Below are 230686 nucleotides of genomic sequence, written 5' to 3' on the forward strand. Positions count from 1 at the left end.
TGAGGCCGTCGCCGTCGGTGTCGGCCTTGTTCGGGTTCGTCCCGTACGTCCGAATCTCGGCCGCGTCCGAGAGGCCGTCGTCGTCGGTGTCGGCCTTCACCGGCGAGGTGGAGTGCTGGTTCACCTCCGCGCCGTCGCTGAGACCGTCACCGTCCGTGTCCGCCTCCGTCGGGTTCGTGTTGTAGGTCGACACCTCCAGCGAGTCGCCGAGTCCGTCGGCGTCGGAGTCGGACTCCGTCGGGTCGGTCCCGTGCGTGTTGACCTCTTCGCCGTCGTTGAGGCCGTCACCGTCGGTGTCGGCGGTCCGGAACCCCGTCTCGCCGTTCACCTCCGCCTCGTTCGTGAGGCCGTCGCCGTCCACGTCACCGCCCTTCGTCATCACGAACACCGCGCCCTTCGAGACGACCGTCTCTCCGTCGGACCCGTTCACGTAGACGGTCTGGGGTCCCGTGGCGTCGGCCGGCCAGTTCGACACCGAGAGCGTCGTCGTGGTCGTCCCGTTCCCGGGCGTGCACGCGGTAGACGTGTTCCCGCCCTCGGCACCGATGCAGACCGACGCGGTGGCCGAGACCGGCTGCGACGTCTGGACGCGCATCTCGGTGGGTGACGACTGCCAGACGTACGCGGTGCCGTCGATGGTCGCGACGGTCTCCGTGGTGACCGTCACGCCGGAGGCGGCCGCGACCGGCGCACCGACTGCGCCCACGAGGACGAGGGCGGCCACGACGAACGAGAGAGCGGAACGGAGTGCGGTTGCGGACATGTCGATTCCTGTCGTACGTATAGTCTACACGTTTCACTCAAAAACTTACTGGCTCGTGTCGGTATATCGGGATAATATGACGCTAAAACGGTGAAATTCTGAAGAAATTCAAGACAAACGACTGGTAGGTGTGTGGACTGTTGACGGCTGTTCTGACGCTGGAGGCCCGCTCGCGAAGCGTCTCGTTCGAACGAAGTCGCCGCGCTGAAACAGTTCTCTTTTCTAATCCGTTAACGGCGGTCTCGCGGACGGAACAGTCGTGAAACGGTGGAAGTAATCGGAACGAGCACTACCGTCTTTACCCGTCCCGCCAGTTTGAGTAGTCGATGGCATCCCACGGACGCTCGACCGACGGCGGACGGCACCCTCCCCGCCGTGCCGTCTCCGTCTGAGGGTCCAGGCCATCGTCAGGTGACAGACACGCGGTTCCGGACGACTCGCCGGTACGGAGGACCCCACTCCGGGCACCGGCGACGACCCCCGCTCCCCCGCCGTACTCCCCACGACGGCGCTCCCATCCCGCATCCGCGGGGGTCGAACCCGTCGCATCCCCAGCGACTCATCGCGTTCGTCCGACCGCGCATCGGCGCACCACGGTACGTCGCATCCCCAAGGCGTCTCCGTGGTCGTGCCCCGGTGCCCGGACGTCGCGTCCGGGCCGCGTTTCTCTCGTACTCACGCGCCGAGCCGCTCGGCACTCTCATTCCAAAACGAAAGCCTTAGTGGGAGCCATGTGGTTTGGAACCGCCTAAGATAGCTTGTTTCTGCTTATTTTGGCTGGAACGATGAAACCGGACGCAACGGGTACTGGTGCCTTTATCCCTCACGGCTGTCTGCCGAATCGATGGTAGATCGAAAGATCCTGGCTGCTGGACTCGTCGCAGCGCTCCTGCTCTTCGCAGGGTGCTCGGGTTCCAGCGGTGCGAGCACGGAGAACGGTACAGCCGCGGGCGAAAGTACGGTCGACGAAGACACGGTGACCGAGATGGAAGAGACGAGCGAGATGGCCACCGAGGAGTCCTCGATGGAGACGACTGAAGAGTCCTCGATGGAGACGACCGAGGAAGAGATGACCGAAGAGGGGATGACCGAAGAAGAGACGACGGAGAGTTCCCTCGAAGAGACGTCCGAGAACTCGACGCTCGGTAACGAGACGACCGAGAACGAGACGATGACGAACGAGACGTCCGAGACCGAGACGGAAGCGTAACGGACGACACTCGACTCGGTCATCGAACGCACGCGTGTGACTCCCCGCGTTCGGTGATTCGGCCCTCACGACGGTTACTTTTCTTCGAACCGCCGACGACATCCAGCGTCGGCTATCGCCCCGACGCCGCGCGCCGTCGACCGCTCACTCGTCGAGTCGCGCCATCTCGTCGTCCGTGAGTTCGAGGTGCGACGCGGCGACGTTCTGCTTCAGGTGTTCGACGCTCGACGTGCCCGGAATCGGCAGCGTCACCGGCGAGCGCTGCAGCAACCACGCGAGCATCACCTGGTACTCGGTCGCGTCGTGGTTCGCGGCGACGGAGTCGAGGACGTCCGCCTTCGCCCCGAGGTCACCGGCCGCGAGGGGGTACCACGGGATGAACCCGATGTCGTAGTCCTCGCAGGCCGCCAGCACGTCGTCGTCCTCGCGGTCTGTGAGGTTGAACTGGTTCTGAACCGTCGCCACGTCCACGATGTCGCGGGCCGTCTCCAACTGCTCGACGCTCACGTTGCTGAGTCCGACGTGTCCTATCACGCCCTCGTCCTTCAGTTCGGCCAGCGCCGTCACCGACTCCTCGAAGTCCACGTCCGGGTCGGGCCGGTGGAACTGGTAGAGGTCGATGCTGTCCACACCGAGTCGGTCCAGACTGCAGAGGTGGGCGTTGCGGAGGTAGTCGGGGTCGCCGTGCGGAAGCCAGTCGCCGTCGCGGTTGCGCAGGAGTCCGCCCTTCGTGGCGACGACCAGGTCGTCAGGATACGGCGCGAGGGCGTCCCGGATGAGACGTTCGCTCACGCCCGGTCCGTAGGAGTCCGCGGTGTCGATGAAGTCCACGCCGAGGCCCACCGCCGTCTGGAGGACCCGTTCCGCGTTCTCCACGTCGTCGGGTTCGCCGATGATGTCCTCGCCCGTGACGCGCATCGCCCCGAAGCCGAGGCGGTGGACCGTCAGTTCGCCGCCGATGTCGAACGTATCGCTCTCGTTCTGAAGCATCGTTCCGGTCGACGGCCGGCAGATGCCTAAACGGACCGGCACCGGAACCTTGAGACCGATTCACACGAATTCGCCCGCGAGACGCCTCCTGTCCGTCAGACAAACGGCAGACACGACACAAGACTTTTACCCAATCTCGCGTACTTTCGGGTACGGTAACAGGGCGACGGTCCGCGGGCGCGCCGGGTAGGGGTACTTGACGCGAACGCCGACTGTCGTCCCTTCCTCAATTTCATCGGAGAACGCGCCGAGCGACGGCCACGTCGAACCGGGTGTTTCGGGGCGAATACCCTCGTCGTTCGTTCGAATCGCCGAGAGACGCCGCTCCCGGCGTTCGAGTACGTAGAAGTGCGGCGGTGACCGCGTGTCGCGCGACTCCGCTCAGACCTCGGGCGTCTCCATCACCTGCGGGACGCCCTGCGCCACTATCGTCTCGCCGACGACGTACGACGAGGCGGGCGAGGCGAGGAACTGCGCGAGGTCGGCTATCTCCTCGGTCGTCCCGATGCGACGCTGGACCTCCTCGCGGTCGATGTTGTCGGCGGAGACGCCCATCTGCGACTCCACGCCCGGCGTGGCGACGAATCCGGGAGCGATGCAGTTCACGCGCACGTCGTCGCCGGCCCACTCGTAGGACAGACTGGTGGTGAGGTTGACGACGCCGGCCTTCGCCGCGCCGTAGTGACTCATCATCGGCGACCCCTGCGTCCCGGCGACGCTGGCGAAGTTGATGACCGTCCCGCCGCCCTCCTTCAGATACTCGCCGGCGACCTGCGTGCAGTGGTACGTCCCCGTGAGGTTGATTCCGACGATGGTCTCCCACCCGTTCTCGGAGATGTCGTCGAACGACGCCATGAACGACGCGCCCGCGTTGTTCACGAGACAGTCGAGTCCGCCGAACTCCTCGACGGTGGCCTCGACGAGTGCCTCCACGGCGTCCCGGTCGGTCACGTCGCACTCGACGGCCAACGCGCGGCCGCCGTCGCCCTCGTTTATCTCCTCGGCGACGGGGTCCACGTTCTCCTGTTCGCGCGAGCAGACCACCACGTCCGCGCCCTCGGCGGCGAAGCGTTCGGCGATGGTCTTGCCGATGCCGCTGGACGCCCCCGTCACGATGGCCGTCTGGCCGGCGACGCCGAATCGGTCCGTCATCGCGCCGCCTCCGTCTCCGCTGTCTCTGTCGTCATGCTGTCTCTCTACTCTCGTGCATCGTTAATCAAACCTCTGCTGGAGTTAGCAACGTAAAAAACGCGACCGACCATCCCCCCGGAAATCTTTATCCGACCTTGCGCACAACTGTGTGCATGGGCGAGACAGAGTATCGAAACGTCCGGCTCACCGAAGACGCGTACCAGCGACTCAAGATGCGCAAGCGGGAGGGGGAGTCGTTTTCGGACACCGTCGCTCGAATCGCCGGAGAACGGTCGCTCCTCGATCTAGTGGGTGTCCTCTCCGACGAGGAGGCAGACGCGATGCGCGATGCGATTCGGGAACGAGAGGAGGACTCGCGTGCCCGCCTCGATAGACTCGTAGACGAGATGGACCCGTGATAGTCGACACGAACGTCCTGATTCGGTTGATGCAGGGCGGCGACCGCACGATCGAGAAAGTCAGGGAGTTAGAGAACCAACACGTTCCGCTCGCACTCTCGGCGATGACGTTGTTCGAACTGTACCATAGCGTCGAACGAGTGAACGCCCCGGAGGAACGGCGGCGGCGTATCGAGACGGTACTCGACTCGAAGCCGATCTACCCCGCAGACGGCACCGTGATGAAGAAAGCAGGCCGTCTCGACGGACGACTGACCGGCGAGGGCCGCGAAATCGGAATCGGCGACACCGTCATCGCAGCGACGGCACTCGTTCACGAGGAACCCGTTCTCACCGAGAACGTCACGCACTTCCGGCGAATCGACGAACTCGACGTCGAGTCCTGCTGAGTTACTCCCCGTACCGCGTGATGCCTTCGATGGCGGACGGGTCCACGTCGCGGAAGGAGTCGCGCGCGACGACGCGCTTGTGCACCTCGTCGGCGCCGTCGATGAGACGGAACGCGCGCACGTCCTCGTAGAAGTCCGCCAGCGGAAGGTCCTTGCCGATGCCGTTGCCGCCGCACAGTTGCAGGCAGTCGTCTATCACCTCTTGGACGACGTTCGCCGCGAACACCTTCGACATCGAGACGGGGACGCGCGCCTCCTCGCCCGCGGCGATGCGCGCGGCGGCGTCCCGAACCATCGTCCGGACGGCGTGCAGGCGCGTCTCCGCCTCGGCGACGGTGAACCGCACGGACTGCTTCTCCGACAGCGTCGAGTCGAACGCCTCTCGCTCCGCGGTGTAGGCTTTCGCCACCTCCAGCGAACGCGCCGCCATCCCGGTGTAGCGCATGCAGTGGGTCAGGCGCGCCGGGCCGAGGCGTTGCTGGGCGTGCGCGAACCCCCGGTTCTCCTCGCCCAGCAGGTTCTCCGCGGGGACGCGCACGTCCTCGTAGCGAATCTCGGCGTGGCTGGACCCCAGCAGTTCGCCGCCGACGTGCGGGACGTCGCGGACGATTTCGACGCCCGCCGTGTCCGCGGGGACCAGAAACAGCGACGTCCCCTCGTACGGGTGCGCGTCGGGGTCCGTGCGGGCCATCACGATGAGCACGTCCGCCTCGCTCCCCTGCGTCGTCCACCACTTGTGGCCGTCGATGACCCACTCGTCGCCCTCCTTTCGCGCCTCGGTCCGGAGCATCTTCGGGTCCGACCCGCCGCCCTGCACGGGTTCGGTCATCGAGAACCCCGACCGAATCTCGCCCGCCGCGAGTGGCCGGAGGTACTCCTCTTTCTGCGCCTCGGTGCCGACGAGTTCGAGCGTGTGCATGTTCCCCTCGTCCGGCGCGGCGATGCGCATCGCCGACGGGCCGAGGAGGCTCCGTCCCGCCTCCTCGAACGCCGGGAGCACGTCGCGGAAGTTCAACCCCTGCCCGCCGTACTCCTCGGGTATCTGCGGCGCGTACAGGTCTCGCTCGCGCGCCTCCTCGCGGAGGGCCGCTATCTCCTCGTCGGGCACCGGGCCGTCGCCGAGGTAGTCGCGTTCGACCGGGATGACACAGTCGTCCACGAACTCCCGGACCCGCCCCGCGAGTTCCCGCGCCGCCTCGGTGTCGTCGTACTCCATACGCGACTCTCACAATCGAACGGTGTAAATCTATTTCCGGACTGGGCTTATCTTTGGTAGCGGAGCTGAAACACCGTGACCGACGACGCGTACTTCCGGCGACTCGTGGACGAAGACGCCCTCCGCGCCTACCTCGAAGCCGAACTCGGCCCGGCATCGCGGTTCGACGTGGAGCGACACCCGGCGGGCCACTCGAACGAGACGCTGTTCCTCACGTGGGGGTCTCGCGAGTTGGTCCTCCGCCGTCCGCCGCCGGGCGAGACGGCCGAGACGGCCCACGACGTCCTCCGCGAGTACCGCGTGATGGACGCCCTGCAGGAGACGCCGGTACCCGTCCCCGAGACGGTACTCGGGTGCGAGGACCACGACGTCGTCGGAAGCGACTTCTACGTCATGGCGCGCGTCGAGGGCGACGTCCTCCGCGACGCGGAACCGGAGCGGTTCGCCGAGACGGCGGCGCGCGAACGCGTCGGGTACGAACTCGTGGACACGCTGGCGGAGATACACGAAGTCGACCCCGGCGCGGTCGGACTGGGCGAGTTCGGCCACGCGCCGGGCTACACCCGCAGACAGGTCGACCGCTGGGGCAAGCAACTCGCGTGGGCGTTCGAACGGACGGCCGACGAGCGGTCGGTCCCCGTCCTGCGGGAGGTGGGCGACTGGCTGGACGAGAACGCCCCCGAACGCCATCCCGAGACGCTGGTCCACGGCGACTACAAACTCGACAACGTGATGTACGCGCCGGGGACGCCGCCGGACCTCGTCGCCGTCTTCGACTGGGAGATGAGCACGCTCGGCGACCCGCGCGCGGACCTCGGTTGGATGCTGTCGTACTGGCGTGACCCGAAGGACCCCGACCCGGCGATTCCGGAACTGGAGACGACGTTCATGGAGCGTCCGGGCTACCCGACGCGGCGGGAACTCGTCGCGCGCTACGAGGAGCGGACGGGAATCGACTTCGAACACCAGCGGTTCTACCGCGCGCTGGCCGTCTACAAACTGGCCGCCCTCGGCGAGATGTTCTTCCGGCGGTATCTGGAGGGCAACAGCGACGACCCGATGTACCCGAAGATGCGGGACCGCGTCCCGGCGCTGGCGGACCGCGCCAAGCGCATCGTCGACGGCGACGAACCGCTGTAGGCCGCCGCCGACGAGGCGTCGCCGCCGCGGACCGGTCACGTCTCCGAAACCGTGTCCCTGTCGACGCTCGCGTGTCTCAGAGCAGGAGCAACGCGAGTCCGAGCGTGACGCTGAACGCGCCGATGGCGCCGCCGACGACCGACTGCCGGCCCAGTCGGGTCGCCGTCCGAAGCGGCGACGCGTCCGAGACGACGGTCGGTTCGATTCGCCCCGGGTCGCTCGTCAACCGCCCGACGACGGTCACCTCGTCGCCGACGTCGAGGCGGCGTTCGAGATAGCGCCGGTCCCCCAGTCCGAACTGCCGGGCGAGGGCGGGGACGTCGGACCGGTACGCCGCCGCGGTCCCCTCGCGCCCCCGCCGGTAGTCAGCGATGGGGTCCGGCGGCGTCTCGTCCGCGCCGACCCGCCGCGACGACGACGCGTCGAGGCTGACGACTGCGTCGCCGTCCACCGCCACCTCGTCGCCCGCGTCGGTCACGAGGGTGAACGAGGTCAGGCGGCGGCCGCCGTCGACGCGAATCCACTCGGGGAGGTAGGCGGTGCCGAGGCGGCGTTCCTCCTCGTCGAACTCGACGGCGACGCAGTCGCGGCCGGTGAACGGGGCGACGACGGTGTCCCCGTCCGCGGCGACCGTTCCCTCGATTCGGACCGTGTCGCCCGGCGCGCCCGTCGTCTCGTCGGCGAACAGGACGCTGGCGCTCCGACGCGCGTGCAGGGCGCTGACGCCGGCGACGACGGACCCGACGAGGAGCATGAACCAGCCGAACACCATCGTCGCGTCGAGCATCACGCCCGACCACCTCCGCGCCGCGTCCGCGCGACGGCCGAACGGCGGTCGTGCGGGCGATTGGCCGGCGTTCCGCGCGTCGGCGTTCCGAGTGCCGGCGTTCCGAACGTCGGCGCGTCGGCCGTCCGCGTCCCCGGCGTCGTCGCCTGTCTCTGGGAGGGCATCGTCCGCCCCTTCTGCCTCCTCCGACGTGAAACGTGCGGCGACGACGCAACGCATTTGTGACGCGTCTATCAAGTTCCGGGTACCCACGCCCTCCATCATGTCCGCAATCGACGCCACCGACCTCTCGAAGCGCTTCGGAGACACGCTCGCCGTCGACGACCTCTCGCTCTCCATCCCGGAGGGAGCGGTCTACGGCTTCCTCGGGCCGAACGGCGCGGGGAAGACGACGACGATGCGGATGCTCACGGGCCTGTCGCGTCCGACCGACGGCGTCGCCACCGTCGGCGGCGCGTCCGTCACGGACCGGGACGCCCTCCGCCCGCGAATCGGCTACCTGCCCGAGGAGCCCCCACTGTACGAACAGGCGACGGCGTTCGAGCAACTGGAGTACGTCGGCGGACTCCGCGGCATCGACGCCGACGCGGTCCGCGCCCGCGGCGAGGAGTTGTTCGACGCCCTCGGACTCGACGTGGGCCCGTCGGACCGCATCGCCGACTTCTCGAAGGGCATGCGACAGAAGGTGGCGTACGTCCAGACGGTGCTGCACGACCCGCCCGTCGTCTTCCTCGACGAACCGACGTCCGGGCTCGACCCGCGGGCGGCCCGGACGCTCCGCGACCGCATCCAGCGACTCGCGGACGGCGGGACGACGGTGTTCCTCTCGACGCACATCCTCCCCGTCGTCGAGGAGGTGGCCGACACCGTCGGCATCCTCTACGAGGGGTCGCTCGTCGCCGAGGGCTCGCCCGCCGAACTCGTCTCGCGGGCCGAGAGCGGCGGCGGGACGCTCGAAGACGCCTTCCTCGACGTGACGAGCGCCGACCCGACGGCGTCGGCCGAGTCGGCCGCGACGGCGTCCGACCCGGACGGGACGACCGGGCTAGCGGAGGAGGAGACGACGCCCGATGTCTGAGTCGGGTGGACGCGCGCCCGACTCCGGTGCGGTGGCGTCCGAACCGGGGTGGGCGTCGAACGCCGTCCGCGTCGGCCGCTTCGAGTTCTGGCGGTCGGTCCGCGGCCTCCGCGAGAGCACGGGTCGGTTCGTCCTCACCGTCCTCGGAACGCTGTTCCCGACGGCGATGTTCCTCCTCCTCGGCGCTCTGCTGGTGGGGTCGGTCTCCGTCGACTCGGTCCCCGTCTCCGACGCGGCGCGGGGCGGCGTCGCCATGTTCTGGTCGTTCGTCGTCTTCCTCGTCGCTCAGCGCGTCGTCTCCACCCGCCCGCGGCCCGAGGCGGAGTCGCTCCTCCTGACGGCCGCCTCCACGCGGAGCGTCGTCCTGGGTCTGGCGCTGGCCGAGACGCTCCGCGTCCTCTCGTACGCGACGCCGCCCGTGCTGGTCGTGACGGCGCTGTCGGCGTACGCGCTCGGTTCGTTCGCGCTCCTCGTCGTCGTCCCTCTCGTCGTCCTCCTCGCCGTCCTCTCGGCCGTCGTCGCCGGGTCGCTCGTCGGCTACGGCGTCGCCCTCCTCCTCGCCACCTCGCCGTTCGTCGCCCGGCACAAGACGGCGCTCGGCGTCCCCGTCGTCATCGTCGCCATGGGCGCGTTCTTCGCCTTCCAGGCGCCCGAACTCGTCGGCCTCGACCGGGCGGCGTTCGCGTGGCTCCCGATGGGCTGGTTCGCCGACCTGACGGGCGTGGCGACGCCGGTGACCGGGTCGCCGCCGCGCGCGGCGGGCGCGTTCGTCGGCGCCGTCGGCGTCCTCGTCGTCGGCGGTGCCCTCCTCGAACGCGAGGCGTCGGCGCTGTGGTTCGAAGCGGCCGTCGACCCGTCGGCGACGGGCGACGACGCGGCGTCGGCATCCGCCCCCTCGCCCGGCGCCGTGACGGGCGGTTCGGACGGCGGGTCGTCCGCGTGGTCCGGCCTGAGCGCCGCCGTCTCGCCGTTCGCGTTTCCGGCGCGCGTCGACCTGCCGACGCGTCGCGTCGCGGAGATGACGCTCCTGCGCGCCCGCCGGGACCCGCGGCGACTCACGTTCCTCCTGACGCCGCTGTTCGTCTTCGCGGGCACGCTGGCCGGAACCGGGTCGCTGTCGAACGTCCTCTCGACCCTCCCGCTTCTCTGCGCGGCGTTCCTCCCATGGGGACTCGGCGCGGCGACGACGCTCAACCCCCTCGGCGACGAGGGGAACGTGCTCCCGATAACGCTCGTCGCCGCGACGCCGCGGCAGTTCGTCCGCGGCGTCCTCCTGCCGGGCGTCGTCTACGGCGCGCCGATAGCCGTCGTCCTCACCGGCGTCGCCGCCGTCGCCGGCGGCCGAGCGCTCCCCGTCGCCGCCGGACTGGCGGTGAGCGCGGGGTTCGTCACGCTGGTCGCCGCGCCCGCCGGCGCGGCCGTCGGCGTCTACCTCCCCCGGTTCAGCGCCGTCAGCGTCGGCCGGAGCGGCGACGTGCTCCCGCCCCGGACGCTCGCCGTCCTCGCTCACGGCGTCGCCGTCGTCGTCCCGTCCGGCCTCCTCGCCCTCCTCGTCGCCGCGCCGGCACCGGCGTCGGGCGTCGTCGCCGCCGTCTCCGGCGTGGCGGGCGTGCCGCCGGCGACGCTCAGAGCGAGCGTCGTCTCGCTCCTCGTCCTCGCGGGCGTCCTCGTCGCACTCACGGGCTACCGAACCGCGATTCACCGCGTCCGGAGCTACGAGCCGACCTGAACGCGCGCTCCTGCGGCCGCGGTCACTCCTCGCGGCCGAGGCGCGAGAGCAGTTCCGGGTCGGTGTGGAACTTCAAGACGTTGTGTACCACGGAGTTCCGGAGGTTCGAGACCACCTTGCCGTGGCGCTTGTAGAACTCGTGAATCCACTGCGACTGCGCCTGCGCCGACTCGAACATCATCACGGACTTCCACTGGTACTCGCCGTCCGAGAGGAAGTAAAACAGCGTGTGCGGGTCGTCGCGGATGTGGACCATCGCGTCGTGCCACTCGTCGGCGAAGTGTTCGGGGTTGAACTTGAACTCGAACAGCGCGAACGTGAAGTACTCCTCGTTCGGCACGATAGCCTCCCGAAAGACCCCCTCCTCGCGCATCCGGCGTATCGTCTCCGAGATGGTGACGTGGGACACGTCGATGTCGTGCTTCTCCGCGAGAATCCGGGTCAACTCCCGCGAGGAACGCTGCGGGTCCGCCGCCAACTCGCGGAGGATGACCGTGTCGCGTTCCTTGAACGTCCAGTCGGGGGCGTCGTCGTCCATCTGTGTCTCCGTGATTTCGGTCGTGTGTGGTGTCGCTTTCGGTCCGCCGTCCGATCCGATTCGAGTGGCGGCGCGGCGCGCACCGGCGCCGCTCAGAGTATCTGGTCCGCGACGATGTTCTTCTGAATCTCGCTGGTCCCCTCGTATATCTTGGTGATGCGGGCGTCGCGGTAGAACCGCTCTGCGGGGTGGTCCGTGACGAATCCCGCGCCGCCGTGGACCTGGATGCCCTCGTCGGCCACGTCGACGGCGCGTTCGCTGGCGAACAGTTTCGCCATGCTGGCGAACTTGGCGGCGGTCTGATCGTCGCCACTCTCGACGTGCGTGGCCGCGCGGTACGTCAGCGACCGGGCCGCCTCCACGTCAGTCGCCATCTCGGCTAGCTTGTGGCTGATGGCCTGGTACTCGGCTATCTTCTGTCCGCCCTGCTCGCGTTCGTTGGCGTACTCGACCGCCGCGTCCACCGCCGCCTGCGCGACGCCGACGGCCTGCGCGGCGACGCTGACCCGGCCGTCGGCGAAGAACGCCATCAGTTGGTAGAACCCCTGGTCCACCGCGCCGATGACGTTCTCCTCCGGCACGTACACGTCGTCGAGGACGACTTCGGCGAGGTCGGAGGCGCGGATGCCGAGTTTGTTCTTGATGGGCGTCGTCTCGAACCCCTCGAGGTCCGTGGGGACGAGGAACGCCGTGATGCCGCGGTGGCGTTCGCCCGGCGTCGTCTTCGCCATCACGACGGCCACGTCGGCGACGGTGCCGTTCGTTATCCACATCTTCGTCCCGTCGAGGACGTACCCGCCGTCCGCTTCCTCCGCGCGCGTCTCGATACCGGCCACGTCGGACCCGTGAGCCGGTTCGGAGATGCACGAACAGGTCGCGGCGTCGCCCGAGGCGACCTTCGGTAACCACTCCTCTTTCATCCAGTCGTCGCCGAACTGCTGTATCATCGTCGTGCCGAACCCGCGGGACCCGATTGCGCTCCCGATGCCGGGGTCGGCGCGCCACAGTTCCTCGGTGACGACGACGGACGACAGCGTGTCCATCCCGGGCCCGCCGTACTCCTCGGGGATGTTGGGCGCGACGAGGTCGTACTTCGCCGCCTCCTCGATCAGGTCGTGGGGGTACTTCCGTTCCTCGTCGTGTTCGCGGGCGACGGGCCGTATCTCGTTCTCGCCGAACTCCCGTACCATCTCGCGAATCGCCCGTTGCTCGTCGTTCAGTTGGAAACTCATTCGCTGTCACCTCCGGCGTCCGCCTCGCGTTCGCGCAGTTCGAACTTCTGGACCTTGCCCGTCGTCGTCCGCGGCAGTTCGTCGATGAACGCCACCTCGCGGGGGTGTTTGTACTCCGCGAGGTTCTCGAGGCAGTATTCCCGCACGTCGTCGGGCGTCAGGTCGGCGTCCGGAACGGGGACGACGAACGCCTTCACGGTCTCGCCGCGGCGTTCGTCCGGGATGCCGACCACCGCCGCGTCCGCGATGGCGGGGTGTTCGAAGAGGAGTTCCTCCACCTCCCGCGGGTAGACGTTGTAGCCGCCGGTGACGATCATGTGCTTCTCGCGGTCCACGACGTAGTAGAAGTCGTCCTCGTCGCGGTAGCCCACGTCGCCGGTGTGGAACCACCGCTTGCCGTCCGCTTCGGTGAACGCCTCCTCGTTCGCCTCCGGCAGGCCGTAGTACCCCTGCATCACGTTCGGCCCGTGGATGACCAGTTCGCCCGTAATCTCGTCTAAGTCGACCGTCTCCTCGTCCACCGGCCCCTCCGCGACGGGCGGCACGTCCTCGAAGTCGTCGTCGACGATGCGAGCCTCCAGTCCGTCGAGGGGCTTGCCGATGCTGCCGGGACGGCGCGCACCGGGGTAGTTCGCGTGCGTCACCGGACTGGTCTCCGTCAGGCCGTACCCCTCGTACAGTTCCACGTCGAACGTCTCCTCGAACTGTCGCATCACCTCGATGGGGAGACTGCTCCCGCCGGAGTTCGCGAAGCGAATCGACGAGATGTCGTAGTCGTCCGCGCCGTCGAAGTTTATCAGGTCGTTGAACATCGCGGGGACGCCGTGCATCACGGTCAACTGCTCGGCTTCGATGGCCGACAGGGTGTCCTCGGCGTCCCACGCGGGGAGGGGGTAGTAGCCGCCGCCCTCGAACAGGGTGGCTATCATCGTCACCGTCATCCCGTAGATGTGGAAGAGTGGGAGGACGCCGAGGAACTTGTCGTCGGGGTCGACGCCGCCGGGCAGCAGTTTCGCCGTCGCCCGCGCGTCCCACGCGAGGTTGTGATGCGTGAGGAGGACGCCCTTCGGCTTTCCCGTCGTGCCCGACGTGTACGGCTGGACCGCCACGTCGTCGTCGTCGCGTTCGACCACTGCGGCGGGTTCGTCGGCGAGGAACTCCTCGAACGGAATCGCCCCCTCCGCCTCGCCGCCGACGCTCACCACGTGTTCGACGTCGGTGTCGTCGCGGACGGCGTCCACGAACGGCACGAGGTCCGCGAGGGCGACGACGACGGTGGCACCGCTGTCGGCGAGCAGGTGCGATATCTCCCGCGTCTTGTACTGGGGGTTCATCGGGACGACGATGCCCCCCGCGTGTAGCGTCCCGTGGAAGGCGGTGACGAACTGCGGGAGGTTCGGGAGGTAGACGGCGACTCTGTCGCCCGGGCCGATACCGTGGTCCGCCAACCCGGCCGCGAACTGCCCGGTCATCCCCCACAACTGTTCGTAACTCCACTCCTGCCCGCGGAACCCGACGGCCGTCTCCTCCGGATACGACTCCACGGCCGCCGCGATGTCCTGAACCATGTTTGTCATTGTCGAACGTTCGAAATTCCGAAAGCGGAGGCCAAAAGTGTTCGCCATAGATTTACCAACGGTCAGCGATTCTCCCGCAGAAGTTTACTCCGTTAGAACGAACGCGGCCGGCGGGGTCGGGGCCCGCCGCCGGACTCGCCGCTTCGGAGTTCCCGGCCGCTTCAGAGTTTCTCCGCCGCCAGCGCCTGTTCGCCGCGACGGCTCGCCTGGTCGAGGCGGGCGCGCGCGGCGTTCGCCGCCGGACCGGGGAGTTCGTCGCTCGCGTCTTCGAGACGCTCCTTCGCGCGTCCGAGGGCGTCGGTGATCGCTTCGAGTGCGCGGTCCGCGCCCGGCGCGTCGCCCGACTCGGCGCGTTCCGCCGCCCGGTCGGCAGACGCGGCGACGGCTTCGAGCGACCGCGTGAGTCCGCCGACGGCGTTCGCGGCGGGGCCCGTGCCGCCCCCGGTGCCGCCGTCGGTGCTACCACCGTCGCCCTCACCTTCCGTCGCCTCCCGCACCGTCGCGGCCGTCTCCCGGGAGACGTCGGCGAGGAACGACGCGAGGGATGCCTTCCCCGTCCGCGGCCGGTCGATGGTGACGGCCGACTCCGCGGCGGGGTTGACGCGGAACGCCCCGACCGCACCGTCGTCGTCGCGGACTTCGGTCGTGTACGCGCCGCCGCGGTGGACGTAGACGGCGTCCGACCCCCGCACGGGCGCGTCGTACAGTCGCCCGGCGAAGTCGTCCTCGACGGCCACGTCGGTCAGCGTCGCGTCGGTGCCCTCGGCGTCGACGCGCAGTTTCACGGCGTCGCCCTCGGCGACCAGCGGAATCTCTCCGTCCGCGCCCGCGACGGTGACGCCCGGCGGCGACTCGGCCGTCCCGTCCGCCGTCGTGTTCTCGGTCTGCGCGTCCGTCGGCGTCGTCGTGCCCGCGGTCTGCTTGTCCTCCGGCTTCGCGTCCTCCGTCGCCGTCTCCCCGGAGTCGGACCCGGCGTCCTCGACGCGAACCCGCTGGCTGAACGGCGCGGTACCGGCCCGGTTGACGGTCAGTCGATGCTCGCCCGGCGGCACGTCTCTGAGGACGAGTGCGCCGCCGAACGTCGGCACCGCCGTCGGGTCGCTCTCCAGGAGGGCGACGGCCTCGACGCTCGACTCGCGGGTGGTGAGCCCCTCGCCCGCCGGCGCGTCGTCCGTCGTCACCGCCTCCGTCACCGACGCGACGAGGCTCCCGACAGACCCCGGCGCGCCGACGGCGTCGTACCGTTCGGCGAGGGCCGCGCGGTGCGTGGGGTCCGTGATGTCGGCGGCGGGGTCCTCGTACCGCGCCTGCGTCCACGGCGGGTCCGTCGTCGTCAGGTGCCCGGCGATGGCGTCCTCCGCGAACCCCGGAACGGCGAACTCGAAGCTCAACTGCGGCCCGGTGAACGCGTCGACGTGTTCGACTTCCTCGGCCGGCACCAGCGCGTACGCCTCCTCGCCTTCGGGGTCCTCGCGGCCCTCGAAGTCGAGGACGACGCCCGTCTCGCGGGCCGGGAGGTCCGTCGGCGGCGACGAGAGGTCGTCGAACGAGCGAATCGTGAGACGCTCGGGAACGAGGTCCTCGCGCGTGACGGCGGGCAGTCGGTCGTGTTCGTACACCGGCGCGCCGTCCAGTTCCGGGACGACGAACGGTAGTCGGAACCCCTCGTCGCGCGGTAGGCCGTAGGCGGCGGGCACGTCCGCCAGTGACGCCAGTCCGCCGATGGCGCGGTTCGTGATGTCCGCCGGGACGCCGTCGATGGAGACGCGCTGGAAGCTCTCTCGCTCCTCGTTCAGCGAGAGCGCACTGGAGTGCGACCCCAACTCCGAGAGCACCCGCGGCACCGTCTCCTCGGGGTCCAGATGTTCGTTGTTCGGCACGCGCCGGGAGTGCGAACTCGCGACGTGGAGGCGCGCCTCCTCGCGTTCGGTGTCGACGAAGACGTGGACCACCTCCCAGTCGTGCCAATGGAAGTTCGTCGTGAACTGGTCGAACGCCGAGTAGAGCCAGTACTGGACGACGGTCAGCGGCGACCCCGCGTACGAGCGGACGTTGTAGAACACCGTCGGGTCCGGTACCCGCGTCTCGGCGCGCCGTTCGCTGTAGCCGTCGAGGGCGTCGAACCCCGAGACGACCGGGTCGCCGTCGCGTTCGGACTCGTAGGGTCGCGGGTCCGTCGGGAACCAGCGCTCGTTCGCGTCGAAGTACAGGACAGGCGCGTAACGTTCAGCGAGCGTCCGCGCCTCGTCCGTCTCGACGGCGGTGGTCGTACCGTTCGGTTCGCTCTCGGACGCCGAACACCCCGCGAGGCCCGCGGCACTCGCGCCGGCGACGGCCGCGAGGAGTCGTCGCCGCGAGAGGCGGTTCCCGCCGCCCGTCACGGCGGACCGCCTCCCGCCGCGCCCGGCGGACTGCGTCCGGCGGCGCGGGCGAACCTGTCGTGATTCATACCTGTCGGTACGGCAACGGCCGGATAGGTCTTCTGGTCCGGACCGATTCGACGCGCTCCCCACCGGGGGACGTGACCGTCGCTCTCGCACGCGTCGCTCTCGCCGCCCTCGACTTCGCACTTTTTGTCGTTCGCCCGCCAATAGCGCCCCATGCACGTCGTCGAACTCACCGAACCCGGCGTCTTCGAGCACCGAGAACGGGACCGCCCGGACCCTGCGGCCGACGAGGTTCTCGTCGAAGTCCGGCACGTCGGCATCTGCGGGTCGGACGTCCACTACTACGAACACGGCCGCATCGGCGACTACGTGGTCGAAGACCCGCTGATTCTCGGCCACGAGAGCGCGGGCGAAGTCGTCGCCGTCGGCGACGAGGTGACTGGTCTCGACGCCGGCGACGAGGTGGCCCTCGAACCGGGCATCCCGTGCGGCGAGTGCGCGCGGTGTCGGTCGGGCGAGTACAACCTCTGTCCCGACGTGGAGTTCATGGCGACGCCGCCGGACGACGGCGCGTTCGCCGAGTACGTCGCGTGGGACGCCGACTTCGCCCACCGCCTCCCCGAGAGCGTCTCGACGCGCGCGGGTGCGCTCTGCGAACCGCTGAGCGTCGCCCTCCACGCGACGCGGCGGGCCGAAATCGGCCTCGGCGACGCCGTCCTCGTCACCGGCGCGGGCCCCATCGGGATGCTGGTCAGCGAGGCGGTCCGGGCCGCGGGCGCGGGGTCGGTCCTCGTCTCCGACGTGGTCCCGGAGAAACTCGAACGCGCCGAGGCGTACGGCGCGACGGCGACGGTGAACCCCGCGGAGGAGTCGCTCTCGGCGGCCGTCGCAGACTTCACCGACGGCGAGGGGGTGGACGCGGTGATAGAGGCGTCCGGCGCGCCGCCCGCCGTCGCGTCGACGGTGGACGTCGTCCGACGCGGCGGCACCGTCCTCTGCATCGGCCTCTCGGCCGAGGACGAGATACCCATCGAGACGAACGAAATCGTCGACAAGGAACTCGACTTCCGCGGGTCGTTCCGCTTCCGCAACACGTACGCGGACGCCGTCTCCCTCCTCGAACGCGGCGCCGTCGACGTCGAGAAGATAATCGACTTCGAGATGCCGATGGCGGACCTCACCGCGGCGTTCGAACGCGCCCGCGAACCCGACGTCGTGAAGGGGATGGTGACAGTCCGCGAGTAACCTAACGAATTTTTATCACAATCGGGCGCGAGTCGTCGGTATGCGCGCCGCAGTGTTGGAGGAGTACGGCGAACCGCTGAGCATCGAAGACGTAGACGCACCCGACGCCGCCGCCGACGGGGCGGTCGTCGAACTGGAGGCCTGCGGCATCTGCCGGAGCGACTGGCACGGGTGGCAGGGCGACTGGGACTGGTTGGGACTCAAACCGCCGACGGGGCAGATTCTCGGCCACGAACCCGCCGGCCGCGTCGTCGAGGTGGGCGACGACGTGGAGACGGTCCGCGAGGGCGACCACGTCGCCGTCCCGTTCAACCTCGGCGACGGCACCTGTCCGCAGTGCGCCAACGGCCACGGCAACACCTGCGAGAACGTCGTTCCGCTCGGGTTCACCGAAGTGGCACAGGGCGCGTTCGCCGAACAGGTCCACGTTCCGGCGGCCGACTACAACGTCGTCGGCCTGCCGGACGGCGTCTCCTCCACCGATATGGCCGGCCTCGGCTGTCGGTTCATGACCTCCTTCCACGCCCTCGCGCACCGCGCGGACGTCGAGGCGGGCGACTGGGTGGCCGTCCACGGGTGCGGCGGCGTCGGTCTCTCGGCCATCCACATCGCCGACGCCCTCGGCGGCAACGTCGTCGCCGTGGACTTGGACGACGAGAAACTCGAACTCGCCGAGGACCTCGGCGCGGCGGCGACGGTGAACGCCGGCGACGTGGGAGACGTGCCCGGCGAAGTGCGCGACATCGCCGACGACCACGTCGGCGTCTCCGTGGACGCTCTCGGCATCGCCGAGACGTGCCAGAACTCGGTGGGAAGCCTCGGGACGCGCGGACAGCACGTCCAAATCGGCCTGACGACGGAGGAGGAGGGCGGCACCGTCGAACTCCCGACGGACGCGATGGTGATGAACGAGATAGAGTTCCTCGGTTCGCTGGGGATGCCGCCGACGAAGTACGACGAGATATTCCGGATGGTCGCCAGCGGCAAACTCGACCCCAGCGCCGTCGTCACCGACCGCGTGGGCCTCGACGGCGTCTCCGACCAACTCGCCGCGATGACCGACTTCGGGACGGTCGGTATCCCCGTCGTCGACGAGTTCTGAGCGACGCCGCCGGTCGCTTCCGTCGCCGCGCCGCTATCGAACGCGATACTCCTCCGTGAGATTCAATACTGATAAGGAGAAATCACCTCTCACGCCCACCAGGTGATATCGTGCCGACACAGACCCATCCCGTCGCGTTCATCCTCGCGCTGTTCATGGACGTGACGCTATCGGTCGCGATGCCGGTTTCAGTTCTGATATTCTGGCGCGTCGCACTCGGCCCAATCGGAATCGTCGAGTCCGCCATCTGCGTCGTCGTCGGACTCGTCGGGTACGTCTTCGCGCGCGGTATCGTCCTCCCGCGGCGCCTGTTCGTCTCGAAGGGCGAGGACGCCGGCGAACCGGAACGGCCGCCACCGCCGGACTGATATCCCGCGTCCGCAATCGTCCCGCATGGACCCGACCGATCTCAGGGAGGCAGTCCCGGCGTTCGAGGACGTGCGCTACATGAACACGGGCGCGAGTGGGCCGAGTCCCCGCCCCGTCGTGGAGGCCGCACAGGCGTTTCTGGCGCGTCACGAGTACGACGCCGCGAGCGAGGAGGGACCGTATCCGCTCGCGTTCGACACGTACGAGGAGGTCCGAGCGACCGTCGCCGACTTCCTCGGCGCGGCGGAGACGGAGATAGCGCTGACCCAGAGCACGTCCGACGGTATCAACCGCGTCGCGACGGCGTTGGAGTGGGAACCGGGCGACGCAATCGTCCGGACGGACCTCGAACACCCCGCGGGCGTCCTCCCGTGGTCGCGCCTCGAACGCCGGGGCTGTGAGGTCCGCGTCGTCCCGACGGAGGACGGCCGAATCGACCGCGAGGCGTACCGCGAGGCGGTGCAGGACGCGAAACTCGTCTGCTTCAGCGCCATCACGTGGAACTACGGCACGTTCCTCCCCGTCGAGGAACTGGTCGAGGAGGCCCACGACGCGGGCGCGTTCGTCCTCGTGGACGCCGTGCAGGTGCCCGGCCACTCCCCGTTGGACGTGACCGAGTGGGGCGCGGACGCCGTCGCCGCCGCCGGGCACAAGTGGCTCCTCGGCACGTGGGGCGGCGGGTTCCTCTACGTCGAGGAGTCGGTCGCCGACGACCTCGAACCCGCGGCCATCGGCTACCGGAGCGTCGAGGACCCCGGCGCGGCCGACTACGCACTCAAGCGGGGTGCGCCGCGGTTCGAAATCGGGACGACGAACCTCGCGCCGTACGTCGCCCTCCAGACGGCCATCGAGACCATCGAGTCGGTCGGGATGGACGTCGTGGAGTCGCACGTCCTCCGTCTGGCGGCGCGACTCGCGGACCGCGTCCCGGACGAGAGGCTACTCAGCCCCGCGGACCCGGAGACGGGCCTCGTGACGATTCGCGTCGACGACCCCGAGGAGACGGTCGAGACGCTGAAGGAGGAGTACGGCGTCGTCGTCCGCCCGATACCGTCGCTCGACGGGTCGATTCGCGCGTCGCTCCACGTCGTCAACACCGCCGCGGACGTGGACCGTCTGGTCGAGGGGTTGGAGGAGACGGGCTGGTAACGTAGCGTCGGCGGGGACGCCTCGGACGCCGGGCGCGCCGGTCTCAGACGCCTCGCGCCCGACTTCGCATCACTTCCGCGATACCCGCGTTGGCCGAGCAGTTCGGGCAGGCGCGCACCGTCCCCGAGTCGTCGGCGAAGACGCGCACGAACCGGTCGGAGACGTGCGTATCGCAGTGTTCACACGTCGGCATCTCGTCGCTCCTGTGCTGCAGTCATCTGTGTGTTCCTCGTTCACAGGGATGGAGAGACTAATAAAGAAAATTTCCCGAGTTCTCACCCAAATTCGTCCCGACATCGCCCGGAGAACGACGACACTACGGGCCGAACGGCCGATTTCCTCGCCGGGACTACGACGTTCCGCCTCCGAGCGACTTTTGCGGGTGCCGACCGAACGGACGGTATGACCGACACGGAACTGGCGACGCTCGGCGGTGGCTGTTTCTGGTGCATCGAGGCCCCGATGAAGGAACTCGTCGGCGTCGAGTCCGTCACTTCGGGCTACGCGGGCGGACACGTCGAGAACCCGACGTACGAACAGGTCTGCGAGGGGACGACCGGTCACGCCGAAGTCGTCCAGGTGGCGTTCGACCCCGACCGCATCACCTTCGAGGAACTGCTGGAGGTGTTCTTCGCCATCCACGACCCGACGACCGAGGACCGACAGGGGCCGGACGTTGGGTCGCAGTACCGCTCTGCGGTGTTCTACCACTCCGAGGAGCAACGCGAGACGGTGGAACGACTCGTCGCGGAGATGAACGAGTCCGGCGTCTACGACGACGACATCGTCACGGAAGTCGCCCCCCTCGACACGTTCTACGAGGCGGAGGAGTACCACCAGGACTACTACGAGAAGAACCCCGACAAGCCCTACTGCGCGGTGCAGATTCCGCCGAAGCTGGAGAAGGTCCGCGAGAAGTTCGCGGGGAAGGTCCGCGGCGTCAACTAGTCGTCCACTTCGACGACGCGCCGCAGTCCCGTCTCTAGCGTCACCGTCGGTTCGTAGCCGAGGGCCTCGCGCGCCCGACGCAGGTCCGCGAGACTCGCGGGCACGTCGCCGGAGCGAGCGTCCTCGTGGACGATGTCGCTGTCGCTCCCGGTGACGCTCCGAACCGTCTCGGCCAACTCGCGGATGGTCGTCTCCGACCCGGTGCCGACGTTGAACGCCTCGCCGACGGCGTCCGTGGTGGCCGCCGCGAGGTTCGCGCGGACCACGTCGTCGACGTAGACGAAGTCCCGCGTCTGCGTCCCGTCGCCCTCGACGGTGAGGGGGTCGCCGCGACGCGCCTGGTCCACGAAGATGCTGATGACGCCGCTGTACTGGCCCGCGGTCTGCCCGGGCCCGTAGACGTTGAAGTACCGGAGGGCGACCGTCTCCAGTCCGTAGAGGTCGTGGTACGCCCGGACGTACGACTCGGCGGCGTACTTGTCGATGGCGTACGGCGACCGGGGACGGGCCGGTGCGTCCTCGCTTATCGGCACCCCGTCGGGGACGCCGTAGACCGCGCAACTGGAGGCGAACACGACGCGGGCGTCGGCGTCGCGGGCCGCTTCGAGGACGTTCAGCGTCCCGCCGAGGTTCACGTCGTTGCTCCGTTGCGGTTGTTCGATGCTCCGCGTGACGCTCACCTCCGCCGCCTCGTGGAACACCAGGTCGGCCCCTTCGACCGCCTCCCGGACGACGGCCTCGTCTCGGACGTCGCCCTCGACCAGTTCGACGCCGTCGGGGAGGTTGTCCGCCGCGCCCGTCGAGAGGTCGTCGAGGACGCGTACCTCGTTGTCGTCGACGAGTGCGTCGGCGATGCGACTCCCGATGAACCCCGCGCCGCCGGTGACGACGACCGTCTTCTCCTCGATGTCTTGTTCGTTCATTGTGACGAGATGGTCGGTCTCAGTTCCGGGGTCCCGCCGCCCGTGCGAACGCGCGGCACCCCGACGACCGTCGTCCGGTCGAACACGGCTCTCGGACAAAAGTATGCGGCCCCGTCGCCGCGCGGACACGGCGTTATGTCGTCCTTACTGATACGTCGTGGCCGCCACCTCCCGACGATGACGTACGACGTCGCCGTCGTCGGGACCGGTCCCGACCCGGAGGAACCGGACACCGACGGCTACGCGATGGGGTATCGACACGCTTCGGCGTACGACCGACTCGACGACTGCCGACTCGCCGCCTGCGTCGACATCGTCCGACCGAACGCGGAGGCGTTCGCCGAGGCGTGGGGTCTCGGGGAGGACGCCGTCTACGAGGACGTGGGGCAGATGCTCGCGGAGGTGCGGCCTGACGTGGTGAGCGTCACGGTGCCGCCGTCGGTACACGCCGACGTGGTCGTGCAGTGCGCCGAGAGCGACTCCGTGCAGGCGATTCACTGCGAGAAGCCGATGGCGAAGACGTGGGGCGACGCCAAGCGGATGGCGAAGGCCTGCGAGGAGGCCGGCGTCCGACTCACGTTCAACCACCAGCGACGGTTCGGCAAGCCGTTCCGCGAGGCGAAGCGACTGCTCGACGACGGCGCTATCGGGTCGCTGGAACGCGTCGAACTCGGCGGCCCGAACCTCTTCGACTTCGGGACGCACCTGTTCGACCTCTGCGGCCACTACGTCGACCAGTCGCCGCCGGAGTGGATGCTCTGCGGCATCGACTACAGCGAGGAGAACGTCCAGTTCGGCGCGCACAACGAGAACAACGCCGTCGCGCAGTGGGGCTACGAGAACGGCGTCGTCGGCGTCGCCTCCACCGGCGACTACAGCGTCCTCCCCGCGCAGATTCGCCTCGTCGGCGACGACGGGATGATAGACGTCTGCGTCGACGACGGCCCACCGCTCCGGTACCGGAACGGGTCGACGAACGGGTGGACCGAGGGCGACACCGGCGGCGACGGCGCGCACGGCCCGAACACGTCGCGCCCGCAGGCCGCGGCGCAGAAGGTCGCTTCGCGCCTCCCGTTCGTCTCCGCCGACCGCTTCCGTTCGACGACGTACGTCGAACGCGCCATCGAGGACGTGGTCTCGGCGCTCAGAGAGGACCGCACCTCCGAGTTGGCCGCCGAGAACGCCCTCCAGTCGACGGAACTCATCTTCGCCGCGTGGGAGTCCGCGCGGCGGCGGGAACGCGTCGTCCTCCCCCTCGACGCCGACGGGAACGCCCTCGAGGAGATGGTCGAGTCGGACGAACTGCTCGCGTCGCCCGACGCCTGACGCGGACTCGGCCTCGACCCCCCGCGAACTCGCCGAATCGACATTATTGCGATCGGGTTGGTAAGTAAAAGATACGATGTGGGGAGGAGTTCGCTACCGATTACCTGTAAGTGTGGAAAACAGATACTTACGCCATTCCTGTACGTCGGCTCAGAATGAGTGCGAACACCCCCGACGACGACCGGACCGACGACGGCGGTCTCGGTGAGACTATCAAGAACCTGTTCTCCGGCGACTCAGCGGAGTCGACGCCGCGACCCGCGTCCGACGCCGAGACAGAGACCGATGCCGACGTGCCGTCCGACCGCGTCGAAATCGGCCGGCGGTCGTATCTGAAGATGGTCGGCGTCGCCGCGACGACGGCGTCGGCGTCGGTCGCCGGGTGTACCGGGTCGGCGAACGACGTCGCCCGCGTCCAGCCGATGTCGGCGTTCGGGTACGGCGGCGCGGCCGTCCTCCAGCAGAGTTCGTCGCTCGACCTCTCGGTCAGCGAGTCCGAACCGAACGACACGCAGGCGACCGCGATGGCCCTCGACCTCGGGGCCACCGTCTCCGGGACGCTCACGGAGTCCGAAGTCGACTGGTACGCCGTCGACGCGACCAGCGGACGTGAACTCGTCGTCGACTTCGACCGAGCGGTGAAGACGGGCGTGACGGCGGTCATCGTCTACGACACGGAGGGCGACTGGAGCAACCTCCGGTATCTCGGTGCCTCGGGCGCGGTGACGGTCCGAAGCCCCGTCGAGGAGTCGGGGACGCACTACGTGCAGGTCGTCAACGTGCAGGACGGCAGCGGCGACTACACGCTGGCCGTCTCGCAGAGCGACGACGGCGTGACGACGGAGACGGCGACGCCGACGGAGACGGCGACGCCGACGGAGACGGCGACGCCGACGCCGACGGCCACGGAGACGCCGACGCCGACGGCCACGGAGACGGCAACGCCGACGGCCACGGAGACGGAGACGGCGACGCCAACGCCGACGGAGACGGCGACGCCGACGCCCACGCCCACGGACGGACAGTCGCCGTTCGGCGGGCAGGCGCGGACGATTCCCGGGCAGATTCAGGCCCAACACTACGACGACGGCGGCGACGGCGTCGCCTACTTCGACACGACCAGCGACGCGAAGGGCGGCGACTTCCGGACCGACGAGGCCGTGGACATCGAGAGCACGGGCGACTCCTCGGGCACCTACAACGTCGGCTGGATGCAGCAAGACGAGTGGCTGGAGTACACCGTGGACGTGACGGCCGGGTCGTACGACATCGACCTCCGCGTCGCCTCGCCCGAGGGCGGCAACCGGTTCCGCGTGCTGCTGGGGTGGGACGAACTCGGCGTCGTCGAAGTGCCGAACACGGGCGGATGGCAGTCGTGGACGACGGTGACGCTGGAGGACGTGACCCTGTCCGGCGGCGCGGGACAGGTCCTGCGCGTCGAAGTCCTCGACGGCGACGTCAACCTCAACTGGCTGGAGTTCACGAGCAACCAGCCGACCGTCACGGAGACGGCGACGCCGACGCCCACGGAGACGACGACGGAGACGCCCACCGCGACGCCGACGCCGACTCCCACGCCCACGTCCGACGACGACAACTACGGCGTTCAGGGCTACGGCGAACTGGGGTACGGCGGCGTCGAGAACTAGCGCGCCGACGTTCGGTATCGTCGAGGACCGGAGCGGCGACTACTCGATGACGGGCGTTCGAGCGACGAGTCGGTTCGCGGCCTGTGCGAGGCGGTGCGTCGCCCGCCCGCCCAGCGTCACCGCGGCGTACAGGTGGAACTTCGGCTCCAGCGGGTAGTGCTGCACCGCCTTGAGGAAGAACCGGCGCGCGACGTCGTAGCTTCCGCCGCTGAGCGACGCGGACCCGACCCGGTACGCCGCCCACCCCAGCATCTTGCGCTCGAACAACGGTCCGTACTCGGCGGCCAGCCCGCGGTACTTCTCGACGAACAGACTGTAACTCTGGAGGAGGTTGTCGTAGTCGTCGGAGATGCGGTTGTGCGCGTCGTGTTCGTAGATGACGAGGGGTTCGCCGACGGCCGCGAAGTCGCACTTCGTCGAGAGGGCGACGTACCACTCCAGGTCGGCCCACCGCTTGAACCGTTCGTCGAAGGGCGTCTCCTTGGCGAGGTCCGTGCGGACCATCACCGCCGACTGCGTCCCGACGACGTTCTGACAGAGCACCTCCTTCGTGACGTCGCCGCTGCTGTCGTCGGGAACGACGACGTCGTGGACGCTGCCGTTCAGTATCCCTTTCCGGCCGACGTAGACGAGTCCGACGTCGTCGTCGGCGTCGCGGAACCGCGCGACCTGTTTCGCGAGTTTCTCCGGCGCCCACCGGTCGTCGTCGTCGAGGAAGGCGATGTACGTGCCCGTCGCCGCCTCGACGCCCGTGTTCCGCGCGGCGTTCGCGCCGCGGTTCTCGTCGTGACGGACTATCTCGAAGTCGCGCACGTCGGGCGCGGCGTCGGCGAGGACGTCGCTCGCGGGCACCTCCGAGCAGTCGTCGACGACGACGAGTTCGATGGGCGCGTACCGCTGCTCGGACACGGTCTGTACCGCCGACCGCAGGTACTCCGGGCGGTTGTACGTCGTGATGATCACCGTGACCAGCGGGTCGTCCGTCGAGGAGGTTCGAGTCATGGAGTCAACTGCACCGGGGGCGTCGCGAGCGTCGTTTCGTGGCGTTCGACCGAGACATCTTACTCGTACTCTCCTCTGCGCGGGCGTATACTGTTATGTGCCTCGTTACGCTGGTAAGACAAGAACTACGTCGGCGAGGTTCGAGGGTACGCCTGACGTGACAACCACGACGTACGTGAATAAAACAATTAGTTATATACCTACTAATCGCTGCTATACGATTGATACGCTACGACAGACGTTCGCACGAGCCGACGCCGTGGTCTTTCTACCGAGCTTATATTTTTAAACGGTGGAGGCGTTCGAGCAACAAACGAACTTCGCCGTGGACGCAGCCAACACACCGACGTTCCAATCAATGGAGTTAGATACGAATTTCCCCCGACGGCGGACGGATCGGCAGACCCGTCGCCCAGCCCCTCTCAGCACCGCTGACGAACCGAACGGACGGACCGATACATGACCGACCGGGAGATATCTCGTCGCGAAGCCCTCGCAGCCATCGTCGCGGCTGTCGTCGGTGCTATCGCTCTCGCCATCTCTTTGCTCGCCCCGCCCGACCGGAAGCCCCCCGGTCCCCAGACGCCGACGGAGACGCCGGCGGCGCCGGAGACCGGACAGCCGACGACGACCGAGGTTCCGCCGGGTGAGGATATCCGCGACTACGGAGCCACGGTCGACGGCACGACCGACGACACCGCGGCGATACTGCGGGCAGTCGAGGCGGCCTCTCCCGGCGGCACGGTGTATCTCCCGGCGGGCGATATCCTCGTTAGCGGGTTCGAGAGCGACGGGAAAGCCATCCAACTCGACGCGAGCAACGCGGACCTGACTATCACCGGTGCCGGCGCGGGCGACGGTGGAACGACGCTCAACTTCGCCGGCGGTCACGAGGGCGTTCACGGGGCGATCGACATTCGGACCGACCGCGGCGAGAGCATCGGCACTGTTCGACTCGAGAAGTTCGCCGTCGTCGGGAACAAGTCCGAGCAGGGACAGAACCCCGGCATCGGCATCCACACCGAGGCCAACGGGGAGTTCGTCATGCGCGACTGCCGCGTCTCTTCGTGGCGGAACGCCGGGCTGAAACTGTCCGGGGCGATGAAGGCGGACGTTCAGTACTGCTCCTTCGACAACAACGGCCTCCGATCGAACGGCGGCCACGACATCTCGCCGAATCAGGCGTGGGAGCCGACGGAGACGCTCGTCAAACACGTGCTCTGCACTAACTCCGGCGGCGTCTCCATCGACGTCGGACAGGACAACGACGCCCAACTGCAGACCGTCCTCATCGACAGATGTGTGCTGAAGGACAGTCGCGGGTCGCTCAAACTCTCCACCGAGAACAAGTCCACGACGGTGAGAAACACGCAGATGCTCGGGAACGAGAACACGACGATTCCGGTCAAAGTGAACCCGACGGACGTGAGTATCGACGACCTCGCTCTCGACAACGTCCTCATCGACGGCGGCGGGTGGCCGGGGATCGACCTCCCGTGTCCCGGTCGTCTCCGCCTCGACGACGTCGCCATCAAGAACATCGATCAGGACAACGTCGAACGCGGGCGAGACAGGGGAGGAATATACACCCGGGGCATCGGATTCGGGTCCTCGGGGCGCGTTTCGCTCCACAACATCGGCCGGAACAACGACAGTATCGTTCTCAACATCGAGGGAGGGGCGGGCGTCATCGGCGAGGTTGTCTACGGCAACGCGGAGGAGCTCGGGACCACCCAGGGCGTCGAGATAGCGCAGAGCCGACAGGGCGAACCGCTCGACCCCGACGTCGTCCACGAGAGCGAAGTCGGCCCGCAGACCGACGCGAACTGACTCACACTCCCTCGCGCCGTGCTCCCGTTCGGACCGACGGCTGGCGAGCCGTGCCCGCGACGACGGTATAAATCTGGTAACTAACTGGTCGGTAGTCGGTGAGAACGCGACGGCAACGCGCCAGTTACAGTGGATACCTGTAAAAAACGCTTATTTAAACACGGTAGGATGCCGAGTCATGGATCCCACACAGAGAGACGAACGACGGTCTCTGCGCCGTTCGTACAGCATCGATGAATACCGACGGACCGGCGTCGAGCAAATTTAAGACGAACGACAATGCCACAGGACGTTACAGACTTTGGTGCGGTGGGGGACGGTTCGCGAGACGACACGGCGGCGATACGGGCGGCGGCCGATGCCGCCGGTCCCGGGGGGACAGTCTACTTTCCGAACGGAACGTACCTCGTCGGGTCGAACGACCCGAACCCGTTTCGCTACCCGAACGACGGAAGCTGGAATCGACTGACGTGGGAGGGAGAGAGCGCCGGTTCCGTCACGATTCGGATGGACGGGGGATGGGACCGCGCGCACATGGTGTTCCGCCTCGAGAGTTCGAACCAGACGGTCACCGACGCGACGTTCAAGAAACTCGCCATCGACGGCAACAAACAGGAACAGGGCAGCAACGCCATCGGTCTCTGTGTTCTCACCGACGGCGACGGCCTGTTCAAGATGCGCGACTGCGTCGTCAAGAACGCGTACAACGCCGGCCTGAAACTCACCGGCTCGATGGACGCGGACATTCAGTACTGCGAGTTCGACAACAACGGTTACCCGTCGAACGGCGGTCACGCTATCTCGCCGAACCAGACGGCGTCGACGAACACGCAGATAAAGTGGACCCTGTGTAAGAACCAGGGCGGTGTCGATATCGACGTCGGGCAAGACACTCAGGGCGTCGACTGGCAGACGGTCCTCGTCGAACGATGCGTGCTTCGGGACAGCTATCGCGGGTCGCTGAAACTCTCGCCGGAGAACGACACGACGACGGTCAGAAACACGCAGATGCTCGGGAACGCGAACACGCAGATGCCCATCAAAGAGAACCCTTCGAACGTTCCCGTAGGCACCGTCGTTCTCGACGATGTCCTCATCGACGGGTCCACGTGGGCCGGCATCGACATGCCGGTTCCCGGCCTAATGAAACTGCGCGACGTCGCCATCAAGAACGTCAACGCCGACGACCACCGCGGTGGTGGCATGCACCTCGAAGGAATGGACGTGTCCGGCGGGACGATATCCGTTCACAACGTCGGCTCCGACAACCGAGGTGATGCGGTCAGCTTCTCGGACAGTTCGGGTTCGATCGAGAAGGTCATCTACGACGGTACCAGTTCTCCGTCGAGTTGGTCGGACGGCGGAATCGTGAAGTCGGCCGTCGCCGGGTCGCCGCTCCAACCCGACGTAGCGACGGAGGACGCCGTCGGCCCCCGGACGGGCACGACGGACTCGAGTCAGTCGGGCAGTACGGTCGACCCCGCCCAGTACGGCGGATATCAAACGCCCAGCGCCGGTACCGTCGACTGGCACGTTCCGCTGAACGAGAACTTCGAGAAGATAGAGGCCGATATCCTAGACCTCGTCCAGCGAATTCAGCAACTGGAACAGTAGCATCGATACACCCGCCGCCGGGGGCGTCTCGCCGCCGGTCGAACGGTCGCCGGATTAGACCTTGTAACCGAGGTCTTTCAGGTTCTGCTCGACTTCGGCCATGTCTACCTCGTCCGCGTTCTCGACGGGGGGCTCCGCCGTTATCTTTCGCCGCGGCCCGTTCGAGACGACGTGCCACGGTACCGTGGTCAGTTTGTCGGTGAAGATGCCCGGCGGGTGGCCGACCCACCGGACCGGAAACGGCGTGAGACGGTCGCCGAGCATCTCGCCGTGGTCGGAGCTGATGACCGTCTTGCCGTCTAACTCCTCGACGAGCGTCTGGACGTGTTCGAGCACGTAGCGGAGGTTCTCGCGGTAGGCTTCCCGCACGTCCGCGTAGTCGACGTCGCTCGCTCGCACCGTCTCACGTAACCCCGTCTTGTCGAGTTCGAACGCGCCGTTCGTCGCGTTGAGGTAGGGGTAGTGCGGCTGCATGTAGTGGACGAGCAACCGCTTGTTCGGATACTCGTCCTTGAGCTCGAGGACCGCTCGCGTGACGGCCTCCGGGCTCGGAACGAACCCGTCCGCGACGTCGCGTTCGACGTCGTGGTACGCGTGGAGTTCGCAGTTCAACTCGTCCTGAAGCTGGAGGTACCAACGGTTCCCCGAGATGTAGACGACGTCGTGGAGCGTCTTGTCCTGAAAGTTCCCGCGCACGAACTGTTTGCTCGCGCTCCCGCGGGACTCTCGAACCTCGGGCGTTCCCCCGAACGGCGTCATCTCGGCGTAGATGTCCGCCCGGCAGGCGTCGAGGAGGATGAGGTTGTCCCAGTCCTCGTCCTCGAAGACGTCCGTTCCCTGCGCGTTGTACTGGTGGTTTCGGGTGTACTCGTAGTACATCCTGTTACACCCGAGGCCGATCAGTGCGGGGTCGCCGAGGGTGCGGAGGAGCAGTTTCGGGTTCTCCCGGATGCGGTCCCAGAGTATCATCGCTGGTGCCGTTCGGCCGCTGTCCGGTCCGTGTTCGGTTCCGTCTGTTTCCCGACTGCTCGCACGGCTCGCTCGGCGCGACAACGCCCGTGACTCGTCCAGGGCGACCGACCGCGAAGACGCGAACCGCCGCCGATATCGTGGGGTGTCATAGTCTACTACACCGACTCGGCGGATAAAAGTATAGAGCGTCTATCGTCTCCGTGCGACTCGTACGGCCGCCACGCTCGGGCCTGCGCCGTCGCTCTGGCGCGGAGAACGCCGGTGAGAAACGCGTTCACTTCGAACCTCCGACGACGGCGTCGCCGACCGATGGCGAACGCCCGACTCGACGCTCTCACCCTCCCCGTAATGACTGCCTTCTTCTTCCGGTCTCCGGACGCGGACGTATTGTCCGCTCTATAACTATATGCCGTATTCGCCGTAATCTGTAGTATATGCATACCGACGTTCGTGCGTGGCTCGAAGAGAGTTCTTCGGAGATACGGAACGGGAGCTCCTCGAAGCAGGCACTGCTGAAGTCCCTTCGCGGTGCGTTCAACGGGCCGTACCTCTCCCTGACGACCCGCTACCCGCTCGGAACGAACATCTACGAACGGGACTGGGACCTCCTCATCGTCCTCGACGCCTGCCGGCTCGACGCGCTTCGAGCGGTCGCACCCGAGTACGACTACATCGAGTCCGTCGATTCCATCTGGTCCGTCGGGAGCGCGTCGCACGAGTGGATCTGCAAGACGTTCACCAACAGGTATCGCTCGGAGATCGAGGCGACGTCGCTCATCACGACGAACCCGTTCGTCCCGCAGACGTTCGACGACCGGGTGTTCCCGCCCAAGGCGTATTCCATACCCGTGATGTGGGCCAACTGGGACGTCGTCGAGAAATCCACGTTCAAGAACCTCCTCCAGATTCACCGGCACGACTACGAGGAGTACTTCACCGCACCGCCGCCGGAGATCGTCACCGACCACGCTATCGAGATGGCGCGCGAGGACCCCTCCGAGCGGATGGTTCTCCACTACTTCCAGCCCCACACGCCGTACATCTCCCACGCACACCGCGAGAAACGCCCGCTCACCGACGTCGAATCTGACCCGTGGAAAGCGATGCAGAACGGCACGGCGACCAAATCGGAGGTGTGGGAACTCTACATGGACAACCTGCGGTTCGTGCTCGACAACATCGAGACGCTCCTCCGCAACGTCGACGCCGAGAAAGTCGTCATCACGGCCGACCACGGCGACCTGTTCGGTGAAATGGGTGCGTACGGTCACCCCGAGGGGTTCGTCCACCCCGACCTGAAGCGAGTCCCGTGGGCCATCGCGTCCGGAACCGACACCGGCGAACGAACGCCCGACGTCGACGTCTCTCGACAGACGGACTCCGACCACGACGTCGAGGACCGCTTGGAGAAACTGGGATACCTCTGACCGTCCGAGACGGCTTCGACCGAGTACGACCGCTGAGAACTGTTTCTCTCGGAGCGTCTGTGAGTCGGAGCGAACCGGAACACGAAGCCGAATCGTCGGGCGCCCCGGCGCGGCGACCCGGTCAGTCCATCACGTAGCCGAGGTCCGAGAGCTGCTTTTTCATCGCGCTCGACATCTCGCGCTTCTCGGTGTTCCGCCGGCCCCTCCCGAGACGCTCGGAGAACGCCTCGAAGAACGCGCGGTGTTCCTCGGCGACGGACGGATGCGCTGCCGACACGTCGGTGTCCTCGTCGTCGAGTCGGTAGAGTTCGTCGCCGCGGTCACCGCGGAGCCACTTGTACTCGTCGCTCCGGACGGCGTGCAGCAGTCCCGACTGGAACCGGCCGAGGTCCGCGTCGGGGTTGTGCGTTCGCACCTGCTCGACCGCCGTCTCGTACGTCTCGTTGCCGCGTTGGCTGAGCGCGTACGTCCGCTCCTCCTCTCGCGGGTCGATGCCCTGCAGTTCGTCCAACGCAGAGTCGGACGCACCCGCCTCCGCGAGGAGCATCTGCATCACGTCGATGTGCTGGACCAGCGAGTCGCTCGGGAGGTCGGTCGCCGACGGGAGTCCGTGCACGACGGTGGGGACGTTGACGAGGCCGTCGTGCAGCGAGAACTGGTGGCCGATGACGCCGTGTTCGCCCAGCAGGTCCCCGTGGTCGCCGGTGACGACGAAGATGGTCGGACCCGCGTCGAGCGACTGGACGTGGTCGAACAGGTCGCCCACCTGCTGGTCGGCGTAGGCGAGGACGCCGTCGTACATCGCGTCTATCGCCTCCTTCTCCGCGGCGGAGAACTCGCAGCCGTTCGCTATCTCGCGGTAGTAGTTCATGCTCCGGTCGAACGCAACCTCGACGGCCTCCTCGGTGGACAGTTCGATGTCGTCGGTGAAGGCGTCCCGGTACGGCAACGGTGGGATGTACGGTAGGTGCGCACCCTGCGTGTGCACGAACATGAAGAAGGGGTCGTCGCCGCCGGCGTAGGAGCTGAGCTGCCGCTTGGCCACCTCCGTCGCGATGAACTCGGGACGGTGGCGGGAGGGCGTCGTGGTGTATCCCGCGGAGTGCTTTCGCAGACCGAGCAGATATCTCAACAGTATCCGTGGCCCGGCAGTCTGCAGGAGGTTCGATTTGTGCATCCACGTGAACTCGTCGAATCCACGGGAGAGTCCCGTAGAGTCGCTACAGTAGGCGTTCTGCGAGATTCCCACCGTACGGTATCCCAGTTCCGAGAACCGCTCTGGAACCGTCGTGATGTCTGGCGGGAGGACGTCGTTCCAGAGGCCGGTCCCGTGGTGAGCGGGGTAGGTCCCGGTCAGTATCGACGAGTCGGAGGGGAGTGACCACATCGCGTGCGACACGCAGTCGGTGAACGCCTGCCCGTCGGCGTCGTCCGCGATACGCTGCATCTGGGGCGTCGTATCGCGGTGGTATCCCGCTAGCGAGGTTCGGTCGGTCCGAACACTGTCTAACGTCAACCAGACGATGTTCGGCCGTCTATTCGTAGTCATCGCTCTGCCGCAGAGGACGTCCCCGACGAGTTTAATTTTACAGCCCATAATCCGCCGCTTCGGGAGCCGACATCGACTAAACGACTCCCGAATCGGGGAGCCCGCCCGAGAGGTCGGCCGTCGCAACTCAGTCGGTCGAGAACGTATTCGCTCGGCTCCCCCTCTCGAGGTGCGCCGGAAGTCAGAGTCGGATATCGGAACGAGCTGGACTGTACGGACCGCGAGAGCGGACTCTCGGTCCGTCGGGGGCGCTCCCGAAGAAACGTCGGACGGCGGCGAGACGGAGCAGAGCAGGCGTAACCGGTCCGCTCGAATTCGATAGGTGTGATATAACTTAGGGCCATTTCCGCCGACAGTAGTACGATGACTCACAGCGTTCTGGCGAGCGCAGTCAACCATCCAGACGCGGTCAACCCGTACATCGGGCTGTTCAATCAGCGAATCGTTCAGTCGCTCATGCGCCGCGGGATGGAGGTGGACGTCGTCTCGCCGCGTCCGTTCGCGCCGCCGGTCGGCCCCCACTCGGAGTTCTCCATGCTGCCGACCGTCGAGGGGTGGAACGGCTACGACGTCCACCACCCGCGCTTCTTCTACCTGCTACCGAAGCGGTTCTTCTACGGGGCCGCCGGCGACTCGTTCGCCAAGCGCGTGCCACGGTACGTCGAGCGGACGTTCGACGTGCCGGACGTCGTCCACGCCTGCCACATCTACCTCGACGGCTACGGGATGGTGGACTACTGCGAGCGACACGACGTGCCCCTGTTCGTCGTCTCGCACGGTCACTTCATGAACGAGTACGACGAGTTGGCCGACGACGTCCGCGAGAAGGTGGACGAGACGCTCGACGCCGCGACGAAGGTGCTGTGCGTCAGCGACGCCCTCGCGGAGAAGGCCGGAGAGCGCGTCTCCCGGTCGAAAGTCGAGGTGGTCCCCATCGGCGCGACGCCATCGCGCTACCCGGTCGAACGGCGCGACGAACTCCGCGAGGAACTCGGCATCGACCCCGACGCGACGGTGGCGCTGTTCGTCGGCGAGTTCTGCGAGCGGAAGGGTATCCCCGAGTTGGCCGAGATTCTCCCGACGCTCGACCTCCCGAACACGGAGTTCGTCTTCGTCGGTCACGGCGGCGACGAGGAGTGGACGCTCCGGCGCGCCCTCTCGTCGAGTCCGTTCTCCGCGCGCCACGTCTACACCGGAATCACGTCGCTGGCGCTTCGCCGGTGGCTGGCCGTCGCCGACGTGCTCGTCCTCCCGAGTCACGCCGAGGGGCGTCCGACGGTCATCTACGAGGCGATGGCCGCCGAGACGGCGGTCCTCTCGACCACCGTCGGCGGCGTCCCCGAACAGGTCGCGGACGGCGAGACGGGCGTCCTCATCCCGCCGGGCGACACCGACAGACTCCGCGACGAACTCACGTCGCTGTCGGCCGACCGGGAGCGTCTGCGGGAGATGGGCAGGCGGGGACGCGAACGACTCGTCGAGCAGGGGTGGACGTGGGACGACCACGCCGAACGCGTCCACGCTCTCCACCGCGAGGCGCTGGAATGACGGACGACCTCCACGTCGCGGCGGTCACCGCCCATCGGCCGCACGAGATAGTCGAACCCCTGACGCTCGCGACGGAGTCGGTGACGGTGGTCGATATCGACCCAACTGGCTTCCTCGCCCGGAACCTGAAGGCGGTTCGACAGACGCTCCGAGCGACCGACGACCCGGGTCCGGACGTCGTCCTCTCGGACTGTCGGGGGTTCCTCGGCTTCCTCGTCGCGGCCGTCTGCGTGCTTCGCGGCGTCCCGTTCGTCTTCCGGTTCAAGGGGAACCACTGGCGGGGACTGGCCAACATGTACCAGCCGGAACGGGGTGACGGCGTCGCCACGATGGTGCGATACTACCTCACGTACGCCCTCGACGAGGCCATCTACGCGGCGGCGTGCGGCTACGTCGTCGTCTCCGAGGAACTGAAGGAAGTGGTCGTCGAGCGAACCGGTTGTCGGCCCGAACAGGTCCGCGTCGTCCACGTCCCCCTCGTCCCGGACAGGGACGACGGGTCCGCGGCGGCGGCCAGAGAGCGCTTCGGCATCGACGAGGAGACGGTGCTGCTGACGGTGACGAACCTCAAGTACCGCGGCAAGTACGAGGGCGTCCGCACCGTCGTCCGCGGGATGGAGTCGGTCCTCGCGGCGCACGAGGACGCCGCGTACGTCGTCGCCGGCGGCGGGTCGTACCTCGACGACGTGCGGCGAGCGGTCGACGCCGTCGCCGACCCGGCGGTTCGCGACCGAATCTACGTCGTCGGCTTCGTGGACGACGTGGCCGACCTGTACGCACTCGCCGACGCGTTCGTCTACGTCTCGCACATCGACGGCTACCCCCGCGCGGTGCTGGAGGCGCAGCAGTCGGCGCTCCCCGCGGTGGTCAACGCGGCGCACGGCATGGTCGAACAGGTCGAGGACGGCGAGAACGGACTGGTGCTGGAGGAGGCGACGCCGGACGCCGTGGCGCGCCGCGTGACCGAACTGCTGGCGCGCGACGACCGGGTCCGGATGGGCGAGAACGCGCGCGAACGGGTTCGGACCGAGAACGACCCCGCGGCCATCGGCGACCAACTCGTCGCGGCGATGACCGGGATTATGAAGCACAAATAAAGCGGCACCGCCGCGAGACGGCACCTCTCTTCTCTCGTCGGCTAGTCTCCCTCTCGTCGGTCAGTCTTTCCTTCGTCGGTCAGTCTTCCTCTCGTCAGTTACCCGCCGCGCGTCGCGTTGACGAGGTAGGTGTCGTAGCCGCCGTTGGCGTAGACGTGCGAGACGGTGCCGTCGCGTTCGAGACGCGCGTAGTCCTCGGCCTCGAACCGCCAGAACTCGCGGTAGTCCGGATACATCTCCTCGTAGAATATCCGCCCGCCGCGAGTGATCAGCATGTACCTGTCGGTGTCGTAACTGGCTCCCAGCGTGTCGTGTTCGGTGTAGTTGAAGTGCGCCGGCGGCCCCTCGGTGGTGCTGGCCGGGATGACCTCGTCCTTCGAGTAGCCCGCCGTCCCGTAGATGGCGTCTCGGAACCGGCGGAGGTTGATGCCGTACTGCGTGGTCGGGTTACTCGAGTCGCGGTACGCCAGCGTCCACTCCGCGCCGTCGAGTTCGGCGTTCGTCACCTGGTGGTTGCTCTGGATGGCGTACGGCGAGTAATAGAGGCCGAACGTGCTGACGACGACGAGGGCGATGAGGACGAGGTAGGCACCGACGCGGACGGCGCGCTTCCACCCCGTCGCGCGGTAGACGGCGTAGAACAGCGACCCGGCGAGCAGCGCGGCGAATATCCGCGCGAGCATGAGCGGTCGACCGAACCCGACGACGAGGTCCATCACGAGGAACGGCACCGTGACCCCGGCGAACAGGCCGAACCCGCCGATGAACGTCGTCCGGTAGGCGTCCAGGTCGGGCCGGCGACGGAGTACCGACACGACGACCCACAGCGTGTAGAGGCCCGCGAGCGTGAGCAGGATGCCCGACACCCCGTACTTGACGAGGCCGATGCGTATCACGTCCAGCAGCGCCGGACTGGTCTCCGACACCGTCGAACTGTAGGAGTCGAGCGTCGACGTCCCGCTCTCGGAGCCGACGAACGTCTGCACGACGGCCTGAATCTTCTTCGTCACCTGCGAGAAGTCCAGATACCACGCCGCAAACATTCCCACGGCGAGGTGTGCGACCGGTGCCGCGCCGACGGCGCTCCGCCAGTCGTCGGACTCGCCAACCAGTAGCTCCCGGTCGTGGAGCGCCCTCGCGATGCCGTAGACGACGAGGACGAACAGGAGGAACAGCGTCGTCAGCGGGTGGTAGATGACCATCGCGGCGACGACGACGACGAGGGCGACGCGGACCGCCGTCGAGCGCGTCTGCTGCTCCATGAAGAACAGGTAGAGGACGAACGGGACCAGAAGGACGCTCTGCGGGTACGGCGAGGGGTTCACGTGCGCCGTGCCGCCGATGAGCAGCGTCACGAACGGCAGCGTCAACAGCGCGCGCGTCCGGTCGTACACCGACGCGACGAGGGCGAACGACGCCACCACCGAGAACAGCGAGATAACGACGGAGATGGCGTTGATGAGGTGCATCGCCTCGACGTCGCTCGCGTAGGAGAAACTCACCACGAGGAAGTGGAGGTTCGGGTAGATGTCCTCCTGTCCGGCGACGCCCGTCGCCATGATGGTCTGTATCTGTCCGACGTGGGTCAGCACGTCGCCCCGGCCGAACACCGGGTAGCCCCTGAAGTACGGGAGCAACAGCAGGAGCGCCTCGACGACGAGTATCAGGAGGACGCCGAGTCGCCACGTGCCGTCCGTCCGCTCGCGGAAGACGTGTTCGAGGACGGCGTAGTGGCCGATGAGTAGCGCGAGAACCGCCAGCGCCCAGAAGTACCACGGGTACGCGTCGTAGATGGACATCTCGAAGGCGGGTGCCGGCGGCGTCGAGAACAGAATGTACGCGAGGACGACGACGAGGCCGAACCCGGCGGTCACGGCCCACCGCGTGTCCGCGCCGGCGAGTTTCGACAGCGCACCGGCGGCGCTGCGTCTCGACAGCGCGCCGGAGTCGCCGGTTCCGCTCATGTCTCCGCCCCTCCGCAGGTCGGTTCGGTGCCCGTGGGCGACGTGCGGCGTCCGCGCGGCGAATCTGACCGCCGTCCCCGTGGGTGGTCGGTGCGCGGGCGGTGTCGTCGGTCGGTGTCGGTGTGGTCGGTCATGGGTCGAGAGTCTACGGTGCCGTCGCGTTCACCCAGATGTGGGTCGAACGGTACGCGTTCGCCTCCGTCGTCGTCTCCGGCGGCGTTCCCCTGTACAGCAGGAAGATGAGGCGGAGTTGCTCGCCGGTCACGGCGGAGTCGGTCGTGAGTTCGCGCTGTTGTCGGGTCGCTTCGCCCGCCGCCAGCGTCGCGGTGAAGCGGTCGAGTTCGCTCTCGGCGGCGACGGTCCGCTCGCCGTCCCGCGTCTCTATCCGCTGCAGTTCGGTGACGACGGTGTACTCGACGGTTCGCTCCTCGTGGTTCGCGATGCCCACGTACAGCGACCGCGGTTCGACCGGGTCGAGTCGCGCGGGGTACTCGTCCGCGACGAGCGTCCCGTTCTCCCCGTTGTCGGTCAGCAGGTAGAACTCGGTGTAGCGCTCGCCGTTCTGCGGTTCCGCCAACGTCGCGCCGACGAGGCCGGCCGACGCCAGAAGGAACACGGCAATCAGGACGTTCGTCGCCGGAATCGCGCGAAGCCCGCCGGCGGACCCGTTCGGAAGCCACGAGAGCGAGAGCCGGAACCGCTGGTGCGGCGGGAGCGTCGCCCGGCGGACCGTGGCGGCGACGAGGGCGACGGCGGCGACGACGACCAGTCCGTTCAGCACGGACGCCCGGCCGATGCCGAACTCGGTGAAGTTCAGCGCCAGGACGGTCAGCGGCGTGGCGGCCAGACTCAGTCCGACGCTGAGGACAACCCGCTCCGTCGAGGAGACGGAGGGGTGGTCCGGCGGCGCGTCGGCCGGCGACCGCGGCGCGGACCGGGCCGGAAAGAGCGCGGCGGTGAGCGCGTACCCGGGGAGCACGAAGACGAGCAGTCCCCCGAGGACGACGTGTAGCGGGTCCAGAACCGACGAGGACGCCCCCGTGACTGCGATACCGAAGACGGCGGCGGTGAGTGCGGCCGCGAGGACGAGGTCGACGAACGTCGCCACTAGCCCGGCGTCCGTCGTCTTCGCGCGGTCGGGACGACTTACCATGAGCGGTGATACCCCGTCATCGGTCTAAAAACGTCGCCCGGCAGGAGGCGTTTAACCACCGATTGCGACGCGTTCAGGAATTCGCTACCCTGCCCGTCGGTCCGTCGCGAGACGGCGGCGGGCGACAGCCGTTCGAGACGAGTGGATGGCGACACGGTCACTCGTCGAGCGGGTTCCGGCGGCCGGTGTACGCCGACGACCGACCGCCCCGCACGTACTTTCTGTAGCCCTGCAGGAGTCCGACCGTCCGCACGACCTGACTCGTCGCCGCGAACAGCGTTCCGCGGAGGGAGTCCCCGAGGTAGTTCGTCGGGACGAGCGCCTGCGTGAGTATGCGCGAGTGGACGTTCTCGCCGCGGATCAGGTAGTACGGAACCGCCTCGCGGCCGTGTCGGTAGGCCTTGCCGTAGTAGTCCAACAGCGAGTCGGCGAACGGGTGCGCGACGACGAGGTCCGGGTCGTACCAGAAGTCGTACCGCTCGGAGATGCGGTCGGCGAGTTCGGTCTCCTCGTGTCCGTACGGCAGTCGCTCGTCGAACCCGCCCACGTCCTCCAGCACCGACCGGCGAATCGCCATGTTGCAGCCGACCACCGTCTCCGTGACGTGCGCCTCGTCGCCCTGGTCGTACTGGTTGGAGAGGTCGCGCGTGATACGCGCGCCGGTGTCGACGATGCGGCCGGTCACCGCCGGGTGGTCGTCCAACAGCGCCGACACGCGTTCGAAGTAGCCCTCCTGCGGGTCGGAGTCGTCGTCGAGGAAGACCAGTTTGTCGGCGCTGGCCTCGCGGATGCCGGCGTTTCTGGCCGCCGAGGCGGTCGGGTCGTCCCGCAGGACGACCTCTCCCTCGACGGCCGCGGCTTCCAGTTGCTGTTCCCACCCGAACGTCGGGTCCGTTTCGAGCGTCGGAATGATGATGGAGATGTCTACCATGTCTTCTCTCTGGTTCGTGTCGAACTGCCGGGTCGGGCCGCGACGGGGGGTCGCGACCGCTCTCGGTCGAATGGTAGGGAAGACGAAGCATTGTTATGAGCGGCATATGCTCTCGCCTCCCCTCGGAGACGCCGCCGCCCGCCCCACGGTGCCGATAGCGGCGTCACGGCGGCGTCTCCGGGAGCCCGCGCTCCGTCCCGTCCAGCGTCAGCGTCGCCGGACCGTCGTCGTCGCACTCGACGGCCACGGCGTCGTACGGTCGCGTCGAGAGCAGGAAGCCGAACGAGACGTCCGCCCCCGACGCGCCGAGCGTGAGCGACTCCCGTTCGACCTCGGTCAGGAACGCCGGATAGTACGGGCTGGTGCCGACCGTCGCCTCGTCCGCGTCGAGGGGGGACAGATACGCCAGCGGCTCGTTCCGGCCGTCCTCGCCGTCGCCGTGGCCGTCGGTCCCGTCGTCGTCGGCGCGCAGGGCGAACGCGGACGGAACGGCGGACGCGGTGGTGTCGGCGGACGCGGTCGTGTCCACCGCGACCGACGGGTCGACGTGGAGTCGGCTGTGGACGGGTCGGGGTTCGCTCGCGGTGACGCGGTCCCAGACCAGCCACCAGCCGTCGTCCGCGTAGATGCGGCGTCGGTGGCCGTAGGCGTCGGGTCCGCCGCCCGCACGGCGGTAGGCGCCGTCGAACACGGTCACGCCGTCCGCGACGCCGTACTCGACCGTCGGCTCGAACCGCCGGCCCATCAGGTAGCTCCCGGCGATGGGAATCGGCTCCACGTCGCCGTACTGAACCGTGTTGTGCGCGGCGACGCTCCGCGTGTGCTGTCGCTTCTCGGTCGGCGCGTACTCGTACGTCCCGGTGTCCGTGAGGACGGGCCGGCCGTCCGCCCACAGCAGAATCGAGAGGTGGTCGTTGTGCGAGTGCGCCGGCAGGTGCCGCGGGCCGATTCCCCCGGCGTCGACGAGGAGGGCGTCCTCGCCCCGCCCGAGCCAGTAGTACCCCGAGTCGGGGAGCGCCGTCGTCGTCGACGGCCCGGGGTCCACGCCGACCGCACTCGCGTACCGGAGGCAGGCCCGGAGCGACAGCGACTCGCCGTGGACGGCGTCGTTGAGAAGCGGCAGTTCCCCGTCCGGCGGTTCGATAGCCCGGAGGAACCGGGTCCCGCGCTCGGCGGCGTCGCGAATCGCCGCCGGCGGGGTGCGCCCGTACCGTCGGAGCAGGTCCAGCGCGGTCAGATACCGGGTCAGCGTCTGGACGTGGTACATCGGACTCAGCTCGAAGTGGCCGCCGTCGGGCAGGAACTGGTCGGCGGCGTCGCACAGGACGTTCACGCCCGTCTCGACCCACGGGTCGCCGGCGTCGTCCACCAGCAGTCCCGCGATGACGAGGGCGACGCCGTTCTCGATGAGGTGGTTGCCGCCGACGTCGTGTTCGACGTGGTTCGCGAGGAAACTCGCGTTCCGGTGGAGGAGGCGATGCAACCGCGCGGCGAGGGCGGGGTGTCCCTCGTCGGCGCTGAGCCACGCGTAGTACCGAGCGACGTTCATGAGCCTGAACGACACCGAGTGCGGCGTCCACGCGCGCCGCAGGTACGCCTCGGTTCCGATGTCGGTGCCGTCGTCCGCTTGCCAGTCGGCGAGCCACCACGGGAACGTCTCGGTGGCGGCCGGGCAGTCTGTCGGGTCGTCGTGTCCGAGGTACGCGCCCTTGAGGAACTCGAAGCCGTGGAACTTCAGCGCCCACAGCGCCGGCGGTTCGTACACGGCTTCGCCGTGCCACCCGACGCCGTCGCCGTCCTCGACGCGGACGGTGCGGTCGAGGAAGGTGACGTCGCCGTCGGTGGCCTCGGCGGCGCGCGCCCGGAACGTCGCACGCTCGTCCGCCGAGAGGCTCCGACGGAGTATCGCCGTGTTCGCGCGGAGCGGTCCCGGCGAGCAGGTGAGTCGCTCGGGAACGCGGCTGTCGTACCGGGCGTCGAAGTCGACGGGGAGCGGGGGGACGACGGCGTGACGGACCTTCCGCTCGGCGACGCCGACGAGCTGTCTCGGTTCCATGTTCGCCGCCGTGTGAAACAGCAACGGCAGCGTCTGACCGTCGACGAGACGGGCCAGTCGCGACTGCAGGTCACTCACGGTCCACCACGGCTGGCTGCTGGCCTCGCATCGCCGTCAGTCGCCTCCCACGAGTTCTCTGACGTGCCCGTCGAGGCGCTCGGCGATTCGTCGCCGGTCGTACCGGGTCCGGACGTACTCGTGTCCGTTCGCGCCCATGTCGGTCCGCATCGCCTCGTCGGCGAGCAGTCTGTCGAACGCGGCGGCGATTTCGCGGGGGTCGTTGTCCACGTGGATTCCGCCGCCGGACTCCCGGACGAACCGTTCGAGTTCGCCGCAACCGGTGACGACGATCGGCAGTCCGCAGCCGAAGTACTCGTACACCTTCGTCGGCATGGCGTACGCCAGTTCCTCGTCGCGGACGAGCGGTGCGATGCCGATGTCCGACTCCGACAGCAGGTCCGGAATCTCCTCGCGCGGAATCGGTTCGACGAACTCCACGCGGTCCTCCAGTCCCTCCTCGGCGGCGATTCGCTTGAGTCGCGGCACGGTGTCGCCGCCGCCGACGAGGCGGAGCACCGCGTCGTGCGAGACGAGCTTCATCGCGCGGATGCACGATTCGAGGTCCTGCGCGTGCCCGATGTTGCCGACGTAGACGATAGACGGCCGGCCCGTCGACTCCGACCCCGTCGCCGGTTCGGACTCGGAACCGCCCGCGGGGACGGAGATGGCCTCCGACTCGGCCGTCGGTTCGGATTCGACGCCGAACCGCGACATGTCGACGCCGTTCGGGACGACGACGACCTTCTCGCGCAACTCCTCGCCGTACTGTTCGCACAGCGCCTCTCCGAGCATCTCCGTCGTCACGGCGACGGTGTCGCCCGTCCGGAGCACCCGTCGCTGGAACGCCCGACTCGACCGTTCCAGTATCCCGCCCTCGCCGATGAAGCCGAGCGAGACGGAGGCGTCTATCCACAGGTCCCGCACGTCGACGACCCACCGGGTGCCGGTGAGCGACGGCACGAACCCGGCCATGCCGGTGAAGATGGGCGGCGTCGTCGTGAGCACCACGTCGTACTTGCGGCTGTTGAACAGCAGCCACAGCGTCGCGTGGAGGGCGAACGTGATGTAGTAGGCGAGGCGGGAGAGGACGCTCGGGTCGGACGTGGTCGGCTGCCAACTCCAGATTCGATTGACGTTCACCCCGTCGATGGTGTTCGACTCCGACCGGTACCACTGCTGGTCGAACTCGCCGTGCGGGAAGCTCGGCGGGGGCGCGAGTACGTCCACCTCCCACCCGATGGCGTCGAGGTTCTTCGTCATGTCAGTCATCCGAGAGGCGTGGCCGCTCGTGTCCGGGGGAAAGTGCTGGGAGACGACGACGATTCGTCTGTCCGACTCGCTCATCGTCGGCACTCCTCGTTGCCCGTCCGTTCCCGCGACGCGTTTCGACCCTGCCGCGCGCGCAGCGCCGAAGGCGGCATCCCCAGTTGCCTGCCGTGATTGTGACTCATCTACGGGGATATGCGATATGATTCCTGTTTGTTAATTCGCACCTACTTTGTTTTCCAGCTGACCAAGTGCGGGGTAGGGCCCTCGTTCCGGGGAAAACCCGGCGCGCCCCGGATTCTGGGTTTCGCGGTCGAACGCGGGCGGACTCGGGAGTTGTTATCAGCTTTGGCCGCCGTTCAGTCCGGGTTTAGACTGATTAACTAACTGGCTAAAATTACAACTGACCGGAAACATGAGCGATACAGTTCCGTTCGGTAGGTTTCCGGAGGCTCCAGTCGAGCGACTGCTCGGGGGTGCCGACGAGTCGCGCGGACGACGCGGGAGGGTGAGTCGGTAGATGTCGGGGATAACGGACCGTCTCCGCAAGGCGTTCGCCAGGGTCAAGCAGACGCTGACGCCGGAAGGGACGCTCATGGAACGAGCGGTCACCGGCGGCATCTGGGCGACGGCGCTCAACGTCTCGGGCCGCATCTTTCAGCTCCTGACGGCGATTCTCCTCGCGCGACTCCTCACGCCGCGCGCGTTCGGTATCGTCGCCATCGGGATGCTCGTCATCATCGGGCTCGAACGGTTCTCGAAGCTCGGACTCGACGACGCTCTCATCTACAACCGCGACTCGAACGTGGACAGATACCTCGACACCGCGTGGGTGATGAACGCCACTCGTGGTGTTCTCCTCTCGGCCATCCTGTTCTTCAGCGCGCCCTACGTGGGGTCCTTCTACAACGAACCCATCGTGACGGAGATTCTCCCGGTGATGGCCATCGGACCGCTCGTCCTCGGCCTGCGGAACCCGGGCATCCTCTACTTCAGAAAGGACCTGGTCTTCCACAAGGAGTTCGTCTACGACGTGAGCGGCGAGGCGGCGTACTTCCTCGCCGCACTCGCGTACGCGCTCTGGAGTCCGACGGCGTGGGCGCTCGTCGTCGGCTACCTCTCGCGGAACGTGGTCCGGACGTTCCTGTCGTACGTCCTCCACGGCTACCGGCCGTGGCCGCGGTTCGACCTCGAGTTGGCGCGCGAGATGTTCGACTACGGCAAGTGGATAACCGGCGGCAGCATCGCGAACTACATCCGCAACGAGGGCGACGACCACTTCGTCGGCTGGCTGCTGGCGTCGAGTTCGCTCGGCTTCTACCAGATGGCCTACCGCCTGTCGAACGCGCCCGCGACGGAGGTCACGCACGTCATCTCCTCGGTGTCGTTCCCGGCGTACTCGGAGGTGCAGGACGACCTGCAGAAGCTCAGAACCGCGTTCTACAAGACCGTCCGCATCTCCGCGTTCCTCGCCGCGCCGATGGCCGTCGGCATCGCCATGGTCGCGCCGACGTTCGTGAAGGCCGTCCTCGGCGAGCAGTGGATGCCGATGGTCGTCCCGATGCAGGTGCTCGCCGGCTACGGGATGATACGTGGCTTCGTCTCCTCGTACGGATCCGTCTGGCGCGCCACCGGCCACCCCGACTACCTCGTCAAACTCCAACTCGTCAGCATCGTCCTCATGGCGATTCCGCTGTACCCCGCGACGGTGGAGTACGGCCTCACCGGCACAGCGCTGGTCATCACGCTCGTGTACGCGTTCATCATGTTCCCGATAGACACGTACCTCGCGGCGAGCGCCGCGGACGCGGACTTCAAGCGGTTGCTGCTGGAGTTCGCCTACCCGCTCCCGGCGGCGGCGCTCATGGGCGTCACCGTCTTCTGGACGCGGAACGCCGTCTCTGACCTCCCGGCGTACCTGTCGCTCCTCGTCCTCGTCGTCGTCGGCGTCGCGACGTACGCGACGGCCGTCGTGGCCCTCGACTCCCGCATCAACTGGAACATCCTGCACGACATCAAAGACATCCGCGACATGCTCTGACCACCGCTCTCACGAATCCATGACAGTAGCAATATTCAAACCGACCGAGCCGAATTCCCACGCGAGACAAACGTGAGCACAGCACAGATACTCGATGCATCCCGAAACCATGTCTGACGGCGACGACGAGGCGAAGCGTGCGGTGGCCGCCTGCGACGGGTCCGGCGGGTACCACGCCGGGACGCGCCAGCGACAGCAGTGGTCGGACGGGGCGGACAGACTCAGAATCTTCGCCGTCGCGCAGACGGCGGCGATGGTCCTGATAGCCGCCGTCCTCTTCGTCCTCGAGATGTGGACCCCGGAGCTCTACTTCGTCATCTCGTTCCTGGGACTGCTCGTCCTCCGCATCGTCTTGGCCCCGACCGACCGCATCCCGACGTGGTGGTCCCGACTCAACTGGGTCGTGCGCGCCGGCTTCGTCGTCTTCGCCTACCTCGTCCTCCAGCAGTTGCCGGAACTGCTGCCCTGACTCGGTCGAGACGAGCGGTCACCGACGTCGATGCCGTCGCTCGCCGCCGAAACTGAGGCGACTGCGCCGGACGAACCGAAAAAGGAAGCGGGGCGGCGACGACTCAGGATTCGTTGTACCAGACGTCGACGTGCGCGTCCGGTTCGTAGGACTTCCCGACGATGTCGAGTCGCCCGTCGCCGGTCATGTCCACGAGTTTAGCCTCGTGCGTCTCGACGCCCCTGGCGACGACGTGTTCTTCGAACTCCCCGCCGCCGAGGTTCTCGAAGACGTAGTGCGTGGGGTCGTCGTTCTCGCCGGCGCCCATCTCGGCGACGTAGATGTCCGGCCGGCCGTTGCCGTCGAGGTCAGCCACCTGCAGCGAGTGCGGACAGTAGAGGTCGTCTCGCAGCGTGTGCTGCTCCCAGTTCGGCGGGTCGAACCACGCGACGCGTCCCGGGTGGTCGCCGAGGAGGGGGGAGTCGCCCTCGGCGAATATCACCTCGAGTTCGCCGTCGTCGTCGAGGTCCGCGACGGCCACGCGCGTCCAGTCCCACCCGGAGACGATGGTCTCGCGTTCCCACCCGTCGTCGCCCTGTCGGTAGACGTGCGTGCCCGCGATGAGTTCGTTCTCGCCGTCACCGTCGACGTCGACTATCTCCAGTCCTTCGAGGTTGACGCCGGAGTCGACGACGTGCTTCGTCTCGTCGGGCCACGGCGTCCGCCGCGGGTCGTCGGGGACGTCGTAGTAGAAGACCGTCTCGCTCTCCTGTGAGACGCCCACCAGTTCGGGGTCGCCGTCGTTGTCCACGTCGCCGAACGCCAGGTCGTGGTACTTCTCGAAGTCGTCACGGAGGAGGCGCTTGGTCCACTGCGCTCTGGGGTCGTCCGGTCGCTCGAACCAGAAGATGCCGCCGAAACCGATGCCCTGTCCGACGACGACGTCCTCGGACCCGTCGCCGTCGAAGTCCGCGAGCGTACTGCCGAGGAGGCGGAGTTCGGTCTCGTCGGTCATCACGTGCCGGTCCCAGGTGCCGTTCTCGTACCAGAACAGGTCGCGTTCGAACCGCTTGAACAGATTCCCCGGGATGGAGGAGCGCTCGACCGTCAGTCCCGGTATCGGCGTCGAGACGTTCGTCGACCCCATCCCCCCGACGACGAGGTCCGGAAGCCCGTTCCCCGTCAGGTCCGTCGGGTGGCAGATGAACAGTCGACCGCTCGGCGGGTCCGGGTCGATGACCTCGTGTCGGAACCGGTACTTGTCGTCGGTCGCGTCGACGTCTCCGAGAGTCGTCGCGCCCCCGGGGCCGTCGGACGCCGTCCGCGACTCGTCGCTACTCATCGCCGCCCCCCGCCCGAGTCGGTGCCCGCGCGGCCGCGGCGTCTCCTCGGTTCGCCCCGTCGGCGGACGCTGGCACTCTCGATGCGATGGATTGGTCTGGTCGCATTGGTCGATACTCGTCGAACCGAGCCTTTGTTATGCAGAAGGTGACGCTCGCCGCGATGGTTCTGGCGGCGGCGACCACCTCTGTGGTGCCCCCGTCTGTCGTCGCCGACGCACCGGCCATTCACGTCGGCTCTCCTGACTATTCGGGTGAGGGTGAACGTCAGGACGAACGCTATCTCTCTCAGTTAACGTCATCTTAACGTCGTTTTGCACCTTCTCTCGGCTGGCCCCCGTGGGGGACCGATTCACGAGCGTTCCGAGTCGCGTCGAAAACAGATTCGGCCGACCGCCGCGCACCCACCGACCACCGACGGCCCGGGCGTCGGTGGTGCCGTGTCGCTCCGCGCGTCGGGTCAGACCATGTTCTTCGTGTTGACCGTCTCCCACACCGACCGTCCTTCGTCCGTGATGCCGTAGACGCGGCCCTTCTTCCGGTCTTCGGAGACGAGGAGTTCGACGTGCGACCGCTCCCGGAGTTGCTGTAAGGCGCGCGAGACGTGCGTTATCGAACTGTTCGAGTCCGACGCGATGCGAGACGGCGTCGCCGGACTCTCGATGAGACGTTCGAGGACGAGCACGCGGTACCGCGAACTGATGATGTACCCCACCTCGTCCCACCGACTCTTTCCGACGCTCATCGGTGCCCCCCCTCGACCCGAACGAGTGACCGAATACGACGACCGTCGATACACGCGTCCGTACGACGCCGTCCCGAACGGCGTCGGCGTGGCGGACGAGTCGCCCCCACGCGACTCTTGCCGACTTGCCCGGTCCGATGCTCTGCCATTTTTGCCATCATAACCGAATTAGGGCTTCGTTAAATAAGATTTTCGCATAAATTTTGGTTATTCTGAGACAATCATAAAAACCTGAACGAACGAGGTTGGGATTACGACTTCAGATTCAAAACAAATGCTCTCCCACCGCTAGATTGTTTCAAACGGCCTCATAACTCCTCGATTCACCCTCCTGAACCTGACCATCCCGACGGAGACGAACCACCGCGCGTCGCCGCCGGGGGAAGCAGTCTCTGTTCGCCACTCGCGCGGAGTCGTCGCCGCGTCCGCCGGGTCGGCGCGGCGTCATCCCCTCAGCAACAGTGCGGCCGCGACGAGGAGACAGACGACGAAGCCCCCGAACGCGTGCGCGTAGGTGCCGTAGGTGACGACGACGCCGACGTACGCCGGGCCGAGCGCGTTCGCGGCGAGAAAGAGGGCGCGCGCCGCCCCGAGGTCCGCGCCCATCCCGTCCGTTGGGGCGTCGTCCATGATGATGGCGTCCGCGAGGGGAAAGCCCGTCTTGTACCCGGCCGCCATCGCGACGGTGGCGGCGAGGAGCGCGATTCTGGACGTGGCGAGGACGAGTCCCGTCAGGGCGGCGGCCCCGAGGAGGAGGCCGGCGACGGCGATACCGCGACGAGAGTACCGGTCGCCGAGGCCGCCCGCGAGGGGCTTGATGCCGAGGCCGACGGCGAAGACGACGGCGAACGTCGCACTCGCCAACCCGTCCGAGAACCCCCGCGCCTGCGCGAGGTAGGTCGGAAAGAAGTTGATGAAGCCGCCGACCATGAAGTAGAACAGCGAGAACGCGACGAGCGTCTCCCGTTGCTCGGAACTGGCGACGAGGCGGCGGACCGTCCCGACGGCGTCGAGGGAGGGCGACCCCACGCGGAACCCCTCGCGCGTCCAGACGGCGTAGAGGACGGTCACGACGGCGAGTGCGACTGCCACGGGGAGGAACGGCGTCCGCCACGTCGCGTAGGTGAGTGCGAGGACTGCGATGCCCGACGAGACCAGACCGCCCACGTCCGTGCCGGCGGCGTAGATGCCGAGTGCGCGGCCGCGCCGCGCGGTGAACAGGTCCGAGAGGAGGGCGCGCGACGGGATGGCGAACAGGCCCTTCCCGAGTCCGACGACGACGGCGGCGACGAGGAACGTGGCGAGACTGGTGGCGACGCCGAACAGGAGGAAGCCGACGACGAGTACCGCCAGTCCGGGGACGACGAGCGTCGTCCGGTTCCAGTTGTCGGAGTACTCGCCGCCGGGATACTGCGTCACCGCGTAGACGCCCTGAAACGCCGCGAGCGCCAGTCCCGCCGTCGCCTCGGTGATGCCGAGGTCCTCGATGATGGTCGGGAGCAACGGCGAGAGCAGAAAGCGCCCCGTCTGGAGGACGGCCCACCCGAGCGAGACGGCCAGCAGCATCCGCGTCGCGTACGTTCCCGCCTCGCCCGTCGTCGCCGTCGTCTCTGTCACGCCCGGGACTCCGAGGCGAGGCACCACGTCGCTTCTGATTCCGGAAACCGCTCGCGGGCGGCGGCCACGGGCCCGTCGTCACTCGCCGAGCGCAGTCCCGCGCTACAGGTTCGACGCGCCGGCCCCGCCGTCGATGGGGAGGGCGGCACCGTTGATGTACTCCGACTGTGGCGAGGAGAGGAAGGCGACGGTCCGGCCGAGGTCCATCGGGTCGCCGACGTGACCGGCGGGGATGCCCTGCGCCCAGTCGTCGAGTCCGGCCTGATAGTCGTCGTACTCGCCGCGTTCGACCCCCTGTTCGACGAGTTCCTCGATGCGCGGCGTCTCGTGCGACCCGGGGAGGACGGTGTTCGCCCGCACCTCGGGTGCGAGTTCCTTCGACAGCGTCTTCTCCAGGCCGACGACGCTCATCCGCACGGCGTTCGAGAGGACGAGGCCGTCGATGGCCTCCTTGACGCTCCGGGAGGTGATGTTGACGATGGTGCCGCCGTCGCCCGCCCGCAGGTGGTCCGCCGCCTCGCGGACGGCCCGGACGACGCTCATCACGAGGAGGTCGTACGCCTCGTACCAGTCCTCGTCGGTCGTCTCCATGAACGGGGCCGACGGCGGCCCGCCCGCGGAGGTGACGAGGTGGTCGAGGCCGCCGAACTCCTCGACGGGTCGTTCGACCATCGCCGCGACGTCGTCCGCGTCGGTCAGGTCGCCCGCGTGTCCGACCACCGTCGCGCCGTCCGCCGCGTCGGCCTGTACCTCCGCGACGGCCGATTCGAGTCGCTCCTCGTCCCGCCCGTTCATCACCACGTTCGCGCCCTCCGCCGCGAGGGCGCGCGCCGATGCCTTTCCGAGACCGCTACTCGACGCCGTCACGAGTGCCGCGTTACCTGCGATTCCGAGGTCCATGTGACACGATGCGGGCGTCTGCCTCAAAATGCTACTCGTGGCGGTCGATTTCGGTGCCGTCTTGCCGAACGCCCTCCGCCCGTTCGGTCCGAACTTCACTCGGGATATGGTAAATATCGGACCGAGACGGCCAGAGACGCCCGTACCGGGACGTTAATACGCTGTTAACGAGTGGTACGGTGTGAAAACCAATGTCGTCCGGCGACGATGGCGAGACGATGGCGGACGAACTGACCGACGACCTGAAGGCGGAGGTGTGGAGTCTGTTCGAGTCGGGCGTCCTGTCCGAAGAGGTGGTGCGGGACCTCCTCGGCGACCGGTCGTTCGAACGGCGGGCGGCCGACATGCGCGCGCCGCAGGACCTGTTCTGGGGCGACGCCAACCAGTTCTTCGCCTGGTGAACCGCGCCGGCGGACTCGACGGCCTCCCACCTGCGCGTGTCTTTACGCACGCTCTGGTCCAAGTACCCGATATAGCGCTATCGTTCCCGGCACGGCACTCGCCAGCTACAAGGCTTTTGACTGACTAGCCAGTCAGTACGAACAGTGACCGATTTCTCGGAGGGAGCCCATGAGCTCTGACGCCGCCGCCGACATCATGGACGGGACGCACAGCGCCCTTCGTACGCACGGCTACGCGGGGCTGACCATGCAGGACATCGCCGACGAAGCGGGCCTGAGCACGGCGGCGCTTCACTACCACTTCGACTGTAAACACGACCTGCTGGTGGCGTTTCTCGACCGCCTGTTCGAACAGTTCGAGGCGCGCATCGCCGAACTGGACGGCGACGACGCCGCGGAGCGACTGCTGTCGCTGGTCGAGACGGTGCTGCTCCCGCCGACGGACGACGACCCCCACGAGTTCCGGACGGCGCTCCTCGAAATCGAGGCGCAGGCCCCCTACGACGACGCGTTCCGCGCGCGCCTCGAACGGTTCGACGAGACGTTCACCGCTCGCGTTCGCTCGATACTCGAAACGGGCGTCGAGGAGGGGACGTTCGCCGCGGACGTCGACCCCGACGAGGTGGCGTCGTTCGTCGTCACTTACGTTCGGGGCGCCCGGACGCAGAACGTCGCCGTCGGAACGCCCCTCGACGACTCGCTGGCCGCGTTCCGCGACTACGTCGAGGGGACCCTGCTGGCCGACGACGGAGGGGCGGGCGAGTGAGCCTCCGCGACCGGTTGGACGGCGTCTTCAAGAGTCGCGACGAGTTCGACCTCACGTCGGGCGACATCGCGAAACCGCTGTTCTATCTGTCTCTCCCCATCGTCGTCACGAACCTCCTGCAGACGGCGTACAACCTCGCGGACACGTTCTGGCTCGGCCAGTTCAGCACGAACGCGCTGGCGGCCATCAGTTTCGCGTTCCCGATGGTGTTCCTCCTCATCGCCCTCGGCATGGGACTGTCCGTCGCGGGCAGCGTCCTCGTCGCCCAGCACACGGGTGCGGGCGAGGAGAAGAAGGCCGAGTACGCCGCGTCGCAGACGGTGACGTTCTCGCTCGTCGGGTCGGTGTTCCTCGGCCTGTTCGGCTACGTCATCGTCGGCCCACTCCTGCAGGTGTTCGGCGCGTCCGCCGACGTGCTCCCCCTCGCGCGCGGGTACATGCAGATTATCTCGCTCGGCCTGCCGTTCATGTTCGGCTTCCTCGTCTTCATCGCCCTCATGCGAGGGTACGGCGACACCATCACGCCGATGCTCGTCATGTTCGGGTCGGTCGTCCTCAACATCGCCTTAGACCCCATCCTCATCTTCGGATTCGAGGGCAACCCCCTGTTCGGGATGCTCGGTCTCGGGGGACTCCAGTCCCAACTGCTCGCCGCCACGGGCTACGCCGGGTCCGGTATCGCCGGTGCGGCCGTCGCCACCGTCTTCTCCCGGTCGCTCGCACTCGTCGTCGGCCTGGCAATCATGTTCCGGGGGACCCGCGGCGTCGAGATACACCTCTCGCAGATGCGCCCGGACTTCGGCTACCTCCGCCGACTGCTCAACATCGGCGTCCCCGCCTCCGTCGAGGTGACGGGCCGCGCCCTCTCGGTGAACCTGCTGCTCATCGTCGTCGGGATGTTCCCGACCACCGTCGTCGCCGCCTACGGCATCGGCGTGCGCGTGTTCTCCGTCATCTTCCTCCCCGCCATCGCCGTCGCGCGCGGCGTCGAGACGATGACGGGGCAGAACATCGGCGCGGGGAAGGAGGGGCGCGCCGCGAAGGCCGCCAACATCGCGGCGATAGCGATGTTCGCCATCCTCTCGCTCGCGGGCGTCGTCGCGTTCGTCGCCGCCGAGCCGATAATCGCGATATTCACCGACGACGCCGAGGTGATTCGCGTCGGCGCGGACTTCCTCTACTGGGTCGCGCCGTCGTTCGGCTTCATCGGCATCATGCGCTCGTACACCGGGAGTTTCCGCGGCGCGGGCGAGACGCTGACGGCGGCGGCCATCGCGGTGACGATGCTCGGACTCATTCGCCTCCCGTTCGCGTACTTCGCCTCGCAGTCGTTCGGCTACGGGTCGACCGGCATCTGGATGGCGTTCACCGTCTCGAACGTCGCCGGCGCGGCCATCGCCTACGCGTGGTACCGACGCGGGACGTGGCGCGAGGGGTCCCTCGCGCGGACGGCGCCCGCGGACGACTGACGGCCCCAATCCGCTGTGTTTGACGAGGGCGGGCGCTCAGTAGGTCTCGACTTCGACACCGAGCGTTCGGAAGTCCCGAACGTTGCTCGTGAGAACCGGTTCGTCGAGAACGTCAGCGACGGCTGCTACCATTGGGTCGATAGTGTCGATGCCGCTGTCACCCCCCGCCTCTCGGTCCGCGTCGGCCAGTAGGTTTCCTGCTCGTCGGGCGAGTTCGCGGTCGAGGTCCACGACAGGGTACATCCGCATCGCATTCTCGAACTGTCGTCTCTCGTCGTCGTCGCCGTACATCCGAACGCCGTACGAGAGCTCGGTTACGACGGGTGACGGAACACGTTGGACGATGTTCGCGTCCGCGAGTGCCGTTCCTTTCCGATGCGCGTCGTCCCGGCCACGAAACAGGTGGACGAGATACGACGTGTCGAGAATCACTCGAATCGCTCCGCGAGGTCGTTCTTCTCTTCGACCGCACGCTCGCGTTTCTTCTCTAGCTGGGCTTCGATGGAATCCGCTGTTTCGTCGGACAGGATACCCGACACTTCGTCAGGGTCGGGACCGCCGATGAGTCGTCGGAGCGTCTCCTCCATCGTTTCGTCGTCCCGTTTGTGTGACTTGACGTACTCGTGGAACTCCGGGGACACCCGGAACGATTTACTCATGCCGTATATTCAGATATACGCGTCCAAGAAGGTTACGCGCGGTTACGCGGTCTCGTCGCGCGCCTCGAACGCCGCCGTCCCGTCCTCGAACGTCAGTTCCCACCGCTCGCCCACGCGCACGTCCTCGCCCTCGCCGCGCTCTATCTCCCGCGCCAGCGCCTCCGAGACGCGGAGTTTCCCGAGGTGTGAGGTGTCGCGAACCCACGCGACTCGGACCGTCTCGGGGTCGTACGGCCCGGCCGTCGTGCAGGCGGCGGCCAGCGCCAGTTCCTCGGAGGGGAGCGCCACCGGAATCGCGTCGCGCGACAGCGACCCGCTGGTGAGGGCGTTCGCGTACATCTGGTCGAGGTCCAGCGACTCGGCGACGCCGACGGTGGTGAGGTCCGCCAGTCCGATGCCGTGGCCGTTGCCGTGCGTCTCCTCGGTGAGTCCGAGCGCGACGATGCGGTCGATTCGAGGGGTCTCGGGGTCGTCGCTCCCGAGGACGCCGTACCTCCCGACGACGTTCGTGTCCATCCCCGTCCCCGAGACGTCCTTGCCGAGTCGCTCGACGACCAGCACGTCGAGGTCCGAGACGGGGAGCGTCGCCATCGCCGCCCTGGCGTCGTCGAGCAGTTCCGCCTCCGCGCCCGGCAGGTCGGCGGCCGGCACGCCCGCGACGCGCGCCGTCTCCTCCGCGAAGTTCTCGACGACGGCGACTCCGCCGAGGAACGCGGCCGGCGACGCCGCGCGAATCGTCTCCATCGTCTCGACGATGGCCGGGACGTATCCCTCCTCGGCCGCCCGCGCGTGGACGGCGGCGGCCCCGGGTCGCTTCCCGAGGCCGATGGCGGTCATCTTGCAGAGGCCGCTCTCGACGTCCCCGGTGAAGTTCGTGTGCGGTTTCACGCGATTGACGACGAGGAAGGCGTCCGCCTCCGCGACGGCCGTCGCGAGGTGGGCGTCCGGGCCGCCGTCGGCGTCGCATTCGAGCACGACCGTCTCCATCCGCGCGTCTATCGGGCAGTCCAGACTCGCCTCGTTCAGACCGAGTGCGTCCAGCGTCCGTCGCTGTCCCACGGCCGACGCGCCGCCGTGACTCCCCATCGCGGGGACGACGAACGGGTCGAACCCGCGTTCGCGGAGGACGGCGACGACGGCGGACGCGACGGGGACGACGTCCGTGATTCCCCGACTGCCGAGGCCCACCGCGACGGACGCGCCGGCGTCCAGTTCGGTGGGGCGGTCGGAGAGGAGGCGTTCGGCGGCGTCGCGGGCCGCGGCGGGCACGTCCGCGACGCGTTCGGTGTCGGGCGTCTGCCGGACCGTGGCGAACGTCGGGAACGACACGTCGTCGACTAGCTCGTCGACCGTGTCGATGTCCGGAAACTCCATGCGAGGCGTCTCGGCGCGCCCGGACGTAAATCGGGGGGACCGTCCCGCCGGCGGGTCACTCCTCGGCGGACGGTTCGGTGAGGACGACGGCGTCGCCCGGCGAGAGTCTGGTCGTCCGGTCGGCGCCGGCGCCGTTCACGCGACAGACGAGGTCGTCAGACACCGACTCGGGGTCGAACGCGTCGAACTCGGCCGCCAGCCCCCGAATCACGTCGTCGACGGTCGAACGACGTTCGACGACGCGCGTGAGCGACTGCTCGCCCACCGCGTCGGCGATATCGCCGTAACACCGGATGGTGACCTCCACGGACGCGGAATCGACTGGCGGACGCAATGAACGTTACGGAGCCACGGACGTCGGGCGACCCGTGTCTCGGTCCCGAAGGGTTCGGCGAGTAAAACGCCCGCGTTCGAGGGCATTCGCTCCGGGATTCTGTGGGCCTTTGTACGTCGAGTCCCTAGCCGACGCGATGAGCGAGACGCCCCCCGACGGCGCTCCCCACCCGGGCCGAGTGGCGGACGTGTTCGAGGTGTACGAGGTCGAGACGACGGCCGAGGCGGTGCGCTACTACGGTCGCCCGCGTTCGGACCGCGAGTCGGTCGTCCGCGCCCTCGCACCCGCGTTCCGCGACCGGGGGTACACCGTCTCGCTGGAACGCGAACTGGGGGAGGACGTCCTCGTCGCGCGCGAACGGTCGGTCGGCGTCGACGGCTTCCCGACGACGAACGTCGTCCTCTTCCTCGCCACCGTCGCGACGACGCTGTTCGCGGGGTCGCAGTGGTACGGCATCGACGCCCTGTCGAACCCCACGCGCGTCCTCGAGGCGTGGCCGTTCACCGTCGCCGTTCTCGGCGTCCTCGGCGTCCACGAACTCGGCCACTACGTCGCCAGTCGCCACCACGACGTGCAGGCGTCGCTGCCGTACTTCGTCCCCATCCCGACGCTCCTCGGGACGATGGGCGCGGTCATCCGCATGAACGACACGCTCCCCGACCGGAAGTCGCTGTTCGACATCGGCGTCGCCGGTCCGCTGGCGGGCCTCGCCGCCACGGTAGTCGTGACGGCTGTCGGCGTCTCACTCCCGCCCGTCGAAGTCGGCGCGTTTCCCGTCCGGTTGGGCTACCCGCCGCTCATCCAACTGGTCGCGGCCGCACTCGGCGAACCGCTCACCTACGCCGACGCGTCGCTGATGGCGAACCCCGTCGTCGTCGGCGGGTGGGTGGGCGCGTTCGTCACGTTCCTCAACCTCCTCCCGGTCGGTCAACTCGACGGCGGCCACATCGTCCGCGCCATGTTCGGCCGCGCGCACGCGACGATTCAACGTCTCGTCCCCGTCGTCCTGTTCGGCCTCGCCGCGTCCCTGTACGCCTTCGGCGACGGCGAGTCGGTGAGCCTCTGGGTCGTCTGGGGCTTCTTGACGCTCCTGTTCGCGCGCATGGGGAGCGCGGAACCGCTGGACGACTCCGCGCTCGGCGTCTCGCGTCTCCTCGTCGGCGGGGTGACGCTCCTCCTCGGCGCCCTCTCGTTCACCCCCGTTCCGCTGGTGCTGGCGTGATATCGTCTCGGGAAGGTACATCCGCTGAATCTCCCGGAGGTGTGCGTCCGATCGAGCGCATAGGCGTTCCAGCCGACCTGCGTACGAGGACGGACAGGTTTGCTGAACGTACGTCCGAGTGACTGAGCGACCTCGAACGGCGAGGTTCTGCTCTTTCCCGAGACACAGGGCGTGGCATCGATCTTCGGCCAAACCCGGTACACCCGATCGTTGAGGGGGTGTATCCCGAGAATCGTCTTCTCCGAAATCGGTAACGACCGCCATCAGGCTGGACCGTTCGAGAGGAGACGATCAGGTGAGGTTCCGATATCGCTCGTTTCAGCGTCGAATCCCCGATTTGGTTCTCACGCGTCGACGGCGTCTTCAATCCATCGGGGAAAGACGGTTCGCGTCTTCGCTACACCCCCCATAGAGAGCCACGTTCCGGAGAAATCGCGGCTGTAGGTGTGACGGGTACGCTACTCGGACGGGTTCTCGATTCTCGACGAAGGTCAGAGTCGGGCTGCAGGAGGGACGAAGCGACGCCGGGTCCACCGGTTCCGATACGACTGGTCGCTTCTGGTCGGCTACTCGCTCTCGTCGGGTTCCAGCGGCACCCGGTCGAGTCCGACGACGTCGTAATCCTGCTCGCTGGACAGCACTCGCTCCCCGCCCGTCGCGACGAGGCCGGCGTGGAGCGCGTCGAACGGCGTCAGGTGGTACTCCTCGATGAAGGCGGCTGCGGCGAGCACCGCGTTCTCGTGTTTGCTCGGTCTAATCGGGACGAGTTCCAGGAGGTTGGCGACGGCCCGCGGGGCGTCGATGTCGTACTCCGAGGCGTCGCGGTCGTAGAAGAGGACCAGGACCTCGGCGTACGACAGAATCGACGTGTGGATGTCGTCTCGCTCTTCGAGCGCGTCGAGAGCGGAGTCGCGCAACCAATCGTCGTTCTTCACGAGCGCTGCGAGGAAGTCCGTCTCGACGTACACGGCTCAGTCCCCGCGGTTCGAGGCGTCACCTTTGGCCTCGTCTTCGACCTCTCGGGCGATAGACTCCCGTGCCTCCGCTTTGAGGTCTTCCGAATCGGTTCCCTCGAACGCGTCGCCCACCGCTTCCCGCAGTCCTTCGAGCGGGTCGTCGTCCACGGGAAAGAGTGCGACGTGACTCGGGAGTTCCACGATACGGTACCGCTCTCCGAAACGGGACCGGACGTCCTTCGGGAGGTAGATACGCCCCCGTTCGTCCGTCGACTTCGACATACTCGTTCTCGTACGGGAAGTGTGAAGAATCTTCCCGTAGATTCTCGCTCGCTCCCACGAGAGACGCGGCGGTCGCGGCCGGCAGACGACTCGAATCGAACACCCGTCGCTCGCGGCGCGGCGGGAGTCGAAAAGAGAACGCGGTTCAGAGGCGGTCGTCGTCGAGGCCGCCGGGGTCGTCCGCGGTGTCGAACAGGTTGTTCTCTGCGCCGTCCATGAAGTCGTCGCCGGGGGTGGACTCGTCGACGACGTTGACGTTGTAGGCGTCGATACCCATGCTCAGCAGTTCTTCGACCGCCTGTTCCTCGCTCACGAACTCCTCGTCGACGAGGTTCTCGAAGTCGGTCAACAACTCGTCGGGGAGCGTCACTTCCACGATTGGCATTGTCCGTGCTTCGAACTCCTCCTACTTGAGTGGCCGGTTGGCGAGCGAACGTTCGGCTACTCGGGCGCGTCGTCGCCGGGGCGCGTCGGCGTCTCGGCGTGACAGGTCACGCGGACCGGTTCGCCGTCCCGTTCCGTCTCGACGGCCCACATCTGGCCGCACCCGAGGAGCGTCACCCAGTCGTCGTCGCGTCGTTGGTCCACGGTCACGAGGACGTCGCCCGTCTCGCTGTCCCGCCCGGCGTACTCGATGCGAATCGCCTCGCCGTACACCTTCAGCCCCGCGGGTTCGCGGAGTTCGACCAGCGTCGAGTCGCTTCGCCCGTCGGGGTGTTCGACGACGACTTCGATCATCGGCGCGTCGCCGGCGGGCAGGGAGTACGACACCTCTAACGCGTTCTCGTCGACCTCCACCCCTTCGATTTCGACGAGTGACGCGGAGACGCCCGCGGCCTCTGCCACCTGTCGTCGGAGCGCGTTGAGGGGGACTCGGGCGGTGTCACGTTGTCTGTCCATACGGTCTCTACGGGTGATAGAGGGTGGGGAGGTATGATTGCACCGACGTCGATAGAGCGTCGACTGCACATTTCGGGGCGGTACTTTCCGACGGCAATTCCTCCAAGACATATGTTTGCTCCGATCTTCCTCTATAATATTCAGACAAGAAATAACGGAAATAGAGATAAAACAAAAAGTAGGGTAGTAATAGAACGATATAGAAAAATATTCGCCACTAACTGCACTATCGAACGGAAAATGAACGAAAACGAATATAATACTTTGTATTATAGGCGTTTCAGACGTGGTCACTGGACACCGAAGTGCCCGGGCAACCGACTGGGACCGAAGATACGCGTCTCCTCGTTCTCGACCGATTCGACTGTATGCGCGCCTCTCTCCGGTCGGAATCCAGAACAGTGCGGTTAGAATTACTATAACACTCGGTAGAAGATTTCTAATCCTCACAAATCTAGTGCTGTAATCTTCTCGTTAGGATATTAATAATCGTACGAACAGGTCGGTTCTGGAACCGGCTGGGGTTCTTTGGCAGTCTCTCGTGCCGACTCTAGGAACCGCGTCCCGCGACAGACGGTACCTTCTAATGATGTCAGTCCGTGGGACGACCTATGGGCGCGGAGTTCCGGTGTCCACAGGACGCACGCGTCAGGTACCGGCCAGCGGTGGTTCCCACCGGCATACGTCGTGTCGGACACCCGCCGGCTAGCGAGCGATTTCTGAGAGCGCGTACGGACGATGCAGGAGCATCCGGAGACGGCGTCCGGAGACTATCAGCGGTCCGAAAACCCGCAACTGATTCGTCTGCACGCGATGGAGAGACAGTTCCGACGACACACTCTCGGAGAGATGTCTGAATGGACCGATTCGAGAACCTGGACGTCCCGCGCCTGCTTCTCGTCGGGTTGACGCTGTCGACGCTGATCGCGGTCGGCGTACTCCTGAGTACGTCGTCGACTGCGTTCGGCGTCTCGAACCCGTCGTGGGAGGGGACTTCCTCGCTTCGAGAGCAGGCGGAAGCCGTCGATTCCGACTCGATAGTCGTCACGAACACGAGCGAGTACGCACGGGTGGACCCGTCTTCGAGCGTCGCGGTCGTACTCTCGCCCGAACGGCCGTACACGACGCCCGAGACCGCAGACGTGCGCACGTTCGTCCGTTCTGGCGGCACGCTGGTCGTCGCCGAGGACTTCGGTTCGCACACGAATCCACTCCTCGCGTCGTTGGGTGTCCGGACGCGAGTCGACGGTCGCCCCCTCCGCGACGAACGCCGGTACTACCGCTCACCCGATATCGTGGTCGCCCCGGACGTCTCGGAACACGCGTTGACGAGCGAGGTATCGCAGGTCACGCTGAACCACGGCACTGCGCTTCGACCGAACGGCTCACGCGTTCTGGTGAACAGTTCCTCGTTCGCCTACCTCGACACGAATCGGAACGGCTCTGTGGACGGAACGGAGTCGATACGAACCTATCCCGTCGTGACGGTCGAAACGGTCGGGTCGGGTCGGGTCGTCGTCGTGTCGGACCCGAGTGTCTTCATCAACGCGATGCTCGACCGACCCGGGAACGAACGGTTCGTCCGGTCGGTGTTCTCGGGACACGAGACGGTCGTCCTCGACCACTCTCATCGGGGCGACCTGCCGCCACTCACCGCCGCGGTCGTCGCTGTCCAGCGGTCCGACCTGCTCCGCGGTATCGTCGGGTTTGTGGGAATCGGTGTCGTTGCACTCGTCCACCGTCGCAGCCGAGGTAACTAACGTGACGCGACGCATAGCGGACCCGTCCACCGAGCAGGCATCGCACCCGTCGAGAGTTTCAACCACCCCATAATTATAAATATACAAAATGGTTACTCGAACTAACCGAACCCCGCTCCACAATGGTTGACCCAGAGTCTCTGTACACGACGATTCGCGACGAAGCCGGAACCGTCTTGATCGGCAACGAGCAGGTACTCGAAGAACTCACGGTTTCGCTTCTCACCGGCGGTCACGTCCTCCTCGAAGGCGTGCCCGGCGTCGCGAAGACGACTATCGCGGAAGTGTTCGCGCGAACGCTCGGGTTAGATTTCCAGCGCATCCAGATGACGCCCGACCTCATGCCCGCCGACATCACCGGGACGACGATATACCGGGAGGCGACCGGCGAGTTCGAGGCAAAGCGCGGCCCGATCTTCTCGAACGTCGTCGTCGTCGACGAGATAAACCGGGCCACGCCGAAGACACAGAGTGCACTCCTCGAAGCGATGCAGGAGGAACAGGTGACCATCGAAGGGAGCACGCACCCGTTACCGGAGCCGTTCATGGTCGTCGCCACGATGAATCCCATCGACATGGAGGGAACGTTCGCCCTGCCGGAGGCACAGCGCGACCGATTCCAACTCAAACTCGACGTGGACATCCCCGAACGTGAGTTGGAAGACGCGCTGTTGGAACGGTTCGACGAGAATCCCGACCTGCGGGCCGACTGGGTCCGACAGGTCGTCACCGCCAGCGACATCGCTGCGGCCAGGGAGGTCGCCGACGACGCCTACGTCGACCCGTCGATCCGGAGCTACATCCTCGACATCGTACAGGCGACTCGGGACAGTTCCGACACCGCACACGGCGCCTCGCCGCGTGCGTCGATTCACCTCCTCGCAGCTTCGAAGGCGCGGGCGGCCATCTACGGCAGAGAGTACGTCATCCCCGACGACCCGAAGGCACTCGCAGGCTCGGTGCTCGCTCACCGACTCGTTCTCAGTACGGACGCCGAACTCGGCGACCTGAAACCCCGAACGGTCGTCGAGGACGCCGTGCGGACGGTGACGCCGCCGACGCACGACGAGATACGGTCGGCTGCGGCGGCGGTCAGCGACGGTGGCTGTCCGACGGATGGTGACGACGCGGTCGAACGGTCCGACGAGTAGACGGCCGAGTGATACGGTCGGCCTGCGGTGCCCCGCTTCACCACCGACAGCTGACGACGAACTCCGCTTCTCCGTCTTCGACGCGCTCTCGTTCGACCGTGACTGCCTCGTCCAGTCCGTGCGCCAGGCCGCCGCCGAGGAAGGACGTCACCGGGTGGTCGAATCCGGTCGCGTCCCCGTAGGCGACACCGGTGACGCCCACGGAGAGTCGCCGACGCTCCTCGTCGAACTCGGCTTCGGCCGCGCGGGCCAACTCGAACTGTTCGACGAGTGCGTCACAGAGCTGGTTCCCCAGCGACTCGGGGTCTGCGCTCACGCCACCCGAGGCTGCGCGCTCGAACTCGGCGAGCATCCGTCCGGCGGTCGGTGTGAACGCGACACCACGCCGTCGGCCGTCATCCGGGACGACGAACGTCGAACGAAGCTCCTCGTCGGACGGGAGTTCGTAGTCGGGGGTCTGCGGGACGAACAGGCGGACGGGGGCTCGCGTTTCGGACGTCGACGCCGTCACCGGTGCGTACACCGTGGCGTCCGCGAGACCGAGTTCGTCGCGAACGCTCGCACCGGTCTCTCCGACCGCGTCGTACGCCGACTGACCGACCGTCGCCGGCATGACGCGCTCCGGCGAGAGGAAGTACGTCAAGATGGCTCCGAACACGCCGGTCGCCCCGAGTGCGAGAAGAACGGTCCGCGCGTCGGGGAACGCGATTCCCGCGGCGATGCCGACGAGTCCGACGCCCATGAGGCCAAGTGCGGTCTGTCGGTGCTGTAGTTGCTTCCCGCGCGCGTAGTCCTCGCGGAGGCGTCGGTTCTCGGCGCGAAGTTCCTCGATGCGGCGCTGTGTGTCGTCGACGTCGGTTCGGTCGCTCGGTGCCGACTCGGTGACGTCGGAGTCGGTCCGTCCGTCGGCGAACGATTCGGTCGTCTGGTCGTCGGTGAAGCTCATGTGTTACGTTCTCCGTCCGTCAATCCGAGGGTGACGAGTTCGTGTCTGTGCAGTCCGTACGCACCGACCGCGAGAACGACCCAGAGGAGGGCGACGGACAGCCAGACCCCTCCTTCGGCGGCGACGTACCAGATGCCGCCGGCGAGGCCGGCGTACGCGACGACCCATCCGACGGCCGCGGTCGGCGACGCAGTCGCCGTCCACAGCGCTCCGACGAGGAGTACTCCGAGTCCCGCCTGGACGCCGACGACCAGTCTCAGCCCCGTGAGATCGGGCGAGACGGTGACGAGTGCGACGTGACCTGCGGCGAGTGCGTACTCGACGGGAAGGACGACCCAGACGAAGACCAGGGCCGCGGCGGCCACCAGCGACAGTTCCCCGCCGAACAGGACGAGTGCTGTGGCGGCGGCGGCGACGCCGACCAGTTCCAGTGCGACTGTCGTTCGTGCGGCCGAACCGGGTTCCGTTCCCCGTCCGAGCAGTGACCGGACTGCACCGGACATCTACCGAACGCCTCCCGCGTGCCGCATCCCGGCGGCCGCTCCCCGTTGGCCCGCCCGGTCGACGCTGAGAATCGCTTCCAGCCTGTCGCCGGGACCGACCTCGAACGCGGTGACGCCGTCCAGGTTCGCGAGCTTCTGTCTGAAGTTCTCGAAGTCGCGGTACCGCTGGTACGCCGTCTCTCTGTCGGAGTCCTGAACCTCCTCGAACAGCACCGTCGGCGTCAGGAACGCCGCGACGTGCCCCTCGCCCCGCCGTGCGAGCTTCACGGCGTCGATCAGCTCCGCCCGGTTCGAATCGTCCGTGACGAGTATCGTCCACGTCGCGCGTCGGAACTCAGATCTGTGTGCCCGAATCGACGAGAACAGGGGTCGCGAGTCGAGGCGGCTGACGTAGGCATCCCGCTCGGCAACGTAGGGCCGCAGTGTCCTGTCGAATGCCGCCGTCCCGTCGTCCAACGCCTCCGCGAGACGGCGGGCTCGCGCGGTGTCTGTCTCGAACGACCGGTCGAAAGTCCCGTCCCCGTCGCGGTCCGCGGTCGGACGGAGGTCGAACAGTTGCTGACGCAAGCGGCTGTACTGTTCGAGGCCGGCACCGAGTTCCCGTTCGACGGTCAGCCCTTCGTCGCCGACGGCGAACAGGCTCACCGGATCTTCGTGCGCTCTCGCGTCTTTCAGAAACAGCAACGCTGCGTCCCGAGCGTAGTCCAGTTTCCGCCCGCCCGGCGGACCGTCACCCATGGACGCGCGATGGTCGACGACGAGCGTCGTCCGGCGCGGCGTCTTCCGCTCGTACTTTCTGACGTGCGGCTGGCCGAGTCTGGCCGTGGCTTTCCAGTCGATGTGTCGCAGTTCGTCCCCGCTCGTGTACTTACGAAGCTCGACGGGTTCCTGTCCGGTACCGAGCTGGACGGTGTCGCGTTCGCCGTAGCCGACAGCCATCTGTTCGCCGCCGCCCCCGACGTGTAACTGCCGCGGCGGGTGCGCTTCGACGTGGACGTCGACTGACTCGCCGACGGCGAGCGACTCGGAGAACAGTCCGAAGGGGTCGGTCAGTCGGAGTTCCGGCCGACCGAACCGGGCGCGCCCGGCGACGGCACCGGACGCCTGTATCGTCGTCTCCGCCGCCTGTTCCCCGTACTGCAGTCGACATCGACGTTCGTCGTCGTCGACGCCGGCGACGTTCACCGGGGGGTCGCCCGTGATCTCGACGTCCAGCAGAGACGGTTCCGGGAGCGTCGCCTCCAGCGTGACGGTGAACGGTTCGTCCTTCGTGACGCGTTCGCGCGAACTCGTCTGGTCGACGGACAGGCCGTCCACTGTCCGCCGCGACCGCTCGACGAACCGAGCCTGATGCGCGAGAAGCCACACGCCGATGGCCGCGCCCCCGAAGAGGGGTGCCGGCCGGTCGAGGAGAACGGCGAAGAGAGTCAGTACTCCTCCGAGGGCGACGGCCGCCCAAAATCGGCTCGTGGCACGCATTCTGTATCCACTATTCGGGAGAGTGACCTAAATATTGTTGGTGTATCTGACAGGTGCTCGAACGAAAGTAGTGAAACGTTCCTTGCTATCGTTCACGAAAAGAAAAAGAATGAGTTAAATCTGTCACTCGACATGGTAGAAGTGTGCCTCAGGTTCGAGTCCCCGAACGTGCCGGCTCGGTCGTCTTCTGTCTGCTCGTAGTGCTGTCTCTCGTCGCTGCCGCAACTCCCGCGAGCGGTGAGACGACCCTGCGTTCGGACGCTGGTTCGGCGGCGACCGTCACCGGTGGCGGTTCGACGACGTTCCCGCAGCAGACGACACCCGAGAACAACTCGACCGTCGTCCACGAGGACCCGGACAACGCGAGCGGTTCGGAGGAACTGGAGGACGTCCGCCGCTGGCTCGCGGGTCGGATGGCGACGGCGGTCATCGACTGCACCGAACAGGTTCGTCTCGGCAGTTCCTACGCCTGCGAGCGACTCGAACGGGACTACCCCGACTGGGCGAGTCGGTACGTCGAGGTCCGCGGGCAGAGCGACGCCGCCTCCTCGGCGGGCGCGAACCAAACGCTCAGGCAGACGCGCGCAGACGCTCGAACACTCGCCGACCAAGTGCAGCGATTCCGCGAACTCCGAGCGGAGTACGAGGCGGCCAGGGAGGCAGGAAACGACCGACGTGCTAGAGAGCTCGCACACCAACTCGTCCGCCAGAGCCGTGAGATAAACCGGACTAGCGGCCGTGTCACGAACGACTACGGCGCATTCTCGAACACCACTTCGACGGACCTGTCGGTGGCGACCGAGGCCGTCGTCGAGATAGAGAACGAGACGACGGAGACGGCCGACGAGATTCGCGAGGCGGAACTCGTCGGCACCACGCTCACCGCGGAGACAGTGCGCGCGACCGGGTCGTTCGGGTCGCCGGTCGTCGTCGAGGGTCGGCTGGTCGCCGAGAACGGGTCCGACGTGTCCGACCGCCGGGTCGCGATCGGAGTCGGCAACGGCACCGTGACGACCGAGACGGACGGCGAGGGGCGGTTCTCGCTCGAATACCGTCCCACGACGGAACGAGTCGGCGCGGCAACGTGGACGGTGACGTACCTTCCGACGAACGCGTCGTTGTACGGTCGGTCGAGCGACCGGGTTGACGTCGAGATACGACAGGAACGCGGTACGGTGACGCTGACGCGCAGTCCGTCGACCGTCGCGTTCGGCGACGACCTCTCCGTCTCGGGCCGCGTCGAAGCCGCGGACCGCGGTGTCGGGGAGGTCCCAGTCGTCGTCAGCCTCGACGGCGTGCGTGTGGCCACCGCCGTGACGAACGAGACCGGTCACTACTCGCTCGACGTCACCCTCCCTGCGAACGTCTCCGCAGGCGAGGCTCGGGTCGTCGCGGGACTGCCGTTCGAGGGACGGGCACTGACCGCCGCCGACGCGTCCGCGACGGTCCAAGTCGAGTCGACGACGACGAGACTCGCGCTGGACGGCAACCGAACCGCCGCACGCACCGTGCAGGTCGAAGGACGTCTAGAGGTTCCGTCGGGCCCCGTCGCCGGTCAGGCGGTAGAAATCGCCGCTAACGGCTCGACCGTGGCGGTGGTTCGGACCGGACCGGACGGGCGCTTTGCAGCGGACGTCGACCTCCCGGCCGCCATCTCCGCCTCCGACGCCGTGGTCGTCTCCGCGGCGTACGCAAACGAGAGAACGAACCTCGAGTCCGCGCGAACGCAGATTACGCTGGCTCCGACCAACTCGACCGAGTCGGGTGGACTCGCGGCGTTCTTCACCGGCCGCCTCCGAGTGCTGTTCGCACAACTGACCGGGTCGTCCGGCGGTGCAGGTGGTGGGGTCGTCGAGCAGTTGAACAGCGTCTCGAGAGCCGCCGCCGTCGCACTCGGTATCGTCGGACTGTCCATCCTCGGGACGATATTCGTGAGACGGTCCGAAGTGATTCCGTGGGTGATGCAGGTACTCCGAAGCGGCGACGACGCTCCGGACGATAGCCAGTCGGTGGACGAGCGCACGACGCGACAGCCCGACCCGGAGCCGACGAGCGACCACACCTCCGACCCGCTCGAAATCGCTCGGAGCCGCCTCTCCGGCGGCGACACCGACGCAGCCGTCCTCGCGGGGTACGAGGCCGTGCGGGACCGACTCGTCGACGACCACGGCAGCGACTCGTCGATGACGCACTGGGAACTGCTTCGCTCGACGTCGCTGAGCGGCGAGCGGGCCGAAGCACTACGACAGTTGACGGAGGCGTACGAGCGCGCGGCGTTCTCGCTGGAGACGAGTTCGCCGGAGACGACGAGAACCGCCCTCGGCAACGCCGCGTCTCTGCTCACCGACACCGACCAGTCGGTCGAGTCTAGCGACGACTGAATCCCGCGTCGTCCGCCGTCGTACCACTCAGCTTTCGTGGCTCTGTCACAGCGAGACGACGAGGTCGAACGAGAGGTTGTCCGTTCCGGAGGGAGGTGGCGACGAGTAGGTGATTTCGACGCTCGATTCGGACTTCTCGCTCACCCAGAAACTGCCTGCGGCGTCCTCCGACGTCGGCGTCACCGTCGCAACCCGCGGGGCAGTCGAGAGCGGGTTCGGCAGCGCGAACGTCGTGCTCGACCCGTCCCCGCTCTTCGTCACCGATTCAGCGGGGAGTTGTGGCGTGTGGCCCGCGTCGCCGTCCCAGACGGTCGTCGGACTGTTGCCCGTCGTCGTCACGTCGCCGGCCACGCGTGTCGTTCCGTTGTCGAACAGCGCCGCCGGTTCGGTCGCAGTCGTGACCCCGAGGACGCCGTCGTCTTCCAGCCAGAGCCCGACGTCGTTCTGATTGGTGAACGTGTACGACGGGTCGGCCGGGCCTCCGTCCGACACCTCGACTTCGTTCTTGACGATGACCGAGTCATCGATGTAGATGTCGCCCTTGTCGTCGTTCTCGTCGGCTTCGATGCGGATGTTCTGCCGGGACGCCTTCCCGAACGGTTTGTGTACGACCTCGAGTTCGTTGGTACTCTGATTGTACCGCATCCCCCAGTCGTTCTCTTCGCCGAACGTGAGCCAGTCGCGACCGACGTCTTCGAACGCGCCGTTCCCGTTCCCTCCGCCGCTCTCCGTCTGCGGTGTCGTCGCCTGCCCCGTCTGCGCGTTGCACCCCGCGAGCAACCCGGTGACGCCGAGGATACCTGAGGTGGTGAGAAACGTTCGCCTGTCCGTCTTCGGCCTCGAACTCTCGTCGGTCGGCATCTCTACGAGCGCCTTGAACGTTCAGAAATATAAATGGTTAGTGGCAGTCGCATTCGACGCGACGACGCGCCGGTCGGCAGACTACTGTCGCTCAACCAAAATCTTTTGACCGCCGCCGCGCATCAGACAGGACGACGTATGATGTACTCGCTCTCTGACCTGAAAACGGTCAGTGAAGACCCGAAAATAGCGCTGCGAGAGTTAAACCGCCTCTACTACACTCGACTTCGGACACGCGAGTACAACGACGCCGCGCCGAACGTCTTCGACGAGGACTGGGACAACCTCCTCATCTTGGACGCCTGCCGCCACGACGCCTTTCAGCGAGCGGTTTCTGAGTACGACATCCCCGGCGAATCCGGGCACAGATACTCGAGGGGGGCGAGTACCATGGAGTTCCTCAGGGCGAACCTGACCGAACGTGACCTCTCCGACACGGTCTACATCACGGCGACGTCGATGCTCTACCGTCTGATGGTACTCAACGAGGAGATAGACCACAACCTGCACGCCGTCGTCGACGTCTGGGAGGACGCGATAGACGTCGGCGAGTGGGGCGTCCGTCCCGAACGCGTCGCCGAACGAACCAAAGAGGTGAGCGAGGAGTTCCCCAACAAGCGGCTCGTCGTTCACTTCATCCAGCCGCATATCCCGTTCATCGGGGAGTTCGGCTCCGAGCGCTTCGACGACGACCTCATCTGGAAGAAGATGCGACAGGGCCGACTCGACGCGTCGGACGAGGAACTGTGGCGCGCGTATATGGAGAACCTCGAACTCGCACTTCCGAGCGTCGAGGACCTCCTGAAGACGCTCCCAGGCCGGTCCGTCGTCACGGCGGACCACGGCCAACTCATCGGCGAGCAAGCGTTCCCGATTCCGTTCAAGGAGTACGGGCACCCGACCGGGATCTACTGCGACGAACTGGTCAAGGTTCCGTGGCACGTCAGCGAGAACGGCTCCCGAAAGCGTGTCGTCGCGGAGACACCGGCCGAGAACCAGTACGAGGAGAAAGACCGGTCGGACATGGACTCGAAAGCCGAAGAGCACCTCCGCAACCTCGGCTACCTGCAGTAACGCGCGGTTCGACCGGGAAGTCACTCACCGCTACCTCGGAACCGACGCTAGCCGTTCTCCTCGCCCCGCTTTCGCCGGGGCGCGATGACCGTCTCTCGGAGCAGTTTCAAACCGGGCGCACCGTCGAGGAACCAGACGCTCAGGGCGAGCACCGTCACGGCGAACTCGAACCACCGAATCCACACTTTCAGCTCCGGACCGAGGGGCAAGTGAGCAGCCGTCCACGCCGCTTTCCCCGCTATCAGCCGTTCGACGCCCGGTGTCACTCCGAGCAGTTCGACGATACGTTCGGCGGGGACCGACAGCGGCCAGACCCAGAACGACACCTCGCGCAGGTCGTTTGCCAGTCCTCCCTGAACGAACTGCTGTGCGCCGTCGCCGATCGTCGCTGAGACGTAGCTCACACCGAACGCGACACCGGGTGCAGTGTCGCCGGTGCGCCGGTAGACCAGTCCTGCGACCAGAGCAACGACCGGAACCGCGAACAGAAACGAATGCGCGAGAGACCGTCCACTCGCCAGAACGCCGACCAGCGCGAGGGGTTTGTCGACGAAGTCGGGCAGTTGTGTGCCGAGGACGACGAACAGGGCAGCGAGTTCGCTCGGGGGGCGACGCAGGCGGACGTGCGCGTAGCCCGAGTAGAGCAGATAGCCGACTGCCAGATGTGCGTACGGCCACATTCGTTCTCTGATTCGACGCTAGCACGCGGCGAACAAATAACTCGGTGTCCGTCCCGACGCCGGACGGCTGTCGTCCGGCTCTGGTCACCAATAGAATTAAGTCGAATCTCGGGCTCGTTGGTGTGTGTACTTGAGGCGACACGAATCGCCTCGGTTCGGTTTCGAAGACACAACCGATGAATCTCGCAAAATCGAGCGTCAAAGTCGCTATCGCGACCGGTGGGAGCGCGGCGATTACGTTCGGTGGTATCGCGCTGTTCGCGCGACTGCTCTCGGCCAGCGAACTCGGCGTCTTCTTCCTGTTCGAGGCCCTCCTCGGGATGCTGTTCATCCCGGCGGACTTCGGTATCCGCGGCGCTCTCCAGAAACGGATCAGCGAGGGAAACCGTCCCGGTCAGATGCTGACGACGGCGGTGCTTCTGAAGATCGTCCCGCTGACCATCGTGGTGGCCGCCGTTCTCCTCGCGAGACCGTGGATCAACCGGTACGTCGGCACCGAAATCGCCGTGTTGCTCGCGGTCGCTATCGTCTGCTACGAGGCGTTCCAGCTCACCATCGACATCCTCAGCGGTGAGTTGCGCGTCGGCGATACGGCCAGCGTGCGAGTCGCGCCCAAAGCTATCTGGCTCGTGTCCGGCGTCGCCTTCGTCGAAGCCGGTTACGGCGTCCACGGGCTCATATACGCCACTATCCTCGGCTACGTTCTGTCGTTCGTGTGGGGATTCTACCGTCGGTCCACGCCGTTCCGCCGTCCGACGTTCTCCGAAGCCCACTCCCTGACCTCTTACTCACGATACAACTTCATCTCGGCCATCAGCGGCTACTTCTACAGCTGGATGGACGTCGCGCTCATCGGGCTCTTCCTGACGACGGCGCACGTCAGCGCCTACGAATCAGCGTGGCGGGTCAGCGCCGTCGCCGTCATCGGGAGCACGGCGATAGCCAAGACCATCTTCCCGCAGATGAGTCGGTGGGACGCCAAACAGGCTATCAATCAGATCGAGGGACTCATTCCCCGGGCGGTCGGTCCGTCGATGATGCTGGTCATTCCGGCGTTCTTCGGGGTCGCGCTGTTCGCCCGAGACATCCTCTACTTCGTCTTCGGGTCCGAGTACGCTATCGCGTGGGTGGCGCTGATCATCCTGATGGCGGAAAAGATACTCCAGTCGGTCCACTCGATCACCGGGCGGTCGCTGAAGGCCATCGACCACCCCGAACTCGCGGCGAAGGCGGCGCTGTTCGCCATCGCGGTCAATCTCGCGCTCAACGTCCCGCTGATTCAGCTCTACGGCATCGTCGGCGCCGCCGTCGCGACTGCGCTCTCGTTCGTGGTGAACACCGTCCTCTGCATGAAGTATCTCTCCCGGTTCCTGACCATCGAACTGCCGTGGCGGGACCTCGCCTGGATCGGTGCCTCGTCGATGGGAATGTCGGCTGTCCTCGTCGGTCTCCGGTCGGTCGTCTCGGTCGACTCGCTACTGCACCTGCTGGCGATGATACTCGTCGGCGTCCTCACCTACGGCGCGTTCGTCCTCGCGTCGCCGCCTCTCAGGAGGGAAGTGTTTCAGGTGGTCCAGATGCTGCAGTCGAACCAGTCGCCCGGTGACGTCGCGAAGGGAGACGACTAAAGCTCGGCTTCGGGCGCTTCAGACTGCCTCGGCTTCGCCTTCGAGTTCGTGTTCTCGCCGGCCGACCTGCTCTTTCTCCACGACGATGTCCTCGAGAACGAGTACGTCGAGACCCATCCCGAAGAAGTCCTTGATGGCTTCCGACGGCGTGTTCACGATGGGTTCGCCGTGGTCGTTGAACGACGTGTTCAGCACGACCGGCACGTCGGTGATGTTCTCGAACTCCGAGATGAGCCGGTGGTAGCGCGGGTTCTGGTCCTCGCGGACGGTCTGTGGCCGGGTCGTCTCGTCGCCCGGGTGGAGGACTGCGGTGATGTCGTCCTTCCGCTCCTCCCGCGCGTCGAACGTCTTTATCATGTACGACGACGGCTCCGGGTTCACGAGGTAGTCGTCGATGGCACGTTCGAGCATCGACGGCGCGAACGGCCGCCACGCTTCGCGGTGCTTGACGAACTCGTTGACCCGGTCCAGCGAGTCGCGCGTTCGGGGGTCCGCCAGAATGCTCCGGTTGCCGAGCGCTCGCGGCCCCATCTCCATCCGCCCCTGGAACCAACCGACCAGCGCACCGTCGGCGAGTCGTTCGGCGACGTACCGTTCTAAGTCGTCCGGACGCTGGTAGTCTATCTTGTTGGTTCGGAGCTGAGATTCGATCTCCTCGCTCGTGTACGACGGCCCCCAGTAGACCGTGTCCATCTCGGGGACCTCTCGCGGGCGGTACTCCAGCATGCCCGCACCGAGGGCGCTCCCGGCGTCGTTCGAGACCGGCTGGATGAACAGTTCGTCCACGCAGTCGAGTTCCATGACGCGCTTGTTCATCTTGCAGTTCAGCGCCACGCCGCCAGCGAGTCCGACGTTCCCGGTGCCGAGACGCTCGCAGTACGTACTCACGACGTCGGCGACGATCTCTTCGAGCAACGACTGCGCCGCGTAGGCGAGGTCCTTCTCCCACTGGGTGAACTCCGTCGGCGACTCCTTTCGCGGGCGTCCGAACAGCGCTTCCAGCCGTTCCGTCGCGTACTCGAAGCTCTGTGACAGTTCGGAGACGTCGTAGTCCACGCCCGTCTCGACGACGCTCCGGAGCGTGCGTTCGATGTCCTCGTTCTCCTCTCCGTACGGCGCCAGCCCCATCACCTTCCCCTCACCGTTGTTGGCGTAGAATCCGAGGAACTTGGTGACCGCGCCGTAGAAGTAGCCGAGACTGTTCGTGTAGTCGTACGTCCGTAGTCGCTGTAGTCCCGACTCGTCGCCCCACCAGACGACCGTCGCGTCGCGTTCGCCGCGCGCGTCGAGCGTGAGAACGAGTCCCTCGTCGAACGGTGCCGGATAGAACGCCGTCGCCGCGTGGCACGCGTGGTGCTCGTGCACTTCGATCGGCGGGAGCGGGGTATCGATCGCTTTCAGCCTCTGTTCGACCGCTCGGCGGCCGAGTAGCCCTGTCTTGAGTTCCGACTTCACGCGCCAGCCGGCGTGCTTGACGCGGTCCGTCACCGACCCCGACTGCGACGTCGCTCGCTGAACGACGCGCGGAACCATCTGCGGAAACTCGCGCGGGGACCAAGACAGCGCAACCGTGTCGACGTCCGGGAGCGAGAGCCCTCTGGCGTCGAGACAGGCTTCGATGGCTCGTTCGGGGAACGTGTTCATCGCGTGTTTCTGCCGCGTGAGTCGCTCCTCCTCGACGCCGAAGACGGGTTCGCCGTTCTCGAACAGGACAGCGGCGGGGTCGTGCGACCCCAGTCCGGCGATTCCGGGATTTATGGATAGTACGTACTGTTTCATGCAGTTATCAGACGGAATGGTAACGGTAAAATAGTTTCTCTGCAGCAACATGTCTCGGGACGGCCGGTCGCTCCGCGGCGAAGTATTGATTTACTACTAGTCAGATGTAGCTCACGATGGACGGACAGCAGACGCCTCCCGGAGACGGGTGGCCGACGGTCGGTATCGTCGTCCTGAACTGGGAGAACTACGGGGACACCGCCGAATGTCTCGACTCTCTGGAATCGCTCGCGTACCCCGAACACGAGGTGTTCGTCGTCGACAACGGCTCTACGGACGGGTCCGGCGAGCGAATCGACGACGAGTTCGAGTGGGTCGAGGTCATCTACAACGACGACAACCGCGGGGCCGCCGGCGGGAACAACCCCGGTGTCGCCCGCGTTCTCGACGAAGGGTTCGACCACGTCCTCCTCCTGAACGAGGACACCGTCCTCCCGTCGGACTTCCTGTTCCCCCTCGTCGAGACGATGGAGTCCGAAGAGAACGTCGCCGCGGTGGGTGGACGGCAGTACAATCCCGAGACGGGAAACGTCGTGAACGTCGGCGTCTGGTTCCTCCCGTTCCTCGGTGGATTGACTCGCGTGTTGAAGAGTCCGCTCAAAGACCACCCGTACGGGTCCGCTCCGATACCGCCGTTCCTCGCGTTTCAGTACGTTCCGACGTCGATGATGCTGTTGAACGGCGATTTCGCCGCGACGCACGACGTGTTCTGCGAGGACTACTTCATCGGGATGGAGGACGTCGACCTGGCGTATCAGGCGCATCGCGACGGGTGGAAGGTGTTGGTGAACCCGGACGCGGAAATCTACCACAAGGAGGGACGCACTATCGAGTGGAGTACGTTCAAGACGTACCACTGGGTCAGGAACAGACTGCAGTTCGCCTCGAACCGCCTCCCGATATACTTTCACGTCCCGTTCCTGCTGTCGCTCGCGCTGTTGCTCGGCTGGCTCTGTCTGCAGTGGTATCTCGACGAGAAACGCGGACACATACAAGCCGCGTTGGTCGGTGTCGCAGACTACGTTGCGGACGACGACTTCCGAGACTACGAGTTTTTCAACTGAGTACTGGCGTTCGGTATCGTTCCCATCTCAGGCCCGGTCAGAACGCGAGGCCGGGTTCACTTACCCGCCTAGGTCCGCTCGCGGAGTGTAGCGACGACGGCGTCGACTCCGTCGCGACTCACGTACTTGCGAGAGAGGTAATACGCCGCCATCCGAGGGTTCGAAACCGTGGTGGCCGCACCTTTCACTCCGCGCCTCGCCGTCTTCCAGTACCCTTTCCAGTCCGTGAACGAGTTGTAGGGGTAGTCGTTCAGTTCGGGCCAACAGGTTTCGACGATTCGCGTCGGGAACTCGTCGGCCCGTCGCATCTCGGGGGGCAACCGGTGCATCGACTCGATTATCGGTCGGTACCACAGCGGCCGAATATAATCTAACCCGGGCGGGAGACCGAGGTGTTGTGGTCCCGCCCAGCAGCCCAACCGATGTTCTTGATACGCGAGGTCGAGCATGGTGTACGTGTCGAGATGGCCGACTCCCTCGTACCACGCTTCGAGCGACGAGATGAGTTCCGGATGTGGCGGTTTCGAGAATCGGAACAGAAGCTCGACGGGGTCGATTTCCGTCTCGGCCCGGTCCGACTCCCGCCAGAAGTAGCCGCGCGCTATCTCGCCGCCCAGCCCACCGATCTGAACGTCTGCATCGAGACTCCGTAACGTCGGGTGAATCTCCCTGATCGCGGAACTAACCGTACACCCCGTCGCTCTCAGCCACGCTTTCTGCTCGCTCGTGGTCGCTTCGACGATTCGGAGCGGCCGCCAGTCGAGTCGGTGGTCGCTCGCAATTCGGCGGGCGATGTGCGGGTCGACTTCGTAGTCGCTTCCGCCAAACGTGTAAAGAGAGACGGTGCCGTCCTCGACCAACTCGCGGGCGACGGCCAAGAGTAACCGGGAGTCCTTCCCCGCCGTCAACGGCATCGCCGGCCGACGGTATACCGACGCGATTCGGTCAAAGAGGTGCTGGAGCGTTTCGACGACCGTTTGAATCTCCTCGTCGGCACTGCCGCCGTTCGCAGCGTCGTCTCTCTGACCGTCTCTTGGCCAGTATCGAACCGCTTCCCATCTCTTCAGGTCCAGATAATGGTTCGGGAGGAGTCGCTCGACACCCCGATAGTACGTTAGCTTTCCCGGAACCCACGTGTTGCACCCTCTGGAGATGAGCGGCCACCGAACGGCTTCGAAGAGGTCCGCTCGGAAATCGCGCGCGTGCGAGACGCTCGGAATCGCGAGCGGTGACGCGGCGACGACGGGCTCATCCTTATGATAGACGACGGGGAGGGCGGCGGCCGAGTCCGGATACACTCTGTGAACGCCGTCCGCGTCGAGGAGTCCGACGTACCGCCCGAGGAGCCCGCGCAGCACGTCCTCGAACGCATCGACAATCGGGTCGGCTAAGTCGTCTCCGAGACGGATTTCGTCGCCGGAACGCCGACTCTCAACGTCGAGTACCGTTCCGAACACGATGCCGATTCGCCTCCCGTCGGCGAGAACCGGTAGTACGGTGAACGAGTCGTCGCATACGACGTTCCACGTGTCGAGTTCCACGCAGCGATATCCCTGAGGAACCTCTGTGACGGCGTTGCGTGTCAGGTAGTACTGTCGGCGGGGAATCGGGTCATCAGTCATCTTTGCGACACTGCGTGCTGATACCCGAAACTCATCGAAAATACAATAACGTTCGGGTGATTCTCGCGAGCGGACGATACTGGGCTACTTCGGAGGCGACGAGAACAAAAAATTCGAGCACACTCGTGAATCGCCGAGTGCCGAGTCAGTAATCGGCGGGGTCGACCGCGTTGCCGTCCAGATAGACGGTGCCGTCGAGACCGAACGACAGTTGCGTGAGCGTCCCCTCGAACGTGACGCCCTCGGTTCGACCCTTCTTCAGCCCTCCCTCGACAAGTTCGGTTCCGTCACTCTGCGTCGTCACGGTGTCGCCACCGGCATCGAATCCGGACGTGCTGGTAACTTCACCGTCGATGACCGCGCTGTACCGGCCGTAATCTGCGTTTTCCGCAGCGACGAATTCGAGCGTGTGGCTCCCGCCAGACGTGTCGCTTCCGGAGTCACTGTCGGAACCGCTGCTGGAGTCCGTATCGTCGGACACGGCCGGCCCCGTCGCCAGCGACTGCACCTCGTTGGCCAGTTTGACGCGAAGCGTGTTGGTGTCGGCCCGGTACCAGATTTCGCCGGGTACGGGGTCGGTCGGGTCGCTGTCCACGCCGGAGACGCCCAGACGGTCGCGAGGTTGCGGCGGCGCTTCCGTCCACGTCTCGCCGTCTCCCAAGAACCGTCGACCGGTGTCCGTCGCGAAAAATTTTGCACCGTCCTTCGGGAGGTAGTCACCGAGGTTCGCTTCTACGTCTCTTATCTCGACGCCGCTGTCTATCGCTCTGAAGTTGTCGTTCAGCGGGACGTGCCAATCGACAGTCCCTTCTTCGGGCGTGTTGAGTTTGTGATTCTCTGTGGTCATAGTTCAGTTGGTGATGTTGTGATATAGTGGTTGTTCGGTATGCCGTTACAGCGGATTCTCCGCGTACAGTCGCAGGTTATCGACGAAGAGCGACTGGTCCTGCGGTGAGTACCAGCCGCCGCCGAAGAAGGAGTTGTGGCGCCACGCGCCAATGTTCCCTCCGTTCGACTTGCGGAGTCTCCAGTTGTCACGCTCGTACGCTTTCGTCGGGCCGCTACCGTCCAGTGGGTCGACCCAAGCTTCGAGGACGCCGTTGTTCTCCCCCGCGTCGTTGACTTTTGCGTGGTAGGTGAGTTCGTACCACTTTCCGGTTTCGACCTTCCCCGCGTTGCCGTTCATGTCCCAGGGGTCAGTCGAGCCGTAGCTGTCGCCGCCCTGTCCGGCGTGGTAGACGTAGTAGCAGAGCTGAACCGGGTCGCCAGGGTGGAGGCTGTTCTCGTAGCCGTAACGGCCGGGGTTGTGGAACGTCCCGAGGGCACGCCACGGACGGCTTACGACCTCCTGACCCATCCACCCGGGAATCTTCCCACCACTCGTATCCCAATCAGCGTGGTCCTGATCGTTGCAGTCGAAGTTCTCCTCGAACTTCAGGTAGTACTGCGCCCACGCCTCGTCGCGGTTGACCGACTTCCGAAGGTCACAGCCCATCCGCTCGTCCTCCATGAAGTAGAACGCGAACGCGTGCGACCCGCTTTTCACGTGTTCGTCGGTGTAGTACATACCGTGGTCGACGTGGTAGTTGACCCTGTCGTCCCAACCCCGTTCTTCGAGTTCACTGCGGAGTTTCGAGAGGTTTCGGTCCGAGAAATCCTTCGACGCCTCCGGTGCGGGGTCGTCGAAGTCCATCGTCCAGATGGGTTCGACGTCGGACCCCTCGGGTTGCGGTGACGCGAGGGCGACGATTTCTCCACCCACCTTCGCCCGGAGTTCGTCGGTGTCCTCGCGGTACCACATCTGTCCCTCGCTCACGTCCGACGGGTCAGTCGTCCGAGACGGGGCGACGACGCGGTCCATCGGCTGCGATGGCGCTTTCACCCACGCCTGCCCATCCCCGAGATACCGAACCCCCGTATCCGTCGCGAGGAACTTCGCACCCGCGGACGGCGTGTACGCGTCGAGGTTCGACTCGACGTCGCGCACCTCGACGTCCGTATCTATCGAGTCGAAGTTCTGATTGAGTGGGAGATGCCAGTCTACGGTCCCCTCGTCTGGCGTCTCGTATTCATGATTCGATGTCACACCCGCATTTCACCGGTTGCGAGCATACCCGTTGCCGCTATGCAGCGAGTGTTAGGGTCGTGACAATCCTAGCCAGATAGTGTACGGGCCGCCATCGGGCGATTTCCGTCCGACCGGCGAAGTCCGCGAACCACCGTAACGGTTATCAAATCTTCTGGACAAGAATCCGAAAGTGATAGAGTTGTTGACAAGGCTGCGGACACCGCGGGATATCTCGGCGCCGCAGATAGCTCTCGAACTGGGTGTCGGTACCGCAACCACCTCGTTGACGCTGCTCGTCCTCGTGCTCTCCGGCGTCGCGTGGGTCGGAATCGGACCGGTGGTCCTCGGTCCGCTTCCCGCAATCCTCGCCGTCGGCGGAGTGCTGGTGGGCCCCGCCGCGGTGGTCGGGGGGACTCTCGGTCTCTTACTCTACCAGTTGCTCCACGCCGTGGTCGCCCCGTTGGAACTGTTGGAAGCGCTGCTGTTCGGGGCGACGGTGGCGTTCGTCTGGAACTCGTTCGAGAGCGCCGAAACGCGTGAACGGCGTCCGCTCTCCCGACTCGCTCGACTCACCGCCGCTGGCGGCGTCGCATCGCTCTGGACAGCCGTCGTGTACGCCTTCGCCGTTCAACTGACCGGGACGTTCTCGTTCTATCCGACCGCCGCGTTCGTCGCGCTGAGCACCGCGCTGTCGGCCGTTCTCGTGGGGGGACCCTTCCTCACAGCGGCGGCGGTGCTGTCGAAGGTAGTGGACCTCCCCCGCCTGACGACGGTCACGCAGGCGATGCTCAGATTCCGTTCGGGGGCGGGACGGGAGGTCGTAGGCCCTCTCTCGGCCGTCGCACTGGGCTGGTTCGTTCTCGGCAGCGGTCTCAGTATCGGATTTCAGCTGACCGAGTTGATACCGGCGTTCCACTTCCGCCTCCGTGACCTCGGCTACCTCCTGTTTCTCAAGAGCGAAGCCATGGGGCACGGCGGGGCCACCGTTCAGGTGGGGCTGGGCGTTGCCTGCCTCGTTCTCTCGGCGTTCGTGGTCCGTCGGCGACTCCGAAGCGAGGCGAACTGACCGGCGGCGGCCGAAGGAGTACGATTCGGCCCAGTCGTTCGACACAACATATATGTTGGTCTGACTATAAGTGCAGCCATGAAGCTGACGCGACGGGACGCGCTCGGTTCCCTCCTCGCTGGCGGCGTCGGGGCCGCCGGTGCTGCGCTGTTCCCCGCTTCGGACCGACGGCGGGCCGACGGTGAACGCACGCTGACCGACGCAGACGTCCGAGCGCTCACCGCAGTCGCCGAAACCGTCTATCCGACGGAGGTACTACCGACCGACGAGTTCGTGGCGAACTACGTCGGCGGGCTTCCGGAGCCGAGAGCCGGAATCGTCGCGGACACGGTACGGTCGCTCGACGCGTACGCGCGACGGGAGTTCGGGGCCCCGCTGGCGTCGCTCTCTCGCGACGAACGAGACTCCGTGCTCCGTTCGATGGGCGTCGACCGAACCGGGTCCGACCCGGAGGGGACCCTCCCCGAACGCGTCCGCTACTACGTCGTCAACCAACTGCTGTACGGGCTCTACAGTTCGCCGCGCGGGAGCAGTCTGGTGGGTATTCGGAACCCCGTCGGCTACCCCGGCGGCTACGAATCGTACCAGCGACCGCCCTCCGCTGACGCCTCGATGGAGCGATGAGCGCCACCGACTCCGAGCCGGACCGGACCCCTTCCGACGACGCGGACGTCTGTGTCGTCGGCTCCGGTGTGGCCGGCGCACTCGTCGCGTACACGCTTTCGAGCCGCGGCTACGACGTCGTCGTTCTCGAAGCGGGTCCACGGTTCGATCCGAGCAAGCGCCTCCAGCAGATGGAGGACGCCATCCGTCCGGAAGGAAGCATCTCCGACGTCTGGGACGTCGGCGGCGAACGAGACCGGTACACCTCTTCGGGAGAGGTGTTCTACGGCCTGAACAAGACCCGCGTGAAGGGAGTCGGGGGGACGACGCTCCACTGGCTGGGTATCACCCCGCGGTTACACGAGAAGGACTTCGAGATGCAGACGCGGTACGGACTCGCCTCCGATTGGCCGATAAGCTACGACGACCTCAGACCGTACTACGCCCGGGCGGAGCGAGAACTCGGCGTCGCGGGAGCGGACGACAACCCGTTCGCACCGCCGCGCGAGGAGGACTACCCGATGGAGGCGTTCCCGCCGAGTTACTCGGACTCGTTGTTCGCCGACGCGTGTGAGAGCCTCGGAATCACGATGCACTCGGTCCCGCAGGCTCGTAACTCCGAGACGTACGACGGCCGTAGCCAGTGCGTCGGGTTCAGCACGTGTATCCCCGTCTGTCCGTCGGGCGCGAAGTACAGCGGAGACGTCCACGTCCGGAAGGCCGAAGCCGAGGGTGCGCGGGTAATCGACCGGGCACCGGTCCAGCGACTCGAACACGACGACGAGGGGAACCACGTCGAAGCGGCCGTCTACGCCACGCCCGACGGGACGCGACATCGACAGACGGCGGACGAGTTCGTCCTCGCCGCCGGTGCCGTCGAGGTTCCGCGCCTCCTGTTGCTCTCGCAGTCGGAGGCGTACCCGGACGGACTGGCGAACTCCAGCGGGGTCGTCGGCCGGTACTTCATGGACCACCCGATAGTCAGGCTGGAAGGCCGGGTGGACCGACCGACGAATCAGGAACCCATCGGCTATCACACCAGCGAGACGCACCAGTTTTACGACCACGAGGACCCCGTTCCCGGGAGCATCAAGTTCGTCTTCGACAACGTCAATTCGATGAACGCTGCCAACCGCGCACTCCGTGGCGCAGACCCCGACACGAGCGGCGACTTCGCCGACGTCTTCGCCGGCGACGCGTGGGGCGACGAAGCGCTCGAACGGATGCGCGCCGACACGCCGAACCGGATGGTCGGCATGTTCGCCAACCCGGAACCACTGCCGCGGGCAGAAAACCGGGTGACGCTGAACACCTCCCGCACCGACGACTTCGGCAACCCCGTGCCCGAAGTGTCGTGGAACATCGGCTCACACGCGCGAGAGACGATGGAGTACGCACGCGAACTACAGCACCGCGTCATGGACGAACTCGGCGGAGAGGTCACCTTCGAGAGCGACCTCTCGAATCCGCGACCCGCCTCGCACAAGATGGGGACGACCCGGATGGGGACTGATCCGAACGAGAGCGTCGTCGACGAGACGCTCCGCACGCACGACCTCCGAAACCTCTCTATCGCCTCGAGCAGCGTCTTCGTCACCGGCGGTGCGATGAATCCGACCTTGACCATCGCGGCGCTCTCACTCAAGGCCGCCGACCACGTCGAAGAACGACTGTAACGCCTCGGACACCGTGAACGACCGAGGTACGACGGCGATGCTCCTCGCGCCGGTTACGTCGCTGGGTCATCGGCCGCCCGGGAGTTCGACCGATTCCTGGCTACGTGTCGACCCTTCCGATACAGCCAGTAGACTCCGATGGCGGCGAAGAGTATCAAGAACGGCTGTACCGTCGGCACCTTGTATCGCGACAGGACGAAGAAGAGGCTGTAACCACCGGTGAAAGCGACGAACAGGAAGTAGATCAGCATCACGCCGCCTCTCCGAACGCCCGTGAGTGCGATGCCGAGGGCGCCGGCGACGAACACGGGCAGGTAGGCGAGACTCCGGAGCAGACCGACCTGATACTCGTGGACGTCGAGGACGGGCGGGAACCACCAGAAGTACCACATCGAGGAGACGACTTTCTCGGCGAACACGACGGGATGGGCGAGAACGTACTCGGTAGCGCGTTCGAAGAACACCGCGTCGGCGCGGGCTTCGGACATCGTGCTGATTCGGGCATCGAGCGCGGGGCTGATGTGGTGGAAGTCGTTGGGAACTCCCGTGTGAATCGCCGGCGGCGCGTTCCCCCGCCAGAAGTTCCAGCCGACGAGTTTCATCAACACGAACCGGTCGTGGACGAGCGTGTTCCTGATGGCCCACGGAGCGACGAACGCGATCGTCGTCAGCGTGACCACCGTCACTAACCGAAGCGCGGCCAGACGGGAGCGACCCTGCACCTGCAGGAATATCCACAGCGCGACGAACGGGGAGAAGATGAGCGCCATCGGGAACGTGAGTATCGTCACGCCGAGGACGCTCCCGACGACCACCGCCCGTCGCTTCGTCGCGTCGTCCCGGAACCACAGAAGACTGTAGACGAGAAGCAGGATCAAGAACGTCGTGAACACGAGCTGGTGGATGACCGTGACCGAGTAGACGTAGTCCGGGTACAGCGCCATGAGACCACCACCGAGAAAGCCGATCCAGTGGCCGAACAACCGCTTTCCGACGAGGTAGAGAACGACGATCGAACCCGCCTGTACGACCGCCTGAAGCACCTGGACGAAGACGTAGGCCGTCGGTGTGATACCGAACACCTCGTACACGCCCGTGAGGAAGAACACGTACACCGGCGCCATCACCGACGTGACGTGCGTCGTGCCGGTGAGGTAGCTCGAACTGTACCCCAGTCCCATGATGAGGTTCCGAGCGATTTCGCCGTTCTCCCACGTCGTCACAGAGTAGAAGTTCTGTCTGAACGCGACGAACGCGAGGTTGACGACCAACGACAGAGAGAAGAGGAGACGGGCCGCGTTCTCGGACGCTACTGATCGAAGATTCGTCGATATCGGTTTCGCTATCGATTCAGCGTTCATCTTCGTTACAGGCTCAATGGGGAGTTATCACTTAGATATTTGGCAAAACTCCGTCTTTCAGGACAGTCTGGCCCTCGTCGTGGTAGGTCAGCCACGGTATCGCCGCGCCGAATTCGAGAAACGACGAGATATTCCCGTGATGGGAGTGAGAATGGTACGAAAAATACACATTCTCCACAATATATAAGAAAGTTAATCTGTGACGACAGAGACACTTCAGTCGATGTCTGTCAGCAAAGCTATCTCGGGAGGGACCGGTTTTCGCTGTTCGCGCGTCGTCGACACCCCTCTCCCGAACGGGGCCGCAGCAGATGGCGAGTTCGGGGGCCATCGACTCGGAGGGGGCCCGGAGACGGGCGAGGGGTCCGAGAGAGGTGGTCCGTGATGGAGCACGGTTTCGACCACGACCTGGCCGTAATCGGAGCCGGCCGCATCGGGCTTCCGTGGGCGGCCGTCCTCGCAGCGCACGCAGGTTTCTCCGTGACCTGCGTCGACGTCGACGAGGACCGAATAGACGAAATCAACGCCGGAGACGCACCCTTCGCCGAACCCGGACTCCACGAAGCGCTCGCCGAGGGACTTCGAACCGAACGTCTCAGAGCGACGACCGACGCGAGCGTCGTCGAAGACCACCGATACGTCGCGATGACGATCAACGCGCGGCGAGACAAGATGGACTCGTTCGTCCAGGTAGTTCGCGAGTACGCGGAGCACCTCACTGGCTCGCAGATACTCATCAATCGGACGACGCTCCCGGTCCGGATCATCTCGCGGATGCAAGAGATCGTCGGGGACGTCGCGTCAGAACCGCCGGGGTTCGCGGTGCTTCCCGAGCGACTCGCCGAGGGGAAGGCCGTCGAGGAGATTCTCTCGCTCCCGAATATCGTCGGCACGAACGACCAGCGGACGGCGACGGCGATGCGGGCACTCCTCGAGCCGTTGGGGACGGAGGTTCAGTTCACCGACCCGCGGACGGCGATGTTCGTGAAACTGATCGACAACTCCTACCGCGACGCGCTGTTCGCCATCTCGAATCAGATCGCGTACGTCGCCGACGTCCTCGAACTAGACGGACACGAAGCGATAGCCCTCGCGAACGCGGACTACCCGCGGAACGACATTCCTTCACCCGGTCTCGTCGGCGGAAAGTGCCTTCCGAAGGATCCGCACTTCCTGATGGACGAGACCATCTGCGACCAGCCGACGACTCCGGACCTGTTCAACGCGACGCGGCGAACGAACGCGTCGCTCCCGTCGTACATCGCCACAGAGATCCTCACGAAGCGACCGGAGAAGGTCGCAGTTCTCGGTCTCTCGTACAAGGGCGGCGTGGGCGACACCTACAACTCACCGGCGGCGTCCATCGCGGAGATTATCGACGCACAGGGCGTCTCAGTCTCGGCGTACGACCCGTTCGTCGACGGCCTCGACGACACGCTCGAAACCGCCCTGCACGGGGCGGACGTCGTCGTGCTAGCGACGCCACACGCGGAGTTCTCCGACGCCGTCGAGCAAATCAACGAGCACGCGCCGTCCACGGCGGTGATGTACGACGTCTGGGGGTTCTTCGACGGAGAACGGCTCGACATCGAGTACGACGGGTTCGGCATCGAACGGGACACCGCCGTCGCCGAACCCGAAGCGGGCGTATTCACCGAGTTGAGCCAATGATCGTCGACGTCATCATCCCGGCGTACAACGAGGCGGACCACTTCCGTCAGCTGGAGGAACGCCTCCTCGAACCGCTCCGATCGGTCGACAGGGACTGGGAGTTCAGAGTCTACCTCGTGGTCAACGACGACAGCACCGACGAGTCACCGGAACTCGCCGACGAGTTGGCCGAGCGGTGCGAGGAGGTACGGGTCGTTCACCGGACCGTCGACCCCGGATTCGGGAACGCACTCAAGCACGGCTTCGTCGAGAGCGACGGCGACGTCGTCGTCCCGTTCATGGCTGATTACTCCGACGACCCGTTCGACATCCCGAAACTCGTCGACGAGATCGAGAACGGATACGACTTCGTCTACGGGTCACGATTCGCTCCGGGTGGGACGGTAGAAGGGTACTCGCCGCTGAAGCTGTTTTACAACCGCAGCTTCAACAACCTCGTCCGCCTGCTGTTCGGTGTCCGGGAGCGGGACATCACCAACGCGTTCTCCGCGTACAGACGCACCGTCATCTCGTCGATCGGACCGGAGAACATCGACTCCGAGAGTTTCGACATCACGGCCGAACTGCCGTTGCGCGCGCACATCAAAGGATTTCGGAGTACGGAAGTTCCAGTCTCTTGGCGGAGCCGAGAAGCCGGCGTGAGCAAACTCAACGCGACTCGGAAGGGTCCGTTGTACGTGAAGCGTCTGCTCGAACAGTTCGTCGTCGGAAACGCCGCCGCGATGCGCGACCTCACCGAGAGCGTGACCAGCCAGAGCAAATCGCGTCTCCTGAGCAGCGTCGTCTTCGGCATCGTGATACTGCTCGTCCTACTCTCGATATCGGGGATGAACAGCGTGTTCGACATCCTCCGCAACGCGAACCCGGCGTGGATCGCGGTCGCCGCGGCCGCGTACCTGGGTTCGTTCGTGATACGTACCTGGCGGTGGCGGGTGCTGTTGCGGACGAGCGGACACCTCGCCAGCCGGGGGGGCGTGTTCAGGAGCATTCTCGCGGGCTGGTTCATCAACTTCCTCGTCCCGGCACGGGGCGGCGACATCCTTCGTGGTCTCGCGCTCAAGACGACCGAAGACGTCCCCTTCAGCGTCGGCACTGGGACCATCGTCATCGCCAGAATCTTCGACATGCTGGTCCTCGCACTGGGACTGTTCGCCGTCTCGCTGCTGTTCGTCGACTCCCGTTACACCATCTACCTCGGCGTCGGTGCGGTCGGTCTGGCAGCAGTCATGCTTGCGGGACTCGGAGCTGTCTACTACTTCGGTGACTGGGTGTCCGACCGGTTCGAACACTGGATCGCCGACATCAGGGAGTCGATTCGAGCGGTCCGAGAGGCGCTACAGGAGAGCGCGACGAACCCGTTCGGCCTCTCGCTCGCGTTCCTCCTCTCGATTCCAGTCTGGGTTCTAGAGGCGAGTACGCTGTTCTTCACCGCTCGAGCGCTCAGCCTCTCGATTCCCCCGGCTCCCGTCGTCGCGGCCGGTATCGCCGCGTTCGTCTCGCAGGCGGTTCCCGTGACGCCCGCAGGTATCGGCACGTTCGAGGCGACGATCACAGCCGTCCTGTCGTTATCCGGGGTCGAGCAGAACGTCGGGACGAGCCTCAGCATTCTCGACCACTTCATGCGACTGGCCGTCGTCTACCTGTTCGGTGCCGTGAGCGTCGTCCACATCGGATTCCGTTCGCGGACGTACTTCCGGAAGAAACGGCGCGAGTCGAATACGAGCCCCGTGGAATGACCGCTCTGCGACGGCCTCGGCTCGCGCCTAGGGACTCAATCCGCCGACCCGTCGTCGGTCGGCACGCACCGCGTTCCGACGCCGTTCGTCGTCGCTGAGCCCTATTCGCTAACTATATCGTGATTGTCCGTCTGACATTCTATAGCTTTTGCTGTAATTCATATATACTGTCTAGTCTTGGGTGGCTGTGTGACGAAGCAAGACAGCGAAAACGAAGACCAGAGGGAGGGCGTGACGCTCGGTCGCCGTTCCTATCTCGCACTCGCGGGCGCAACGGTGACAGGGCTGGCCGGGTGTAGCGGTCAGGGGGCGCCGTCGAAACAGGTCGCGATGGAACCACTGGAGGTGTTCGGGTACGGCGGCGCGGCGATCGTCGCACGGGAGGCAGTCGCGGTCACGACGGCGAGTGCGGTCGTCGAGGCCGAACCCAACGACGCTCGGCGGAACGCGACCGTCGTCAGCGTCGGAACGGAGGTGGCTGGCGAACTCACGTCGGGCGACGCGGACTGGTTCGCGTTCGACGTCGCCGCCGGTGACGACCTCTCGGTGCAACTCTCGCGAGAGAGCGGCGAGGGTATCGTCGCGGTGGCGCTGTACGACCCCGAGGGGAGTTTCCTGAACCTCGTGTACGCCGGAAGCGCGACGCCCGGCGCGGTCACGGAGACGGCCGAGACGTCCGGCCGGTACTACGCCGAAATCATCGACATCAACGGCGGGGCAGGCGCCTACACCGTGACGGTGTCGAACGGCGAGACGACGACCCCGGAACCGACGCCGACCGAGACGCCAACGCCGACTGAGACACCAACCACAACGCCGACGCCGACCGAGACGCCCACCGCGACGCCGACGCCGAATCCTGAAGACGACTACGGACGACAGGGTTACGGTCAATACGGCTACGGCGGCGTCTGAGTCCCGCTCGGACGTTCCAACGGCGACGTTTCGAGAGCGTTCGGAACGTCGGAGGCTGCCCGGTCGCTGCCGGTTCTGACACCACGAATTCGGTGGAGCGCTCCGGTCGCCGGTTGAGACAGTGCGGTTCAGAGTGCGTCGTACACGTCTCGGGTCTTCGCGCCGATGCTGCCCCAGTCGAACGCCGACACTCGCTGATAGTTCTGCGTCCCGATTGCGTCGAGGTCGGCGTCGAGTGCACGTTCCAGTGCGTCGGCTATCGACTCGTGGTCCGGGTCGTAGAGCAGTTCGGTCTGGTCCCGGAGCAGTTCCGGGAGACAACCCGTCCGCGGGCCGACGACCGGTCGCTCGAACGTCATCCCCAGAATCGCGCTCCCGGAGGTGAGGATGTCCCGATACGGCAGGACGACCGCGTCCGAAGCGTTGAAGTACACCTGCACGTCCTCGTCGGGGACAAACGACAGCGTGGCGTCCACGCGAGGGTCGGACTCGGCCCTCCGTCTAACCTCCCGCGCGTGCGACTCGTCGGAGGGTTTGCCGGCGACGAGCAGTCGGACGTCCTCGTCCGGAAGCGAGGCGACGGCGTCGATGAGTTGCGGGACCTGTTTGTACGGCCGTATCTGGCCGAGATACAAGAAGACGGTCGAATCGGACGCGACGCCGAGTCTGTCGCGCGCCTCGTCGCGACTGACCGTATTTCGATGACTCGTCTCGTAGTGACCGTGCGGAATCACGTGGACGTGCCGGGACGTCGGGAGCCGATACCGTTCAACGACGGTGTCACGCGCCGCCTCGCAGTGGACGATGAGTTCGTCACAGAGCCTCGCGAACACGCGGCGGCCGAACAGTTCGATTCGTGGGTGCCGTCGCTCGTGGTCGAGGACGTTGTGAACGGTCCAGACGACGTCGATACGCATCAGTTTCGCAGTCAGCGTCGCGAGGAGAAAGACCGTAGACTTCGCGTAGCTAACGAGGCGGCTCTCGCTGACGAGAAACGGGGCTATCCAGTGGAAGTGGACCACGTCCGGCCGCGTCTCGGCGACCGTTCGAAGCGTCGAAAGCGGATATCCGCTCGCGAACGTGACGTCGGTCCCGTCGGTCGAAATCCCCTCGGCCAGTCGACGCTGATAGGGGTTTCCGTCGGTGAAGTCCGGGATAAACATGACCTTCATGCTCTCCATCTCGTCGCTTCGAATCTTAGTTGTTTTGACGTAATCTCGCCGGAGCTGTCTGCCGTTCCGAGTTGGTCCCGAGTTACGCTGCTACCGCGCGGCTTCGGTTCGCTCCGTACTGGATCACGACGTCACCGTTCGAGTAGACGACGCTGTCGGCGCCTCTGTCCCACCGGTACTCCTGCGAGGAGACGAACTCCGAGACGCGAACGTCGTCGTCGAACTCCGAGACGTTCAGGTCGACGAGCGTAGCCTGAAAGCCCTCGCCGCGGAACGCGGCGGCAGACATCACTGTCAGACCGGATTCCGAGAGCAACTGTCGCTCCGTATAGCTGGCTTTCAGCTTCCTGAACTGCCCGGACTCGTACGGTTTGTCGTACACGACCGCGTACTCACGCAGGTAGGCGCGCAAGAGAGACCGACTGTACACGTTCTGAGACGGTTCCATGTGAGCGTAGACGAACTGTGTGGCGGTCACCTCCTGATCGGAGAGGTACTCCTGCGGCGTCTTCTGGATGCCCGCGAGGTCCGTGATGTCGGGGTGCGTCGCCGCACTCGTTAGCATCGTCAAGACGAGCATCGCCGTCAGTAAGACGGCGACCGCAGAGCGAAGTCTCTTCGTTCGGTTCAGCGGAACGCCGTACTTGATTCCGATCGCTGGGACGATGACGAGGAACGGCAGCACCATCAGCCGCCAGCGGTTGAACTCCGCGATACCCTCGAGCGGTATCCAGATCGGACTGGGGAAATACAGCGCGAAGGCCGGAAGCGACGCGAAGACGATGAGCCGGTATCGCGTCTGCTCTATCATGTCCGTTCGAAGGAGCACCCAGAGACCCAGAGCCGCGAACGCTAACAGGAACGAGTAGTGGAGGCTGTCGACGAAGAACGGAACTGACCGCGCCAAGAGCGTCTCCAGCGAGGAGTACGAGCGAGCGAGATACGACACCGACGCGACGCCTCTGGCGGCGGGACTGGTGACGAGCACCCAGCCGATGACCTGTTGGAACATCCGCGTTACGATGGCCCAGTAGACGCCGAACATCAGACAGAACGTGGTGAAAAGCAGCGTCGTGTTCGAGTGGTGGGGCTCGCTCCGCCCGACCAGCCACCGTACCGTCAGATAACCGACCGGTACCGCTCCGACGACGATGGCCATCAGAACGCTCACGTGATGGGTTGCGATCCACACGGCGAGTATCGGGACTGTAACGATAACGTCCCGGCTCGACCAGACGCCGCGGAACAGCAGGAACAGAAACAGCGCGTACAGCACGAAGCTCATCGACTGATAGTGCGCGATTCGGCCGTAATGGAAGAAACTGATGTTGACGCTCGCGAGGACGATGCTGACGAGGCCGAGCGCCTGCGACGAACTCAGGTATCGGACGAACAGGTAGAGCGCCAGGAGGGCGACCTGGAAGATCGCGATGACGAACACGGACATGAACACGCGGGGGTCGAGACCAGAGAACTGCATCCCGACGCCGGAGACGACGTGAAACGCCGAGTACGAGAGGTACCGGGTGTCCGCGATGGCCTGTAACGACGCCCCGTCTCGCAGTAGTATCGAAACGGTCGTGTGAACCAGTGTATCAGCCGTGTTCACGTAGTACGCCACCGAGAACACCTGTGAAGCGAGCATCACAGCGGATGCCCCGCAGACGAGCGCGAGGTTCGCACGCGTCGAGGACGCCCCCTCGTCCAGAGCCACGGCCCGGAACAGGACGAGGACCAACACGACGGTCACGCCGAAGTAGAACACGATACCCGGACCGAAGACCGCTAGCACCGAGATACTGCCCAACAGGCCGAGTGTCGGGACTCTGGCGTCGGTTACGAGCGAGAACGTCTCTGTCCCCTCGCTCGTGCGTCCGATCGCCAGCAGAGCGTCAAACAACAGGAGAGCGACGACGACGTACAGACCCAACCCGACGAACCGCGGACGGCCGATTCTCGCTGCGAACCACAGCCCTACGACCACGACAGGATGGGTCGCGACGAGGGCCACCCACAGAAGACGCTCCCGGAGACGGGCAGCCGACATACTGTATTCGACCCCGCACGAATTGAAATAGCTTTCGCCGACGAAGCCGACCTGAGCGGACGCGGGCACCGACTCGGCACGCGGACCGACCGGCGGCCGGCGCGTCTCGGTGTCCTGCTATCTGAGATGTTCCGGTGACCGGACGACGAGGGCGCCTCGTCGGTGGAGCCGCCAAGGTCGGCGTTCAGGAGCGCTCGCGACGTTGGCCTTCTGTTCGTTATCTATAAGAAGCGATACCACGTCTTGACACGACAGAGATGTTCCGAGTTCGTCACGTCGAGTTCAGGAGCCGGCGCGCCTCGCGCGTTCTCTCGTCGACTTGCCGCCGCACGGCGACGACCGCCGCCCGACCCACCATCGACGAATGATCGTCGCCGTGTTCGCGGCCGTGTTTTGGCTCTCCGCGTTCTTGCTCGTCCACATCTACTTTCTGTATCCCGGAATACTGGCGGTCGCGGGGTCGATCATCGATCGATCGACGGCGCCGAATCGAGGCGAGGGCGAACTCCCGACCGTCTCGCTGGTTATCGCCGCGTACAACGAGGAGGACATCATCGAAGAGAAGATTCGGAACTCGCTGCAGTTAGAGTACCTCGACGACAAATTCGAGATAGTCGTCTTCTCCGACGCATCGTCCGACGGGACCGACAGCATCGTCCGGTCGTACGCAGACGAGGGGGTCCGTCTCGAACGGATCGAAGGCCGTGTCGGGAAGACGGAGTGTCAGAACAGGGTCGCAGAACGGCTCACGAGCGATATCATCGTCTTCTCCGACGCGAACAGCATGTACGAACCCGACGCGATCGGGCATCTGGTCGAAGCGTTCGGTCCTGATGTGGGGTGCGTCGTCGGCGAACTCTGCTACCAGCAGAACGGGGTCGAGGCGGAGTCGGTCTACTGGCGGTTCGAGAAACTGATAAAGCGACTCGAACCGACCGTGAGTTCCATCGTCGGAGCGAACGGGGCGATATACGCGGTCAGACGGTCCTCCTACGTTCCGCTTCCGTCCGACCAGATCAGCGACTTCGCCGAACCGTTGGCAATCGTACGGCGAGGGGAGCGAGTCGAGTACACGTCCGAAGCGCGGGCGTGGGAGAACCCGGGGGCGACCATCGGCTCCGAGCTGTCCCGCCGAATTCGAATCTCGACTCGGTCGTGGCACACGCTCCTCGACTATACGTCGCTTCTGAACCCGTTCCGGTATCCGTTGTTCAGTTTCCAGCTCGCCTCTCACCACGTGATTCGGTGGCTCAACCCGCTGCTGTTGATCGCAATCGCCGTCACCAACGTCGCGCTGGTCGCCACCACCGACAATCCGCTGTACGTCCTCGCGCTGTCCGGACAGGTCGGATTCTACGCGCTCGCGGTCACGGGCGGGCTGTTGGACCGGTTCGGCCGCTCGAATCCGATCGTGACGTACGTTCCCTACTACTTCTGTGCGCTCAACTATAGCCTGCTCGCCGCGCTCTGGAACGTCGTCCGCAACCGTAACTTCGTCACGTGGGAGACCGACTCGCGGTCGAGTTCGGACTGACCGAGCGCGGGCTCGGAGTGGCTACCACCGTCACTTCCGGTGTTGCCGCGATACGTGCCAGCGTTCGTCTCTCGCCGGATGCCCCGTGGTTGGCGCTGGGTTAGTTCGCAGTCGTGACGTTCACCCAGAGGTGGGCGCGTCGGTACGCGTTCGCGGCGCTCGGATCGGCCGGGACGTCTCCGCGGTACAGTAAGAACTGCAACCGAAGCCGGTCGCCGACGAGCGTCGGGGTGACCACCCGTGGTCGTTCGACGGACCCATTCGACGCCAACGTCACCTCGAAGCGGTCCAGTCGCTCCTCTTCGGTGACCGCCATGCCCTCCCCGTCGGACTGTAGCCGCTGTAACCGTACTAAGACGGTGTAGCGCGTTCGCTCGTGTTCGTGGTTTCGAACGCCGACGACGAGTGACCGGCTCTCGGTAGCCGTCAGTTCCGTCGGGTAGTCGTCGGTGACCAGCGTCCCGTCGTCAGCTCGCGTCAAGAGGTACAGTTCGGTGTACTGTTCGCCAGACGGATTGTCGACGGCAGCGTACCCGACACTGGCAGTCGCAAGGAGGAGTGCGACCGCGAGCAAAACGTTCAGTGCCGACTCCCCTCGCGTCTCGCGCGAGAGGAAGTCCTCTCTGATCGACCGATACCAGTCGCCGGTCGGTGCAGAGAACCGTCGAGCGGGCGGGAGGTCGAACCGCCGACTCGCTGCCAGTACGACGCAGACGACGGTGAACAGGCCGAGTGCGACGAGCATCGGCACCACTCGGAATCCCTGCCCGAGGAAGTCGAGAACGTACGCGACGATAGGGACGAGAGCGATGCTGCTCCCGAGCGAGAGCGTGAGCCGTTCCAAGTCGGTCGGGTGTCGTCGCGGAGTGCTCATCGGGTCTCGGTCTGCCCGCGGCGACTCCGGGAACAAGGCGGAGACGAAGGCGTAGCCGGGGACGAACAGGAGGAAGGGAAGCGACACGACCGCTCGAATCCACGTCTCGCGAATCACCGGAAGCGACACGACGGCGGCAGTCACCGCGAGCAAGACGAGAGAGGCGGCCAGATCGCCGGGGAGTCGACGTAGCTGTGAGGGGACGTACGGTCGTAATCGGTCCCGAATCGACATATAGGACTACTCACGTGACGGAGATAAAAATAGCTCGGGGGAAAGCGAGCCCTCAGAGCAGACCACTGAGCTCCGCCGCGACCAGTCTCACGACGAGGTAGCCGAAGAAGAGCAGTCCGAGCGCAATCGGCCACTTGAGTCGCGCGCGCCAGCGAGGCGTGACGTTGACGGGTGCCGTCGCGAGCGTCAACAGCATGAACCCGATGAGCGAGACCAGTACGAACAGTTCGAGCGTGAACGCACCCACGAACGTTAGGCCGAGGATCGAAGCCAGCATCCAGGCTATCTGGCCGTTGACGAACCGCTGACGCCGCGTCGTCGCCATGCTTCTTCTATCTCTCTTCTCCGTGTTAAACTGTCTGCCTTTCAGAGAGAGTGGTAGGTACCAGCGGACGTGACAGTCGACGTCGGTGTGCTACGTATCGAACGCGGCAGACCGGGCCCGAGACTGCCGAGGGCGCGCACAGCCAGACGGCAGACCGTCACACTCCCCCTACGAGTCCCACGATCGCCAGAACGCGGTTTTAGAGCGGTCGATATTCGGTATCTCGATCAGCCGGGAGGCGCTGTCTCCCGACGAGAGCGTCGGAAACACGTTCTTCGGTTCGTAGTCCCACTCTGCCCGCTGGAGTCCGGAGACGGACATCGGCTCCGAACCCATCCTGGTGAACGGGTACGCAGCGAGGAGCAGAGCCTTCTCGTCGCCCGCGCCGAACTCGCCTTCGTCGGACCAGTCGGTAGACTGGAGTGGGTTTCCCCACTTCCAGTGTTCCTTACTCATCATGTACTCGTCGAGTGGACTGGGAACTCTGTTCTCCACCTCTTCTTCGGTGATCGTGTACCCACCTCGGCTGTGGTCGAGAACCGTCGCGAGTCGGGTGAGCGCGACGTACGCGCTCCACCCGGAGTTCTGAACGTTGTAGCCGCTCTGCTCGTTGATGTCGGCGACCTGTTCGTGCCAGTAGACGACCAGCGAATCCGCTATCGACGGGTCCGTAAGGTACGCGTCGGCGACGGTGCAGACGTCTCCACCGACCGCCACGACCAGCGGATTCTCGGGCGAGGCGTTCCTCGCCTCTTCGACGATGAGGTCCGTCCCCGCGGACCCGATCGCGTCCGTGTCCTCGACCCGGCCGGAGGACGGCTTCTCGTGATGGTCGAAGACCCCGAACTCCGGCGACGGGAGGTTCTCCATCCCGCTCTCGACCGCCATCCGATACGTCTTCTCGTGGTTCGTGACGTACTCCTCCCGGTGGCGCTCGTACTTCGTCTCGTTCTTCCACACCTCCCGGGGGTATCCGAGGAGGAACCCCCGCAGGTCCACGGTGTCGGAGTCCGCCATCGCCAGTGCCAACTCGCCCATGTAGTTGTCGGTGCTCTGGTCGTTCAGCTGTACGAACGGGTTCGAGGAATCGACGTCGAGCGGATTCGGGAGGTTCTCGTAGCCGGGGTACTCGCCCGCGTCGTCGACCGGAGTGTCGGTCGCCGTCGCGGTCGATTCGGGCTCCGGTGTCTGCGTGGGGGACCGCCGCTGTTCGGTAGCCGTCGTCCCGCGTTCGGTGTCGGTTCCCGAACGCGGTTGCGACCCACATCCTGCCAGACCGGCCAGTAACACCGATAGCTTCAGAAACGACCGTCGCTCGTAGTCACGTCGATCCTCGGGCACGTGTTCCGATCGTACCTGATTCGATGAAAAACTGTCGTAGCGGATGGGCGCAGTGCGTACTGACCACCCCCATCCCCGTTTCTCACGATGCAGAGGCGGGAGATGCGGGGGCGGTGAAACCGCGGGCGGACCGCAGTCGTCCGATCGTCGTGCGACGACCGCCGTACCAGCCACCGTTCTCTGCGGCGGCGACGATCCATACAAAAATTTAAAGTTCTCTTCCACCGAGTCCTGTTCTATGGGTGTCACAATTATCGGCGCAGGAGTCGCCGGCTGCACCACCGGATACCTTCTCAGCCAGAACGGATACGACGTTACGATCGTCGAGAAGGACGCCGTGGGCGGCCTGCTGCGCGAGATCGAGTTCGACACCGGTTACCACTGCGACTCCGCCCCGCACCTCCTCTTCTACGACGAGGAGGAGGAAGCCGTCGTCGGCGAGTTGTTCTCGGAGTTCACCGACCTGGAGCGACACGACTTCTACGCGAAGACCTATCCGACGGGGACGCTGGAAGAGCCCCACGATTACCCCGTCTCCCGGGCGAACATCGACAGATGGGACGACGGCGATCGGATCCGGGAGGAACTCGAAAACGCCGAGGGCAAGACGGACGCTGATTACTTCGACCAGTACATGCTCAAGCAGGTCGGCCCGACGCTGTACGAGCGATACAACGAGAACTACACCGAGAAGCACTGGGGCGTCGAACCGTCGCGTATCACGGGCGACTGGTTCGACTTCAAGATCAGCTTCCCCGACGACGAGGACTCGTTCTTCGACGGCGGGGCGTTCTACCCCGACGAGAAGTACACGTCGGTCCTGAAGGAGATGATCGAGGACTGCGACGTCGTCTTCGACGGAGTGAGCGGCCTCGAGACGGACGGCGACCGGATTCTCGCGCTCGAAACCGAGAGCGGGCAGCGTCTGGAAGACGACCTGTTCGTCAGCACCATCGACCCGAGTTTCCTCGTGGACGACATCGACGTGTCGCTGAACTATCGAAGCATGGTCATCCTCGGTGCCCACGTCGAGGCGTCAGAACGCCTCTTCCCGTCGCACGTGAACTGGGGGTACTTCCCGAACGACTACGAGTTCACTCGAATCACCGACTACGACTTCACGCCGCAGTCGATACCCGAGGGCGAGTACATTCTGACCGTCGAGTTCCCGTGTTTCGTCGGCGACGACCTCTGGTCGAGAGACGCGGAGTGGTTCGACGACTACCTGCTCTCGTTCCTCGACGAACAGGGAGTCGACGCGACGGTTCTCGACTCGGAGGCGCGGCGCGCACCCCGTGCGTATCCGCTGCCGGTCGAAGAGGAGATTCAGAAATTCGAGCTCATCAACGGTCAGGTCAGCGAGTACGAGAACATGCACAACCTCGGCCGAGTGAGTACGTACGAGTACATCTGGATCAAAGACATCGTGCAGCAGGCGTACGAGACGGTCGAGGAAATCACGGCCGCGGTGGCGCAGTGAGCGTCATCGAACGGCGACAACCTGCCTAGCATGAGATCCGACGACGTTGTCAACTCGGTGCGGTCGTGGATGGACGAGGAGACGTACGAGCGGATTCGAGCACGGGTTTCTCCGCTGTACCGGACCGCGAAATACGACGTGGTCCAACCGGTGCAGAACCGGCTCCGATTCAGACGGCGACTGCGCGAGACTCCGGAACATCGGATAGACGACCGTGACGTGCTGATCGTCGCCGTAGACTGCCTCCGTAACGACCACCTCTCACGTGCAGGGTACGACCGCGAGACGACACCGTTTCTCGACGGCTTGCCGGGATACTCCCCCAACTGCGTCTCGGCGGCACCGTGGACGTATTCGTCCGTTCCGTCGATATTGACGGGACAGTACCCACACAACCACGGCGCAGCGTACGATCAAGAACTGCGAAACCAGAGCGTCAACAACCCGCCGGCGACGATACGCGACGACGTGTACGCGCTGCCGGAACTGCTCGCGAAGGCGGGATACGACACGTACTTCGCCAGCGCTATCGTCACCGCCGAACTACCCCTCCGCGGGCGATTCGAGCGGTCGTCAGTCGAGCACGACGCACCCGCGGACGAACTCGTCGACGGCTTCCTCGACTGGTGGGATTCGACCGACGAGAGCCGATTCGGCTACCTCCAGCTCGGTGATTTGCACTCGCCGCTGCACCGGCCGGCGAACGCGCCCTTCGGCGAGGTCGAGGACGTGCCGGACGTCGAACGATGGGACTTCACCACGCGGACCGACCCGCAAGAGGAGTTCGAGACGTACCGACGAGAACGAATCCGTCTGTACGACACCGTGCTTCGATTCGTAGACGAGGAACTCCGACGGTTGTTCGACGCTCTCGCGGCGCGGAGCGACCTCGACGACACACTGATCGTCGTCACGAGCGACCACGGCGAGGAGTTCTGGGAGCGAGTCGAACTCGAGCGACGCCACTTCCACGACCCGCGCGGCGTCTACGGCACCGGTCACGGCCACGCGCTCGTCCCCGAGGTACTGTTCGTTCCGCTGATTCTCGCAGGAGGATGGGAGCACGCGACCGACGAACTCGTCTCGACGACCGACATCGTCCCCACGGTGCTCTCGGAACTCGGCCTCGACGACGACTCGCTCTCGACGTGCGACGGCGTCCCCATCGACCGACTTCCGGCCGAGAGAGCGGTCCTCTCGGAGGAGATCGCGTACGGATACGACCAACAGGCAGTCGTCCGTGACTCTCACCTCCTCATCGACTCGCCGCACGAATCAGAGTCGGTCGTACTGAACACCGACGAAGACCGCCTCGTCGAAGACCCCGAAATCGAGGCCGAACTCCGCTCGTTCCTCACCGACGACAAACACGTCGGTGACCCCTCGACACTGGATTCCCGAACGCAGGACCAACTGGCCGACCTCGGCTACCTCTGACGGTCCGGCGACGGACGAACAGCGGTTCCCGCGTCGCACGGTCTGCCCTCACTGCCCCGCCACGGTGGAGACCGGCGCTCGGCAGGGACTCTGAGGCCGGGTGTCGGCGCCGACCGTAACGGACGCACAGTGAGTGACGAGAGGAACCCGACTGTCGTCATCGGCACCCGCGAAGTTTGACTCGGAGTTCGACGCGTCTGGCGGTGATTGACCGCCGTGATGCCGCTAGAGACGGCATTCGCCCGGCTGTCGTCATACGATCACGAATACTGACTAGTTTCAGAGTAGGGACATGATAACTCGATAAGAGTATTAGTAAGAAACCATTGAACGATTGATTCGTCACCCCCCGGACAGCGTACCTGGTCTACACGACATCACCTAGTCCGTTTGGCATATCTAGAACTGCGTCCGGTGATTTCACCACGCTTAAAACTCCTAAGACCGCGCTTGGGTACTCTCTCAGCCACATTTCGCAGCCCTCGTGGGCGACGAGACAGGCGGGCCGGGAGACAGAACTAATCCACGAGATAAATCGACACTTGCGGTCTAGTTAGGACCCTAACAATTACAGTATTAGAAACGTCACAGAAATTCGGATTCAGCCGCTCGATCGGACGGCTCCCCCCCGCTCGGCGTAAATAGAATACTACCCGCTCGTGTCGGGCAGTTAGAATAATTATAACTCTGACATAGTCCGGGGGCAGGTCCGGGGTCGACGGTATCGGCGGTCGAACGCTAACAGAAGACCGAATATCACGACACCAGCCACGACGAACTTCGGTCGAAATGTTCTCTCCAACAATTCACGAATGTAAGACAGTATCCGAACGAATATTCAGAGGAATGATTTAATAGCTATCACTTTTCTCATTACCCACATGGACAAGCGAGTCTTCGTCACCGGAATCGCGGGATTTCTGGGTAGCCACTTGGCGGACGCGTTCATCGAGGAGGGGTACGAGGTAGCCGGCAACGACAACCTGATCGGCGGATACGAGAGCAACGTCCCCGACGAGGCGGAGTTTCACCGCATCGAGTGCCAAGACGTGGAGGCGATGAAAGAAGCGATGGGAGACGCAGACATCGTCTACCACACGGCCGCGCTCGCACACGAGGGACTCAGCGTCTTCTCGCCGGCGTTGATCAACGACCACATCTACCAGGCGACGTCGGGAACGCTCGCTGCCGCCGCCGACTGCGACGTCGACCGGTTCATCTACTGTTCGAGCATGTCCCGGTACGGGGAGAACGAGACGCCGTTCACCGAGGAGATGGAACCGCGTCCACAAGACCCCTACGCCATAAGCAAGGTCGCTTCGGAGGACTTGACGGAACTGCTGGCCGACGTCCACGAGTTCGAGTACGTCATCGCGGTACCGCACAACATCATCGGACCCCGACAGAAGTTCAACGACCCGTTCCGCAACGTCGCTGCCATCTTCATCAACCGGATGCTCCAGGGAAAACAGCCGATAATCTACGGCGACGGCGAACAGAAGCGCTGCTTCACCTTCATCCAAGACGACGTCCGTCCGTTGAAGAAACTCGCGCACGAGGATGCAGTCGTCGGCGAGACCATCAACATCGGACCGGACGACGAGTTCATCACGATAAACACGCTGGCGGAGGTCATCGCCGACATCATCGATTTCGATTTAGACCCGATCTACGTCGAGGGGCGACCGCAGGAGGTCGAACTGGCGAACTGTTCGGCGGACAAGGCTCGCGACCTGCTCGGATACGAATCGCGATACACCCTCCGAGACGGACTCGAGGAGATGGTCGAGTGGGTCGAGGAAGTCGGCCCCAGAGAGTTCGAGTACCATCTCGACCTGGAGATCGTCAACGAGAAGACGCCGGAAACGTGGAAAGAGCAGATGATCTGAGATGTCCACTGCGCTCGACCGTTCGCAGTACGGACGCTTCGTACGGGTGATGTGAGTGGGGGATCGGTCGGCCGAATCGAACGGAGACAACGGGGTTGACACCGAAGATGGAACCAAGCACGCCAGTGGAAGTCGAGATACTGAACTGTGATAAGCCGGCAATCGGCGTCGTCGCGACCGAAGACAGTGGAGATGCCATCGCACGCATCGCTCTCCGCGCGAACCGACGGGGGTACTCACTCCTCGTTGCCTACCAGGGAGAGTCCGAACCGGAGTCGGTGGAAATCGCCCGGGAAGCGTCTGCCATCGTCGTATCGGCGACCGACTCTGATTTCGTGGACGACATCGGCGAGTACTACCTCTCGGAGACCGCTCAAGAACTCGGCTTCCCGGGAGTCGTACTTCACGAGAACCACGACGAGTACGTCGACTACGACGCCATCCGTCAGTCCGAACGAACCGCAACTGAGGGATTCTACGCGATTCGCTCGCCCACCCGTTCGGATCGCAGCCAGGCGTGTGAGATACTAGCCGGCATCCCTGCGTACAACGAAGGTCGGAAGATACACGAGGTCGTCACCGAGACGCGAAAGTACGCAGACGCGACCGTCGTCGTCGACGACGGGAGTGCAGACGATACGGCTGACCTGGCTCGACGCGCCGGTGCAGTCGTCGTCGAGCACGAACGGAACCGGGGCTACGGTGCAGCGCTGCAGACGCTGTTCAAAGAGGCCGACAGACGGAACGCCGACCACCTCGTCATCCTCGACGGCGACGGACAGCACGACCCGTCGGACATCCACAAACTCGTCGACCGGCAGCGGACCACCGGAGCAGAACTGGTCGTCGGAGACCGGTTCGGCGACGGTGCAGAGAGTGAAGTGCCCCTGTATCGACGTTTCGGCCTCACTGTGGTCAACGTCCTTACGAACCTCAGCATGGGCGTCGTCCGGTCGGACGCGTGGGTGGCCGACACGCAGAACGGATTCCGAGCGTACGACCGGCAGGCGATTCGGACGCTGGCGACGGCCGACAGCCTCGGTGAACACATGAACGCCAGTACCGACATCTTGCACCACGCCCACAACCACAAGTACGATATCGAGGAAGTCGGAACGACAGTCCGATACGACATCGAGAACGCCAGCACGCACAATCCGGTCAAACACGGCGCCATCATCGTGAGCAACCTGCTGCGAACGGTGGAGCGGAAGCATCCCGTACTGGTCCTCGGAATGCCGGGGTTCCTCAGTACGTTCGTCGGTCTGGGAATCGCTTACTGGACGATTTCGTCGTACATCCAGACGAACGAGTTCTCTCTGGGGTTCGCGATGGTCGCCTCGTTCACGACGCTCGTCGGCGTGTTCGCCTGTTTCTCGGCTATCATCCTCCACTCGTTGCAGACGCACTACGGGTGATACCGCCCGCGGGGGGGTCGGTGCCGAGGCGATTCCGGACTCGGTTCACGGGAGCGCGTTCGACAACCGCCCGGCGACGTCGGACGCCAGCGCCTCCGACGCCGCGACGACGACGTCGTGCGGTTTTCCGTCGGCGAACCCGATTCGTTGGGTCCGAAGCGAGTCGCCGTTCCAGTCGGTGACGGTGCCGCCCGCCTCCCTCACGAGACGGAACGCGCCGGCGAGTTCCTCGGCCGTCGCCCGCTTGCCCTCGTGGAGGTGACAGTAGTCGCCGGAGACGGCGACGTCGTACGCTCCGCGGGCGACGAGCGCCGAGTGGTGTCCGAGGCTCCGGTAGTCGCCGGGGTAGCCCAGACGCCAGAGCACGGACGCGAGTTCCGGTCGCTCCGCGAGCATGTACTGGTCGACGAGAACGTTAGGTGGCGTCCCGTCCGCGGACGTTCGCCCCGTCGTCTCGAGGCGCGTCCGCCGGTCGTCGCCGTCGGTCGCCCACCGTCTCGTGAGGAAGGCCCCCTCGTCGCGGTACGCTTCGTACAGGTCGCCCGTCGGGAGGACGAGGTAGCCCATCGCGGCGACGTCGCCGAAGGTCGGGTCGGGGTCGTCGCAGACGGCGACGACCGGTCCGAACGGCAGTTCGCCGACGCCGTTCGCCAGGTTCGCCGTCCCGTCGACTTCGTCGACGATGGCGAGGTAGTCGGCGTCCGCCGTCGTCGACTCGGTCTGTTCCTCCGTGAGGACGGCGTACCGTGCCGACTGGTCGGCGAAGAACCGTTCGAAGCGCTCGGTGAGCGACCGATCGAACGCGGTCGTGAAGTCGGCGTCCGCCGTCGGGACGGCCCGCCGGTCGTCGTCCGAGAGTTCCGCGAACGCCGCGTCCGCCCGTCGGAGTGCGCCGCGAACGACCGACCGAAATCGCTCTTGTTCGCTCATCTCGGTTCCGGATTGGCGGCGCTGCCGCGTAGTAGTGTCGGTCGGCCGGGGTCGAACGACCCGATTCCCGCCACCGTCCTCGCCGGTGACCGAGGCCAGACGCCGGAGCGTCCGGCCCACGAGCGGCGGCCCGCGACCGACGAGGAGACAGCGCCGACCCCGCGCTATCCACTTTGCTTTATTGGGCTAAAACAAAGTTCTTGCTCGAACGGCTCATCCGCCGAATGTAGCCAGCAGAGGCCGAGAAGCGTCCAAATAGCCACTCATATATCAAATAGCGCTATATCAAATACCGCCGAGCCGTCCACCAGCGAGTCAGTTCGGGTTCCGGGCGCCAGAACGGCCTCGGGGAGGAGTCCGAGACGAGTACGGACCGCTCAGTCGTCGGCGACAGCGGGTGCGTTCGACGCCTCGGGGTGTGCTTCGACCGGGTCGGACTCCGGTATCCACTCGAGGTCCGCCTCGTAGCGGAACGCGCGGTGGTCCTGAGTGGGGTCGACGACCGTCAGCGAGAGCCAGTCGTTGTCCAGCAGTTGGGCCAACTCGCCGTGGTCGGCCAGGACGGCGGTGACGCGTTCGACCGGCGCGTGGACGACCGTCGAGAGGCGGAGCGGCTGGTGGTACGGTTCGTCGTCGGCGAGCATCAGCGACTGGAGGGGGAGGCCGGTCATCAGGTCGCCGCCGTTGCCCTGGTAGACACCGACGTTACCGACGGGGTTCTGGGTCACCTTCGAGCCGCTCCCGTAGACGGCGTTGTCGACCGTCGAGAAGTAGTACTGGGCGTTGATCCACTGGGTGACGACCATCGGGCCCGTGAGTATCGCTTCGAGTGCGTCGCCGTCGGGGTCCGTCGACCAGTCGTACGAGTGGAGGAAGGCGCGGCCGTCGAGGTCGAGACCGCTGGTCAGTTCGCGGGGGCCGACGACGAAGCCGGCGTTGCCCGCCAGCCCCCACTCGGGACGCGTCTCGGCCCAGTCGGCGGCGCGGCGTTCCGTCTCGCCGACGCCCGTCGAACCGTCGGCGCCCATCGACGCGGCGCGCTCGGCGGCCGCATTCTCGCGGGCGGTCGCGAGGTCCGCGCGCAACCGGTCGAGGTCGTCCGCGTGGCTCTCGGGGACGTCCTCGGCGAACAGTTCCACTTCGTCGGTCGTCGTGTTGTGCTGACCGGCGACGAAGACCGTGTCCTCGGGGATTTCGAACCCGCGGTCGCGGAGTTCGCTCTTGACGGCCTCGTCGTTACAGATGGACGCGAGGGCGCGAGCGCTCGGGCCGCCGGGGTTCCCGGCACAGGCACCGCAGTCCAGACTCGCGTCGTAGGGGTTGTTGGTCGTCTCGCTCGCGTGACCCGCGAAGACGACGAGGCGGCCGAACGTCTCCCACCCCATCAGCTCGAAGGCGGTGGCGGCGTACTCAACGCGCTCCTCGCGAGTCAGTCCCACCGGACGGTCGCCGACGTAAGAGTGCTGGTGGTCGACGAGTTGCTCGCAGAACTCGTGGGTGTCGGGCACCGCGTCGTCGGCGGTGTCGAGCAGGTCGAAGACGCGGTCGGGAACGAGCGTCCGGGCCGCGAGCGCCAGACCGTACCCGCTACCGGCGCTCTCGACGAAGCCGAAGGCGGTGGCCGGGTTCGTCTTCACCGTCTCGACCACCTCGCTCGCGGCCTCGCGGAGGCGCGTCCAGCGGTCGTGTCTCGCGCGCGTCTCCCTGTCGACGGGGACCTCGGAGATGCGGTGCTGCGGGTCGAGAATCGGCGGACAGGCGTCGACCAACACCTCGGAATCGTACCCCTGATACTCCATGGGGATGCCGAAGAAGCCGGCGTAGCCGTGCGTCTCGTAGTCGCCGGCCGCCTCGACGTGACGGCGGATGATCTCCGACCGCGTGTCGATGCAGAAGACCAGTTGCGCGTCCGGGCGACCGCTGGGTTCGGCGTCGTCGAGCGCCTCGCTCTCGGCGGCGACGCGCTCGACGACCTGACGGCGATAACTCGCCTCCCACGCGCTCAGGAACGCGTCGGCGAGTTCGTCTGCCGCCTCGGCTTCGGTGCTGTCGGGACCGGTCGACGGCCCGATGTCGACGCCGAAGCTCTCGGAGAGGGCGAGGCGAACCGCGAGGTAGCCCTCCAGCGTGACGGGGTACGTCGACTGCCACGCGCCGTCGTCGGCGGCGCGCTGTTTGACGAAGCCGGCCCAGCCGGGGAGCGCGGCGAACTGCTCCTCGAAGATGGGCACCCACTGGCTCTCGGGATACGGCTCCAGCACGGACGCGATGGCTTCGCGTGGCGACTCCGGTAGGTCGGCGGCGACCCCGTCGTCGGGAATCTGACCGTCGTGCGCGGCCACCGACCGGAAGGCGTCGTAGAACCCGTCCTCGCGGTTCGGCATCGACCACTGCGCCTGCCCTTCGTCGAGGAACGCCGACAGCCACTTCGTCAGCACGTGGTCGACCAGTTCGGCGTCGGTGTTCGGGGGCTCCGACTCGACGCTCGTGTCCATGCGTTCCAGCAGGGTCTCGGGGTCGTTCTCGTACCCGCGCTCGGCCAGTTCGGACGCGAGTATCTCGGGCTCGATCTGCCCGTCGTCGAGGGCCGCCCGGAACGTCTCCGGGCGCGGATAGCCGCGGCCGCCGAGGAGGTCCGCGGCCTGCGTGACGGCCTCGCCGAACGGTACGTCCTCGAACCCCGAGAGCGGGTTGGCCGTCACGAACGAGTGGATCGGCCAGACCGACCCGACGGTGGTCGCTGCCTTGTCGATGCTGTCTTCGACGGTGTGTTCAGTGCTCATTGTATTCCTCCGCGGCGGTCAGCACGGTACCGGAAGCCGGTTGGCTCGCGTTCAACAGCGCGACGTAGAGACGGTGACTGCGCTCGTGGACGCCGGCCGCTATCGCGACGTAAGCGGCGAGGAAGACGACGGCGACGGCCCCGTGGAGCGCGGTCAGTTCGGTCGGGGCCGCGACGACGGGAAGCCCGGACAGGACGCCCGAGATAGCCTCGTAGACGAGCGCGTAGACGGTGATGGCCGGGACGAAGACGAGTGGGACCGCGCCGTAGCGAGCCGTCGCCGAGAGCGAGGTGTGCTCGACGGCGCTGCGGGCCGCGTGCAGCGTCGTGAGCACGACGAACGACACGAGCAGGAGCCCGCTGTCGCCGGTCGTACCCTTCCCGGTGAGGACGGCGAACAGCCAGCCGCCCGCGAGACCGGTCACCAGGACGACTGCGGCGCCTGCGACGCTCGTCCCGCGGGTCTCGCTCTCGGTCGGACTGGTGCGCTCGACCCGTCCGCCCGCGCCGAGGAAGTGATACGCCTTGTAGAAGCCGTGCAGGACGAGGTGGGTGACGGCGGCCCCGAAGAAACCGAGGCCCGCCTGCATGATCATGAAGCCCATCTGTCCGACCGTCGAACAGCCCAGTTCGGTCTTGACGTCGGACTGGACGGCTTTGAGCAGCTTTCCGAGCAGGGCGCTCGTCGCACCGACGACCACGATGGCGAGCATCAGGGTGGCGTCGACGGTCACGACCGGAGCGAAACGGGTCAGCAGGATGCCGCCGGCGTTGACGAACCCGGCGTGCATCAGCGCCGACGCGGGCGTCGGGGCGGTCATCGAGGAGAGCAGCCAACCGTGGAACGGGACGAGCGCGGACTGGATCATCGCCGCGAGGACGAGGGCGGCCGCGGCGACCATCCACACCGGTCCGCCGAGACCGTCGGCGGCGGCCGCGACACCCGAGACGGTCGTCGCACCGGTCGTCCACCACAGCGCCGTCAGTGAGACGCCGAGGAGCGCGCTGCTGGCGAGGAAGTATCTCCGAGCGACGCTCGCGGCGGCCCGTGCCTGCCTCCAGCCGTCGACGGTACCGACGAGTTTCGCCATCACCAGCCCCATCGTCAGCCACAGGGAGGCGAACAGGGCGAGGTGGTCGGCGGCCACGAGGCCCATCACGGTGACCGTGAAGCCGAACACGGCGAGGAAGAAGCCGGTCTCGTGAGCGCTACCGGCCATGTAACGGCGCGAGTAACTGTGAACGATACCGCTGAAGAACGTGACGACCACCCACATCAGGACGGTCAGGCCGTCGACGGCGACCACGCCGGGAATCTCCCAGACGCCGCCGGTCCGGACTCGGACGACGAGGGCGACGACACTCGCCGCGAACAGCGACCACACGAGCCACGTCAGTGCAGCGGACACGGACGGCGACTGCACCGTCGTGTCCGGGAGCGCTCCGACCGTCTGTTTCGAGGTGCGTCCTGACATCGTTCGACTCATCGTACGACCCGTCCCGGCGACCGAGGCGAACTCGGAATCCGTTTTTGGTCGTTCTTACCCCATATCGAGAACGAAATGACTATTAAATCTATCTATATTCCCAAATCGTTCGTTCAAAGGACATTATAGAACGTTATGGTTATTCGAGCCTGCGGTCTGACGCTCGGTGGCGGGGTCGAATTGGGGAGCCTCACGGTCCGTCCGTCCCTTCGAGTTCGTCGCGAGGCGTGCCGTACGCCCAGACGCGGCGGTCCCGGTCGTCGTTCTCTGTGCCGGATTCGGCTTCGAACCGGTGCGTCGGTACCGAAGCGTTCGATATACTCGTTCAGGAAACCATATCGTGATCTAGTCCCGAGTACCGGCATGGAAGAACTGTCAGGTACCGTCCTCGCCGGGCGGTCGTTCGAACCCATCCGCGGGCGCGTCGTCGTCGAGGAGGGTCGGATCGCGAGCATCGAGGAGACGGAGACCACGTCGACAGACATCGTCCTGCCGGCGTTCGTCAACGCGCACACGCACCTGGGCGATTCCGTCGCGAAGGAAGCGGCCGTCGGACTGTCCCTCGACGACGCAGTCGCACCGCCGAACAGTCTGAAGCACCGGCGGTTGGCGACCGCCGACCGCTCCGACCTCGTGTCGGCGATGCACCGGACGCTCCGATTCATGCAGCGAACCGGCACGGCCTCCTGTCTGGACTTCAGGGAGTCCGGAGTCGCCGGGGCGCGCGCGCTTCGTGAGGCGGCGGCGTCCCTCGCTCTCGACCCGTTCGTCTTCGGGAGCGGCGACCGATCCGTCCTCGACGTCGCCGACGGGTACGGGGCCTCCGGCGCGAACGACAACGACTTCGCGGACCAGCGTGCCGCGTGCGAGGAGCGTGACCTGCCCTTCGCCATCCACGCCGGCGAACCGGACGCGACCGACATTCACCCGGCGCTCGACCTGGACCCGAATCTGCTCGTCCACATGGTGCACGCCGAACGGGAACACCTCGAACGAGTCGCCGAGCAATCCGTTCCGGTCGCGGTCTGTCCGCGCGCGAACACCGTCCTCGACGTCGGAACGCCGCCCGTACGGGAACTGCTCGACCACACGACGGTCGCGCTCGGAACCGACAACGTGATGCTGAACCCCCCGTCGATGTTCCGGGAGATGGCGTACACGGCGAAGCGGTTCGACGTGACCGCTCGGGAGGTGTTACGGATGGCTACCACGGCCGGTGCCGAAATCGCCGGACTCGACTGCGGCGTCGTCGCTCCCGGTCGGCGGGCGGCACTCGTCGTCCTCGACGGAGATTCGGACAACCTAGCCGGTTCGGTCGACCCGGTACGGGCGGTCGTGCGTCGGGCGACCGAGTTGGACGTCAAACGAACGCTCGTTTAGGAGTCGTCGGCCGCCCGACTCCCGGAATCGAACTTCCCGAACGGCGTCGTCTCGTGGGCGCGCACGAGTACTTCGTCGGCGACGGTGAGCCCCATATCGAGGAGTTCCTGCGCGACGGGCGTGATGTCGCCGTCCGTCTCGCCGACGGCGGTCACGAGGAGGTTCTGTTCACCGGTGACCAACTCCTGGACCGAGACGACGCCGTCGATTTCCAAGATGTCGGGGACGATGTCACCGCGTTCGGGAATCGAGGCGGTACAGTAGAGCAGCATCCGGAGCGGATACCCCGACTTCTGGTAGTCGACGTTCGCGCGGTATCCCTTGATGACGCCCTCGGATTCGAGACGCCGGATGCGCTTGCGGACGGTGCTGTCCGACGTACCGGTCCGCTTCGCGATGTCTCCGGACGACGTGTTCCGGGCATCTTCCTGAAGTGCGTACAGGATCGCTCTGTCCACGTCGTCGATCTCCTCGTCGGCCATACTACCGTGTCGGAGAGGGAGGCACTTTACCTTTTGACGTCGGCCCGGTCGGTCCGTCGGACGCTCTGCCCGCGCCCGCACTCGCCGCGAGCGGGACCGGTCATCGTCCTTCAATATTCGGAAAGAGAGCTGTCTGCTCGGCTGGTGAATCCGTAACTGCCGACACTTTCAGCAAATATGACGAATGTGAAGAACGTTTTCGAGTTTCGGTCGTCGAAGCGGAACGTCTGGTACCAGAAGACGGTGTCGAATACTCGATGTGTTCCGGAAGAGGCCGAATAGTCGAACCGGCTCGGATTTACGCACGGGTCGAGGGGGTCGTCAGCGCGTTCTCGGGGAGAGCGGCCGGCGGTGTCGGAGTCGAGAACTTCGGACCCTCGCGAGCGGAGGGCCGGAGTTCGGCAAGTCGTCGCGGCGGCGCAGGAGGACAGGGACGGACGACACGCGAGTGCGGAGTCAGTCGTCGGTCGACGCCCGTCCACCGCGAGTGCTGGTCGGTCCGACGGTGTCGCTCACCCGAACGGCGACGAACGCGGTAGAGGCGATAGCCGCGTACTCGACGGCTCCGACGAGGAGGTGCATCTCGGCGGGAACGTGTACCGCGACCAGGAACGGCGGCTGATTCATCGTCGCGTGGAACAGCGCGACCAGCCACAGGTTCCTCGTCAGCGCGTACGCGAGACCGTAGGCGAGTCCCGCAAGCGTCAGTCCGAAGAGTCGCGTCGCCAGCGCGGGCCCCACGCCGTGCCCCGAGGCGAGAAACCAGTGCGGGAGGTGAAAGAGCGCGAACAGAACCGCCGCGAGCGAGACTCCCACCGCGGTCGCTCGACGGCGTCCGCCGCCGGCGAGCGCGGTGAATTTCGACTGCAGGTACGCCCGAAACGCCAGTTCCTCCGGAATCGCGGTGAAGAGCAGGGCGCTGACGAACGCCGCGAGGTACGGAAGCGGGTGAGCGACGACGCGCGACGGCGCTGGCTCGAACCCGGGGACGCCCCCGAGGGCGAGTCCGTACGCGACGACGTTGTAGAGCAGCCAGAACGCGGCGACGGCGACGGCGGCCGGTGCGAGCGAGCGGGCCGGTGGGAGAACCGACCGCGGCGAGACGCCTTCGACGGCGAACGCCCCGAGGGCGAGGGCGGCGAGGAAGAGCCCCCAGCCAACCCCGACGACGGGTGACCCGGACGCGCCCGAGGTGACGAGCGTGAGTCCGGACAGGGCGGCGACGATCAGGAGGTACGTTGCGACGGGAACCACGGACCCGCCGTCGAACGCCGGCGGGTCGCTGTCGGTGCGCAACATCTCCTCGAACTTCGGGCGTCTCCGTGAAACAACCTTTCATATCCGGAGACTATCTCTCGCGGTCGGTCGGCGCTCTCGACTGCGGCCGCGAACGGTTCACGAGGGCGGATTCGGTCGATTCGTCTCGGCCTGTCGGACTCGTCTCCGGCGGTGGGTTCGGCGCCGCGAAGTGGGGGCGACTTCCCGCCGCGACCGGCGGCCGCTCCACCCGTATCAACCTTTGGGCGTTCCGTGAGTTCTGACACTCCACTCACACATTTATCAGCGTCCCGCGAGGAGGTGCGACGAGTGTAATCAGGAGATAGCAACGGGAGGTCGGCTCTCGACCCCTCTCGAAGGTAGAATTTCTGTCATCGCTGATTTCACCGCAAACGACAATGTCCGACCGAGATTGGTCCCTCACGTCCCGACGTACAGTCTTGCAGACAGCAGCCGCCGTTCTCGGCGGGTCTATCGCCCTCTCGCCGTCGGCGGCGGCCGCCGCCGCGCCGCCGTCGGAGCGGTTCTCCGAACGTTGGTGGGCGGTCGTCCAGAATTCAGAGGAGGAGACGACGGTTCCGACGCTGTTCGTCCTCGACGACGAGAGCGAGACGACCGCACTCGAAGAGATGGGTGTGAAGAACCTCAGGACGACGACGGCGACGGAGTCGCCCGCCGCGTACGGGGAGGTGCCGGTGAACTCGCAGGTCCTCTACTCGCTCGCCCGAGGCGACGTGGCGCGGACGGTGCTGTACGCCCCCGGCGCGAACCCCTTCTGGAAGCTCGAACACTATCCGAACCGCGTCTTTCCGGAGCCGTCGGCGGCGACCGGCTACGTCGACTACGCCGAGTTCGAGCAGGGAATCGACCGACTGGTGGACGAGCACGGTGACATGCTGCGCTACCGGTCGGTCGGCGAGAGTCCCGGATGGCTCGACCGGGAGGCGCGGTCGACGGCGCCGAAGGACGTCTGGGTCGTCGAACTCACGAACGACGTTCGAGACCGCGAGTCGTTCGCGGAGAAGCAGAAACTGGTCGTCACGCTCGGCATCCACGGCGACGAGCGGTCGGGCGCCGAAGCCGGCATGCGCCTCGTCGAGGACGTCGTCTCCGGCGACGCGGAGTCCGTCGCGAGCGCGCTGGACGACGTCGCACTCGTGTTCCTGTTCCCGAACCCGGACGGGTGGGCGGCGAAGTCGCCGCTCCTCGTGGACGGTCGGTTCCGGGACGCGAACACGTTCAAGCGCTCGACCGCGACGGGGAACGACCCGAACCGGCAGTATCCGACGGCCGGCTGGATCGACCCGGCGCACCACCCGGCCGAACCCCGCGGGCGGAATCTGCGAGACGACGGAGCGGGCGTCGACGAGGACGTGCCCGAGGAACCCGTCGACTACACGGAGCAGGTGCCCGACTCGCTGGCTGTCGTCGAACACCTTCGGTCGTACGAGAACGTGACCTGGGCCGCCGACCTCCACGGGATGTTCGCGTCCGAGACGATGATGGAACTCCTGAGCGCAAACCACGCGTACGACTTCGCCGACGCGCACGCGATATTCGAGTACGCGGACCGGCTCCGAGGCCGACTCGACGAGGAGTTGGCACCACTGCTCTCGGAGCGCGAGTCCGTCCTGACGGAGGAAGTGAAGGCGATGCAGGAGGCGTACGGGATGGACGAACGGCCGCCGGTCCCGACCGAACCGTTCGCCGCCGGGACGATATTCGACGCGGTCGGCTACTCGACGACGGGCGGTCTCGTCTCGTGGCTCGCACTCTCGGAGGAGGAGGGCGGCGTCGGCGCGCGGTCGGTGGCCTTCGAGATGGCACTCGACAACCGCCTCCGCGGGAGCATCGAGTACCGCCCCGACCTCCTCGACCTGCAGATGGTCGGTCACCGGACGGCGATAGAGACACTCGTCGAGGCGGCGACGGCGGAGGCAGACGCGGCGGTGGAGACGCCGGACGGCGAGACCACCGCCTTCGTCGCGGCGGACGCCCTGCGCGCGTCGTCGGCGGACCTCCCGTTCGTCACCGACGACGGCGAGACGACGGACGAGGGAGACGACGAACGAACGAGCACCGCGGAGTCGGTCACCGTCGCTCCCGACGACACGGCGACGCGGACGGTCACCGTCGCCGAGGAGACGCACAGCGTCTCGGGTCGCGTTCGCGCGGCGTCGGGCGCCGTCGACGTCGACCTGCTCGACCCCTCGGGCTCGCTCGTCAGGACGTACGAGGGCGAGACGCTCGCGACGAGCGCGAAGCGGACGATTTCGTTCGTCGTGAGCGACCCGACCCCCGGCGAGTGGACGCTACGCCTGACGAACGGCGTGGGCGGCGAGGCGACCGTCGACGTGCGAACGACCGCAGCGACCGGCGACGGGTCGCCGAACCCGCTGACGACGCTCGGCTACGAACAGCGTCAGTACGAGGTGACGCCGCTGGACGTCGTCGGCCCCTACCGGTCGTTCCTCGACCGTTCGGATGCGGTGACGACGGTGACGACTGACGACGTCTCGAACGGCGCACTCGACGGCGTCGACAACCTCGTGGTTCCCCACGGCGTCGGCACCGACCGTGACGCGTACGTCTCGGCGATAGACGACTTCGTCGCCGGCGGCGGGAACCTGGTCCTCACGGACGCCGGGGTCGAACTCCTCGGTGACCTCTCGGCCGACCCGGCCGGGAGCGTCGACGCGGACGCGGTGTCGCGGGCGACGACCACGACGGCCGCCGTGACGGAACGCGTCGACGACAGCACCCTCCTCTCGGGGACGACGCCGATTCAGCGCGAACTCGCGAAAGCGGGAGCCCTCGGGTACGTCGTGGACGCCGCCGCCGCGGAGACGCCGATGTACCTCGTCGACCCCGCTCCCTTCGAGTCCGACGGCGGGGACGTCGCCGGGTGGCGGGTCGTCCGTCGACAGTCCGACGGCGGCGAGTCTGACAGCGGCGAGTCCGAGGGCGACGCGAACGCGTCGGAGTCGACGGCGAAGAAAGTCGCGCTGGGGACGCTCTCCGGAGACGCCGGCACCGTCCACGTCGTCGGGAGTCTCCTCCCCGCGCCGTCCCAGTCGAACCTCCACCCGTTCGGCCTCCAGGGGCACGCCCCGTCGCACTGTGGGTACACCGTGCTCGCGAACGCGCTCGGACACGCGACGCCGCCGAGCGAGTGAGAGCGAGGTGAGCGTCCGCGCGGTCCGGCGCGCACCCACACTCGTCCACGCCGAGGGGCGGACGGCCACTCGTGCTGCCCCGCGCGCCGGCGCCGAGAGCCGGTAACGGATACCTACCGCTAATTTTTCGGCGTAGAGAGCCCCTCAGAACCGTTTTCCAGTAACTGGGAACCGTTCCGGATTTATACCTTTCACCCGGCACAAGCAGCACATGTGAGGTGAGACAGGATGTCCTACAACGCGGCGAACCCGCTCGACAACGCGTTCGAGTTCGACCTCGATAGTCCGCTGACGGCCTACTGGCTCGCGCTCCTGCGCGTCGTCACGGGCTGGTGGTTCTTCCACGCCGGCGTGACGAAACTCATCGAGGACGGACTCGCCTTCACGTACGGGCCGGCCTACCTGCAGCAGATGACGGGGACGGCGCTGGGTCCCATCCCGGTCTGGATGGGGAACAACCTCGGACCCCTCATCCAGGCGGGCGTCCCCCTCGGCGAGACGCTCATCGGACTGGGGCTGATGGTCGGCGCGCTGGTGCGACTGGCCTCGTTCTTCGGGGCGGTCTTCATGACCCTGTTCTGGGTCGGCAACGCCGGCTTCGGCCACGGGCTCGTGAACGGCGACCTGATGGGCCTGCTGCTGTTCGGGACGATGATGGTGCTGGCGACGGGCCGGTACTTCGGGCTCGACGCCATCCTCGAACAGACCACGCTGGTGAAACGACACCCGAAACTGCGGTACCTGCTCGGTTGAGGAGGTGAACGCTCATGAACACGCAAACCGACATCGTCGACAAAGTGGCGTTGGCACTGAGCGGTGCCCTGGTAGTCATCGGCACCGCGGTACTGGGCACCGTGGAGATACTCGCGGGACAGCCCTACGGTGCGGCCCCGGTGACGAACGAGGCGGGCGAAATCGTCGCGACGCCCGCCGTGGACCCGGTCATCCGCACGGGCGTGGTGCTCGCCGGACTCGCGGTGCTGCTGCTGTGGGGCGTCTACAGAGCGGCCGCGGCCGAGGAAGCACCCGAACGCGAGCGTCGTGACGTCACCGCCGACTGAGGCGGCCACCCGTTCTTCGCGGCTTTTCTCCGAGACTCCGAAACCGCGCGCACCGAAGAGAGCGGCGTCGCTCGGTACGAACGGCCGACGGTAGAATCAGTCGCTCTTACCGCGTCACTTCTGGCCGTAACTCGCGACGTGGTGCTCCATGACGGTTCGCATCCCCCGGACGAGGCGGGCGACGTCGAAGCTCTCGATGTCGTATCGCTCGCCGAGTGCGTCGCGGTATCTGCTCTCCCACTCCTCCTCGAACCGGTCGGCGACCCCGTTCTCGCGAATCGCCGCGATGGCGCGTTCGGGGTCGTCGTCGGTCGTGACGATGTCGCGTTCGAGAGCCTCGACGACGACGCCCGCCGTGTAGTCGTCCTCGTACAGTTCGCGTTCCCACGTGGTCACCCAGTTGCCGATGCGGGCCATCTTCTGCAGGTCCATGAGGAGACTCCGAAGTTGGCCGAGTTCCGTCTCGTCGAAGTCGGGCGTCCACATGAGGTCGATGCCCGCGTACGGGAACATCACCATGTTGAACGGCCCGTGGTGACGGGACTCCGCGAGGTTGGCTATCTCGCGGTTGTCGTTGAGGACGCGCGCGTAGTCCATCGCGTTCAGCGCCTGCCGAACGTCGAACTGGAACACGTCGCGACGCGCCTCGTAGCACGGAGCGTCCGTTAATCGGCCCTTAACGCGGGTCCAAAGCTTCTCGGCGAAGCGGAGGATGTCGGTGTCGACGCCGGGCGCGTCGTAGCGGACGGACTCGGGCGCGTGCGGCAGTCGACGCGCCTGTTCGAACGTCTCCTCGTCGCCGAAGTGGTCGGCCAAGTCGTCGAGGACGGTGATGTACATCGTGAACACCGTCTTCGTCGTTTTAACCTCCTCCAAATCGGCAGACGGGACGCACGGAAGCGTGAACGCGTCGAACAGGTTGTGGATCCACTTCCACAGGAACCGGTCTCTGTCGCCGACGCGGCGGTCGTACTCGTCGGACAGTTCGACGACGCACTGCGGCAGTTCGGTCTTTCGGACGGTTTCGATACACTCTGCGTGGTTCCCCCCAAGGATACCACCGGACTGTTGGTATGCTGCTCTCCCCGACATACCCGGATTAATTTAGTGCTAACGTATTAATCTTCCCACTTAATGTTCGTATTTTACAGAAATTCAGTGATTAGAGAAGTTATTTCTATCCTGTCGGTCTGGGGTTGCCACTATGTTCAGGTATTCTTGAATATACGTTACGTTCGGATACGACCACTTATTGCCGGCGAACGTTAGGACACTCCCAATGACCGTCGAACCGACCGCCTCGCAGTTCTCGGTGGAGGTGCGTCTCGTCGGCGACGACCACCGACCCGAGGAGGTCAGCGAGTACCTACTCGCGGACGAGAGAATCGAACTCCGGTCGAACCGCGAGGCCGAGGCGGATGCCGAACCCGAGGTGGACTGCATCGTCTGCACGAGTGTCGACGCCGTCGCCGCCGCGCCCGACGGGTCGGTAGTCGTCGCCGTCCTCACGGACGCGAGCGACGAGGCGGTGTCACGCGCGTACGAGGCGGGCGCGATGGCCGTCGTCCCATCGGACGAGACGCTGCCAGACCGACTGGCGTGGCTCTCGGGTGCGGGCGGACCGGCCGTCGACGACAGCGTCGACACGACCGACGTCGTGTCGGCCGCCGCCGCCTTCGGTGACGCCGCCTGCGTCCTCGACCGGCGGTGGCGCGTCGTCGAGGCGACGGACGCGTTCGCCGCCGTCGTCGGCGACGTGGACGCTCCGCCGGTCGGCGAGAACGTCTGGGCGGCGAGTCCGAACGCGCGCGCGACCGCAGAGCAGTGCTGGCAAGCCGTGATGACCGGCGACGCCGAGTCGTTCGAGGCGACGCTCCCGGACGGGCGGCGGGTCGCCGCCGACGCCGTCCCGTTGCGCGACGGACTCGCGCTCCGCTACCGGGACGTGACCGAGCGAACCGAGACGGAGGAGTCGCTGGATCGCTACGAGCGCATCCTGGAGACCATCGACGACGGTATCTACATCCTCGACGAGAACTTCCGAATCACGGAGGTCAACGAAGCCGTCGTCGAGATGACCGGCTACGACCGGGAGACGCTCGTCGGTTCGCACTCGACGATGCTCGCCGACGAGTCCATCATCGTCGAGGCGAGCGAGGTCATCCAACAGATACTCACCGGGGAGATAGCGGACGGGCGCCTCGACGTGGAACTGGAGACGGCCGACGGAAGCACGATTCCCGTCGAGACGCGCTTCTCCGCGCTCAGTTTCAGCGACGGTACCCACGGGTCGGTGGGCGTCATCCGCGACATCAGCGACCGCAAGCGGTACGAGCGGACGCTGACCGCACTCAACAGTTCGGCTCACGAACTATTCGAGTCGCAGACGAAGCCAGCCGTCGGCGAGACGGTCCTCGGCACCGCGACGGAGATTCTCGAACTGGAGTCCGTCGTCGTCTACCTCTACGACGAGGAGGCCAGCCGACTCCGACCGGTGGCGTGGGAGGGTGAGGGCGAACCGCCGTCCATCGGACCCGGCGACGGCGCGCTCTGGCGGTGCTTCGCCGAGAGCGAGTCTGTCCACCTCGGAACCGACGTGACGACGCTCGACCGCTGGGACGAACTCACGCCGGCCGACCCCGCCGACGCCGCCGCCGAGAGCGTCGCCATCCCCCTCGGCACTCACGGCGTCCTCGCGACGTCGTCGTCTGGCGAGGACTCCCCGCGGGGGCAGTCGACGCTGACGCACCTGCTGGCCGCGAACGCCGAGGCGGCGCTCGACCGGGTCGCCCGGTCGCTCGAACTCGAACGTCGCAGGGGCGAGTTGGCGCGACGGAACGAGGAACTGACCAACCTGAACCGCTTCAACGAACTGCTCCGCGAGGTCAACCGGGTGCTCGTCGAGTCCGACTCGCGGGAGGAGATAGAGCGGGCCGTCTGCGAACGACTCGTCGACGGCCCCTCCATCGCGTTCGCGTGGGTCGGCACGTACGACCGCGTGAACGAACAGGTCGTGCCTCGCGCGTGGGCGGGCGAGGAGCGCGGCTATCTGGACTGTCTGACGGAGTCGCCCGAGGCGTACGCGTCGGAACCGAGCGTGCGGACGATTCGGACCGACGAGACGACGCTGGTCGACAACGTCGGACAGGAGATACAGGAACACCAGTGGCGGCGCGACGCCCTCGACAGGGAGTTCGGCTCCGTCGCGAGCGTCCCCCTGACGTACCACGAGTTCAGTTACGGTGCGCTGACCGTGTACGCGACGGAACCGAACGCCTTCGACGACGGGACGCAGCTGATGTTCGAGGAACTCGGCGTCACCACGGCGAACGCCATCAACGGGGCGGAGGCGAAGGAGTCGCTTCACACCGAGTCGCTCATCGAGTTGGAGATTCGGGTCAGCAGTCAGAACGAACCGCTGCTCCGCATCGCACGCGCGCTCGACGGCGAAGTGCAGTTGGAGGGGAGCATCCCGCAGACGGACGGGTCGCTACTCTACTTGACGCTCGAAGGGCCGGACGCCGACGCCGACACGCTCTCGTCGCTCGTCGTCGTCGAGGAGGTCCGAGAGATAGTCCGACGCGACGACGAGACGCTGGTCGAGGTGCAACTGGCGGCCGAGACGCTTCCCTCGCGACTGGCCGACCTCGGCGGTGCCGTCCGGACGCTCACCGCGACGCCGGAGGCGGTGGACGTCGTCGTCGAACTCTCGCCGGGGTCGGACGTCCGCGAGTTCGTCGAACACCTCCGCGAGTCGTACCCCGGGACCGAACTCAGCGCCAAGCGGACCCGCGAACGCTCCATCGAGACTCAGCAGTCGTTCCGCGCGAACCTCGGCGAGTCGCTGACCGACCGACAGTTCGAGGCGCTCCGAACCGCCTACTTCTCGGGCTACTTCTCGTGGCCGCGCGAACAGACGGCCAGCGAACTCGCGGCGTCGCTGGACGTCGCCCAACCGACGTTCTCGCGCCACCTCCGCGTCGCCGAGCGAAAACTCCTCGACAATCTGCTGGCCGACGAGCGCCGAACACGTCTCTGAAGTGAGCAGACGGGGCCTTTCGTCACTCGCGGCTAGAGTAGTCGGTTCGTGAGACAATCTCCCAAGAATAGATGGCTATCTACATAGCGTACGAGCTATCGATACGCTAGCCGCTTAGTTACAACTGACTTATCACGAGAGGACAGTTGCAGATGTATGAACCAGGCACGAAGTGGTAGTTCGGAGACGGTTGACGAGGACCTCGACTGGCAGATTGTGACCACGGTGGCGGACGCGAAGGGCGTGGACCCGCTGGAACTCGGCGAACGACTGCACGACGTCGTCGACCTGGACGCCGTCAAGAACCTGTTCGTCGGGATGCCCGGCGAACAGTCGCTCGTCGAGGGGCACGTGAGCTTCACGTTCGACGGCTGTGAGGTCGTCGTGGACGACCAGTGGAACGTGGACGTCGTCCCGCCGAGCAACGTGGCCGCCGACTGACCGACCCGACCGAACCGGCGACCGTTCCCCGGCAACGTGGTGGTGTCGGGGCACAGCGATTCCCTTTTCCGGCGTACCCGACGCGCGAGTCGCACGGCCCGGCTGGCGGTCAGTTCGCCGGCGCCCAGCGGCTGACACCCAGACCGACCGCGACGGCGGCGAGGAAGACGGCGGCGGCACCGACGACGGCGGCGACGGCGGGCCGCGCGGCGACGAACTCGTTCAGGAGAGCGACGAGTCGGGTCGCGAGGTGCCGTGCGCCGACGCGTTCGACCTGTCGCCGCCCGTAGAGCACGAGGCCGGCCACCGCGATGTCGAACGCGAACGTGCCCGCGGCGGTGTAGACGGCGAACTTCGCGAGACTCATCTGCGCGAACCCCGCCGGGATGGACACCGCCGACCGGAAGAACGGGAGCAGTCGTCCCCAGAGGACCGAGTGTTCTCCCCACCGGGAGAACAGTCGGCGCCCCCGGTCGATGTCGTCCTGCGAGACGCGGACGGAGTCGCCGTATCGCTCGGCCGCCGTCGCCCCGCGCGCGCCGAAGACGCGGTAGGCGAACAGTCCCCCGACGGTCCCGCCCGCCGCGCCGGCGGCGGCGAACGCGACGGCCCCCGTCGCCGACCCGACGGCGACGCCCGCTATCGCCGGGACGACGAGTTCGCTGGGTAACAGGGGAAACAGCAACGACGTCTCGAGGAACGTGAAGACGAAGATGCCGAGATAACCGTACCGGACGAGGGCGTCGAGGAGGGGTTGCGTGAGGCTCATCGGTGCTGAAGCTCGCGGGGACGGAACCGCGCGACTGGCTCGTACTCGACTCGCCGCAATCAATCTTCTCGCCGCCGGGAGCGTCGTCGTCGCGGACGCGGCGAGGCGGCGAACGGTGACCGCACTCGGCCGACGCGCTACCCCGAAGGTCGCCGGAGCGCCGTCCACTCCGACACCGAGGCGAGCGTCTCGCGGACGCGCCTCCGTTCGTCGGCCGTCAGCCCGCAGGCGTCGGCGACGCGGGCGTCGATGCGGGCGTCCAACGTCGCGGCGCGGCGGTCGAGTGTCGCCGCGCGGCGGCGGTCCCGGGCGCACCTCGCCACCGCCGCGGCGTGCGTCTCGGGGTCCGGGACGCGGAGGGCGCGGAGACGGGTCGCGGGCGTCGTCTGCGAACTCCGACCGACCGGCCGGAGACCGCAGGCCCGCCGGTCCGTCGCCGTCGCCGCCCCGACGGCGGGGAGCCACGTCGAGAGGACGACGGCGTCCCGCGGCGACGGTGCGGCGAACCGGAGCACGTCCCGCGTCTCGCGTCCCGCGTCCGTCTCGTACGTCGCCCGGAGCGTCAGTTCGTCGCCCGCCTCTCGAACCGAGAGGTCGGCGATTCGGAGCCCCGGCGTCTCGGCGCGGTGCGAGCGCGAGAGACCGTCGTCCACCACCTCCGGGTCGAACCGGTCGAGCGGGACCGACGCGTCCTCGAACTCGACGACCGAGGCGACGTCGTCGGCGAGCGACGCCCGTTCGCGACCGACGGCGAGTCGTCGGTCGACCAACGAGACGAGTTCGTCGTCGACCGACCCCGACCAGACGGGGAGCGTCTCGTAGTTGCGCTGGTTCTGCTGCGGGAACTGCGCGGGGTAGGCGTTCCGCCGGACGTAGTGGTAGTAGTTGTACACCCGCGAGTTCAGCAGGCCGAGGAGGTGCTTCAGCAGTCGCTCGTCGTCCGCGGGACCCGCCGAGCGGTGTACGGGGTCGACGTGGACGTCGTACACCGACTTCAGGTTGGCGAGTCCCTCGACGTCGAGCGTTCCGACGAGGAAGCGTCCGGTCTGTCGACAGAGCAGTTTCGGCGGGTCGTACACGGCCTTCGAGACGGCCTCGGCGTCGACGTGTCGAATCTCCCCCCGTCGGAGGGCGTACGGCCGAACCGCCGACCCGGGGACGAGTGGCCGCGTCCCGTCCGCCGGCACCTCGTGGACGCTGTCGTCGCGCTTGCCGAACTCCTCGCCGCGGGCGACGGACCCCACCGCCTCGAGCGGGTCGCGGCGTTCGAGTTTCCGGAAGATGCCCTCGGCGACGTCGTCGCGCAGGAGTTGGAAGCGGGCGTACGCCTCTGACGCCACCGTCTCCCGGCTGAGACGCCCGTACTCGAACGAGTCGGCCCGCGCGGCGACCGCGAACGCCTCCGCGTCGCCGAACCACGTCCGGATGGCGTTCTTCCCCGTCGCGTCCGCCCCCGTGTCCGTCTCCGGGGCGCAGACGACGACGGCGGCGCCCTCGTTCGCGTCGGCGAAGACGGTTCCCACCCGGAGGAGGTGCGTCACGCCCCCGGCGTCGATGAGGAACCGGCGGGCGGGGGCGGCCGAGAGTCGAACGAGGAGGGCGTCGGGGACGACGAGCGCCACGCGGCCGCCGGGGGCGAGGCGACACGCCCGTTCGAGGAACGCGGCGTAGAGGTTCGGTTGGGGGCCGGCGGCGGCTTCGAAGGTTCGCTTGAGGTGAGCCGTCGTGTCGCCGTCGATACGCGCGCTGATGTCCGCGCGGCCGGCCGTTCCCTTCCACGGCGGGTTGCCGACGATGGCGTCGAATCCGACACCACCGCGTCCGCTGTTCTCGGCGTCGAACACCTCGGCGAACGCCGTCCGCCAGCGAATCGCTCCCGGTCGGTCCGCCGCGGTGCCGGCGGCGGGGTCGGCGTCGTCCGCGTCCGGGCCGGGGCCGAGCAACGCGTCGCCGCACCGGAGGTGGTCGGCCAACGCGGGGAGTCGGTCGACGTCCGCCTCGGGCCCGAGCGTCTCGACCAGACAGACCAGTCGGGCGACGGCGGCCGCGGTCGGACTGCGGTCCACGCCGTACAGACACCGCTCGACGACGGCCCGTCGGACCGACGCGACCGGTTCGACCGGCGCACCCGCCTCGCGCGCCGCCCGCCGAATCCCCGACGCGAGGCGGCGAGCGACGGCGACGAGGAGCGTCCCCCCGCCCATCGCGGGGTCGGCCACCCGAGCGTCGAGGAGCGACGAGCGGACGGCGGCGACGAAGGCGTCTCCCGCCTCGTCCGCGGCGTCGTCCCGCGCGTCGTCCGCGAGCGACCCCGCGGTCCGCGCCGCGAGGTACGTCACGACCGAATCGGGCGTGTAGAACGACCCGTGGGCCTTCCGGCGCGTCGTCCGTCCGCCGGCGGACCGCTCGAACGCGTCGACGAGGCGTTCGTGCACGTCGGCGAGGTGACGAGCGTCCACCGTCCGGTAGTCCACGCCGAACCGCCGGCCGTCGCAGGAGACGGTCCCGAGGAGCGAACAGACCCGTTCGAGCGTCTCGTCGGTGAGCGACCGAACGTCGGCGGCCGACGACGGGTCGCCGACGCCGGTGGGAGACGACGCCGAGTCGTCGGGCGACGCCCCCGCGGCGTCTGCAGACGGTCCGGTCCCGAACGGCCCGCCCAGCGCCGAGTCGGCAGCCCCGGCGACCCACTCGCGGAGCGTCTCGCTCCCCGTCGAGTCGAGCGTCGGCCCGCCCCCCGCCGACTCGTCCGCCGTCGGCGCGGCGGCGAGTCGGTCACGGACGGCCCGGAGGGCGTCCGCGTCGGCGACGAACCGCGGCGTCCCGGTTCGGTCGGCGGCGAACAGGTCGAACGCGAGGCGGAAGGCGACTGCGACCGACGCGCCGTCCGACGGGCCGTCGGGGGCCGCGCGGAGCGTCTCGACGGCCGTGACGAACCGGTCACCCAGCGAGGCGCGGACGGACGCCCGGCGCGCCGCGTCCGCCGACGCGAGGGCGTCGAGGAACGACTCGGCGTCGCCCCCGTTCGCGTCCTCCTCGTCCGCGTCGCCCTCGAACGCCTCGCGCGCGAACAGGGCGACGAAGCGACGGCGGCCGCGGGTCGACGCCGACCCGCCGTCGCCGGCGAGGAGCGCTCGGAGGTCCAGTTCGTGGAACCGCTGTTCGTCCGGGTCGCCGCCGCCGTACAGACGCCAGTACCGGCCGTCGGTGAGGACCCCCCAGCGGTCCGTCCCGGCGAGTCGCGTCACCAGCGTTCGCGCGGCGGGTTCGCGCCCGTTCGCGTCGAGTTCGCCCGTCGGAACCGACTCCACGGGAACGTCGCTCTCGGCGAGTCCGAGGGCGTCGGGAACGGAGACCCGTCGGGTCGCCGACGCCTCCCACGCCCGTTCGACCGCCGCCTCCCGGTCGGCGAGTGTCGACGCCTCGCGCCGCGAGTCGACGAGCGACGGCAGGTCTACCGCCAGCGTCGGCGTGGCGAAGCGCGGGTCGGCGACGCGACGGGACGGGGTCATCTACCGGGACTGGCCGCGTCCTGCGACAAAAAGGTACGGCGGGGAGTCCCGGGGCCGCCTCACTCCTCGGCTCCGACGCTGACGCGGTCCGTGGCCCGTTCGCCGTCCGCGTCGACGACTTCTTCGCGCGCAAGCGTCGCGAGGGCGAGCGTCATCCAGCCCTGACTCCAGCGCATGTACGGCGTCTCGTCGTCGAAGAACCGCCCGACGCGACGGTAGAAGTAGCCGTCGGGGTCGTAGAGGTTGTCCATCGTCCAGTCGTAGACGCGGGTCGCAACCTCGTGCGCCTCCGGGTCGTCCGACTGGACGAGGGTGATGAGCGCCTGCGCCGACGCGTGTGCGTCGTACGGTTTGGACCGGTCGGACTCGAACTTGGGCGCGCCGTCCTCCTCGAACAGTTCCCGGACGAAGAACGACAGCCCGTTCTCGTACGCCTCGCGGACGCGTTCGCTCTCGACGCGCGTGACGTACTCGTGGAGGCTCTCGAGGACGAACCCGGTGTGGAAGTTGTCGTGGCTGAGGTGCGAGTCCGAGGCGGGCATCGAGTAGTACCACGCGCCGCTGTCGTCCTGCGCGTGGAGGACGAACTCGAACAGTTCCTCCGCGCGTTCGAACAGGGCGTCGTCGTCGGTGTGGTCGGACAGGCGGAGGAAGAACCCCGCGGCGAGGGCGTTCGCGTTGATGACGACGAACTCGTCGTGCGGCGTGTAGGTGTAGGCGTCGAACCCCTCGACGTCGACGACGTTGATTCCCTCGCGGATGTACGCCGCGGCGTCGTCGGCCACCTCGAGCGACCACGTGGCACCGGTCACTTCGTGGTGTTCGAGGAACGCGCGAGCGCAGAACACCGTCACCACGATGGACGGGTGGTACTCGGGGAGGAAGAACCGACGGGCGTTCTGCCAGTCGAAGTTGTACCCCCACGCGTGCCGCTCAGTCTCCGGCGAGGTGTGCTCTCGCAACCACCGAAGGAGTCGTTCCGCCTCCGCGAGGTACGCCTCGTCGTCCGTCGTCTCGTACAACCGCAGGCACGCCGATGCGAACAGGCCGATGCCCTTCGGGTTGCGTTCCGGTTCGATGCCGAGCAACGGACGGAGATTCACCGGCGACTTGTTGACGCCGTGGATGGCGACGAGACGCGTGAACCAGTTCGTCGAGAGCGACGAGAGAATCGGGCTGTTGAGGCCGTCGTACGGGTCGTACCCCGCGTAGTCTCGCTCCCGAGCCCAGTCGAGGGCGCGTTCGGCAGTTTCGAGAGGGGAGAGATGATTCATAATCTACTTGTCAGGTGAGCACCGGGCGTAGCCTCTTCGGCGTTTCGCGTCCATCGACCCCACGTGCGACGCCCGGGACTTCGGTAGAACTGATTGTGCTCGGACAAAATAGTATCTCCGGTCGAAGTCTCTTCCTAACCATACAGTCGTTGTTACGGATAGGTATTTATCACAGAATTACATTTTCAGCGTCATAAGCGAACGGTCAGATTCGTCGGCGACGGGGTATGCGGACCGTGAGCACGTCTCGCGCGGTTCGCGCGCGGTGAGCGATTATTCCAGCCATAACAAAGCGCGTACCGAAAGGACACCCGACGAGATACCCCTATGAACGCCTCCCAGCGCACGCAGACGTCTCGCTTCGCCCGCCGCGCCCGGAGTGATACGTCGTGAGCGGCCGCGCAGTCTACGCGGACGTCGTCGCGACCATCGCGCTCACCGCGGGTGCGGTCTTCACCGTCTTGAACCTCGAACCGGTCACCCTCAGAGCGGTCCTCGCCGGCGTGCTCGTCCTCTTCCTCCCGGGCTACGCGCTCACGACGCTCGTCTTCCCGGCCGCGAAGGAGACGCGTCCCGGCGTGGGCGACCTGCCGTCGGCGTTCACGGGGAGCGAGACGGAACACGCGGGACTGCCGTTCTTCGAGCGTCTCGCGCTCGGCGTCGGTCTGAGCGTCGCGCTCGTCCCCGTCTTCGCGTGGGGGCTCGAAGTCGGCGGGTTCGAGTTCACCGGGCCGAACGTCGCCGCCGTCTGCGGCACGTTCGCCGTCGTCGCCACGGTTCTCGGCGCCGTCCGACGGCTCCGCGTCGCGGCGGAGACGCGCTACGTGCCGCCGGTCGGCGTGCTCGTCCGGTACCGTGAGGTGGCGCGCGGCCGGTCCGACTGGGACGGCGCTCTCAACGTGGCGCTCGCGGCCGTCGTCGTCGTCGCCACCGCCACCGTCGCGTTCGCGCTCATCTCGCCGGCGAGCGTCGGGAGCGCGTCGTACACGCAGGTGTCGCTGCTGACCGAACAGGACGACGGGTCGCTCGTCGCGGGAGACTACCCGCAGAACCTCTCGGTCGGCGAGAGCGGCGAACTCGTCCTCCTCGTCGAGAACTTCGAGCAGGAGACGACGAACTACACGGTGGTGGTCCAACTGCAACGCGTCGAATCGAACGGGGACGTGGTCGCCACGAACGAGATAGACCGCTTCTCGGAGACGCTCCGGGCGGGCGACAGCTGGCAGTTGACGCACGAAGTCGCCCCACAGATATCCGGCGAGAACGTCCGTCTCGCCTACCTCGTCTACCGCGGCGACGCCCCGCAGAGCCCGAACGTCGAGTCGTCGTACCGACACGTCACGCTCTGGATGAACGTCGAGGACGGGTCGGACACCGGCACGTAGCCGTCGCTCTCCCGAGCAAATTCGCGTGAATCGACACTAACGCAAGACATATTTTCGCCGCAATCGGAACGGCCGGTCGTTCACCGACGCATAACCAAGTGCGTTCTCTGTGCTGTGTGCGATAGATGACGAGCGCACTCGATAGCCCCCGCACGACCGGTGGCCCTCGCACGACCCTCCCGGCCGAAGGTGGTGAGCTGTGAGCCGCGCAACGTTCGCCGCCAGCGAAGACGAACCGTCCGAGACGACGCGCAGCGTCGCCCAAACCGTCGAGGCGTGGGTCGACCTCGCGAGCCCTTCCCATCCGTTCTTCTTCAAGGCGCTGACAGACTCGTTCTCCAACGTCGAGCCGACCGTGACCGTTCGCGAGAAGACCGAGACGGTACCGTTGGCCCGACAGGTCGGCTACGACTTTCGGACGGTCGGAAAAGACTACGAGAACCCCCACTTACGCAAGGTAGGGATTCCGCTACGAACCGCTCAACTGGCACTCGAAGCGCCGGACGCCGACGTTGCGCTCTCCTCGCGAAACGCGATGTGCATCCTCGCGGCGAAGGTTCGCGGCATCCCCTCCATCCACTTCACCGATAACGACATCTGCGCCTACGTGGACGGGTTGGCCGCCGAGGAACTGTACCACCGGCTGGAAGCGCAGGCGACGCACAACGTCGTCCCCACGGCGTTCCGAACCGAGGTGCTGACCGACCGGGGTGCCGACCCCGACAGCATCCACACGTACGACGGCTACAAGGAGGACGTCTACGTCGCCGCCTTCGAGCCCGACCCGTCGTTCCTCGACACGATTCCGTTCGAGAGCCAGGATTTCATCGTCGTCCGTCCGGAAGCACTCTCCGCGACGTACGTGGACGCCGAGGGGTCTCTCGTCCCCGACATCCTCGCCGGCGCCGTCGAACGCGGCGTGAACGTCGTCTACCTCCCCCGCGAGGGGACGGACCGCGCGTTCGCCGACGGACTGCCGCCCGAACGGGTGTACGTCCCGGACGAACCCCTCTCGGGGCTTGAACTCGCGTGGCACGCGCGCTGTGTGCTGACGGGGTCCGGAACGATGGCGCGCGAAGCGTCGCGCATGCAGACACCCGCCGTGTCGTTCTTCCCGAGCACGCTCATCTCGGTGGACCGCGCGCTCATCGAGGAGGGCGAGATATTCCACTCCCGCAACGCCGAGGACGTCCTCGACTACGTGGAGTCCATCACCGACCATGACGCGCAACCGGACCTGACGCGCGCGCGACGCGTCCGGCGCGAAGTCGCCGACCTGACCGCCGACCTGATGAACGAGACGCTCGACTGAGCGCCCGTCCGAAGCGTCGGAGCGCTACCGACCGACGAACCCGACGAGACGCGACCGAAGCGCCCCGAGTCGACTCCCGCCCGCGACGGCGTCGGACTCCTCGTCCGCGATGCTCCGGTCCGTCGCCTCGGGACCGACCTTCCGTTCTGCGACCATCGATTCGAGCGCGTTGTCCTCGACTTCCAACGGGAGTTCGACGCGTCCGCGCCGGCGCGAGGACTCCCACGCGGCGAAGATGAGTTCGTCGGCGGCGAGGGCGTCGCGGCCGTTCAACTCGGACTGCTCGCCGTCGCGGAGGGCACCGACGAGTTCCTCGACGGCCCGTTCGGTGTACGTCGTGGCGTCGAGTCGGTCCGCGAGTCGCGAGGAGAGGCGACCGGCGACGAGTCTGGCGCCGGCGCGCACTCGACCGGGTTTCGGCCGGTAGCGCCCGTCCGTCCCCGTCTTGGCCGTCTTCCACGACTTGCCGTCGCGGCGGTACGCGAGCGTCCCGTCGTCGCGCACCTCGATTTCGCCGTCCGTTCCGCGGAGGCGGAACAGGGCGTCGCCGCAGAACGCCTCGCCGCGACCGGTCGAGGCCAGCCCGTAGACGCCGTTCTCGTAGCGCCACTGGGCCATCGCCTGATTCTCGTTGTGCGTCCCGAACAGCACGTTCTCGTCGGTGTAGTCTATCTGCGCGAGCACCCACTCCACGGGTTCCATGTCGTTGTAGAAGTTCGCGAGGTCGAACGAGTGCGTGCCCGTGTCGTACAGGTGTTCCTCGCGGAACTCGATGCGCCGAAGGTCGCCTATCGTCCCGTCGTCGAGGAGGTCCTTGGCCTTCCGGTAGGGCTTCCCGAAGCGCTGCTGGTGGTTGATGGTGAGGGCGACGCCCTCCGCCTCGCACTCCTCGACCATGCGCTTCGCGTCGCCCCACGTCAGCGCCATCGGCTTCTCGCAGTGGACGCCCCGCACGACGCCGCTGTGAGCGATGTCGACCACGATGTCAGCGTGGAGGGCGGGCGGGACGCAGACGCTGACCACGTCCGGTTCCGCCTCGTCGAGCATCGCCTCGTAGTCCTCGTAGACGTGCGAGTCGTCGATGTCGTGCGCCTCGGCGAACGCCGCGGCGTTCTCGGGGACGACGTCCGCGCAGGCGACGAGTTCGCAGTCGTCGAGTCGTTCGTAGCCCGCGGCGTGCCGGTACGCCATGGCGAAGCCGTCGCCGTCGGGGTCGCCGGTGCCGACGAATCCGATTCTGAATGTCACGGGCGTCGGTACGAGCGTGCGGTCGTTGAGTATTCACGGCATAACGGCCGGCGACGACGCCGGCAGCGACCCGCCCAACGGCGACGGTCCGCCGTACGGTCGGCGGCCGTGTGATTCGACAGCATTTGCCGGATGCACGGGCTTAGACGCTCCATTACAATGGCTCGGACGGGACACCGCGAGGTATGGAGCGACCGCCCCGTCCAGCGATACAGTTGTACAGCGTCCGCGAGTCGACCGACTCGCTCCCGGACGTGATTCGCCGCGTCGCCGACGCCGGATTCGAGGGCGTCGAGTTCGCCACCCGGTTCTTCGAGGCGGACGTCGACGCCGTCGCCGACGCACTCGACGAGACGGGCGTCGTCCCCGTCGCCGTCCACGCCGACCTCTCGACGGTCGAAGCCGCCGTCGAGGGGGAGAACGACCTGCTCGACCGACTGGACGCGGTCGGCTGTGACCGCGTCGTCGTCCCGCACATCTCCGAACGGGAGTTCCAGACGCGGTGGGCCGTCCGGTCGCTCTCGTACCGCATCGCCGACGCGGCCCACGAACTCGACGCGCACGACGTGGACCTCGGCTACCACACGATTCGGCACGACCTCTACCCGATGTACCCCGGGGTCGTCGGGCAACTGTTCGACCGGACGCCCGTCCCGCAAGGCGTCGCCAACCTGGGCGGCGAGGCCCTCGCCCGCCTCCGCCGCGCGGACCCGCGGCACGACCCCACGGAGATTCCGAGCAAGTCGGGCTTCTGGAACCTCTTCGCCCGGACGACGCCGGACGACCTGTTCTTCGAGGTGGACGTGGGCGAGGTGACCGCGGCCGGCTTCGACCCCGCCGCGGCCATCGAACTCGCCGCCGGTCGGGTACCGCTGGTCCACGTCCGCGACGTGACGCCGACGGGCCGGTTCGGGACCTACGAGAACGCCGACCCCGGCACGGGAGCCGTCGACTTCGACGCCGTCGCTCGCGCCGCCCGCGAGAGCGGGACCGAGTGGTTGGTCTACGAACACGACGACCCGGCCGACCCCCACCAGACCGTCGAAGACGGCGCGGCCCTGCTCTCCCGCCTCTGCGGCGGGTCCGAGACGGACGCGCCCGGTGAGGCCGCGCGCGCCGAGCCGTCGCGATAGCCCTCGCTACGTCGCTCAGGCGGTTAATCGGGCTATTACAATCGGGGTCTCGCCGGACGGACGACGTATGGAGCTTCAGCACCGTCGCCTGGACGACGCGCCCCCGAGCGGTCGCATGAGTTTCTGTCTCACGACCGACCTCACGGGGAACGGTCGTCCGGACGTCCTCGTCGGCGCACTCGGCGGCGAGTATCCCGTCACACTCCCGGTCCTCGACAAGGAGATAGACCTCCGGAAACTGCCGGGGACGCGCGAGGCGATTCATCGACGCGAGTGGAACGTCTTCTGGTACGAGAACCCGGGCTGGGAACGCCACGACGTGGCGCGCGCGCCGGACCTCTCGGTCGGCGGTGCCCTCGGCGACGTCACCGGGAACGGGAGGATGGACCTCGTCGCCGGGCAGAACATCAACCAGTACGACCTCTACTGGTTCGAACAGCCCGACGACCCCCGCGAGGAGTGGACGCGCCGCCTCGTCACCGACGACTTCGAGAAGTACCACGACGTGGCCGTCGCCGACGTGGACGGGGACGGCGACGTCGAAGTCGTCGGCCTCTCGCAAGAGAGCGAAGTGGTCTTCTACTACGACGTGCCCGAGGACCCGCGGCGCGAACCGTGGCCGGTGGCGAACCGGCACGTCGTCGCCGAGAACCTCGACGTCGAGGGCGTCCAGATAGGCGACTTCGACGGCGACGGCGACGTGGAGATTCTCGCCGGGCCGAACGTCTTCCACCGCGCGGACGACGGCACGTGGACCCGCGAGCGGATAGCCGAGGGCTGGGAGTGGACGCGCGTCGTCGCCGCCGACGTGGACGGCGACGGCGAAGACGAAGTCGTCGTCACGGAGGGCGACCTGCCGTATCAGGGCGACAGACGCGCCCGTCTCGCCGTGTTCGACCCCCCGGACTGGGAGGCGACCGTCCTCCACGACGACCTGTCGAACCCCCACTCCCTGCAAGTCGCGGACCTGGACGGCGACGGGACACCCGACATCTACGTCGCCGAGATGGGACTGGAGTCGGGCCACGACCCCCGGCAGTTCGTCTTCTGGAACGGCGGCGACGGGACGTTCGACGCGGAGGTCATCGTCGAGGGCGCCCCGACGCACGAGGCGAAACTGGTGGACCTGGACGGCGACGGCGCCCTCGACATCGTCGGGAAGTCGTACGTCGAACCGAGCGTGGACGCGTGGTTCAACGTGGTGTGAGATGGCGTCGAAAATCGACTCCGAACCGTCCGAGTCCGTTCGCGGCGGCGTGAGCACCGCGAAGGACGCCGTCGTCGACCGACTCGCCGGGACGCCGTTGGCCAACGCCGCCAGACGGAGCGGTCTCACCGGCACGCTCTCCGACGTGGCGAACCGCGCGGCGGCGGTCTTCCTCCCGGACGAGGTGGTGTTCCGCGCCGGCGACGACGAGGCGCGCTTCCGCGTCTCGACGCGGTTCGAGTACCGCGGGTTCGCCAAGTACCGCTCGGACCCAGACGCGACGGTGCTGGCGGCGTTCGTTCGCTCGCTCCGCGACGACGACGTGGTGTGGGACGTGGGCGCGAACGTCGGCGTCTTCAGCGTCCTCGCGGCCGGGCGACTCCCGCCGGAACGCGTCGTCGCCATCGAACCCCACCCCGAGAACGTCGACCGACTCCGCGAGAACCTCGACCGGAACGGGCGCGACGCGACGGTGCGGCGACTCGCCCTCGACGACGAACGCGGACGCGCCGAACTGGGCGTCAGCAGTCCGGACGGCACGGGCGCGTTCGGCGTCGTCGGCGGCCCCACCGAACGGCGGCGCATCGCCGTCCGGACCGACCGGGGCGACTCGCTCGTCGCCGACGGCGTCCCCGCGCCGACGGTTCTGAAGGTGGACGTGCAGGGGGCCGAACTCGGCGTCCTGCGCGGCCTCGAACACACGCTCCTCGACTGCCGCGTCGTCTACGTCAACGTCTACGAGAAGCACTTCACCCGCGGCGACGAGGGCGAGGAGATACGCGACGTGCTCGAATCATCGGGCCTGCGCGTCGAACGCCTCGTCGAGTGGGACGGCGGTCACTTCCTGCGCGCCGTCCGGGAGTCGTAAGTGTCCGGCGCCGGCCTCCCGCGCCGCCTCGCCCGCGGGGGGTTCGAGGCGCTGGCGCGCCTCGACGGCGCGACGCAGTTCTCGCGGCACTACCCCGACGAGTCGAACGCCGTCCTCGCGTACCACGCCGTCGGCGAACCCGCCGGCTACGGCAACGTCTCCGTCGACCGGTTCCGGCGTGACCTCGACTACCTCACCGACGCCTTCGAGGTGGTCGACCTCCCGGCCGTCCTCGAAGCCGGCGGCGAGAAGCGCGTCGCACTCACGTTCGACGACGCGTACGACGACTTCTACGAGAACGCGCTCCCGGTCCTCCGAGAGTACCGGGTGCCGGCGACGCTGTTCGTCCCCGTCGCGTTCGTCGGCGGGTGCCCCGACGGCTACGCCTACCGCTTCGCGCGGTCACCGGTGGACCACGAGGCGTTCAACGACCCGGCGGCGTTCGTAGACGAGTCGGTCCGCGACCCCGGGGTGATGTCGTGGGACCGACTGCGCGAGGTGGCCGCCGACCCCCTCGTCACCGTGGGCACGCACACGCGAACCCATCTGGACCTCGCGCGCGTGCGCGACCGGAAGACGCTGGAAGACGAAATCGTCGGCGCGCGCGACGAACTCGAGGACCGCCTCGGCGTCGCGGTAGACCGCTTCTGCTACCCGTTCGGCCGTTACTCGGAGGCGGCGGTGGACGTGGTGCGGGAGTCGCACGCGATGGCCGTCACCTCCGAGCGGGGCGTCCTCTCGGACCCCGAGGCGGCCGACGCCTACCGACTCCCGCGAGTGCGCGCCCACGAACCGACCCACCGGGTTCGCTTCGACCTCTCGGGACTTCGGTGGCGACTGACGGAACTGGTCGGCTGAGGAAGCAGTCGAAGCCGGCGCGAATCGTCGGACGGGAGACTAGACGCTCGGGAGTCGGTCGCCGAGGGCGTCGCGCGTCTCGGCCAGTCGGCAGCCGACGCGGATGACGCCGTCGAGTGCGAGGTGGACGACGTGGTCCAGCGAGGACTTCTCGTGAACCACGTGGTCGGGTGGCGAGTACGTGCTGGCGAAATCGAACAGTTCGGGTCGGCGCTCGGTGAGTCGCTTCCGGTAGCGACGGCTGACGATTCGTTTGCGGACGTAGCCGAGGAGACTCGTCGCGTAGTCGTGGTAGATGATAGCGTCGGGACAGTAGACGATCTGGTCGCGGTCGTAGCCGGCCTCGACGAGGCGGTAGGTGAGGTCGATGCCCTCGTGCCCCGCGCGGCCGCCGAGTCGCTCGTCGAACCCCGAGACCGAGCGGTGGGCGTCGCGGTCGATGGAGGTGTTGCCCTCGATGTTGAGGAGGTACGGCAGCGACCGGTCGCCGAGGTCGTACCACTGCTGGAGCCGGTTGTAGAACGACTTCGACTGCGGGAAGATGCGGCCGCGGACGGCGACCACGCCCTCGTCGTCGTGCGCTCGCCGGTGTGCCTCGACGAAGTCCGCTGCGGGGACGGCGTCGTCGTCGAGAAACAGCAGGAGGTCCGAGCGGGCGAGTTCGGCGCCGAGGTTGCGCGCGAGCGTGACGCCGCAGTTGCGGACGAGTTCGACGTACGTCGTCCCGTGGTCGAACTCGCGGAGTCGCGACTCGATGTCCCAGTCGACGCCGTTGTTCACGACGACGAAATCGAACGCCTCGTGGGTCTGTGCCCCGAGGGCGTCGAGCACCGACTCGAACGCCTCGCGGTCGGTCCGGAACGTGACGACGACGACGGATATCGTCGGCTCGACGTCCGGAGCGTCGTCGAACTCGGTCTCGATGCGCCGACGGTACTCCTCGGGCAACGCCGCGAATCGTTCACTCTCGGGTGCGGCGGTGCTCACGTCGGCACCGGCCCCCGTCGTCTGCTCGCCGTCCGGTTCGCTACGCATGTCGGTTACTCGTCGCCCGTCTCGTCCGCGTCGGCGAACGCGGACGCCTCCGGGAGGGAGGCCACGTCCTCGTTCACGCCGCGGTAGGTCGCCGACGACACCGTTCGGTCGAACGAGTCCGCGTCGGGATACTCTCGAAACGTGAGAACGCGGTCGTCCTGCGTCGTGAACACGACTTCCGTCGTCCCGTCTCGATGGCTGTACTCGTCTCCCTTCTGCGGCGTTCGGCCGCGGTCGTGTCCTGTCATGAGCACCACTCGAACCGTCTGTCGGTTCGGCGTCGGACGCGCGGCGGTCGGGTCGGACTCCCGTGAAGTAGACCGCCGCGTCGGCGACACCCGACCCGACCAGCTCGTACACGGCCCGGTCAACGCCCGGGACGGGTATGGTTATACGGGATTAAACGACGGAACGGTGGAACGGTCGTCGACATAAACAATGGAACAATCGCCGTGAATCGCACGGCGGACCGGTCGCGGGCGGACGGTCGTGCGTGTCACTGACAACCGAAACCAAGGCTGACTGACCCCGCCAGTTGCTCGCTCGAACGCGTCGCCACGTTACACGACTAATAACCAAAGTCGCGCCAATCTTCGCACAGAGCGTGATGTTCGTTCTCGGAATCGTCTGCAGCGGACTCGAAGACGAAGCGGCGCGTCGGCCGCGGGCGGGGGGCTGACAGCGTGTCGCCTCCCCTGAGCCGACGTTCCGAGCCGACGTCGCCGCGGTGGACGAGAGCGCTCCTCCTCGTCGGCTTTCTCGGCCTCGCCGTCGCCGTCCTCGCGGCGCGTTCGAAGCCGGCGACCGGCTACGAGGTGTCGATATACGCGGCGACGCCGCCGGCCTTCTGGGTGGGCGTCGTCGGGGCGGCGGCCGTCGGTGCCGTCGCGACCCTGTTCGGCCGCAACCTCGTCCGCGCCGCCGGCGTCGGTCTGGCGGGTCTCGCCACGGTGGCGTTCCTCTCGCTTCCCCTCGTCCGCGGCTACTACTACTACGGGTCGGGCGACGCGCTGACGCATCTCGGCTGGGCGAAGCGGATGCTCAATCCGGAGTTCGGGTTCTTCGACATCATCTACCCCGGGGGGCACTCGCTGGCCCTGTTCCTCTCGCAGTCGATGGGCGTCCCCGTCAGGTGGGGGATGATGTACGCGATGCTCACCGTGTCGGTGCTGGCGTTGCTGTTCGTCCCCCTCGCCGTCTGGGTGGTCACCCGCGACTCCAGAGCCGTCGTCATCGCGGCGTTCACGGCCATGCTGATGCTACCCATCAACAACATCAGCACGCACTCGCACTTCCACAGTTACACGCTGACGACGCTGTACTTCCCGTTCGTCCTCTACTTGCTGTTCAAGCACCTCACCCGGTCGGCGGAGGACACCGCGCTGCCGAGTTGGGCGTCGGCGGCCAGCCTCGTCCTGCCCGTCGCGTTGATGGCGAACGTGTTCTACCACCCGCAGGTGGCGGTGAACGTGCTCATCTTCATGGGCACCGTCCTCGCCGTCGGACTGGTGTGGCGCCGTCGCGTCCGGGTGTCGCATCCGACGGCGACCGACGGCGGGCAACGTCACCGGCTGATAGTCGGACAGGTCGTCTTTCTCGCCGTCCTGCTGGCGGTGTGGGCGACCCAGTACCAGCAGACGTTCACGCTCTTGAACAACGTCTACCTGTCCGCGCAGGCGTTCTTGACCACCGGGACGGGCGCGGGACAGGTCGCCGCCCAACGGGGCGGGTCGGCTCAGTCCATCGGCGTGAGCATCGTCGAACTGTTCGTCAAACTGTTCGCGGTTAACGCCATCTACGTCGTCATCGCGACGGCGTTCATGGCCGCGCTGGTGTTCGGCATGGTGAGCGGACGGTCCGATAGCGGCGTGGCGGTGGCCTACATCGGCTTCTCCGCGTTCACGCTCGGCCCGTTCTTCGCGGTGCAGTTCATCGGCGACGTGTCGGGCTACTTCTTCCGGCACTTCGGGTTCGCGATGGTGCTGGTCGGCATCGTCGGCGCCATCGCCCTCTATCACCTCTCGGACGCCATCGGCGACGCCCTCGACGGGCGCGAACGGGCCGTCGTCTCGGTGCTCACCGTCGCGGTGCTGTGTCTGTCGTTGGCGGCGTTCTTCCCCTCGCCGTACATGTACAACCCCTCGCCGCAGAGCCCCGAACAGCAGTTCGTCGGCTACGACACGGTCTTCGAACACCGCGCCGAGGGGGCCGCCGTGGCCGGTATCCGCGGCGGGCCGGGGCGCTTCAGCGACGCGCTGAACGCCGAGTTCGACAACCGGCTGAAGTGGACGCTGTCGGGGTCGGAGTTCAACAGCACGCAGAACGTGACGCGGTTCAGGGAGTACTCCTACTCCGAGCAGCCGTTCTACTATCTCACCGTCTCCGAGAAGGACAGGGCGCGGGAGTTGGTCGCGTACGACTCGCTCCGCTACGAGGAGGGCGACTTCGAGCGAATCGCGAACGGGACGCACCCGCGCATCTCGCACATCCAGACGAACGGCGAGTTCGACACCTACTACGTCGACCAGCGCGGCTACCCACTGGACCCGCCGGAGCAGACGGACGATTAACTCGGCGGTAAACGAACGAGGTGGCGTCGCCAGCGCGGTCAGTTTTGGGCCGTTCCGGCCCGTTTCAGTCGCCGTTCGCGTAACCACCGCATTACTATTCCGTCTAGCGACCGGGTTGCGAGTATAATGCGGGCGACAGACGTTCTGTTGGTCGGACCGGCCGGTACGACCGGAGGTATCGCGCAGTACATGCAAGAGCAGCGCCGTCGCCTCCCCCAGCGAGTCTCCGCTCGTATCTACGACGTCTCGGTGCCGATGGACGACTCCCGGTCGTTCCTCGTCGCGATGCTGACGGCGTTCGTGCAGATTCTCCGCTTCCCGTTCAGGCGGCCGCCGGACGTGGTCCACGTCCACTCCAGCCACTGGAACTCCTTCTACCAGTCCGGACTGTACGTGATCATCGCGTCGCTGGTGTGGCGCGTCCCCGTCGTCCTCCACGTCCACGGGTCGTCGTTCGACTCGTTCATGCGGACGGACTCGAAGCCCGTCCGACTCTTCCAGTCGGTCGTCTTCTCGCAGTGTGACACGGTCATCGTCCTCTCGGACTACTGGCGGGACATCGTCGGCATGCGCGCCGACGAGGAGAAGATAACCGTCCTCCCGAACGCCGTCGACCCGGGCGAGTACGACCCGCGCTACGACGCGCGGCCGGCGCATCTCGTCTTCGTCTCGAACCACCTCGAACGCAAGGGCATCGAGGAGTTCGTCGAGGCGGTGGACGAACTGATGGCGAACGACGAGGACTGCCGCGTCACCATCGCCGGGAGCGGTCCGCTGTCGCACCTGTCCGAGGAGTTGGCCGAGCGACACGAGCGAGTGACCTACGAGGGCTACGTCTCCGAGGAGCGAAAGCGGGAGTTGCTGAACGAGGGGTCGGTGTTCGTCCTGCCGACGTACGCCGAGAACCTCCCCATCGCGCTCCTGGAGGCGATGGCCGGCGGCAACGCCCTCGTCTCGACGACGGTGGGCGCGATTCCGAGCCTCATCGACGACGACAACGGCGTTCTCGTCGAACCCGGCGACGTGGAGTCGCTGGCGGCCACGCTGTCGGACCTCGTCAACGACCCCGAGCGAGTCGAGGCGATGGCGCGGGAGAGTCGGGAACGCGTCGAACGTGACTACTCGTGGGCCGTCGCCAGCGAGCGACTGGACGACCTCTACCACGAACTCACCCACTGAGGGCCGGCGAAGCGCCCGTGACCGCGCGCGCAGGGAGCGACGGACGGGACCGCGTCGTGGGACGTCTTCACGAGCCTGAAACGGGCGTGAATCGCCTCCTAAACGGGAATACGGCCCATAACTAAGCGTAAACCGGGTCGAGACGTACCCGGTGAACGATACGTACGACGAAACTCGCCGAGCGTTCGTCTTGGGCCTCGACGGAGTCCCGTGGGGACTCCTCGAACGGTTCGTGGACGACGGCGAGTTACCGAACTTCGAGCGGCTCCTGACGGAGGGGGCCTCCGGTCCCCTCCGCAGTACGACGCCGGCGAACACGCCCGTGGCGTGGCCCTCCATCGCGACCGGAACGTGGCCCGACAAGCACGGGCTGTACGAGTTCATGAAGCTCGACTCCTCCTACAAGCAGTCGCCCTACTCCAGCGCGGACGTCCGGCAACCGCCGCTGTGGGAACTCGTCTCTCCCTCCGTCGTCGCCAACGTCCCGATGACGTACCCGACGAGCGACCCCGGCGAGGACAGCGCCGTCGTCAGCGGCATGATGACGCCGGAGATAGACGGCGACGCCGTCAACCCCGACTCGTTCCGCGCGGAGTTCGAGCGTCGCTTCCCCGACTACGAGATAGACATCAAGTGGCGCGACTACGCGGGCCGCGAGCAGGAGTTCCTGCGCGACCTGGACCGGGTCCTCGACGGACGCCGGGAACTGATGGAGATGCTCATGGAGAACGAGGCGTGGCGGCTGTTCTTCTTCGTCTACGTCGCCCCCGACCGACTCCAGCACCTCATCTGGGACGAGGAGACGCTCTTGGAGCACTACGAGAAACTCGACGACGTCCTCGGCGACGTGATGGACTACTGCGAGGAACGCGGGTCGGACCTCTACGTCGTCTCCGACCACGGCTTCGCGCCCATCGAGAAGGTCATCAGCGTCAACCGCATCCTCGCCGACGAGGGCCTGTTGACCGTCAAGGACAGCGACGGGACGCGCGGCGCCCTCGCGGGCGTCGGACTGGACAAAGAGCGCGTTCAGGGCGCGCTCCACAAGGTGGGCATCACGGACGAGAAACTCGTCGAGAACCTGCCGAAGCCCGTCGTCGACTTCTTCGCCGAGCGCATCCCCGGGAGTCACGGACTGTACGACGTCGACTTCGGCCAGACCGACGCGTTCCTCCACGGACTGGGCAGCGTCTACGTCAACGACACAGAACGGTTCGAGAAGGGTACTGTCCCCCCGAAGGCCGTCGAACGGACGAAGCGAGACGTGATGCGCGTGCTCGAGGACGCGACGGACCCCGAGACGGGCGACCCCCTGCTGACCGTCCACGACAGCGACGACCGGTTCCCGAACGACCCGGAAGCGCCGGACATCGTGGTGGAAGCGAAGGAGGGATACCACGTCGAACCCAAGTTGGGGGAACATGCGGTCGAACCCGCGACGGACATCGCCGCGTACCACCGGCCCGAGGGCATCTTCTTCGCTTGGGGCGACGACGTTCGCGCCGGGTCGACAGTCGAGGACGCCGCGGTGGTGGACGTGGCTCCGACGGTCCTCCACTCGCTCGGACAGGACGTCCCGGAGACGGCGGACGGACGCGTGCTCTCGGAGATATACGACCCCGACTCCGAACCCGCCACCGCCGCGGTCCGGACGAACCAGTACGCGAAACGCGAGGCGGCCGACGCCACCGAGACGGACACCGACACGGTGGAAGACCGCCTCCGCGGACTCGGGTACATGGAGTGACCCTTCGGGTGGGGTGACCGTACGATGACAGACGACGACGGTCGGACGTTCACGCGTCGTCGACTCCTCGGCCTCCTCGGAAGCGCCGGCGTCGCCTCGGTCGCGGGGTGCGGCGGTCGGACCGAGACGCCGACGGAGACGCCAGAGATACCGGGGCCGTTCACGGAGACGCCGGGCGACCCGGACGACGGGACGCCGAAGACGCGACGCGGAGTCACGTTCGACCGCGTCGTGAACGCCGTCGACGACCTGGGGTGGGACCCGACGGGCGAGCAACCGATCGACCAGTCGCTCGAGAAGAACCTCCGCGAGGGGACGCTCATCGAGGTGCCGTCCGGCGAGTATCTGGTCCGCCGGCGGCACGACGTGGCCGACGTCTCCCGGTGGGGCATCGTCGGACTGGGCGAGACGCGGCGCGGCGTGCAGTTCACCGTCCCCGCGGGCAAGTCGTTCCGATGGATAATGGCCGACGGCGGGAGCGGCATCGTCGTCGAGAACTTCACCATGCAGCAGGGGAAGAAGTTCGACCGCTCGATGGGGATGGGCTTTCTCGTCGACGACGCCCTCCACCTGTACAACGTCGAGAAAGCCGGGTCGAACCCCCGGCAGGACTCGAAGTCGGGGTCGACGAACGGCATCGCCGTGCAGGTCAAGCAACCGGACGGCGTCGCCATCGTGGACACGTTCGTCCGGAAGGGACCGCAGGACTTCGCGCACTACCCCGGCAACTCCATCACCGTGTTCACCGGGCGCGGCCACCGCGGAACGGTGTACTACCGGAACCTCCACATCGAGAACGGGGGCGAACACGGCATCTACGCCTCCAAGGGACAGGGAGACGTCCGCGTCGAGGGCGGCCTGTTCAAGAACAACCTCGGCGACGGCGTCCGCATCTCCGGCGAGGGGTCGTGGGTGAAGGGCGCAACCGTCGTCGTCGACGCGACGGACCGCACCCCCGGCAACCGGGGGAACTGGCATCAGGCGCGCGGCATCCACCTGCAGTCCGGCGAGTACGGCTACACCGGCGGACTGGTGGAGGACTGCACGGTCATCGCGCGCGCGACGCCGCGCACGGAGGCCCTCTTGAAGATAGAGCACAGTCAGGGCGCCGCGACGGTGCGGAACTGCCGGTTCTACAACGACACGAACTACCCGACTATCTCGGTGGACAAGCCCGACACGGGGAACCAACGCCCCGCGAAGCCGTGGGAGATGACGTTCGAGAACGTCGAGATAACCGGGCGGGCGACGAACACCGTCGCGATGGCGATGGAGGGTCGGCCGCGGTCCCGCCTCTCGAACGTGACCATCGACCTGCCCGGCGTGGGCGTCGACGGCATCGTCCTCGACGACTGCGAGGGAACCGTCCTCGACGGCGTGAGCGTCCTCACGGGGGGCTATCCGCTCCGCGTGTCCAGCAACGGTACCGGCGGCGGCAAGTGTCTGGCCACCCTCAAGAACCTCCACCGACTCCAGTCGTCGATGCTCTCGGACGTGGACGCCCAGCAACTCGCGAGTTCGCTGTCCGGGACCACCTGTCTGGACGGGACGGACGCGGCCAAGCGGACTCTCGCCGTCATCGGCGTCACCGACGACAGCCTCTACGGAACGGTCCTCGACGAGTAGCGCGACCGCACCCGCGAACCGCCGTTAATCCGCTATTAATGCCATCTTAACGCTTTTTTCTGGCCCGTAGACCGCTTCTCCGGAGAGAACGACGAACACCCGAATCGCCACTCTGGCTACCTCACCACCCGAGTAAATACGACGTTAGAACGGATTATGTAAACGAAAGTGTGATATTCAGTATTTTGTGAAAGTACGCCAAAAAGTGGTATTTTTGCTAACTAAAAAGGGAGAAATAATCGATACCTTTATTGCATTAATGCATTACTAAACAGCTGTCCATGGCAGAGAACCCTGCAAACAGCCCGAACGACGCGGGCACCGACCACACCGACGACCAGACCGACGACGCCAAACTCCTCGGCCGACGCGACACCCTCAAACTGGGCGCCGCGACTGCGGCCGTCGTCGCCGGTGCCGGTGCCGCCTCCACTGCCGCCGCCGCGACCGAACGCGAAGGCGTGTCGTTCGACCGCGTCGTGAACGCCGTCTCCGACCTCGGGATGGACCCGAACGGGAACGACCGAATCGACGGCAAGTTAGAGAACGCCCTCCGCCCCGGGACGCTCATCGAGTTCCCCGCGGGCACGTACAAGATACGGAGCAAACAGGTCCTCGAGGACCGGACCGGTATCGTCGGCGTCGCCGGCGACCGATCGGAGGTTCGGTTCGTCCCCCCGCAGGGGACGGGGATGCGCTGGCTCAACTTCGGGAACGCCGCCGGCGTCGTCCTGAAGAACTTCACCCTCGACCGCCGCGACGACTACAACACGACGGTCGGGATGGGCGGCAACATCAAGCGGAACTTCGTCCTGAAGAACGTCGAGTACGACGGCTGGACCCCGACGGGGCCGCAGATGTTCGCCGCGAACGTAACCGACCCCAACGGGACGGCCGTCGTCGACGGCCTGTACCGGACGGGTCCGACGCGCTTCGAACACTACCCCGACAGTTCGCTCGACATCTGGAGCGGCCGCGGCCACGAGGGCCACATGGTCCTCCGGAACGTCGAGATTCACAACGGCTCCGAGTCGGGCATCTACACCGGGAAGGGGAACGGTACCTACCTCATCGAAGACTGTTACATGAAGAACGTGGTCCACACGGCCATCCGGGCCGCCGGTCGCGACTCCACGGTCCGCAACTGCACCATCGTGATGGACACGGAGGACTGGGACTCCCGCAACGAGAAGGTCGAGTCGCAGTTCGACGGCAAACCCATCCAACTCAACCGCGCCATCTGGGCGCAGACGAACGACAAGCGCTTCTCGGGCCCCGTCATCGAGGACTGCGACATCATCATCAAGAACACGACGTCCATCGCGATGGCCGGCATCTACATCAACTTCGACACCGGCGGCGCGAAGATTCGCAACACTCGCGTCCAGTGTGACTCCGAGCACGTCATCCCCGTCTACGGCCAGAGCCCGACCAACGAGGCGGGCGAGCCAATCGAGATGGAACTCGACGGCGTGAGCGTCACCGGGTCGGCCTGGAGCAAGGCCGCGATGTACTTCGAGGACCGCCCCAACTCGGTCATCCGCAACTGCTGCATCTCCTCGCCCAACGACAACGACGGCATCCTCCTCGACAACTGCGACGGTTCCGTCGTGGAGAACACGAACGTCGACGTCGGCGGCCGTTCCACGACGTTCCGGAACGGGCGGGTGTCCACGTCGGGCATCACGTCGGGCGATAGCTGCCCCCTCCCGTCGCTGCCGGGTTCGACGCCGAGCGACGGCACGCCCTCGACCAGCGACGGGTCCGGCGGGTCGGGCGACAGTACCGACGGGTCGAGCTACGACCTGCCGTACCGCTTCACGGTGAAGAGCACGGGCGGCGGGAAGACGGAGTTCACCGTCTCAACGAGCGGTACGATGAAGCCCGCCTCGAACGGCGAGGGCATCGTCGAGAACCGGACGGTCACCGACAGCCTCGGACCGGTCTCGGGCGTGGACAGCTACCTGTACGAGGGCTACGTCACGGACTTCTCCGTCACCGGCGGGCAGTACGCAGACTACTTCGTCGAGACGGCCGACGGCTCGAAGTCCGTCGAAGTGACGCCCGAACTCCTCTCGGGGAACACGTTCGTCGTCAAGAGCACGGGCGGGGGCGTCACGTCGTTCGACCTCAGCGTGGACGGCGAACTCGTCCGGGGGGCGAGCGGTCTGGAGGACACCGTCGACGGGCAGACGGCCTCCGGTCAGGTCGGCCCCGACGCCGGCGTCGACGCGTTCCACTACACCGGGTCGATCACCGACCTCGCGTTCGAGGGCGCCGAGTACGCCACCGTGACGGTCAACGGGACGGAGATAGACCCGACGCAGTACGAGAGCGGGACGGACGGCGGCACCGACGACGGGAGTTCCGGCGACGGCAGCACGTCGGACCCGACGACCGACCTGCCGAACTCGCTCACCGTCGTCGGGACGGGGACGAGCGCGACGTACGCGGTCACCGTCTCCGAGGACATCGCCGTCTCGCCCGACGAGACGGACGACATCTCCGGCAACGTGGCGACGAACAGCGCCGAGGGCGCGGTCACGGACGGCGAGGACATGTACGTCTACGCCGGCGAAATCACGGACTTCACGCTGAACGGCGACGCGACGGTCCTCGTCAACGGGACGGAGGTGGACCCGGCCAGTCTCGGCGGCAACGAGGAACTGCCGAACACGCTCGTCATCGACGGCACCAGTAGCGCCGCCGCGGGGACTTACACGGTGTACGTGACGGGCGACGTCGAACCCGCGCCGGACCTGACCGTCGCCGGCGACGCGAACTCGCTCGACAGCCTCGACGACAAGGTGTTCGACGGGAAAGTCGCCGGCGTCGTCAAGACGGGGAAGGACGGCTACCGCTTCTCCGGCAACATCGTCAAGATGGAGATAAACGGCGACGCGCTGGTGAACCTCGGACAGTAGGCGAGTCCGGTCTGCGATTCGTGGACACCCGCAGTCGCCCTGCCCGCGTCGGGTCGCCCGCCGCGCGAACGACGAGTGCGCCCCCGGTAGCCAGTCGGTGATGCGACTGGTTGGACGAGCATTCGGTCGCCGCACGACCGAGAGAGAACCGGACGGCGCGCCGTCAGCGCTTCACTTTTCGAACCGCCTCACGCCCGGAGCGACCGCGCCGATTCGTCTCGGCGGAGTCGCGCGTCACTCCATGTAACCGAGCGACTTGAGCCGGTTCTCCACCTCTCGCTCGTCGACCGACTCGTACTCGTCGTCGCTCGCGTCTTCGACGCGCGCGAGGACCTCTTCGAGCACGTACGTGACGTACTCCTCGGAGGTTTCGAAGTTCGTCCGCGGCAGTCGGTCGTCGACCCTGTCGAGAACGTGTGCGGGGAGTGCGACGTCGCGCGTGTCACTGTCGGAGAGGGAATCGCTCGTGTTCGTATTCATAGTGACCGATGTGAGAGCCCGTTGGCGAACGGAGCGGTTTGTTATAGACCGGCTACGGCCGGAACGGCACCCTGAGCCGGCGTGGCACGCACCGACGCCCGCGCCGCGACCGTCGCGCCGCGGTCGCGGGTACTCCCGGCATAACAAAACCCCGAAGGAGGGTAGTGCGGCGCATGACCGACAAGCGTGACGTCGTCCTCGTCACCGTCGACAGTTTCCGCTCCGACCGGTGCGGATTCCTCGGGAGCGACGCCGGCCTCACGCCGGCGATGGACCGCCTCGCCGAGGACGGACTGGTCTTCGAGAACGCCGTCGCACCCGCCGGCGCGACGAGCGGTTCCTCCTCGACGTTCTTCACCGGCCGCTACCCCATCGACCGTTCGACGGCGAGCGACCGCAAGGAGGTGATGCGGCAGAACCTGAAGGCCAGTCGGACGCTGCCGCAGCGGTTCAAGGACATGGGCTACCGGACCGCCGGGTTCACCGCGAACCCGTGGACCTCCCGCTTCTTCGGCTACGACGCCGGCTTCGACGACTTCGAGGACTTCATGGAGAACGACCTCACCAGCGACACCATCGAGAAGGGCGCGGACCGCGGCGGCGGCCTCTCGGCGCTCACGAGTCAGGTGGTGAACTGGTGGCAGGGCCAGGACATGTACATGTCGTGGGACGCCTTCTACGACCAGATAACCGACTGGCTGGACGAGGCGCGGCGGGGCGACGAGCCGTTCTTCTGCTGGATATTCCTCGTCGACGTCCACATGCCGTACCTCCCGCCGAAGGGCTACCGGTCGCAGTCCTCGGCGGCGGCGTACGCCGCCAACGCGTGGCTGTTCGGCGGCGCGAAGCAGAACACCCCGCTGTCGGGGATGCTCCACGACCGACTCCTGCGTGCGTACGACGACACCGTCCGCTTCACCGACGAGTTCGTCGACCGGATGGCGCGGGCCGTCGACGACGACACCGCCCTCTGCGTCCACGCGGACCACGGCGAGTCGTTCGGCGAACGCGACGGCCACTACGGCCACGGCCTCCTCTACGAGGAGACGGTCCGGGTCCCCCTGTTCGTCGCGAACCACCCGGAAACCCGCGTCGAACGGCCGTTCTCGCTGGCCGGCCTCCCGGACCTCCTGACGCGACTCGGCCGCGGCGAGACGATAGACGACTCCGTCGGCCACCCCGTCGTCACCAGTCGGAACAACGACGGCTGGCGCGTCGTCCACGGCGGGTCGTGGCGCTACACCCGCCGGCCCGAGGGCGAGAGCGTCGAGACGGCCGACGGCGAACCGCTGGAAGAAGAGGCGCTGTACGACATCGGACGGTCGGTGACCGACCACGAGCAGTCGGCCGAAGCGGAGCGGGGGCGGGTCATCGACGCCGCCGCCGAACTGGCCGACTCGGGGACCATCTGAACCGTCGGCCGCCCAGAGGAGGCCCGGAACAGGCCTCGAACCGCCGGTCGCGAACCGTCGGTCGTGACGGTATCCGAGCGACGCGCGGCGGTCAGACGTTCGCGTCGTTCGACGCGGTTCCGAACGCCGTCCGGCCCCGGAGTCGCTCGGCGAGTCGCTTCAGACGCTGTGCCGCCTGTACCGCGCGTTCGCCGCCCATCGCGACGGCGAGAACCGGGTACGACTCGGTCTGAGACGGGTCGTACCGGATGCTCCGCAGCAGGAACCGGACGGCGTCGCGGTAGTGGCCCGTCATCAGTGCGGCGTGCGCGAGCGACCGCGACTGGGCCGCAACGAGTGCCTTCTCGTGTCGTTTACCGTACTTCCGCGCCAGCGGGCGGTGTTTCTCCAAGAACAGCGGGTACGACACGTCGCGTTTCTGCTCGTAGTTGTCGCTTATCTGCCCGTGCGAATCGACGCGACGGACGGCCAGCGGTTCGGCGACGACCTCGAAGGCGCACTCCTCGGAGATGCGCAGGTACCACTCGCGATCCTGCCAACTCGGGAAGCGCGTGTCGAGGAGGCCCGCGGCATCGACGACGGACCGGCGGACCATCACCGAGGAGAAGGGACAGAGCGACGCGCCGCGGAACAGGTCGCGCGTCACCCACCCGCGCGTCTCGGGGACGCGGTAGTTCGTCGTCGTCCCGTCGGCGGTGACGTTCTCCTGTCCGGTGTAGACGAAGCCGACGTCGTCGCCGCCTCGTTCGAACGCGCGCACCTGCTTTTCGACCTTCTCGGGTCGCCAGTAGTCGTCGTCGTCGAGGAAGGCGACGAACTCGCCCGTCGAGGCTTCGATGCCCGTGTTCCGCGCGGCGTTCGCCCCGCGGTTCACCTCGTGACGGACGACCCGGACGCTGTCGAGGGCGCCCGTCTCGGCGGCCGCGACGATGGGTTCGATGGGGTCGGGCGAACAGTCGTCGACGACGACGAGTTCGATGGACCCGTACGTCTGGTCGGCGACGCTCTCGACGGCGGCGTCGAGGTAGTCGGGCCGTCCGTACGCGGGGACGACGACAGAGACCAGACCGGGTTCCGAGTCGTGACTCATTGTCTCTCCGGTCCGTTCGCGGGGGCCTTTGTTCACCGCTCACTAATCGCCCGAAATCGGCGACGAGCGCGTCGAAAGCGACGGACGCTCGTGAGAGAGTCACGAGCATTACCAGCGCCATAACGATAGGTCCGGGCGACGGTCTCGTAGGGTAAGAATGGAATCTCGCGTGCGTACGGGGGGTCGGCAGTGAGCCGGCTCCGCGCTCTCCTCAATCGTCTCGTCCCAACCGGTGGCACCGCAGAACGAGTCGTCAAGAGCGCCATCTGGGCGATGGGACAGAACGCCTTCGGTCGCATCCTCCAGTTGGCGATGCTCGTCGTCCTCGCGCGCCTCATCGGCCCGACGCAGATCGGGCTGGTCGGAGTCGCGCTCCTCGCGCTGAGCGGCATCCAGAAGTTCACGAACGTCGGCCTCGACGCCGCCCTCGTGCAGGACGAGGAGACGAACGTGGACGAACACCTCAACACCGTGTGGGTGCTCGAAATCGCCCGCGGGGCGCTCATCTCCGCCGTGTTGCTCCTCGCGGCCCCGCTCATCGCGCAGGTGCTCGGCGACGGCAACGTCCAGAGCACGACGACGCTGATTCAGGTCATCGCGCTCTCGCCGCTCCTCCTCGGCTTCAAGAACCCCGGGATGGTCTACTTCCAGAAGAACCTCGACTTCCACAAGCAGTTCGTCTACCGGGTCAGCGGGGACGTGGTGCAGGTGGTCGTCGCCATCGCGTGGGCGCTCGTCAGTCCGACGGCGATGGCGCTGGTCGCGGGGTACGTCGCCGCCGACCTGCTCCGTCTCGTCCTGTCGTACCTCCTGCACGAGTTCCGTCCGAACCTGAGTTTCAGCCGCGACTCGGCGGGGCAACTCATCAACTACGGCAAGTGGATAACCGGGTCGTCCATCCTCTACTTCCTCTACAGCGAGGGTGACGACGCGTTCGTCGGCGCGTTCATCGGGGCCGCGCCGCTGGCGTTCTACCAGTACGCCTACCGCTTCTCGAACGCGCCCGCGACGGAACTGACGAGCGTCATCTCCAGCGTGATGTTCCCGGCGTTCTCGAAGCTACAGGACGACGCCGAGCAGATGCGGAGCACGTTCAAGAAGACGCTCCGCGTGAACGCGTTCATCTCAGCGCCCGTCGCCTTCGGCATCGCCGTCGTCGCCCCCGACTTCGTGATAGTTGCCCTCGGCGAGCAGTGGACGGACATGATCGTCCCGATGCAGATACTCGCCCTCTACGGCTTCCTCCGCGCCCTCGGGCAGACGTTCGGCCCCATCTGGAAGGCGATGGGTCGCCCCGACCTGCTGGCGAAACTCGGCTTCCTCCGCGTCGTCCTCATGGCGGTGACGCTCTATCCCGTGGCGGTGACGCTCGGATACGGCATCACCGGCGCCGCCGCCGTCGTCACGGTCATCTACGTCTTCCCGATGATGCCCATCGACATCTACCTCATCACGAAGATGCTCGACGTGCCCCCGTTGGAGACGATACGCGAGATAGCGTTCCCCACCTCCGCGAGCGCCGTCATGGCGGCCGTCGTCTGGTACGTGGACTCGCTGATCGAACTCCCGGCCATCGCGGAGTTGGTCATCGGCATCCTCGTCGGCGCAGTCACCTACTTCGCCGTCGTGGCCGTCCTCGAACGGCAGTTCCGCTGGGGCATCGGTCGGAACGTCAAGAAAATCGTCGCCAGCGCGCGTCGCTGAACCGCGCGGCGACCCCGGCCGAGTCGGCGACAATCCCCGACTAATCCGACGCGTTTCGCGGGTGTCGTCCGTTAGTCGCTGACGAATTAATGCCTCGGAGCGACAGCCTCCAGTATCAAATGTCACGCGACATCGTCTGGATAACGCTCGAGAGCGTCCGGCAGGACCACACCTCCCTCGGCGGCCACCACCGCGACACGACGCCGTTCCTGTCGTCGCTGGCCGGCCGCACGACGGGCGCGGCGTTCGAGCGCTGCTTCTCTCACGACGTCTGGACCCGCGCGTCGAGCGCCTCCATCCTCACCGGACTCGCCTCCTCCGCCCACCGGACGTGGACGCAGGAGAATCGTCTGTCGAGCGACGTTCCGACCGTCCCCGAGGCGTTGCGAGACGCCGGCTACCGGACGGCCTGCGTCTCGCCCAACCCGCAGTTGAGCGACGCGACGGGGCTGGCCCGCGGGTTCGACCACTTCCACTACCTCGGAAAGGACACCCTCGTCGAGGAGGCGGGTATCCCGACGGTCCTCCGCTACCTGACGAAACTCAACACGCACTCGGCGGGCTACACGACCGACACCGGAAAGCACTCCGTCGGCTACGTGAGCAACGCCATCGCCAAGCGACACGTCCGCGAGGCCGCCGCGAACGACGAGGACCTGTTCCTCTACACCCACCTCGGCGACAGCCACCACCCGTACTACCCGCCGAAACCGTATCAGGACCTGTACGCCGACGACTTCGAGATGTCCGTCGAGGAGGCCCTCGACCTGGTGATGGAGATGTCCGACGACCTGCACGGCTACATCGCGCGCGGCGTGCCGTTCACCGAGGACGAGTGGAACGCGCTGCAGGCGATGTACGACGCCACCATCCGCTACGTTGACGACACGGTCCGCAGCCTCGTCGAGTACGCCGAGGAGCGACTGGACGACCCCATCGTCGTCGTCACCGCCGACCACGGCGAACTGTTCGGCGAGAAGGGGATGCTCGCGCACATGGTGGTCGCCGACGACGCCGTCTCGCACGTCCCCCTCGTCGTCTCCGGCGTCGACGGCGTCGAGAGTCACGACGGCGTCGTCCAACACGCGGACGCGATGACGGATGTGCTCGACGCCGTCGGCGTCGGCTTCGACGTCGCGGCGGGGGTCGGACTCGCCCCGGAGGCCCGCGAGTTCGCCGTCACGCAACGGAGCGGCGTTCGCTGCGCGAGCAAGCTCGACACGATTCAGGAGCGAGACCCCGCGTTCGACGCCGCGCGCTACCACGCGGGCGACCTGACGAGTCTCCGGACGCGCGACTACCGCTACCAGCGCAGCGAGTCCGGAGAGGAACTGTTCGCCCTCCCCGACGAGATGACGGACGTCGCCGGAGACCACCCGGACGTGTGCGAGACGCTGGCCGCGAAGGCCGAGTCGTGGCTCGGAACCTACGGGGTCCCGACGTCCGAGCGGGAAGAACAGGCCGAGTTCGACGAGTCGATGACCTCGCACCTCGAAGACCTCGGCTACCTCTGAACGGCGGGGTGAGGGAGGTTCGGACCCGCTAATCGACCAGCGACACCGTTCTCGTCCCGGCGTGCGGAGCAGGCGGCACCGGAACGGTCGTCGCGACGAGCGAGCGGGGGGATTCGCGAACGCACCGTGGCCGGCGGCGTCGCGACTGTCCGTTCGGGTCGCGGCCGTCGGAGAAGCGTACCGTTACTCGTCCGTACCGTGGTCGTCGGCGTCGTAGGCGGGCGCGTCCGTCTCGAAGCCCTTCTCCAGGTGTTCGTTGGCGCGTCTGTCGAGGACCGCGCCCGCGAGGAACACGAGCGCGCTGACGAGGAGTCCGGAGAGCGAGCGGAGTACCGAGGCGTCGTCCCGGCGGCGAAGCGCGCGGGAGACGCCGCGAAGTGCGGAGAGCGCACCGAACAGCATCCCGACCATCCCGAGGGCGTAGGCGGCGACGGCGGGTTGGTACGACCGGTCGGTCGAACGGCGGGCGAGTCGGCGGAGGAAGTTCCGAAAGAGCAGTCCGGAGAGCTTCGGGACGAAGTTCCGGTAGACGATGCCGCTCTCCTCGTCGCCGTACACCGCCCGGTGGGGGACGTTCACGATGCGGGCGTCGTGGAGGTTCAGCGTGGTGAGCATGTCGTTGAGGAAGCCGTACTGGTCGTACACGTCCTCGAGGGGAATCTGCTCGAGCGTCTCGACGGAGACGGCGGTGTAGCCGTTCTGCGAGTCGATGGTCTTCCAGTAGCCGCTGGAGAGGTTCGTGAGTCGCGTGAGCAGGCGGTTGCCGAACAGTCGCCACGAACTCATCTCGCCGACGTTCTCGCGGCGACTGATTCGGTCGCCCTTGGCGTAGTCGGCCCGGCCCTCGACGATAGGGTCGAGGAAGTGCGGGAGCACCTCGGGGTCCATCTGCGCGTCGCCGTTCATGACGGCGACGACGTCCATGTCGTCGTCTATCGCGCGGTAGTAGCCGGTCTTGATGCCCGCGCCGACGCCCTGATTCGTCTCGTGACGGATGCAGACGACGCGCGACCCGTCGTGCTGGCCGCCGTCGGCCGCGACCGGTTCGGGTCCCTCCTCGTTCAGTCGCCGCGCCGTCTCCTGTATCTCTCGCCACGTTCCGTCCGTCGACCCGTCGTCGACGGCGTAGATGCGGTCGGCGTACGACGGGACGCTCTCGATGGTTCGTCCGACGAACCGCTCCTCGTTGTAGGCTGGTACGACGACTGCGACTCGGTTGCCTTTGTACATGGTTCTCCGATGGCCGTCCCGTCGTGGCGTTCCGACCCCACTTGTGAGTGACCCAGTGGCACGTCGGCGCCGCCGACCCGGCCTTCGTACAGAATACTGCCCGAGATAGACTTTGTTATGCCCCTGTTGTCGTCGGACGAAGTACATTACGCACCAGAAAACCGCTGACGAAACGATGGTGGCGGCGTCGCGGCCCGCGGAGAGGGACGGCCGACTGGGCCGCGCGCGGAACGCGCGCGACTGACGCGTCGCGTGAGTAGTCCCGGTTCGATACAGTCTCCCTTCGCCGACAGTCAGTCGTCCCGACGGCCGCGGGCGTAGTCGGGGGGCGGCCGGAATCCAGCCGTATCGGCCGGTTATACAGTTCGTAACCGCGTCGACTCGATGACGTGTTCACCGTGGGTGGTGGCGCGGACGTACCCGCCCGCCGTCAGTGGCCGTCCGCCCGCGGTCCCCGAGATAGCTCAACCGTCGGTTGCAGTCTACGCCACGCCTTTCCGACGAGACGCCGAACGACGCCCATGCGCACCAGCGTCCTCCTCTGTGTCGTCGCTGTCGTCCTCCTCGCCGGTTGCGTCGGGTCCGTCGCCGACGCGCCGGCCGGGGAGACCACGGCGGCGAGTCGAACGGCGGTCCAGACGACGCCGTCGGCCACGGCGGAACCGACGGCGACGCCGTACCCGAACCGGACGGCGTCCTTCCCCGCGGGCCCGAAGTCCGAACCCGAACGGCCGGGCAAACTGACCGCCGAGACGGCCGCCGCGTTCGCGAAGACGTACGAGTACCGCTACAGTTACAACGACCTGTCCGGTCCGGGGCGGACCGTCGGGATGTCCGAACACTCCTGTCACGTCGAGTCCGCCGAGGCGGCCGGGAGCGGGTACGTCGTCGTCGTCCAGTGTTCGGCGTACGTGAACGAGGCGGCCGGCGGGAGCGACTCGACGGCGACCCAGCACTACGACTACCCGCCGTGGACGGCGCGGTACTACGTGGACGAGAACAGCCTGCTCCGCGAGGAAGTCGAGGCGGGCGGTTAGTCGAACTCCGGACACCGGTCCTCGACGAACGCCGCGACGCCCTCCTCGTGCGCGTCGGTGTCGTAGGCGAGCGTCTGCGCCTGCGCCTCGCGTTCGAGGCCGTCGCGCCACGGTCGGCCGAGGTTCGCGTGGATGGCCTCCTTCGCCAACGCGATGGTCTCGGTCGGTCGCGACGCCAGTCGCTTCACCGTTCGTTCGACCGTCGCGTCGAGTTCGGTCGCGGGCACGGCGTCGTTCACGAGGCCGAGTTCGGCCGCGCGGTCGGCCGAGACGAGGTCACCCGTGAAGGCGAGTTCCTTCGCGGCGCGGAGGCCGACGAGGCGTGGGAGCGTCACCGTCCCCCCGAGGTCGGGGACGAGTCCGACGTTGACGAACGAGGCGGCGAAGCGAGCGTCCGCGCTGGCGTGGGCGAAGTCGCAGGCGGCGACGAGCGACAACCCCGCGCCGACGGCGTCGCCGTCGACCCGGGCGACGACCGGAACGGGCGCAGTGAGGACGGACTCCGCGACGCGTCCCAGCGTTTCGCGGACGCGGTCGTACGCCTCGCGGGCCGTCTCGTCGCGGTCGGCCATCGCCTCGACGTCGCCGCCGGCGCTGAACGCGTCGCCCTCGCCCGTCAGGACGGCCGCGTCGTGCGTCTCCGCCGCGAGGCCGTCGAGGGCGTCGGCGAGTTCGGGGGCCGTCTCGGCCGTGAAGGCGTTCTTCACCCGCGGTCGGTCGAACGTGATTCGCCGGACGCCGTCGGTGTCTTCGACGCGCATGGGGGCGACTACGGCGAGGCGGTACAAAACGGTGGGCGAAGGGCGCAGTCCGCGGCGGTGGACGGTCCCTGGCGACTCACCCGAACATCGCCCCGAACAGCGACCCCTGCGCCCGGCGGAGTCGTTCGAGGAAGGCCGTCTTGCTGATGCCCAGTTCGGCGGCCACCTCGGCGGCCGTGACGTCGCGGGGCAGGTCGAAGTACCCCATCTCGACGGCGACGCGGACGCTCTCCTCCTGCGCCGGCGTGAGTTCGTGGACGCTCGCCACCGGTTCGTCGTCGTCCGCGCGGAGCGGAGAGACGCGTTCGAGACTCACGCCGACGGTTCGCCCCGCCGCCTCCATGACGCCGCGGAGGACGTCGTAGCCGACGACGGCCCCGCGCATCGTCGCACCGCCGTTCTCGTACCGCATCGACTCGACCAGAAAGCCCGCGTTCACGAGTTCGTGGACGACGCAGGGGTGTTTCGAGAGACAGCGGTAGTTGTGCCGACCGTCCGCGCGCGTGACGTGGAGGTAACGAATTCGGTCGTCGGCGTCGAGCGTCCGCGTGAGTTCGTCGCTCGGGCGCGCGGAGAACCGGAGGAGGACGTAGCCGTCCGACCGGAGTTGCGGCGGCCGGGCGTCGATTGCCGCGTCGGCGTTCGCCGTCGCCGCCGCGAGGGGGCAGTCGTCCCCCTCGACTCTGAACTCCGCGACCAGACACTCCGCTATCATGCCCGCGACGACGCACGGTAAGTACATAAAGGCAGTCTATGGACGGGCCAACGGGTAAGGACGATACCGATGAAAGATTATGATATATGGACCTCGACACCGTGAAGGAACGGGCGGGACCCAGACAGTTCTCCCCGAAAGACGACATGCCGGAGGAGTACCGGAAGGCGGCGACGCGGATGATACAGTTCCACGCCAACTCCGAGATAATGGGCGCGTACCTCGAACGCCCGTTCATCCGGAAGGCGCCGAGTCTGGAGCGAAAGCTGGCGTTCTCGGCGAAGGTGCAGGACGAACTCGGCCACGGCCAACTGCTGTACCGCGCCGCCGAGAACCTCGGCGTCAAGACGCGCGAGGAGATGCTGGACGAACTCGCCGAGGGGAAGGGGAAGTTCCTGAACTGCTTCCACTACCCGATGGAGTCGTGGGTGGAGACGCCGATGATCGGCTTCTTCGTCGACGGCGCGGCGATGCGCCGGCAGGCGACGCTGAAGTCCTCCAGTTGGGAACCCTACGCGCACGCGATGGACAAGGTGTGCTTCGAGGAGGGGTTCCACGTCAAGCACGGCGAGAGCATCCTCCGCGAACTGTCGCAGGGGACGAGGGCCCAACAGGAGCAGTTACAGGACGCCTTCGAGACGTGGTGGCCGCGCATCGTCCAGTTCTTCGGTCCGACCGACGACAAGTCGACGCACCACGACTTCGCCGCCGACGTGGGGCTGAAGCGTAACACCAACGACGAACTCCGGCAGGCGTTCTTGAACGCGTACCTCCCGAAGATCGAGAAGTACGGGCTCGAACTCCCCGAGTACCCGCGCATCGAGTACGACGAGGACGCCGGCGAGTACACGGTGAACGAGGACGACTTGGACTGGGAGGAGTTCTTCCGGATAGCGAAGAACGAGTACGATCCCGGGAAGGAACAGATAGACTCCCGCAAGCGCGCCCAAGAGGCGGTGGCGTGGGTGCGCGAGTCGATGGACGAGTACGAGGCGAACGACGGCGGCGTCACGCCCGCCGCGGCGGACTGAGACCATGATCTGGGAAGTGTTCAGACAGGACAAGAAGGGCGACTACCACGAACACTGCGGGAACGTCCACGCGCCGGACCGGGAGATGGCGCTCACGTTCGCGCAGGTACAGCACGCGCGGCGCAAGCCGACGAACAGCATCTGGGTCGTCCCGAAGGACGAAATCGGCGAACTCGACGCCGAGAACGCGGCGTTCGGCGGGACGACGGACAAGTCCTACCGGTGGGCGATGACGTTCAACGTCGAGACGGTGGCCGAGGAGGTGGCCGACTCCGAACGCGAACAGGTCGAGGCCGAGAAGGGCCGGGGTGAGAACTGATGTCGTCGGTCGAATCGCTGGCGGGACCGGCCGACCTCTCGGACCGCGAACGCGAGGCCGTCGAACTCCTCCTCCGCCGACTCGCGGACGACGAGTTCGTCCTCGCGGACCGCTACACCGAGTGGCAGGTGCGCGCGCCGACCATCGAGTCCGACATCGCCATCGCCAACATCGCGCAGGACGAACTCGGCCACGCGCGCCTGTGGTACGACCTCTTGGAGGACTTCGGCTACACCGAACCCGACCTGCTGTGGGAACGCGACCCGGCGACGTTCAGACACTCGACGCTGGTGGAACTCCCGTTCTCGGAGGGCGACTGGGCCGACTGCGTCGTCCGGTCGTACCTCTACGACGAGGCCGAGTCGCTCCGCCTGAACGCCCTCGCCGACTCGTCGTACCCGCGTATCCGCGACCGGGTGGAGAAGGTCCTCGGCGAGGAGGACTACCACCGCGAACACGCGACGAACTGGCTCCGCCGTCTCGTCGCCTCCGAGGAGGGACGGCGGCGCGTGCAGGAGGCGACGGACCGCCTCTTCCCGTACGCGTTGACCCTGTTCGAACCGGCCGCCGACGCCGCGGAGGCGGAGGCGGCCATCGACGAACTCGGCGTCCGCACGCGAACGCTGGCCGACCTGCGCGCCGAGTGGATAGAGCGAGTGACGGAGACGATGACCGACGTGGGCGTCGACCTGCGCGCACCCGAGTTGGACGCGGACGGCCGCCTCGACGCCGACGTCCTGCCGGACCACGTCGGCCGCGACGGCGACCACACCGACCACTGGCGGGTCCTCTACGACGACTTCACCGAGGCGTACCGCGAGATGGGACTGCACGAGGCGACCCGGTTCATGAAGGACCCCGACGATGTCTAGCGAGTTCACCGACGACGCCGACCCGACGTACTGCACGCACACCGACTACGTGGAGGGTCGCGCCGTCGAGGAGTTCCCCGCGACGGGCGAGGGAACCGAGGGACTCGAACGCGCCGTCTGGGACGCCCTCTACTCGGTCGAGGACCCGGAGATGCCCATCAGCATCGTGGACCTCGGACTCGTCTACGCCGTCGGCGTCGACGCCGCGACGGGCGAGGCGCGCATCGACATGACGCTGACGTACACCGGGTGTCCCGCGCGCGACATGCTCCAAGACGACATCCGCGCGGCCGTCGGCGCCGTCGAGGGAGTCGAGACGGTGACGCTCAACCTCGTCTGGAGTCCCGCGTGGTCCGTCGAGATGGTGACCGAGCAGGGGAAACGGGACCTCCGCGAGTTCGGACTGAGCATCTGACCATGCGCGATTTGGACCCCAGCGTCGACACCAGCGGCAAGGACGAGACGGCCGAGTGCCCGTACTGCGGCGGCACGAACACCGAGCGCGAACACCCGAAGGGCCCCGGCCTCTGCCGGTCGATGCACTACTGCCACGACTGTCAGGAACCGTTCGAGAAGTTCGGCTGAGTTCTCCGTCGAACGGCCCCCCACTCTCGTTCTCGAAGGTCACCCCGTCTTGTAGACGCCGCGCGCACTCGCCACGTGGGTGTCGTCGTCGGCCGCGTACACCTCCACGTCCACCGTCCCCACGTCGCCGCCGAGACGGACCACGTCCGCCTCCGCGAACAGGTCGCCCGTCCCGGCCTCCAAGTAGTCGATGCGCAGGTCTATCGTCGGCACCGGCTGGTCCACCTCGCTCACGAGGGCCGCACCCCCCACGGTGTCTGCGAGGGTGAACGTGACGCCGCCGTGCGCCATCACCCGGTCGGCGTTCCACGACAACTCCTCGCGCATCTCGATTCGACCCTCGGCGTGCCCGTCGGCCGCCTCGGTGACCTCCACGCCGAGCAACCGTGCGAACGGCATCGACTCGAAGAACTCCTCTACGTCCATCGTCTCCCGTCTCGCCGCGGAGCCTCTTCGTCGTTTCGTCGGTCCGGCCGCACACCGCGGCGGACACGCGCCGCGCGCCTCGCCCATCCGCTCCCGTCCGCTCTCGCCTGCGCTCGCCCGTTTCCGCCCGCGCCCGCCTGCGCTCGTCTACTTCCACCTGCGCCCGCCTCAACGCAGGTGCGGCGCGACGTCGCGGCCGAGTCGCTCGACGCACTCGACCATCCGGTCGGTGCCGATGCCGGGGTAGTACGTCCGCAGGACGACGTGGATGTCGTCGCCGAGAGCGTCGCGGTACCGCTCCAGTTCCCCGACCACCGTCTCGGGCGACCCGAAGATGGCCTGTTCGCGGAGTTCCGCGACGCGTTCGTCGGAGAGCGAGTCGACGGACTCGCCGGAGAACAGTTCGGCGTAGCGACGCTGGAGGTAGAGGTAGCCGTCCGCCATCGCGTCCCACGCCTCCTCGGCGGAGTCGGCGACGAAGCCGTGCTGGAGCACGTATATCCCGAAGTCGCCGTCGAGTCCCTCCGCCTCGCGGACGCTCCGAACGTCCTCGACGCGCTTTCTCACCCCCTCGACGGAGAGTGCCGACGGCGCGCACCACGCGTCGGCGGTCCGCGCCGCGCGCCGGACGGCCGGTTTCGCGGACCCGCCGAGCATGACGGGCACGTCGTGGGCGGGCTTGGGCGTCACGTTCACCTCGGGAGAGACGTCGTGAAAGTCGGCGCCGTACTCGAGTGGCCCCGGCGACCACGCCGCCCGACAGACGTTCACGGCGTCCGTGAGTCGGTCGACCCGTTCCTCGCGGGGGACGCCGAACGCGTCGAACTCGTCGGGGTTCGACCCGATGGCGAGGCCGAGCGTCGTCCGCCCGCCCGAGATGTTGTCCACCGTCGCGACGTCCTCGGCGAGTCGCACCGCGTCGTACAGCGGTGCGAGCGCGATGCACGTCCCGAGTTCCACGTCCTCGGTGACGGCCGCGAGCGCGCCGAGGGCGGGCATCGTCCCCGACAGGTAGTCGTCCTCGGTGAAGTGGTGTTCTGACACCCACGCGCTGTCGAGTCCCGCGTCGTCGATGGCGCGCCCGAGCGTCAGCATCTCGTCGTACACCTCGCTCGACGAACGGCCGTCGTCGGGCCGTCGCTGACAGGTGAACAGTCCCGTTCCGAGCTTCATTCCGCGTCACGTCGCTTGACGAGGAACTTCATGTCGCCCTCGAGGACGACGGTGCCGTCCTGTTTCGTCATCTCCACGTCGAGGACGACGAGTCCGGCGTCGTCCCGACTGCTCAGGTCCTTCCGCTCGGAGACGGTCATCGTCTGCGAGAGGGTGTCGCCGACGAACACCGGGTTCGGCAGGTCCATGTAGTTCATCCCGAGGAAGGCGATGGCCGTCCGTTCGACGATGCCGCACCGGTAGACGAACCCCGTCGACTGCACGAACGTCATCGGCCCGTGGGCGATGCGCTGGCCGAACTGGGTGTCCTCGGCGTACTCGGCGTTCGTGTGGAGTTCCGTCCAGTCGCCCGACAGCGCCGAGTGCATCACGAAGTCCGCCTCCGTCACGGTCCGGCCGACGCTCTCGAACTCCTTTCCCTCCTCGAAGTCCTCGAAGTAGTGCGGTTCGTAGCTGTAAGCCATGCCGGCCCGTCGCCGTCCGTCGGTAAAATACTTTACATACCAATCGTTGCTGATAGACCGCGGTCGCTCGGCGGACGGCGAGGGGGGAAGGTGGTGGAGCGCGCGAACTGTCACGTCGGGGCGGTGTAGACGCCCGGAACGGCTCTGCGGGGGGCGACGCTAGCGCCGCGGGGCGGCGCGGGGCGGGGCGGACCGCGGGTGGGTGAGCGGAGGGGTGAGGAGGGGGTGTGGGGGAGGAGCGGGGAGGAGAGAGGGAGCGCGCCGACACGCGGCGCACGCCGCGCGACGGCGGTCCGTCCCGCACCTACCCGCGGTGGTCGTAGACCCGTTGGACCTTCCCCACCTCGGTCCGAGCGATTTCGCCCGGTCGGACCAGCGAGAGGTCGTCCGGCGTGAACGACAGCACGTTCGACAGGCGGTCCAGAATCCGCTCTCGGACGCCGGAGACCGGTCCGTCGAAGTCGTCAGCCAGTTCGACGGTGAGTTCCAGCGTGTCGAGGTTGTCCTCGCGTCGCAGGTCGATGCGGTAGTACGGCGCCACCGCCTCGAACTCCAGCACGACCGACTCTATCTCGCTCGGGTAGACGTTGACGCCGCGGACGATGAGCAAGTCGTCGGTGCGGCCGGTGACGTTGTCCATGCGGACGGCCGTCCGACCGCAGTCGCAGGTGTCGTAGTTCAGCGTCGTCAGGTCGCCCGTGCGGTAGCGCAGGACGGGGAGCGCCTCCTTCGAGAGCGTCGTCAGGACGAGTTCGCCCTCCTCTCCCTCTGCGACTGGGTCGCCCGACGCCGGGTCGACGACCTCCGGGTAGAAGCGGTCCTCCCAGACGTGCAGGCCGTCCTGTTCGAGACACTCGATGGAGACGCCGGGGCCGACGATTTCGGAGAGTCCGTACAGGTCGACGCCCGTGACGCCGAGTCGGTCCTCTATCTCCTCGCGCATCGGTTCCGTGCAGGGTTCGGCCCCGAAGATGACGAGGCGGAGGGGGAGTTCGCGCACGTCCACGCCCATCTCGTCGGCCGTCTCCGCGACGTAGAGCGCGTACGACGGCGTGCAGGCGAGGGCGTCGGATTCGAGGTCCGCGAGCAGTTCCACCTGTCGCTGCGTCTGCCCGCCCCCGATGGGGATGACCGTCGCACCGATGGCCTCGATGCCCTGCTGGAGGCCGAGACCGCCGGTGAACAGGCCGTAGCCGTAGGCGTTCTGCACCACGTCGTCCGACTCCAGACCGGCGGCGACGAGACACCGCGCCATCGCGTCGTCCCACACGTCCAGGTCCGACTGCGTGTAGCCGACTATCTTCGGCTTCCCCGTCGTCCCCGAGGAGGCGTGGACGCGGACCACGTCGTCCATCTCGACGGCGAACATCCCCGTCGGGTAGGTGTCGCGGAAGTCCTCCTTCGTCGTGAACGGGAGGGCCGACACGTCGTCGACGCTCGTCACGTCGTCGGGCGACAGCCCCATCTCATCGAATCGCTCCCGGTAGAACGGCACGTTCTCGTACGCGGTGCGGACCGTCTCCCGCAGTCGCTCGGACTGCACTCGGCGGAGTTCCTCCCGAGGGGCGGTCTCTACGCTCCGGTGTGGCATGTTCGAACCCGACGATTGATGATGATAAAAACGTGCGGGTCGCCGTCCCGCGTCGAGTGAGGTAAACGATTATGAGGGTTCCGCGACGCGGTTCGAGCATGCACGTAGCCGTACTCGGAGCCGGGACGATGGGGCACGGAATCGCGCAGGTGTCCGCGATGGCCGGACACGACGTGGTGATGCGAGACGTGGCGGACGAGTACGTTCGAGACGGTATCGACGCCGTCGAGGAGAACCTCCGCGGCGGCGTCGAACGCGACAAGGTGACCGAGGCGGAGATGACGGCGACGCTGGACCGCATCACGGGGACCACCTCGCTGGCGGACGCGGTCGCGGACGCCGACCTCGTGATAGAGGCGGTGCCCGAGGAGATGGACCTCAAGCGCGAGACGATGCGCGAGGTGGAGGGGTTCGCCGACGCGGACGCCGTCCTCGCGACGAACACGTCGTCGCTGTCCGTGACGGAGATTCTGAGCGCCCTCGACCGACCGGGGCGCGGCGTCGGCCTGCACTTCTTCAACCCCGTCCACATCATGGCGCTGGTGGAAGTCGTCGCCGCCGAACAGACGGCGGCGGCGACGCTCGACTTCGCCCACGAGTTCGTCGAAGACGTGGGGAAGACGGCGGTGGAGGTGCGGGACTCGCCCGGATTCGCCTCCTCGCGCCTCGGTGTCGCACTCGGTTGCGAGGCGATGCGGATGGTTCAGGAGGGCGTCGCGTCGGCCGAAGACGTCGACGCGGCGATGGAGTTGGGGTACAACCACCCGATGGGACCGATAGAACTCGGCGACGTGGTCGGACTCGACGTCCGTCTGGACATCCTCGAGTACCTCCGGGAGGAACTCGGGGAGCGCTTCCGGCCGCCGCAGATTCTCAAGCGGAAGGTGCGCGCCGGGAAACTCGGCCGGAAGACGGGCGAGGGGTTCTACCTGTGGGAGGGCGACGAGAAGGTGGGCGTCAGCGACGAGGGCGGAGAGCGATGAGCGACGACCCGGACGGCGGCGCGGGAGGCGGTGAGTCGGGCGACGGCGCGGGAGACGGACCGACGCGCGGCGGACCGGCGGCCGAGGGACCCGAGGACGTGGAATCGGTCGCCGCCGACTGCGAGACGGTGGACGTGGCGGTGGACGACCGAGTCGAGGGCGTCACGACGGTGACGATGAACCGCCCCGACGCGCGGAACGCCCTGAACGCGCAGTTGCGCGCGGAGTTGAAGCGCGTCCTCGACGCCGTCGAGGACAGCGACGCCCGCGTCGTCGTCCTCACGGGGGCCGCGGAGGCGAAGGCGTTCGTCGCCGGGGCGGACGTGACGGAACTGCGCGAACGCGACATGCTGGCCCAACGCGCGGCGAGCGAACGGCCGCGCGTCTACGAGTACGTCGCCGACCTGCGACAACCAGTCGTCGCCCGCCTCAACGGGCACGCCCTCGGCGGCGGGTGCGAACTCGCGCAGGCCTGCGACGTGCGCATCGCCCACGAACGGGCGAAACTGGGGCAACCCGAAATCAACTTGGGGCTCATGCCCGGCGGCGGCGGCACGCAGCGACTCGTCCGCCTCGTCGGCGAGGGGCAGGCGATGCGTCTCGTCCTCTCCGGCGAACTCGTCTCGGCCGAGGAGGCGCGGGACATCGGACTCGTGGACGAGGTACACGACGAGGAGACGTTCGACGACCGGGTGTACGAACTCGCGGGGTCGATGGCCGAGAAGAGCGGCGTCGCCCTCGGACACGCGAAGCAGGCCGTCAAAGCCGCCTCGCGGATGGACCTCGACCGCGGAATCGAGTACGAGGCGGAACTGTTCGCCCAACTGTTCGCCGTCGGCGACAAGGACGAGGGCATCGACGCGTTCCTCGAGGGCCGCGACCCGGAGTGGCCGTCGCGGTGACGGCGGCGGCCCGTCCCGGACGTCCGGTGCATCGGGTCTGCGTATAAACCCCCGACATGGACTGGTGAAGCTATATCTCGTGTCCGGGCGAACCTTACCCCCCGATTGACCGTTTTCCTTACACCACTACCCGTGTAACATCGCGCGGCGAGTCGTCACGGACCCGTCCGCCGCGTTCCTCGGCGGCGACAGAGCAAAGTACCGGCCGGCGGGATGGAAACCTAATGAACGTACAGGATAGTTCTCTCAGAGCGTCCGAGCGCGCGGCCCCGGCGTCATGAACACGAGCGAACGACTCGTCGAGACACTGGAGAACCTCGGCGTCGAACGCGTCTTCGGCTACCCCGGCGGCCGGGTCATCGAACTGTTCGACCGCCTGCCGGAGTCGTCGGTGGACCTGGTCCGCCCGCGCGACGAACGCGAGGCGAGCGTCATGGCCGAGATGCACGGCCGCCTCACGGGCGACCCCGGCGTCCTCGTCGGGCAGGGGCCGTGGATAGGCAGCCTCGGTGTCATCGGCCAGATGGAAGCGCGACTCGGGTCGTCACCGATGGTCGTCGTCACCGAAGCCTCCGAGCGGGGCGACTACTCCACCGTCGCGCCGTACCAGCAGTCCCGCGGCGACTACGGCGGCGTCGAACTGCCGAAGATTCTCGACGCGGTGACGAAGGAACACTGGTGTCCGCGCACGCCGCCGGAGACGGTTCGGAGCCTCCAGTTGGCGTTCAAGCACGCCGTCGCCGGACGACCCGGGCCGACGGCCGTCGTCCTCGACGGGAACGCCGTGACCGAGGAGATGCCGGACGACCCGATTCCGCCCGTCTGGGACGACGCGGCGCAGACGCGGACGTGGTCGGCGGCGCCGACGCCGCGGGACGTTGCCGCCGCCGTCGAAGCCCTAGAGTCCGCCGACCGACCCGTCGTCGTCGCGGGCAACGGCGTCCACGCCGCGGGCGCGTACGACGAACTCCGGACCGTCGCGGAGCGATACGACGCTATCGTCGTCACCTCCTACCTCGGCAAGTCGACGTTCCCCGAGACGCACCGACTGGCGGGCGGCGTCGTCGGGTCGTTCGGCCACGAGGGGGCGAACCGGGTCGTCAGCGAGGCGGACGCGCTCCTCGTCGTCGGCTGTCGGCTGAATCCGATGGACACGAACTGGGGCGCGCCGGACTTCGTCCGACCCGCGGAGCAGACGATTGTCCACGCCGACGTGGACGCGCGCAACGCCGGGTGGGTGTACCCCGCTGACGTGGGCCTGATAGGCGACGCGGCGGAGTCGCTCCGCGAACTCGCCGAGGCCGGCGCGGCGTCGAACGACTGGGCCGAGTCGCGGGCGGCGACGGCGCGGGAGTCGTTCGACGCGCCCGAGTGCGAGTCGGCGGCGACGCCGATGCTCCCGCAACGCGCCGTCAAGGAGATAGAACGCGTGGTGGACGCGGACACCGTCGTGACGGCGGACTCCGGCAACAACCGCTTCTGGCTCCTGAACTACCTGCAGACGCCCGCCGTCCGGACGTACTTCGGAAGCGGCGGCGTCGGCGGGATGGGCTGGGCGAACCCCGCGGCGGTGTCGGCGGCGCTGGCGACGGAGAAGGACGTGCTGGCCGTCGCCGGCGACGGCGGGTTCGCGATGACGATGACGAGCGTGGAGACGGCGGTAGAGCAGGGCGTCGCACCGACGTTCGTCGTCCTCAACGACACCAGCCTCGGGATGGTGCGGCAGATGCAACGCGGGCCGGACGACATCGCGGGCGTCGAGTTCCACGACACCGACTTCGCCCGCGTCGCCGAGGCGTTCGGCGCGGAAGGCGTCCGCGTCGAGTCGCCGGACGAACTGGGCGACGCCCTCCGCGACGGGAAGGCGAGTGCGACGCCGACGGTGGTGGACGCGCGAATCGACCGGGACGAGGACATGGCCGAGACGCTCCAGTCGTCGTTCTACGCGTCTGTCGGCGGTCTGCACGAGTAGGCGGACACGGCTTGTCGGCCGCCGGCCCGCTACCGTCCCGCCGGGAAACAGTTTTGTGTGCCCGCCGCGCGACTCCCCAGTATGTCTTCATCGACCGTGATAGTTACCGGCGGAACGGGGTTCATCGGGTCGTACGTCGCCCGCGAGTTGGTGGACCACGGTCACGACGTGGTCGCGTACGACCTCTCGGCGGACGCGCGAATCCTCGAGAAACTCGGCGTCGCCGACGACGTGACCGTCCGGCGGGGCGACGTGACCGACGCGCCGGACGTCATTCGCGCGATTCGAGAGACGGGCGCGACGCGCGTCGTCCACCTCGCGGCCCTCCTGACGAACTCCGCGCGGGAGAACCCCCGGGCGGCCCTCCGGGTGAACGTCGAGGGGACGAACAACGTGTTCGAGGCGGCGCGGTCGCTGTCGGACCAGGTCGAACGCGTCGCGTGGGCGTCCTCGGCGGCGGTGTACGCGCCGCCGGCGAACTACGGCGACGAGTTCGTCACCGAGTCGGACCTCGTCTACCCCGACACCCTGTACGGCGCGACGAAGGAGTACAACGAGCATCAGGCGCGGGTGTATCACGAGGACTTCGACGTCTCGCACGTCGGCCTCCGCCCCACCGTCGCCTACGGCCCGTACCGCGAGACGGGCGGGTCGGCGTTCCTCGCGAACATCGTCGAGAAACCCGCCCTCGGCGAACCGTTCAGCGTCGAGTACGGGGACCAGGTCATCGACTGGCAACACGTCCGCGACGTGGCGACGGCGTTCCGACTGGCGGCGTTCGCGCCCGAGGCCGACCTCACGCAACGCGTCTACAACGTCCGCGGCGAACTCGCCACGGTTCGGGAGGCCGTCGAGACGGTGCGGGAGTTACTGCCGGACGCCGACCTCACCGTCTCCGACGAGGGGGAACTGCCGTGGACGCAGCGACTCGACACGTCGAAGGCGCGAACGGACCTCGGCTACCGACCCGACTACGGCCTGGAGGCGGGGTTCCGCGACTACGTGAACGTCCTGCGCGAGGCGCACGGACTCGACCCGGTCTGACCTTCCACGCGCCGGCGACGCGCGTGACGCCGGGTCCGCGCGAACGGCACCGGCGCGTCCGCGGCGCGTCAGTCGACGACGACGCCGTCGTCCTTCACGTTCGGCGCGCCGACGACGAACACCTCGCCGTCGTCGAGACAGCGGAGTTGTCGCTCCTCCTCGGGCGAGACGACCACCACGTCGCCCGCCTCGAGCGTCATCGTCTCGTCGGCGAACGCCATCTCGAACCGGCCCGAGAGGACGTGGTACAGTTCCTCCTGTTCCTCCTGCCGGTGGTTCGGCCCGTAACCGCCCTCCTCGAACGTCCACACCGTCGGGCGCATCTTCTCGGGGCGGAGTTCGTAGCCGACGGCGCGAACGTCCGCCTCGGCGTGGTCCACGTCCTGAATCTCCAACTCGTCGAGGTTGACACGCTTTCGCATCGACGCGTCCTACACGGGCCGGAGAGAAAGCGTTGGGGGGTCGTCGGCGTCGGGAGACGGCGGCCGAATCAACTGGTCTGGGAGTACTCCTCGACCCACTCGTCGAGGCTGATGCCCATCGTCGCCTGCGTGATGGCGTTCGAGGACGCCGAGTTCGCGCTCTTGACGAGTTCGGCCTCCAGCGTTCGCGTCGGAACCTCGCCGAGGAAGTGTGGAATTGCGCGCTGAACGGCCAGCGGACAGCCGACTTCGTGCGCGAGGGCGTACCCCGACAGCGAGTGGGGTATCTCCTCGCTCGCGTACGTGGGGTCGGGGTCCGAGCGGCAGTCGTCGTCCACGAAATCCACGTACTCGTAGCACTTGCCCACGTCGTGCAGGAGGCAGGCGGCCCGCACCACGTCGAAGTCGGGGTCCGCGCCGTGGAAGTCGCGTTGCTCCTCTGCCGACGCGACGGCGATTCGGGTGACGCCGCGCACGTGTTCGACGTTCGATACCTCGTGGATGTTCCACGCGTACGGCACGTCGCGGACGTCGTGCCACCCCCCGCGTTCGAGGCCGAGACACCACGCCTCGGTCACCTGCACGCGGAGTTCGTCGTCCTCGATGTCGGCGAGTTCGGGAAACGCCGCTTCGACCTGACCGCGGTACGACCAGTGTCCCGCCGCGTCGTCCCCGCCGCCCGCGTCAGTGTCGCCTCCGCCGTCGGCGTCGGTGTCGGACGCGTCGGGTCCGTCTGCGTCGGTCATCCGTTCACCGCCCCGTCTCGTCCTTCTGGACCGTCTCGCGGCCGACGAACCGCGGCCGGTCCTCCAGAGAGAGGAAGTTCTCGACGTCGTCCCGCGCCGCCGCGGCCTTCGGGTGGTCGGGGTCGTAGTCGCGGGAGGACTCGTGGCCGAGGGCGGCGCGGAGGGCGTCCAGACTCTCGAAGTAGAGTTCGGCGACGCCGTCGAACTCCGCGTTCTCGGGGTCCGTCGGGACGACGCGGGTGTAGCGGACGACGCCCGGAATCTCCCGCGCGAGGGGGACGTGCTCGTTCGCCCAGTGGTCGAGGAACGCGTCGTGTGACATGCCGGCTTTCCTGACGAGGAACGCCGAGTGCTTGTACAGGCCCGTCGTGTCGCCGCCCGTCCCGTCCTTCTCGACGAACTCCTCGCCGATGAGGCGCGGCCGACTGTCGACGGCGAGGAACTCGTCGACGTCCTCTCTCGCCGCTTTCGCCGTCCCCTTCGCGGGGTCGTAGTCTCGCGACCCCGGACTCCCGAGGGCGGCGTGCAGGGCGTCCAACTCCTCGAAGTAGAGTTCCGCGACGCCGTCGAACTCGCTCGCCTCCGGGTCGACGGGGAGGACCGTCTGGTAGCGGACGACCCCCTCGATGTCGCGCGCGATGGGAGTGTGGTTCTCCTGCCAGTACTCCACGAACTCGTCGTGCGTCATCCCGTCCCGACGGACGAGTAGCGCGACGTGCTTGTACATGTCCGTCCGGCCGTTCTCGGTTTGGGAGCATAAATCGTGAGGAAACTTGATGTGGGCGTCGGCTGTCGGTACGGGCATGCCGTTTCACGACCGGGAGTTCATGAGTGGCACCCGCGGCACCATGGCCGTCGACTGGGAGGAGCGAATCGACGTGGCGCGGATGCGCGAGGAGCGAAAGGAGCGCGCGCTCGAACGGATGCGGGACGCCGGCCTCGGGAGCATGCTCCTCGTCTCGGACCCGAACATCCGCTACGTCACCGGACTGGCGATGACCGGCGGGTCCGGCGCGGACCACTACTCGCTCCTTCTGGAGGACGGGGCCGTCGTCCACTGGGACACCGCCGACCACGCGAGCAACCAGCGGTACAACTGCCCGTGGCTGAACGATATTCGCTACGCCTGTCCCGGACTGGGGAACGTCCCGCGCGCGTCCGGTCGCGACTCGGCGCGGTCGTTCCTCCTCCGGAAGATGGCCGAGACGGTCGTCGACGCCCTCGACGAGTACGACCTCCGGAGCGAACCGATGGGCATCGACGTCGACCACGGCGGCCTGCACGCGGCGTTCGAGTCGCAGGGCGTCGACCTCCGACCCGACGACTGCGCGGCCGTCATGGCGGACGCGCGGAAGACGAAGACCGAGGACGAAATCGAGTGTCTCCGGCAGGTCGCGGCGGTCTGCGAGGCGGGCTTTCAGGCCATCGCCGAGGGCGCGAAACCGGGGCGGCGCGAGTCGGAGGTGTGGGGCGACGCGGTCCGCGAACTGTGGCGCCACGGCGCGACGGTGCACGGGGGGTACCTCACCTCCGGGCCGAACACGTGGCCGAAGCACCAGGCGAACACGACGGACCGACTGATTCGCCCCGGCGACCTCGTGTACGCCGACTTCTACAATATCGGCTACCTCGGCTACCGCTCCTGCTACTACCGGACGTTCTCCGTGGGCGAACCGACGGACGCGCAGACGGAGGCGTACGAGACGGCCCGCGACAACCTGTACGACGTGTTGGAGGAGATAGAGCCGGGGAAGACGACCGCCGAGGTGGCGGCGGCGTTCCCGGACATGGAGGGCGAACACGCCGACTGGTACGGGGCCGACGAACACTGGCAGTTGACGACGAACCACTGGGCGCACGGACTGGGCCTCCAACTGTACGAGGTGCCGCTGATATGGCGCGGTATCTCGCCGGACCACCCCGTCGAGATAGAAGAAGGGATGACGATGGCCGTCGAGACGCAGGAACCCGCGGAGCGACAGGGCGTGCGCGTCGAGGAGATGGTCGTCGTCCGCGAGGACGGCGTCGAACTGCTGAGTCAGTGGCCCGTCGAGGAGATGACGGTCGTCGACCACTGAGTCGCGGTGCGGGTCGTTCGCTCGCCCGTCGGCCCCGAGAGTTAACCCGGCGACGGGCGTGGGTCCGACAGAGATGCAGAGCGTCAACCCGTACACGGAGTCAGTCCGCGCCGAGTACGACGAACACGACGACGAAGCGGTCGAAGCGGCGTTGTCGCGGGCGATAGACGCCTTCGGGGAGTGGCGGGAGCGGTCGCTGACCGACCGGCGCGAACTCCTCGCCGACGCGGGCGAAGTCCTCCGCGACCGAGACGAGGAGTTCGCCGAGTTGATGACCGAGGAGATGGGCAAGCCCATCTCGCAGGCGCGGTCGGAGGTGGAGAAGTGCGCGTGGGTCTGCGACTACTACGCCGAACACGCGGCCGAACACCTCCAAGAGAAGACCGTGAACGGACCGAAAGACGCCGAGACGTACGTCCGGTACGACCCCCTCGGCCCCATCCTCGCGGTCATGCCGTGGAACTTCCCCCTCTGGCAGGTGTTCCGCTTCGCCGCTCCGCACCTCACGTCCGGCAACGTGGGCCTGTTGAAGCACGCCTCGAACGTGCCGGGGTGCGCGAAGGTCATCGAAGAGGTGTTCAGCGAGGCCGGGTATCCGGAGGGCGTCTTCCAGTCGCTCCTCGTCGACTCCGACCAGGTGGAGGACGTCGTCGCGGACGAACGCGTGCGGGCCGTCACGCTGACCGGAAGCGGTCCCGCGGGCCGGGCCGTCGCCGAGCAGGCGGGTCGGAACCTGAAGAAGAGCGTCCTCGAACTCGGCGGCAGCGACCCGTTCGTCGTCCTCGACGACGCCCCCATCGACGAGGCGGCGGAGACGGGGGCACGGGCGCGCACCATCAACTCCGGGCAGTCCTGCATCGCCGCCAAGCGGTTCATCGTCCACGACGACGTGTACGACGAGTTCGTCGAGAAGTTCGTCGCCGAGATGGAGGCGTTGCAGGTGGGCGACCCCAAGGACGACGACACCGACGTGGGCCCGCAGGCGCGCGAGGACCTGCTATCCGACCTGCAGGAACAGGTCGAGGAGACGGTGGAGATGGGCGCGACGGTGGAGACGGGCGGCGAACCCCTCGACAGGGAGGGGTACTTCTACCCGCCGACGGTGCTGACCGACGTGCCGCGCGACTCGCCAGGCGCCCGCGAGGAACTGTTCGGCCCCGCCGCCTCGGTGTTCCGCGTCGAGAGCGAAGAGGCGGCCGTCGAACTGGCGAACGACTCGCAGTACGGACTCGGGGGGAGCGTGTGGACGACGGACCTCGAACGCGGGAAGGAGGTGGCCGGGCGAATCGACTCCGGCGCGGTGTTCGTCAACGAACTCACGAAGTCCGACCCGCGACTGCCGTTCGGCGGGGTCAAAGAGTCCGGCTACGGCCGCGAACTCGGGAAGGAGGGCATCCGCGAGTTCGTGAATCGGAAGACGGTGTTCGTCCAACACGGCGTCGGCGACGAGTAGGGCGCGGCAGTCGCCGCGCGCCGCCTCGCCGAGTCGTCACCACCGCAGGCGGGCGGTCGGGAGTCAGACGTCCGTGGGGACGATGGAGCGAACCGAGAGCGTCTCCTCGCACCCCGGACACCGTTCGACGCGGGCGGCGCCGTACACGTCGCAGTGGTACGACGCGTCGCCCCCGTCGCCGAGGAGCAACCCGCACGACGGACACGGTTTCGGGCCGGAGTCGGTACTTCCGAAGAGGCGTGCGAGCGGTCGGGACGCGCGTCGGAGCATCGTGCTACTGTGAGACAGGGTGTGTAATAACGGTTGAGGTTCGTTCGCACCGTCTGCACGCCGGCGCACCACCCGGTTGCCCCCCGTTCCCGCACGCTGCGAAACCGGTCGAACGTCCAATCTGCTCGGGTCGAGAGGCGTACTCGCGCACAGAACGCGGCGAGGCGGCAGGAGAAAGAGACGAACGCCCGGACGCGACGCCGAGAGGCGACGAACGCACGGCCGGCGGGCGCGGCGAGACGGCGAGTTCGACAGCGCGAACTAGCAGATAGAAGTCGTTAGACTATTTTGGGCGTGCGTCCGGGCTCGAGAGCGTCGTCACGAGCCGTTCAATTGGCGAACCGGGGTGCGGCCGCCTCGTCTTCGGGGCGCACCGGGTACGAGGTCGTCGTAAGCACTGCTTACGGTTTGCGGTGCGCGCACGCGCCGAGAGGACCGGTCGGCTCGGTCGGCTGAGAGAGCGAATCACTCTCGTACAGACATTTCCATCGGCGGGCCACAGGTAGCCATTACATACATACAACTGTAAATGAATGTGTCGAGAAAAGACGAGTGAGAGAGCGGAAGACGAGGATATGTGTTCGAACTGATCGGGCGTGGAGACTGTCAGCGTCGAGATTCGTTAAGAGCGTTCGAGAGTCCTAAATGAACTGTTCAGAACGCTGGAGAGCTGCTATCGCGTCCCGAAATCTGCTTTGGCCGCATCTCGGTCCGTCGAACGAAACTGCTCCGAGAGCCCGTCGCCCTCGCCAGCGGCGAGACACGTAAGGTCCGTCTTTAGGGGCTAAATCGTCGGTTTAGGGCGACTCGTCCCCCGCCCGAAGCCGGCTTCTGCCCGGACTGATTCGTACGGCAGAAAGTCATCTCTTGATTACAATCGTCTGACGAGTTCTGTGATCGGTGCCGTCGCCCGCGAACCGCCCCGGCGAGTGAAGGAGAGGCCGGCGACGACGGCAGACGCACAGTCCCCCCATAACCAAACGGCTCGGACGCCTATCTCGGGTGTATCATGAACGCTACGAACGAGAGCCGGCCGCGGTGTACGGAGTGCGGCGCCCCCCTGACCCGCGCCGTGACCGGGACGATGGCCCTCTCCGCCACGACGCTGTGTCCCGACTGTGACCGAAGCGGGTGAGACGGTGCCGACGACGCTCCCCTGTCGCCCCGGGAGCGACTCGTCTCGACGCCGCGGACGCGTCGTCAGTGCGGACGTGTCCGGAGCCGAGTGACGGACGCGATAGCTTCCTGTTAAGTCGGTGTTCGGGACGATAACTATCTTTGACAATCGTGTAAGTACCGTATGCATCTGACCGACCGCTCCGCGTTCTCGACGAGGTGGCAGCGATGAGTTCGCCCGCAGAGCAGTCTGGGGCGGGGGCGAGTGGAACCGCCAGCGTGGAGCCGACCGGAACCGACGGCGCGGACCCGACCGACTGGTACGACCGCGAAGTGCCGGGCATCGTCGCCGGACTCGAAGCGTCCGGTCGACTCGGCACGCAGACGAGCGACGCCGCGTGGGAACTCCTCGCGCGGGGTCGCGCCCGCGCGGCACTGGAACTCGTTCTCGGCGCGGTAGACGCCGCCTAATCGAACGGCGTCCCGTCGTAGTGAACAAATAGATTTTCCGTCCATCTCCGTAGGGGGCGTATGCAAACGGTAGTCCTTGCGGCGGGCGTCGGCAGCCGAATGTGGCCGCTCACGGAGTACAGACCGAAACCGATGCTCCCGGTGGCCGGGAAACCGCTGGTCGCACACACCGTCGACGCCGCCGTCGAGGCCGGAGCGACGGAGTTAGTCCTCGTCGTCGGGTACGAAGCCGACGACGTGCGCTCGTTCTTCGGCGAGGAGTACGCGGGCGTCCCCGTCGAGTACGCCGTCCAGGAGGAGCAACTCGGGACGGCGGACGCCGTCCGCTCGGCGCTGGACGTCCTCGACGAGGGGCGCTTCGCCGTCCTCAACGGCGACGCCCTTTACGACGTGCCGTCGCTGACGGCGCTCTACGACGGCGGGCCGGCAGTCGGGTCGTTCGAGGTGGCCGAGCCGACCTCCTACGGCGTCCTCGAAACCGACGACGGCTACGTGACCGGCGTGGTCGAGAAGCCGAGCGACCCGCCCTCGAACCTCGTCAACGCGGGCGCGTACGTCTTCCCCGAGGACGCCCACGGCTGGTTGCTCGACGTCGAGGCGTCCGAGCGCGGCGAACTCGAACTGACGGACGTGCTCTCGCGGTCCTGCGAGGCGTACGACGTGCGACCCGTCGCGTTCGACCGCTGGCTCGACGTCGGCCGACCGTGGGAACTGCTCGAAGCGAACGAGTGGAAACTCGCGGAGATGGAGACGCGTGTCGAGGGCGACGTGAGCGAGGGGGCCGAACTGAACGGTCCCGTCGTCGTCGAGGAGGGGGCCGAAATCCGCTCCGGCGTCGTCGTCGACGGCCCCGCGCTGATCCAGTCGGGAGCGACCGTCGGGCCGAACGCCTACGTCCGCGGCGCGACGCTGGTCGGCGAGGGCGCGAAGGTGGGCCACGCCGTCGAAGTGAAGAACAGCGTCCTCATGGACGGGGCCACGGTGGGCCACCTCGCGTACGTCGGCGACAGCGTCCTCGGCCGGAACGTGAACTTCGGCGCCGGGACGAAGGTGGCGAACCTGCGGCACGACGGCGAGAACGTGACGTTGACGGTCAAAGACCGGCGGGTGGACACCGGCCGCCGAAAGCTCGGCGTCGTCGTCGGCGACGACGCGAAGACCGGCATCAACAGCAGCCTCAACGCGGGCGTCGTCCTGTCGCCCGAGGCGACGGTGCTGCCCGGTGAGACGGTCACGCGGGACCGCTAAGGCGGGGGCGGCCCCGCCGTCGTGAGTCGGTGCGTGAGTGCGGTTCGCTGCCGGCGACTGCCTCGCGGACGCTGTGCACTATCGACGGTTGCGGCTCGAAAAGGGAGTCGAGAGGCGACGGCGTCCGCCGTCGCTCTCGGCGAGGGGGTGGGGGGATGCGGACCGTGGCTAGCGGTCGCGCTTTCGGGTGTAGACGGACATGAACGTCTCGAACAGTTCGGGGTCGAGTTTGAACTGGACGTCCACGAGGTCCTCCTCGGCGTCGTAGTTCACGTGCTGGACGTCGACGACGTCGAGCACCGTCTCCATCGCGTCGAGTTTGGAGTCGCTCGGGCCCTGCTCGATGCCGATACCCTCCTCGTTCACGGAGAGAGAGAGCCCGTCGATACGGGTCTGGTAGGAGCCCTTCGAGGCGCTGAGAAGCGGGTTGCAGCGCTCGACCAGACCGAGTTCGTTCAGGCGGTCGAGTCGGCGGTAGATGGTGGACTCGGAGACGTCGCAGGAGTCTGCCAGCTCCTCCGCCGTGACCGGTCCCTCTTTGCCGGCGACCAGAATCTCGCGCGCGACCTCGTCCCCGAGGGCGTCGAGAAGGTCATCACTTGCAACCTCCTCCAGGAGGAGGGACGACGATGCGACCCAGTGTGTGCTCGCTGCCATGGAGTCACCTATCGGGAGTCCCCACCTTATGTAATCGCCACATACTGAGACCGCCGCGAGAGTAGACCCACCGTACCGGTTCGCGTAAGCCCTGCCTACTCGAATCTGAGAACACTCTGCAGAAACTGCGAGAGAGCTTCTACTGGTGATATTCGGTACTAAAGGTACGATTACTAGAATGTTAACGCGAATTTGGCCGGATTGTGCCGCCAACGTGCACGGATAATTGGGATAGTAAATTCGACGGGCGGCCCGCGGAGAGAACAGCGACGGACGGCGGTCGGCGCGTCAGTGGACCGTCACCGACTTCGCGAGGTTACGCGGTTTGTCGATGGGCCGGTCGAGGAGGTCCGCGGCGTGGTAGGCGACGAGTTGGAGTTGGACGCTGGCGGGGATGCCGGCGACGTCCGGGTGCGTCTCGGGGATGGAGAGCACGTAGTCCGCGAACTCCGCTATCTCGCTGTCCGTCTTGCTCGTGACGGCGATGACGGGCGCGCCGCGCGCCTGTACCTCCTTCATGCTGCTCAGCGTCGCCTCGTCCTCGAAGCCGGTGAACAGCGCGAAGACGGGCGTGTTCGGCGTGACGAGCGCCAGCGGTCCGTGCTTCAACTCCGAGGCGGCGAACCCCTCGGCGTGCTCGTACGTGATCTCTTTGAACTTCAGCGCCCCCTCCAGCGCGGCCGAGTGCCCGACGCCCCGGCCGATGAAGAAGTACGAGTCGCTGTCGTGGAGTTCCTGTGCGAGCGCCGGCGCCACGGAGGTGTCGAGTATCTCCTGGACGTGACCGGGGAGGCGCGAGAGCGCCTCGACGAGTTCGCGGCCGTCCGAGGTGCGCGTGCCCGTGATGTCCTCGACGAGTCGCTCGCCGAGGAGCGACAGGGCGGTGACCTGCGAGCAGAACGTCTTGGTCGCGGCGACGCCGATTTCGGGGCCCGCGCGGATGAGGAGCGTGTCCTCGCACTCCCGCGTGATGGACGACCCGACGGTGTTGGTGACCGCGACGGTGTCGGCGCCGGCGCTCTTGGCGCGCCGGATGGCGTCGAGGGTGTCCGCCGTCTCACCGCTCTGCGTGACGGCGATGACCAGCGTGTTGTCCGTCACCGGCGGGCTGACGAGTCCGTACTCGCCGGCCTGGAACGCGTACGCCGGGACTCCCCGCGAGGAGAGCATCGACGAGGCGTACATGGCGGCGTGGTACGAGGTGCCCATCCCGACGAACTGGACCTGGTCCACGTCGGCGAACGTCTCCGGCGGGAACTCGTCGAGTTCGACGGTTCCCGTGAGCGCGTTCAGTCGGCCGTGGATGGTGTTGCGGAGCGACCCCGGTTGCTCGTGAATCTCCTTGAGCATGAAGTGCTCGTAGCCGCCCTTGCTCGCCGTCTCGGCGCTCCACTCGACGCGCTGGACCTCCCGGGAGACGGACCGGCCCGCGCCGTCGGTTATCTCGTAGCCGTCCTTCGTCACCTTCACGAAGTCGCCGTCGTGGAGATAGACCACCTGATCGGTGTGCTGGACGAACGCCGGTACGTCGCTGGCGAGGAAGTACTGGCCCGGCCCGATGCCGAGACAGAGCGGCGACCCCGACCGGGTCGCGTAGATGGCCTCCTCTTCGCCGATGATGGCGGTGATGGCGTACGTGCCGGAGAGGCGGGCGATGGCCGAACGGAACGCCTCCTCGGGCGTCGCGCCGTTGTTCAGTTCCTCCTCGATGAGGTGCGGGACGACTTCGGTGTCCGTCTCGCTGGCGAACACGTGGCCGCGGGACTCCAGTTCCGTCTTCAGCGACTGGTAGTTCCCGATGATGCCGTTGTGGACGACGGCGACGCGCCCCGACTCGTCGGTGTGCGGGTGCGCGTTCTCGTCGGTGACGCCGCCGTGAGTGGCCCAGCGGGTGTGCCCGATACCGAGGCTGCCCGACATGGGGTTCGATTCGACGGCTGCGACGAGTTCTTCGACCTCGCCCGTCTTCTTGTTCAGCTGGATGCTAGAGCCGTTCTTGACGGCGAGGCCCGCGGAGTCGTATCCCCGGTACTCGAGCCGTTCGAGTCCTTCTAACAGCGGTTCGACCGTGTCGTCCTGCCCGATGCACGCGGTTATTCCACACATAGTTACGCTGCCACCTCTGACTGCTCGCGGACGACTCCGTCCACGACCACGCCGGCACCGACGGTGGCCTCGGCGCCGACGCTGCTACCTGCCGTAAGCGTCGCGTTCGCACCGACCGTGGCGCGGTCGGCGACGATACTTCCGATTCTGCGGTCCGTGTAGAGGCGGCCGTCGACGACGACGTCCGCCCGTCCGCCCGGCGAGGCGACGCAGTCGCCGATGCGGGCGCCGGACCCGACGACGGAGTCGCGCAGGAGGGCGTTCGCCCCCACGTGCGCGTCCGTCGACACGATGGACCGCTCGACGACCGAGTTGGCCCCGACGTGGACGTTGTCCTGCAGACACGTCCCCGACCGGATGACCGCGCCGGGGCCCACGTCGCAGTCCTTGCCGATGACGACCGGCCCCTCGATGATGGCCGACTCGTGGACGCGCGCGGAGTCCGCGACGTACACGTCCGACCCGTAGTGGCGGCCCAGGAGCGTCTCGGAGACCGAGAGCAACTGCCAGGGGGTCGAGGGGTCGAGCCACCCGCCGTTGACGAGGATGGAGGTGACGGGGCCGTCGAGATGCTCGATGGCGTCCGTCAGCCGAATCTCGCCTTGCCACGGGTCGGTCTGGTCGAGGGCGTCGAACACCGAGTCGTCGAACGCGTAGACGCCGGCGTTCACGACGTAGCCCTCTCGCTCGACCGGATGCTCGTCGATGTCGGCGATGAGGCCGCGGTCGGTGATGACGACGCCGTACTCCTCGGGGGTGTCCGAGTGTGCGACCGCCACGGTGGCGGCGCAGTCGGTCGACTCGTACCGTTCCAGCGTCGACTCGACGATTTCGGTGTCGATGATGTTGTCTCCGTTGACGACGAGGAAGTCGCCGTCCACCATCCCGGACGCCTGCATCAGGGCGTGACCGCTCCCGAGACGGGAGGGCTGCTGGACGAACTCGACGTCCAGGTCCTGATACGCCGCGGTGAGGTGCGTCTGGATGCGGTCGCCGCGATAGCCGACCACGACGACGACGCGTTCGATGCCACTGTCTACGAGCGCGTCGAGGACGTAGTCGACGACCGGTCGGTTCGCGACGGGAAGCATCGGCTTCGGGAGATACTTCGTGAGCGGACGGAGCCGCCGACCCTCACCTGCGGCGAGGACGACCGCCTCGCGGACGTCGCTCATCCGGGTCCCTCCCGGCACGGACGAACTGACGCCGTGCCGTTCGGCCGGGCGGAGTGTAGTGGCATAGTACGCTAGGTGGGCCGAACAGGCATTGTTATAGGCAGCGTGTCACGCTCGCAACGCGTGGTTAGGCGCACCGTTTCCCGAGAATACGACCCCTGATTCGGCCGGCTCGCGGCACCGTACGCATCGGTTCATCCGAATGTGTCAATAAATTGTTCTAACGGCGCGATTTTGGTGTCAGACACCAGCTCGAAAGAAAGACAGTATGGAGACGGAGTCTCTCGCGTGTGAAAAAATTTCGAGGAGGGGAGCGACGGCTGCCAGTCGAAGTCGAATCAGCCACCGAACACCTCCGAAAAGAAGAGCCGACTAGCGGTCGACGTCGCGCTGGCGGTACGTCTCCATCGCGGTGAGGACGACGAGCGCGGTGGTGCTGACGACCGCCCACCCGGCGGCGGGAACGAGTGCGAACCCGGGAGCACCGAGGAGGCCGGCGGCGACGGCGACGCCGACGGCGCCGGCGACGGCGACGTTGCGTTTCGGCGACGAGGAACGCACGTCGTCGTCCGCGGGCGTCGAGTCACCGAGGTACGGTTCGAGCTGTTCGGCCATCGGCTTCAGCGTGATGTCGCCGCGGTTCTTCTCGAAGTCGATGACGCCGGAGTTGGCCATCTTCGGAAGGTGGCACTGGTAGAGACCGATGTACACGCGCTTGCGCTGGCTGGAGGAGAGCTGTGCGATCTCGATGTCGTTCTCCTTCGCGGCGATGTACTCGGCCATGTCGCCGAGTTTCGCCTCGCCGTCGTTCTCCTTCAGGTACCGAATGGCGTCGCGGCGTCGCTGGTTCTTCAGCAGTTCGAAGATGGTATCCTTCGAGAGGAGTTCCTGCGCGTCTTCCTGCTGTTCGGGCTGTTCGGCTGCGTCCGCCTCGGGGGTCGAGGCGTCTTGCGTCTTGGATTGGGTGAGTGTTTCGAGTGCCATCTGCCTACCTCCCTCTCGTCGAGAGGCGCCGTTGCGCCGGTCGTCGGTGTCACCCACCAGGTTAATTTGATATTTCCCGATTGGCTCGCGGTGGGCGACGTCCTAACGTCGCTGGTTCGACCCCGCACGAGAGGTCAACTACTCTTTCTACAGGGGCCGACATATACCTGCCTTCGAGTCGCAGGTTCTGCTGTCGTTCGCGCAGCGAGCGTATTTTTTAAGGACTTGGCCAAAGATATTAAGACATCCCCTAACAGAAATCGAACGGCTAACTCACTCGAATTGTGTGTCTAACCCGCCCGATACCACGAAATTCGAGAGCGAACGAAAATTCGAACTGCGCGGCAGTAATTCTCTCGCAGTATCTGCACGGATTGCAAACAGTTGACACTATGGGCGAGATACCGACGTGTCAGACCGGCCGGTAGTTTCGGTACTCGGGCGAGAGACCGGAGAAAGGTGTGCGCTCTACGCTGCCCCACCGACGCGTTCTCATTCGATGAGCGTCTCGAACGAGTCCGTGGTCTCTTCGCCGCTCGACTCGGCCAGATACTGTGCGCCCGCGAGGGCGAGTATCGCAGTCGAGACGAGCACGGCGATGGCGAACCACGGAAGCGCCTCTAGGGCGACCGCTCGCGCGAGTATCGCGAGCCACCCCACCGCACCCAGGATGGCGTAGTAGGTCGCCCACGGCCGGGATTCGTCCTCCGTTCGCATCCAGAAGAATCCCTCGCTCGCAATCTCCGGTGTGAGCGCGACGATGCGCTCCTCGTCGTCGTACGAGACGATGCCAGCCTCCTCTAACTTCGGGAGATGTGTCTGATACAGCGAGATGTACACCCGCTGTCGCTCCTCGTCCGTCACCTCATCTACCGATGTGCCGTTCTCGACGGCCGCGATCTGGGCCGCCAACTGTTTCAGGCTCATCTCGTCTCCAGCCTCGTGGAGGTAGTAGATGATGTACCGACGACGAGAGTTACTGAGTATTCGGAACAGCTCGTCTTTGGATAGGTCGATCATCACATTTCGTGTCAGGCGTGTTGTCGTCCCCGCGCGCCCGCGACTGCCGATGCAAATCGCCGACTTGACGTATTCGACTCAGTATCTTTGTTATCGACTCGCTTATGTCGTGACAGCGGTCCCTACCGTCGGCGATCGGCCACGGACGCGGGTTCGCGCGGACCGTTCACAGATGGAAAGTTTACAACAGATTTTTCGGCGTAAAGCCGGGCATTAGCGTTCTGGGGAGGGACCCGGTGCACGGTACGACGGGAATCTAACCAGACGAGGGGCTGTTAATACACGAACACCAGACGTGTATCAGTGACTAACAATACCGGATGGGAACAAAAGACGGGTCGAAACCGAGATGTTCGAGTTAACAGGCTTTCAGCGGGACCTCCTGTACGTAATCGCAGGCTCCGACCGTCCCTCCGGGCAAGAGATTAAGGAACGAATTGGAAAAGACGTGGGCGAGGTTAATCACGGGCGACTGTACCCCAACCTCGACGCACTCGTCGAAGAAGGGCTGGTGGACAAAGGTCAGCAGGACCGACGGACCAACTACTACACCATCTCCGAGGAAGGCCAACGCGCTATCCACGAACGACGGGAGTGGGAAGACCAGTACGTCTCGCTGGACGAGTAGGTCCGCCGGCGACGCGTCGGCCCGGTGACCACCCCTACGGGCGGAGTCGAAGACCGAATAGGTAGCCTCGCGCTCGGACGCATCCCCTTCTCCCCCGCTTCTCCGCTCTCAGCGACGCGCGCGCCGTGACTCATCTCGCGGGCGCGTCGGACACTCGTCTGACGGCGAGGGCTCGGCGCCGTCGAACCCGGGCGGAGACGGACGGAAGTTACTGCCTTCGGCCCGAATCGGCGGACGCGGCTCTGAGCGTCGGAATCCCGCGCTGTCCCCCGATTTTTCGCCTTCTCGTCGCGCACAGGTTCCCTATAACAAAGCGTGTACGGGACCCCGGTACGGTAGACAACGATCTATGACCACTCACAGGAACGCGGTCGAACGAACCGAGGACGGCGTCCGAGACGAACGGCGTCAGGTCCCCCGACACCGATGACGGCCGACAGTGGCGGCGCGTCGCAGGTGGCAATCGTCCTCGGCACTCGACCAGAGATAATCAAGTTCGCACCCGTCATCAAGGCGTGCGACCGTCGAGGTGTCGACTGTCTCCTCGTTCACACCGGGCAACACTACTCGGAGGACCTCGACCAGGTGTTCTTCGACCAGTTGGAACTCCCGACGCCGGACTACAACCTCGAAGTCGGCTCTCGTTCGCACGGCGAACAGACCGGACGGATGCTCGAGGGCATCGAGGACGTCCTCGACGAGCACGCTCCGGACGTCGTCTTGGTTCAGGGCGACACGAACTCGACGCTCGCCGGCGCACTCGCCGCCTCGAAGTCGAACGTCGACGTGGGCCACGTCGAGGCGGGCCTGCGAAGTTTCGACCGGGACATGCCCGAGGAGGTGAACCGCGTCGTGACGGACCACATCGCCGACTACCTGTTCCCGCCGACGGAGGAGACGAGGAGCCACCTCGAACGGGAGTCGGTCGCCGGCGAGATAGTGACCACCGGGAACACCATCGTGGACTCGCTGTACGAGTACCGTGACCTCGCCGCGGAGAAGAGCGACGTGCTGTCGGACCTCGGTCTGCAGGAAGACGACTTCTACCTCCTCACCGCCCACCGCGCGGAGAACGTCGACGACCGCGAGAGTTTCGCTCGACTCCTCGAAGGCGTCTCTCGCTTCGCGGCGCAGACCGGCCGCGAGGTGGTCTACCCCATCCACCCCCGCGCGCAGTCTCGCCTCGACGAGTTCGACCTGACGCTCCCCGAGGAGATTCGGACGGTCGAACCGCTGGACTTCCTCGACTTCCTCCGACTGGAGTCGGCCGCCGCCCTCGCCTTCACCGACTCCGGCGGCGTTCAGGAGGAGACCTGTATCCTCGGAACGCCCTGCGTGACGCTCAGATACAGCACGGAACGGCCGGAGACCGCTTACGTGGGCGCGAACTGTCTGGCTGGACTCGACCCCGACGACGTCGTGGAGGCCGGGAGCACGATGCTCGGAAAGGACGCCGACTGGGACGTCCCCTTCGGGGACGGCCGCGCGGCGGAACGAATACTCGACACGCTCGCCGCCGGGGTCGAACCCGACGCGGCGGAGGTATCTCCATGAAAATCTGTGTACACGGAATCGGTTACATCGGGCTCGCAACGGCAGCACTGTTCGCGAACAACGGCCACGACGTCGTCGGCTACGACCCCGACGAGGAACTCGTCGAAGAGTTACGCGCCGGGAACCCGCGCACGACCGAGGCGGAACTCCGCGAGTACGTCCTCGACGCACTCGACGCGGGGCTGGAACCCTCGACCGAAGTCGTCGAGGCCGACTGTCACATCGTCTGCGTGCCGACGCCCTACGAGGCGGACTCCAAGCGCGCGGACCTCTCGTACGTCGAGATGTCCGGTCGGACGGTGGCGGAGTACCTCCGCGAGGACGACATGGTCATCCTCGAGTCCACCGTCCCGCCGGGAACGACCGAAGAGGTTCTCGCTCCCATCCTCGCCGCGTCGGAACTGACGCCCGGCGAGGACTTCTCGCTCGCGCACTGCCCGGAGACGGTTCTCCCGGGAAACATCGCCCACGAACTCGTCCACAACGACCGCATCATCGGCGGTATCGACGACGAGTCCGCCGACAAGACCATCGCGCTGTACGAATCGCTCGTCGAGGGTGACATCCACCGCGCACCGGACGCGACGACGGCGGAGTTCGTGAAACTCTCGCAGAACGCCTACCGAGACGTGAACATCGCGTTCGCCAACGAACTCGCCCGCGTGGCGAACGACTACGGCATCAGTTCGCGCGACGCCATCGACCTGGCGAACGTCCACCCGCGCGTGGACGTTCTCAACCCCGGCCCCGGCGTCGGCGGTCACTGCCTGCCCATCGACCCGTGGTTCCTCGGCCAGTTCTCCGACTCGCTGGACCTCATCGCCACCGCCCGGCGCGTCAACGACGGGATGGTGGACTTCGTGGTCGAACTCCTCGACGGAGAACTCGGTTCGCTGGACGACGCGAGCGTCGCGGTCCTCGGCGTCGCCTACAAGGGGAACGTGGACGACGCGCGGCACAGTCCGGGACTGCGACTCGTCGAACGACTCACCGCGGCGGGATCACGGGAGGTCGGTGCGGCGGCGGCCGACGGCGGCCAGTTGGTCGGCGACGTGGACGTCCGCGTTCACGACCCCCACGTCAGGACCGACGCCGTCGACCTCGTGGACCTGGACACCGCCCTCGACGGCGCCGACGCGATGGTCGTCGCCGCCGGCCACGACGCGTTCCGCGACGTCGACCCGGCCGAGGCGGCCGACCTGATGGACGGCCGCGTCGTGGTGGACGGGTTCTCCATCCTCGACGCCGACGCGTGGCGCGACGCCGGATTCGACTACGTGGAGATCTGACTCCGGCACCCGCCGCAGTCGATAATAGTAGCTTAAATCGCCCAGAAACAGCCGTCTGAAGTTCGTGTCGAGGGGCCATTCACGAAGACCTGAAAGACGCGTATTTTCCACTTTCAAGCGTTTCTACGCCACATTTACCACAAGACTTATTTCGTTAATGGGAATGAAAGAGAGTATGGGATGCGACGATACCGACGGTCCCGCGGCCGGCGTGGAGACCGACCACGACCAACCGAACCAAGAGAACTCCGGGACGACTTCGATGGGGACTTCGACGCTGGGGACGTCGGAGACGGAGCACGTCGCGGACGACCAGTACCTGACGATACGACCGACCGACGACGGCGTCGCCACGTTCGAGGCGACAGTCGACGGACGAATCAAGTCGGCCGACGACCTGGACGCGATACTTCCCGGCCTCGGGAAGTGCGCCGAAGACGCGATACTGAACGAACCTCGTCAGTACATCTTCACGGGGAACCTCACGAGCATCCGAATCGACGGCCCCGCCGCCGCGTTCCTCGACGGCGACCGCGTCGCCTGACGACCGCCCGCGACAACGGCGGACACGGTGGAGTGGTTCGCGGGAACCGGCCACCCGTCTCGCCGACGCTTCGTTATCGCAGCGACACCGTTCCGCCGGAGAGACGTCCGTCCAGCGTCACGGGACCTCCATCGTCGTCGCCGGCCCGAGCCACCGTCGGAAAAGAGACGCTTCGTCACCTCACACCGAGCGGAGTCGCTCAGTCGCCGTCTTCGGCGGACGTCACCGACGAGAGTTCGGCCTGTTCGGCCGCGTCGAGTTCGTCGATACCGAGTTCGCCGCGTTCGGCGCGGACGAGTCGTTCGGCGCGGGCGCGGTCCTCGGGGTAGCCCACGTCCACGCGCCATCCCTCCGCCGGCACCGCCGAGATGGTCCGGCCGGAGTGGATGAGTAGGTCGATTGCGTCGGGCAGTTCGTACTCGCCGCGGTCGGAGGCCTGGACGAGACGGCAGGCGTGGAAGATGGCGGGCGAGAACGTGTAGAACCCCGTCATCACGAGGTTCGACTCCGGTTCGTCGGGTTTCTCCACCACTTCGAGGATGTCGCCGTCGTCGTTCGTGACGCAGACGCCGTAGCGGGAGGCCTCCTCCCACGGCACCTCCTCGACGAGGAACGCCGCGTCGGCGTGGTCCTCGTGTTGCCGGGCGACGACTTCGTCGAGGTTCGCGTTGAACACGTTGTCGCCGAGCATCAGCATGAAGTCGTCGTCGACGTGCTCCTCCGCCGTGAGGACGGCGTGCGCCAGACCGAGTGCCTCACGCTGGTGGGCGTACGTGATGGGGACGCCGCGGTACTCGTCGCCGAAGTGGCCGATTATCTGCTCTTTCCGGTGACCGACGACGAGGACGAACTCCTCGGCGTCGAGTTCGTACAGGCTGTCGAGGCAGTGTTCGAGAATCGGGCGGCCGTCCACCTCCACGAGCGCTTTCGGTTTATCGTTCGTCAGCGGTTGGAGGCGAGTTCCCTTCCCGGCGGCGAGTACGACTGCTTTCATCGAACGTAGCTACAGCTAGCGCGTAGATTGTTATACGGCGGATAGCGGCGCGGCCCCCCGCGCCGTACCCACCTATGTGCGGTGTCGAACCCGTGCCAACGGGTTTCAGGCAGATAGCTTGTCGTTCGGGCCACGTGTCGCGGCAGCGAGTCGGGAGCATCCGAAATGCGACCACGAAGCCTGAACGTGACCACAAATGAGCTATAGCATTATAAATAGTATTACGCCAATTGGAGAAATACGTAACTCCTGAAAGGGTTAGGAGTTGGATTGTGCGCTTAGGGTGCGATTCCGTGCTTCTCGGCGAGACTGTTCACATCGTCTAGGAGTCGCTCCGCGGCCGACTCGCGGCGCGCCTCGACGGTGACGCGGACGAGGGGTTCCGTCCCGCTCGCGCGCACGAGGAACCAGCCGTCGTCGGTGTCGACGCGCACGCCGTCCGTGGTGTCCACGTCGTCGTACGCCGCGCGGAGGGCGTCGCCGATGGCCGCTATCGCACCGGTCTTGTCGTCGACCGGAAGGTTCAGCCGGCGGGTGGCGTACCGCGACGGGTCCACGTCGGCCATCTGTTCGGAGAGCGGTCCCTCGCGGCGGACCAGGTCCACGAGTCGAAGCGCGGCGTAGTTGGCGTCGGGCGCGAGCGTCTGGTCGGGCCACATCCACGCACCGCTCGGTTCACCGCCGAAGACGAAGCCGGGTCGGGAGACGGCCTCGGCGACGTAGACGTCGCCGACGGGCGTGTACTCCACCTCGCCGCCCGCCGCCTCGACGACGTCGGCGACGAGGAGGCTGGTGTCGACGGGGACGGCGACGGCGTCGCCGGGGGAGACGGCGTCGCGGGCGAACAGGGCGAGGAGAACGTCGCCGGGGACGTACTCGCCGGTGTCGGAGACGGCCACCATGCGGTCGGAGTCGCCGTCGTGGGCGATACCGACGTCCGCACCGACCGCGGGGACGGTGTCTCGAAGCGCGGTCAGCGTCTCGGCGGTCGGTTCGCTCTCGCGCGCGGGGAACGTGCCGTCCGGTTGCGCGTTCAGCGTGTTCACCGTCGCACCGAGTTCGTAGAGGGCGTCGACGCTGACGCGACCGGTGCCGTTGCCGAGGTCCACGACCACGTCGAGTCCGTCCAGCGAGTCGAACTCGGCGGTCACCGCCTCGGTGTGCCGTTCGACGGCACTGTCGTCCGCGGATTCGCTCCCGAAGGCGTCCCACGCCGCGCGTTCGGCGTCGGCGGCGAGTCGTCGCTCGATGCGTTCGTTCTGCTCGGGCGTGAACGCCTGTCCGGACGGGTTCCACAGTTTGATGCCGTTGTCGGGGGCGGGGTTGTGCGACGCGGTGACGGCGACGCCGGCGTCGGCGTCGAACCACTCGACGCTCCGCGCGATGGTCGGCGTCGCGGCGACGCCGACGCGGACGACGTCGGTCCCGCACTCGCGGAGTCCGGCGCTGAGAGCGTCCGTGAGGACGTCTCCCGTGACGCGCGCGTCCCGTCCGAGAACCACTCGGTCCGCGTCGACGGCGACAGCCTGTCCGATGCGGAGTGCGAGGTCCGCCGTCACCGTCTCGCCGACGGGGCCCCGGATGCCGCTCGTTCCAAACATACGAGAGATTCAATCCGCCCGACCGCATTGGTATGCGTCACCTATACCGGCGTCCGGGACCCGCGGCGATCGCGTGCGAGACGGACTAACACGCCACACGCGAGTGTACGCGGGTGGCGACGTTCGAGAGTGAGTCGGAGCGTGAGAACGACCGACGGACCGTGCCCGGAGGCGGCGCGTCGGTCAGTTTCGCTGTTGCCGCCGAGCGATGTCGACGCTGGGGACGATCTCCAGTCGCCCGCCGGCGTGAATCGTCACGTCGTACCCCGCGTACGAAAACGAGATGCGCCCGCTGACGTCCTCCACGAACAGGCTATCGAGGGCGTCGGGGTCTATCGTCGAGGCCAACGGGGGCAGTTCCGTCGGCTCCACGTTCTCGATGGCCGCGACGCTCAGCACGACGTTCGTGCTCACGAGTTCGGAGCGTTCGTACGCGACGTGGTACGACTCGGCGCCGTCGTCGTAATCGATACGCTGTTCCCACCAGTTCTCGGTCTGCGCTCTCATCTATACGATATTCTGCGAGTTTATTCGTCGTTACATAAGCCTTATCATTGCTCAAAATTCGAGCCGTCCGTTTAAGCATCGTTTGACTGAGATTTTTCGGTCGCTGGGAACGACTGCCGGTAGACTTACAGTCGGTTATTAGCTTTCTACCGTCCGGTTTCGACCGTTTCGTTCGCGCCGGTGGATGGTCCCGGCGTCGAACAGACCGACAGGTAGTTAGCCGACGACACCCGATGGTAGGCCGATGTGGCCCTGGGGACACCTCGCGCTGGCGTACGTGCTCTACTCGTCGCTCACCCGCCTCCGGTATCGACTCCCGCCGACGTGGCCGGGCGTCGCCCTCGTCGCGTTCGGGTCGCAGGTGCCGGACCTCGTCGACAAACCGCTCTCGTGGACGCTCGGCGTCCTCCCGACGGGCCGTTCGTTCGCCCACTCGCTCGTCTTCGGCACGGCTATCGTCGTCTCCGTCGCCCTCCTCCTGCGGCGACTCGACTTGCCCGGCGAGAGGGCGTTCGCACTCGGCTACTACTCGCACCTCGTCGGCGACTCGTACGGGGCGGCGCTGGCGGGCCGGTTCCACGAACTGAACTTCCTCCTGTGGCCGGTACTGCCGTTGGACACGGCCGACGAACCGACCGTCGGAATCATCCAGTATCTCCTGAACGCGCAACTGAACGGCCAGATGGCGTTCGAAATCGGACTCGCCGGCCTCGTCTTCGTCTGGTGGGTTCTCGACGGCGCGCCCGGAGTCGCGGCGGTGTGGAACGCGATGCGCCGCCGTCTCGTTCGGCCGGCAAGTTGATGGTAAGCTGAATTTCAATTATTGTTGAAATTACGGCAATCATATTAATTGGGGATGAGCACGTAGCGTCGTCTATGCACGTCGTCCTCGTCACCGCTTCCGCCGTCCGCCACGACCACGTCCACGCCGAGGATGGGCACGTAGAGAGTTCACTGCCCGCACTCGGCCGTCTGGCGGACGACGCGACGGTGTTCTCCCGCGCGTACACCAGTTCACCGGACCCCGAATCGACGCTTCGAGCGGTACTGACCGGGTGGCACCCGATGCGAGACGGTGGCAGCGACTCGACCCTCGTGGACGCCATCTCCGAAGCGGGATGGGAGACCGGGCTGTTCCACGGTGACCCCGAAGGGTCGCTCTCGTCGCGGGGGTTCGAGGCCCCCGAGCGGTCGACGGCGGAGAGCGCGACCGACCGACTCCGACAGCGCCTCGGCCGGACGATGGAGGCGAAGACGGCAGTCGGGAGGTCGCTCGACCGGGTAGACCAACTGTTGGGGTCGACGGTCGGCGCCACTCTCGGCGCCTCGTCCGTCCGCCCCGGCGAGGACGTGACGGAGCGCGCGCTGTCGTGGCTGGACGAGACGTCCGGACCGCGGTTCCTCTGGGTCCACTACGACGACGCCGCGGCGCCGCACGTGCCGCGCGAGGGCACGGTGAGCGACGATATCGACCCCCGGACGGCGACGAAACTCGCGTACGCCACCGAGCGTGCCCCGGACGCCCTGACGGAGGACGAACGCGAGACGCTAGAGCGACTGTATCGCGGCGAACTCGAACACCTCGACCGGTGTGTCGGACAGTTGTTCGACGGGATACAGTCCCGCCTCGACGTGAACGACACGGTGACGGCGTTCATGGGGACGAGCGGCTGTCCGCTGGGCGAACGCGGCCGCTGGTACGACACGCACGACGACTTCCACGACGAGTCGGTCCGCGTCCCCCTGTTCGTCCACGGACCGGAGTTCGACGCCGAGACGGTGGAGTTCGCCGCGTCCTCGGTGGACGTGCTGCCGACACTCCTGTCCGCCGCCGGCGTCGAACGCGAGGAACGACGCGGCGGGTCCGACCTCCGGTCGTTCATGGGCCGGCGCGTGACGGAGCGACAGGTGTTCGCCGCCAGCGGTGACTCGCCGACGGAGGCGATGGTGTGCAACAGTCGCTGGAAGCTGGCCCGAACGCTCCGGGAGGGCCGGGAGTCGCTGTTCGACCACGGTGACGACCCCGGGGAACGCCGGGACCGTTCCGGCGAGAACCTCCCCGTCCAGCGAGCGCTCTCGCACGCGCTCGACTGCTTCGTCGAGAACCGTCGCGGGCAGCGGACCGAGTCGTCTCGGCGGATGGCGGCGTCGGGCGAACGTGGGCGTTAAGTGGATAGTAAAACCGCCGAGAGTCGACTTTTCCGTCATCTGAGCGCATTTTCTTACATTCGGTAGTTAGAGAAGTTCACACTTTCTTACTATTTTTTCACCGAAAGCTATTTGTAATTAACACTCTATTAACCGAGTGGATGGCGCAGAACACCGCAACTGGGAACGCCTGGGGGGATGGGACTGACGGGTCGACCGTCTCGGTTCGTCCGCGTGCGCGAACCCGGACGGCCGACCTGCCAACCGAAGATGGGTTAGTGTCAACCACGGTGGGTCACCGCGCTATCCGGGCACCAACCGGGTCCGCCGGCCCGGCCGGTGCTGCCGTATCGCTCGCTAAACAAGCTTCAACCGTCACTACCGCTCGGCTCGCTCGCTCGGCCGCCACCCGACGCGCAGCGAGCCACCGCTGACAGCCTACCACGTGCCGGACGGCCGGACCCCACGGTCCGCCACCGCCACTCCGTCAGGTTCGCCTGCGGACTTCGACGGACCGCGCGGGTCCGCCGTCACACACTTTTCGTACCGCCGCGTCGCGAGTCAGACCGTCGAGAGTTCCGTGTCCCGCCGCGACGACTTCTCGTCGCCGCCGAGTTTCCGGTAGCACTCGCAGAGCGCGTCGCCCGCGTCCGCCCAACTGAACCGGTCCTCGACCGCACGGCGGCCGTTCTCGCCGAGTCGCCGCCGTCGCTCGTCGTCCGTCGCGAGTTCGACGAACGAGAGGGCGAAGCCCGCGGGGTCGCCCGCGCGCACGACGAGTCCGGCGTCGGCGTCCTGGACGAACCGGCGTAGCGGTTCCACGTCGGTGACGACGACGGGTCGCGACATCGCCATGTACTGGAACAGTTTGTGCGGGACGGTCGTCTCGGTGTGACCCGTGGACTGGTGCGGGACGAGGCAGACGTCGCTGGCGTGGATGTACGAGGGAACCTCCTCGAAGGGGACCCGCCCCGTGAACGTGACGTGCTCTTCGACGCCGAGGGCCGCGACGATGGACTCGAGTCGTCGCCGGTACTCCTCCCCGTTCCCGACGACGACGAGGTGGGCGTTCGGGACGCGTTCGACGACGGCGGGCATCGCGCGAACCACCGCGTCGAGGCCGCGGTGGGGGCCGCCGAGCGTCCCGACGTAGGAGATGACGAAGTCGTCCTCGAAGCCGACGTCCCGGAGTTCGGCGCCGTCGAACGTGTCCAGCGAGACGTAGTTCGGGACGATGTCCACCTTCGAGCGGTCGGCGCCGCAGTCGTCGACGTAGTGGTCCGCCGCCTCCTCGGTGACGGCGATGACCCGGTCGGCGCGGCGCACCGCGTCCCGTTCGATCCGTTTCCAGCGGAAGAGCGGCCGCGTGAAGCGGCGAGCGGTGTAGCGGAGGTTGGTGAACGCGGCGAGCGAGTCGCCGCGACGGTACTGTTTGATGGCTTCCGGCCAGTTCTCGTGGAGGTCGGCGACGACGGGGAGGTCGTGGCGGTCGCCCGCCGCGATGGCGGTGTGGACCATCGGGAGGTCGTGAGCGTGGATGGCCTCGATGCCTTCGGCGGGGACGAGTTCGTCGAGGGCGCGCATCCACGAGTCGACGACGCCGGTGGCGAGCGTCCGAGCGCCGGCGACGACGCCGTCGAGACCCTCGTAGGCCTCTTGAAACGGGCGACGGACGACGGTCGCGGAACCGACCTCCTCGCGGTCGGGGAGGCCCTCGCCTGCCTCCGACAAGATGTAGACGGTGTGCCCGGCGGCGGCCAACGACTCGACCTCCTTCGCGAGGCGAATGTCGGTCGGATAGACCGCGTTCAGGAGCATACAGATGCGCATCGCTGATGTCAGCCACGAGGGGCGAGGAATAAAACGTTACGCAGGTTAGGAAGCACGAATCGATTCGACCGGACGTTCGCCGCCGCATAATTAAGTCCGACTCGACACAGAGCACGATGTACTCCGCCGTCACGTGGCGCGACACCCATGTCAGAAACTCCAACTCTCTCCGAGCCGACGACGTCGAACGACGCCCGCGAACAGCGTCTCGAACGGTGGGTGAAACAGCCCCCGGTCGGGCCGAACATGCAGTACCTCCGCGACGCCGAACGCGTCGCCGCACTCGACCACCTCGGTCACCGCGACCGGGTACTGGACCTCGCGTCCGAGTCGACGCTGACGGCCGGCCTCGACGCCGACGAAGTCGTCCGCCTCGACTTCTCCGCCGGCGCCAGCGAGACGGCCCGCGAGGAACTCGGCGACAGCGTCGACACCTACGAAGTCACCGAACCCGAGGCCCCGCGCCTGCCGTTCCCGGACGACCACTTCGACGGCGCGGTGTGCATCGGCCCCTACGACTGGAAGTTCCTCGACGTGGCCGGCCTGACCGACGAAGTCCACCGCGTCACCGCGTCCGACGGTCTCTACGTCTTCTCCGTGCCGACTCCGCGGTCACCCTACGCGGCCAACGGGAACAACCGGTTCTACGAACCCGCGGAGGCACTCGACGTCGTCTCTCCCGACTGGCACCTCGCGGACTTCGACCTCCTGTTTCAGTACCCCCGCCGCCTCCACCTCCTCGTCAACTCCCTCCCCGAGGACCTGCAGGACCGGTTCGTCACCGTCTCCGAACGCCTGTCCGATGAACTGACGGACCGCGAGATGTGGTCCCGCGCCTCCTACATCGTCCTCGCGGTGCGGCCGATGAAGTTCGAGTCGTACCTCGAACGCGGCGTCGACGCCCTGTTCCGCCCGACGAAGGAGGACGGCTTCTGGGACGAGGTGACTGACTCCATCATCCGCGCGCTGAACTACGAGTTCGACGGCGACGACGTGACGTGGTCGCGCGACGAGAGCAGAGAGTGGCGCTACGCCACGATGGCGATGATGGGCGTGATGAACTGGCGGGCGTCGCCCGTCGGGTCGGACCGCCACGACGAGAAGATTCACCGCGAGTTCGAGTACTTCGACGAGCACATCGCGTCGGGCGAACTCCCCGAGGAGATGCCGAGTTACGGTCTCGGCCCCCTGCTGTCGGCCTACGCGACGGCCGCGACGGTGTTCGAGGACCGACGCGAGTCGTACCTCGACTCGGCGCGGACGCTGTTCGACCACGCCGCGGAGACGGTCGAGTTCGACCACGCCGAGGACAGTCTCGTCCTCTACGGCGCGACGTACCTCCTCGAGGCGGACCCGACGGACGAACGCGTCCGCGGGTTCGTCGAACGCGGCCTCGCCGAGGTGTCGGACCGCCGTGACACCGAGGGCCTGTTCCACTTCGACAACGCGACGACGCGCCGGCACCAGAACCAGATGTACACCTGCTGGGCGCTCTCCCGCGCCATCGAGGTGACCGGACAGACGGGCTACCTGGCCGACGTGGAGTCGGCCCTCGACTACACTATCGAGAACCGAATGCGCGAGGACGGCGCGTTCGTCTGGGAGGACCTGCCCGCCTACGCCCGCGTTCCCGGCGAGATACGGAACCGCCTGACGTCGCAGACGCCGTACTGGCACTACCTGTACGAGTGTCACCAGACGTTCTTCGTCAACGCCGTCGCGCACTACGACGACGCGGGCGGCGAGGAGGACTACACCCACGAGGTGCGCCGCGCGATGGCGTGGATATTCGAGACGAACGGCACCGGCCGGGACCTCGTCGACGTGTCGGGTATCGGCGTCCCGATGCGGCAGGTGACCGTCGACGGCCGGATGGACAACCGGCAGTTCACGCGCGGGTGGCGCGACCAGCAGTACAAGGGAACGTACGAGGTGGGGTCGTACGTGATGGCGCTGACGCACCTGCTCGACGGCACCATCGACTGACGCCGTCGTCCACCGCGGCGCGTCCGCGCCACCGGGCGGGGACTTCGAATCCCGTCGTGCCGTTCCTTCACAAACCCTGAGTCCGCCGAAATCGGCACGCTCGAAGCCGTAGCCCGCCTATAACTATCCGGCGCGGGACCGTCCCATCGGTCACCACGATGACGCAGACGCAGTCACGACCCAACATTATCTGGATCTCTCTGGAGAGCGTCCGCGCGGACCACACCTCCGTGGGCGGCTACCACCGCGACACGACGCCGAACCTCCGCCGAATCGCCGACCTGCGCGACGGGCGGTCGTTCGACAACTGCTTCTCGCACGCCCGGTGGACGCCCGCCGTCTCGTCGTCGATTCTGACGGGGACGTACCTCACGACGCACGGCGTCGGCCACGCCAACACGCGCGACGTCCGCCGCCTCCCCGAGGACCTGCAGACGGTGCCGGAACTGCTGAGTGCGACGGGCTACGCCACCGCCGGGTTCAGCACGAACCCGTGGATAAGCGACGTGACCGGACTGGACCGCGGGTTCGAGCGGTTCAAGGCGAATCCGAACCGCGACGACTTCCTCTCGCCGCGGGGCGTGCGGGCCGGGCTGAAGTACCTCCGCGAGTTCACCTCGACGGGGGCCGGGTTCGAGACGGAACCCATCTACCACGCGCAGTGTCTCCCGCCGTACTACCAGTGTCAGTCGCTGTGCGAGTGGGTGGACGACCTCTCGGCGGACGAGGAGGACCGCCCGTACTTCCTCTACACCCACATGAACAGTTCCCACCACCCGTACAACCCACCGCTGTCGCTGTTAGAGCGGTTCCTCGGCGAGTTCGAGGGGACGCCGAAGGAGGCCATCGAGACGGCGAAGGAACTGACGAACAACATCTGGCGAGAGGTCGCCCACGGCTGTGACTTCACCGACCAGGAGCGTGCGGCGCTCACAGCGGTCTACGACGCCGAACTCGCGTTCACGGACCACCTCGTCGGCAAACTGTTCGACCACGTGCGCCGGAACACCGACGAGAAGACGGTGTTCGTCGTCACCGGCGACCACGGCGAACTGTTCGGCGAACAGGGCGTCCTCGGGCACAACCTCACCCTGCACGACGGTCTGACGAAGGTGCCGATGGTGACGTACGGGATGAACTTCCCCGAACGCGTCACCGAGGGTATCGTCCAGCACGTGGACGTGATGCAGACGCTGGTCGGTGCCGTCGGCGGCGACACGAGCCAGTTCCAGGGCGTGGACCTGACGCGCGAGACGCGCGATTACGCGCTGATGCAACGCGGTCCCCGCCTCGACGATTTGGACACCATCCTCGAACACAACCCGGACTGCGACATCGGCCGGTACCACGCCGGCGCGGTGGACTGCATCCGCTCTGCGGAGTGGAAACTCCAGCGCAGCGACGACCGGACGGAACTGTTCGCCCTCCCCGACGAGGAGACGAACGTCGCGGACGACCATCCCGACGTCGCCGCCGAGATGGAGGCCAAACTGGACGAGATGCTGCCGGACAAGCGGTTCGACGACGACGACCGGGAGGCGGCCAACCAGGTGGAACTCTCCTCGCAGATGGAGGACCACCTCGCCGACCTCGGCTACCTGTAACCGCGCCGTCGCGTCGCGTCCGCAGGTCTCCGGCGACCCGTCGAGTTCGTCGGCCGCGTGACGACGCCCGCGTCCGGGCAACGTACCAGTCGAGAAAATTGAAAGTGTGTAATTAGAGTAATTATCCAAATACGGTCTTCTAGAGTACGGTTACTGTTAGGACGGCGTTTTATCGTGACGTTCGGAAGTTCAGAGAGCCGTTATCGCCGGCGGGTCTGAGATTGTCGTGGCTAACTTTGGGTGCCGGCTCCCTGTCAACTGGCCAACGCAGTCTATCCATGATTCGCTCAGACACCCGACAGCGCGCACTGGCCGTTCTCTTGGCCATCGTGACGCTCACGTCCTCCATCACTGCGGGCGTCGTCTTCGCCGCCGGACCCGCGGCGGCGCACGACGACCACACGGCCGGCGGCGGCACCGACGGCTCGAACGAGTGGGCCACCGACTCCGACGCGTTCCGAAAGGAGACGGTCCTCTCCGGGCTCCAGCGACCGACAGAGACCGTTTTCCTCCCCGACGGCCGGATGCTCGTCATCCAGCAGGGCGGCGAGATACTCATCGACGACCCGGACACGAACGACGGGGCCGAGACGTATCTCGACCTGAAGAACGTCGACAGCATCGAGTCCCAGCGTGAACGCGGACTCCTCGGCATCGCACTCGCCCCGGACTTCCAGCAGAGCGGCGAGTTCTACCTCTACTACACGCGACTCGCGAACCCGAACGCCGAGGAGAAGGTCGACACCGACCCGCGAAACGTCCTCGCGAAGTTCGAACACGTGGAGAACGGCGGCGGGACGGCGAGTCGGGGCGAACCGGCCGGCGAGTCGATAGAGGACGCCATCCTCTGGCGGAACGAGATTCGGGCCGGGAACTCCATCGCCTGCTGTCACTTCGGCGGCGGCCTCGACGTCGGCCCGGACGGGAAGATATACATCACGACCGGCGACGAGTTCCAGGGCTGGCGCGCACAGGACCTCTCCGTGCCCGACGGGAAGGTCATCCGTCTGAATCAGGACGGCTCCATCCCGCAGGACAACCCGTACGCGAACGACGGCGACCCCGAGACGCTCGGCGAGATATGGGCGTCCGGCCTCCGGAACCCCTACCGCGCGAAGTTCGCCCCCAACGGGAACTTCTACATCGGCGAAGTCGGCGGCAACAAAGAGCCGGAGTCGCAAGAGGACATCAACATCGGGCAGAAGGGCGCGAACTACGGCTGGCCCGACTGCGAGGGGATGTGCGAGGACCCCTCGTACACGGACCCCCTCTACACCTACTCGCACGGTGAGTCGGGCTTCCGTCCCGGCGCCGCCGTCACCGTCGGTCCGGTCTACACCGGCGACGCCTACCCCGACGAGTACGACAACGTCCTGTTCTACAGCGACTACAACGACGGCTGGATAAAGTACCTCACGCTGAACGACGACGGCACCGAGGTCGGAGCGAGCTACAACTTCGCCCGGCAGGCGGGCGCCATCGTCTCGATGACGACGGGGCCCGACGGCGCCCTGTACGGCACCAACTACATCGGGCAGACGGGCGAGGGGTCGATAATCCGCTACGTCTACGAGGGCACGGACGCCGACACCGTCCCGAGCATCGACTCGACCAGCGTGACGCCACAGTCCGGCGCGGCACCGCTGGACGTGACGTTCGAGGCGTCCGCCAGCGACCCCGACGGCGACGACCTGACGTACACGTGGTACTTCGGCGACGGCACGTCCGCCGAGGGCGCGAGCGTCACTCACACGTACGAGACCGCGGGGTCGTACGACGCCTACGTCGAGGTGACCGACGGGAACGCGACGGTCGAGTCGGACACCACGACGGTCAGCGCCGGCGGCGCGCCGAACGTGGAGATTACCTCGCCCGCCGACGGGTCGACGTTCCGCGCGGGCGAGTCCATCGACGTGACGGCGAACGTCACCGACCCCGAGGACGGGGACCTGAGCGGCGACGCAATCGAGTGGTCCGTCCGCCTCGCCCACAACGCGCATATCCACCCCGACAGCACTCCCACGGGCGAGTCCTTCACGTTCGACGTGCCGACGACAGGACACCCGACGACCGGTGACGTGGGCTACACCATCTCGGTGACCGCCACGGACTCCGACGGCCTGCAGACGACGAAAAGCGTCGAGATACGGCCCGAGGAGGTCGACGTGACGCTCCGGACGGAGCCCGACGGCGTCCCCGTGGACGTCGAAGGGGCGCCCCACTCGACCGACGGCGGCTACACGTTCGACACGGTCATCGGCTACGAACACAGCCTGTCGGCGCCGCAGTCGGTCTGCCGGCAGGGGACGACGTACGAGTTCGCCAACTGGAGCGACGGCGACACCGACCGCACGCGGACGTACACCGTCCCCGACGCGGACGCGACGCTGACCGCGCAGTACGAGGCGGCCGGGTCGTGCGAAGGACCCCCCCAGAGCGGACTGGTCGGCCACTACGAGACCGACGCGGGCGTGACGACGAACGGGAGCGCCGTGACCGGGTGGACCGACGCGTCCGGGAACGGGAACGACCTGGACGCCGCGGGCGCACCCCAGTTCGTCGCGGGCGGCGCGGACGGTGCCGCCGCCGTCGCCTTCGACGGCGAGGACGACGTGCTCCGGCGGACCGGTCTCACCGGCTTCCCCGCCGGGGACGAGGACCGGACGATGTTCCTCGTCGCCAACTACACCGACAACGACGGCGGCTTCGGCGGCGCGGCGTACGGTGCCGCCGCCTCGAACCGGGCGTTCGGCCTCGTCGTGGACGACGACGGCATGTTGACCGTGCAGGGCTTCGGCGGCGGCAACGACTTTCCCGCCGACCGACGGGGCCTCGGCGCCGGGTGGCTCACCCAGTCCGTCGTCTACGAGGGGGGACAGTTCACCCAGTACGCGAACGGCCAGCAGTTGAACAGCGGCACGCACCAGTTCCAGACGAACCCGAAGCGGTTCGTCGTCGGCGGCGAGATAACGCCGCCGCCGTACACGGAGATGCAGGTGTCGGCCGTCCTCGTCTACGACCGCGCCCTCTCCGAGACGGAACGGCGACAGGTCCAGAACTACCTCGCGGCGAAGTACGTCGGGACCGACGGCGCGAACGAACCGCCCCGACTGGACGACATCTCGGTCACCTACACCGGCGGACAGAAGGTCGTCGACGTGACCTCGCGCGCGACAGACGACGGCGACGTCGACGCGTCGAGCGTCCGCGTGGTCGAGGAACCGACGAACGGGACGGTGACGAACCCCGGGAACGGGTCCGTGACGTACACCACGACGAACGCGAACGCGACGGGTGACGCGTTCACCGTCGCCATCAGCGACGCGAACGGCTCCGAATCCGCGCCGGCGACGGTGGACCTCACTTACCAAATCAGCGAGGCCAACGCCCCGCCGACGGCGAACGACGACGCCGCGACCGTCACCGCCGGCGAGAGCGTCGAGATACCCGTCACCGCGAACGACGGTGACGCCGACGGCGCAGTCGACGACGCCTCGGTGACGGTGGTCGACGGACCCGCCGCCGGCGAGGTGACGACGAACGGCGACGGCACCGTCACGTACACGCACACCGGCGACGGCGCGACGACCGACTCGTTCACCTACGAAGTCGCGGACGGCGACGGCGCCGTCTCGAACGTCGCCACCGTCGAAGTGACCGTCGAGGCGGCCGCACCGGCGGACGACGGGACGCCCGAGACCAGAGACGACTACGCGTCGGTCGACCCCGGCGGCGAAGTCACCGTTGACGTCCTCGCGAACGACTCCGCGAACGTGGACGCGGAGACGCTCCGCATCGACGGCGACGGCGAGTTCGGTACTGCCACGGTGACGAACGGCGAACTCGTCTACCGCCACGACGGCGGTGCGACGGGTGACGACCTGATAGAGTACACCGTCGCGGACGAGAGCGGCAACCGCTCCGCGCCGACGTTCGTCTTCGTCGACGTGAACGAGTCCACCGCGCCGGTGCCAGACGACGGCGGGTCCGACGGGAGCGACGACAGTAGCGGCGATGGGGACAACGAGAACGACAGCAGTAACGACGGAGGCAACGGGAACGACGGTGACGACAGTAACGACGGCGGGTCGAACCCGCCGGCGAACCCCGGCGGCGGTGGCGGCGGTGACGACGATGACGACGACGACAGACCGTCTCGGCAGTCCAGTCCGTCGGGGAGTTCCGGCAGTAGCGGGTCCGTCCCCTCCGCCGACGAGGAGGCGACCTTCCGCGTGTCGAACCTGACGCTGTCGGCGACGAACGTCGGCGTCGGCGAACGCGTGAACGCGTCTGCCGACGTGGGCAACGTCGGGGACGCGAACGGAACCACCACGGTCGAACTCGCCGTCGGGAACGGCACCGTCGCGTCCCGCAACGTCACGCTCGACGCGGGAGCGAACGCGACGCTGGCGTTCTCGCACGCGTTCGACGCGGCGGGGACGTACGAACTCCGCGTCGGGAACCGGTCGGCCGGTTCCGTGACCGTCGTCGACGCGAGCCGGACGAACGGGTCCGCCGGCGGCGACGACGCGGGAACGGTGACGGCGGGTTCGGGCGACGACGAGGCGACCGACGGCGACGAGAGCGGAGTGACGGACGGCGGCGAGACGGGAGACGGCGCTACGGCGGCGGACGGCGGAAGCGACGCGGCGGCGGGAGCGGACACGCCTCCCGAAGCGTCCGACGACGAGTCGCAACTGACCTCCGAAACCGGCACCGGGACGAGTACGGGGACGCCCGGATTCGGCGTCGTCGTCGCCGTGTTCTCGATGCTCCTCGCGGCGACGCTGGCGCGGCGGCGGCACGACTGAGGGCGGACGAGCCCCGTCGCTGACGGGCACAATCCGACCGTTAATCGTCCCGGGTCTCGGACCGTCCTCGCGGCCGCAATCACCGTCGAATCGGCTTTCACGGCGTCTCGGAAGATACTCCCCGACTAACTATCTTCACCGGAGCGAAAGGACGGACAGATGAAACGGCTCCTCGTCGTTCTCACGTGTATCACCGTCCTCCTCGCAGGAATCAGCGCGAGCGCCGTCGTCGCGCAGTCGACCGAGGCCACCGACACCGCCGCGGACGACTACTCGCTGGACACGCCCGAGAGCGTTCCCGTCCACGACAGACAGGTGACCGTCGACGGCGCGACGACGAACGTCAGTTCCCTCGTCGGACTGTACCCCGGCGAGGAGGCCGTCGTCGAGGTGACCGCCCCCGACGACGAACTCGCCGTCGTCACCGTCCGGACGCCCGACGGAACGGTCGTCCAGAAGGACAGCCTGACGACCGGAGAGACCGTCCTCGTCGACGGCAGCGACTACGAACGCGGCACCTACCACCTCGTCCTCTCGACGGGCGGGCAGGTGCGGACCGTCAGCCTCCTCGTCGTCTCGAAGTACGAGGTGAGTTACGGGCTGAACAACGTCACGGCCGACGCACTCACCGGCGACGCGACTGTCGCCGGCGGCGTCGCCGACGGCGAGGCGGTCCAGTTCGTCCTCTCGAACGACGAAGGCGAGGTCCGGACGAACGCCTCCGAAGTGCGGCGCGGGCTGTACGACTTCGACCTCTCGCTCGAAGACGTCCCCGACGGGAACTACACCGCACTCGTCGAAGTCGTCAACCAGAGCGGCGACGGCGCGAGCGCAGTTCTCGCGACCAGTCAGGTGCGAACCCTCACGGTCGGTGACGCGGGCGGAGACGAGAACGCGACCGCGGGCAGTGACGCCGCCGCCGCGGACGCGACTGCGACGGCAGTCGATGACTCGGCGTCGGCACCCGCGCAGACGGCGGCCGACGACTCGACGGCCGGAACGGCGGACGGTCAGACTGGCGCGTCCGCAGAGTCGAACTCGACGGTCCCGGAGTACGGTCCGGTCGCCCTGTTCGCACTCCTCGTCTCGTGGGCCGTCGTCGCCCGGGTCCGCCGACGCCGCTGAGCGGTTCTTGGGAGAGCGGACGGGCGGACGTGTCGTGATTCGGTCGGCTCACAGTCGAATGGCCGCGAGCACGAGGAGCGCTCCGATGGCCGCGTTGGCGACCGACAGCGTCGTCGGCGTCGAGAGGGTGAAGAACAACGGGAGCGCGAGGAGGCACGCGGCGACGACGACGATGGCCCTCGCGCCGGCCCGGATGGCCGACGAGACGTGCGCGGACACCCACGCCGCGACGGCCGCGTCTTCGAACAGCGTCACGACGCCGAACAGTTCGAGGAGCGCGCCGATACCGGCCAACAGGCCGACGTGAGACCCGGTTCGGAACAGGAGGACGTGCAGGCCGACGCCGCCGACGACGGCGAGTGCCCCGCCGACGATTCGAACCGCGCGGACGAGCGACGGCCGGTCGAGCGAGAGTCGTCCCGGCTCTCGACCGCCGAGCGTGTCGCCGAGCGTCCCGCCACCGAACGCACCGCCGAGCGACGAGACGCGACTCTGCGCGCGCGCTTCGCGACGGAACGTCCGCTGCACCGGCGTGCCGAAGTAGTACTCGGCCGTCTCGGCGACGACAGTCGCCGCGAGGAAGAACGCGACGCTGAGCAGTGCCACCTCGTTCGAGTCCGCCGGGTCGAGGACGTCGAAGAAGCGGTGTCCCCAGAACAGGTTGGCGTACACGGAGTCGTGAACCGCCCTGAGCGACTCGGCGACGGAGGGCGAGACGTGGTGTGCGTCCGGTACCATCGCCCAGATGCCGCCGAGAACGCTCGACGCTCTGGGATATCCGAAGCGCGGCAGGAGGAACGTGACGACGAGCATCGTCGCCGCCGCGCCGAAGGCGAAGTGCGTGATTGCGAGTGACATGGCAGTCGTGTGGAGGACCGTTCCCGAACGCGTACGCTCGCGAACGAAATAAATCCGGTAGACACTCACACCAGTTCGGGACCGTTCGGGAGCGTCCGAAACCGATTCCTGCCGACTGATGACGTCCGGCGAGGAGACACACATCAGACTAACTACCATTTCCATCGTACTAACAGCTCTCGCCGAGCCCGTACACCGTACGGAGACGAACGGCGACCCGACCGCATCCGCTCGTCTCGAAGTTAGTTGCCTGGTAACTCCCCTCGTTCGAGAACAGCGGACACGATGGTGTCCGGGGGAGGCCGACTGCGAACGAACGGTGGGGGCCGACGCGAGGACTGGCTAGTTCGCCGACAGTTCACTCGAAGGAGCCACACCACCACGTCCGGAGTATCATCCACTAGTGAGGTCTCGGCGTTTCGAAATCGGGTGAATCGTTCGGGCCGGAATCTCGCCTCGACGCCGCGTGACGCGGGCCCACAATCGCCTCAGTCGTTCCCCTTCCAGCCGCCTCGTTCCTGTCGTTTCCCTTCCAACCGCCTCGTTCCTGTCGTTTCCCTTCCAACCGCCTCGTTCCTGTCGTTTCCCTTCCAACCGCCTCGTTCCTGTCGTCCGCCCGCAATCGTCACGTCACGAGCGCATCAGACGTCGCCGAAGTCTTCGAGCGTCGTCGGTTCGTCGCCCCCCTCGACGTACGGGTCGATGCTGTCGTGGACGCCGACGAGTTCGACGGTGTCGGCCATCGCCGAGAGGATGAGTTCGACGTCCATGTCGAGTGCGTACTCGCGGTACGTCCCGCCGCGACGGCCCTCGTTTCGCTCGGTGACCGAGACGATGCCCAGCATGGCGAGTTCGCTCAGGTGGTCGCGCATCCGCCGCGGGACCAGCGGGTCGCGGTTCGCCAGTTCGGCGAAGCGAGTGTACCGCGGTCGGACGTCGCGGGAGCGAATGGGCGTCTCGTCCTCGAGGTCGAGCGTGAGGAGGGCGTAGAGGACGAGGTGGCCGTGTTCGGTGAGGCCGTTGATTCCCTCCTTGATGCGTCCGCGTTCGAGGGCGCGTCGGCCGCGGCGGACGTGGTCCTCCTCGATGGTGTCGGTGTCCTCGTCGCGGGCGAGGTCCCCCGCTTTCATCAGGAGGTCGATGGACTGGCGGGCGTCGCCCGCGTCCTTCGCGCCGTAGGCCGCGCACAGCGGAATGACCTCCTCGGAGAGGACGCCGTCGTGGAAGGCGACCTCCGCACGCTGTTCGAGGATGGCGCGGAGGTTCTCGGCGTTGTAGGCCGGGAAGTGAATCTCCTGCTCGCAGAGCGAACTCTTGACTTTCGGCGAGAGGTCGTCGCGGAAGGAGAAGTCGTTCGAGATGCCGATGAGACCGATCTTGGCGACGTCGAGGTTGCCGTTCGCGCGGGCGCGCGGTAGTTGATAGAGAATGCTGTCGTCGTTGACGTGGTCTATCTCGTCGAGAACGACCAGGACGGTTCCCGCCCGGTCGTCGAGTTCCTCCCAGAGCATCTCGTAGACGGACGCGAGGGGGTAGCCAGTCGTGGATATCTGGTTCGCCTCCGAACGGAGACTGTTGACGAGTCGGGTGGCGATCTGGTACGAACTCGTGAGTCCGTCGCAGTTGAGAAACGTCACCGAGAGGTCGATGTCGTCGTACTGAGCGGCGTCTTCTCGGAGGTGCGAGAGCAGGTACTTCGTCGCCGCCGTCTTCCCGACGCCCGTCTTCCCGTACAGGAAGACGTTGTTCGGCTGTTCGCCGTTGATGACGGGTTGAAGCGCCGCCTGGTAGGTGCGCAGTTCCTCGTCTCGCCCGACCAGTTGCTCGGGCTGGTAATCCTCCCGGAGGGCGTCCCGGTCCCGATAGATGTCGTTGTCCCGTTCGAACAGCGCCATAGACACGCCGTCTCGGTGGCTGTTTATAAAACCACCGCGTCCGGAGTGTCCGCTGTTCTCTAGCTATTTAAAGAAACGCGAGAACACACCCCCTCCACTTTGTCCGGAGTTCCGCTCCGAAGAGGGGGGGTGGGGTCGAACCGACAGCCAAGAAAGCACTCTAGAAGCGGTGGCTTTATTATGGAAAAGGCCAAGTTACTCCGTAGTCCTCTTAGAGAAGAGAACGAGAGAGACTACGATCGAGTTCACTACTCTCGTGTGCTAAGAGCGGCATATTCGACGGTTTCTCGTGCGCACACTCGACAGCGTTCCACTCGACGGCACCGTCGTTCCGCCGTTCCACAGATACCCCCTCCCTCCGTGAGTGGAGAACTGCGGACAAAGTGGAGGGGGTGTGTGGCCGGTCGTCCGGCGGCAAACGTACTCTACCTATCATATCGGTTTCTCCCGATTCGACGCCTCAAAGCACGCCTGATACACGTACGGCACGAATTAGACATCTGCCTGAATCTAACAACACCACTATGTCCGCTGTTCTCTCGTCCGTCGTCAGGCGTCGTTCTCTTCGCCGCAATCGTTGCCGTCCTCTGGACTCCGTCGTCTCTCCTGTCGGCACGAGAACAGCGGACACGGTGGTGTGTCGCCATCCGCCCACGTCGGTTCGAGAAAAACAGCGGACAGTGTGGGGTCGGAGCCGACATTCAAAACGTGCAGAATAGATGCAAATAGTGAATCTCGGCCCACGTTACGTCTGTTTACTCCGGACGGTGTGGTCGGGGTTCGTGGTCGGACCGACTCCCACCCGAATCGTCGTCTCGTGTCCATCTGCCTCCGTCGCCCCGTGTCCACCTGCCTCCGTCGCCTCGTGTCCACCCGCTCCCGTCGTCGGCACTCCCTCTCGGTCTGGACCGTCAGAACAGCGGACAGGGTGGAGGGACGCATCGTCGCTCCGGTTCCCTTCCGTCGTCTCTCTTTACTTCCCTCGTCGCCTCCACTCTCGGGTTTCCGCCTCCACCTTCACCGCTGCATCGTCTTCTGTCGTAACCCGCGCGTCTCTCTCCATCTCTTCCAGTTCGTTCGTCGCTCCCGAGACTCCTGTTTCTCCCGCCCTTTCAGCTTCCGTTACCGCACTGCCGTCTCGACTCGTCCACGCCGCCCGTCCACCGTATCGAGTTCACCCGTTCGCGTCACTCTCCGTCGCCGTGGACACCACCGTGTCCGCTGTTCCCCCTCCGATTCTCCGCCAGCGAGACGGGTGGCAGATGGAAGTGCTTAGAGTTAAGTCGGGTCACCCAGTGCACCGGATATGGTCAAACTCGACGACGTGGACCCCGAGGAACTTCGTCGCACTCTCGCAGACGTGGACTCCGCGAAAGAGGCGAAACGACTCGTCGTCGCTCTGGACTACCTCGACGACGTACCGGTCTCGGTCCTCGCAGAACGGTACGGAATCCCGCGTTCGACGCTCTACTACTGGCTCGATAGGTTCGAGACGGAGCCTATCTCCGAGGCGATTACCGACGAGGACCGGCCGGGACGCCCCCGGAAACTGGACGACAGGGACCGGAAGCGACTCTCGGAACACCTCGAAGCGTCTCCCGGCGAGCACGCGTACGACGCGGACGAGTGGACCCCCGAACTCGTCAGAGACCACGTCGAACGCGTGTTCGGCGTGTCGTACTCGGTCGGCCACGTCCGTCGCCTCCTCCGCGAACTGCGGTCGTCGTGAACCTAACCCGCGTCCCGTTCAGGTCTCGACTCGACTCTGATTCGGTTCCGATTCGTTTCCGTCGAAACAGCCGTGCCGCCGCCTCCAACCCGTTCCGTCGTTTCGGTACTCTCGTTCGTCTCGGCACTCTCGTTCGTCTCGTTACCTAAGGCCGACGCGCGTACTGCTGTACGACGACGGCGTCGTCTATCGTGCGTCCAGAGGCGATTCACTGTCGTCGTGCGTCCAGAGGCGACTCACCGTCGGTCGTCGGTGCGTCGTAGCCGACGCCTGCAGAGGCGGAACGTATTTACTGGTTCGTCAACTCGTATCTACTGTTCAATGAGTAGTGACGGGAACGAGAGGTCGGGCCGCGGCCGCCGGAGCAAGGTTCGACGCCTCATCGACGAGTACGACCTGGAGGGTGAAGGCGAACGCTTGGAGAACCGGTGCACCGCCAACCGAGAGGACCGCCTGAGTCTCCGCGAACTCGCCGACGACTTCAATCGACGCCTCCTGCGTGCGGTCATGGTCGAGGTGGGGATGAATCCGCTCGACGGCGAAGTGGCCAACACGTACCGCCTGCTGACGGACGACGACGTGTCGAGCGGGATGCAGACCCAGGCGAGACAGACTCTCGAACGCGAGGGCGTCGACGTGGACGAACTCCAGAAGAACTTCGTCTCCCATCAGGCGATACACACCTACCTGACGAAGTATCGCGGGGTCAAGCGCGACGAACAGACCGACGAGGACCGCGTCCAGAAGGGACTCGACACCATCCAGCGACTCCGAAGCCGAACGGCGGCCGTCTCCGAGAACATCGTCGAAAACCTCGCGAGTACGGGTCGCATCGACGTCGGCGACTTCGAGGTGCTCGTCGACGTTCGCGTCTTCTGTCGGGACTGCGGGACGCAGTACGACGTACAGGACCTCCTCGAGGAGGGGCGGTGCGAGTGCGGGGGGAACCTCGTCTCGGCCGCCGGCGAGACCGAAGCGTCTCGGTGACGGCGACGCTCGACGCCTCGGCCGTCGACGACTGCACGTCAGCGACGCGACCCGCACCCGAGACGGCGAAGGTGCGTTCGGACGGAGAGGCCGGCTTACGACTCCGATTTCGTATTCCGAGTTGGATATCGTTACAGCGTTATTCCTGTAACGTCGCCGCGACGTGAGATGAAGTATTATATACTCGCGCCCTATTGGATGTCCTATGAGTCGTGCACAGTCTACGACAGAGACCGTCGAGCTTCACGTCGAGAACATCGGCGGTATCGAAGAGACGACGGTCGAACTCGGCCCCGGGGTCACGGCGCTCGCGGGCCGAAACGCCACGAACCGAACGTCACTTCTGCAGGCGATTATGGCGGCTCTCGGAAGCGACCGGGCGTCGCTGAAGGCCGACGCAGACGAGGGTTCGGTGACGCTCACCGTCGGCGGCGAGACGTACACCCGAACGCTGAAACGACGCGGTAGCACAATCGCCACCGAAGGTGACCCGTATCTCACCGACGCGACGCTGGCCGACCTCTTCGCGTTCCTCCTCGAATCGAACGAGGCCAGACAGGCCGTCGCCCGCGGCGACGACCTCCGCGAACTCATCATGCGGCCCATCGACACCGAGGCCATCCAGACGGAGATTCGCAACCTCGAACAGGAGAAACGCGAAGTCGACAGCGAGATATCCAGCCTCGACTCCCTCGACGGGCGTCTCCCCGAACTCGAACAGAAGCGCACGTCGCTGAAGGAGCAGATCGAGGAGAAACGCGCGGAACTGGAGGAGAAAGAGCGGGAGATAGAGGAGGCGGACGCCAACGTCGAGCAGACCCGAGACGACCGCGACGAGTTGGAGAGTCGGCTCGACGACCTGAAGGAGGCCCGGTCGAACCTCGAAGACGTCCGCTACGACATCGACGCCGAGGCCGAGAGCATCGATGCGCTCGAATCCGAGCGCGACGAACTCACCGCCGAACGCGAGGACATCCCCGCGGAGATAGAGGGTGGCGACGAGATAGAGGCGCAGATAGCCGACCTCCGCGACCGGATGCAGCGACTGGATTCCAGCGTGAACCAACTCCAGACCGTCATCCAGTTCAACGAGGACATGCTGGAGGGGACGAGCGCGGACGTCGCCGCCGCCCTCCGCGACGACGCCGGTGCCGGTTCCGTCACCGACGCCCTCGTCGAGTCGGACACGGTCGTCTGCTGGACCTGCGGGACCGAAGTCGAGACCGAACAGATCGAGGAGACGGTAGACCGCCTCCGGTCGCTCCGCCGCGACAAACTCGACCAGCGGAACGACCTCCGCAGTGAGATAGACGACCTCGAATCCGAGCGCGACGAACTCGAACAACTCGACCGCCGACGCGAAGAACTGGAGGACCGTATCCAGAGCATCGACGCGGAACTCGACCGCCGCCGCGACCGCCGCGAGTCGCTGAAGGAGGAACGCGAGAACCTCACCCAACGCGTCGAAGCGCTCGAATCCGAGGTCGAGGAACTGGAGTCTCGCGACTACGGCGACGTCCTCGAACGCCACCGCGAGGCGAACCAGTTGGAGTTCGAGATCGGACGGCTCGAAAACGACCTCGAGGACACGGAGGACGAGATAGCGTCCGTCGAGTCTCGACTCGGCGAACGCGACGAACTGGAGGCTCGGCGCGAGGAGATTGCCGACGAACTCGCGGACCTGCGGACCCGCATCGAGCGCATCGAGTCCGAGGCCGTCGAGGAGTTCAACACGCACATGGACACCGTCCTCGACATCCTCGACTACCGGAACCTCGACCGCATCTGGATCGAACGGACCGAACAGACGGTCCGAGAGGGCCGCCGGAAGGTCCAGAAGTCGATGTTCGACATGCACATCATCCGGAGCACCGCCGACGGAACGACGTACGAGGACACCATCGACCACCTCTCGGAGTCCGAACGCGAGGTGACGGGACTCGTGTTCGCCCTCGCGGGCTACCTCGTCCACGACGTCCACGAGACGGTGCCGTTCATCCTGCTGGACTCGCTAGAGGCCATCGACTCGGGCCGCATCGCCCAGTTGATCGACTACATCAGCGAGTACGCCGAGTACACCGTCGCCGCTCTCCTCCCCGAGGACGCGGCGGCACTCGACGACGACTACGAACGCGTCCGCGAAATCTGAGACGCGGACGCGACCGGTCCGTGTTCGGCCCGGTTCCGGCCGTCGACCGTTCGCCCGTCGGTCGCTCGGTGTTCCCGCCGAGACCCGTTCCGAAAGTAACGAAACTCGACTTGTTCTACAGATAAATATGTACGGATTTGTATACAGTAACTGAATACGGATTTACAGGACTGACGGGGCTGCTCACCTCGAACAGAAGCAAAATTTTCACAATTTCTACAATGCTCAGAATGTTGTCAGAGATGGTTAGACGTCCGAGAGAGATCCGAATCTCGGTGCCCGCTGAGAGATAGCGTCTGTTCGAGTCGGAGCGTGGAAACGAACGCGGCCGGTGAAGAAAGCGAGTCCGAGTGAAAGATCGGAGCGCGGTAGATTCCTCAGTCGCGGCGGACCGCGAGGAGGGCCGCGGCGAGGAGTGCCACGAGGGCCACGACGACGCCGAAGCCGGGCGTTCCGGTGGACGTCTCGGTGGCCGTGTCGGTCGGTTCACCGTCGGTGGGGGCCTCGGTGGCCGTGTCGGTCGGTTCACCGTCGGTGGGTATCTCCGTCTCCGTCTGCGTCTCGGTGTCCGTCGGCGTCTCCGTCACGGTGTCGGTCGCCGTGTCGGTGGTGGCGTCACCCTCGCCGACGTTGCCGTCGACGGTGAGGGAGTCGGCCGCGCCGCCGCGGACGGTCACCTCGAACGTGTCGCCGGCCTGCTGCTCGCTGAAGTCGAACGTCCCTTCGTAGGTGCCGTCTTCGGTCACGTAGACGGACGCGGTCTTCAGGAAGCTCGGCTGCGTGTCGCCGCTGGAGCGGACGCGCAGACTGAGTTCCGTTCCGGGTGCGACCGTGGTCTCACCCGCGACGGTCTGGCCGGACGCGGCCGAGACGTTCACGGGTTCGTCGAGCGAGTGTTCCGCTTCGACGATGCCGTACTCGTCTTCGACGGTCTGGTCCTCGTCGGCGAGGTTACCCTCGTCCTCGTACACCGTGAAGTTCGCGAGCAGTTCCTGACCGTCGTCGAGTTGGACGGTCTGGCCGTTCGGTCGTTCACCCACCACGTCGTCCGTGTCGAACGCCACGAAGTACGTGTCGTTGTCCGGGTCGGGGACGACGACGGTGTTCCCGGCGTGGAGGTTCAGCACGAACGCGTCGCGGTTCGCGCTGGGGTTCGACTCTTCGACGCTGAGTTCGTACACGTTGCCGTTCAGGGCGAAGAACGCGGCGGTGTCGTTCCCGCTCTGCGCTTCGAGCGCGCCTTCGAGACCGGAGGCCTGCAGTTGGTGAATCACCAGGTCGCCGTCGGCGATGTCGTCGGACTCGGTGACGTTGGCGTTCGCGACTGCCTCGTACACCTCGTCGCTGTCGTCGAACGTCGTGCCCGTGGGGGCGGTCCAACTGACGAGCGAGTCGGTGGTGCGCTCTTCGAGGACCAGCGTGCCGACGCCCTGCGAGTCGTCGGACGCGTCGTCGCCGGAGCGGACTTCGAGGTCGTACTCGCCCGCGTCGAGGAGCGAGCTGACGCGGTTCTGCGGGTCGATGTCGCTGGTGTCGATGTCGTCGTCGCTGTCGGCGACGTCGAACACGTCGCCGCTCACGCCGTTCGTGGCGGCGTAGGTGTTGAACAGGACGTTGACTTGCCCGTCGCCGGAGTCGTCCTCGACGGTGACGTTGGCGCGGAAGCCGGCGTCTTCGGAGCCGATAGTCAGCGTCGCGGTGTCGGTGTTCGAGAGGGTCACGGTGATGTTCGCGATGTCACCGCGCTGTTGGGTGACGATTCCTCCGGCGATGTCCGCGCGGCCCTCACCGGCCTTCGAGACGGTGACGACGTCGGATTCGATGACCACGCCGGAGCCGAGGTCGGTCACCTCGACGGTGTAATCGTCCGTGTCGACGGGCCCGAGCGTGAACTCGAACTCGCCCTGACCGTCGAGGTTGCCGGTGACGGATTCGCCGCTGACGGCGTCGCCGTCACTGTCGAGGAGTTCGACTTGCACGCCGCGGGTGCCCGCGTTCGCGGAGACGGTGCCCTCTATCTCGTCTTCGTCCGTCACGGTCCGGTCGTCGATGTCGACGTCCAGGCCGAGTTCGCGGAGTTCGATGGTGGCCGTGTTGCTGCCGTCGAACGTGGCCTCGTAGGAGCCGACGTCTCGGTTCTCGGTGTCGAACGTGTAGACGCGACTGTTCGTCCCGGTCGACCCGGAGACGAAGTAGGTGAAGTCGTCGTCGTCGTCGGTGATTTCGATGTCGGTGTTGACCGAACTGGCCACGACGGCGACGACGGAGCCTCTGTAGGCGTTCACGTCACCGTTCGGGCCGACGGTCGTCGCCGCGAACGCGACGTCCTTCCGACCGCCGTTCGAGAGGTCGTTGTTGGACGCGTCCTGGATGTCGCCCGAGAGGCGAATCTCGATGTCGCGCGACTGCACGACGTCGTTCATCTCGACGATGACGCGACCGTTCTGGGGCTGGGTGATGGAACTGACCTGTCCCGAGATGTCCTCGTCGTCGTCGAAGACGGTGAAGTTGTCCGTCGTCAGACTGTTGCTGTTCACTTGGGCGCTGAACGGTACCTCGATGACAGCGTCGTCGCTGCTGTCGACGTAGTGGACGGCGCCGCCCTCGTATTCGAAGGTGGACTGTGCCGCCCCTGCTCCCGCGAACGCGACGGTCCCGGCGAACACCGAGAGCACCATCAACGCGGAGAGAACGATCGCTCGTGTCTTGTGTGTATGACTCATGGATATCACTACTCGGTCGGAGACGGTCGGAGCGACCTCGGCGCGACGCCGACAGAGTCGGCGCGGGCGAGTCCGCCGGACCGGGTTCCGATGAGGATGTAAGCGACAGTGAGTCTGCTGAGGATAAGTACTTTGTGTGGATACAATCTATTTGACACGTGCTACTCCGCGCCTAACTCCGGCGTATCTCTCGGATTCGGCGGTTCCGCTCTGAGAGGGTGAGTCGCGACCTGTGCTAGCTCCCACCGAGGACGCGCTTGAACAGGGTGAACGTGAGCAGGGTGAAGAACAGGCCGTTCAACATCCCTTGGCTCATCGCGAACAGACGCGCGGCCCACCCGAGGGGGTTCACGTCGCCGTAGCCGACGGTACTGAAGCTGATGTAACTGTAGTAGAGGCCGTCGAACAGTACCTCGCCGGGATTCGCGGCGTTCCAGATGACGCCCGCCTGCGTCTCGAACGGGCCGCCGAGGACGTAGAAGACGCCGAACACGGCGGGCAGGAGGAACGTCAACGCCGCGATGCGGGGCAGGCGGTTGCCGTACCCGCAGGTCACCTGCATGAACAGGTTCAGGGTGACGCTTGCGGCCTTCTTCACCCGTCCCCACGCGTTCATCGAGTACTCGTTGCGGAGGATGTCGGCGTTCTTCTTGCGGTTGTAGTAGTAGCGCTTGAACTCGAACTCCCGGCTGGCGGGCGTGTCGCCGACGGCGTTCGCACTCGACTGGGCCTTCCGGTACGTCTCCTCTATCGTCTCGTCGGTCAACTCGACGGCGTAGTTGCCGGTGGCGTCGTTCTCGATGAAGTCGTGGATGGTCCAGTCGTTGCGTTCGAGGTAGCCGTGGTGGTTGCTGAAGTCGAAGCCGTCGAAGTCGGTGAGACAGAAGCGGAAGTGGTCGAGCAGGTCGCCCTCCGCGCCCTCGCCCTCCAGTCGCACGTCGCCGACGGTGGTGTTCGTCATGTCGTACGGGACGACGCTGCCGCCCGACTCGACGATGGTCCCGCTTCGAAGCGTCGCGTCGGTCAGGTCGACGCAGGTGGGTTTCGTCCCGGGGAGGACGTGGAACCGGCCGCTCTCGGAGAACGCCGCCTCGCGGAACGTACACGTCCCCTCGAACGTCGTCTCCCAGAACGACCCGCGGGTGAACCGGGCACCGCTGAAGTCGGCGTCCGTCTCGAACGTCGCCTCGTCGAACGAGCAGTTCTGCTCGCGGTAGTTCGCGCCCCCCTCGAACGTCGCACCGCGGAACCGGGCGGCGTCCTCGAACGTGGCCGCCCCGAAGTCGGTGTCGCCGTGGAACCGCGCCTCGTCGAACGTCACCCGCCCGGCGAACGTCGCCGCGGCGAACGTCGCGTCGTCCTCGAACGTGGCTTCGACGCCGGCGACGTTTCCCTCGAACTGGGCCTCCTCGAACACGGCGGGGGCGCCGAACGTCACGTTGCGGAGGTTCGCCTCGCCCTCGACGGTCAGCCCGTGACACTCCGCGCGCGCGTCGAACGCCGCCCGGTCGAGGTTCCACTCGCCCCGGCAGACGGCCGACTTGAAGTCGGCGAAGCGAAAGCGCGCGAGTTTGAAGTCGGCCTCGCCCTCGAAGACGGCGCTCTCGAACGTCACGTCGTCGCTCGTCGTCCGACTCCCGCCGTCGAACGCGACGCCGCGGAACTCCGCCAGGTCGCGGAACCGCACGTTCTTGAACCCGGCGTCGTGGGAGAACCGCGCCTCGTCGAAGTCGGCCACCCGGTCGAACACGCACCCGTGGAAGACGCTGTCCCCGTGGAAGTTCGTGTGCTCGAAGTCCGCCGCCGCCTCGAACGTACAGTCCTCGAAGGTGACGTACTGGAAGTCGGTCTGTCTGAAGTGCGCGTCGTCGCGGAAACTCGCGCCCGCGAAGGAGACGTGGTCGGCGAGGACGTGACTGCTCCCACTCGTCGCCGCGTTTCTGAAGTTGACGACGCCGCGGAACGTCGCGTCCTCGAAGGTGGTGTCCTCTCGAAAGGTCGTCTCGTCGCAGGTGACCGTCGCCTCGAACGTCGCGCCGTCGAAGTGGACGTCCTGTTCGAAGGTGGCCTCGGAGGTGTCGAGTTCGCCGGTGACGACGGTGCCCGACGCCTCCACGTCGCCCGTCACGGTGGCGTCCTCGAACGTGACGCGGCCGAGCGTCGCCTCGCGGACGTTCAGCCCGTGGTCCAGACGACCGTGCGTGAGGTCGATACCGCCGATTTCGGCGTGCTGGAAGTTCAGCACGTGGTTCGTCTCGGCGTCCACCTGCTGGTAGGTCAGCGGCAGGTTCGGGAGCGTCGCGCCGACGTACTCGTTCAGGCGCGGGTCGTCCGTGTGGAGGTTCTCGAACAGGCGGTCGACCACGTCCTGCGGGCGCACGTCCAGCGCGGTTCGCTCGTCGGCCGACATGTGGAACACGCAGACGTCGCTGTCGGCGTGGGCGGGGTGCGGACACTCCCACGTGGTCCGGAGGCTGGCGTCGGTCCGTTCGGAGGGGTCGAACGTGTACCGACAGCGCTCGTCGTCGCCGTCGCCCGCGTCGCGTCGCCGGGCGGCGTCGGCCCCGTTTCGCGCGGCGGTTCCGTTCGTCCCGGCGCGACTCGCGCCGGCACCGTCGGCACCGTCGGCCGGCCCGTCGTCGGAAGCGGTCATCGCGCCGTTTCGGTCGTCGGAACCGATGGCTGCGCCGTCCGGGCCGTCGGCGTCGGGTTCGGGGGTCGAGTCGGTGTGTCTCATCGTGGCTCCCGGTCGGGACCGGTCGTCCGAACCGGTCGGATTCGGCGAGTATTCCGCGCAACCGCACTTAAAGTTCGGGGACCGCGTCGCCGCGACGCCGTCGCTTCCGCACCGCGCGGGGCCGTCACTCTAACACCTCGCGGCGTTCCCGCCTGCTCAACTCGACGTTCGTCGCGTTCGGCGAGCAGTGTTCGCACTCGCGGGCGGGGTTCGTACTGCGGTCGTACACCTTCAGCGGGTAGCCGAGGACGAAGAACGCGTCCATCTGGTGGCGTTCGACGATGGCGTCCGCCGGTTCGCCGCAGTTCGGGCACCACTCCTCGTCGGTTGCGGGTCGCTGGTAGATGACCTTGTGGCGGCCGAACGTCCGGGCAGCCTCCCGTTTCGTCTGTTCGACGAGGTCCTCGACGGGGTACGGAGCCTCCTCGACCGCGTTCTCGAACCCGGCGTCGCTCTCCACCGACGCCGAGAGGTACGGTCCGACGCCGACGGTGTTGTCGTAGCCGACGAAGTGGACGGTCACCGCCGCGCCGCGCCCCGAGAGTTCCACCTCGTGGCCGTGGCCGACGACGTACACGTCCACGTCGCTTCGGACCGCCTCGACGGTCACCTCGTGGTTCGCCCCCGTCACGTAGACGCCGGCGTCGGGGTCGGACGCCGTCGCGGTCTGTCGCCACCCGTTCGTCACCACGTCGAACGCCGTCGGGTCGGCGTCGGGGCCGGCGGCGCGGTAGACGTTCTCCGCGCCGACCACGTCGAGACTCCCGGCGACGGCGTCCGCGGGGACGAACACGTCCTCTGCGCCGGCTATCGTCAGGTCGCCGTCGACGCCGCCGGACTCGACGTAGGCGTCCTCGTCGGCCCGGAGCGTCGTCGCCGCCGTCGCCTCGCCGTCGACGCGATCGACCGGTTCGTTCGTGAAGACGTACTCCGCGTCGGTCAGGCGCGCGTCGCCGGCGACGCTCCCCGACTGGAGGAACGCGTCCGCGGGGTCGCGGACGGTGACGGGCGACCGCTCCGACCCGGCGAGTGCGAGGTCACCGTCCACGGACCGGTCGGTCATCGCCGGCCCTCCGCGGGTCGTTCGCGCTCGGGATTCGGAGCGGTCGAATCGGCTCCCGTGAGCGTCAGCGTCGTCTCCGTCCGCACGGACGCGTCGCGTTCGGGGTAGGTGTGGTACGTCTCGTAGCCGGTGCCGTCGTCGGCGACGGCGACGGTGGTCCACGCGTCGGGGCCGAACCGGAAGGCGGCGTCGGCCCCCGCCGCACCCGGAAACGCCGAGAGCGGTTCGACGCGAACGGTCGTCTCCGCGCGGACGGCGTCGCTCTCGAACGCGACGCGGCCCGACGCGCCGGGGTCGAGCGCCGTCGTCTGCGAGGCGGCGGCCGGCAGGGGGTCGCAGGAGCACACCTCGTGGTAGTCGAGAGCGGGCGCACTCACGAGGTGCGACTGGCCGATGACGGCGAACGCGCAGGGCCGTCCGAGGAGTTCGCCCGGCGTGAGCGTCTTCACGTCGAATCGCTCGACGTCCGGGGGGTCGCTCGCGTACGCGAAGTGCAGGTCGGTCGTGTCGGTCGTGTCGGTGGGTGAGTGAGTCATTGTCAGTCGACGATGATGTCGTAGTTGGGGTCGAAGATGGAGTTCACCTCGACGCCGTCGTAGCGGGGTACCTCGCGCCACCGCACGTCGCGGTAGCGGTCGCCGTGCCTCCGGACGTAGTCGTCGCCCCGGTCCACGTCGAACGCCGTCCCGTTCGTGCCGGGTCGGTCGCCCGGCGCGAGGACGTAGAACCGTTCGACGCGTTCGACGTCGCCGTCGGCGTCGATGTCCTCCCACGCCCAGTACGGCGCGTACCGGGTGAACCCGGCGTCGCGGACGGTGTTCGTGAACGCCTTGTTGTGGTCGCCGTAGGCCGAGGCGGCGTACGTCCACGTGACGACCACGCCGTCGGAGGCCAACCGGTCGCGTATCGCGCCGTAGAACTCCGTCGAGTAGAGTTTCAACAGGTCGTCGTCCGTCGCGCCGGGGACGTCGAGGAGGACGAGGTCGTACGTCTCGTTCGTCTGCCGGAGGTAGGTGTAGCCGTCGGCGACGGTGGTGGTCAGGCGGTCGTACTCGTAGGCGTCGTCGTGCCACTTCGAGAGGAACGAGTCGTTGCGGGCGTACGCCATGAACTCGGCGTCGATGTCCACCTGGTCGACGGTCACGTCGTACTCGCGCAGGTGGTCGACGGCCACGTAGTCGCCGCCGCCGACGACGAGGACGTTCGTCTCGGGGTCGTGGTCGAACCTCGTCATCGGCACGTCGACGAGGCCGGAGTGGTAGGAGTCCGCCCAACTGTCGCAGAGTTGGACGGCGGTGCCGAGACGCAGACAGCGCTCCGTCTCGCCCGCGAAGTGGGGGTTCTCCCCGACGCCGGTCCACGTCCGTTCGTACTCGACGACGTGTTGGTACGTGGTCGTGTGCTGACCGACGACGCTGGCCCGCATCGCCCCCGGCGCGTACTCGTCCTCCACGTCCTGTTCGAGGTACAGCGACGAGAGCGTCTCGTCGACGCGTTCGTGTTCGTAGACGGCGACGCCGTAGGAGGCGGTGACGAGGAGGCAGACGACGAGGAGGGTGGCGGACTCCCGACCGACGAGACGGCGACGCTCGCCGCGGAACAGCCCCCACTCCCCGCTGAACCGCGCGACGAACGCGAGGGCCGCCACGCCGTTCAGGAGGGCGAGGACGAAGATGGTGGGGATGAGACCGAGTCGCGGGTAGAGGACGCGCGCGTAGACGACGGCGCCGAACAGGCCGCCGACGTAGTCCATCGCGAGGACGAGCGACAGTCCGCTCCGGCGCTCCGTCGTGCGTTCGACGTGCCAGAACACGCCCATGACGCGGACGACGCCCCCGTGAAGCAGATTCGTCGCGCGCGACGCCCACGCGGGGACGAGGGCGTCGGTGTCGCCCTCCTCGTCCTCGACCATCCGCGTCAGCAGGGGCAACTCGAACCCCGAGAGGAGGCCGACGACGACGACGGGCGACCGGGCGACGACCCAGAGGAGTTCCGACGGCACCGCCTGCGGGATGCGGACGCTGTTGAGGGCGACGACGAGGAGGAAGCCCGCCGGCGCGAGGACGGCCAGGTACACCTCGGTCCGGAAGAGGTTCGACGGTCGGTCGCCCGACAGGTCGTCCGAGAGGGCGGCGCCGACGCCGAGGCTGAAGAAGTAGAGGCCGACGGTGATGACGTACTGCGTGACCGTGCCGCCGTACATCACCGTCAGGAGTTCGGAGTAGACGAACTCGTACGCGAAGCTACAGAAGGAGACGACGAACGTCACCCCGAGGAGGGTGAGCGTCTTCGTCCGCGCTGTCACCTGCGACATGGTTCGAGGGCGGGGAGAGCGGTCATCGGTCGTGTGGGACGGGCGGTGGTCGTCACGGTGGCCGAGCGGTCAGACCCGCGGAGATACTTTCCACGTCTCCTCGATGTCGTACGCCTCGCTGCCGAACTGATCGTCGACTCGGACGTCGAGGCAGGCCCACCCGAAGTCGTGGTTCACGTTCTGCCCGTTCAGCTTCGTCCCCACGCGGTACCAGCCCTCTCGCGGCACGTCGAACCGCTCGACGCCGCCCGGGTCGGCGACCGTCTCGTCCCACGGCACCGGACCGGGGCCGGGCGGGTCGTCGGTGAACGCGGCGTTCGACCCGAGGTAGGCGAACCCGAGCGTTCCGGCGGCGGCGGCGTACCGCGTCACCTCGTCGCGGTGGTTCTCGTACCAGTCGTCGTCGTCGTCGTCGCCGTGGTAGTGCGCGTAGCCGTGGTGAGTTCGCGGGGCGCTACTGTACCCGCCCGTCCCGCGACCGGTTGCTCCACTGCCGCCGCCGCGGCCGCCGCCTTTCTGCGCGCTGGCGACGCCCACGGGACTGAGGGCGGCGAGGAGCGACGCCGGTGCGTCGAGCGACCCGGACGACCCGGATTCGAAGCGGGACATCACCCACGGGTCGTCGGCCACGTCGGCCACGAGCGTCTGGCTCTGGTCTCCCAAGGACACGTCGGAGATGGCGTTGGACCGTCTGGGCGGCGGCGTCGAGTCGCCGAGGCACCCGGCGACGGCGGCGACTGCGGCCGCGCCGGATGCCTGGAGGAGGCGGCGTCGTCTCATTTCGTCCCCGATAACGGAGTAGGGTGTTATATGTCTTGTTGACTGGCCGAACTCTCCGATTTTACTTCGTATCCGCCGGTGGGCGGAACGCGCTCGCCGTCGCTCGCACCGGTCGGACTGGCGGACGGTCCGGGCGACCCGTCAGCGGTCGGTTCGGCCCGCGAAGACGACTCCTCGCACCGACCGCACTCGGCCGAGGGCGGACCACCCGCCGTGGACGGCGACGCGGACTCCGTAGCCGACGGCGACGAGGGCGAGGAACGACGCCACCGACCCGGCGAGGATAGCCGGCACCTCCGCGGGCGTCTGCGTGTACGCGACGGCCGCGGGCGTCCGCGGGTACAGCAGTGCTCGTCCCGCGACTGCGACGCCCCCGAGTGCGGCGGCGGCGGCCAGCAGTCGCGCCCCAACCCACGTGAGTAGCGCCCGCTCGACTCTGAACGGCGCCGTCACGGCGCACGTCGCCCCGAACACCGTCGCCCCGAAGACGACGACGCCCGCGACGAGGTTCGACGGCGGAACGTCCGCGAGGGCGATACTGCTCAGCGCGACGGTCCACCACCCGAGTCCCAGTACGACTGTTCTCCCATCCCGGTGTCGCACGAGTTCCCACACCCGCGCGTCGTTCACTCCCATACGCACGAGAGAGACGTTTTAACCGACAATTAATATAGATTGCTACACGTTCACGGATACCAATACTTCAAGAACGGAGACGGAACGGAATATACGTTCTCGTTAATCAGACACTTTGCGCGTCCCCGAGCCTGACTGTCTCGGATTCGCGAAATCGGCGGAGATAAACCCCGGTCCGTACTCTGTCCGGTAGAGACCGATGCGCGAGGACGAACTGGCGACGGCGGTGGTCGAACACTTCGAGGCGGCGTTCGAGGACAGCGAGGTCCGACTCGAAGAACCGTACGACCACTACGGCAATCGGGGGTCGGTGGACGTCTACGTGCGCACGCGGACGCCCGGACGCGAGGACTACCTCGTCGAACTCAAAGCGGACCCGGCGGTCAGAATCGCCTCGGGGGCCAACGAGATTCTCCGGCAGTACCGCCGGATGGAGCGCTACTTCTACAAGGACGACGAGCACGAGATACGACGGAAACTCGCCCGCGACGGGCCGGGCGTTCACTTCCTCCTCCTCTTCGCGCCGACGGTGGCGTGCGTCGAACACGTCGGCGAACATAGACGACTGTACGAGTCGGTCACCGCCGAGACGAGCGTCGACGGCGTGCCGGCGGTCAGGAAAGTGGCGTTTCTGACGAACCTCCGTCGGGCCGACGAGGGCGAACTCGGCTTTCTGTCGGTGAACGGGGACGTGCCGTTCGACTCGGTACTGTTTCACCAGGCTATACCCTCGGGGTCACGCCTGCAGGAGGCGGTTCGAGCGGCGGAACTCGAGGAGTGACTCCGACGCTCGCGTGACTGCACCGCCCGGTACGCGCTCTCACCTAACAGCCTAGTTACCACGTTTATACGGCTCCAGCCGTTCGATTGTCGATACGGAACGCGAGCGTTCGCGCTGTGTGCTACGGCACGATTTGGGCCCGACGCACCCGGTCGCACCGTAGTCGGAAACGCTACCGCCGACGCCGAACGCGGTGCCCACGGCGGATGCACACACAGTCACGCGAGTTCCGGATCGACAACCATGAGCAACGGTGACACGACGACTGCGTCCCTGAACTCGATGTTCGAGACACTCGCGGACGCGACGCGGCGTCGCGTCCTCCTCGCACTGACCGACGACGCTCCGCTCACGGTTCGAACGCTGGCCCGACGCGTCGAACCGGACTCCCGAGTGAGTTCGACGCGGACGGTTCTCCGCCACCACCACCTCCCGAAGTTGGAGCGACACGGATTCGTCTGGTGGGACCGCGCGGACGGCACCGTCGGACGGGGGTCCAGATGGAGCGACGTTCGTTCTATCCTCGACGCCATCGAGTACCCCGCCGAGCGGACCGTTCCAGCGTAGGCCGTCACCGTCTCGGCCGCCGTCCTGCCCGCGCGCGGTGTCGACCGCTCCGTCCGGCCGACCGTCGGGCCGTCACTCCTCGTCGCGCGCGGCGAGGATGGCCGTCACCACCTCGTCGGGGTGGTCGGCGGCGACGCGGACGAGGGCGTCGTGGAACTCCCGCCCGGTCAGGTCGCGCACCTCGTGGTCGCGACGGAGCAGCGACTCGACTTCGAACTCGGCGTCGTCCATCACCGACAGCGTCTCCGGCCGGACGTAGACGCTCTTCGCCGACGTGTCCTCGAACTCGAACGCCGGACTGCCCGACGACGCGGCGTCGTCGAGCGCATCCGCCTCGTCCGTCACCCCTGCGTCGTCGCTCGTCTCCGCCGACGCCGACTCCCCCGACTCCCCGACGGGCGCTTCGGGTTCCTCTTCCTCGACTACGTCACCGAGACCCGAAAAGCGGTTCTCGTCAGGCATCGGTGCCTCCGTTCTCGACGACCCGAGCCAGTTCGTCGAGTCGGTCGAGCATGTCGCTGCTCGGGTCGTACTCGCGGAGCGTCTCGCCGTCGCGCCACGCGCGACTGAACGCGATGCGGTGGCGGAGTCCCGGTCCGGGCGACTCGCCGAACCGGTCCGACCGGCCGAACGAGGGGAGATACTGCTCGAACGGCGAGGCCTCCAGGTCGTCGATGATGCGTCGCTCCTCGTTGTTCCCGCTCAGGTCGTTCGGTACGATGGCGAGGATGTCGAGGTCGACCTCCTTCCGGATGGGCCGGATCTGCTGTTCGACCATGCGTTCGAAGCCGCTGACGCTCGGTTCGCTCATGAGGAGCGGCACGATGACGTTCCCCGCGCCGATGAGCGACGCGTCCGAGAGCGGACCGAGACTCGGCGGGGAGTCGATGACGATGTAGTCGTACTCCTCGCCGAGGAGGGGTTCGACGATGCGACGCCGGACCCACAGCACGCCGAAGGTGGAGTTTCGGATGCGGTCCTCGATGTCGTCGAGGTCGACGTGCGCGGGGAGGAGGTCGAACGCGCCCCGGTCGTGGAGTGTCTCTTCCACGTCCACCGGGTCGTCGTCGGTCAACAGGTCGCCGACGTGCGGTCCCTCGGCGGTGTAGAGGTCTTTCCGACCGACGCCCTCCGTCGCGTTCCCCTGCTGGTCGAGGTCGACGAGGAGGACGTCGTTCCCTCGCGCGGCGAGTGCGTCCGCGAGGTTGATAGCGAGGGTGGTCTTCCCGACGCCGCCCTTCTGCAAAGAGACGCTCACGGCGCGCGCCATCTATCGACCCTCCGCTTCGGACTGTGTTCGATTCGCGTACATGGTGAGATGTGTGGAATGTGTGAAATTTGTAGGCGGTGTCTATCCGTTTCGGTTCGGTCTTCCCTTCTGCGGCATCCCATATAACACCTCGTCAGACATTCGGAGATTCTCAAAACTTTCACAATTTCTAAAATGTTTGGAGTGTCCGACAGCACAAAAATTTATCAGCACCCTCTCAAATCCAAATTATAGCACAATTTTCACAATTCCTAGAACCAAACTGATGAAACCACACTTTCTAAAATCCTCACAATTCTCAAAAATTGTAGAACTCGCAGACCGCTCGAACTGTCTCCGCTGAGATGTCTTAGAAGTCTACAAATTTTACAAATTTTAAAATCTCTACGCGAGGTGAGCACTGCTCACTTGGCGGACTGTTTGAGCGCTGTGCACTGCGAGGTGAGAGCGAAAATTCCACACTGCTCACAATTTTCAGACTTCGGCTCCCGTCCGAACGGTCTCGCCTGTTCGCGATGTTCACAATTTCTAAGCCGGGTACGCAGTCTGCGATGTCCAAGTGAGGGAGCGGTTCCGCATGGCGGGAGAGGCGTAGATATATAAGCTGACGAGATAGTTGGCCGGTAAACGGTTCTCCGCGACCGAATCGACCGCCCTCCACCATGTCCGACGACCGAACGACGCTCGACACAGGCGACGGCCCCAGCATCGGCAGAGTCGTCCTCGCGTGCTGTTGCGTCGTCGCGGTGGTGTTGTCCGCCGCACTCGTCGCCCCGCTTTCCACTGCCGTCGGCGACGCGCCCGCGAAGTCGCTGCTCGTGTTCGACTCGGACGCCGGGTCGGGTTCGGGTTCTGCCGGCGGCCTCGGAGCGTTGAACCCCCGGTCGAACACTACCGTCGGCGGCGGCGTCACCGACGACTCGAACCCCTACCGCTCCCTCGACAGCGAGGTTCACTTCACCGTCCGAAGCCCGGACTCGGCGTACTGGCGCACCGGGTCGTACGCGACGTACACCGGCACCGGATGGAAACGCGCCGCCGCCTCGCGGCCGTACGACGGCGACGTCTCACCCGACGCGCGGGGCGCGCGGATGACCTACCGCGTCTCGCTCGAAACGGCCGCCACGGCGCTTCCGACCGCGTGGCGACCGAACACCGTCGCTCTCGACGGGACGGACCTCGCCGTCTCCGAGGGACGAGCGATAGCCGCGCCGTCGGGCCTCGACGCGGGGACGACGTACACCGCCGAGAGCACGCGGCCGCCGCGGGAGGCGAGCGTGCTCCGGACCGCCGGAACCGACTATCCGGCGTCCGTCGAGTCGCGCTACACGACGCTTCCCGACGGTCTCTCGCCGCGCGTCGCCGGCCTCACCGACGAAGTGACGGCGAACGCGACGACGCCCTACGAGAGAGCCGTCGCCGTCGAGCGGTATCTGGAGTCCAACAGGGGCTACTCGCTGTCGGCGTCGCACGACGGCGACGACCCCGTCGAGTCGTTCCTGTTCGAGATGGACCGGGGGTACTGCGAGTACTTCGCCGCCTCGATGGCCGTGATGCTGCGCACGCAGGACGTGCCGGCCCGCTACGTCGTCGGCTACTCCGCCGGCGAACGGACCGGCGAGAACACCTACACCGTCCGGAACATGAACGCTCACGCGTGGGTCGAGGTGTACTTCCCCGACGTGGGCTGGGTCCGGTTCGACCCCACGCCCGCCGCGGAACGCCTCGACGCCGAACGAGACGCGTACGAGCGACAGGAAGGGGGAACGTACCGAACGCCCGAGGCGCCCACCGGGACGCCGGAACCCACCCCCGAGGCGGCCGCGGGAACGACGACGGCCGCCGGCACCGCGACGCCCACGCAGACGGCAACCGCCACGCCCTCGGACGGCGACTCGTCGGCCGACGACTCCGGTGCCGACTCGGCCACAGGAACGCCCGACGAGTCGTTCGACGGGCCGTCGATCGCGCTCAACCGGACGCCGGTCCCCGGCGCAGACGTGACCGTGACCGTCACTCGCGGCGACGCGCCCGTCTCGGGCCGGACGGTCCTGTTCAACGGCGACCCGGTCGGCGTGACCGACGACGACGGACGCGTGGTCGCGACGGTGCCGTACGCGGCGGAACTCACCGTCTCGCTCGCGACCGACGCCGACGCCGCCAGCGTCGCAGTCGAGGCGGACGGCGTCGGAACCGCCCCGCGGGAGACGGACCGCTCGTTCTCGGTGCGGGGTCCGACGCTCTCGGTTGCGTCGTCGAACGACTCCGTCTCGTATCCGCTGGAGACGAACGTCTCGCTGTCGTTCGTCGGGAGCGAAGTGACCGGGAGCGACCTCCTCGTGGTCGCCACCGTCGGCGACGTGCCGGTCCGCGACGCCCGAGTCAGCGTCGACGGCGACGCCGTCGGTCGGACCGACGCGACCGGGCGCACCGCGTTCATCCTCCCCGACGACCCCGGAAACGTTACCGTCACGGTCTCTCGCGGCGCTGTCGACGGCAGCGAGACGCTCGCGCTCGACGCCCTCACGCTCCGACTGGACCGTCCGCTGTTGCCGTTCCCGTACGCGACGACGACGGTCCGGACGACGCTCGGAAACGAGAGCGCGGGCGGCGTCCCCGTCTCGCTGAACGGCGACCGCGTAGCGACGACTGGACCCAACGGCACCGCGACGGTGACGCTCCCGCCCGCCTCGTCGGCCCGCGTCGTCGCCGCGCGGTACGGCCAGACGACGGCCGGAACCGTCTCGGGGATGCTCCTGAACGCCGGCGTCCTCCTCGCGACAGTCGTCGTCGGCCTCGGCGCCGTCGTCGGCACCGCCTATCGCCGCGGCACCTCGCCGCTGTCCTACCTGGCGAGGGGTCTCGCTCGCGCGTCCGTCCTCCTCGATACGCTCCTCGCCGTCGTCGTCTCCGGCGCGAGACTCACGGATGCTCTCCTCGCCGGCGCTCGGACGCTCCGTCGCAGGCTCCGAACCGTCGGCCGCGGCGTTCTGAACCGGACGATTGCCCTCTCGGCCCTGCCCGAACTCGCCGCCGCGTGGGCCGCAGACCGGGTCGCTCGCCTCCGGGGCCGGGGTGAGGCGGTCGGGTCGCGCGTCGCCAGACGGGCGGGGGTCGCGGACGACCACCCCGACCCCGAGGCGCGAACTATCCGCGACTGCTGGGACGAGTTCCGCGGCCACGTCACCGTCCCGAAACAGGCGTCGCGGACGCCGGGTGAACTCGCCGCCCACGCCGTCGAGTCCGACGGCTTACCCGCGGACCCGGTGTACGCCGTTCGGGACGTGTTCCGCGACGTGGAGTACGGCGGCCGCGCGCCGACCGACCGGTCCGAACGGATGGCGCGCGCGACGGCCGAGATTCGCGCGGCGGTGGACGCGAGGGACGGCACCGCCGGCGACCCGACCGAGGAGGATGACACTGACGCGACGGCGGGTGGCGAGACTGACGCGACCGAGGGCGGCAGGAGCGACACACAGGGCGTCGACCCAGACGCCGCGGACACGCCGGAGGGAGACGAATGAGACCGCTCCGAACTACCGCGGGCGTCGGCGGACTCGCCGCCGTCGCCGGCACCGCCGCAGTCGTCTTCGGCGTCGTCCCATCCGAGCGGGTGGCTCCGCTCGCGGCGGTCGGCGAGTCGGTCGACGGCGGCCGGTTTCTCCTCCTGTTCGCGGTGGCACTCCTCCTCGCGGGCCTCTGGTTCGCCCGGCGCCGCAGCTCATCAATCGATGACCGCTATACACAGCTCAGAGAGAGGCCGCCGGAGGGCGTCGCCGCCCCGGCGTCGATTCGGGTCGGCGGCGAGTTCGACCGACTCGTCGGTGAGGCAGTCGTCTCCCACGACGACGGCGCGATGCGGCCCGTCGCCGCCCGACTCAGGGAGACGGCGACCGGACTGTGCGCCGACGCGACGGGCGTCGACCGGCAGACTGCGCGGCGGCGAATCGAAGACGGCGCGTGGACGGACGACGCCCTCGCGGCGGCGTTCCTCGCCGCCGACGGGCGGATGCCGTTCCGCGCTCGGATTCGGGCGTGGCTGGACCCCGCGCGGGAGCGTCGACGGCGCGTGGACGCGACGCTCGACGCGTTGTTCGAACTCCGCGAGGGCGTCGTCCCCGAGACGGCGACCGATTGCGCTCCGGGGTCGGCGGCCGCGGCCGACGCCGACGGACCGTCCGGCGACTCCGACACGTCGTCCGACGAGGCCGACGACCCCGGCGCGGAACCGTGGGTCGCACGCGTCGGCGACGGCGGGGGGAGACGGTGACCTCGCTCCGCCGCGACGACCGGTGGAACGTCGGCCTCGTCGGGACGCTGTCGCTCGTCGGCATCGGCCTCGCCTACGCGAACCCGACGCTCGTCGCGGCGGCGTCGATTCCGCTCGTCTACGTCCTCTACGGAGCGTTCTCGTCGCTCCCCGGGACCGTCGAACTCTCCGCCGACCGGACCTTCGAACCGGTCGCTCCCGCGCCCGGCGAACGCGTCACCGTCACGCTCGCGGTGCACAACTCGGGCGACCGGACGCTCGCCGACGTCCGGGTCGTAGACGGCGTTCCTCCCGCACTCGCCGTCGAGTCGGGCTCACCGCGCGCGAGTCTCGCTCTCGCACCCGGCGACGAGGCGACGCTCACCTACGAGGTGGTCGCCGCGCGGGGCGACTTCGCGTTCGACGACGCTCTCGTCCGCCTGCGCTCCGTCGCCGGGACCAGCGTCGCGACGGACGAGCTAGCCGTCGGCGGCGACGACGTGCTGTCCTGTACGACCGGGGGGACAGACGCGCCCGTGACGGACGCCACGCCGGGTCGCGTGGGGACGGTGCCCGCCGACTCCGGCGGGGCGGGACTGGAGTTCCACGCCACGCGCGAGTACCGCTCCGGCGACCCCCTCTCGCGGGTCGACTGGCGGCAGTACGCCAAGACGGGCGACCTCACCACCGTCCAGTTCCGCGAGCGACGGGCGAGTCGCGTCGCCGTCGTCGCGGACGTGCGCGACCCGACGCGCGTCGTCGCCGGGCCGGGTCACCCGACGGCGGCGGAACTGTGCGCCGTCGCCGCATCGCGGACGCACCGCGCGCTGACGGCGGCCGACCACGACGTGACGGCGACGGTCCTCGGGTTCGACGTCGACGCGGTGCCCGACGGCGTCGCAACCGGCTCCGAGGACCTCCCGTGGCCCGAGGGCCCGCGGGCGGCGCAGACGACGTTCGACGCGGCCTGCGCCGCCGCAGCCGAGACGGTGGCGGCGCAGATGGCGACGGATGGCGGGGACGCCGCCGCCGGCCGACGCGAGCACGGAGACGGTCGACGGTCCGCCTCGCGCGAGGACCGCGCGAATGCCGTCGCGGCGACGCTGGACGCCCGCCTCGCCGCCGACGCGCGCGTCGTCCTGTTCTCTCCGCTTCTGGACGACTACCCGACAGCCCTCGCCCGCGCGCTCCGCCGCCGGGGTCGGACCGTCGGCGTCTGCGCGCCGGACGTGACCGGCCGTGCGACGCCCGGAGCAGCGTTCGCGTCGCTCGAACGGACCCGACGGCGGACCGACCTCGAACGGTTCGGCGTCGCCGTCGCCGACTGGACGGCCGACCGACCGCTCGACGACTCGCTGTCGGAGGTGCTCGGAGACCGATGACGGACGAACCCCTCTCGGACCTCGGAACGACCGACGCCGCGCCGCCGGCGTCGAACTGGCGGCCGACGGCGACGCTCGTCGCCGTCGTCCTCCTCGGAACGGCGACGCTCGGCGGCCTCCTCGCCGACGCGACTGACCTGTGGAACGCCGTCGTCCCCGCCGCCGCCGGCGCGGTACTGCTCGCCGTCGCTCTCACGCTGGCGGCGGCGGAGTCGTACCGACCGCTCGCGCGGTTCGTCGCCGCCTGCCTCCTCCTCCCGGCGGGTGCGGGCGTCGTCGCCGGCGTGGGCTACGCCCTCGCGAAGCAACTCGGGGGCGCGTACGCCGTCGGCTCGGTGTTCGTGGTCGTCGGTCTCGCTACGGCGGGGTTCGGCGCGGCGGCGGCCGTCAGAGACGCGCTGAAGCGGGACGCGCTGGCGTCGGCGCTCCCCGTCGCGGCGGCCGTCGCCCTCCCGCCGACGGCCGCGTTCGTCCCCCTCGCTCTCGTCCGGGTCCTCGAAGCGTTCTCGGCGACGCTGTTCGTCCCCGTTCTGGTGCCCGACCCGGTTCCGACGGCGGCGTTCCCGCGCGCCGTCGTCGACGGCCTCCTCCGCTTCCTCGTCGCCCCGACGCACGAGGGCCCGCACCTGTTCTCGTTCGCCCTCGTCTGCTACGTCGCCGCCGTCGGCCTCGCGGCCGTCCTCCGGACGTACCCCGTCGCGGACCTCCTGTCCCCGAGCGACCCGGACGCCGCGGCCCGCGTCGTCGACCCCCTCGAACGGGCCGCGACGCTCTCGGCCACGCTCGGCCTCCTCGTCGTCTTCGCGGCCGCCGTCCTCTTCGTCGCGCCCGACGGGTTCGCGGCGGTGCCGTCCCGGGTCCGCGACCCGCTGACGACGCTCGCGAACGTCCCCGTCCTCCGCCTCGTCCTCCTCGGCGGCGGCCTCGTGGGAGCCCTCCTCGGCGTCGGGTCGTGGGGGCTCAGGCGGCTTTCGGACTCCGCCGGTGACGGCCTCCGCGCGTCGCCGTCGCCCCCGTCGCTCGTCGCCGGCGTCGGCGTCGTCGCCGGCGCGTTCGTCGTCCACGGTCCCGTCCTCGCGGCGCTCCTCGACGCGGTGCTCGGCGTGCTCCCGTCGGCGATGGCGTCCGACGTGCGGACGCAGGCGGACGCCGTCGTCGCGTTCTACGGCGGCGAGGTGGTCCTCCTCGGCCTCTGTGCCGGCGTGCTCTCGGTCGCCGCCGTGGCGACTGCGTTCCTGTACGTGTCGGTTCGCGTCGGCGCGGTGACCGACCGGGCCGCCGGCGCCGCCGTCGCGGGCGGGGGCCTGTTCGTCGCGGCGGCCGTCGCGGCCACCGTCGGCGCGGGAACCACGCTCGTCCTCGCGGGCGTCGTCGGCGGACTCGTCGTCCGCGACGCCGGGACGCACGGCGTCACGCTCGGCCGCGAAGTCGGCCGCCGCGGCGAGACGAGACGGGCGGAACTCGCCCACCTCGGGGCCACCGTCGCCGTCGGCGTCCTCGCCGCCGGCGTCGCCGTCGCCCTCACGGGTCTCCTCGGCCGAGTCCCGACGCTCTCGGGGCCGACGCTGCCCGTCGCGCTCGGCGGAGCCGTCCTCGGCGTCGTCGCGTTCGTCGTCGCACTCCGGTGACACGTTCACGGGCGGACGGCCACCGGACTTTACCTCCGGCGCGGCGACCCTTCGGTATGTCCGGTCCTGTGTTCCTCGAAGGAGACGGTGTGACGCTCTGTCCGGCCGACCAGTCGGACATCGACTTCCTCCGAGAACACGAGAACGACCCGCGCATCCGCGAGACGCGAACCGTGCGGATGCCGACAAGCGCGGACCACGTCACCGCCCGCCTCGGCGGAACGATGGGACGCGAGGAGGAGACGGTCGGACTCGTCGTCCGCGACGAGGACGACGAGGCGGTCGGATTCGTCTACCTGCTCCGGGAGGAGTCGAACGCCGTCGGCTTCCGCTACGCTGAGTTGGCCTACTGGATCGCCCACCGACGGTGGAACGAGGGCTACGCGACGGCCGCCGCCGAGACGATGGTCGAGTACGGCTTCGAGGAACTCTGCCTCCACCGCGTGAAGGCCTCCACGTTCGCCGCCAACGAGGCGTCCCAGCGCGTCCTGGAGAAACTGGGCTTCGAACGCGAGGGCGTCGCCCGCGAGGAAGTGTACGCCGACGGCGAGTGGCACGACCGGGTTCGCTACGGCCTCCTCGAGGACGAGTGGCGGGGCGACTGACGCTCCGCGGCCGAGGCGCGGAGTCGGAGCCGTCCGCTACGACAGGTCCACTTCGACGGCGACTTCGTTCCGTCGCATGAACGGCGGCGTGTAGGGGTCGTCGTACTGCCACAGGGTCGGTTCGCCGCGGACCTCGATTCCCTCGCGTTCGAGCGTGTCGAGGAGCGACTGCTCGGCGTTCGCCACCCGTCCGCTCGTCGCGTACCACGAGAACCGCTCGACGGCCATCGTCTTCGGTCCCTCGACCACCAGCCGAACGTCCGAGTTCGTCGGCATCGGCGCCGTCTCCAGCGTGTACCCCGCGGGGAGGTAGAACGCCATCCTGACGCCGTCGCCCTCCTCGTCGGTGCGGACGGGTGCGGTCATACTCACCGTCTCGCCGCGGTCCGCGCGGACGGGCGCAGTCACCCCGACCCGTTCGCCGCCGCGCGCCGCGCCGCCGGCCGGTTCCTCGGTGCGCACCGGCGCGGTCATCGAGACGGACTCGCTCGACTCGTTCGCGCCGGAGATGTAGTCGAACAGGCGACGGAACGCCGCCACTTGGTTCGGCGCCGTCGTCTCCGCGAGGAGCGTTCGCGGGTACCGGCGCAGTTCGACGCCGTCCATCGACCGGAGCGATTCGTACGGGACGCCTTCCGCCGAGCGACCGCTGTAGAGGCCCCACGCGGTCCACGCCGCGAGCGCGGTTCCGACGCCCGCCACCAGGAGTTTCGTCGGTCGTTTCATACCGGAGAGAGGTTCGCCGAGGTGAAAAACTCCCTCTCTCCCCCCTTCCCCCCGCACCCCCCTACCCCCCTCACTCCCTCTCGCCGCGTCCGCCGGCCGCTACCGCCGTCGCTGTCGCGCTAGCGCCGCCCCGGGGGTCGGCCGTCGTCGCGTCCGGACGGACGGGTGCGCGGGGTTGCCGCCTCACTCGCTCGCTAACTCGCGAATTCCGCCCGCGAGGGCGCGTGTGGCGTCCGCGCAGTCGTCCCAGTCGGTCCACTCGCGGGGGTTGTGCGAGATGCCGTCGCGGGACGGCGAGAACAGCATCCCGGCGTCGGTGGCGTCGGCGACGTGCATCGTGTCGTGCGCCGCGCCGGAGAACAGGTCCATCGCGTCGAGTTCGAACGCGTCCGCGCCGGCGCGAATCGCGTCGCAGCACCGCTCAGCCAGCGGGGTGGGCGAGACGTCCAACTCCACCTCGAACGTCGTCTCCACGTCGCGTTCGCGTTCCAGTCGCTCGCAGGTGTCGCGGACGCGGCCGGTGAGTCGCGAGATGGAGTCGGCCTCCACGTCGCGGATGTCGATGCCGAGGCGGGCGCGCCCGGGGATGACGTTCGTCGCGTTCGGCGACACGTCCAGTTTGCCGACGGTGCCGACGGCGGACTCGCTCTCCGTCTCGACGAGGTGCTGGGCCGTCGACTCCACGTCGAGGACGAGTTCGCTCGCCGCGGCGAGGGCGTCGCGCCGCCCCGGCATCGGGGTGCTGCCGGCGTGGTTGGCCTCCCCCACGATTTCGACCTGACAGTGGAAGATGCCCGTCACGTCGGTGACGACGCCCACCGGGACGCCGGCGTCTTCGAGGCGCGTCCCCTGTTCGACGTGGAGTTCGAGCCACGAGTCCCACTCGCTCGCGTCCACCGCGTCGTCGCCGCGGTAGCCCATCGACTCCAGCGCCGACTCGAGCGTGGTGCCCTCGTCGTCGGTGAGTGCGAGGGCGTCCTCGACGGACCGGACGCCGGCGGCGACGGACGACCCGAGCAGTCCGCCCGCGAAGCGCTGCCCCTCCTCTTCGGTGAACGACACGACGTCGACGGGGCGGGCGAGTTCCGTCTCCGCCTCTTGCATCGCCCGCACCGACTCCAGCGCGGCGTACACGCCCAACGGGCCGTCGAAGATGCCGCCCTCCGGCACCGAGTCGAGGTGGCTCCCGGCGGCGACGGGTGCGGCGTCCGGGTCGGCCGAGTCTGGCGTCCACCGGCCGACGATGGTGCCGACGGCGTCCACGCGGACGTCGAGTCCGGCGTCTTCGAGGCGGGAGACGAAGTGGTCGCGCGCCCCGGCGTTCGCGTCCGTCCCGGTGAGGACGGTGCGCCCGCGGCCCTCGTCGGTCTCCAGTTCGCCGAACGCGGCGTTCGCCTCGATGTCGTCGCGGAGTCGCTCCTCTGAGACGTTCATACGGAGGGTGCCGTGGCAAACTATATCAACGGCGGGGCTGCGGCGACGTGTGCGGGGTTCGAGAACGTCGCGAAGTCCGGCGGGTCGGTCGACCCGAACCGATTTGCCTCCGGCCCGAGACGAACGGACAGTGACTGGTGACGCCCGTCCCCGAGACTCGCCCGGCGGTTCCGACTCCGATTCGGACGCCGACGCCGGTTCGGACCGCCCGAACGCGGACGCGCAGTCGTCGTTCGCCGCGGTGACGACGCACGAGGAACTCGTCGCGTGGTCCCGCGCGTACTGCGAACGCGCCGTCGAGGCGTTCGCGTTCGAGGTGGACCTCTCGCGCGTCGCGTGGGAGGTGTCGACGCGGGCGAAGCGACGCGCCGCCGCCGTCAAGCGCCCGCGACTGGACGACGCGACGGTCGGCGACCCGATGTCGTGGGACGGAACGGTGCCGACGTGTACGATGTCGCTCACGTGGGCCGCGTTCGACGCGTTCGACCGGACGGAGTGGACGGCGACGCTCAGACACGAGTTGGTCCACGTCGAGCAGTTTCAGCGGTTCGGGACGACGGACCACGGCCCGCGGTTCGAACGGCGCGCCCGGGCGGTGGACGCGCCGGTGCGCGTCCGTCGGTTCGCTGACCCCGCGTACGTCCTCTCCTGTGCCGACTGCGACGCGGTGGTGGCCCGTCGCTACCGCGACTGCAAACTGGTGCGGCGACACGACGAGTACGTCTCCTCGTGCTGTTCGGCGTCGCTGACGCTGGCGGAACCGGAGTGACCCGGCCTCCGCCGCCCGATTGATGTGGGTGCCGCCGAAGCGTGTACCCGAGGCCGATTCGAGATGGTGATGACAGCCGAACAGGCCGTCCAGGTGGGAATCGTAATCGCGTCAGTCGGGGGGCTGTGGGTCGGAGCCCGCCTCCTCGTCGACTCGGTCGTCCGACTGGCCCGGCGCGTCGGCCTGTCCGAGTTGACTATCGGGCTGACCGTCGTCGCCGCCGGGACGTCGACGCCCGAACTCGTCGTCACGGCCGACGCAGCGCTGAAGGGCCTCGGCGACATCGCCGTCGGAAACGTCGTCGGGTCGAACATCTACAACCTGGCGTTCGTCCTCGGCGTCGTCTCGTTGCTCCGGGTCGTCCCGATAGAGCGGTCGCTCGTGCACCGCGACGGCGTCGCGCTCGTGGTCAGCACGCTCCTCGGCGCGTACGCCGTGTCCGACGGTGTGGTGACCAGACTGGAGGGGGCCGTCCTCGTCGGACTGTTCGTCGTCTACACGGCGGTCCTGTTGCGAGGCGGCACCGAGGCGTCGCAGTCGGCCGACTCGACGGACGCCCCGCCGGGCCTCGGCACCGCGGTGACGGAGCGCGTGCAGTTCCGCGGGCGCGACGCCGCCCTCCTGGTCGCGGGACTGGCCGTCGTCCTCGTCAGCGGCGACCTGATGGTGGGTGCGGCGTCGGGACTGGCGCGCGGCGCGGGCATCTCCGAGTGGGTCATCGGAGGTACTATCGTCGCCGCGGGGACGTCCACGCCGGAGTTCGCCGTCTCGCTCGTGGCGATGCGGCGCGGCCGCCTCGGCGTCAGCGTCGGAAACGTCGTCGGCAGCAACGTGTTCAACCTCCTCGTCATCATGGGCGTCGGCGCCCTCGTCAGTCCGTTGTCGCTGAGCGGTTCCATCGGCCTGAGTCTGGCGTGGCTACTCGCCGTCTCCGTCGCGATGGTCGCGGCGCTCTGGACGGGGCGTCGCCTCTCGCGCCCGGAGGGCGGACTGTTCGCGGGGTCCGAAGTCGTCCGGTGGGTCGTCGGCCTCCT

At 67.0% G+C, this 230686-nt stretch carries 190 protein-coding genes and 1 pseudogene (1 of these 191 cut by a window edge); 97 read left to right on the top strand and 94 right to left on the bottom strand.

Features of this window, described 5'->3' with window-relative positions; all coding sequences use genetic code 11:
• A pseudogene (locus BM310_RS19340) lies at positions 1–763 on the bottom strand (thrombospondin type 3 repeat-containing protein); the annotation flags it as partial.
• An 844-nt stretch (positions 764–1607) separates the two neighbouring features.
• On the opposite strand from BM310_RS19340, the gene BM310_RS19345 reads away from it, so the two are divergent.
• Complete coding sequence (locus tag BM310_RS19345; protein WP_089810922.1) at positions 1608–1973, top strand: hypothetical protein; 366 nt, start codon at positions 1608–1610, stop codon at positions 1971–1973.
• A 144-nt stretch (positions 1974–2117) separates the two neighbouring features.
• Here the strand turns inward: BM310_RS19345 and BM310_RS19350 are convergent, their stop codons facing one another.
• Positions 2118–2963: an aldo/keto reductase gene (locus tag BM310_RS19350; protein ID WP_089810924.1), complete on the bottom strand. Its 846-nt coding sequence runs from the start codon at positions 2961–2963 to the stop codon at positions 2118–2120.
• Positions 2964–3344: 381 nt separating this feature from the next.
• Positions 3345–4115 (bottom strand): SDR family NAD(P)-dependent oxidoreductase, encoded by a 771-nt coding sequence (locus tag BM310_RS19355; RefSeq protein WP_089810926.1) that lies wholly within the window; start codon positions 4113–4115, stop codon positions 3345–3347.
• 152 nt (positions 4116–4267) lie between these two features.
• Between BM310_RS19355 and BM310_RS19360 the strand changes: the two genes are divergently transcribed.
• Entirely contained in the window at positions 4268–4513 is a 246-nt protein-coding gene (locus BM310_RS19360; RefSeq protein WP_089810928.1) for an antitoxin VapB family protein, read from the top strand.
• On the top strand, positions 4510–4902 hold the full coding sequence (locus tag BM310_RS19365) for a type II toxin-antitoxin system VapC family toxin (protein ID WP_089810930.1): 393 nt from the start codon (positions 4510–4512) through the stop codon (positions 4900–4902). The genes BM310_RS19360 and BM310_RS19365 overlap by 4 nt, the downstream gene beginning before the upstream one ends.
• Before the next feature lies 1 nt (position 4903).
• On the opposite strand, the gene BM310_RS19370 is transcribed toward BM310_RS19365, so the two are convergent.
• Entirely contained in the window at positions 4904–6118 is a 1215-nt protein-coding gene (locus BM310_RS19370) for an acyl-CoA dehydrogenase family protein (protein ID WP_089810931.1), read from the bottom strand.
• 75 nt (positions 6119–6193) lie between these two features.
• Between BM310_RS19370 and BM310_RS19375 the strand changes: the two genes are divergently transcribed.
• Entirely contained in the window at positions 6194–7258 is a 1065-nt protein-coding gene (locus BM310_RS19375; protein ID WP_089810933.1) for a phosphotransferase family protein, read from the top strand.
• 76 nt (positions 7259–7334) lie between these two features.
• Here BM310_RS19375 and BM310_RS19380 read toward each other — a convergent pair whose 3' ends face one another.
• Positions 7335–8045: a hypothetical protein gene (locus BM310_RS19380; RefSeq protein ID WP_143105194.1), complete on the bottom strand. Its 711-nt coding sequence runs from the start codon at positions 8043–8045 to the stop codon at positions 7335–7337.
• The gene (locus BM310_RS21575; RefSeq protein WP_177232713.1) at positions 8045–8209 is read right to left on the bottom strand and encodes a hypothetical protein; all 165 of its coding nucleotides are present in this window, start codon (positions 8207–8209) and stop codon (positions 8045–8047) included. The genes BM310_RS19380 and BM310_RS21575 overlap by 1 nt, the downstream gene beginning before the upstream one ends.
• Positions 8210–8307: 98 nt before the next feature.
• Between BM310_RS21575 and BM310_RS19385 the strand changes: the two genes are divergently transcribed.
• Positions 8308–9123 (top strand): ABC transporter ATP-binding protein, encoded by an 816-nt coding sequence (locus BM310_RS19385; RefSeq protein ID WP_245778553.1) that lies wholly within the window; start codon positions 8308–8310, stop codon positions 9121–9123.
• Positions 9116–10852: a TetR family transcriptional regulator gene (locus tag BM310_RS19390; protein ID WP_089810937.1), complete on the top strand. Its 1737-nt coding sequence runs from the start codon at positions 9116–9118 to the stop codon at positions 10850–10852. Before BM310_RS19385 ends, BM310_RS19390 begins: the two co-directional genes overlap by 8 nt.
• 22 nt (positions 10853–10874) lie before the next feature.
• Here the strand turns inward: BM310_RS19390 and BM310_RS19395 are convergent, their stop codons facing one another.
• The 4 genes from BM310_RS19395 to BM310_RS19410 form a co-directional block, all read right to left on the bottom strand.
• Positions 10875–11390: a winged helix-turn-helix domain-containing protein gene (locus tag BM310_RS19395; protein ID WP_089810939.1), complete on the bottom strand. Its 516-nt coding sequence runs from the start codon at positions 11388–11390 to the stop codon at positions 10875–10877.
• Between the two features lie 92 nt (positions 11391–11482).
• Positions 11483–12622, bottom strand: coding sequence for an acyl-CoA dehydrogenase family protein (locus tag BM310_RS19400; RefSeq protein WP_089810941.1), 1140 nt, complete (start codon positions 12620–12622; stop codon positions 11483–11485).
• The gene (locus BM310_RS19405) at positions 12619–14199 is read right to left on the bottom strand and encodes a long-chain-fatty-acid--CoA ligase (protein WP_177232714.1); all 1581 of its coding nucleotides are present in this window, start codon (positions 14197–14199) and stop codon (positions 12619–12621) included. The genes BM310_RS19400 and BM310_RS19405 overlap by 4 nt, the downstream gene beginning before the upstream one ends.
• Positions 14200–14360: 161 nt before the next feature.
• Positions 14361–16580: a hypothetical protein gene (locus tag BM310_RS19410; protein ID WP_089810945.1), complete on the bottom strand. Its 2220-nt coding sequence runs from the start codon at positions 16578–16580 to the stop codon at positions 14361–14363.
• A gap of 219 nt (positions 16581–16799) precedes the next feature.
• On the opposite strand from BM310_RS19410, the gene BM310_RS19415 reads away from it, so the two are divergent.
• The 4 genes from BM310_RS19415 (at position 16800) to BM310_RS19430 (ending at position 20451) form a co-directional block, all read left to right on the top strand.
• Positions 16800–17831 carry an NAD(P)-dependent alcohol dehydrogenase gene (locus BM310_RS19415; RefSeq protein WP_089810948.1) on the top strand — a complete coding sequence of 344 codons (1032 nt, stop codon included), beginning with the start codon at positions 16800–16802 and terminating at the stop codon, positions 17829–17831.
• Positions 17832–17871: 40 nt separating this feature from the next.
• On the top strand, positions 17872–18933 hold the full coding sequence (locus BM310_RS19420; RefSeq protein ID WP_089810950.1) for a zinc-dependent alcohol dehydrogenase family protein: 1062 nt from the start codon (positions 17872–17874) through the stop codon (positions 18931–18933).
• A 110-nt stretch (positions 18934–19043) separates the two neighbouring features.
• A complete protein-coding gene (locus tag BM310_RS19425) occupies positions 19044–19301 on the top strand; it encodes a hypothetical protein (protein WP_089810952.1) in 258 nt (85 codons plus the stop codon).
• Positions 19302–19326: 25 nt separating this feature from the next.
• The gene (locus BM310_RS19430; RefSeq protein WP_089810955.1) at positions 19327–20451 is read left to right on the top strand and encodes an aminotransferase class V-fold PLP-dependent enzyme; all 1125 of its coding nucleotides are present in this window, start codon (positions 19327–19329) and stop codon (positions 20449–20451) included.
• 43 nt (positions 20452–20494) lie between these two features.
• Here BM310_RS19430 and BM310_RS21580 read toward each other — a convergent pair whose 3' ends face one another.
• On the bottom strand, positions 20495–20644 hold the full coding sequence (locus tag BM310_RS21580) for a DUF7563 family protein (RefSeq protein ID WP_177232715.1): 150 nt from the start codon (positions 20642–20644) through the stop codon (positions 20495–20497).
• A gap of 209 nt (positions 20645–20853) precedes the next feature.
• On the opposite strand from BM310_RS21580, the gene msrA reads away from it, so the two are divergent.
• Complete coding sequence (msrA, locus tag BM310_RS19435) at positions 20854–21399, top strand: peptide-methionine (S)-S-oxide reductase MsrA (RefSeq protein WP_089810957.1); 546 nt, start codon at positions 20854–20856, stop codon at positions 21397–21399.
• Here msrA and BM310_RS19440 read toward each other — a convergent pair.
• Positions 21396–22322, bottom strand: coding sequence for an NAD-dependent epimerase/dehydratase family protein (locus BM310_RS19440; RefSeq protein WP_089810959.1), 927 nt, complete (start codon positions 22320–22322; stop codon positions 21396–21398). The genes msrA and BM310_RS19440 overlap by 4 nt on opposite strands.
• A 177-nt stretch (positions 22323–22499) precedes the next feature.
• Here BM310_RS19440 and BM310_RS19445 point away from each other — a divergent pair, with 177 nt between their 5' ends.
• Entirely contained in the window at positions 22500–23648 is a 1149-nt protein-coding gene (locus BM310_RS19445) for a Gfo/Idh/MocA family protein (RefSeq protein ID WP_089811283.1), read from the top strand.
• 155 nt (positions 23649–23803) lie between these two features.
• Positions 23804–25297, top strand: a complete 1494-nt coding sequence (locus tag BM310_RS22005; protein ID WP_089810961.1) for a carbohydrate-binding domain-containing protein — start codon at positions 23804–23806, stop codon at positions 25295–25297.
• Between the two features lie 39 nt (positions 25298–25336).
• Here the strand turns inward: BM310_RS22005 and BM310_RS19455 are convergent, their stop codons facing one another.
• Positions 25337–26299, bottom strand: coding sequence for a glycosyltransferase family 2 protein (locus BM310_RS19455; RefSeq protein WP_089810963.1), 963 nt, complete (start codon positions 26297–26299; stop codon positions 25337–25339).
• Between the two features lie 459 nt (positions 26300–26758).
• Here BM310_RS19455 and BM310_RS19460 point away from each other — a divergent pair, with 459 nt between their 5' ends.
• Both BM310_RS19460 and BM310_RS19465 read left to right on the top strand, forming a co-directional pair.
• Positions 26759–28129, top strand: a complete 1371-nt coding sequence (locus BM310_RS19460) for a glycosyl hydrolase family 28-related protein (RefSeq protein WP_089810965.1) — start codon at positions 26759–26761, stop codon at positions 28127–28129.
• A 279-nt stretch (positions 28130–28408) separates the two neighbouring features.
• A complete protein-coding gene (locus BM310_RS19465) occupies positions 28409–29743 on the top strand; it encodes a glycosyl hydrolase family 28-related protein (protein WP_089810967.1) in 1335 nt (444 codons plus the stop codon).
• 54 nt (positions 29744–29797) lie between these two features.
• Here BM310_RS19465 and BM310_RS19470 read toward each other — a convergent pair whose 3' ends face one another.
• Positions 29798–30712, bottom strand: coding sequence for an alkaline phosphatase family protein (locus BM310_RS19470; protein WP_089810969.1), 915 nt, complete (start codon positions 30710–30712; stop codon positions 29798–29800).
• A gap of 437 nt (positions 30713–31149) precedes the next feature.
• Here BM310_RS19470 and BM310_RS19475 point away from each other — a divergent pair, with 437 nt between their 5' ends.
• On the top strand, positions 31150–32142 hold the full coding sequence (locus BM310_RS19475; protein WP_089810971.1) for an alkaline phosphatase family protein: 993 nt from the start codon (positions 31150–31152) through the stop codon (positions 32140–32142).
• 121 nt (positions 32143–32263) lie between these two features.
• Here the strand turns inward: BM310_RS19475 and BM310_RS19480 are convergent, their stop codons facing one another.
• Entirely contained in the window at positions 32264–33739 is a 1476-nt protein-coding gene (locus BM310_RS19480; protein WP_342714086.1) for a sulfatase, read from the bottom strand.
• Between the two features lie 315 nt (positions 33740–34054).
• On the opposite strand from BM310_RS19480, the gene BM310_RS19485 reads away from it, so the two are divergent.
• A complete protein-coding gene (locus tag BM310_RS19485; RefSeq protein WP_089810973.1) occupies positions 34055–35239 on the top strand; it encodes a glycosyltransferase in 1185 nt (394 codons plus the stop codon).
• Positions 35236–36336 (top strand): glycosyltransferase family 4 protein, encoded by a 1101-nt coding sequence (locus tag BM310_RS19490; protein ID WP_089810975.1) that lies wholly within the window; start codon positions 35236–35238, stop codon positions 36334–36336. Before BM310_RS19485 ends, BM310_RS19490 begins: the two co-directional genes overlap by 4 nt.
• A 98-nt stretch (positions 36337–36434) precedes the next feature.
• On the opposite strand, the gene BM310_RS19495 is transcribed toward BM310_RS19490, so the two are convergent.
• From BM310_RS19495 to BM310_RS19515, 5 genes are all read right to left on the bottom strand, one after another.
• Positions 36435–38300, bottom strand: a complete 1866-nt coding sequence (locus tag BM310_RS19495) for a hypothetical protein (protein WP_089810977.1) — start codon at positions 38298–38300, stop codon at positions 36435–36437.
• A 145-nt stretch (positions 38301–38445) separates the two neighbouring features.
• Positions 38446–39453: a DUF1616 domain-containing protein gene (locus BM310_RS19500; protein WP_089810979.1), complete on the bottom strand. Its 1008-nt coding sequence runs from the start codon at positions 39451–39453 to the stop codon at positions 38446–38448.
• A 157-nt stretch (positions 39454–39610) separates the two neighbouring features.
• Positions 39611–40384, bottom strand: coding sequence for a glycosyltransferase family 2 protein (locus tag BM310_RS19505; RefSeq protein ID WP_089810981.1), 774 nt, complete (start codon positions 40382–40384; stop codon positions 39611–39613).
• A gap of 163 nt (positions 40385–40547) precedes the next feature.
• Positions 40548–42518 (bottom strand): heparinase II/III family protein, encoded by a 1971-nt coding sequence (locus BM310_RS19510; protein ID WP_245778554.1) that lies wholly within the window; start codon positions 42516–42518, stop codon positions 40548–40550.
• 36 nt (positions 42519–42554) lie between these two features.
• Entirely contained in the window at positions 42555–43844 is a 1290-nt protein-coding gene (locus BM310_RS19515; RefSeq protein ID WP_089811289.1) for a glycosyltransferase family 4 protein, read from the bottom strand.
• Positions 43845–44286: 442 nt separating this feature from the next.
• Between BM310_RS19515 and BM310_RS19520 the strand changes: the two genes are divergently transcribed.
• Both BM310_RS19520 and BM310_RS19525 read left to right on the top strand, forming a co-directional pair.
• Positions 44287–45807, top strand: a complete 1521-nt coding sequence (locus tag BM310_RS19520) for a lipopolysaccharide biosynthesis protein (RefSeq protein WP_089810983.1) — start codon at positions 44287–44289, stop codon at positions 45805–45807.
• Positions 45808–45916: 109 nt separating this feature from the next.
• Complete coding sequence (locus BM310_RS19525) at positions 45917–46276, top strand: hypothetical protein (RefSeq protein ID WP_143105195.1); 360 nt, start codon at positions 45917–45919, stop codon at positions 46274–46276.
• Positions 46277–46379: 103 nt separating this feature from the next.
• Here BM310_RS19525 and BM310_RS19530 read toward each other — a convergent pair whose 3' ends face one another.
• The 4 genes from BM310_RS19530 to BM310_RS19545 all read right to left on the bottom strand — a co-directional run bounded on the left by BM310_RS19530 (position 46380) and on the right by BM310_RS19545 (position 50857).
• A complete protein-coding gene (locus BM310_RS19530) occupies positions 46380–47597 on the bottom strand; it encodes an FG-GAP repeat domain-containing protein (protein WP_089810987.1) in 1218 nt (405 codons plus the stop codon).
• 458 nt (positions 47598–48055) lie between these two features.
• Positions 48056–48340 carry a winged helix-turn-helix domain-containing protein gene (locus BM310_RS19535; protein WP_089810989.1) on the bottom strand — a complete coding sequence of 95 codons (285 nt, stop codon included), beginning with the start codon at positions 48338–48340 and terminating at the stop codon, positions 48056–48058.
• A gap of 444 nt (positions 48341–48784) precedes the next feature.
• A complete protein-coding gene (locus BM310_RS19540; protein ID WP_089811291.1) occupies positions 48785–49906 on the bottom strand; it encodes an MFS transporter in 1122 nt (373 codons plus the stop codon).
• Positions 49907–50059: 153 nt separating this feature from the next.
• Entirely contained in the window at positions 50060–50857 is a 798-nt protein-coding gene (locus tag BM310_RS19545) for an SDR family oxidoreductase (RefSeq protein ID WP_089810991.1), read from the bottom strand.
• A 191-nt stretch (positions 50858–51048) separates the two neighbouring features.
• On the opposite strand from BM310_RS19545, the gene BM310_RS19550 reads away from it, so the two are divergent.
• The 3 genes from BM310_RS19550 (at position 51049) to BM310_RS19560 (ending at position 53493) form a co-directional block, all read left to right on the top strand.
• Positions 51049–51258 carry a hypothetical protein gene (locus tag BM310_RS19550; protein ID WP_245778555.1) on the top strand — a complete coding sequence of 70 codons (210 nt, stop codon included), beginning with the start codon at positions 51049–51051 and terminating at the stop codon, positions 51256–51258.
• A 169-nt stretch (positions 51259–51427) separates the two neighbouring features.
• Positions 51428–52024: a TetR/AcrR family transcriptional regulator gene (locus BM310_RS19555; protein ID WP_089810993.1), complete on the top strand. Its 597-nt coding sequence runs from the start codon at positions 51428–51430 to the stop codon at positions 52022–52024.
• The gene (locus BM310_RS19560; RefSeq protein WP_089810995.1) at positions 52021–53493 is read left to right on the top strand and encodes an MATE family efflux transporter; all 1473 of its coding nucleotides are present in this window, start codon (positions 52021–52023) and stop codon (positions 53491–53493) included. The genes BM310_RS19555 and BM310_RS19560 overlap by 4 nt, the downstream gene beginning before the upstream one ends.
• A 36-nt stretch (positions 53494–53529) precedes the next feature.
• Here BM310_RS19560 and BM310_RS19565 read toward each other — a convergent pair whose 3' ends face one another.
• The 4 genes from BM310_RS19565 to BM310_RS19580 are packed head-to-tail and all read right to left on the bottom strand — an operon-like array spanning position 53530 to position 55833.
• Entirely contained in the window at positions 53530–53925 is a 396-nt protein-coding gene (locus BM310_RS19565) for a PIN domain-containing protein (RefSeq protein ID WP_089810997.1), read from the bottom strand.
• Entirely contained in the window at positions 53922–54152 is a 231-nt protein-coding gene (locus BM310_RS19570) for a hypothetical protein (RefSeq protein ID WP_089811000.1), read from the bottom strand. Before BM310_RS19570 ends, BM310_RS19565 begins: the two co-directional genes overlap by 4 nt.
• A gap of 42 nt (positions 54153–54194) precedes the next feature.
• Positions 54195–55526 (bottom strand): DUF362 domain-containing protein, encoded by a 1332-nt coding sequence (locus BM310_RS19575; RefSeq protein ID WP_089811002.1) that lies wholly within the window; start codon positions 55524–55526, stop codon positions 54195–54197.
• Positions 55527–55581: 55 nt separating this feature from the next.
• Entirely contained in the window at positions 55582–55833 is a 252-nt protein-coding gene (locus BM310_RS19580) for a MoaD/ThiS family protein (protein ID WP_089811004.1), read from the bottom strand.
• A 163-nt stretch (positions 55834–55996) separates the two neighbouring features.
• Between BM310_RS19580 and BM310_RS19585 the strand changes: the two genes are divergently transcribed.
• Positions 55997–57082, top strand: a complete 1086-nt coding sequence (locus BM310_RS19585; RefSeq protein WP_089811006.1) for a site-2 protease family protein — start codon at positions 55997–55999, stop codon at positions 57080–57082.
• Between the two features lie 566 nt (positions 57083–57648).
• Here BM310_RS19585 and BM310_RS19590 read toward each other — a convergent pair.
• From BM310_RS19590 to BM310_RS19605, 4 genes are all read right to left on the bottom strand, one after another.
• On the bottom strand, positions 57649–58050 hold the full coding sequence (locus BM310_RS19590; RefSeq protein WP_089811008.1) for a PIN domain-containing protein: 402 nt from the start codon (positions 58048–58050) through the stop codon (positions 57649–57651).
• Between the two features lie 3 nt (positions 58051–58053).
• The gene (locus tag BM310_RS19595; protein WP_089811009.1) at positions 58054–58320 is read right to left on the bottom strand and encodes a hypothetical protein; all 267 of its coding nucleotides are present in this window, start codon (positions 58318–58320) and stop codon (positions 58054–58056) included.
• Positions 58321–58465: 145 nt separating this feature from the next.
• Positions 58466–58705: a DUF7120 family protein gene (locus BM310_RS19600; protein WP_089811011.1), complete on the bottom strand. Its 240-nt coding sequence runs from the start codon at positions 58703–58705 to the stop codon at positions 58466–58468.
• Between the two features lie 56 nt (positions 58706–58761).
• The gene (locus BM310_RS19605; protein WP_089811013.1) at positions 58762–59220 is read right to left on the bottom strand and encodes a cadherin-like beta sandwich domain-containing protein; all 459 of its coding nucleotides are present in this window, start codon (positions 59218–59220) and stop codon (positions 58762–58764) included.
• Between the two features lie 857 nt (positions 59221–60077).
• On the opposite strand from BM310_RS19605, the gene BM310_RS19610 reads away from it, so the two are divergent.
• Both BM310_RS19610 and BM310_RS19615 read left to right on the top strand, forming a co-directional pair.
• Positions 60078–60980, top strand: coding sequence for a DUF4350 domain-containing protein (locus tag BM310_RS19610; protein ID WP_089811015.1), 903 nt, complete (start codon positions 60078–60080; stop codon positions 60978–60980).
• Positions 60981–61102: 122 nt separating this feature from the next.
• The gene (locus BM310_RS19615) at positions 61103–62131 is read left to right on the top strand and encodes an AAA family ATPase (RefSeq protein ID WP_089811017.1); all 1029 of its coding nucleotides are present in this window, start codon (positions 61103–61105) and stop codon (positions 62129–62131) included.
• Between the two features lie 37 nt (positions 62132–62168).
• Here the strand turns inward: BM310_RS19615 and BM310_RS19620 are convergent, their stop codons facing one another.
• The 3 genes from BM310_RS19620 to BM310_RS19630 are packed head-to-tail and all read right to left on the bottom strand — an operon-like array spanning position 62169 to position 65059.
• Complete coding sequence (locus BM310_RS19620; RefSeq protein WP_089811019.1) at positions 62169–63077, bottom strand: hypothetical protein; 909 nt, start codon at positions 63075–63077, stop codon at positions 62169–62171.
• The gene (locus tag BM310_RS19625; protein ID WP_089811021.1) at positions 63074–63580 is read right to left on the bottom strand and encodes a hypothetical protein; all 507 of its coding nucleotides are present in this window, start codon (positions 63578–63580) and stop codon (positions 63074–63076) included. The genes BM310_RS19620 and BM310_RS19625 overlap by 4 nt, the downstream gene beginning before the upstream one ends.
• Positions 63581–65059, bottom strand: a complete 1479-nt coding sequence (locus tag BM310_RS19630; protein WP_089811024.1) for a DUF58 domain-containing protein — start codon at positions 65057–65059, stop codon at positions 63581–63583.
• Between the two features lie 143 nt (positions 65060–65202).
• Between BM310_RS19630 and BM310_RS19635 the strand changes: the two genes are divergently transcribed.
• Positions 65203–67440: a hypothetical protein gene (locus BM310_RS19635; protein WP_089811025.1), complete on the top strand. Its 2238-nt coding sequence runs from the start codon at positions 65203–65205 to the stop codon at positions 67438–67440.
• 45 nt (positions 67441–67485) lie between these two features.
• On the opposite strand, the gene BM310_RS19640 is transcribed toward BM310_RS19635, so the two are convergent.
• Positions 67486–68301, bottom strand: a complete 816-nt coding sequence (locus tag BM310_RS19640) for a hypothetical protein (protein ID WP_089811027.1) — start codon at positions 68299–68301, stop codon at positions 67486–67488.
• Positions 68302–68439: 138 nt separating this feature from the next.
• On the opposite strand from BM310_RS19640, the gene BM310_RS19645 reads away from it, so the two are divergent.
• On the top strand, positions 68440–69375 hold the full coding sequence (locus BM310_RS19645) for an alkaline phosphatase family protein (RefSeq protein ID WP_245778556.1): 936 nt from the start codon (positions 68440–68442) through the stop codon (positions 69373–69375).
• A gap of 47 nt (positions 69376–69422) precedes the next feature.
• On the opposite strand, the gene BM310_RS19650 is transcribed toward BM310_RS19645, so the two are convergent.
• The gene (locus BM310_RS19650; RefSeq protein WP_089811029.1) at positions 69423–70055 is read right to left on the bottom strand and encodes a metal-dependent hydrolase; all 633 of its coding nucleotides are present in this window, start codon (positions 70053–70055) and stop codon (positions 69423–69425) included.
• Between the two features lie 176 nt (positions 70056–70231).
• Here BM310_RS19650 and BM310_RS19655 point away from each other — a divergent pair, with 176 nt between their 5' ends.
• A complete protein-coding gene (locus tag BM310_RS19655) occupies positions 70232–71683 on the top strand; it encodes a flippase (protein ID WP_089811032.1) in 1452 nt (483 codons plus the stop codon).
• An 18-nt stretch (positions 71684–71701) separates the two neighbouring features.
• Here BM310_RS19655 and BM310_RS19660 read toward each other — a convergent pair whose 3' ends face one another.
• A complete protein-coding gene (locus tag BM310_RS19660) occupies positions 71702–73462 on the bottom strand; it encodes a carbamoyltransferase family protein (RefSeq protein WP_089811034.1) in 1761 nt (586 codons plus the stop codon).
• A 116-nt stretch (positions 73463–73578) separates the two neighbouring features.
• Here BM310_RS19660 and BM310_RS19665 point away from each other — a divergent pair, with 116 nt between their 5' ends.
• Positions 73579–74526 (top strand): glycosyltransferase family 2 protein, encoded by a 948-nt coding sequence (locus BM310_RS19665; protein ID WP_089811036.1) that lies wholly within the window; start codon positions 73579–73581, stop codon positions 74524–74526.
• Positions 74527–74594: 68 nt separating this feature from the next.
• Here BM310_RS19665 and BM310_RS19670 read toward each other — a convergent pair whose 3' ends face one another.
• From BM310_RS19670 to BM310_RS19680, 3 genes are all read right to left on the bottom strand, one after another.
• The gene (locus BM310_RS19670) at positions 74595–76148 is read right to left on the bottom strand and encodes an asparagine synthetase B family protein (RefSeq protein WP_143105197.1); all 1554 of its coding nucleotides are present in this window, start codon (positions 76146–76148) and stop codon (positions 74595–74597) included.
• Between the two features lie 145 nt (positions 76149–76293).
• On the bottom strand, positions 76294–76995 hold the full coding sequence (locus BM310_RS19675; protein ID WP_089811040.1) for a hypothetical protein: 702 nt from the start codon (positions 76993–76995) through the stop codon (positions 76294–76296).
• A 45-nt stretch (positions 76996–77040) separates the two neighbouring features.
• Positions 77041–78234: a polysaccharide lyase gene (locus BM310_RS19680; RefSeq protein WP_143105198.1), complete on the bottom strand. Its 1194-nt coding sequence runs from the start codon at positions 78232–78234 to the stop codon at positions 77041–77043.
• A gap of 184 nt (positions 78235–78418) precedes the next feature.
• Between BM310_RS19680 and BM310_RS19685 the strand changes: the two genes are divergently transcribed.
• From BM310_RS19685 to BM310_RS19695, 3 genes are all read left to right on the top strand, one after another.
• Complete coding sequence (locus BM310_RS19685) at positions 78419–79282, top strand: hypothetical protein (protein WP_143105199.1); 864 nt, start codon at positions 78419–78421, stop codon at positions 79280–79282.
• A gap of 78 nt (positions 79283–79360) precedes the next feature.
• Positions 79361–79906 carry a gluconate 2-dehydrogenase subunit 3 family protein gene (locus tag BM310_RS19690; RefSeq protein ID WP_089811047.1) on the top strand — a complete coding sequence of 182 codons (546 nt, stop codon included), beginning with the start codon at positions 79361–79363 and terminating at the stop codon, positions 79904–79906.
• Positions 79903–81561, top strand: coding sequence for a GMC family oxidoreductase (locus BM310_RS19695; protein ID WP_089811050.1), 1659 nt, complete (start codon positions 79903–79905; stop codon positions 81559–81561). Before BM310_RS19690 ends, BM310_RS19695 begins: the two co-directional genes overlap by 4 nt.
• A gap of 53 nt (positions 81562–81614) precedes the next feature.
• On the opposite strand, the gene BM310_RS19700 is transcribed toward BM310_RS19695, so the two are convergent.
• A complete protein-coding gene (locus tag BM310_RS19700; protein ID WP_089811052.1) occupies positions 81615–82922 on the bottom strand; it encodes a glycosyltransferase family 39 protein in 1308 nt (435 codons plus the stop codon).
• Positions 82923–83306: 384 nt separating this feature from the next.
• On the opposite strand from BM310_RS19700, the gene BM310_RS19705 reads away from it, so the two are divergent.
• From BM310_RS19705 to BM310_RS21585, 3 genes are all read left to right on the top strand, one after another.
• A complete protein-coding gene (locus tag BM310_RS19705; RefSeq protein WP_089811054.1) occupies positions 83307–84593 on the top strand; it encodes a nucleotide sugar dehydrogenase in 1287 nt (428 codons plus the stop codon).
• Entirely contained in the window at positions 84590–86329 is a 1740-nt protein-coding gene (locus BM310_RS19710; RefSeq protein ID WP_089811056.1) for a flippase-like domain-containing protein, read from the top strand. The genes BM310_RS19705 and BM310_RS19710 overlap by 4 nt, the downstream gene beginning before the upstream one ends.
• 189 nt (positions 86330–86518) lie before the next feature.
• A complete protein-coding gene (locus tag BM310_RS21585; protein ID WP_177232716.1) occupies positions 86519–87244 on the top strand; it encodes a PPC domain-containing protein in 726 nt (241 codons plus the stop codon).
• Between the two features lie 128 nt (positions 87245–87372).
• On the opposite strand, the gene BM310_RS19720 is transcribed toward BM310_RS21585, so the two are convergent.
• Entirely contained in the window at positions 87373–88416 is a 1044-nt protein-coding gene (locus BM310_RS19720) for a glycosyltransferase (protein WP_177232717.1), read from the bottom strand.
• Between the two features lie 82 nt (positions 88417–88498).
• Positions 88499–90463, bottom strand: coding sequence for a hypothetical protein (locus tag BM310_RS19725; protein ID WP_143105201.1), 1965 nt, complete (start codon positions 90461–90463; stop codon positions 88499–88501).
• 364 nt (positions 90464–90827) lie between these two features.
• On the opposite strand from BM310_RS19725, the gene BM310_RS19730 reads away from it, so the two are divergent.
• A complete protein-coding gene (locus tag BM310_RS19730) occupies positions 90828–91997 on the top strand; it encodes a glycosyltransferase family 2 protein (RefSeq protein WP_089811064.1) in 1170 nt (389 codons plus the stop codon).
• A gap of 100 nt (positions 91998–92097) precedes the next feature.
• Here the strand turns inward: BM310_RS19730 and BM310_RS19735 are convergent, their stop codons facing one another.
• The 3 genes from BM310_RS19735 to BM310_RS19745 all read right to left on the bottom strand — a co-directional run bounded on the left by BM310_RS19735 (position 92098) and on the right by BM310_RS19745 (position 95050).
• Positions 92098–93105 (bottom strand): DUF1616 domain-containing protein, encoded by a 1008-nt coding sequence (locus BM310_RS19735; RefSeq protein WP_089811066.1) that lies wholly within the window; start codon positions 93103–93105, stop codon positions 92098–92100.
• 52 nt (positions 93106–93157) lie between these two features.
• A complete protein-coding gene (locus BM310_RS19740; RefSeq protein WP_089811068.1) occupies positions 93158–93430 on the bottom strand; it encodes a hypothetical protein in 273 nt (90 codons plus the stop codon).
• 168 nt (positions 93431–93598) lie between these two features.
• A complete protein-coding gene (locus tag BM310_RS19745) occupies positions 93599–95050 on the bottom strand; it encodes a hypothetical protein (protein ID WP_177232718.1) in 1452 nt (483 codons plus the stop codon).
• Here BM310_RS19745 and BM310_RS19750 point away from each other — a divergent pair.
• From BM310_RS19750 to BM310_RS19765, 4 genes are all read left to right on the top strand, one after another.
• On the top strand, positions 95010–96251 hold the full coding sequence (locus BM310_RS19750) for a protoporphyrinogen/coproporphyrinogen oxidase (protein ID WP_177232719.1): 1242 nt from the start codon (positions 95010–95012) through the stop codon (positions 96249–96251). The two genes, BM310_RS19745 and BM310_RS19750, sit on opposite strands and share 41 nt — an antisense overlap.
• A gap of 30 nt (positions 96252–96281) precedes the next feature.
• Positions 96282–97688 carry a sulfatase-like hydrolase/transferase gene (locus BM310_RS19755; protein WP_089811073.1) on the top strand — a complete coding sequence of 469 codons (1407 nt, stop codon included), beginning with the start codon at positions 96282–96284 and terminating at the stop codon, positions 97686–97688.
• 881 nt (positions 97689–98569) lie between these two features.
• On the top strand, positions 98570–99577 hold the full coding sequence (locus BM310_RS19760; RefSeq protein ID WP_089811075.1) for an NAD-dependent epimerase/dehydratase family protein: 1008 nt from the start codon (positions 98570–98572) through the stop codon (positions 99575–99577).
• Positions 99578–99684: 107 nt separating this feature from the next.
• Positions 99685–100995 carry a glycosyltransferase family 2 protein gene (locus tag BM310_RS19765; protein ID WP_089811077.1) on the top strand — a complete coding sequence of 437 codons (1311 nt, stop codon included), beginning with the start codon at positions 99685–99687 and terminating at the stop codon, positions 100993–100995.
• A 45-nt stretch (positions 100996–101040) separates the two neighbouring features.
• Here BM310_RS19765 and BM310_RS19770 read toward each other — a convergent pair whose 3' ends face one another.
• The 3 genes from BM310_RS19770 to BM310_RS19780 form a co-directional block, all read right to left on the bottom strand.
• A complete protein-coding gene (locus BM310_RS19770) occupies positions 101041–101925 on the bottom strand; it encodes an inositol monophosphatase family protein (RefSeq protein ID WP_089811079.1) in 885 nt (294 codons plus the stop codon).
• Between the two features lie 377 nt (positions 101926–102302).
• Positions 102303–104708 (bottom strand): DUF2309 domain-containing protein, encoded by a 2406-nt coding sequence (locus tag BM310_RS19775; protein WP_089811081.1) that lies wholly within the window; start codon positions 104706–104708, stop codon positions 102303–102305.
• Positions 104698–106182, bottom strand: coding sequence for a proton-conducting transporter transmembrane domain-containing protein (locus BM310_RS19780; protein ID WP_089811297.1), 1485 nt, complete (start codon positions 106180–106182; stop codon positions 104698–104700). Before BM310_RS19780 ends, BM310_RS19775 begins: the two co-directional genes overlap by 11 nt.
• Before the next feature lie 375 nt (positions 106183–106557).
• Between BM310_RS19780 and BM310_RS19785 the strand changes: the two genes are divergently transcribed.
• Positions 106558–107574 carry an amidohydrolase family protein gene (locus BM310_RS19785; RefSeq protein WP_089811084.1) on the top strand — a complete coding sequence of 339 codons (1017 nt, stop codon included), beginning with the start codon at positions 106558–106560 and terminating at the stop codon, positions 107572–107574.
• Here BM310_RS19785 and BM310_RS19790 read toward each other — a convergent pair.
• Together BM310_RS19790 and BM310_RS19795 are read right to left on the bottom strand one after the other, a co-directional pair.
• A complete protein-coding gene (locus tag BM310_RS19790) occupies positions 107571–108056 on the bottom strand; it encodes an Lrp/AsnC family transcriptional regulator (protein ID WP_089811086.1) in 486 nt (161 codons plus the stop codon). The genes BM310_RS19785 and BM310_RS19790 overlap by 4 nt on opposite strands.
• A gap of 456 nt (positions 108057–108512) precedes the next feature.
• Positions 108513–109355 carry a CPBP family intramembrane glutamic endopeptidase gene (locus BM310_RS19795; RefSeq protein ID WP_089811088.1) on the bottom strand — a complete coding sequence of 281 codons (843 nt, stop codon included), beginning with the start codon at positions 109353–109355 and terminating at the stop codon, positions 108513–108515.
• A gap of 419 nt (positions 109356–109774) precedes the next feature.
• Between BM310_RS19795 and BM310_RS19800 the strand changes: the two genes are divergently transcribed.
• The 3 genes from BM310_RS19800 (at position 109775) to BM310_RS19810 (ending at position 113571) form a co-directional block, all read left to right on the top strand.
• The gene (locus BM310_RS19800; RefSeq protein WP_177232720.1) at positions 109775–112510 is read left to right on the top strand and encodes a M14 family zinc carboxypeptidase; all 2736 of its coding nucleotides are present in this window, start codon (positions 109775–109777) and stop codon (positions 112508–112510) included.
• 228 nt (positions 112511–112738) lie between these two features.
• Complete coding sequence (locus BM310_RS19805) at positions 112739–113263, top strand: DoxX family protein (protein ID WP_089811092.1); 525 nt, start codon at positions 112739–112741, stop codon at positions 113261–113263.
• A gap of 14 nt (positions 113264–113277) precedes the next feature.
• Positions 113278–113571: a hypothetical protein gene (locus BM310_RS19810; RefSeq protein WP_089811094.1), complete on the top strand. Its 294-nt coding sequence runs from the start codon at positions 113278–113280 to the stop codon at positions 113569–113571.
• A 114-nt stretch (positions 113572–113685) separates the two neighbouring features.
• Here the strand turns inward: BM310_RS19810 and BM310_RS19815 are convergent, their stop codons facing one another.
• Positions 113686–114663, bottom strand: coding sequence for a hypothetical protein (locus tag BM310_RS19815; protein WP_089811096.1), 978 nt, complete (start codon positions 114661–114663; stop codon positions 113686–113688).
• 187 nt (positions 114664–114850) lie between these two features.
• On the opposite strand from BM310_RS19815, the gene BM310_RS19820 reads away from it, so the two are divergent.
• Positions 114851–117610, top strand: coding sequence for a bacterio-opsin activator domain-containing protein (locus tag BM310_RS19820; protein ID WP_089811098.1), 2760 nt, complete (start codon positions 114851–114853; stop codon positions 117608–117610).
• Between the two features lie 156 nt (positions 117611–117766).
• Positions 117767–118051: a HalOD1 output domain-containing protein gene (locus BM310_RS19825; RefSeq protein ID WP_089811101.1), complete on the top strand. Its 285-nt coding sequence runs from the start codon at positions 117767–117769 to the stop codon at positions 118049–118051.
• A gap of 109 nt (positions 118052–118160) precedes the next feature.
• Here BM310_RS19825 and BM310_RS19830 read toward each other — a convergent pair whose 3' ends face one another.
• From BM310_RS19830 to BM310_RS19840, 3 genes are all read right to left on the bottom strand, one after another.
• Positions 118161–118820: a DedA family protein gene (locus BM310_RS19830; RefSeq protein ID WP_089811103.1), complete on the bottom strand. Its 660-nt coding sequence runs from the start codon at positions 118818–118820 to the stop codon at positions 118161–118163.
• Positions 118821–118957: 137 nt separating this feature from the next.
• Complete coding sequence (locus BM310_RS19835) at positions 118958–122332, bottom strand: Eco57I restriction-modification methylase domain-containing protein (RefSeq protein ID WP_089811105.1); 3375 nt, start codon at positions 122330–122332, stop codon at positions 118958–118960.
• A gap of 59 nt (positions 122333–122391) precedes the next feature.
• Positions 122392–123606 carry a hypothetical protein gene (locus BM310_RS19840; protein WP_089811107.1) on the bottom strand — a complete coding sequence of 405 codons (1215 nt, stop codon included), beginning with the start codon at positions 123604–123606 and terminating at the stop codon, positions 122392–122394.
• A 389-nt stretch (positions 123607–123995) separates the two neighbouring features.
• Between BM310_RS19840 and BM310_RS19845 the strand changes: the two genes are divergently transcribed.
• Positions 123996–124991, top strand: a complete 996-nt coding sequence (locus tag BM310_RS19845) for a DUF1616 domain-containing protein (protein WP_089811109.1) — start codon at positions 123996–123998, stop codon at positions 124989–124991.
• A gap of 199 nt (positions 124992–125190) precedes the next feature.
• Positions 125191–126303 (top strand): DUF354 domain-containing protein, encoded by a 1113-nt coding sequence (locus BM310_RS19850; protein WP_089811112.1) that lies wholly within the window; start codon positions 125191–125193, stop codon positions 126301–126303.
• Between the two features lie 24 nt (positions 126304–126327).
• Here the strand turns inward: BM310_RS19850 and BM310_RS19855 are convergent, their stop codons facing one another.
• Entirely contained in the window at positions 126328–127551 is a 1224-nt protein-coding gene (locus BM310_RS19855) for a Gfo/Idh/MocA family protein (protein ID WP_089811113.1), read from the bottom strand.
• Positions 127552–127736: 185 nt separating this feature from the next.
• On the opposite strand from BM310_RS19855, the gene BM310_RS19860 reads away from it, so the two are divergent.
• The 4 genes from BM310_RS19860 to BM310_RS19875 all read left to right on the top strand — a co-directional run bounded on the left by BM310_RS19860 (position 127737) and on the right by BM310_RS19875 (position 131617).
• Positions 127737–128684 carry a sugar phosphate isomerase/epimerase family protein gene (locus BM310_RS19860; RefSeq protein ID WP_089811115.1) on the top strand — a complete coding sequence of 316 codons (948 nt, stop codon included), beginning with the start codon at positions 127737–127739 and terminating at the stop codon, positions 128682–128684.
• A 67-nt stretch (positions 128685–128751) separates the two neighbouring features.
• Positions 128752–129891 carry an FG-GAP repeat domain-containing protein gene (locus BM310_RS19865; RefSeq protein ID WP_089811117.1) on the top strand — a complete coding sequence of 380 codons (1140 nt, stop codon included), beginning with the start codon at positions 128752–128754 and terminating at the stop codon, positions 129889–129891.
• Position 129892: 1 nt separating this feature from the next.
• The gene (locus BM310_RS19870) at positions 129893–130759 is read left to right on the top strand and encodes an FkbM family methyltransferase (RefSeq protein WP_089811120.1); all 867 of its coding nucleotides are present in this window, start codon (positions 129893–129895) and stop codon (positions 130757–130759) included.
• The gene (locus tag BM310_RS19875; RefSeq protein ID WP_089811122.1) at positions 130760–131617 is read left to right on the top strand and encodes a polysaccharide deacetylase family protein; all 858 of its coding nucleotides are present in this window, start codon (positions 130760–130762) and stop codon (positions 131615–131617) included. It abuts the gene before it with no gap.
• Between the two features lie 39 nt (positions 131618–131656).
• On the opposite strand, the gene BM310_RS19880 is transcribed toward BM310_RS19875, so the two are convergent.
• Together BM310_RS19880 and BM310_RS19885 are read right to left on the bottom strand one after the other, a co-directional pair.
• Positions 131657–132652 (bottom strand): glycosyltransferase family 2 protein, encoded by a 996-nt coding sequence (locus tag BM310_RS19880; RefSeq protein ID WP_089811123.1) that lies wholly within the window; start codon positions 132650–132652, stop codon positions 131657–131659.
• 5 nt (positions 132653–132657) lie between these two features.
• Positions 132658–132900 carry a hypothetical protein gene (locus BM310_RS19885; RefSeq protein WP_089811299.1) on the bottom strand — a complete coding sequence of 81 codons (243 nt, stop codon included), beginning with the start codon at positions 132898–132900 and terminating at the stop codon, positions 132658–132660.
• Between the two features lie 435 nt (positions 132901–133335).
• On the opposite strand from BM310_RS19885, the gene BM310_RS19890 reads away from it, so the two are divergent.
• From BM310_RS19890 to BM310_RS19910, 5 genes are all read left to right on the top strand, one after another.
• Entirely contained in the window at positions 133336–135222 is a 1887-nt protein-coding gene (locus BM310_RS19890; RefSeq protein WP_089811125.1) for a hypothetical protein, read from the top strand.
• A 126-nt stretch (positions 135223–135348) separates the two neighbouring features.
• On the top strand, positions 135349–136401 hold the full coding sequence (locus BM310_RS19895) for a glycosyltransferase family 4 protein (RefSeq protein ID WP_089811127.1): 1053 nt from the start codon (positions 135349–135351) through the stop codon (positions 136399–136401).
• Between the two features lie 151 nt (positions 136402–136552).
• Complete coding sequence (locus BM310_RS19900; protein WP_089811128.1) at positions 136553–138148, top strand: alkaline phosphatase family protein; 1596 nt, start codon at positions 136553–136555, stop codon at positions 138146–138148.
• 24 nt (positions 138149–138172) lie between these two features.
• Positions 138173–139774, top strand: a complete 1602-nt coding sequence (locus BM310_RS19905; RefSeq protein ID WP_089811131.1) for a hypothetical protein — start codon at positions 138173–138175, stop codon at positions 139772–139774.
• 281 nt (positions 139775–140055) lie between these two features.
• Positions 140056–142698 (top strand): autotransporter outer membrane beta-barrel domain-containing protein, encoded by a 2643-nt coding sequence (locus BM310_RS19910; protein ID WP_089811133.1) that lies wholly within the window; start codon positions 140056–140058, stop codon positions 142696–142698.
• A 234-nt stretch (positions 142699–142932) separates the two neighbouring features.
• Here the strand turns inward: BM310_RS19910 and BM310_RS19915 are convergent, their stop codons facing one another.
• Complete coding sequence (locus tag BM310_RS19915) at positions 142933–143178, bottom strand: hypothetical protein (RefSeq protein ID WP_089811135.1); 246 nt, start codon at positions 143176–143178, stop codon at positions 142933–142935.
• Positions 143179–143351: 173 nt separating this feature from the next.
• On the opposite strand from BM310_RS19915, the gene BM310_RS19920 reads away from it, so the two are divergent.
• The gene (locus BM310_RS19920) at positions 143352–144590 is read left to right on the top strand and encodes a sulfatase (RefSeq protein WP_089811137.1); all 1239 of its coding nucleotides are present in this window, start codon (positions 143352–143354) and stop codon (positions 144588–144590) included.
• A gap of 91 nt (positions 144591–144681) precedes the next feature.
• Here BM310_RS19920 and BM310_RS19925 read toward each other — a convergent pair whose 3' ends face one another.
• The gene (locus BM310_RS19925) at positions 144682–145680 is read right to left on the bottom strand and encodes a glycosyltransferase family 2 protein (protein WP_089811139.1); all 999 of its coding nucleotides are present in this window, start codon (positions 145678–145680) and stop codon (positions 144682–144684) included.
• A gap of 189 nt (positions 145681–145869) precedes the next feature.
• On the opposite strand from BM310_RS19925, the gene BM310_RS19930 reads away from it, so the two are divergent.
• Entirely contained in the window at positions 145870–147384 is a 1515-nt protein-coding gene (locus BM310_RS19930) for a lipopolysaccharide biosynthesis protein (RefSeq protein ID WP_089811141.1), read from the top strand.
• Positions 147385–147503: 119 nt separating this feature from the next.
• Positions 147504–148898, top strand: coding sequence for a sulfatase (locus BM310_RS19935; RefSeq protein ID WP_089811143.1), 1395 nt, complete (start codon positions 147504–147506; stop codon positions 148896–148898).
• Positions 148899–149081: 183 nt separating this feature from the next.
• Here BM310_RS19935 and BM310_RS19940 read toward each other — a convergent pair whose 3' ends face one another.
• Positions 149082–150128 carry a glycosyltransferase family 2 protein gene (locus BM310_RS19940; protein WP_089811145.1) on the bottom strand — a complete coding sequence of 349 codons (1047 nt, stop codon included), beginning with the start codon at positions 150126–150128 and terminating at the stop codon, positions 149082–149084.
• A gap of 521 nt (positions 150129–150649) precedes the next feature.
• On the opposite strand from BM310_RS19940, the gene BM310_RS21590 reads away from it, so the two are divergent.
• Complete coding sequence (locus BM310_RS21590) at positions 150650–151165, top strand: hypothetical protein (protein WP_089811147.1); 516 nt, start codon at positions 150650–150652, stop codon at positions 151163–151165.
• On the opposite strand, the gene BM310_RS19950 is transcribed toward BM310_RS21590, so the two are convergent.
• Positions 151162–151926, bottom strand: a complete 765-nt coding sequence (locus BM310_RS19950) for an enoyl-CoA hydratase/isomerase family protein (RefSeq protein WP_089811149.1) — start codon at positions 151924–151926, stop codon at positions 151162–151164. The two genes, BM310_RS21590 and BM310_RS19950, sit on opposite strands and share 4 nt — an antisense overlap.
• Before the next feature lie 76 nt (positions 151927–152002).
• A complete protein-coding gene (locus BM310_RS19955) occupies positions 152003–152641 on the bottom strand; it encodes a helix-turn-helix domain-containing protein (RefSeq protein WP_089811151.1) in 639 nt (212 codons plus the stop codon).
• Between the two features lie 86 nt (positions 152642–152727).
• Here BM310_RS19955 and paaA point away from each other — a divergent pair, with 86 nt between their 5' ends.
• From paaA to paaE, 5 genes are read left to right on the top strand one after another with little or no spacing between them, the layout of a single operon-like run.
• Positions 152728–153672: a 1,2-phenylacetyl-CoA epoxidase subunit PaaA gene (gene paaA / locus BM310_RS19960; protein WP_089811153.1), complete on the top strand. Its 945-nt coding sequence runs from the start codon at positions 152728–152730 to the stop codon at positions 153670–153672.
• A 4-nt stretch (positions 153673–153676) separates the two neighbouring features.
• On the top strand, positions 153677–153991 hold the full coding sequence (paaB, locus tag BM310_RS19965) for a 1,2-phenylacetyl-CoA epoxidase subunit PaaB (RefSeq protein WP_089811155.1): 315 nt from the start codon (positions 153677–153679) through the stop codon (positions 153989–153991).
• Positions 153991–154863: a 1,2-phenylacetyl-CoA epoxidase subunit PaaC gene (paaC, locus tag BM310_RS19970; protein ID WP_089811157.1), complete on the top strand. Its 873-nt coding sequence runs from the start codon at positions 153991–153993 to the stop codon at positions 154861–154863. The genes paaB and paaC overlap by 1 nt, the downstream gene beginning before the upstream one ends.
• Positions 154856–155278 carry a 1,2-phenylacetyl-CoA epoxidase subunit PaaD gene (paaD, locus tag BM310_RS19975; protein WP_089811158.1) on the top strand — a complete coding sequence of 141 codons (423 nt, stop codon included), beginning with the start codon at positions 154856–154858 and terminating at the stop codon, positions 155276–155278. The genes paaC and paaD overlap by 8 nt, the downstream gene beginning before the upstream one ends.
• Before the next feature lie 2 nt (positions 155279–155280).
• Entirely contained in the window at positions 155281–155448 is a 168-nt protein-coding gene (paaE, locus tag BM310_RS21595; RefSeq protein WP_177232721.1) for a 1,2-phenylacetyl-CoA epoxidase subunit PaaE, read from the top strand.
• A 39-nt stretch (positions 155449–155487) separates the two neighbouring features.
• Here paaE and BM310_RS19980 read toward each other — a convergent pair whose 3' ends face one another.
• From BM310_RS19980 to paaK, 4 genes are all read right to left on the bottom strand, one after another.
• Entirely contained in the window at positions 155488–155874 is a 387-nt protein-coding gene (locus BM310_RS19980; RefSeq protein WP_089811160.1) for a PaaI family thioesterase, read from the bottom strand.
• Between the two features lie 168 nt (positions 155875–156042).
• Positions 156043–157047 carry an LLM class flavin-dependent oxidoreductase gene (locus tag BM310_RS19985; protein WP_089811162.1) on the bottom strand — a complete coding sequence of 335 codons (1005 nt, stop codon included), beginning with the start codon at positions 157045–157047 and terminating at the stop codon, positions 156043–156045.
• The gene (locus BM310_RS19990) at positions 157044–157511 is read right to left on the bottom strand and encodes a MaoC family dehydratase (protein ID WP_089811164.1); all 468 of its coding nucleotides are present in this window, start codon (positions 157509–157511) and stop codon (positions 157044–157046) included. The genes BM310_RS19985 and BM310_RS19990 overlap by 4 nt, the downstream gene beginning before the upstream one ends.
• A gap of 304 nt (positions 157512–157815) precedes the next feature.
• Positions 157816–159102 carry a phenylacetate--CoA ligase PaaK gene (paaK, locus tag BM310_RS19995; protein WP_089811166.1) on the bottom strand — a complete coding sequence of 429 codons (1287 nt, stop codon included), beginning with the start codon at positions 159100–159102 and terminating at the stop codon, positions 157816–157818.
• 98 nt (positions 159103–159200) lie between these two features.
• Between paaK and BM310_RS20000 the strand changes: the two genes are divergently transcribed.
• The 4 genes from BM310_RS20000 to BM310_RS20015 all read left to right on the top strand — a co-directional run bounded on the left by BM310_RS20000 (position 159201) and on the right by BM310_RS20015 (position 164003).
• Positions 159201–160085 carry a 3-hydroxyacyl-CoA dehydrogenase family protein gene (locus BM310_RS20000; RefSeq protein WP_089811168.1) on the top strand — a complete coding sequence of 295 codons (885 nt, stop codon included), beginning with the start codon at positions 159201–159203 and terminating at the stop codon, positions 160083–160085.
• Positions 160082–160987, top strand: coding sequence for an enoyl-CoA hydratase/isomerase family protein (locus BM310_RS20005; RefSeq protein ID WP_245778557.1), 906 nt, complete (start codon positions 160082–160084; stop codon positions 160985–160987). The genes BM310_RS20000 and BM310_RS20005 overlap by 4 nt, the downstream gene beginning before the upstream one ends.
• Before the next feature lie 277 nt (positions 160988–161264).
• Complete coding sequence (locus tag BM310_RS20010) at positions 161265–162959, top strand: thiamine pyrophosphate-binding protein (RefSeq protein ID WP_089811171.1); 1695 nt, start codon at positions 161265–161267, stop codon at positions 162957–162959.
• Positions 162960–163058: 99 nt separating this feature from the next.
• On the top strand, positions 163059–164003 hold the full coding sequence (locus tag BM310_RS20015; RefSeq protein ID WP_177232722.1) for an NAD-dependent epimerase/dehydratase family protein: 945 nt from the start codon (positions 163059–163061) through the stop codon (positions 164001–164003).
• A 68-nt stretch (positions 164004–164071) separates the two neighbouring features.
• Here the strand turns inward: BM310_RS20015 and BM310_RS20020 are convergent, their stop codons facing one another.
• The 3 genes from BM310_RS20020 to BM310_RS20030 form a co-directional block, all read right to left on the bottom strand.
• Complete coding sequence (locus BM310_RS20020) at positions 164072–164425, bottom strand: cupin domain-containing protein (RefSeq protein WP_089811176.1); 354 nt, start codon at positions 164423–164425, stop codon at positions 164072–164074.
• A 68-nt stretch (positions 164426–164493) separates the two neighbouring features.
• Complete coding sequence (locus BM310_RS20025; RefSeq protein ID WP_089811179.1) at positions 164494–165171, bottom strand: HD domain-containing protein; 678 nt, start codon at positions 165169–165171, stop codon at positions 164494–164496.
• A 4-nt stretch (positions 165172–165175) separates the two neighbouring features.
• Positions 165176–165898, bottom strand: a complete 723-nt coding sequence (locus BM310_RS20030; RefSeq protein WP_089811181.1) for an EthD domain-containing protein — start codon at positions 165896–165898, stop codon at positions 165176–165178.
• A gap of 100 nt (positions 165899–165998) precedes the next feature.
• On the opposite strand from BM310_RS20030, the gene BM310_RS20035 reads away from it, so the two are divergent.
• Positions 165999–167249 carry a M24 family metallopeptidase gene (locus tag BM310_RS20035; RefSeq protein WP_089811304.1) on the top strand — a complete coding sequence of 417 codons (1251 nt, stop codon included), beginning with the start codon at positions 165999–166001 and terminating at the stop codon, positions 167247–167249.
• Between the two features lie 73 nt (positions 167250–167322).
• On the top strand, positions 167323–168702 hold the full coding sequence (locus BM310_RS20040) for an NAD-dependent succinate-semialdehyde dehydrogenase (RefSeq protein WP_089811183.1): 1380 nt from the start codon (positions 167323–167325) through the stop codon (positions 168700–168702).
• 63 nt (positions 168703–168765) lie between these two features.
• Here BM310_RS20040 and BM310_RS20045 read toward each other — a convergent pair whose 3' ends face one another.
• Positions 168766–168972: a hypothetical protein gene (locus BM310_RS20045; RefSeq protein ID WP_089811185.1), complete on the bottom strand. Its 207-nt coding sequence runs from the start codon at positions 168970–168972 to the stop codon at positions 168766–168768.
• 1344 nt (positions 168973–170316) lie between these two features.
• On the opposite strand from BM310_RS20045, the gene BM310_RS20050 reads away from it, so the two are divergent.
• Entirely contained in the window at positions 170317–170559 is a 243-nt protein-coding gene (locus BM310_RS20050; protein ID WP_191452513.1) for a harpin-binding protein, read from the top strand.
• Between the two features lie 60 nt (positions 170560–170619).
• A complete protein-coding gene (glmU, locus tag BM310_RS20055; protein ID WP_089811189.1) occupies positions 170620–171807 on the top strand; it encodes a bifunctional sugar-1-phosphate nucleotidylyltransferase/acetyltransferase in 1188 nt (395 codons plus the stop codon).
• A gap of 168 nt (positions 171808–171975) precedes the next feature.
• On the opposite strand, the gene BM310_RS20060 is transcribed toward glmU, so the two are convergent.
• The 5 genes from BM310_RS20060 to BM310_RS20080 form a co-directional block, all read right to left on the bottom strand.
• Positions 171976–172464: an ArsR/SmtB family transcription factor gene (locus BM310_RS20060; protein WP_089811190.1), complete on the bottom strand. Its 489-nt coding sequence runs from the start codon at positions 172462–172464 to the stop codon at positions 171976–171978.
• A gap of 288 nt (positions 172465–172752) precedes the next feature.
• A complete protein-coding gene (glmS, locus tag BM310_RS20065; RefSeq protein WP_089811192.1) occupies positions 172753–174570 on the bottom strand; it encodes a glutamine--fructose-6-phosphate transaminase (isomerizing) in 1818 nt (605 codons plus the stop codon).
• A gap of 2 nt (positions 174571–174572) precedes the next feature.
• Entirely contained in the window at positions 174573–175745 is a 1173-nt protein-coding gene (locus BM310_RS20070; RefSeq protein ID WP_089811194.1) for a sugar phosphate nucleotidyltransferase, read from the bottom strand.
• A 372-nt stretch (positions 175746–176117) separates the two neighbouring features.
• Positions 176118–176729 carry a DUF7344 domain-containing protein gene (locus BM310_RS20075; protein WP_089811196.1) on the bottom strand — a complete coding sequence of 204 codons (612 nt, stop codon included), beginning with the start codon at positions 176727–176729 and terminating at the stop codon, positions 176118–176120.
• Positions 176730–177221: 492 nt separating this feature from the next.
• The gene (locus BM310_RS20080; RefSeq protein WP_089811198.1) at positions 177222–177749 is read right to left on the bottom strand and encodes a DUF7344 domain-containing protein; all 528 of its coding nucleotides are present in this window, start codon (positions 177747–177749) and stop codon (positions 177222–177224) included.
• A 349-nt stretch (positions 177750–178098) separates the two neighbouring features.
• Here BM310_RS20080 and BM310_RS20085 point away from each other — a divergent pair, with 349 nt between their 5' ends.
• The 4 genes from BM310_RS20085 to BM310_RS20100 all read left to right on the top strand — a co-directional run bounded on the left by BM310_RS20085 (position 178099) and on the right by BM310_RS20100 (position 181764).
• Entirely contained in the window at positions 178099–178377 is a 279-nt protein-coding gene (locus tag BM310_RS20085) for a PadR family transcriptional regulator (protein WP_089811200.1), read from the top strand.
• A 426-nt stretch (positions 178378–178803) separates the two neighbouring features.
• A complete protein-coding gene (gene wecB, locus BM310_RS20090) occupies positions 178804–179931 on the top strand; it encodes a non-hydrolyzing UDP-N-acetylglucosamine 2-epimerase (protein WP_089811202.1) in 1128 nt (375 codons plus the stop codon).
• The gene (locus BM310_RS20095) at positions 179928–181220 is read left to right on the top strand and encodes a nucleotide sugar dehydrogenase (protein WP_089811204.1); all 1293 of its coding nucleotides are present in this window, start codon (positions 179928–179930) and stop codon (positions 181218–181220) included. Before wecB ends, BM310_RS20095 begins: the two co-directional genes overlap by 4 nt.
• Positions 181221–181395: 175 nt before the next feature.
• Positions 181396–181764, top strand: coding sequence for a hypothetical protein (locus BM310_RS20100; RefSeq protein ID WP_089811306.1), 369 nt, complete (start codon positions 181396–181398; stop codon positions 181762–181764).
• Between the two features lie 199 nt (positions 181765–181963).
• Here the strand turns inward: BM310_RS20100 and aglF are convergent, their stop codons facing one another.
• From aglF to BM310_RS20115, 3 genes are all read right to left on the bottom strand, one after another.
• The gene (gene aglF, locus BM310_RS20105; protein ID WP_089811206.1) at positions 181964–182758 is read right to left on the bottom strand and encodes a UTP--glucose-1-phosphate uridylyltransferase AglF; all 795 of its coding nucleotides are present in this window, start codon (positions 182756–182758) and stop codon (positions 181964–181966) included.
• Positions 182759–183036: 278 nt separating this feature from the next.
• Positions 183037–184359: a phosphoglucosamine mutase gene (gene glmM / locus BM310_RS20110; RefSeq protein ID WP_089811208.1), complete on the bottom strand. Its 1323-nt coding sequence runs from the start codon at positions 184357–184359 to the stop codon at positions 183037–183039.
• A 183-nt stretch (positions 184360–184542) separates the two neighbouring features.
• Positions 184543–184866: a HalOD1 output domain-containing protein gene (locus BM310_RS20115; RefSeq protein ID WP_089811210.1), complete on the bottom strand. Its 324-nt coding sequence runs from the start codon at positions 184864–184866 to the stop codon at positions 184543–184545.
• A gap of 244 nt (positions 184867–185110) precedes the next feature.
• Between BM310_RS20115 and BM310_RS20120 the strand changes: the two genes are divergently transcribed.
• Together BM310_RS20120 and BM310_RS20125 are read left to right on the top strand one after the other, a co-directional pair.
• A complete protein-coding gene (locus tag BM310_RS20120) occupies positions 185111–185668 on the top strand; it encodes a metal-dependent hydrolase (protein ID WP_089811213.1) in 558 nt (185 codons plus the stop codon).
• Between the two features lie 74 nt (positions 185669–185742).
• Positions 185743–187035, top strand: a complete 1293-nt coding sequence (locus BM310_RS20125; RefSeq protein ID WP_089811215.1) for a sulfatase-like hydrolase/transferase — start codon at positions 185743–185745, stop codon at positions 187033–187035.
• Between the two features lie 540 nt (positions 187036–187575).
• On the opposite strand, the gene BM310_RS20130 is transcribed toward BM310_RS20125, so the two are convergent.
• Positions 187576–188844, bottom strand: a complete 1269-nt coding sequence (locus tag BM310_RS20130) for a glycosyltransferase family 4 protein (protein ID WP_245778558.1) — start codon at positions 188842–188844, stop codon at positions 187576–187578.
• Positions 188845–188991: 147 nt separating this feature from the next.
• Between BM310_RS20130 and BM310_RS20135 the strand changes: the two genes are divergently transcribed.
• The 4 genes from BM310_RS20135 (at position 188992) to BM310_RS20150 (ending at position 198370) form a co-directional block, all read left to right on the top strand.
• A complete protein-coding gene (locus tag BM310_RS20135) occupies positions 188992–190830 on the top strand; it encodes a class I SAM-dependent methyltransferase (RefSeq protein ID WP_089811217.1) in 1839 nt (612 codons plus the stop codon).
• A 158-nt stretch (positions 190831–190988) separates the two neighbouring features.
• Positions 190989–192434 (top strand): sulfatase, encoded by a 1446-nt coding sequence (locus tag BM310_RS20140; RefSeq protein WP_089811219.1) that lies wholly within the window; start codon positions 190989–190991, stop codon positions 192432–192434.
• Between the two features lie 278 nt (positions 192435–192712).
• Positions 192713–197245, top strand: coding sequence for a PQQ-dependent sugar dehydrogenase (locus BM310_RS20145; RefSeq protein ID WP_089811220.1), 4533 nt, complete (start codon positions 192713–192715; stop codon positions 197243–197245).
• A 159-nt stretch (positions 197246–197404) separates the two neighbouring features.
• Positions 197405–198370, top strand: a complete 966-nt coding sequence (locus tag BM310_RS20150) for a hypothetical protein (protein WP_089811223.1) — start codon at positions 197405–197407, stop codon at positions 198368–198370.
• Between the two features lie 48 nt (positions 198371–198418).
• On the opposite strand, the gene BM310_RS20155 is transcribed toward BM310_RS20150, so the two are convergent.
• Together BM310_RS20155 and BM310_RS20160 are read right to left on the bottom strand one after the other, a co-directional pair.
• The gene (locus BM310_RS20155; RefSeq protein ID WP_089811225.1) at positions 198419–199228 is read right to left on the bottom strand and encodes a hypothetical protein; all 810 of its coding nucleotides are present in this window, start codon (positions 199226–199228) and stop codon (positions 198419–198421) included.
• Between the two features lie 641 nt (positions 199229–199869).
• Complete coding sequence (locus tag BM310_RS20160) at positions 199870–201123, bottom strand: orc1/cdc6 family replication initiation protein (RefSeq protein WP_089811227.1); 1254 nt, start codon at positions 201121–201123, stop codon at positions 199870–199872.
• A 1306-nt stretch (positions 201124–202429) separates the two neighbouring features.
• On the opposite strand from BM310_RS20160, the gene BM310_RS20165 reads away from it, so the two are divergent.
• The 3 genes from BM310_RS20165 (at position 202430) to BM310_RS20175 (ending at position 205988) form a co-directional block, all read left to right on the top strand.
• A complete protein-coding gene (locus tag BM310_RS20165) occupies positions 202430–202852 on the top strand; it encodes a helix-turn-helix domain-containing protein (RefSeq protein WP_089811229.1) in 423 nt (140 codons plus the stop codon).
• A 321-nt stretch (positions 202853–203173) separates the two neighbouring features.
• Positions 203174–203839 carry a rod-determining factor RdfA gene (rdfA, locus tag BM310_RS20170; protein WP_089811231.1) on the top strand — a complete coding sequence of 222 codons (666 nt, stop codon included), beginning with the start codon at positions 203174–203176 and terminating at the stop codon, positions 203837–203839.
• A 205-nt stretch (positions 203840–204044) separates the two neighbouring features.
• Complete coding sequence (locus BM310_RS20175) at positions 204045–205988, top strand: archaea-specific SMC-related protein (protein WP_089811233.1); 1944 nt, start codon at positions 204045–204047, stop codon at positions 205986–205988.
• A 377-nt stretch (positions 205989–206365) separates the two neighbouring features.
• Here the strand turns inward: BM310_RS20175 and BM310_RS20180 are convergent, their stop codons facing one another.
• The 7 genes from BM310_RS20180 to BM310_RS20210 form a co-directional block, all read right to left on the bottom strand.
• Positions 206366–208711 (bottom strand): DUF7827 domain-containing protein, encoded by a 2346-nt coding sequence (locus tag BM310_RS20180; RefSeq protein ID WP_089811235.1) that lies wholly within the window; start codon positions 208709–208711, stop codon positions 206366–206368.
• A gap of 235 nt (positions 208712–208946) precedes the next feature.
• Positions 208947–211448, bottom strand: a complete 2502-nt coding sequence (locus BM310_RS20185) for a pentapeptide repeat-containing protein (protein ID WP_245778559.1) — start codon at positions 211446–211448, stop codon at positions 208947–208949.
• A 124-nt stretch (positions 211449–211572) separates the two neighbouring features.
• Positions 211573–212511 (bottom strand): hypothetical protein, encoded by a 939-nt coding sequence (locus BM310_RS20190; RefSeq protein WP_089811237.1) that lies wholly within the window; start codon positions 212509–212511, stop codon positions 211573–211575.
• Positions 212508–213047 (bottom strand): DUF2617 family protein, encoded by a 540-nt coding sequence (locus BM310_RS20195; protein ID WP_245778560.1) that lies wholly within the window; start codon positions 213045–213047, stop codon positions 212508–212510. Before BM310_RS20195 ends, BM310_RS20190 begins: the two co-directional genes overlap by 4 nt.
• A 2-nt stretch (positions 213048–213049) precedes the next feature.
• Positions 213050–214825, bottom strand: a complete 1776-nt coding sequence (locus tag BM310_RS20200) for a spermidine synthase (protein WP_089811239.1) — start codon at positions 214823–214825, stop codon at positions 213050–213052.
• Positions 214826–214894: 69 nt separating this feature from the next.
• The gene (locus BM310_RS20205) at positions 214895–215605 is read right to left on the bottom strand and encodes a hypothetical protein (RefSeq protein WP_089811241.1); all 711 of its coding nucleotides are present in this window, start codon (positions 215603–215605) and stop codon (positions 214895–214897) included.
• Between the two features lie 141 nt (positions 215606–215746).
• Positions 215747–216241 (bottom strand): hypothetical protein, encoded by a 495-nt coding sequence (locus BM310_RS20210; protein WP_245778561.1) that lies wholly within the window; start codon positions 216239–216241, stop codon positions 215747–215749.
• A gap of 199 nt (positions 216242–216440) precedes the next feature.
• Here BM310_RS20210 and BM310_RS20215 point away from each other — a divergent pair, with 199 nt between their 5' ends.
• Both BM310_RS20215 and BM310_RS20220 read left to right on the top strand, forming a co-directional pair.
• Positions 216441–217022 (top strand): hypothetical protein, encoded by a 582-nt coding sequence (locus BM310_RS20215; RefSeq protein ID WP_089811246.1) that lies wholly within the window; start codon positions 216441–216443, stop codon positions 217020–217022.
• Between the two features lie 243 nt (positions 217023–217265).
• Positions 217266–217589, top strand: coding sequence for a winged helix-turn-helix domain-containing protein (locus BM310_RS20220; protein WP_089811248.1), 324 nt, complete (start codon positions 217266–217268; stop codon positions 217587–217589).
• A gap of 72 nt (positions 217590–217661) precedes the next feature.
• Here BM310_RS20220 and BM310_RS20225 read toward each other — a convergent pair whose 3' ends face one another.
• A complete protein-coding gene (locus tag BM310_RS20225; RefSeq protein WP_089811250.1) occupies positions 217662–218051 on the bottom strand; it encodes a hypothetical protein in 390 nt (129 codons plus the stop codon).
• Positions 218044–218859, bottom strand: a complete 816-nt coding sequence (locus tag BM310_RS20230) for a ParA family protein (protein WP_089811253.1) — start codon at positions 218857–218859, stop codon at positions 218044–218046. The genes BM310_RS20225 and BM310_RS20230 overlap by 8 nt, the downstream gene beginning before the upstream one ends.
• A 662-nt stretch (positions 218860–219521) precedes the next feature.
• On the opposite strand from BM310_RS20230, the gene BM310_RS20235 reads away from it, so the two are divergent.
• The 5 genes from BM310_RS20235 to BM310_RS20255 are packed head-to-tail and all read left to right on the top strand — an operon-like array spanning position 219522 to position 226723.
• Positions 219522–222383: a transglutaminase domain-containing protein gene (locus BM310_RS20235; RefSeq protein WP_218156509.1), complete on the top strand. Its 2862-nt coding sequence runs from the start codon at positions 219522–219524 to the stop codon at positions 222381–222383.
• Entirely contained in the window at positions 222380–223129 is a 750-nt protein-coding gene (locus tag BM310_RS20240) for a DUF7269 family protein (RefSeq protein WP_089811255.1), read from the top strand. Before BM310_RS20235 ends, BM310_RS20240 begins: the two co-directional genes overlap by 4 nt.
• A complete protein-coding gene (locus BM310_RS20245; RefSeq protein WP_089811312.1) occupies positions 223126–224490 on the top strand; it encodes a DUF58 domain-containing protein in 1365 nt (454 codons plus the stop codon). Before BM310_RS20240 ends, BM310_RS20245 begins: the two co-directional genes overlap by 4 nt.
• Complete coding sequence (locus BM310_RS20250) at positions 224487–226118, top strand: DUF7519 family protein (RefSeq protein ID WP_089811257.1); 1632 nt, start codon at positions 224487–224489, stop codon at positions 226116–226118. Before BM310_RS20245 ends, BM310_RS20250 begins: the two co-directional genes overlap by 4 nt.
• Positions 226119–226174: 56 nt before the next feature.
• The gene (locus tag BM310_RS20255; protein WP_089811259.1) at positions 226175–226723 is read left to right on the top strand and encodes a GNAT family N-acetyltransferase; all 549 of its coding nucleotides are present in this window, start codon (positions 226175–226177) and stop codon (positions 226721–226723) included.
• Positions 226724–226759: 36 nt separating this feature from the next.
• On the opposite strand, the gene BM310_RS20260 is transcribed toward BM310_RS20255, so the two are convergent.
• Together BM310_RS20260 and BM310_RS20265 are read right to left on the bottom strand one after the other, a co-directional pair.
• On the bottom strand, positions 226760–227449 hold the full coding sequence (locus BM310_RS20260) for an SOUL family heme-binding protein (protein ID WP_089811260.1): 690 nt from the start codon (positions 227447–227449) through the stop codon (positions 226760–226762).
• A 183-nt stretch (positions 227450–227632) separates the two neighbouring features.
• Entirely contained in the window at positions 227633–228883 is a 1251-nt protein-coding gene (locus BM310_RS20265) for a M20 family metallo-hydrolase (RefSeq protein WP_089811262.1), read from the bottom strand.
• Positions 228884–229124: 241 nt separating this feature from the next.
• Here BM310_RS20265 and BM310_RS20270 point away from each other — a divergent pair, with 241 nt between their 5' ends.
• Positions 229125–229652 (top strand): SprT-like domain-containing protein, encoded by a 528-nt coding sequence (locus tag BM310_RS20270; protein ID WP_089811314.1) that lies wholly within the window; start codon positions 229125–229127, stop codon positions 229650–229652.
• Between the two features lie 63 nt (positions 229653–229715).
• On the top strand, positions 229716–230686 hold the 5' portion of the coding sequence (locus tag BM310_RS20275; protein ID WP_089811264.1) for a calcium/sodium antiporter. Its footprint extends 13 nt past the window's final position; only the first 971 of its 984 coding nucleotides appear in the window; it begins with the start codon at positions 229716–229718; the stop codon falls past the right edge of the window.

Source organism: Halogeometricum rufum (genome assembly GCF_900112175.1).
GTDB classification, from domain to species: domain Archaea; phylum Halobacteriota; class Halobacteria; order Halobacteriales; family Haloferacaceae; genus Halogeometricum; species Halogeometricum rufum.

What these genes read in the sequence shown, in the direction of transcription:
- BM310_RS20155 (WP_089811225.1), bottom strand. Translation starts at nt 199,228, where the DNA reads ATGTCACTCGCAATCACGCACTTCGCCTTCGGCGCGGCGGCGACGATG.
- BM310_RS19485 (WP_089810973.1), top strand. Translation starts at nt 34,055, where the DNA reads ATGACTCACAGCGTTCTGGCGAGCGCAGTCAACCATCCAGACGCGGTC.
- BM310_RS19665 (WP_089811036.1), top strand. Translation starts at nt 73,579, where the DNA reads ATGGACGGACAGCAGACGCCTCCCGGAGACGGGTGGCCGACGGTCGGT.
- BM310_RS19380 (WP_143105194.1), bottom strand. Translation starts at nt 8,045, where the DNA reads ATGCTCGACGCGACGATGGTGTTCGGCTGGTTCATGCTCCTCGTCGGG.
- aglF (WP_089811206.1), bottom strand. Translation starts at nt 182,758, where the DNA reads ATGAAAGCAGTCGTACTCGCCGCCGGGAAGGGAACTCGCCTCCAACCG.
- BM310_RS20190 (WP_089811237.1), bottom strand. Translation starts at nt 212,511, where the DNA reads ATGACCGACCGGTCCGTGGACGGTGACCTCGCACTCGCCGGGTCGGAG.
- BM310_RS19710 (WP_089811056.1), top strand. Translation starts at nt 84,590, where the DNA reads ATGATCGTCGACGTCATCATCCCGGCGTACAACGAGGCGGACCACTTC.
- BM310_RS19825 (WP_089811101.1), top strand. Translation starts at nt 117,767, where the DNA reads ATGAACCAGGCACGAAGTGGTAGTTCGGAGACGGTTGACGAGGACCTC.
- BM310_RS19815 (WP_089811096.1), bottom strand. Translation starts at nt 114,663, where the DNA reads ATGTCGGGGAGAGCAGCATACCAACAGTCCGGTGGTATCCTTGGGGGG.
- BM310_RS20165 (WP_089811229.1), top strand. Translation starts at nt 202,430, where the DNA reads ATGGTCAAACTCGACGACGTGGACCCCGAGGAACTTCGTCGCACTCTC.
- BM310_RS20260 (WP_089811260.1), bottom strand. Translation starts at nt 227,449, where the DNA reads ATGAAACGACCGACGAAACTCCTGGTGGCGGGCGTCGGAACCGCGCTC.
- BM310_RS19990 (WP_089811164.1), bottom strand. Translation starts at nt 157,511, where the DNA reads ATGGCTTACAGCTACGAACCGCACTACTTCGAGGACTTCGAGGAGGGA.
- BM310_RS19735 (WP_089811066.1), bottom strand. Translation starts at nt 93,105, where the DNA reads ATGTCGATTCGGGACCGATTACGACCGTACGTCCCCTCACAGCTACGT.
- paaC (WP_089811157.1), top strand. Translation starts at nt 153,991, where the DNA reads ATGTCGTCGGTCGAATCGCTGGCGGGACCGGCCGACCTCTCGGACCGC.
- BM310_RS19395 (WP_089810939.1), bottom strand. Translation starts at nt 11,390, where the DNA reads ATGGACGACGACGCCCCCGACTGGACGTTCAAGGAACGCGACACGGTC.
- BM310_RS20235 (WP_218156509.1), top strand. Translation starts at nt 219,522, where the DNA reads ATGTCCGACGACCGAACGACGCTCGACACAGGCGACGGCCCCAGCATC.
- BM310_RS20175 (WP_089811233.1), top strand. Translation starts at nt 204,045, where the DNA reads ATGAGTCGTGCACAGTCTACGACAGAGACCGTCGAGCTTCACGTCGAG.
- BM310_RS19570 (WP_089811000.1), bottom strand. Translation starts at nt 54,152, where the DNA reads ATGAGTAAATCGTTCCGGGTGTCCCCGGAGTTCCACGAGTACGTCAAG.
- BM310_RS19750 (WP_177232719.1), top strand. Translation starts at nt 95,010, where the DNA reads ATGGGTGTCACAATTATCGGCGCAGGAGTCGCCGGCTGCACCACCGGA.
- BM310_RS19480 (WP_342714086.1), bottom strand. Translation starts at nt 33,739, where the DNA reads ATGGGCTGTAAAATTAAACTCGTCGGGGACGTCCTCTGCGGCAGAGCG.
- BM310_RS19495 (WP_089810977.1), bottom strand. Translation starts at nt 38,300, where the DNA reads ATGAGCGGAACCGGCGACTCCGGCGCGCTGTCGAGACGCAGCGCCGCC.
- BM310_RS19730 (WP_089811064.1), top strand. Translation starts at nt 90,828, where the DNA reads ATGATCGTCGCCGTGTTCGCGGCCGTGTTTTGGCTCTCCGCGTTCTTG.
- BM310_RS19620 (WP_089811019.1), bottom strand. Translation starts at nt 63,077, where the DNA reads ATGAGCTTCACCGACGACCAGACGACCGAATCGTTCGCCGACGGACGG.
- BM310_RS19500 (WP_089810979.1), bottom strand. Translation starts at nt 39,453, where the DNA reads ATGGTAAGTCGTCCCGACCGCGCGAAGACGACGGACGCCGGGCTAGTG.
- BM310_RS20010 (WP_089811171.1), top strand. Translation starts at nt 161,265, where the DNA reads ATGAACACGAGCGAACGACTCGTCGAGACACTGGAGAACCTCGGCGTC.
- BM310_RS19785 (WP_089811084.1), top strand. Translation starts at nt 106,558, where the DNA reads ATGGAAGAACTGTCAGGTACCGTCCTCGCCGGGCGGTCGTTCGAACCC.
- BM310_RS19880 (WP_089811123.1), bottom strand. Translation starts at nt 132,652, where the DNA reads ATGCGTAGCGAACCGGACGGCGAGCAGACGACGGGGGCCGGTGCCGAC.
- BM310_RS20130 (WP_245778558.1), bottom strand. Translation starts at nt 188,844, where the DNA reads ATGCGCATCTGTATGCTCCTGAACGCGGTCTATCCGACCGACATTCGC.
- BM310_RS19770 (WP_089811079.1), bottom strand. Translation starts at nt 101,925, where the DNA reads ATGAGCGAACAAGAGCGATTTCGGTCGGTCGTTCGCGGCGCACTCCGA.
- BM310_RS19675 (WP_089811040.1), bottom strand. Translation starts at nt 76,995, where the DNA reads ATGACCACAGAGAATCACAAACTCAACACGCCCGAAGAAGGGACTGTC.
- BM310_RS19645 (WP_245778556.1), top strand. Translation starts at nt 68,440, where the DNA reads ATGATGTACTCGCTCTCTGACCTGAAAACGGTCAGTGAAGACCCGAAA.
- BM310_RS19400 (WP_089810941.1), bottom strand. Translation starts at nt 12,622, where the DNA reads ATGAGTTTCCAACTGAACGACGAGCAACGGGCGATTCGCGAGATGGTA.
- BM310_RS20045 (WP_089811185.1), bottom strand. Translation starts at nt 168,972, where the DNA reads ATGCTCCGACGCGCGTCCCGACCGCTCGCACGCCTCTTCGGAAGTACC.
- BM310_RS19660 (WP_089811034.1), bottom strand. Translation starts at nt 73,462, where the DNA reads ATGAAACAGTACGTACTATCCATAAATCCCGGAATCGCCGGACTGGGG.
- BM310_RS20025 (WP_089811179.1), bottom strand. Translation starts at nt 165,171, where the DNA reads ATGACCGACGCAGACGGACCCGACGCGTCCGACACCGACGCCGACGGC.
- BM310_RS21575 (WP_177232713.1), bottom strand. Translation starts at nt 8,209, where the DNA reads ATGCCCTCCCAGAGACAGGCGACGACGCCGGGGACGCGGACGGCCGAC.
- BM310_RS19530 (WP_089810987.1), bottom strand. Translation starts at nt 47,597, where the DNA reads ATGAGTAGCGACGAGTCGCGGACGGCGTCCGACGGCCCCGGGGGCGCG.
- BM310_RS19475 (WP_089810971.1), top strand. Translation starts at nt 31,150, where the DNA reads ATGCATACCGACGTTCGTGCGTGGCTCGAAGAGAGTTCTTCGGAGATA.
- paaB (WP_089811155.1), top strand. Translation starts at nt 153,677, where the DNA reads ATGATCTGGGAAGTGTTCAGACAGGACAAGAAGGGCGACTACCACGAA.
- BM310_RS19775 (WP_089811081.1), bottom strand. Translation starts at nt 104,708, where the DNA reads ATGAGCACTGAACACACCGTCGAAGACAGCATCGACAAGGCAGCGACC.
- BM310_RS19955 (WP_089811151.1), bottom strand. Translation starts at nt 152,641, where the DNA reads ATGATAGCGGAGTGTCTGGTCGCGGAGTTCAGAGTCGAGGGGGACGAC.
- BM310_RS19360 (WP_089810928.1), top strand. Translation starts at nt 4,268, where the DNA reads ATGGGCGAGACAGAGTATCGAAACGTCCGGCTCACCGAAGACGCGTAC.
- BM310_RS20125 (WP_089811215.1), top strand. Translation starts at nt 185,743, where the DNA reads ATGCACGTCGTCCTCGTCACCGCTTCCGCCGTCCGCCACGACCACGTC.
- BM310_RS20150 (WP_089811223.1), top strand. Translation starts at nt 197,405, where the DNA reads ATGAAACGGCTCCTCGTCGTTCTCACGTGTATCACCGTCCTCCTCGCA.
- BM310_RS19650 (WP_089811029.1), bottom strand. Translation starts at nt 70,055, where the DNA reads ATGTGGCCGTACGCACATCTGGCAGTCGGCTATCTGCTCTACTCGGGC.
- BM310_RS19755 (WP_089811073.1), top strand. Translation starts at nt 96,282, where the DNA reads ATGAGATCCGACGACGTTGTCAACTCGGTGCGGTCGTGGATGGACGAG.
- BM310_RS19865 (WP_089811117.1), top strand. Translation starts at nt 128,752, where the DNA reads ATGGAGCTTCAGCACCGTCGCCTGGACGACGCGCCCCCGAGCGGTCGC.
- BM310_RS19885 (WP_089811299.1), bottom strand. Translation starts at nt 132,900, where the DNA reads ATGACAGGACACGACCGCGGCCGAACGCCGCAGAAGGGAGACGAGTAC.
- BM310_RS22005 (WP_089810961.1), top strand. Translation starts at nt 23,804, where the DNA reads ATGAGTGCGAACACCCCCGACGACGACCGGACCGACGACGGCGGTCTC.
- BM310_RS19575 (WP_089811002.1), bottom strand. Translation starts at nt 55,526, where the DNA reads ATGGAGTTTCCGGACATCGACACGGTCGACGAGCTAGTCGACGACGTG.
- BM310_RS19350 (WP_089810924.1), bottom strand. Translation starts at nt 2,963, where the DNA reads ATGCTTCAGAACGAGAGCGATACGTTCGACATCGGCGGCGAACTGACG.
- BM310_RS19835 (WP_089811105.1), bottom strand. Translation starts at nt 122,332, where the DNA reads ATGACCCCGTCCCGTCGCGTCGCCGACCCGCGCTTCGCCACGCCGACG.
- BM310_RS19490 (WP_089810975.1), top strand. Translation starts at nt 35,236, where the DNA reads ATGACGGACGACCTCCACGTCGCGGCGGTCACCGCCCATCGGCCGCAC.
- BM310_RS19445 (WP_089811283.1), top strand. Translation starts at nt 22,500, where the DNA reads ATGACGTACGACGTCGCCGTCGTCGGGACCGGTCCCGACCCGGAGGAA.
- BM310_RS19905 (WP_089811131.1), top strand. Translation starts at nt 138,173, where the DNA reads ATGACAGACGACGACGGTCGGACGTTCACGCGTCGTCGACTCCTCGGC.
- BM310_RS21590 (WP_089811147.1), top strand. Translation starts at nt 150,650, where the DNA reads ATGCGCACCAGCGTCCTCCTCTGTGTCGTCGCTGTCGTCCTCCTCGCC.
- BM310_RS19525 (WP_143105195.1), top strand. Translation starts at nt 45,917, where the DNA reads ATGTCTGACGGCGACGACGAGGCGAAGCGTGCGGTGGCCGCCTGCGAC.
- BM310_RS19430 (WP_089810955.1), top strand. Translation starts at nt 19,327, where the DNA reads ATGGACCCGACCGATCTCAGGGAGGCAGTCCCGGCGTTCGAGGACGTG.
- BM310_RS20180 (WP_089811235.1), bottom strand. Translation starts at nt 208,711, where the DNA reads ATGAGTCATACACACAAGACACGAGCGATCGTTCTCTCCGCGTTGATG.
- BM310_RS19860 (WP_089811115.1), top strand. Translation starts at nt 127,737, where the DNA reads ATGGAGCGACCGCCCCGTCCAGCGATACAGTTGTACAGCGTCCGCGAG.
- BM310_RS19355 (WP_089810926.1), bottom strand. Translation starts at nt 4,115, where the DNA reads ATGACGGACCGATTCGGCGTCGCCGGCCAGACGGCCATCGTGACGGGG.
- BM310_RS20100 (WP_089811306.1), top strand. Translation starts at nt 181,396, where the DNA reads ATGGGATGCGACGATACCGACGGTCCCGCGGCCGGCGTGGAGACCGAC.
- paaA (WP_089811153.1), top strand. Translation starts at nt 152,728, where the DNA reads ATGGACCTCGACACCGTGAAGGAACGGGCGGGACCCAGACAGTTCTCC.
- BM310_RS19605 (WP_089811013.1), bottom strand. Translation starts at nt 59,220, where the DNA reads ATGGACAGACAACGTGACACCGCCCGAGTCCCCCTCAACGCGCTCCGA.
- BM310_RS19655 (WP_089811032.1), top strand. Translation starts at nt 70,232, where the DNA reads ATGAATCTCGCAAAATCGAGCGTCAAAGTCGCTATCGCGACCGGTGGG.
- BM310_RS20160 (WP_089811227.1), bottom strand. Translation starts at nt 201,123, where the DNA reads ATGGCGCTGTTCGAACGGGACAACGACATCTATCGGGACCGGGACGCC.
- BM310_RS19925 (WP_089811139.1), bottom strand. Translation starts at nt 145,680, where the DNA reads ATGAGTCACGACTCGGAACCCGGTCTGGTCTCTGTCGTCGTCCCCGCG.
- BM310_RS20140 (WP_089811219.1), top strand. Translation starts at nt 190,989, where the DNA reads ATGACGCAGACGCAGTCACGACCCAACATTATCTGGATCTCTCTGGAG.
- BM310_RS19795 (WP_089811088.1), bottom strand. Translation starts at nt 109,355, where the DNA reads ATGTTGCGCACCGACAGCGACCCGCCGGCGTTCGACGGCGGGTCCGTG.
- BM310_RS19805 (WP_089811092.1), top strand. Translation starts at nt 112,739, where the DNA reads ATGTCCTACAACGCGGCGAACCCGCTCGACAACGCGTTCGAGTTCGAC.
- BM310_RS21580 (WP_177232715.1), bottom strand. Translation starts at nt 20,644, where the DNA reads ATGCCGACGTGTGAACACTGCGATACGCACGTCTCCGACCGGTTCGTG.
- BM310_RS19895 (WP_089811127.1), top strand. Translation starts at nt 135,349, where the DNA reads ATGCGGGCGACAGACGTTCTGTTGGTCGGACCGGCCGGTACGACCGGA.
- BM310_RS19385 (WP_245778553.1), top strand. Translation starts at nt 8,308, where the DNA reads ATGTCCGCAATCGACGCCACCGACCTCTCGAAGCGCTTCGGAGACACG.
- BM310_RS20230 (WP_089811253.1), bottom strand. Translation starts at nt 218,859, where the DNA reads ATGGCGCGCGCCGTGAGCGTCTCTTTGCAGAAGGGCGGCGTCGGGAAG.
- rdfA (WP_089811231.1), top strand. Translation starts at nt 203,174, where the DNA reads ATGAGTAGTGACGGGAACGAGAGGTCGGGCCGCGGCCGCCGGAGCAAG.
- BM310_RS19465 (WP_089810967.1), top strand. Translation starts at nt 28,409, where the DNA reads ATGCCACAGGACGTTACAGACTTTGGTGCGGTGGGGGACGGTTCGCGA.
- BM310_RS20085 (WP_089811200.1), top strand. Translation starts at nt 178,099, where the DNA reads ATGTTCGAGTTAACAGGCTTTCAGCGGGACCTCCTGTACGTAATCGCA.
- BM310_RS19615 (WP_089811017.1), top strand. Translation starts at nt 61,103, where the DNA reads ATGGTTGACCCAGAGTCTCTGTACACGACGATTCGCGACGAAGCCGGA.
- BM310_RS20255 (WP_089811259.1), top strand. Translation starts at nt 226,175, where the DNA reads ATGTCCGGTCCTGTGTTCCTCGAAGGAGACGGTGTGACGCTCTGTCCG.
- BM310_RS19520 (WP_089810983.1), top strand. Translation starts at nt 44,287, where the DNA reads ATGTCGGGGATAACGGACCGTCTCCGCAAGGCGTTCGCCAGGGTCAAG.
- BM310_RS19585 (WP_089811006.1), top strand. Translation starts at nt 55,997, where the DNA reads ATGAGCGAGACGCCCCCCGACGGCGCTCCCCACCCGGGCCGAGTGGCG.
- BM310_RS20005 (WP_245778557.1), top strand. Translation starts at nt 160,082, where the DNA reads ATGAGCGACGACCCGGACGGCGGCGCGGGAGGCGGTGAGTCGGGCGAC.
- BM310_RS19695 (WP_089811050.1), top strand. Translation starts at nt 79,903, where the DNA reads ATGAGCGCCACCGACTCCGAGCCGGACCGGACCCCTTCCGACGACGCG.
- BM310_RS19705 (WP_089811054.1), top strand. Translation starts at nt 83,307, where the DNA reads ATGGAGCACGGTTTCGACCACGACCTGGCCGTAATCGGAGCCGGCCGC.
- BM310_RS19390 (WP_089810937.1), top strand. Translation starts at nt 9,116, where the DNA reads ATGTCTGAGTCGGGTGGACGCGCGCCCGACTCCGGTGCGGTGGCGTCC.
- BM310_RS19535 (WP_089810989.1), bottom strand. Translation starts at nt 48,340, where the DNA reads ATGAGCGTCGGAAAGAGTCGGTGGGACGAGGTGGGGTACATCATCAGT.
- BM310_RS19910 (WP_089811133.1), top strand. Translation starts at nt 140,056, where the DNA reads ATGGCAGAGAACCCTGCAAACAGCCCGAACGACGCGGGCACCGACCAC.
- BM310_RS20135 (WP_089811217.1), top strand. Translation starts at nt 188,992, where the DNA reads ATGTCAGAAACTCCAACTCTCTCCGAGCCGACGACGTCGAACGACGCC.
- BM310_RS19950 (WP_089811149.1), bottom strand. Translation starts at nt 151,926, where the DNA reads ATGCGCGTCGAAGACACCGACGGCGTCCGGCGAATCACGTTCGACCGA.
- paaD (WP_089811158.1), top strand. Translation starts at nt 154,856, where the DNA reads ATGTCTAGCGAGTTCACCGACGACGCCGACCCGACGTACTGCACGCAC.
- BM310_RS19915 (WP_089811135.1), bottom strand. Translation starts at nt 143,178, where the DNA reads ATGAATACGAACACGAGCGATTCCCTCTCCGACAGTGACACGCGCGAC.
- BM310_RS19690 (WP_089811047.1), top strand. Translation starts at nt 79,361, where the DNA reads ATGAAGCTGACGCGACGGGACGCGCTCGGTTCCCTCCTCGCTGGCGGC.
- BM310_RS20205 (WP_089811241.1), bottom strand. Translation starts at nt 215,605, where the DNA reads ATGAGACGACGCCGCCTCCTCCAGGCATCCGGCGCGGCCGCAGTCGCC.
- BM310_RS20200 (WP_089811239.1), bottom strand. Translation starts at nt 214,825, where the DNA reads ATGTCGCAGGTGACAGCGCGGACGAAGACGCTCACCCTCCTCGGGGTG.
- BM310_RS19370 (WP_089810931.1), bottom strand. Translation starts at nt 6,118, where the DNA reads ATGGAGTACGACGACACCGAGGCGGCGCGGGAACTCGCGGGGCGGGTC.
- BM310_RS19780 (WP_089811297.1), bottom strand. Translation starts at nt 106,182, where the DNA reads ATGTCAGGACGCACCTCGAAACAGACGGTCGGAGCGCTCCCGGACACG.
- BM310_RS20040 (WP_089811183.1), top strand. Translation starts at nt 167,323, where the DNA reads ATGCAGAGCGTCAACCCGTACACGGAGTCAGTCCGCGCCGAGTACGAC.
- BM310_RS19595 (WP_089811009.1), bottom strand. Translation starts at nt 58,320, where the DNA reads ATGTCGAAGTCGACGGACGAACGGGGGCGTATCTACCTCCCGAAGGAC.
- BM310_RS20000 (WP_089811168.1), top strand. Translation starts at nt 159,201, where the DNA reads ATGCACGTAGCCGTACTCGGAGCCGGGACGATGGGGCACGGAATCGCG.
- BM310_RS19440 (WP_089810959.1), bottom strand. Translation starts at nt 22,322, where the DNA reads ATGAACGAACAAGACATCGAGGAGAAGACGGTCGTCGTCACCGGCGGC.
- BM310_RS19700 (WP_089811052.1), bottom strand. Translation starts at nt 82,922, where the DNA reads ATGAACGCTGAATCGATAGCGAAACCGATATCGACGAATCTTCGATCA.
- BM310_RS20060 (WP_089811190.1), bottom strand. Translation starts at nt 172,464, where the DNA reads ATGGCAGCGAGCACACACTGGGTCGCATCGTCGTCCCTCCTCCTGGAG.
- BM310_RS19540 (WP_089811291.1), bottom strand. Translation starts at nt 49,906, where the DNA reads ATGCTGCTGGCCGTCTCGCTCGGGTGGGCCGTCCTCCAGACGGGGCGC.
- BM310_RS19670 (WP_143105197.1), bottom strand. Translation starts at nt 76,148, where the DNA reads ATGACTGATGACCCGATTCCCCGCCGACAGTACTACCTGACACGCAAC.
- BM310_RS19810 (WP_089811094.1), top strand. Translation starts at nt 113,278, where the DNA reads ATGAACACGCAAACCGACATCGTCGACAAAGTGGCGTTGGCACTGAGC.
- BM310_RS19725 (WP_143105201.1), bottom strand. Translation starts at nt 90,463, where the DNA reads ATGTCGGCTGCCCGTCTCCGGGAGCGTCTTCTGTGGGTGGCCCTCGTC.
- BM310_RS20225 (WP_089811250.1), bottom strand. Translation starts at nt 218,051, where the DNA reads ATGCCTGACGAGAACCGCTTTTCGGGTCTCGGTGACGTAGTCGAGGAA.
- glmU (WP_089811189.1), top strand. Translation starts at nt 170,620, where the DNA reads ATGCAAACGGTAGTCCTTGCGGCGGGCGTCGGCAGCCGAATGTGGCCG.
- BM310_RS20095 (WP_089811204.1), top strand. Translation starts at nt 179,928, where the DNA reads ATGAAAATCTGTGTACACGGAATCGGTTACATCGGGCTCGCAACGGCA.
- BM310_RS20210 (WP_245778561.1), bottom strand. Translation starts at nt 216,241, where the DNA reads ATGGGAGTGAACGACGCGCGGGTGTGGGAACTCGTGCGACACCGGGAT.
- BM310_RS19345 (WP_089810922.1), top strand. Translation starts at nt 1,608, where the DNA reads ATGGTAGATCGAAAGATCCTGGCTGCTGGACTCGTCGCAGCGCTCCTG.
- BM310_RS19985 (WP_089811162.1), bottom strand. Translation starts at nt 157,047, where the DNA reads ATGAAGCTCGGAACGGGACTGTTCACCTGTCAGCGACGGCCCGACGAC.
- BM310_RS19760 (WP_089811075.1), top strand. Translation starts at nt 98,570, where the DNA reads ATGGACAAGCGAGTCTTCGTCACCGGAATCGCGGGATTTCTGGGTAGC.
- BM310_RS19980 (WP_089811160.1), bottom strand. Translation starts at nt 155,874, where the DNA reads ATGGACGTAGAGGAGTTCTTCGAGTCGATGCCGTTCGCACGGTTGCTC.
- glmS (WP_089811192.1), bottom strand. Translation starts at nt 174,570, where the DNA reads ATGTGTGGAATAACCGCGTGCATCGGGCAGGACGACACGGTCGAACCG.
- BM310_RS20145 (WP_089811220.1), top strand. Translation starts at nt 192,713, where the DNA reads ATGATTCGCTCAGACACCCGACAGCGCGCACTGGCCGTTCTCTTGGCC.
- BM310_RS19405 (WP_177232714.1), bottom strand. Translation starts at nt 14,199, where the DNA reads ATGACAAACATGGTTCAGGACATCGCGGCGGCCGTGGAGTCGTATCCG.
- BM310_RS19740 (WP_089811068.1), bottom strand. Translation starts at nt 93,430, where the DNA reads ATGGCGACGACGCGGCGTCAGCGGTTCGTCAACGGCCAGATAGCCTGG.
- BM310_RS19610 (WP_089811015.1), top strand. Translation starts at nt 60,078, where the DNA reads ATGGACCGATTCGAGAACCTGGACGTCCCGCGCCTGCTTCTCGTCGGG.
- BM310_RS20195 (WP_245778560.1), bottom strand. Translation starts at nt 213,047, where the DNA reads ATGACTCACTCACCCACCGACACGACCGACACGACCGACCTGCACTTC.
- BM310_RS20075 (WP_089811196.1), bottom strand. Translation starts at nt 176,729, where the DNA reads ATGGCACTCGAAACACTCACCCAATCCAAGACGCAAGACGCCTCGACC.
- BM310_RS19470 (WP_089810969.1), bottom strand. Translation starts at nt 30,712, where the DNA reads ATGATACTCTGGGACCGCATCCGGGAGAACCCGAAACTGCTCCTCCGC.
- BM310_RS19920 (WP_089811137.1), top strand. Translation starts at nt 143,352, where the DNA reads ATGACCGACAAGCGTGACGTCGTCCTCGTCACCGTCGACAGTTTCCGC.
- BM310_RS20070 (WP_089811194.1), bottom strand. Translation starts at nt 175,745, where the DNA reads ATGAGCGACGTCCGCGAGGCGGTCGTCCTCGCCGCAGGTGAGGGTCGG.
- BM310_RS20050 (WP_191452513.1), top strand. Translation starts at nt 170,317, where the DNA reads ATGAGTTCGCCCGCAGAGCAGTCTGGGGCGGGGGCGAGTGGAACCGCC.
- BM310_RS19820 (WP_089811098.1), top strand. Translation starts at nt 114,851, where the DNA reads ATGACCGTCGAACCGACCGCCTCGCAGTTCTCGGTGGAGGTGCGTCTC.
- paaE (WP_177232721.1), top strand. Translation starts at nt 155,281, where the DNA reads ATGCGCGATTTGGACCCCAGCGTCGACACCAGCGGCAAGGACGAGACG.
- BM310_RS19550 (WP_245778555.1), top strand. Translation starts at nt 51,049, where the DNA reads ATGTCGTCCGGCGACGATGGCGAGACGATGGCGGACGAACTGACCGAC.
- BM310_RS19455 (WP_089810963.1), bottom strand. Translation starts at nt 26,299, where the DNA reads ATGACTCGAACCTCCTCGACGGACGACCCGCTGGTCACGGTGATCATC.
- BM310_RS20185 (WP_245778559.1), bottom strand. Translation starts at nt 211,448, where the DNA reads ATGAGACACACCGACTCGACCCCCGAACCCGACGCCGACGGCCCGGAC.
- BM310_RS19940 (WP_089811145.1), bottom strand. Translation starts at nt 150,128, where the DNA reads ATGTACAAAGGCAACCGAGTCGCAGTCGTCGTACCAGCCTACAACGAG.
- BM310_RS20120 (WP_089811213.1), top strand. Translation starts at nt 185,111, where the DNA reads ATGTGGCCCTGGGGACACCTCGCGCTGGCGTACGTGCTCTACTCGTCG.
- BM310_RS20240 (WP_089811255.1), top strand. Translation starts at nt 222,380, where the DNA reads ATGAGACCGCTCCGAACTACCGCGGGCGTCGGCGGACTCGCCGCCGTC.
- BM310_RS19640 (WP_089811027.1), bottom strand. Translation starts at nt 68,301, where the DNA reads ATGCCGACCGACGAGAGTTCGAGGCCGAAGACGGACAGGCGAACGTTT.
- BM310_RS20030 (WP_089811181.1), bottom strand. Translation starts at nt 165,898, where the DNA reads ATGTACAAGCACGTCGCGCTACTCGTCCGTCGGGACGGGATGACGCAC.
- BM310_RS19515 (WP_089811289.1), bottom strand. Translation starts at nt 43,844, where the DNA reads ATGAGCGAGTCGGACAGACGAATCGTCGTCGTCTCCCAGCACTTTCCC.
- BM310_RS19545 (WP_089810991.1), bottom strand. Translation starts at nt 50,857, where the DNA reads ATGGACCTCGGAATCGCAGGTAACGCGGCACTCGTGACGGCGTCGAGT.
- BM310_RS19505 (WP_089810981.1), bottom strand. Translation starts at nt 40,384, where the DNA reads ATGGTAGACATCTCCATCATCATTCCGACGCTCGAAACGGACCCGACG.
- BM310_RS19460 (WP_089810965.1), top strand. Translation starts at nt 26,759, where the DNA reads ATGACCGACCGGGAGATATCTCGTCGCGAAGCCCTCGCAGCCATCGTC.
- BM310_RS19415 (WP_089810948.1), top strand. Translation starts at nt 16,800, where the DNA reads ATGCACGTCGTCGAACTCACCGAACCCGGCGTCTTCGAGCACCGAGAA.
- BM310_RS20115 (WP_089811210.1), bottom strand. Translation starts at nt 184,866, where the DNA reads ATGAGAGCGCAGACCGAGAACTGGTGGGAACAGCGTATCGATTACGAC.
- BM310_RS19600 (WP_089811011.1), bottom strand. Translation starts at nt 58,705, where the DNA reads ATGCCAATCGTGGAAGTGACGCTCCCCGACGAGTTGTTGACCGACTTC.
- BM310_RS19555 (WP_089810993.1), top strand. Translation starts at nt 51,428, where the DNA reads ATGAGCTCTGACGCCGCCGCCGACATCATGGACGGGACGCACAGCGCC.
- BM310_RS20250 (WP_089811257.1), top strand. Translation starts at nt 224,487, where the DNA reads ATGACGGACGAACCCCTCTCGGACCTCGGAACGACCGACGCCGCGCCG.
- BM310_RS19765 (WP_089811077.1), top strand. Translation starts at nt 99,685, where the DNA reads ATGGAACCAAGCACGCCAGTGGAAGTCGAGATACTGAACTGTGATAAG.
- BM310_RS19630 (WP_089811024.1), bottom strand. Translation starts at nt 65,059, where the DNA reads ATGCGTGCCACGAGCCGATTTTGGGCGGCCGTCGCCCTCGGAGGAGTA.
- BM310_RS20020 (WP_089811176.1), bottom strand. Translation starts at nt 164,425, where the DNA reads ATGCGAAAGCGTGTCAACCTCGACGAGTTGGAGATTCAGGACGTGGAC.
- glmM (WP_089811208.1), bottom strand. Translation starts at nt 184,359, where the DNA reads ATGTTTGGAACGAGCGGCATCCGGGGCCCCGTCGGCGAGACGGTGACG.
- BM310_RS19790 (WP_089811086.1), bottom strand. Translation starts at nt 108,056, where the DNA reads ATGGCCGACGAGGAGATCGACGACGTGGACAGAGCGATCCTGTACGCA.
- BM310_RS20265 (WP_089811262.1), bottom strand. Translation starts at nt 228,883, where the DNA reads ATGAACGTCTCAGAGGAGCGACTCCGCGACGACATCGAGGCGAACGCC.
- paaK (WP_089811166.1), bottom strand. Translation starts at nt 159,102, where the DNA reads ATGCCACACCGGAGCGTAGAGACCGCCCCTCGGGAGGAACTCCGCCGA.
- BM310_RS20220 (WP_089811248.1), top strand. Translation starts at nt 217,266, where the DNA reads ATGAGCAACGGTGACACGACGACTGCGTCCCTGAACTCGATGTTCGAG.
- BM310_RS20215 (WP_089811246.1), top strand. Translation starts at nt 216,441, where the DNA reads ATGCGCGAGGACGAACTGGCGACGGCGGTGGTCGAACACTTCGAGGCG.
- BM310_RS19830 (WP_089811103.1), bottom strand. Translation starts at nt 118,820, where the DNA reads ATGAGCCTCACGCAACCCCTCCTCGACGCCCTCGTCCGGTACGGTTAT.
- wecB (WP_089811202.1), top strand. Translation starts at nt 178,804, where the DNA reads ATGACGGCCGACAGTGGCGGCGCGTCGCAGGTGGCAATCGTCCTCGGC.
- BM310_RS19840 (WP_089811107.1), bottom strand. Translation starts at nt 123,606, where the DNA reads ATGAATCATCTCTCCCCTCTCGAAACTGCCGAACGCGCCCTCGACTGG.
- BM310_RS19935 (WP_089811143.1), top strand. Translation starts at nt 147,504, where the DNA reads ATGTCACGCGACATCGTCTGGATAACGCTCGAGAGCGTCCGGCAGGAC.
- BM310_RS20080 (WP_089811198.1), bottom strand. Translation starts at nt 177,749, where the DNA reads ATGATCGACCTATCCAAAGACGAGCTGTTCCGAATACTCAGTAACTCT.
- BM310_RS19870 (WP_089811120.1), top strand. Translation starts at nt 129,893, where the DNA reads ATGGCGTCGAAAATCGACTCCGAACCGTCCGAGTCCGTTCGCGGCGGC.
- BM310_RS20035 (WP_089811304.1), top strand. Translation starts at nt 165,999, where the DNA reads ATGAGTGGCACCCGCGGCACCATGGCCGTCGACTGGGAGGAGCGAATC.
- BM310_RS19625 (WP_089811021.1), bottom strand. Translation starts at nt 63,580, where the DNA reads ATGTCCGGTGCAGTCCGGTCACTGCTCGGACGGGGAACGGAACCCGGT.
- BM310_RS19720 (WP_177232717.1), bottom strand. Translation starts at nt 88,416, where the DNA reads ATGAAGGTCATGTTTATCCCGGACTTCACCGACGGAAACCCCTATCAG.
- BM310_RS19420 (WP_089810950.1), top strand. Translation starts at nt 17,872, where the DNA reads ATGCGCGCCGCAGTGTTGGAGGAGTACGGCGAACCGCTGAGCATCGAA.
- msrA (WP_089810957.1), top strand. Translation starts at nt 20,854, where the DNA reads ATGACCGACACGGAACTGGCGACGCTCGGCGGTGGCTGTTTCTGGTGC.